This is a genomic window from Parabacteroides sp. MSK.9.14, from assembly GCF_019041495.1.
Classification (GTDB): domain Bacteria; phylum Bacteroidota; class Bacteroidia; order Bacteroidales; family Tannerellaceae; genus Parabacteroides; species Parabacteroides merdae.
The window spans coordinates 1-230,686 of record NZ_JAHPXO010000002.1 but is presented as its reverse complement, the minus strand read 5'-3'; the positions used below and the strand labels follow the sequence as shown (position 1 = coordinate 230,686).

Genomic DNA, 230,686 nt, shown 5'->3' with positions numbered 1-230,686 from the left:
TGTCCGTGTGGTTGTCGTCTATGGGAAAGCGTTGCCGGGACAGCATGGCAATGTCCTTCAATTAGTCAAGAACCGCTTGGAAGCAGGGCAAGAGATCCGTGTCGTCGCCGATCAATATCGCACACCGACTTGGGTAGAGGATATTGCCGATGGAGTGGAACGGCTTGTGCATACCGATGATTCCGGTATTTATCATATCTGTGGCGCGGAATATCTTTCTATCGCAGAAATGGCATACCGTGTAGCCGATTATTTCGGACTGGATCGTTCACTGATCTGTCCGGTCACAACGGAAGAGATGAAGGAGGCAACGCCACGTCCACGCAATAGCGGACTGTCCATCGAAAAAGCAAAACGCGAATTGGGCTATCGCCCGCATACGCTGGAAGAAGGACTGAAAGAAATGAAGATATAATTTAGGCACGGATTACACGGAAAGAAAATAAATTTATCCGTGTAAATCCGTGCCTAAAAGATCCTGATAAAGGAGTTTTGACATCTCCTTCTCTTTATATCCAAATATCGTATACTGTTTATCCGATATTCTTTACTTTTAACAGATATTCTGCAATCTGTACAGCATTCAGGGCTGCCCCTTTTTTGATCTGGTCGCTCACCGTCCAGAATGTCAAGCCGTTCGGGTTCGTGATATCCTTACGGATACGGCCCACATAAACTGGGTCTTTTCCAGCGATGAACAACGGCATCGGATAGTCTTTCTTCGCTGGTTCGTCCTGCAGAACGACACCTTCGGCTTCGGCGAACGCCTTACGAGCTTCTTCTACGCTGACCGGTCGTTCTGTCTCTACCCAAGTCGCTTCGCTGTGGGCACGCATAACCGGAACACGTACACAAGTTGCGCTCACCTCGATGTCAGAGTGCATGATCTTGCGTGTTTCGTTATACATCTTCATCTCTTCCTTCGTGTAGCCGTTATCCGTAAATACGTCTACGTGAGGGATGACATTGTAAGCCAGTTGATAAGCGAACTTTTCCACAGTCGGTTCTTCGCCTTTCAGCAGTTGTTCATATTGTTTTACCAGTTCGGCCATTGCTGTTGCGCCTGCACCGCTGGCAGCCTGGTAGGTCGATACGTGTACACGCTTGATGTGCGACAGGCCTTCGATTGCCTTCAATGCAACGACCATCTGGATGGTGGTACAGTTCGGATTGGCAATGATACCGCGCGGACGATTCAGTGCATCTTCCGGGTTCACTTCGGGAACTACCAAAGGTACATCGTTGTCCATGCGGAATGCGCTGGAATTGTCGATCATCACAGTACCATATTTCGTAATGGTTTCTGCGAATTCGATAGAAGTACCGCCACCGGCCGAAACAAAAGCAACATCGATTCCCTTGAAGTCGTCGTTATGCTTAAGCTCCTTGACGGTAATTTGTTTACCACGGAAAGTATAAACACGTCCGGCACTGCGAGATGAGCCAAAAAGCACAAGCTCATCCATTGGGAAGTTTCTCTCGTCGAGTACGCGCAGGAATTCCTGTCCTACCGCTCCACTCACTCCAACAATTGCTACTTTCATTTTGAGCACTAATTAATTTGTTTATAAAAAAAATAGTATAACTTTACAACGTTTACAGAAAGCTTTGCATTTCCTTCATTACAACGTTTTGGGGTGCAAAGATATGCAAATTATAAACAAAACTAGAATGCTATGAAACAATTTATTCTTTATCTCTTCATATTACTTCCTTTTTGTGTGAATTCACAGGTGAATGAGACGTTTGACGGCCCGATGTTGGGGGCCGACTGGATCGGCAAAGACAGAGGGCAGTTTGCAGTCAATGCCGATGGCAGGCTTCAGTTGAATATCGAACCGACAGAGTCAGGTACTGCTTCCATAGGCAAAGAAATCGCCTATTCGCCCGATATGCAATGGGAGTTCGATGTTTATATGCAAAACCAACCGAGCGACGAGAACAAATTATGCATCTATTTGTATCAGGAAAATCAAGAACGTTATTATTATGTACGTCTCGGGAATACCGGCAACAAGGAACTAGGACTGAAGCGTAACGGAAACGGGAATTTGATTCTGCCACAGACCGATTTTGAAGAGTCGCCATTGTTGTTACATGTGAAAGTGACGCTTGAAGACAATCTCCGGTGGAGTTTGTATTACAAGACAGACGATATGGAGGGATACCGCCTTGAAGGTTCAGCCATGTACACGATCGAAGAGCCGGTTGAGAGAGGCAACTTGGTGTTTACGTTTTATTACACGAAGACACGAAGTTCTCTTTTCAGCATAGATAATGTGTGTGTGCTTAATCGGGTGACGGAGACACCGATCGAGCCGGACAAGCCTGAAGAAGAACCGGGAGAATCAGAAAGTCCGCCAAAGTTGCTTGAGATCGAGCCACTATCGGCCTCCAACTTGCTGTTCGCTTTTGATAAGCCGGTTGATATTGATAAGGCTGTCTTCAGTATTTCGGATATTGGAGACGCTTACCTCAAAAGGTATGTAGATGCAGGGACGAAGCAATTCGTAAGCACTTTTTTCGATCAAGAGATGCAGTTGGACCATTCATACACGATCTCTTATGCCGGTCTTCGCTCTTTGTCGGGAAAGGCGATGCCGGATGAAGCTGTCGAAGTCGTGTTGAGAGGGGAAGAAGAACCTGGGACGGATAAGCCGGAACCGAAGCCTGATCCGGATGAACCGGAGAGCTATCCAGCAGGTTCGGTCGTTATCAATGAAGTCATGGCAAAGCCGGGAGATGGAAGAATGGTGGAATATATCGAATTACATAATACGACTGCTGCTACCGTCTCGTTGGACGGATGGGTGTACAAGAATGTGACGGGGAAGAAGACGAAAGCCCTGCCAGAGATGGATTTGCCTGCTGGCGGATATGCAGTTTTACTGGACCAGGAGGATGCGTTCTCCTTCCCTGTCCAAACGTTGCTGATTCCTATCGAGAAGTTTCCGGCTTTGAATGACAAAGGAGCTGTATTGCAATTGTGGGATGCTGCCGGGGGCAAGATAGAAGAAGTGGCGTATGAAGCGGCTACCTCCGGAGTGTCGTGGGAACGAGGCACTTCAGGCTGGCATCTTTCTACTGATCCACGTGGTGGAACTCCCGGTGCCGTTAATTCTTCTCCCGATAAGGAGGAAGATCCGCCGGTAGATCCAGACCGACCCGATGTCCCGGATAATCCGGATGATCCCAACATTCCGGGAGTCACAGAACTGATCCAACCCGGAGAAATCATCATTAACGAGTTGCTCCCTGACCCATATGTCGGAGGCAGCGAATATATCGAATTGTATAATCGTTCGGAGCATTCCTTGTCTTTGTCCGCCCTTTCTGTCGCCATCCGTAAATCGGACGGAACACTTAGCACTCGCTATCCATTGACTTCCGTCCTGCATAATCTGGAGGCAAAAAGTTACCTCCTCTTGACCAAGAACTTGGAAGGTGTGACTTCTTTTTATGATATAGCCGATCCGTCTGCTCTTTGCGGATTGGCCAAGCTTCCTATTCTTGCCAATACATCTTCTACCTTGGTATTGTTTCGTACAGCGGATGAAATAATAATAGATGAAGTCGCCTATTCGTCTAAATGGCATGCTCATTCAGTCAAAAATAAAAAAGGAGTTGCCCTTGAGCGTATCGATCCGGATGCCGCTACACAAGACGCGGCAAACTGGACCTCCGCTTCCGAAACAGTTGGCTATGGCACACCTGGCTATCAGAACTCCCAATACAAAGACGCTTCATCGGGCGGTGCCACGGGTATAGAACCTCCTGTGTGGATAGAAGAGTCCGGTAGTTACACGGTGTCCTACCTGCTCGACCGTCCGGGATATAGCTGTCGCGCTTTCGTTTTCAATACCTCCGGTCTGCGTGTAGCTGATATATCCAATCATGAGTTGTTAGGCATCTCCGGTAAGATTACATGGAGTGGCGTAGCCAACAACGGAAGTCCGTTGCAAACAGGTGTCTATATCTTTTATGCTGAAATATACCACCCCGAAGGTACGGTGAAACGCTTTAAAAAGGCTTTCCTGATCCGGTGATAGAGGATTTATTCATAAACTGCCTTATACCAGCCGACTCTTTGTTTATACCATTCGAGCATTTTGGGTAGAGATTCTTGCGGAACGAAAATGGTCAGGCCGCAATAGCTTTTGATCGGCAACGCATTTCCTATGGCGGCGTAGTAGGATTTGGGCGTATGGGCCTTGTAGACGACTGCTTTATCCAGGCAACTGATGAAACGATCGTATTGTTCGGCTGTCGCCAACTGCTTGATATAATCATTGAAGTCATAAAGCATTCCTGGGCTACGGTATAAATATTCCAGTCTTTGCATTTTCTTTGGATCGAGACTGTAAATATCGCTTTCGGTCTTATCTGCCAAGATATCATGTGTTACGCTTTTCAGATTATCCAGTTCGCTTGTTTTCGTGAGCGATACGGTCGCATACGGATAGGTATTGTTCAGGTAATGGTTGTAGAATGTTTCACCAACCTTTTCCAGTTGCAGGTCAGTAGCGAACAGTTGCGGCATCATCTCTTCATAAGGCCATCCGTCCGCCATTGTTTCGGTGGGAGAAGCTAAGATATATTCAGCTTTGTTTCTAAGCTCATAAGTGCATTCGACGCTTGCCATGTAGCAGGCATCGAACAGGATAAAATCAAATAGATCATCTGGCAGTCCCTTTGCCAGATCGTCGATCTCCATCCAGTTGTTGCCGTCCTGTCCGAACGCTTTCAGCTTATTCTGGTAGTCGGAAGGAAGCCAGGCTGTCCCATGGCTCCATAACACCAACCCGTAACTGTCTGCCGGATATTGTGAAACCACTTCGCCGATCACGCTCCGCATCACGTCCGGATCAGCCGAATTCTGCTTTTCATAGTCCTTCAGATGGATTTTCTTGACAACACCGTTTTCTTCTTTTATCCGGAGAAGTTCCGGGGGCGAACCGGCGGGAGCATAATAAACGATCAGGTTTCCTCCGTTGAGATTTTTGCTGGTCGCCCCTTCTATCATGCTTTCTATGTTTTTCGAGGCGAAGCTGTTGAGGCTGTTATTGGCCATCATATAGACTAATATGGTGCGGGTTGTCCGGGGTTCCGGAGTCTCGTTCTCGGAGCAGCTTGTGAATCCTAGGCAAAGGATGATAAACAGAGTGATAAGTTTAAATTTCATATACCCCCAATACTAAATAGTTTATTCTACAAAGATATGCAATAAATCTGTCCGAATGTGTATTCAGTATCGATTCTGTTTATAAATATATAGATTTTACATATTTAAATAGGTGTCGGTTCCGATATGCGGCACTCTGAGAAATCGGCCTGGGATGACCCGGTAAATTAATCCGTTTCATACCATCAACTAAATCAAAACACCCCAAGAACTAATTCATAACATATAGTAAAGTATCTGTTGGTAGTCACTATCTATTGCCTATATGTAGTACTACCTATAGACGATATGTAGTGCTACCTATTTGCGATAAGTAGTACTACATATAAATAATATACTGTATGTCTTGATTTAGTTTACTATGACTTCCGAGTTAGTTTAGGGTATGTTTCGGATTAGTTGTTCCGCGAGGGTGGGAGATTCCGGATGAATTGCTTTTTTAATCAAAAGGTTGGAATATATGAAATAGATTGATTTCTACACGTTTTCGTCTCTTTCGTTGCGGATGGCGCGTGGAGATTTGCCGAAGTTGGCCCGGCAGAAATGGGAAAAGTTAGACAAGGATTCGAAACCGTACTTATAGCAGATCTCGGATATGCTTGCATTCGTGGTTATCAGGTCGTTTTGTATATCCAGGCATTTCTTTTTGGTCATCCATTGGTAAGCAGGCTCTCCGAACGTATCTTTGAATAAACGCCGGAAGGTGGTAGTGCTGTATCCTCCTAATTGAGCAAAAGACTCGACATCTTTCGCTTTCAGGTAATTTTGCATGACAAAGTAGCGGAATGTTTGGCTATACCTATATATAGGTGCATAAAAATAGGCGATCTCTTTCAATGTATAATAGCAGTTGAGCAGGAAATACAACTCCGTCTGCTTGGCTTTCAGGAATTCCACACACAGGAGTTCGTTGTTGAGGTACATTTTGAGCCCGTTGATAAAAAGGCGCAAAGGGAAACACATATCCATGACGACAGGGAGCATGGGAGACTCTTTCGCCAGTTCCAGTCCTTTGTTGAAACGGTCGGTACAAATGTTTTGCGGAGTCTCGAACAGGTAAAGGATGCATTCCGTGGATTCCAGGATGTGGAACTCTACACGTGAACCGATCGGCTGCATGATGAACTGCCCGTCGTGAAATACCGTATCCGGATGCTCGTCGCTGGTTACCCGAACGGAGCCGGATATCAGAAAATAGATCGTATTTTGTGAACACCGTTCTTTCGGGATCATCATTCCTTTCGGGAAAGAACGGTATTTGAATATCTGTTTCTGATAGTGGGAGCAAGAAGAACAGTCTGTATATTTCTGACAGATAAAATCTGACATCCGTGGCTGAATTTAAAGTTTTACCTTTTTGCTTTTACCTTGATTTTCATTATGGAAACGATCTACGGCTGTGACTACATAACGGTATTTGCGCTTTCCGTCGTCGTAGGGTAGCAGATAGTTCGTCTCGCGTGTGACCGCTACGATCTTAGAAGGATCGTCCAGATTGACCGATTCCTTGTTTTCGAAGCGGTAAATGACGAAATAGCTTGCCAATTCGGGATTGGTCTTGCTCTGTTCCGCCTGCCAGTGCAACATATAGCCCTGGGCAGTCCATTCGGCTTTCAGTTTCTTGACCTCTTGCGGAGCCCGGTTGTGCAGATGGGTGTAGGCCGGGATCAATGCCGGATAACGGTGGTAGTTCTGTTTCAGGCTGTCGGCCACCCCTTTGTTATTCCAGAGTATTTCGTTTGCAGGCCAAAAGCAATTGCCTTTTACTTTCGAGAGTGAACGTTCGTAAAGCATTTTGCGGGTGAGCTGGTCTGCTTTCATGGTACGTGCTACGTTTTGGCCGATATACAGATGCGTGCCTTCCCGCGTCGCGTTTTTGTTCCACCATTGGATCAGCGTGATATAGTCGGCAGCCGGATGTCCGATCTCCCAATATATCTGTGGAATGTTATAGTCTATCCAACCCTCTTTTACCCAGCGTGCCACATCGGCATACAGGTCGTCGTAGTTTTGCAATCCGTTGGTGTTGCTGCCTGAACCGTCGGGTGTGCTTTTTTTGTTGCGGTAGATGCCGAACGGACTGATGCCGAATCTTACCCACGGTTTGGATAATAGGATGGTACGCTTGATCTCACGAATCAGCTTGTTTACATTTTCTCTTCGCCATTCTGCACGTTGTGATACTTTATATCCTTTGTTCAATCCGTATTTTTGAAAACTTTTGTCGTCCGGGAAAGGCATGCCCGCTACCGGATAGGGGTAGAAATAGTCATCCATATGGATCGCGTCTATATCGTAACGGCTCACGATATCCCGTACCACTCGGCAGATGAACTGCCGGCTTTCCGGTAGTCCCGGGTCAAACAGGATTTGCTTGTTGTAGGTCACGAACCATTCCGGATGCTTATTATATATATGTGAATCGGCAAAACGGGTATTCCCGGCTGTGCTTGCCCGATAAGGGTTCAGCCAGGCGTGGAATTCCATATTCCGTTTGTGGCATTCTTCGATCAGGAAGGCCGTCACATCGAAGTCTCCGGCCGGGGCGAGTCCCTGCCTGCCGGTATAGAAACGGCTCCAGGGTTCGATGTCGGATTTATAGAAGGCGTCGGCTTCCGGGCGTACCTGGAAGATGATAGCGTTGATCCCGCATTTTTGCAGATAGTTGAGCTTGCGGATAAAGTCTTTCCGCATTTGTGCGGGTGTCATATCCTTATATTCTCCCTGGAAAGCTGTCTGTATCCAAGCTCCGCGAAATTCTCGTTTCGCTTCTTTTCCAGTCGGTTGCTGCGGTATTTGTTGTGTCGTCTTACAGGATGTTACTGCTCCAAGCAACAAGATCAGTAACAGACGGAGGTGTTTTGCCATCATGAAGTCTGTGATTTGAGATTCTTTTGTTTGTTGTCTTATATACTTTGTACAAGCCGACACAAAGATAGCAAAAGTTTAAAAGTCTCTATCGTTTTTTATGTTATAAACAATGGTTTTGGAAATAATGCTGGATAAAAACTTGTTTGAAAAAGCATTTTTGAAAAGATATAAATCAATATAGAAACCAGAGGTGAAAGATAATCTTGCTACTTTTACCGTCGGAATCTTAAAAAGAACAGATCATGAGAAAACCTCTGTTTAAAACATTGCTTTGCCTTTCGTTGTTGGTCCCTTTTACGGGAAATGGGCAAGATAAAAATGCACTTGAGGCCGGTTTTATGAATCCGGCTGAAAAGGTACAAACTTCCGTTTATTGGTATTGGATCTCCGGGAATATCTCGGAAGAAGGAGTGAAGAAGGACCTGTATTCGATGAAAGAAGCTGGGATCAACCGGGCTTTTATCGGGAATATCGGCTTGGAAGGGATTCATACGCCCTATAAGACCGTTCCGTTTTATAGTGAAGAATGGTGGAAGATATTGCATGCAGCCCTTAAAACAGCGACGGAGTTAGGGATAGAGATCGGTATCTTTAATTCACCCGGATGGAGCCAGTCGGGCGGTCCGTGGGTGAAACCGGAGCAGGCGATGCGTTATCTGGCATCGGTAAAGGCGGAAGTCAGTGGAGGAAAACAGGTAGAAGTGGTTTTGGCGAAACCCGATAAAGACTTTCAGGATGTGAGGGTGATCGCTTTTCCCTCTGTCGAAAAGAAAGCGACCCGGTTGTCGGCGGCAAATGCAAAAGTGACATCTGCTATGTCTTTGCAAAACCTGAACAGCCTGATTGACGGAGATAAGGAGACTGCCGTGCTTTTTACGGAAAAAAGCGAAAAGCCGGTGGCGATTGATTTCAGGACGGACCAACCGTTTACTTTACGCAGTTTGCAAATCTTCCCTGCCCGTCAGCCGATTCAAACCAATGCCCGTTTATTAGTAAAAGAGAACGGAGGCTATCGGATGCTGTCCGAATTTAAGATCGACCGTTTCAATGCGAATTTGAATGTCGGCTTCGATCCGTATGCTCCGGTTGTTATCTCTGTCCCGGAGACGACGGCAAGCGAGTTCCGGTTGGAACTGGCTAACACGGCATCTGGTATGGGATTGGGAGAGGTGGAATTCTTGTCCCTTCCTGCTGTGGAACGTTATCCCGAAAAGACATTAGCCAAGATGTTTCAGACTCCGCTTCCTTATTGGCATGAATACCAGTGGCCGGTACAACCGGAAGTGGGTGATCCCTCTCTGGTTATCGATCCGGGGAAAGTATTGGATATTTCTGCTTTCTTGCAAGGAGACCGCCTTGTCTGGAAAGCTCCGGCGGGAGAATGGACGATCCTGCGTACCGGTATGCTCCCGACGGGCGTGACGAACAGCCCGGCTGATCCCGAAGCAACCGGACTGGAGATAGATAAGATGAGCCGCAAGCATGTAGAAGCGCATTTCGAGGCTTTCATGGGTGAAATCTACCGTCGTATTCCGGCTGAAGACCGTGCTTGTTGGAAAGTAGTCGTACAAGATAGTTACGAAACGGGCGGACAAAACTTTACCGACGATTTCTTGTCGGAATTCCAGGCGCGTTACGGCTATGACCCGTTACCGTTTCTTCCCGCTTATGAAGGATATGTGGTCGGGAGCGAGGATCGTTCCGACCGTTTCCTTTGGGATTTGCGCCGTCTGATCGCAGATAAGGTCGCATACGATTATGTCGGCGGCTTACGGGAGGTGTGCCATAAATATGGCTTGACGACCTGGTTGGAAAACTACGGGCACTGGGGGTTCCCCGGTGAGTTCCTGCAATATGGCGGACAATCGGACGAGATAGGAGGAGAGTTCTGGAGTTTTGGCGATTTGGGGAATATCGAGAACCGTGCCGCCTCTTCCTGTGGACATATCTATGGAAAGCAGAAGATTTCGGCCGAATCGTTCACCAGCGGAGGGACGCCTTTCAGCTGTTATCCTGCCATGATGAAACAGCGTGGCGACCGTTTCTTTACGGAAGGAATCAATAATACGTTGTTGCATGTCTATATCTCGCAGCCTTCGGAAGAACGGGAGCCGGGGATGAACGCCTGGTTCAGCAGCGAATTCAACCGGCTGAACACTTGGTATCCACAGATGGATTTGTTTACATCCTATCTGAAACGAGTCAACTATATGTTGCAACAAGGCTTGAATATTGCCGATGTCGCTTATTTCATCGGCGAAGATGCTCCCAAGATGACCGGTATCGTAGACCCTGAACTGCCGAAAGGCTACCAGTTCGATTATATCAATGCCGAGGTGATCGAGCGCGACCTCTTTGTCAAGGACGGTTTACTGACGTTGCCTCACGGCACTCAATACCGGATACTGGTACTTCCGAAGCTTGAAACCATGCGTCCCGAACTGCTTGCCAAGATCAAGAAACTGATCGAAGACGGCGCAGTTGTCTTAGGTCCGGCTCCGAAACGTTCGCCGAGTGGAGAATCATTCCCGACGGCTGACAGGCAGGTTGAAAAGTTGGCCGGCGAATTATGGTCAGGTCTGGACGGGCGAAGTGTGAAGGCTGTCAAAAGAGGAAAGGGCGAATTGCTGTTCGGTATGACAATGGAGGAGGCCTTGAAGTATATCGGTTGTGTGCCGGATTGCGGATTGCCGGCAGATGCTCCGGTTCTCTATGGACATCGTTCTGCCGGAGATGCCGATATCTATTTTATCTCCAACCAGAAAGACGAGATGATTGAGATCCGTCCGGAATTTCGTATCCGTTCAAGGCAACCGGAATTGTGGGATGCGACAACAGGCCGTATTCGTACGCTTCCGGCCTATGAGGAGACAGCTGCGGGGACAGTCGTTCCATTGAAGTTGTATCCTTATGAGAGTGCTTTCGTCGTGTTCCGTCGGCCGGCCACAAAAGCAGAGGGGACAGGGTTACAACTAAACTATCCGGTTCTGCAGACGCTCGTCCGCCTGGATGCTCCCTGGAAAGTGTCCTTTGAGGAAAAGAGAAGAGGCCCCGCAAGCCAGACCTTTGCCCGCCTGGAAGATATCAGTAAGAACGAGAACCCCGATATCCGCTATTATTCCGGTACGATTTGGTACGAAACGGAATTTAAGTTGAAAAAGAAGCCTGAGGGCGAATTGTATCTGAATCTGAACGATGTCGGTGTGATGGCAAAAGTGAAGATCAACGGTCAGTATGCCGGTGGTGTCTGGACGGCTCCCTACCGGGTAAATGTCACGGATTTGGTTCGTAAAGGAAAGAATAAAGTCGAGATAGAGGTCGTTACCACTTGGATGAACCGTTTGATCGGCGACAGCGGTTTGCCGGAATCCGAACGGAAAACCTGGACACCCTGCAATAGCTGGAAACCAACCGATATGTTGCAGAAATCCGGCTTGGTCGGCCCCGTTTGTATAGAATGTGTAAATTGATTGTTTCCGAATGTGAATGTCAGTCGTTTACTTGGCAAAACGGCAATCCTTTTTTACCTTTGCGTTGTTTATATTGGGTACGGATTACACAGATGTGTAATCCGTGTCTATATGTCAGGCTGATAAATCATCATTATGTCCGAAAACAATTCTATATTCATCAAAGGAGCTCGAATCAATAACCTGAAAAATATCGATGTCGAGATCCCCAGAGATAAACTGGTCGTTATAACCGGCCTTTCCGGTAGTGGAAAATCATCATTGGCATTTGATACGTTGTATGCGGAGGGGCAGCGCCGCTATGTGGAGAGCCTTTCGGCCTATGCCCGTCAGTTCTTGGGGCGTATGAGCAAGCCGGAATGTGACTATATCAAAGGTATTCCCCCTGCCATTGCCATCGAACAAAAGGTGAACACCCGTAACCCACGTTCGACGGTGGGAACCTCTACGGAGATATACGAATACCTTCGGCTCCTGTATGCCCGTATCGGGAAAACCATCTCTCCCGTGTCGGGGAAGGAGGTGAAGAAACATCAGGTGAGCGATATCGTGAAAGAAGTTTTGGGTTATCCCGCCGGGACTCGTTTTGCCGTATACGCCCCTGTCGTCCTGCCGGATGGGCGCAGTATCAAGGAACAATTGGAAATCCTGCAAAAAGAAGGTTACACCCGTTTGTCTATCAATGAGACCGTTTACCGTATCGGTGAAGTATTGGCGGATGACGCATTGCTTTCCTACCCGGTGATCGAACTGTTGATAGACCGTCTGGTCGTATCGGATGACAAGACATTGAAAAGCCGTCTTGCTGATTCTGCCGAAACGGCATTTTTTGAAGGGCACGATACCTGTATCATCCGTATCTACACATCCGAAGGAACGGTTGTAAAAGAATATTCCAAGAAATTCGAGGCCGATGGTATGGTGTTCGAGGAACCGACCGATATGATGTTCAGTTTTAATAACCCGTTAGGCGCCTGCCCGACTTGCGAAGGTTTCGGGAAGGTGCTCGGTATCGATGAAAATCTGGTCGTGCCGGATAAAAGCTTGTCTGTTTTCCAGGGAGCGGTAGTCTGCTGGAAAGGCGATGTGATGGGAGAATGGCTGAAAGAGTTTATAGTGAAGAGCGAGAAATATAACTTCCCGATCCATCGTCCTTATTACGATCTGACGCAAAAGGAGAAAGACTTGCTTTGGCACGGTGCCCGCGGACTGCACGGCATCGATGACTTTTTTAAATTTGTGGAAGAGAACCTGTATAAGATACAGTACCGTGTGATGTTAGCGCGTTATCGTGGAAAGACCGTTTGCCCGACTTGCAAAGGGTCCCGTCTGCGTCCCGAAGCCCTTTATGTAAAGGTAGGGGGAAAGGATATTGCGGAACTGGTTACCCTTCCGATCACGGAAGCAAAAGCCTTTTTCGATCACCTTCAACTTGACGAGAACGAGGCATCCATTGCCAAACGTTTGCTGACGGAGATCGCTAACCGCCTGCAATTCCTGTTGGATGTGGGGTTGGGTTATCTGACGCTTGACCGCCTGTCTTCCTCTCTTTCCGGAGGAGAAAGCCAGCGTATCAATTTGGCGACCTCTTTGGGGAGTAGCTTGGTCGGGTCTCTTTATATATTGGACGAGCCGAGTATCGGGCTCCATTCTCGTGATACCGATTTGCTGATCAAGGTGCTCCGGCAATTGCAAGCATTAGGTAATACGGTTGTTGTGGTGGAGCATGACGAAGAGATTATCCGTGCGGCCGATTACATTATCGACATCGGTCCGAAGGCCGGTCGCCTGGGTGGGGAAGTGGTCTATCAGGGTGATGTGGACGATTTGAAAACCAGTAGCAACAGCTATACCGTCCGGTATCTGACGGGAGAGGACCAGATAGAAGTGCCCCTTTATCGTCGTCCCTGGAATAATTATATCGAGGTGAAAGGTGCCCGTAAAAACAATTTGAAAGGGATTGATGTGAAGTTCCCTTTGAATGTGATGACAGTCGTAACAGGTGTCAGCGGTTCGGGTAAAAGTTCGCTCGTGCGTGATATTTTCTACGAAGGTGTCAAGCATTATTTAGACGAGGCTGCCCGCTTGATGGTTGACTGTTCCGGCTTGGAAGGCGATATGCACATGATCAAAAGTATCGAGTTTGTCGACCAGAACTCCATCGGAAAGAGTTCCCGTTCCAACCCGGTGACCTATATCGGGGCCTATGATGAGATCCGTAAACTTTACGGTGAGCAGCCTTTGGCTAAGCAGATGGGCTATTCGGCTGCCTATTTCTCCTTTAATAAGGAAGGCGGGCGATGTGAAGAATGTAAAGGAGAAGGCAGGATCACGGTCGAGATGCAGTTCATGGCCGATATCACCCTCGAATGCGAAACCTGCCACGGCAAGCGCTTCAAACAGGATGTGCTCGATGTCGAATATCACGGTGCGAGTATCTATGATATGCTGGAAATGACCGTGAACCAGGCGATTGAGTTCTTTGGACAATATCCGGGATCACAGGAAAAGAAGATTGTCAAAAAGTTGAAACCCCTCCAGGATGTTGGGTTGGGGTATATTAAACTCGGACAGACTTCATCCACTTTGTCCGGTGGTGAAAATCAGCGTGTGAAACTTGCTTACTATTTGGGTCAAGAGAAGCAGGAACCGACACTTTTCGTCTTTGACGAGCCGACGACTGGCCTGCATTTCCATGATATCAAGACGTTGCTAAAGGCTTTCAATGCCCTGATCGATAAAGGTCATACGGTTGTCATTATCGAACATAACATGGATGTGATCAAATGTGCCGACTATCTGGTAGATCTCGGCCCCGAAGGTGGGAATGCCGGAGGAAATCTGGTTTGCACCGGAACGCCGGAGGAGGTGGCCATGTGCGAGGCATCTTATACGGGAAAATATTTAAAGGATAAACTCTGATAAAATGGAGAGGCGCGTTAGTAAAACACGTCTGTCACGATAATTCGAGGAAGGTGTGCCAATTTGATATCACTGGACGCAGATGACGCAGAATACACAGATAGACGTAGGTTTATTTTGCTGATAATTAATAATATCTGCGTTGATCTGCGCTCGTCTTCGTTGTTTGTGTCCCATGAATACCGATATTTGACACACCTTTCTCAAACTATGTCTGAATTAGTGAGCAGGATTTTGTTTCGACTATTTTATTTTTTGCTCTTTTCCTGCTCTGTAACCTGATGAACGCGGTCGGCAACATATTCTACTTTGTCCAAGCCTGCGTCTTTCAGGTTCATCGCTTCTTCTTTTGCCTTTGAAGCGAGGTGGTGGAGGTTTGCGTGGAGGCAACGGAATTTTCCATCATCTTCCATTTTGCGGAGTACATAACCTGTGACAACTCCGACTACCATACCGATTAATAAATCTTTCATACCATTACGTTTTTAAATGATTACTACTTTAGTTTTGTTTATTCAAAACAAGAGGTAAATCCGTATTGTTTCGGTTTTTAAAGTATTTATAGGTATTGCGGGAAAATATACGGCAACCCGTTTCTTTCCGCTGAAAGAGGATTGCCGTATAAAAGTTAGGAATAAGGTCTTGGTGATTTCTTCACGTCTTCAAAATAAGTAATATAAGTGTGTGTTTCTCTTTTTTACAGACAAAGGTAGAAGGGGGATGTTACAAAATTGTTACAGTGGGTGTACAGTCTCGTTAAAATGTTTTACTAAAATAAAGGACTGCTATTGCAGGGTCATTGAAATACTGTATTTTTGTGGGTATAACAATCAAATAAATCAAGACAATATGGCTCAGTACAAACGTATCCTGTTGAAATTAAGCGGAGAATCGCTTATGGGAGGTAAACAATATGGTATAGACGAAGTTCGTCTGAACGAATATGCGACGCAGATCAAGGAAATTGCCGAAATGGGTGTCCAGATTGGAATTGTGATTGGTGGCGGCAACATCTTTCGCGGCCTGAGCGGGGCTTCCAAAGGCTTCGACCGTGTGAAAGGCGACCAGATGGGGATGCTGGCAACGGTCATCAACAGTCTGGCCTTGAGTTCTGCCCTCGTCGCTCAGGGCGTGAAAGCCAAAGTGCTGACTGCTATCCGTATGGAACCGATCGGCGAGTTTTATAACAAATGGCGTGCGATCGAATTGCTTGAACAGGGCCATGTTGTGATTATGTCGGGCGGTACTGGCAATCCGTTTTTTACGACTGACACAGGTTCTTCCCTGCGTGGTATCGAGATCGAAGCGGATGTGATGCTGAAAGGAACCCGTGTAGATGGTATCTATACTGCCGATCCGGAAAAGGATCCGACTGCTACCAAGTTCTCGGACATCACCTACGACGAAATCTATACGCGCGGCCTCAAGGTGATGGACCTGACAGCCACCACGATGTGTAAGGAAAACAATCTTCCGATCATCGTCTTCGACATGGACACCAACGGTAATCTGAAAAAGGTGATGAGCGGTGAAAACATCGGAACGCTGGTGCATAATTAATGCTGAAATGAATAACAAACGTATAGGGGTGCTTGCGAGTGCCCTGGTGGGTTGTATCTTCACCTTGAGTGCGCAAGACCTGACAATGAAAATAACGAAGAGATACCTCAATCTGCCGGTTTCGCATCAGGTAGACCGGGCTCTGATGACATTTGATGTGGGAGGGCGGCAAGAGCGGGTGTTTGAGATTCGTTTGGCCTCGGGAAAACCGGACTATTGGGTGTTTTGCGATATGTCTGCCTTGAAGAACAAAGAGATAAAAATATCTTATACTGGGAATAAAACAGGTATAAACAAGATTTATCAAGCAGATGAAATAACCGGGCAAGATAGCTTGTATAAAGAAACCAACCGTCCGCAAATCCACTATACTCAACGTAGAGGATGGAACAACGATCCTAATGGATTGCTGTATTATGACGGTGAATATCACTTGTTCTACCAACATAATCCGTATGAACGCGGCTGGGGGAATATGCATTGGGGGCATGCAGTAAGCAATGATTTGATACATTGGGAAGAGCTACCGATCGCCCTGTATCCCGACGAACACGGTACGGTGTTTTCCGGTTCGGCAGTGATCGACTATGACAATACTTCCGGCTTCGGAAAGAATGGTATTCCGGCGATGGTGGCTATTTATACAGCTGACAACCCGGAAAAGCAGGTGCAATGTATAGCCTATAGCCTGGATAAAGGACGCACTTGGACAAAATATAAGGGCAATCCGGTGATCGATTCTAAGGCCAAATGGAACAGTAAGGATACTCGCGATCCGAAAGTCTTTTGGCATAAACCATCAGGTAAATGGGTCATGGTGCTGAATGAGCGCGATGGACATTCCATATACAACTCTGACAGCTTGAAAGACTGGACGTTTGAAAGCCATATTACCGGTTTTTGGGAGTGCCCTGAATTGTTCGAACTCCCTGTCGATGGGAATAAGGACAATACTAAATGGGTGATGTATGGTGCTTCCGGGACTTATATGTTGGGTGTGTTTGACGGAAAGAAATTTACACCTGAATCCGGCAAATATTACTATTCGACCGGTTCTATCTATGCTGCCCAGACGTTTACGAATATACCTGAGTCGGATGGCCGTCGTATTCAGATCGGTTGGGGGCGTATCTCTCATCCGGGAATGCCTTTTAACGGGATGATGTTATTCCCGACGGAGTTGTCTTTGAGAACGACGAAAGACGGCATTCGCCTGTTTAGTAAACCGATCGACGAACTTGACCGCTTGCAGACCTCAGTCGGAAAGTGGAGAGCGCTGACGGCAGATAAAGCTGATGAACTGCTTCGGCAGTATAAGGATGCAAGTACATTGCGTATCCGTACAATCCTCAAATTGTCTCATGCCACGAATGCCGGCCTGAACCTGTTCGGGCAGTCATTACTGGATTACGATATGAATTACAATCGGATCAATGGTGTGTTTTATTCGCCCGAGGACATGACAAGCATGGAAATCGCGGCCGATATTATCTTGGATAAAACTTCTATTGAAGTTTATATTGATGATGGGGCTTATTCTTATTCGATGGAGCGTCGGCCGGACTTGAAAAACAGGGAAGGATTCCATTTTTTTGGAAATAATATCGAAGTAAAAGAAATGGAAGTATACACGTTCCGATCCATCTGGGAGTAATTTAGAAAATATAAAATAAGTAAATTAATGAAAGATAGTAAACCTGTTGTTGTCGGTATAGGCGAACTCCTTTGGGATGTGTTGCCAACGGGGAAGCGTGCCGGAGGCGCTCCGATCAATTTTGTATACCATGCTACCCAATTGGGGGCCGAAGGATATGCGGTCAGCGCGGTCGGGAATGACGTGTTTGGGACGGAGATCGTCCAGGAGTTGGATAAGAACGGTATCTGCCATTTGCTGGGGACAGTCGAATATCCTACCGGAAGCGTGATGGTGGAGTTGAAAGACGGTATCCCGACCTATACGATTATAGAAGGTGTTGCCTGGGATCATATACCTTTGACTCAGGAAGCCGTCGATCTGGTGAAAGAAGCGGATGCCATCTGCTTCGGTACGTTGGCGCAGCGTTCGCCCGAATCGCGTGCGACGATTCATGCGTTACTTTCCTATGCCCGTAAAGAGGCGCTTCGGTTTTTCGATGTCAATATCCGCCAGTCTTACTACTCGAAGGAGTTGATCGCCAGTCTGCTGGAAGAGGCGAATGTATTTAAGATCAATGACGAGGAACTCGACCTGATACGTGAAATGTTCTCCCTTTCGGAGGATGAAGATACAGCTTGCCGCCAATTGGTTGAGCGTTACAGCCTGCGCTATATGATTTTGACTGCCGGCAGTCGCTACAGTTCTGTCTATACGGTTGCCGACAAGTCGACGATTCTTACTCCCAAAGTCGAGGTGGCTGATACGGTCGGGGCGGGAGATTCTTTCTCTGGAGCATTCGTTTATTCTATATTAGCCGGTAAATCCTTGCGCGAAGCCCATCAAACAGCTGTCGGGACAGCAGCTTTTGTTTGTACGAAAGAGGGTGCATGGCCTGCTTATCCTATATAAAGACTGATTATGAAAGAGAAAAGCTTGTATATAAGGCTGATCCCAGTGATGTTAGTTTTCTTCACGATGGGATTTGTGGATTTGGTAGGAATTGCCTCCAACTATGTGAAGTTGGATTTAGGATTGACGGATTCCGAAGCGAATATCTTTCCTTCTTTAGTGTTCTTCTGGTTTCTGATCTTTTCCGTCCCGACGGGAATGTTGATGAATAAGATCGGACGGAAAAAGACGGTCATGCTGAGCCTGGTTGTTACCTTCGTGTCGTTGCTGATCCCATGTTTCGGCGATGGCTATATGGTGATGTTGGTCTCTTTTTCTTTATTAGGGATTGGGAATGCTTTGATGCAGACCTCTCTGAACCCGCTTCTCTCTAATATTATTACTGAAGATAAGTTGGCGAGTAGTTTGACTTTCGGGCAGTTTGTCAAGGCGATCGCTTCTTTTCTGGCGCCCTATATCGCCATGTGGGGAGCGACTGCGGCGATCCCTTCGCTGGGATTGGGCTGGCGTGTACTGTTTCCGATCTATATGGTGATAGCAATTGTGGCGATTTTACTGTTGGGGGCGACTTCTATCAAGGAAGAGGCACCTGAAGGCAAACCTTCCACATTTGCCGAATGCATTGCCTTATTGGGTAACCCGTTTATCCTGTTGATGTTTGTCGGTATCATGTGTCATGTCGGCATAGATGTCGGCACGAATACTACCGCCCCGAAGATCCTAATGGAACGGTTGGGGATGGACATACATGCGGCAGCGTTTGCAACGAGCCTCTATTTTATCTTCCGTACGGTCGGTTGCCTGACTGGTTCGTTGATCCTGGCCCATTGGACACCGAAGAAATTTTTTGTTGTCAGTGTCGTGTTGATGGTAGCTTCGATGGCGGGTTTCCTTTTGTTCGACAGCAAGGCTCTGCTATATGTCAGCATCGCTTTGGTCGGATATGGCAATTCGAACGTCTTCTCCATCCTTTTCTCTCAGGCTTTATTGTCGATGCCCCAACGGCAGAACGAAGTATCCGGCTTGATGATTATGGGACTTTTCGGTGGAACGGTTTTTCCGCTCTTGATGGGCTTTGCTTCTGATGCTCTTCATTCGCAGACAGGCGCCTTGCTGGTTTTGGCAGTCGGAGTGTTTTACCTGCTTTTCCTTTTTACAAAGCTGAAGTAGTCCCAGCGGTTCGGGAATAACATATTTCCATAAACAGTTTGCCAAAAAGAAAAACTTTACTATTTTTGTTTGCCTAACAAACAAAGAAAACAAAAATATACAATCACTTATGGCAGATATAAAACAGTATGTAAAGGCGGCAGAAGAGAAGATGACCTTTGCGATCGAATATTTGGATGAACAGTTGTCTCATATTCGTGCCGGTAAGGCGAATCCGAAAATCTTGGATTGCGTGAGAGTAATGTATTACGGTGCTCCTGTTCCTTTGACAAATGTGGCTACCGTAACTGTTCCGGATGCGAGAACGATCATGATTACTCCTTGGGAGAAGAAGATTATCAAGGATATTGAAAAAGGGATCATGGATTCCGAAGTCGGTATCACTCCTGAAAACAATGGTGAAGTGATTCGTTTGGGTATTCCTCCTCTGACGGAAGAACGTCGTCGTCTGTTGGCTAAACAATCTAAGCAGGAAGCGGAAACTGCTAAAATCAGTATTCGTAACGCTCGCCGTGATGCAATTGAGCAATTGAAGAAGAGCATTAAGACTGACGGAACTCCTGAGGATGTCGAGAAAGATGCAGAAGCAGAAGTTCAGAAGGTTCATGACAAGTATATCAAGAAAGTAGATGAACTCTACGCTGCAAAAGAAAAAGAAATAATGACGGTATAACGAGTTGAGAGTTGAAAGTGGCGGAATAGATCCTTCCTTTCCTCCTTATCTTTCAACTTTCAATTTTCAACTTTCAATTAACATGAGGGGATTGGTTATTAAGAATACGGGTAGCTGGTATACCGTACGCACCGATGATGGTCGCGATATAGAAAGTAAGATCAAAGGAAATTTCCGCCTGAAAGATATCCGTACCACCAATCCTGTTGCGGTCGGAGACCGGGTCGATATTGATATCAATACCGAAGGGACCGCCTTTATCACCAAGATCGAAGACCGGAAGAATTACATCATCCGCCGCGCTTCCAATCTTTCCAAGCAGTCGCATATTATCGCCGCGAACGTAGACCAGGCGATGCTGATCGTGACAGTCAACTATCCGATTACCACTACCGTTTTTATCGACCGTTTTCTTGCTACAGCCGAGGCTTATCGTGTGCCGGTGAAGTTGGTCTTCAACAAAATAGATCGCTATCATGGCGGTGACCGGGAATTATTGGACGATTTGGTCACTCTGTATACGACGATCGGCTATCCTTGCTCTATGCTTTGTGCCCGTACCGAAGAGGGCTTGGATGTGTTGAGAGAAGACCTTAAAGGGAGAATCACTTTATTGTCGGGTCATTCAGGTGTGGGGAAATCAACTATTATCAATAAACTGATCCCAGGTGTCAATCTCCGTACCGGCGATATCTCCGAATACCATAACAAGGGAATGCATACTACCACCTTCTCTGAGATGATTCCTTTGTCGGATGGCGGTTACCTGATTGACACTCCAGGTATCAAAGGTTTTGGCACGATCGAAATGGAAGGTGCGGAAATCGCTCATTACTTCCCTGAAATATTCAAATTCTCCGCTGATTGCAAATTCAATAACTGCTCTCACCGCCATGAGCCGGGCTGTGCCGTCTTGCGTGCCGTAGAAGAACATTATATCAGCGAATCGCGATATAAAAGCTACCTGAGTATTCTTGATGATAAACAGGAGAGCAAGTATAGGGAAGAATATTAGACTGCCGGCAAGCTCATCCCTGTGATCTTGCGGTATAAATCCAATGCATATACATCTGTCATGCCGGAGATATAATCGAGGACGCACTGTACTTTGCCGTAGACGGTCGGTGCGTTTGTGTCGTACTGTTCCGGGATGCGTTGCAACAGGAGCTTACTGTAGGCATGATCCTGGTTCATGACAGCTTCTGTCAGCGTGTCGATCAAATGACTGAAGATATGGTAACCTGCTAGTTCAATGTCTAAAACTTCTTTGGCGCGGTATATCTTTTTGTAAGCGGTTTTTGAGCAGGTGTCGTATGCGGCTTTTGCCTGATCGCAAATGTTATCGATAAGCGGAGTGTTGTATGTTCCGCTGAGGATATCCTCTTCGTTTTCGAGGAAGATGCGGGAACATTCGTCAACCAAGAGGCCGATGATACAGGAACGTAAGTAGGCGATCTGTTCGTTGGTATCGTCTACCATCTTCATGACACGGACAATATGGTCGAGGCGTTCTCCTTCGAAAAAATTGAGGAGCAACCGGATGGCTTCTTCCGTTGTTAGGATATGCAGTTTGTAGGCATCCTCGATATCCATGATCTGGTAGCAGATATCGTCAGCTGCTTCCACCAAATAAACAAGCGGATAGCGGACGAACCTATTTGCGTCTTCCGGGTTCCGGCTAATGCCTAATTCGTTGGCAATGCGCAGGTAAGCCTCCTCTTCCGACTGGAAGAAACCGAATTTTCCTTTCTTCCCTGCGTAAACGGAAGAATACGGATATTTGATGATGGAGGCAAGCGTGCTGTATGTCAGGGCAAAGCCCCCTTTGCGGCGCCCGATGAACTGGTGGGTGAGCAGACGCATGGCGTTCGCATTCCCTTCGAAATGAAGAAAGTCTTCATAGCGCCCTCCTTCGTTGAGAATCTTTTCCTGTAACTTTTTTCCGTTACCTTCAGCAAAGTAAGCGGAGATCGCCCGTTCTCCTGAATGTCCGAATGGCGGGTTGCCCATGTCGTGGGCAAGACAGGCGGCTGAGACGATGGAACCTATTTCCGGGAAATTGACGCTTCCGTCGGGATATTTCAGCATCAGGCCTTTGGCGACATTGTTGCCTAATGAGCGTCCTACACAGGAGACCTCTAAGCTATGTGTCAAACGGTTGTGCACGAATATACTGCCCGGTAGGGGGAATACCTGAGTCTTGTTCTGTAAACGGCGGAAAGGGGAGGAAAAGATCAGGCGGTCGTAGTCTCGCTGAAAATCGGTGCGTTCATGTTTGCGTTCGTGATATTCTTCCATTCCGAAACGTTTGCCGGAGAGTAATTGATTCCAGTTCATCTTGTCTTGTTTGCTTAATAGATTAATTCTCCTTTTCCTTGGCGGATGATTTCAAAGTCGTCTGTTGTGCAGTTGATGACGGTCGAGGCTTCCGTACCTCCGTAACCGCCGTCGATGACGATGTCCACTAGGTTTTCATACTTCTCCTCGATCAGTTCGGGGTCGGTACTGTATTCGATGATCTCGTCTTTGTCATGCAAAGACATGGTCAAAATCGGATTTCCGAGTTCCCGTACAAGTGTACGGATGATATTATTGTCCGGCACGCGGATCCCTACCTCTTTTCTGTTCTTGTAGATTTTTGGTAGCTCACTGCTGGTCGGCAAGATGAAGGTAAAGGCGCCCGGTAGGTTTTTCTTCATCAACTTGAAAGCAGCGTTGCTCACTTTGGCGTATTCGCTCAGATTGGAAAGATCATAACAGATAATGGACAGGTTACTTTTCTGCGGGTTGACGCCTTTCAGCTGGCAGATCTTTTCGACTGCACGCACATTCAACGCGTCACAACCGATGGCATAAACGGTGTCGGTCGGGTAAATCACGAGGCCACCGTCGCGCATGATATTGACCACCTTGTCTATCTCCCTGAGATTGGGGTTTTCGGGGTATATTTTTACGAGCATAGCGTTATGAGTTGAAAATTGAAAGTTGAAAGCTGAAAGTTTGAGAAAACACGAAGTAAACTTTCCACTTTCACCTTTCCGCTTTCACCTGATTTACGGCTTAACCGTAAATGATGTGTCCGTTTTCGTCGGTATATTCTTCCAGACCTTTGCTGTACTGGTTCATGGCACGAAGGCTCATACCCATGCTTGAGAAGCCACCGTCGTGGTAGAGGTTCTGCATTGTGACTTTGCGGGTGAGGTCGGAGAACATCATAACGCAATAGTCTGCACATTCGTCGGCTGTGGCATTGCCCAGCGGGCTCATCTTTTCGGCGAAATCCATCAAATGATCCATGCCTTTCACGCCACTACCGGCTGTAGTCAATGTCGGTGACTGGGAAATGGTATTGATACGCACGTTCTTTTCACGGCCATAGATGTAGCCGAAACTGCGGGCAATGGATTCCAGTAGGCTCTTGGCATCTGCCATGTCGTTATATCCGAAGAATGTACGTTGTGCTGCCACATATGAGAGGGCGATCACTGAACCGTATTCGGCAATGGCATCCTGCTTTTTGGCAACCTGCAACATCTTGTGAAAAGAGATTGCGGAGATATCCAGTGTCTTTTCCAACATGCTGTAGTCCAAATCATCGTAAGTACGCTTCTTGCGCACGTTCGGGCTCATGCCGATGGAATGTAAAACGAAATCTATCTTACCTCCTAATATTTCTACTGATTTAGAGAAAACCGTTTCCAAATCTTCCACGCTCGTAGCATCCGCCGGAATAACTTCGGCGTGCAACTTCTCAGCCAGAGCATCCACCTGTCCCATACGAACGGCGATCGGTGTATTGCTCAGTGTGATCGTTGCTCCTTCTTCTACGGCTTTTTCAGCCACCTTCCAGGCGATGGACATGTCATTCAGCGCACCGAATATGATGCCTCGCTTGCCTTTCAATAAATTATGACTCATACCTTTTATTTTAATATGTTACGGCACAAAGATAGTAAAAATGTGCAAGATACGCAATCGCTTACATGAAACCCCTTCAAGTCTGGGACAGGATAGGGCCCCCGGATATTTATTCCCTGTAGTACACTCTTTTTACCCTCGGCGAGATAGAGGTAAGTATCTCGTATGGGATGGTCTTTAGTTTGTCCGAAAGTTCGCTGACAGGGAGTTCTTCGCCGAAAATGATGACGGAGTCTCCTTCGTGTGCGTCGGTATCGGTGACATCGATCATGCAGGCATCCATACAGATATTGCCAATGATCGGGCAACGGTGGCCATTAATCACGACCTCGCCACCACCATTGCTGAAATGACGGTCCAAGCCGTCGGCATAACCGATCGGGATAATCGCGATGCGGGAATCGCGCTTTACATAGCTCATCCGGCTGTAGCCGATGGAATCGCCTGCCGGAACGTTTTGTATCTGCAAGATAGTCGTCTTCAGCGTGCTGATGTTACGCAACCCTTTCTGACCGGAGGCACTGACTCCATACAGGCCGATGCCGAGACGTACCATATCCATCTGATAATCGGTGAACCGTTCTATTCCGGCCGAGTTCAGGATATGCTTGATCACCTTGTATTCCAACCCGGCTTCCAGTTCTGCTGCCACGCGGGTGAACGTATCCAGTTGCTTTTTTGTGAAATCGTCGAAGATATAGGAGTCGCTGCCTACGAGATGTGAGAATACGGAGCGAGCTACTACGCCGCTCTGTTCTTTCAGGCGACGGCAAACCTCCGGTACATCTTCCGGCTGGAAGCCTAAACGGTGCATTCCCGTGTCGATCTTGATATGGATCGGATAAGAGGTGATGCCCCTGCGTTCCGTCTCTTTTATCATTGCGTCGAGCAGACGGAAACTGTACACTTCCGGCTCCAGCTGGTTTTCAAACAAGACATTGAAGCTGCTGAATTCCGGATTCATGACGATAAGCGGGATCGAGATGCCCTCCTTGCGCAGTTCTTCTCCTTCGTCGGCAACGGCAACAGCCAGGTAGTCGCAACGATGTTCTTGCAGTGTCTTTGCCAGTTCATAGGAACCGGCTCCGTATCCGAAAGCCTTGACCATGCAGACCATTTTAGTTTCTGGCTTCAGCTTTGAGCGGTAATAGTTGAAGTTATGGACAACGGCATCCAGGTTCACTTCCAAGATCGTCTCATGCACTTTCTTTTCCAGCAGCTCGGATATACGTTCGAAATGAAATTGGCGGGAGCCTTTTATCAGGATCAATTCGTCTTTGAACTTTTTGAAAGACGGAGACTTGATGAATTCATCCGTTGTCAGGTAAAATTCTTTTTCGATATCGAAAGCACCTCCGTACTCTTTCAAGTCACGGCCGATACCGATAATGCGATCGATCTTCTTTCTGCGCACCAAGTCCGCAACTTTCTTATAAAGAGACTTCGGCAACGTTCCCGATTGCAGGATGTCTGAAAGGATTAGTGTGCATTTTAAATTCTTCTCTACGCGGCGGCTCTGTTGGAAGTCGAGGGCGATATCCAAAGAATTGATATCCGAATTATAGGTGTCGTTTATCAATAGGCAGTTGTTGATACCCTGCTTTACGTCCAAGCGCATGGCAACCGGTTCGAGGCGCTTGAATTTTTCGATATCGTTTACGCTTGTCGGTTTCAGATACAACATCACGGCCATACAGTGGATGGCGTTTTCGATAGAAGCGTCGTCCGTAAAAGGAATCGTGTATGTCCGGTCGAAACCTAAAAGCGTGCAGCGGATAATGGTTTCGGAATCCAGTTTCTTGATCGATTCGATATACAAAGGGGCTTCCGAGTCTGTCCGACTCCAAGTGATTGCTTTGTGGGACAGGCAGGCCGACTCGATGCAGTTGGCGATAAAAGCATCGTCGCCATCATAGATGATTGCTTCGCAGTCGTTGAACAACGTCAGCTTTTCTAGACATTTCTGCGTGGAAGAGATAAAGTTCTCCTGATGCGCTTCCCCTATGTTTGTGATTACGCCGATGGTTGGTGCGATGATCGGTTGAAGGCGTTCCATTTCGTCCGGCTGGGAAATGCCTGCTTCGAAGATGCCTAATGTATTTTTGTCGCTCATCTGCCATACCGACAGCGGAACCCCCAATTGCGAGTTGTAGCTCCGGGGGGAGCGGACGATGTTGAACTCGTTGTGCAATAATTGATAAAGAAACTCTTTTACAATCGTTTTCCCGTTGCTTCCCGTAATGCCGATTACCGGAATATTGAAACGTTTCCGGTGATGGGCCGCTAACTTCTGGAGTGCTTTCAGTGTATCCTTGACGACAAGGAAGTTTGCTTCAGGCATCGATTCGAACTCCGGTAAAAAAGTGCTGACTACGAAGTTGCGTACACGTAATTTATATAATCCTTGTATATAATTATGTCCGTCGTTGGTCTTTGTCTGGAGGGCAAAGAATAGACTTTGCTCGGGGAATGAAAGACGGCGGCTGTCGGTAAGCAATATACTGACAGGAGCGTCATATAATTTTGGGGCGTCAGCTCCAATTATCCCGGCGATTTCTTTAATTGAATATTCCATTCTTTTCTCTATAATTAAGTTTAGAACTTCTTTTTAATCATTTCGACTTCATTTGTCATATCAAAGTAAGGGAATTTCTCGTTAAGTCGTTCCATCTTTAACAAAGTTTGCGAGATGAATCGTTTATAGGCTTCGCTTTCCGGTTGAAACGGCTTGTGGTTAATGGCCTTTTGGATATCCTTCCATTCTTTAAGAATTGACAGCGAATCAGGTGAAAGCATGCTGCCTGTGAACCGTTCCCAGATATATTCGATCGCCGTGGTGGATGGATGCAGCATATCGTCGGCATAGAAACGGTACTCCCTCAATTCGTCCATCATGATTTCGTAAGCTGGGAAATAGGCGGTGTGTTCCGGGAATTCCTTTTGCAGAGCGTCGATGGCAAGCAGGAGGGTAGCTTTGCTGAGCTGGTTACCGTGTGCTCCGTCTTTCCAATGGCGGATCGGACTGACGGTGAAAAGTATCTTCAGCTCTGGATTCTGTTTCCAAAGCGATAGAAGCAGACTTTTCCATTCCGCTACGATTTCTCCTACGGTAAGTAACTGTCGGTCGAACATCTTTTCTGGCAGCCTATGGCAATTGGATACGACCTTTCCCGAACTTTTCAGCTTGTAGACCCATGCCGTGCCGAAAGTAAGGATCATCCGTTGGGCTTTCAGTATCGTGTCAGCGGAACTGAACAGTCGCCTATTGATGTTGGCTAAGCATTCCGTTTCCGAAGGTGAGGAAAAACGGCTGTGATGGCTGAAGCTATGATAAATCCCTTCATGCTGAAAAAGATCATCTCCTGTGAACTGTTCCGGCTGAAGTAACATGCGAATCGCTTCGGCTATGGACGAAGGATTATAAAGCGTACCGAATGGGTTCAAATCGGTCTTGAACTTGTTTCCCTCCAATTTTTTTCCTATGTTCTCGGCAAAGCAGGAACCAAGCAGAACCGTTTGCACCGTATAGGAAAATGTAAATGGGGTTTTGGGGATTGTGATGTGGGTGTAAAATTCCATATTGTATTTAATTGCCATATATTTATTCGTTTTTCAATCACTTCCTTTACAAGTTTATGCAACTTTTTTCAAATAGGTAAATTTTATCTCCTTTTCGAATTGGATATTTATCTGTGAGCATAAGCTGTCATTGTTTCGGACTTCGACACTTTTGGTTTAAACACATATAATCGCAAATTTGGCTTTTTACAGGTGGAAAGAAATAAAAAATGACAATTGACAACTAAAAGGCAGGCCTTTGATTGTCAATTGTCATTTTTTTGATCATTATGAGATGCCTGATTAATTGGCGATTATCAGTTAATTAAACTCTTTCCCATATTTCATCTGTGCATCGGCAACGAATTGTTTGATGCGTTGTTCGTCCTCTTTCTTGCAGATCAGGAGAACATTGCCGGATTCGGCCACGATGCAATCATTGATGCCCTGTATGACGGTGAGGCGTTTCGGATTGTCGAGGGCAACGATATTGCCGTTGCTTTCGTACATTATCGCTTCACTTTTTAGGAGCGCATTGTTTTGTTCGTCTTTCTTCGCCAGGTCAAACAGCGATCCCCATGTCCCGAGGTCGGCCCAGCCGAAGTCAACACAAAGCATATATACGTTGTCCGCTTTTTCCATGATCCCGTAGTCGATGGAGATATTCAGGCAGTAAGGGAAGTTCTCGGCGATGAAATCTCGTTCTTCCGCTGTGTTGAACTTTTCTTTGCCCAAATCGAAACGGAGGGAGATATCGGGGAGAAATTTGGAGAATGCTTCTAAAATGGTGTTGACGTTCCAGACGAAAAGACCGGAATTCCAGAAAAACTCGCCGCTCTCCATGAATACTTTTGCCAGTTCCAAATCCGGCTTTTCAGTAAAAGTCTTCACTTTCGTGAATTCGCCCAGCATGATATCGCTGCTTTGGATATATCCGTAGCCTGTTTCAGGACGGCTCGGTTTAATGCCTAACGTAACTAGTGCATTGTTGTCTTTTACGAAGTCGAGGCTTTTCTGCACATCTTTCAGGAAAATGTCCTCTTTCAGAATCAGATGATCGGAAGGTGCGACAACAATATTTGCATTCGGGTTGCAAGCTTTGATATGATATGCCGCATAAGCGATGCAAGGAGCTGTATTACGACGTGCCGGTTCCAATAATATCTGCGATTTTCCCAACTCTGGCAGTTGCTCTTTTACAAGTGAAGCGTATTGCTCATTTGTTACAATATAGATATTTTCGATCGGAATAATCTTGGAGAAACGATCGAATGTCATCTGTAGTAGCGACCGGCCTGTACCGAAAAAGTCAAGAAACTGTTTAGGGTAACTTTCTCTGCTGAAAGGCCAGAAACGGCTTCCGATCCCACCGCCCATGATAACGCAATAATTATCTTTCATGATGATCCAGGTTGTTTTTTTAGTTATACTCTTACAAAGTTAACGAAATATTCCGGGATTTCGTTTATCCATAAATCCTAAGAAGATATAAAATGAAAAAAAAGAGGAAAATGTTTGCAGGTTTAAAAATAATGTCTACCTTTGCAACGCAAATGAGAAACAAACTTACTCAAAGCAAATGCCCAGATGGCGGAATTGGTAGACGCGTTGGTCTCAAACACCAATGGATTCACTTCCATCCCGGTTCGATCCCGGGTCTGGGTACCAATAAACCCTGATAATCGACTGATTATCAGGGTTTTTCCTTTCTGTAAGGCGTACTAAATGTGTACTGAGCGACAAAAACAAGAATAGAGTGTACTTTTGTGGTTTTCATCCTTTCATCTTTATGATTTCTTAACTCTTATGCATTCTTTTCTGTCTTATTATTGCTGATGTTTTCTCGGAAAATGCGATTTCCACCTTATATTTGTATCTGAGAACAAAATTATATAAGGTACAGTTATGGAAAATCATATAGAAACCAATTTTAGAGAGATACAGAAGATATTAGATAGTGTTGCGTATCGCATGGCTATAAAACTAAAGTAGATGCACTATTTTTAAAGCGTGAATATCTGACACAGGCTCAGCTAAAGGATTATTTGCGGCAGGAAATTTTCCGTGTTACCGAAAATATAGTAGCCATTCAGCAAAAATACCGTGTCGTGCGTGATATTGTACAGGATATGGATGTTCCCGATTTTTTGTGGGAAAGCGGTTATTTTGAGGACTTAAACTCTAATGAGAGGAAAAAGTACATTGTTTTCCGCTGTTCTGATTTTGATATGGACGCATATTTGCATGAACCGTCTTGCTATGATGAACGACTTCCCTATTTTTCCATCATTGTTAGCCTTGTGGTACTTTCCAAGTATTTGTACTTTCTGCAAGAACAGGAAAGCAAATACTATACAGATTCTATTGTCTCCCAAGAACAAGTCTTGCCAAAAGAAAAAGATGAAAGTGTAGAAACCACTCCAGCCAAGATTGTGGGTAAAAGCAATCCCTTCAAATCCACTTTGAAAGCCAATGAAATCAAACTTCTGACTGAATGTGTGAACGAAGCGAATATGTTTACTACTACTGTCAGCACCAAAATACTTACCGATTTTTTCAACTGTAAGTTGGACGGTGTATTGAAAGTTAATAATACCCGTCTGTTGGCTTACCTAATGATGCAACTCAGCTGTTATAACTACATCGTTTATGAGTGGCAGTCAGTTATAGCAAACAACAAGTTGATATTGAAGAAGATAAAAGGAGAACCGCTTACACGCACTGACTTGTCGAGTGCGACAGACCAGGCGAAGAACATCTATCCGAAAGGATATGAAATTATAGACAAATACATCAAACAACTGCAAAAAGGTTGAGCATAGATTGAACGCTCAAACAAAGGTCAATTAGACTTCATTTTCAACCTCTTAACTTTGCTCCCGTTAACACAAAAGACGAGGGTGCGCACCTTCATATTGTTTCACCTAAAATCCCAAACGATATGGAAAAAGACTTGGAGTTAAGAGTTTCCGAACTCGAAAAGATGTTGTTCCTTTCAAAGAACGTGCTTAGCTTCGATGAAGCGAGCAGGTTCTTGAACCTTTCTAAAAGTTACCTGTACAAGCTGACTTCGGGTAACTTGATACCCCATTACAAGCCGCAGGGCAAAATGCTTTATTTTGAAAAGGCTGAGCTGGAAGCATGGTTGCGTCAGAACCCGGTGAAGACGCAGGCGCAGATAGAGCAGGAAGCGCAGAAGTATATCCTTAACCGTCCTCTAAAGAAATAATGGCTATGGAAAACAAGACGAAAGAGGAAATCGGACAAGGTACAGCCATGACGAAAGAAGATTTTGCAGCCCTTTGGAAAACCATTCGTCTAAAGGTGACGGACACTTATGAAGTACCGCCCGAAATTCTTTGGGTGAACGGTTCTACTATCGGCACGTTGGGCAATTTCAGTGCATCCACAGGCAAAGCCAAGAGCAAAAAGACATTCAACATTTCCGCCATTGTTGCGGCAGCATTGAAGAATGACGAGGTTTTGAAGTATTCGGCATATCTGCCACCGAACAAGCGCAAAATTCTCTATGTTGATACCGAGCAGAGCAAGTACCATTGCCATAAGGTCATGGAACGTATTTTGCGCCTTGCCGGACTGCCGACCGATAAAGATGTGGACGATTTTGTTTTCATTGTGTTAAGGGAGCAGACCCCCGACAAACGTAAGCAGATAATTGGCTATATGTTAGAGAATATGCCCGATGTGGGGTTGCTCATCATTGACGGAATCCGTGATTTGATGTACGACATCAACAGTCCGAGCGAATCGACCGACCTAATCAACCTTTTGATGCGCTGGTCAAGTGGGTATAATCTGCATATCCATACCGTACTGCATTTGAACAAGGGGGATGATAACACAAGAGGACATATCGGTACAGAGCTGAACAACAAAGCTGAAACCGTCCTGCAAATCACGAAAAGCACGCAGGACGGCAATATAAGCGAAGTAAAGGCGATGCATATACGTGACCGGGAGTTTGACCCGTTCGCATTTCGCATCAATGACAACGCTTTGCCCGAAGTCATGGACGGTTATGTATTCCAGCAACCCAAACAAGACAGGAACTTTCCGCTTACAGAGCTGACGGAACAGCAGCACCGGGAAGCATTGGAGAACGGTTTTGGCAAGCAGGTTGTACAAGGCTATTCCAATGTGATAGCGGCATTGAAACAAGGTTACGCAAGTATAGGTTATGAGCGTGGACGCAATGTCCTTGTGTCGCTTAACAAGTTCCTTGTGAACAAGCGCATGATTGTGAAAGAGGGTAAGGGCTATCGCTACAATCCCGATTTTCATTATTAAAAGTCGGTTTGGTTTAGTCCGGGTGTATATATAAGCGGAACGGACTGTCTGTTTCCCGGTATCGACAGCAGGCAGGTTTAGTATGGTACGGGTATATATATGACGGACTAAACAGGACTGGCGCACTTTTCAACGATTTTTTAATCCCCAAAAAGAAAATATTATGAACATCGAAGATGTGAAACAAATACCCATCGCAGATTATCTGCATAGTTTAGGTTATTCGCCCGTCAAGCGGCAGGGTAACGGTTTATGGTATAAATCACCATTGAGAGAGGAACACGAAGCGTCCTTTAAGGTGAATACAGACCGCAACCTTTGGTATGACTTTGGCGCAGGAAAAGGCGGCAACATCATTGCCCTGGCAAAGGAACTTTACTTTTCCGACAGTCTGCCCTACCTTTTAAAGAGGATAGAAGAGCAGACCCCGAATGTTCGCCCAGTCAGTTTTTCTTTTCCCCAGTGTAGGACAGAACCAAGTTTCCAACATTTGGAAGTCCGGGACTTAACTCATCCGGCATTGCTCCGTTATTTGCAGGGACGGGGTATCAATATTGAGCTGGCAAAAAGAGAATGTAAGGAACTTCATTTTACCAATAACGGGAAGCCATTCTTTGCTATCGGGTTCCCGAACATGGCAGGAGGTTACGAGGTTCGCAATTCCTTTTTCAAAGGCTGTATTGCCCCGAAAGACATCACCCATATACGGCAGCAGGGAGAGCCGAGAGAGAAGTGTCTGGTATTCGAGGGATTCATGGACTACCTCTCTTTCCTTACGCTCCGCATGAAGAACTGTCCGACCATGCCTGACCTTGACAGGCAGGACTATGTTATTCTTAACTCGACTGTCAATGTGCCGAAAGCCATTGATGTGCTATACCCGTATGAACGCATCCACTGTATGCTTGACAATGACGAGGCGGGGTATAAGGCGACACGGGCTATCGAATTAGAATACTCCTACCGTGTGCGTGACTTCTCGCACAATTACAGAGGGTATTCGGACTTGAACGATTACTTGTGCGGCAGGAAGCAGGAACAGAAAAACGCAGCCAGCCAAGTACAGGAAACGAAGCAGAAAACCGGACAATGTGCCGTCCAAAAACAAAAGAGAGGTAGGGGCATTTAATCCGGCAGGATTGCCAGCGGCTGGCGGTTTCATAGGGAGAGCAAGGTTATGTTTCGGTAGACCGAAACCACCTTGCTTTGCTCACCGCAAAGGAAACCGCTCCCGTTGGTCGCAATTTCTAAGATACCATCAAAAAGTAAAAAGACATGAAAAGGATACAGGATAAGCCGGGCGGTCGTCCGGCAAAGAAACGGACGGAAAAGCAGAAAAAGGTAGTCAGTACGAAGCTGACCGAGTTGCAGTATTACGCCATCAGGAAGCGAGCCGGGGAAGCCGGGGTGCGCATCAGTGAATATGTCCGGCAAGCAGTTATTTCGGCAGAGGTCATACCCCGGCTGAACAGGCAGGATGCAGATGCTATCCGCAAGCTGGTAGGGGAAGCCAACAACATCAACCAGCTGGCGCATAGGGCAAATGCCGGAGGTTTCGCATTGGTGGCGGTGGAATTGGTGAAACTCAAAGATAGGATTGTTGAAATCATAAACCATTTGTCGGATGATTGGAAAAATAAAAAAAGGAAGCGGTTTTAAGGGCTGTGTGAACTATGTGCTTGGTAAGGAGCAGGCGGTTTTGCTTCATGCGGATGGGGTTCTGACCGAGAGCCGGAGCGATATAATCCGCAGTTTCTGTATGCAGACCGGGATGAATCCCGACTTGAAAAAGCCGGTTGGACATATTGCACTAAGCTATTCGGCAGTGGACGCACCCAAATTGACAGACGAGAAGGTGGTACAGCTTGCACAGGAGTATATGCGTGAAATGAAAATCACCGATACGCAGTACATCATCGTGCGCCATCAAGACCGGGAGCATCCACACGTGCATATCGTGTTCAACCGTATAGACAACAACGGCAAGACTATTTCGGACAGGAACGATATGTACCGTAACGAACAGGTATGCAAGAAGCTGAAAGCCAAACATGGGCTTTATTTCGCCAAGGGGAAAGAGCAGGTGAAACAGCACCGATTGAAAGAGCCGGACAAGTCGAAATACGAGATTTACACGGCTGTAAAAAATGAAATCGGCAAATCCCGCAACTGGCAGCAGTTGCAGCACAGGTTAGCGGAAAAGGGTATCACTATCCAGTTCAAACGAAAGGGACAGACCGATGAAATACAGGGCATATCCTTTTCCAAAGGAGAATACACGTTCAAAGGCTCGGAGATAGACCGCAGTTTCAGTTTTTCCAAACTGGATAGATATTTCGGAGATACAGGTTTGAATGTTGCCGAAAGTCAACGGCAAACAGCTTTCGCACCCATTCGGGAACAAATACCCACACGGAGTAACGCAGAAAGTCCGTTTATAAGCGGTTCGCTCGGTCTGTTTTCTGCAGCACCGTCTCCGGTGGATGAAGAGCCGAACTTGAATTTGAGAAAGAAGAAGAAAAAGAAAAAACAACTTAAATTGTAAAGACATGGAAGACAACTTGATTTTAGAGGGGCTTCTCTCTATGGTTACGGAAATGAAAGAGAAGCTGGAAGCGCAGGTAACGCCAGCCAGCCGGGAGGAAACTCTCGAACGGTTTGGAGCGATTGAACAGGCATTGTCAAGACTGCACAGTAACCCAGCTGTTCCTATGGAGAAGTTGCAGACTATCCAAAGTCAGCTTGACGATGTACGGAAAAGGATGCAAGGTCAGCAGCAGCATATCGAGGACACCAAGAGAATATCATTGGAAATCTATCGTAATTTTAAAATAATGGTTGATACCTTAAATTCCTACAAGACGGATAAAGAGGAAGTTGCCCCCTTGCCGTTCTATCAACGGATTTACAACAAGGTTACTTCTTGGATTCGTCCGGGATTGTTTATTTTTTCGGCAGTGCTGGTTCTCTGTTCCGCTTCCATATGGTTAAATATCCGTTTGGCTACACAGATGCAGCAGTTACAGGACAATGATATGAAATACCGTTATTTGCTGATGCAGGGTTGGGCAAACGGAGAAGTCCTTGATATACTGGAAACCAAATTCAACTGGCAGAGGGATAATGATTTCATTCAAATTCTGACCGATTCTGTGATAGATTTTGAATATCGCAGCAAGAAACAGGCGGAAGCATTGGAACGTGCAAGGCTGTTGAACGAGCAAGCCGAACAGCTAAAGAAAGAAGCCGATAAGTTGGGTAAACCATAAACGAAGTAAAGCTGGAGTGATGAAATGAAAACTTTCTTACTCCGGCTATTTCGTTTTTGATATGTAATTTTGTGCTTAGCTTACTAATCAACAATTTCAAAACGCACCAGCATGGAATAGTCCTTTTTAATGGTACGGAAATTGTCGAATGAGGCAACATTCGATGATAGGACATTGCTTTGCGCTATCGGAAAAGCATTACCGCTATCTTTTTCCACAATGCGTATGACATTGCCTAATCTTTTACCCAAGGCTTCAACCAAATAAGTAGCTTTTCGCTGTGCAGCTTTTAGTGCTTCTATCTTTCCTTTTTGGTGATATACCAACATATCTTTATTTTCCAATTCACCGATGCGCATCGTATTAATGCCTTTCGTATCTATGTGCTTGATTATTTCATCTATCTGTTTGAAATCAGTCAGTGTAATATCAAATTGCTTGGATATTAAAAAATCCTGTCCTTGCTTTCGCCAATAATCGCCAATCTCTTGTGTACGGATTACATCTTGCGTAATACCTACTTCGGAAAGTTTCTTTCGCAATCCTTGTTCTATTTGTGACAATGGCACTTTGGTGTGATACTCTTCGGGCTTAGACTTTCCATCAAATTCTTCCTCGAAGTATTCACGAATTTCAATGATGTAGTGAATTTTGTCCGGCATGATTTCTATTTCCGATGTACCTGTCACTTCAATGTAGTGTTCATTAACTTCTTGCGCTTGCGCAGTTAGAACCATAAAGAAGACAATAGCGGATAAAAATAGTTTTGTTTTCATGATGGTTAGGTATTTATTTGTTTTTAATCAGTTAAACGCCTGTTTTTCTTATCTATATAAAACCAAGTTTCGCTTTCCCAATAATGTTTTTCTCCGTCTGATTCAGGAACTACCTTTCGTTCACCTTTTAAAGTTGCTTTGGTTTTTCCTCCTTTAAATGGGTAGGCAAACTTAAATTGAGGTTCAATTATTACATTACCCAATGAATCGGCAAAACCTACCAATCCATCCTCGTTCATTATACGGAAAAGCCCTTCTTGTATGTAGTCGGGACCATTATCATATTTGAATACATAGAAAAGTTCTTTGCCCGCATCATTGATGCAGATTATTCGAGCGTCCTTTGGCTTGTTCTCATAAGCAAAACCTATTTTTTTGATAGTATCTGTTTGACAGTATCTGTACTTGCCGTATGGCACAATGGTATCGCCCCGTTCATTCAGATAACAGACCGGAACACCCACCTCCAAATAAGGCTCTGTGGTATGGGCAGTCAGTGTGGCGTCATATCGCATCAGAATTGGAGTGTCACAAGAACTGTAGCCGATTATCAAAACATCAGTATGAGGGTTGATAGGAGTTGTCGGTCTATCCAATTTAAATTGAAAAACAAGAGTGTCCTTTGGGGCTGGTAAAGTTATAGAAATACCCGTTACAGCATTGAATGCATTTAGTGCAGCTCTTTTGAATTTTCGGTTGTTACACGAAATAACTTGGGGGTTGGTAATATATCCGTTACCATCTAATTTATATGTAACATAGACCATTCCTTCTCGATTCTTTTTCTGTAATTTAGGTGGATACTTACATGATTTGCTTAGAGTTTTGATAAGCCAATTATAGTTATTAACTTCATTTTTTGTTGGACTATCATTCTTGAATAAAACAGGTACAGTCCAAACAGAGTGCCGATATTCACCTTTACCATGAAAATTGATGGTAGGAGTCCACCGTGGCATACCTTTTATGATTTGCAATACTTGGTTGTCCCATTCTTGTATGCCACAACCTCGTAAGGTCTCTACCTTTATTATTTCTCCGTAAGAATCAATGCGTATCGTATAAATCCCTTTGATTTCTTTTTTACCGTTTAATAGATTGGAATCGTATGTTAGGCGTTCATTAATGTAGTCGGTAATTGCATACGGATTTGCTTTTTCAAAATAAGACACAGCTTCCCATTCCACAAAACTTTGTTTCAATTCTTCTTCCCTAACGCTGTCCGCCTTTACCTTATCCCTATAATGTTGGGGCAGGAAAGGGACATATACCGTATAAAGACACTCCATTCGTTTGCCGTTTTTGTTCCTGCAAGGCAGGCAGTGTGGAAGTTCTTTGGTCAGTCTGATGACCTCTTTGTCAAAATCTTCATGGATGGTCGTCAAAATGGTATTCCAGCGTGGTAGCCCTAATGTGTCAAGAGCAAACATCACTACGGAATAACCTGCCACATTCTTTTTTAGCAACTCTTCTGGGTATTTCATTTGGGAAACATAGTATTTTGTCAAATCGTAATCCCATACCGCCCATCGGGGAGGTTCTATCGTGGATAAATCTTTAATTGGTTCTCCGGTTATTTTAGCAACACCTTTATTCCAAATATCCTCTTTACGCCAAATACTATCCAAGCGTTCTTCGTTCTGCCTTTGTCCTTGAACACTGTTATCTGTTGTACATCTGACAGGTGTAACTCCGATTGTCAAACTTTCCGGCAGATATTGGAGAACCAACGTACTATCTGTCAGTTCTTGAATAATGTAATTCTTTTGAAAAGATTTTATTGTATCTCCATGCAAAGAGTAAGAATCGCATATTTCAGTTTGTTTTTCATCATATAGAAAGGTCTGTTTCCATCCAGCGCTGCGGAATTCCATTTCCATAGCATAGTGTTTGTCTTTGGGAAGTTGCACTTTCCATATTTTATTCTCTAATAAAGCAGACATATCTGCCGAATTCTTGTCTTGGGCTAAAAGTGGGCTGACAAGATTGAGAGAAAATATAAATAATATGGATAGAAAATATTTCATTCAACCAATTATATAAACAACATCCAAATATAATGTAAATGAGTAATAGAATAGCGTATTAAATAATTTATTTCTTCCTGTATTTGAATAAATTAACTTTTAATACTCAAGTAAAAATCAGTACATTTACAAGTTTAGTTCATACCTTTGTTTATATATCCAAAACGGACAAAACCTATTTTTTGTCGGCAGATTATATGTTGCTGGCGAAAAGAAAAACAGTATTCTTCTTTTCGCCAGTGTTACTTTTTATGATAGGTTAGTAATTTGAGGAAGCAATGAACTCCTTTATTTCTTCCTCGCTTGGAAGTTCTATCATGTACTTCTGTACGAAGATATTCGGGTCTAATCCGGCAGTGGCATACTTAACCAATGTATCTCCCTTTTCTGTGCAAAGCAGAGTTCCGATAGGCGGATTATCATCCGGCTGCATCACTTCCGCCTTGAAATAGTTTAGATACATATTGAGTTGTGAAGCATACTCATGGCGGAACTTGTCTATCTTCAATTCCACAATAACGTGGCACTTCAAGATGCGGTGATAGAACACAAGGTCGGCAAAGAAATAATCTTCGTCTATCAAAATACGTTTTTGTCGGGCTTCAAAGCAGAATCCATGCCCCATTTCCAGCAGGAAGTGTTGTAGGTTGTCAAGAATGGATTGCTCTAAGTCGTTTTCTGTTACTAAGGCTCGTTCATTCAATCCTAAGAACTCTAAAGTAACAGGGGTGTTGATAACATCTTTAGGTTGTAATAGGGTTGCTTGTTGCTAGACTAAAGCGGAGAGGGCTTCTTTGTTTTTGGAGAGTCCGCTACGTTCATAATACAAAGATGATATTTGCCGTTCCAGTTCTCTTGCAGACCAACAGCCACGTATTGCTTCCGTTTCATAGAAAGCACGCTTTGTCGGATTTTCGATTTTGGATATGAACTTTAAGTGAGAATAAGGTAATTTATTGAACAACCTTTCAGCAGGAATACTCCACTTATTATATTGTATTTCTGATGTTTGTAATTCGGCACACACTGAGTGCCGAATTGGTTCCGTGAATTCGGTGGACAGCGTGTGCCGAATTTCATTTCCTGCCATGATGTAGTGTAATACTTGTTCTTTCAGTTGTGGATAAACAAGGTACAGCCGCCTAAATTCACGGAATCTACGTTCATTCAGACCTTTTGTTTTCAGCCGTTGTTCCAGCTTTTTCAACAGTTGTTCACCGTATGCGGCACGGTCTTCTCCGCTCTGCTCAAATTCCACGATATAGCAACCCATGAGCCAGTTACGGGAAGTAAGGGCAAGGTTTACAGCGTGTGCGGCTTGTGCCTGCAACATTCATGGGGTACTTCTCTTTCAAGAAGTCTTTGAAACGGCTAAGCGCAATTTGCACCATGCGAATATCTTTCTTGGTATAGCTATTGATATAGGCTTGAAAGTAGTCCAAGAAATTAACAGCCCTGTCTTTCTTTAAGCGGTAACCCAACATGCTTTCTTTAAACTCCTGTTCACGCTCTGCACGTATGCGCATGGCGAGTTCCAATGTTTCCTTGTTTTGTTGCCGTTCCGCAGGGGTACGGGGCTTGTCTATCAGATAAAGGCTAAGGTTTTCTTTTCGCCTGTGATGCTTGATAGCGAACTTTGGCCTTCCTTGCATCTTACCACTTTCGTAATACACCTGATTACCGTTTTCATCCAATACGGGCTTTTCCTCTCTACCTAAATAATACTCTAAGTAAAGGCTTATTCTACCGTCTGAGAGCTTATTTTGCTCCAACTTGGGGTTCTCTTTCGTTTTATTTTCTAACTTTGCCATTGTTTAGAGGTTTTATCCCGATTTAGGTACCGTAACCGGGTAATTACACTAAATAGTTGATTTTCTTTTGTTTTCCGATATTGCAAAGGTGCAAAAGAAAATGATATTTCAAAGTGTACTAAAAGTGTACTGAATAACAGAAAACGGGCAAAATAGGGCAAAAATGGAGAAAACAGGAGATGTGCAAATGGTTGATAATGAGTAGAATAAACTCTTTTTGTTTTCCTGTGATTTCTATGGTTTGTATCAGGTCTGGGTACAAGAGATCCTGACAATATTGATTGTCAGGATTTTCTCTTTTATAGAGCGGACAAATCCTTTAATAGTTTGATAAAGCAATGAAAGCTTTTCTGGTTCCGTTTGCACGGCGGGCGGTTCTTAGCTTGGAATATAAACTTAGTAAGATGCTAATATTATGATGAAGAGTCAGAATTCGGCAATTGGCCGATCGCATGTTGTTTGGCTGGATGTGGTACGTTTTGTTGCCATGTTTACCGTGGTTTGTTGCCATAGTGCAGATCCGTTTAACTTTTATCCGGGTGAACCACCAGCTAATATCGATCAGATTAAGTTCTGGGGAGCAGCTTATGGATCGTTTCTCCGTCCTTGTGTCCCCCTGTTTGTGATGATTACGGGAGCCTTGCTGTTGCCATTGAAGGACGATACTTCCGTCTTTTATAAAAAAAGGATCAGCCGTGTCTTTTGGCCTTTCCTGATTTGGTCTGTGCTTTATAACCTGTTCCCTTGGATAACCGGACAGCTAGGCTTGTCACCGGAGGTGATCTTGGACTTTTTTCCCTATTCGGGCGAAGAAGTGGCTCGTCAGTCATTGGATGTTTCCTTGAGATATATTGCGGAGATCCCATTGAATTTCTCGATTGTAGATGTGCATATGTGGTATATCTATCTATTGATCGGGTTATACTTGTACTTGCCTGTTTTCTCTGCCTGGGTGGAAAAAGCCTCTGAAAAGGCCAAGCTATGGTTTTTGCTGGCCTGGGGCGTGTCGACACTGTTGCCTTATTACTATCAGTTCGTTTCACCTTATGTATGGGGAGGCTGTTCCTGGAACTCCTTCAATATGTTGTATTATTTTGCCGGGTTCAACGGCTATCTGCTTTTAGGACATTACCTGCGCAATCACGACTGGAGTCTGAATAAAATCTTGTTGGTCGGGATCCCGATGTTTTTGATCGGCTATGTCGTAACTTTTTTCGGTTTCCGCTATGTAACCGCTCTGCCGGAATACAGCGAAGAATTGCTGGAACTTTTCTTTACCTATTGTTCTCTTAACGTCGTGATGATGACGGTCCCCGTTTTCCTATTGATGAAAAAGGTGGATGTGCGATCCGAAAAGATCAAGAGTTTGCTGGCAAACCTGACGACTTGTGGGTTCGGAATCTATATGGTGCATTATTTCTTTACCGGTCCGGGTGTCGTTCTGATGCGTGCCTTGCATGTACCGGTGGCTTTACAGATACCTGCCGCCGCGGTTGTCGCATTTGCCATTTCCTGGTTGATCGTAGCTTCCATTTATCGATTGATGGGGAAGAATGCCAGGTATGTAGTAGGGTAACTTTATACTGTAATAAAGTAAAGCTATTCAAGTCGATGTGCCTATGTGTCAGGAAGGATGTGTGGGTAATTTTTGAACAGCATCTTCTCAGATGGTCGTCGAATGCTTGGGGGGAGCTCAAAGTTAAGTCAGAAGAAAAAATGCTCGATTTTCTGGTTGACACTCCCTTATTATCCGTCTTAGCATTGGCTTGATGTCAATGATCGTATCCTGGCTAATGGGACGTTTTTGCCATAATGTGGCTCAAATACAAGCATATTAGGTTCTTGAAATGAAAAAATGCTGTACATTTGCAGGTATAGTCTAATAACAACGGGATAATGATGCTAAATGGCAAGTTGATAATCGACGAACTGCTGATAATTTTATTTGTTTTTACTCTTTCTCTTTTCCCTGTGGAGGCAAGGACGACAAGCGGCAATGGTCAGAAGGTTTTGGTCATTAGCTCTTATTCTCCGATCAAGGAAGAGGGAAACCATCTGATTGCGTCTTTCATAGATCAGATGCAGGTAGATTCGGAAGCGAAAATATTTGTTGAGTATATGGACTGCGAGGCTTCTCCCGTCTTTGAAACCTGGGTAGGATGGATGCGGCAGCTTTTTGCTGCCTATAAGGTAAAGCCGGATGTGGTCGTGCTGCTAGGCAATGAGGCTTGGTCTTCCTATCGGGTCACTTGTGTGGATAGCTGGCATGAGATTCCTGTCGTGTTGGGTTATGTGAAAGGAGCCTTCATTGATTATGAGAATAAAGACAAGAAGCTGTTTTCGGTTGCCGATATGATGCCGATGAAAGAGTCGTTCGGCGATTTCAGAATAACGGGATATTCCTATAAGGATTTTGTCATTGAGAACCTGTCGCTGATAAAACAACTTCAGCCACATATCCGCAAAGTGGCGTTTTGTTATGACAATCGTTATAATATGGCGTTTTTCGAGTCTTATATCAACGATCTTTTCGAGCAGATCGATTCGCTCGACCTTCGCTATATGGATGGCTGTAAGCTGTCTACTCCCCAACTACTCGATTCGATTGCCTGTATGGATGATTCCTATGCCATCTTATCGGCGGGATGGTATACCGATGCCCTTCAATATCCCCATGCACATTCGATGCTCCACAATGAGCTGGCACGTTATACGTCCAAGCCGGTTTATCAGGTTTTGGATCAGGGCACGTCGAACATGAATTACATTGGTGGCTATTTTATTTCCGGAGAGGATTTGGGTAAGGACTTGGCATTGCTGACTCATTGTGTTCTGACGAAAGGATTCGAAAATAGTCCGGCTTTTCAGTTCACTCCTTCACTTCCCAATTACTATATCAACTATCCGACGCTCGTAGCTTCAGGGATCGACCCCTCGTTGTTGCCTGAAAATACGGTGTTCTATAACGAAGAACCTTCATTATGGCAAGAACATCCGGTAGAAGTGATCCTGTTTGTCTGTTTGGTTATTTTGATGGTGGTTATTTTTATTGGTATCTTAAATTACAGGAAACGAAAGGAAGACGCTTACAAGACGGCAAATACCAAAATGATGGAACTCTTGAGTCGGATGCCGGACATGGCGACCATCTATGACTCCGATCTGAATATAGTGGATATCGTGAACCCTGATAATCACAATTGGAAAGATGTCGACACGAGATGCCAGATAGGGAAGAATCTGAAGGATCTTCATCTTGAATATCCGCAGGCTAAAGAGATGCTGGATGAAATTATCTTGCATGTGAAACGGACGGTCGAAACGGGTGAGGTGACTGTCTTTAATTGCAAGTACGGGAAAAAGGATCGGATCAAATATACAAAGGCACGTGTTGTGCCGTTTGAGAATAATTCGGTTATCTGCTTTACCCATGACGTGACTCCTTATGTTGTTGCCGAAAAGGAAATCCTGCGTTTGAAAACATTCCTGCAATCGATCATGGATAATCTGCCGGTAGGATTGTTTATCAAGGATGTGAGTAATGAGTACCGCTATCTGTTCTACAACAACAAAGTCTCCGAATTTTATAAAGAGGCCTTTGATTGTATGTTGGGGAAGAATGATTTTGAAGTGAACGATTTGAAAGCTTCTCTTTTCAGGGAAGAAGATAACCGGGTGTTACAAAGCGACAAGCCGATTTCTTTTAACCGGGTATTGTTTGATGAAGAAACCGGGTTACCTGTCCGTTGGGCTGTTACTACTAAGACGCGCTTGGAAGATAAAGAGGGAAACCTATATATTGTTGCTACAATGGTTGATACGACGGATATTCGTAGGAATGAACTCGAGCTTGATGATATACGCCGGGAATTGTCCGTTGCCCTTGATGCCGGTTCCCTGTCGGCTTGGTGCTATGATGTGCAGAAGGATACATTCACCTCTCTTTACCGGAAGACGCTTGCCAACGATGGTTTGAGCAATAAAGGTGCACTGGATTTATTGCATCCGGACGACAAAGAAAAATACAGTCGGTTTATGTCCCGCCTGTCCAGGGGAGTAGAAAACAAACTGAGGGAAGTGTTTCGCTTCCGGCGGGGTGAAGGCTATGATTGGTTCGAAACCTATGCAATCGGGTTGAAGTCGGAAAAGACTGGCGAAGTCGAACAGATTATCGGGACGGAAAGAAATATAACGGGTGAGATGAAGAGACGGCAGGAACTTGAAGAGAACAAACTACAGTTGGACTTCACTCTTGATGCTGCTCAGATTATTTCGTGGGAGTACAATCCGGATACTCGGATTTTCTACTCGCCGCGGTCTACCGTGTTCGAAGGAATGACAATTTCGTTGGATGAGTATCTTTCGTTCGTAGATCTCGAAGACCGTGATTTGCTTCGGAAAGGTTTGGAAGACCTTGCCTGTGGAAAGATCCATGTGATGGAGGTCCAGATCAGGACAATGGTCCCAGCACTGGGAGATCGCTGGTTCGAGATGCATGCCGTTCCCTATGGACGGAATGAAAATGGAAAGATACGTAAACTCATCGGGTTGAGGCGCGATATTACGGACTTGAAGATGACGAACGAACTGATCCGCCTGCGTAATAAGGCGGAGGAGGGCAATCGGTTGAAAAGCGCTTTCCTAGCCAATATGAGCCATGAGATACGAACGCCCCTGAACGCGATTGTCGGCTTCTCGAATCTGATTGCGATGGCGGAAGAGCCGGATGAGATCGGTGAATATGTCAAGATCATCGAGACGAATAATGAGCTTTTGCTCCAGTTGGTCAATGATATTCTCGACCTTTCGAAGATCGAAGCCGGGCAGATGGATTTCAATTATTCGGCAGTCGACTTGTCCGAGATATTCAATAACTTGCAGCAGGTCTATAAGTCGCGTGTGAAGGATGGTGTCGATTTGGTTTGCCATCTGCCGTCTGTCGCTTGTGTGATCCATTCGGAAAAGAATCGGCTGACACAGGTTCTCTCCAATTTCCTCAGTAATGCTTGCAAATACACTTCGGAGGGTTCTATTACGATGGGATATGAGAGGATAGGCGCTATCCTGCGCTTTTATGTGGCGGACACCGGCAAAGGACTTGCCGAGGAGAATATTCCGCATGTTTTTGAACGTTTTGCTAAATTTGACAGCTTTGTCCAGGGAACGGGGTTGGGGCTTTCCATCTGCGAGTCCATCATACAGTCTTTGGATGGCAAGATCGGTGTGGATTCGGAGTTGGGTAAAGGCTCGACTTTCTGGTTCACGATTCCCTACAATCCGGTAAATGAATAAGATGAGTATAAAACAAATAACAATAAAATGGAAAAAGTAAAGAAATCGTTGGTAAAGAAAGAGTATCTGGTTCCTTTTGTATTAGTCACATCTCTGTTTTTCTTATGGGGTTTTGCACATGCTATTTTAGATGTGCTGAACAAGCATTTCCAGGAGGCGCTTGTCATGACGAAGGCTCATTCTGCTTTGATCCAGGCAACGATGTACACTGGTTATTTCACAATGGCTATCCCAGCCGGACTTTTTATTAATAAATACGGATACCGCCAGGGGGTGGTGTTCGGTCTGATCCTTTACGGGATCGGATCGTTGCTTTTCATTCCGAGCGAACAGTTGATGTCATTCAACTTCTTTCTCTTTTCCCTGTTTGTGATCGGTTGCGGACTGACGTTCTTGGAGACGGCAGCCAATCCTTACGTGACAGAGCTTGGGGATCGCGAGACGGCAGCCAGTCGTTTGAATCTGGCACAATCCTTCAACGGGTTAGGTTGTATCTGTGCACCTGTAATCGGTGGGATGCTGTTGTTTTCCGGCAACGGAGATGCTAACATTGCTTTGCCCTATACCGTGATGGGCGTTATCGTCCTGTCTGTTGCTCTTATTTTCTTCCGCATCCGCTTGCCGGAGATCAACCATGACGATTGCGAAGATACGACTGCTGAGGCTAAAGCCGGGTTGAAAGGATTGTGGAAACATCGTTGTTTTACCTGGGGGGTGATGGCCTTGTTCTGCTACGAAATAGCGGAAATATCGATTAACAGTTTCTTTATTAATTATGTGACTGACGATGGGTGGATGGATGCGCATGAGGCAGCGATCGTTCTTTCCTTCGGTGGATTGGGCTTGTTTATGATCGGGCGTATTATCGGTAGTTGGATTATGAGTTATATCCGGGCAGAGAAAGTCTTGTTTATCTGTGCGATCTTTACCGTTTTGGGTGCTCTGTTCGTTACCCTGAATTTAGGTACTCTGTCGAAAGGTGCTCTATTTGCCTGCTATATCTTCGAGGCTATTATGTTCCCGACGATTTTTGCTATCTCGCTGAGGGGATTGGGTGACTATACCAAGCGTGCTTCGTCCTTCTTGATGATGTCTCCGATAGGAGGTGCTGTCGGACCGTTATTGATGGGCTATGTAGCCGATATCTCGACAATGTCGTTTTCGTTCGTCGTACCGCTATTCGGGTATGCCGTAGTCCTTATTTATTCCTATATGGTGATGGCTAAGAAATTGCGTTGATTTATGATTTCAGATTTATGATTTATCAGTGATACATAGCTCATAAATCATAAATCTGAAATCATAAATCGTTTCACTTATACCTTTCGATAATATCCCAAACATCCTTCTCTGTTCCCCCGAAAGGTCCCGAGGCTTCCAGCTTGATTGTACACATGGCGGCGGCAAAACATCCTGCTTCTTTGTATGAAGCTCCTTTGTTTCGCATGTACAGATAGCCGGCCATATAGGTATCGCCACATCCCGTAGCGTCCACAATCTCTGTTGGAGGGTATGCGGGTATTTCATGAAATTCGCCGTCGGCATAAATGACAGATCCCATGCTTCCTAATGTCAGCAAAACCTCCTTAACGCCCCAGTTGGCTAATTTCAGAGCAGCTTCACGCGGATTTTTGCATCCGGTGAGAACTTCCGTTTCGTGTTCGTTGGCTTTCAGGATATGGATGTATTTCAGTGCCTCTTCCTTTTCCGGCCAGTCTACGGCGAAAACATTCTCACCGCGAACTTCACGCAGGTAGCCTTGGGCATCGACCGATAACATCCCTTTGGTCGATAAATATTTGATTACATCTAAAGAAAAATCGTCCGCCAGCAAACTTCCCAAATGATAGATGCGGGCATCGACATCCTGTAACCCTTCAACTGTGAACGGATCGGCTTTTGCCAATACCCGCTGCGTCCGGTTGTTCTGGTTCTCGCCATATGTATTTTCAAAATAGACGGAATGGGTACTGGGCAAAACCTTTACATCGATCCCTTTCCTGCGTATTTCTTCCACCGCGTCCATCTCACTGACAGCAAGAGCTGTTACCAACAGGAAGTCGGAAGTATCTAATTTGCTCATTCCATGCGCGAAATAGAAAGATGTTCCTCCCGGCATATGCAGTGTCCTTTTCGGCGTTACAATCTTATCCAACGTAATGTGGCCGATGCAACAAAGATTATGTGTATTCATATTACTTATTTAATCAGGCTGCAAAAGTATATAAAAACAAGAAATAAATTGTTGCTATGAATATTTTTAGCTCTTCCTTCGCCAGTTTGAATAATGAAACTTGCCATTAATAGTTTGTCATAGGCTCAAACAATGGAAATTTCTGATAACTCATGCCCTATCATGCGAATTGTTTCCACTAGATCCGAGAAACGCTGTTTGGAGAACTTATAGGTTCCTTCTCTCGGAAGTTCTTGTACTTTATACACTGCTATCGACTAAAAATTAGATACGTTTGTCTTGAATACAATATACAGTTTACTTGTCTAACCAATAACTATTACTATATTTGCATTGTGCAAATAGCACAATTGCGTTGTTTAACTGATTCTTTCAAATAAAAATCTGGAAAATTTGAAAGGGGGAAGAATGGGTTAGCATATCCCGCATCGTATCCGTAAGTATGGTGTGGGAGTATGTTGCTTATTTACTCCCAAAGGTTTTCCAGAGCCCTATTTGATAGATAAGTCACAGCTCTCACACTCTATATAATAATTTAAAGATTAAAGTTTGGAGATCGAGAACGCCGTGATTTTATTCACACAGAAGAAAGATGCTGGTTGAAAAGAAAATACTATCCGACCATTTTGAAGAAATATATGTCTCTTGGTTTTCCCGGATGAAATATTTCGCTCTGGAGTATGTCGTGTCAGAAGAAGACGCAGAAAATATCGTCCAGGACGTATTTACCGAATTGTGGGAAAGAAAAGAGATCTTGGCTTATGATGTGAATCTGGTTGCCCTGCTTTTTACTTCGATCAAAAACCGTTGTATCGACCTTTTACGTCACCGCATTGTTGTAAAGGAAGCTGTCAACCTGATACAGGAAGAGTATCAGGCTACTTTGCGGATGAAACTTGCCTCCTTGGAATTATTCGATCAGTCTCTACTCTCCGAGCAGGATATCGAACGGATCATTACTGAAGTGGTAGACTCTTTGCCTGAAAAATGTCGGGAAATTTTTATCAAAAGCAAAATAGAGGGGAAAAAACAGAAAGACATAGCTGCTGAATTGAATATTTCCCTTAAAACTGTTGAAAATCAGATGGATATCGCCTATAAGAAAATTAAAAGCGAATTGAAAGACTATCTCCCTTTATTAATATTTTTACTCGCTAATTAAAAAAATCCGTTTATCCTCTTGGGGGTTTTGGTTCCCTGATCCGTTTATTAAGAACAAAAGCGGAAAATATGAACGAACGGATACATAAATACTTTTATGAGGAACTTTCCACGGAAGAGCGACTATCCCTGCTGCGCGATGTCGAGGCGAGTGAAGAACTCAAAAAAGAATTTGTAGAGTATCAAAATCTATATGCCTTGTTGAACTTAGGACATCAGGTGCAGGATAAAACAATCGGCAAACAGAAATACGACTGCTTTATTTTGCAAAAGCAACACTCCGTGATGTGGAAGCGTTGGACACGCCGGATCGGGTATGCGGCTGCTATCCTGATATTAGTCGTTTCAACAAGTATATTGACATATTGGTATGCACAGCCTGAGCAAGCGGAGTTTTTATCGGAGAATGTGATGAATACTCTGTATACTCCTGCCGGACAGCGGGCACAACTGGTCTTGCAGGATGGGACGGAAGTTTGGCTGAATGCGAAGTCGAAGTTGATCTATCCAGCCAGTTTTACCGATGATAAAAGGAATGTTACGATCGAAGGAGAAGCCTTCTTCAAAGTGGCGAAAGACCCTTCCCGCCCTTTCATTGTTTCTACGCATGATGTCGATATGGAAGTTTTAGGCACCCAATTTAACGTGTGCAGCTATCCTGCGACCGGCTATGTACAAACCAGTTTGTTGGAAGGTTCCGTACGCGTCTTTTTCCGGAATAAGGAATCTGACGGGATCATTTTGGAACCGGATCAACAAGTGACTGTCTCGAACGGAAAGATGAAGGTAGAACCGATTCGCCTGAAAGCTCATTTTTTATGGCTTGACGGTATATATGCCTTTGAAAATGAACCTTTGATCAATATTCTGGAAAAAATGGAACTTTACTATGACGTAAAGATCGTAGTAAAAGACACATCTTTATTCAAAGATACTTATACGGGAAAATTCAGGCAGCGCGACAGTCTCGACGATGTTTTCCGCGTATTGCAGCAAATCCGCAAATTCAAAGTAGAGAAAGACACAGAGCGGAACATAGTGACCTTAAAATAAGAACATGTCAAACATAAAAATGTATAGCCTATGATGAAAGAACAGTAGAAAAACAAAAGCGGCAGAAGCTACCAACAACTGCCGCAGAAGTTAAAGCAAACACAAGTCGTAATTTTTTAGTATTCACTTTAAATTTAGAACAAAGATATGAAAAGAAAAACTTTGTTGTTGCCTTTTATTATCTATAATAGTAACATTAAATATTTTTTTAGGATTATGAGAATATCACTTTTCCTATTGTTTGTATGTGTGTTTCAATTGATGGCAGAAGAAGCAGATGCACAAAATGCAGAGATCAAACTTAGCCAGAATAGCATGACAATAAAACAATTGGTCAAAGAGATTGAGGCGCAAACTGACTATTTGGTTGTGTTTCGGGATCAGGATGTGGATGTCAACAAGACTGTTTCTTTTAACACAAAAACAGCTACAGTTGCAGACTATCTAGAAATGATTACTAAAAACACAGGTATTAGTTATCAGTTTGAAAATAACTATATTACGTTATTGTCTACCTCTTCTAAATCTGTAAATCAAGAGAAAAAGAAAAAAATAAGTGGACAAATAGTTGATACTTACGGTTTAGCGGTTATAGGGGCAAATGTTGTAGAAAAGGGAACGACGAATGGTACGATAACGGATGTAGACGGAAATTTTTCTTTGGAAGTCGATGAAAACAGCACGTTGGTTGTAAGCTATATTGGGTATACTCCACAAGAAATAATCGTAGCAAATAAATCAAATTTTAGTATTAAATTGAAAGAAGATACCGAAGTTTTGGATGAGGTTGTAGTGGTAGGTTATGGAACAGCGAAGAAAAAGGATCTTACAGGAGCTGTTTCTAGTGTAAAAGCCGAAAAATTATCAGCTCAGGCTCCTCGAAATGTACAAGATATTTTACGTTCGAATGCCGCTGGTTTGAATATTGGTATAGCTACTGATGCTAAAGCTGAGGCTGATTTATCTGTTCGGGGTAAAGGTACTTTATCTGCGGGCAGTTCACCTCTTATTGTTTTAGATGGAGTGATTTATGAAGGAAATTTGTCAGATATAACTCCTGAAGATATTGCAAGTGTAGATGTTTTGAAAGATGCGAGTTCGTCTGCCGTATATGGAGCAAAAGCCGCAAATGGAGTTATTGCAATTACAACAAAAAAAGGAATTCAAGGGAAACCTGTGATTAATTTCAATGCAAATATCTCTTTTGCAAAATCTGCGAATCAACCTAAAATATTGGATGCTGAGGGATTCTTGAAATTTAGGCAGGATTATAATGAAGGGAGAAATTCGGATGAATATTTGGCTAAATATCCTCAAATATTTGTAAATCCATTTAAGCTACAAGGTGTCGATCCGCTTGTTTGGTATAATTATGACCAAAGTGTACCTGCCACATCTGTCACTGATAAACAATTGGAAACTCAATGGTTATCCCGTCTGAATTTACTGACTCCTGAAATTGATAATTATTTTGCAGGTAGAATTACGAAATGGGATGATCTTGTATTTCAAACGGGATTACAACAAGATTATACAGTTAGTGTATCGAATGCTACAGAAAGGACTTCGCAATATTACTCATTGAACTGGGCGGATAGGGAAGGTATTATTACCGGAGATAAATATACAAATTTTAGAGCAAGAATGAATGTGAAAACAGAAATCACATCATTCCTTTCTGTAGGTATGAATGCTCAATTTTCCTCTCGAAATGAAGGCTTTTTGAAGTGTCTTTGGGAGCAAATGACTATGATTTCACCTTATGGAGCAAATGAGGTGGATAATTTAGAAAGCCCTTATAGACGAAATCCGACAGGAATGGACCCTGTCAATCCTTTCTATGATAATATGTATACAGAAAGGAAAGATTTGTATCAGAATTTAAATGCAAAACTGTATGCAGAAGTTAAACTTCCATTTGGAATCGAATATACTTTGAATTTCACTCCTTACTATAGTTGGCATGATTATTATAATCATTATTCATCTGAAGGAGAAAAATGGGAAGCTATAGGAGGAGCTTCAGTTAGAACGAATACTAAACAGTTCAGTTGGCAAATAGATAATATCATTCGCTGGAAGAGAGAATTTGCTCAGAAGCATAAAGTAGAAGTCACACTGTTAGCGAATGCAGAAAAAGCTCAGTATTGGTCCACTACGGCAGAGGCTCAAGGATATACGCCTAATGATGTTTTGGGATATCATCAGTTGCAATCGGGATCAGTACAAAAAGTATCAAGTGATGATACGTATCAAACAGGGGATGCTTTAATGGCTCGTCTATTTTATTCGTTTAATAACAAATATATGTTGACAACTTCTATCCGACGTGACGGATATTCTGCATTTGGAAAGAAAAACCCTCGAGCAACATTTCCTTCTGTCGCTTTAGGATGGGTTTTTACTCAAGAACAATTTATGCAACAAGCAAATTCGTGGCTGAATTATGCAAAATTGAGAATTTCTTGGGGAGAAAATGGAAATAGAGATATTGGCCAGTATGCAGCATTGGCTCAAATGAAATCAAGTTTGAGACCTTATATTGACCAAACAGGCAATATTTATACAATTTCTCAGATGTTTGTAAATACGATGGCAAACCATAATTTAAAATGGGAAAGAACTGCTGCGTTTAATTTTGGTTTGGATTTCTCTTTATTCGATGAATTGTTGAGTGGTTCCATTGAAACTTACGTATCTAAGACAAATGATTTGTTAGTAAAACGAGCATTACCCGATGTTACTGGTTTTAATAGTGTAACTGCCAATTTGGGGCAGTTACAGAATAAAGGATTTGAATTAACTTTAAATGCAAATATTATTAATTCAAAAGATTTCAAATGGTTCGCTTCTGGTAATTTTTCTTTAAATAGAAGAAAAATAAATAGCCTTTATGGTGATATGGTCGATGTTTTGGATGAGAATGGAAATGTTATTGGACAAAAAGAGTCGGATGATGAAACCAATAAATGGTTTATTGGTCAAGATCCGGATCGTATTTGGGATTATGAGAGAGCTGGAGTCTGGCAAAAAGATGAACGTGAAGAAGCTGCGATTTATGGGTGTCAACCTGGTGATTTTAAATATGTCGACCAAAACGGAGACGGTATCATGAATAATAAAGATAAAGTTTTTCAAGGATATACAACTCCTCGTTTTCGTTGGACTTTGAGGAATGAATGGACTTATAAAAATCTCTCATTATCGGCTGTCTTATATTCTTATTTAGGACATTACGGCGCTTTTCAAAGGGCTGCCAATAATTATTCGTTTCCAGATAGAACTTCGGACTATGATTTCCCAAGATGGACGGCTACAAATCCAATAAATGATTATGCACGTATTGGCTCAAAGAACATAGGAACTAATTATGTAAATAAGTCATTTGTACGTTTGGAAAATGTGACGTTATCTTATCATTTTCCGAAAGAGTGGATAAATAAATTTGCTATACAGTCTTTACGTTTATCGGGTAGTATTCAGAATGCTGCAGTTTTTGCTCCTCATTGGAATTTCTGGGATCCAGAGAGCGGCTCTGTTACTCCTCGTACGTTTAATTTAGGTATTAATGTTACATTGTAAAAATTAGATTATGAAAAGTAGGAATATATATATATGCGTTGCTGTAGCTTTTTTATCGCTCAATTCTTGTACAGATAGTTGGTTAGAGCCTAAGCCATTATCTTTTCATACTCCAGAAGATACTTATGTTGGAGTTGATGGGTTTGAAGCTACTTTGTCTGCATGCGAAGCTGAAATGCACGATGAGTATAATGGAGATGGATGTGCCATCCTTACAGAGATGATACAATCGGATATTTGTGTGGAAGGAACTACTGATAAAGCTGGGCCTCAAATGGATATGGATAAATCTTTATTACCTGATATGCCTTTGGACAATATGGATTATACTCGTGTCGGATGGTATTGGACACATGGTTACAAAGCCATTAAATCTGCAAATATAATCATTGCTCGTATTGATGAAGGAAAATTTGCAAATGAAGAAGATAAGAGTCGGATTTTGGGACAGGCTTATTTTCATAGGGCTTATTGGTATTATAAATTAGTTCATCAATTCGGCGATATCCCTTGGTTAGATTACGAATTGGCAGAACCTAAGACCGATTTTTATTCTTACGACAGATGGAGTATTTTGGAAGAATTAAAAAGAAATTTGGAATATTCTTATCAAAATGTACCTGATAATGTCAATCGTGGGAAAGTTTCAAAAAGTGCTTGTGGGGTTTTGTTGATGAAAATAAATATATGCTTGGGATATTTTGACGAAGCAATACAAATAGGACAATCTATAGTAGCCGAACATCCATTAATGACAACTCGTTTTACATCAAATCAAAACAAACCTAAAACCAATTTAATGCATGATCTGCACAGTGTTGAAGCAAAAATGGATATATCAAATACCGAGGGGTTGATGTATATTGTATCATACCCTAATGCTCAAGGATCTGTAAGATCTCAATTGATGAGAAATACAATTCCACGTGTAGTTGGAGTTACGACCCCAGACGGAATGTCTGGAATTGTTTATACTGATAATGTGGAATCTCAATATGAAATAAATAAAACGTATGGAAGAGGTATTGGTAGAGCCCGTTGTACTAATTATTATCAGTACACAATATGGACGGAAAAGGAGAAAAACGATTTAAGAGGTGTTTATAATCGTGATAGTTGGATAAGTCCATCTGATTTGTATTATAATGATCCGACGTTAAAAACAAGTGGAAACATTTATTATGGTACACATTTGGTGAAAAACCCAGCAATGTCTGTAGAAGATTCTATTCGAGCTTGGTATCAATGGCCTCATTATAAACTATATGTACCTGATCCACTTTCTTCGAGTTGGTATTGGGGAGGTGAAACTCCTATGTATATTTATCGCTCGGCGGAAGTTTATCTATTGATGGCAGAAGCTTATTATTGGAAAGAACAACCAGCTAAAGTTGCAGAGATGTTGAATGTCGTACGTAATCGAGCTGGAGCAGAATCTTTGACCGCTTCAGATATTAATATCGGTTCAATTTTAGATGAACGGGCGCGTGAGCTGTATTATGAAGAAAATAGGCACGTAGAAATTACTCGTATAGCTTTTACTTATGCTCGTACTGGTAGAAATTGTGAATATTTTGGAAGAAGTTATAGTCTTGATAATATATCGGGACCCGGAGGTGCTGGTTCTAATATTAAACAAGAGGGAATCAATTTTTGGTATGATTGGGTAAATGCTAAGAATAATTTTTATAATAAAGGCATCAAGCATCGTTGGGCTGAATATAAAATCAGTGTCCATCATCTGTTATGGCCTGTTCCTGCATCAGCTATTAATGCGAATACGAAAGGGGTTATAAATCAGAATATCGGTTATCCTGGTGCAGAGAAAAATGTAGAGCCACTGAAAGTTGGTCAATTATAACAAATGGATGTTTTATTAAAAATAGAATGAATCATGAGATCATTTTTTTATATATTATTTCTTTCTTTGATTTGTAATTTTGCTTATGGTCAAGCGATCATAAAAGGAATAAATTATGATGAAAGTAAAGTCCCTGATTTTGTGCTGCCGGATCCTCTTATTTGTAATGACGGACAGCAAGTAACCACTGCGGATGAATGGGAAAAGGTAAGAAGACCGGAAATTTTAGAGATATTTATGTCTAAGGTCTATGGACGGACACCGACTGATAAAATCGATGTGTCTTATACCTTATTGGCTTGTGATCCTAAAGCAATGGATGGTAAAGCAACTTGTAAACAAATATTGTTCACTTTTACAAATGGGAAGAAAACAATAGATGCAATTCTATTATTATATATTCCTAACCATGTACAAGGAAGAGTACCTGTGTTTGTTGGATATAATTTTATGGGGAATCAAACGACAACATTAGAACCATCGATTTACTATTCTCCAGGATTAAGGTTTGTACATGGCAAAGATAGTCCCGTATGGACAAGAGGAGCGCAGAAAAACCGTTGGTGTTATGATAAAATATTAGAACGTGGATATGCTGTAGCGACTATGTGTTATCATGATATCTATCCGGATCGAGCAGAGTTGAGAGATTATAGTGTAGCTTCTCTTTTCCCTGATTATATATCAGGATCCAAAAATCATGATGAGTGGGAAGCAATTGGAGTTTGGGCTTGGGGATCAAGTCGTATTGTTGATTATTTGGAACGTGAGGGAAGAATAGATATGAGTAAAATTGCAATAATGGGACATTCCAGACAGGGGAAAGCTGCGCTTTGGTCTGGAGCTCAGGATTCACGTTTCAAAGTGGTCATATCGAATGATTCTGGTTGTGGAGGAGCTGCCTTGTCAAAAAGAGTTTATGGGGAAAATATTGCTCGCATAACAACTGTTCTTTCTCATTGGTTTTGCCCTGCATTTAGTCAATATGCAGGTAATGAAGAAAATTTGCCTTTTGACCAGCATGAGATGCTGGCTTTAATAGCACCACGCCACCTTTATGTAGCGAGTGCGGAAGGCGATCTTTGGGCTGATCCTAAAGGTGAATATTTATCTGCATATTATACCAATAAAGTTTATGAATTATACAAAATGAAAGGGTTGGACTCACCAGTTCCTCCGGCTGTTCATCAACCAATTATGAATGATGTAGGTTATCATATACGGGCAGGTAAACATGATGTGACAGATTATGATTGGGAGCGCTTTATGGATTTCTGTGATTTACATTTTAAGTAAATTGGATTTCCTGTAAAGATTAAAAAATAGAAATATTGGATTTTGGTTTCTGAAGGAATATTTATTCATTATTCAACATAGCTTTTCAAAAACTTGATATACCTCTAAGAAACAGCACAGCGTAGGAGGCTAAGCTAGTATCTTAGAGGTATTTTCTATATAAGAATATTTGAATCTATGAATGTTGATTTAGAAACAACCATCATACCATCATGTTTCTTGTGTGAAGGTTGAATATCAAGATATACAGCTATGATAGTTCTCATTTCAACTATCATGCAACTATCATAAATCAGCTGTTTAACCATCATTTTGGTCGTTTTTATCGGAAATAGATGTACTTTGGAAGTGTTAAAACAGAATGTTTTTGAGAATGTATAAGCCTTTTTTGCCGGAATAAGGTACTTTGGAAAGCAAAAGACGTTAGTTCTTTTCCTCAAAATACGCGTATCAGGTCCATTTACACCCCCATCTGAGCGGTCTTGAGACCTGGGTCTGCAGGGGGGTGACACCCGGATCTCGACAAAAATATATAGCTATATTGCTGATAATAAGCTATATGTTGTGTGTGAAAAAGCTATTATATCTATGATAGTATGATAGTTAAAAAAACATCCATCATGCCTGCTATCATTCTATGTAGAGATTGATATTCATTATATAAAAGGCAAAGCATGATGGTATGACAGTTGTTTTCGCAATCGAAATTCATCTCTTTGCAGAGATATGTACCTCCTTCATGTGAATCGGATTTGTGGATTTTTATAAAACCTCTACCACCCTCTCCAGGGCCATCCCGTGCGATCCCTTTATCAGCACATGATATCCTTCCAAGGGATTTTTGCGCAAGGCTTCGATCAGCTCCTCTGTTGTGGCATAGGTGGTGAAGTCTTTTCCGGCGGCTTTTTGGAAATGTTCGCCGCACAGAAATACTTTATCGTAATTACCTTCCTTGATCCGGGCTACGACTTCGGTATGGAGTTCGTCGCTTGTAGGACCTAATTCGCGCATGTCGCCTAAGATGAGAGCTTTGGGCGAGACAGGCATTGTGGCGAAATTGTCTAAAGCGACTTTCATGCTGCTCGGATTTGCGTTGTAGGCATCGATGATCAGTTCGTTATTTTCAGTCTTTTTCAGTTGTGAACGGTTGTTAGTCGGCTCGTAAGCGGCAATGGCACGGCTGATGCGTTCTGCCGGAATCTTGAAGAAACGGCCAACAGCAACGGCAACTAAGGCATTGTCCAGATTGTAGTTACCGATCAGATGGGTTTCCACTGTGTGGATTTTGCCCTGTTGCTTCCATTCGAAAGTCAGGTAGGGATTACAGCTGACTACACATCCCCAGGCAAAAGCCGTTTCATCGGAACCGTATGTGACCTGTTCGATTCCATTGGCGATCTCTTTCAGATATTTATTATCCTGATTGATGAATATCTTACCTTTCGTGCGGCGCATATAGTCGTATAATTCACCCTTTGTTTTGATCACACCTTCGAATGAGCCGAAACCTTCCAGATGGGCACGCCCGACATTGGTGATAATCCCGTAGTTTGGCTGTGCTATGTCGACCAACTCTTTGATATCGCCCGGATGGCTGGCTCCCATTTCGATCACAGCCATTTCGTGGTCGTGCGTCAGGCGGAGCAAGGTGAGAGGTACGCCGATATGGTTGTTCAGGTTGCCTTCGGTGTAGAGAAGGTTGTATTTGGTAGACAGGACGGAAGCCAGCAGTTCCTTGGTCGTTGTCTTTCCGTTTGTTCCGGTGATACCGATAATCGGACAGCCGATCACTTTACGGTGGCGGTGCGCTAATTGCTGCAAGGTCGTCAGCACGTTGTCCACAAGGATTGTGCGTTCTCCTATAAAATAATCCGGATTGTCGATTACCGCATACACGCAACCGGATGCCAGCGCCTTTTCTGCATATTGGTTACCATCGAATTTATCCCCTTTCAAGGCAAAGAAAATCGAACCGCGAGGGCAGTTTCGGCTGTCGGTTGTCACTTTCGGATTGTGTATAAACAATTCATATAGTTCAGGAATAGTCATAGTCTTTTTCCCTTTATAATTTCTATGAGAGTTATTTTGCGCAAATGTAGTGATTTAATGTATTTACCTTTATCTTTGTCGGAAAGAAAAATAAGAATGTTACATAAAACGCTCAATATTAGAGGAACGCTTACCTCACTCGATACTCCGCTGGTGATGGGGATTCTGAATGTCACTCCCGACTCTTTTTATGCCGATAGTAGGAAGCAGACGGAAGTTGCAATTGAGGAACGCATACAGGCAATTTTATCCGAGGGAGGACGGATCATCGACCTCGGAGGTTATTCTTCCCGCCCCGATGCCGCAGAGGTCTCACCGGAAGAGGAGATGAAACGTCTGGCTTTTGCCTTGAAAATACTGAATACGCATTATCCAGATGTGACCCTGTCTGTCGATACATTCCGGGCGGATGTGGCACGTCGTTGCGTCGAAGAATACGGCGTCGCGATAATCAACGATATTTCGGGAGGAGAGTTGGATGCTGGAATGTTTGAGACGGTCGCCCGTTTGCATGTACCTTATATAATGATGCATATGCGTGGAACTCCTCAGACGAAGCAGCAACATACCGATTATGCAGATATAATGGAGGAGATTATGCTCTATTTTGCCCGGAAAGTCCGACAGCTCCGTTTGTTGGGAGTGAACGATATTATATTGGATCCCGGTTTCGGTTTCAGTAAGACGGTAGACCAGAATTATACGTTAATGGGACATCTGCGTGAGTTTAAGGATTTCGGTTTACCTTTGCTCGTCGGTGTTTCCCGCAAGAGCATGATTTATAAATATCTGGGTGGAACACCAGCCGACAGCCTGAATGGAACGACAGTCCTGAACACGATCGCTTTGTTGAATGGGACGGATATCCTTCGTGTCCACGACGTAAAAGCCGCAGTAGAAGCAGTCAAACTCGTTTCGAAAACTTTCAATTTTCAACTTTCAACTTTCAACTGTTAATATTATGTGGATGAATTTCGGAATAAAAGACCTGATTGATGTTTTATTGGTAGCCTTCTTCTTGTACCAGACATATAAGCTGATGAAGAATTCCGGAACTCTGGCTATCTTTAGTGGAGTAGTGTCGTTTATTATTGTCTGGATTCTGGTTTCCCAAGTGTTGGAGATGCGTTTGATGGGAGCGATACTCGACAAGTTTATCAGTGTCGGTTTCCTTGTGCTGGTGATTTTGTTTCAGGATGAGATACGTCGTTTTCTGGTGGCACTTGGTTCGCACAGGGGATGGAAGTTCCTGGGAAAAATATTTTCGAAGAAGAACCATGACAAGGAGAACGAAGGAAAGTTCATTGCCCCGGTTGTCCTGGCCTGCATGAATATGGCGAAGAAAAAGACGGGAGCACTGATATGCATCCAGCAGGATGTCGATCTGACCGTTTATGAGCATACCGGTGAAATGTTCAACGCTGATGCCAATGCCCGCCTGATCGAAAATATATTCTTCAAAAACAGTCCTTTGCATGATGGCGCCATGATCATTGCGGACAACCGTATCAAGGCTGCCGGCTGTATTCTTCCGGTTGCCCAAAACGCTAATTTGCCGAAAGATATGGGATTACGCCATCGTTCCGGCTTGGGAATGTCGCTCGAAACGGATGCACTGGTAATCATCGTTTCGGAAGAACGTGGGAAGATATCGGTCGCTCATAATGGTAAAATAGAAGTGAACGTTACGGCAGAGGATTTGCAACAAATCCTGTCAGGGGAGAAGGAAGTAACAAATTATTGTTAAATGTTCTGAAACTGATAAGTCTGCATGTAAATTTTTTACTGATTTTGCAAACTCTATATTGCATTTTGCCTACTTTTGTACCCGATTATTGTGATATCTAACTAACAATATAATAAAAACAGATCTTCCGCTATGGACTTAATGCAAGAGATTATTGCACGCGCTAAAGCAAACAAACAGCGTATCGTTCTTCCTGAAGGAACAGAAGAAAGAACATTGAAAGCTGCCGACCGTTTAGTGGCCGACGAAGTTGCAGACATTATCCTGATTGGCAACCCCGCTGAAATCAACAGCCTGGCTGCTCAGTACGGGTTGAACCACATCGGACAAACTACTATTATCGATCCGAAGAATCACGAAAAGAAAGCCGCTTACGCAGACCTGCTTTTCCAGCTGCGCCAGAAAAAGGGTATGACTCCTGAAAAGGCTGCCGTTTTAGTAGAAGATCCTTTGTTTCTTGCCTGCCTGATGATTAAATCCGGCGATGCCGACGGTGAAATCGCTGGTGCACAGAACACGACCGGCAATGTGTTGCGTCCCGCTTTGCAGATTATCAAGACTGCTCCGGGTATGAGTTGCGTTTCAGGTGCGTTCCTGATGTTTACAAAGACTCCCCAGTATGGTAAAGAAGGCATTTTGGTATTTGCCGACTGTGCCGTAATGCCGAATCCGACAGCACCAGAATTGGCAAGTATCGCTATTGCTACAGCTGCTACAGCCCGCGATATCGTAGGAATGGAACCGCGTGTCGCCATGCTGAGTTTCTCTACGAAAGGCAGTGCCTCTCACGAGATGGTCGACAAGGTTGTCGAAGCTACCCGTCTGGCAAAAGAAATGGCTCCCGACCTGAAGGTTGACGGAGAATTGCAGGCCGATGCCGCTTTGGTTGAAAAGGTCGCTTCATTGAAGGCTCCGGGCAGCGATGTTGCCGGACAGGCTAACGTTTTGGTATTCCCGACTCTGGAAGTGGGCAATATCGCTTATAAGCTGGTTCAGCGTTTAGGAGGTGCAGAAGCTGTAGGTCCTATCCTGCAGGGTATGGCTGCTCCGGTTAACGACCTGTCTCGCGGTTGCTCTGTTGACGATATCTATAAGATGGTTGCGATTGCATGTAACCAGTCGATAGGTTTGAAAGCAAATAAATAATTTGATTTATGAATTATGATTTATGTGACGATGATAAATCATAATTCATAAATTCCTAAAATCCCAACTCATAAATCATTAAATCATGAAAGTATTAGTATTAAACTGCGGTAGTAGTTCTATTAAATATAAATTGTTCGATATGACATCCGGTGAAGTAATGGCACAAGGTGGTATCGAAAAGATCGGTCTGCCCGGTGCATTCCTGAAACTGACCGACAAAGACGGTAAGAAAGTTGTTTTGGAAAAAGAAATGCCCGGCCACAAGGAAGGTATCGAATTTATCCTGAGTATTCTGACTGACAAGACATACGGCTGCATTAAGGAATATAACGAAATCGACGCTGTCGGCCACCGTGTGGTACATGGAGGTGAAAAGTTCGCTTCCAGCGTGAAGATCGACCGGGATGTGATCAACAAGGTAATCGAATGTTCGGATCTGGCTCCGTTGCATAACCCGGCTAACCTGAAGGGTATCGATGCTATGGAAGCATTGATTCCGGGTATTCCCCAGGTAGCAGTATTCGATACGGCTTTCCACCAGACAATGCCGGCTAAGGCTTATATGTACGGTTTGCCTTACGAGATGTATACGAAATACGGTGTGCGCCGTTACGGTTTCCATGGAACAAGCCACCGCTATGTTTCCCGTCGCGCTTGCGAAATCCTGGGCGTTCCTTATGAAGAACAGAAGATCATTACGGCTCATGTAGGCAACGGTGGTTCCATCGCTGCCGTAGATCATGGCAAATGTGTTGATACTTCTATGGGGCTGACTCCGGTTGAAGGTCTGCTGATGGGTACTCGTTGCGGTGACGTAGACGCCGGTGCTCTTTCCTTTATCATGGAAAAAGAAGGATTGGATGGTCATGGTTTATCAGACTTGATCAACAAGAAGAGTGGGGTTGCCGGCTTGGTCGGTGGTTCCTCCGATATGCGTGATTTGGAAGCAGCCGTAGAGGCAGGCGATGAACGTGCTACTATGGTTTTGGATGTTTACAACTACCGCATCAAGAAATATATCGGTGCTTACGCTGCTGCCATGGGTGGTTGCGATATCTTGGTTTGGACCGGTGGTGTCGGTGAAAACCAGTGGGCGACACGTCGTGTCGTTTGTGAAAACATGGAATACATGGGCATGAAGATTGACGTTGAAAAGAATGAAGGTATGCGTGGTGAAGAAATGGTCATCAGTACACCGGACAGCAAGGTTACGATCATTGTGGTCCCGACAGACGAAGAATACATGATCGCTGCCGATACAATGGATATATTAGGTAAATAATAATTATTCTAATCCTCACAGCTTACAAAACATTAGGATTAGTGTTTAGACTGCCCCGACACCGGTTGGGGCGGTCTTTTTTTATAAAATGAAACGGTCAAAATCTTTACAATAAACAAGGGGTAGATAGAAACTTTCATCTTTAAAAGATCTGACAACCTGATTGTCTTGAATTGTAAAAAGACATTGTCCTGTCTCATCGGATAATATGACAGATGACTGTTCCGCCCCTTCTGTGCAAATGTTCTGAATAAATTCGGAATCAATGGCTCTTTGGAATGCATCGTTTATTAATGCTGTTCCGTTGTTTGATTTAAGATGGGTATTAATACATTCTCGAACGATACGGGTTTTGTACTCAAAAGAATCTCCTTCACTGCTTGATAGAGCTTTGATTGCACAGAACAAAGCTTTACCTGCCGTACTTTTACCAGAATCGTTAATTCCGGTAATGACTGTTAAGCCACCAATTTCTATTGAAGTGAAGCATGCTTGATTTTGCTTATATTGGAGAGTTCAGTTTGCATCGTCTTTCTATTTAGTATGATTATACAAATGTAACGATAAATATTAGTAAAAACTAATTCTCTTCTTACTCTGTTTCGAACTGCTCCATATACAGCATTTCCCCGTCCCAGACGATATAGGAGAAATATTGCATCCAGTCACCCGCGATCAGTAGGCGCGCGGTACGTGAAAGCATCAAGTCGAGCATGATATGGCGGTGTCCGAAGATAAAGAAGTTGATATCCGGGTGTGTCTTGAGGTATTCTTTTGCAAAGAGGGCCATATACTCGTGGTCTTCGCCCTGGTATTCGGCTGCTTCCCTTGTCTTATGTTTTTTTAATCCGCTTTTACGACTGCTGAGCGACCAGCCGAGAGCGAAGCCGAACGTCCAGCGGGGATGGATGCCCGCATACAGCCATTGGCAGAATTTATTACGGAAAAGGGTGCGAAGGAAACGGAATGCCTTGCTTCTATAGTCTACCTCGTCGCCATGTCCGAGGAAGAACCGTTTGCCTAAAAGGTCTACAGTGAGCACATCCCGGTGGATGATCGCACCTATCTCCTTTGGCAGATAGTCGAACATCCAGATGTCGTGATTGCCGATAAATATATGGATTTCCACTCCATTATCGGATAGTTCCGCCAATTTACCAAGGAAACGGACAAAGCCTTTCGGTACGACGTATTTATATTCATACCAATAGTCGAACATATCCCCTAGGAAATAAATAGCCATTGCCTCGTCTTTGATGCTGTCCAGCCAGCGTACCAGTCTCTTTTCGACGGCAAGCGGGTCTTTATGGAAGCGGGCACCCAGATGGGCGTCCGATGCAAAATATATTTTCTTTCGAAGGGAATCCATGTCTCTATAAAAAACCTAATTCAAGTTTGGCCTCTTCGGACATCATGTCCTTATCCCATTCAGGTTCGAACACGAGGTTTACTTCCACGTTGTTCACGTCGTCGACAGATTCTATCTTCATCCGGACATCTTCCAGAATGAAATCGGCGGCAGGACAGTTGGGGGCGGTGAGGGTCATGTCGATGCGAACGTTCTTCTCATCGTCTACCTCTATGTTATAGATCAGGCCAAGATCGTAGACGTTAACCGGGATTTCCGGGTCGTATACGGTTTTAAGCATGGCGACAATCGCTTCTTCTGTTTGGAGGAATTCGTTGTTCATATTTCTTTAATTTGAATACAAACGTACGAATTAATTGACAATTGACAATTGACAATTGACAATTAATAACAGGAAAGGGTGGCTTCTGCTTCGTAACCCATAGCTTTACGATGGCTAATGCATAGAGTTACCCTTCGTAAAGCATAGCTTTATCTCACAGGGTTCCTTCGTCCGAATAACTGTAGTAGCTGCCGTCGGCCAGGACAATATGGTCTAACAGTTGTATTTCGAGTAAGCGGGCAGCGTCCCGAAGGTGTTGTGTCAGCAGGTCGTCCTGCCGGCTGGGGCGGGGATTGCCCGAAGGGTGGTTATGACAGAGGATGATGCCTACCGCAAGGGCATTGATCGCGGCTTTCAGAATGATGCGCAGGTCGGCTGATGTCTCGCTTATCCCGCCTTGGCTAATCTTGACCTTTTCGATCACCAGGGAAGAACGGTTCGTGAGTGCGATCCATAATTCTTCGTGGGGAAGATCGCAGAGCAGGGGATAGAAAATCCGGTAAACATCGCTGCTGGAGTGGATAACGGGACGTTGAACCGGATCGCTGTTGCCACGTCGTTTCCCAAGTTCGAGGGCTGCATTGATTGTGATAGCTTTGACTTTGCCAATGCCTTTAAACTTAAACATCAGTTCTTTGACGGATAATTTGCCTAAAGCATTCAGGTTATTATTGACGGAATTTAAAATACGTTGTGACAGTTGGACGGCAGTTTCCCGGCTGTTGCCGGAGCCGATCAGAATGGCCAGTAATTCGGCATCGCTGAGGGAAGCAATACCTTTCAATAACATTTTTTCGCGTGGGCGGTCTTCTTCTGCCCATTCTTTTATTTTCATAGCAAGAAAGTTTTGGATGATTTTAGATTTATGATTTATGATTTATCTTGTCAACGTATAAATCATAAATCATAAATCATATATTTTACCGGATACGTCCTACGTAAGAACCGTCCTGTGTATTGATTTCGATGATTTCACCTTCTTCAATGAACAACGGAACGCGTACTTCAGCACCTGATTCTACTGTTGCAGGTTTCAAAGTGTTGGTTGCTGTATCACCTTTGATACCCGGTTCCGTATAAGTTACTTTCAACTGTACTTTTACAGGCATATCTGCGAACAGAACAGTTTCTGTTGAAGCGTCTGAAACGACTTCCACAATCTGGCCTTCGATCATGAAGTCCACACCGTTGATCAGGTTTTTGTCGATGATGATATCGTCGAAAGTTTCCTGATTCATGAAATGATAGTGTTCGCCTTCCTGATATGTATATTGGTACGGGCGACGTTCTACGCGTACGTCTTCCAGTTTTTCACCGATGTTGAAACGACGTTCGATCTGACCACCTTTTACAACGTCTTTCAGGGTTGTACGCATAATCGTGTTACCTTTTCCCGGTTTTACATGAAGAAAATCGACGCAGAAATAGAGTTTACCGTCCAAACGGATACATGTTCCTTTCTTGATGTCCTGTGAATTAATCATACTAATGTTCTTTATATTATATTGTTAATTTATCTCGTGATGGATTTCGGGTGCAAAAGTAGTGTTTTCCTCTTAAAGTAACAATAAACTTCTGTAATTTTATTTGGAAATAGGTTGCAAATCAGTTTGATATGCAGAGGGGGTATAAGGGCTAAATACGATCCCGGATCAAGTCCGGGATAACGGGAAGTTAAAAAAGCGAGATAATAAAGCTGATAACCGGAACGAGGATAGCCGTCATGATCCCCATCAGGCCGATGGCAAGTCCGCTCAAAGCTCCTTCCACCGCACCGATCTGAATCGCAACGGAAGTACCTACCCCGTGCGAAGAGGCGCCCAATGCCAACCCTTTGGCTATGCGGCTTTCGATGCCTAACACTTTCATCACGAACGGCCCGACAATACTGCCGAATATTCCGACCGCCACTACGATGACGGCTGTCAGAGAAGGAATGCCGCCTGACTTCTCGGCAATGCCCATCGCAATCGGTGTCGTGACCGACTTGGGTTCGAGCGTGGCGACCAACGCGGCATCTGCTCCCATCAGTTCGCCGATCGCTATAACGCTGACAATCCCGACAATCGCTCCGACAAAGACGGACGTCAGGATCGAAATCACATTTCCTTTCAGGTATTGGATCTGCTCATACAATACATATCCTAACGCCACGACCGACGGCCCCAACAGGAAATGGATCAGGTGGCTGCCTTTCTGAAACGATTCGTATTCGATATCCATCGTTTTCAAGACAACGATAATAACAAATATGGAGGTAATAAGCGGATGCAGCAGGCTGATACGCGTCTTTCTGTACAAAGCCAAAGAAGCCAGATAAGTACCGATTACCAGAGTCAGTGAAAATACTTCCGATTGTGCCAGGTTATTCATTTTCGTCCGTTTCCTTTCCTAATTTTTGCTGGATGAGTGCTACGCTGGCAATTACGAGTATGGTGCTGACAACGGAGGCTGTTACGATCACAACCCAATACTGGGAAATGATACCGAGCGAATTCATTAATCCCACACCCGCCGGCAGGAAAAACAACCCCATGTTTTCGGTCAGAAGCGTGGAGAGCTTCTTCACTTTGTTCGGCTTGACGACTTTGAATGCCAGTGCCAGGAATAACAGCACCATTCCAATTACGCTACCTGGGATAAACCCGTCGATAAAATAACTGATAAACTCTCCTGTAAAATAGAAGAAGAGGATGTAAAATGCTTCTATTAGCATATTCTTACTGTCTTTTAGATAACCGCTGCAAAGATAACATCTTTGTAAGAAATATGTTCTACAACATATAATTTAATTTCGATTTTAACAAAAGCATTATGGATGGCTCAAGGTAACCGCATCAAAATTTTCCAAGGGCGTGATCCGCACACAAAGTTTTCTGCAAATCCTCTATCACTCTATCACAACGAAGGTTGTAGCTATTCATATTCAAGCGTCAGAGGCAGTGATACAAGACGTTTTCCTCTATCACTCCTCTATCACTTCTGAAATATGGAGCTTTTGATATATGATTAAGAATCAGTGTACTATCCTCTTTTTGTTTTTGAAAAAGCATATAAAAGAGTCGAATAAACAAATGTAAAAACGAATGTGGCAGGTAGTAAATCGACGAAATACGGTTCTTCATTCCACAAAAGTCCTCTCTTTTTTTAGTAAAGACAAGTACATAATTCCGTAAACACCCCCATGTTATCATCCTTTACACCCGGATGTATTGCTCCTCTACACCTGGGTGTAAGAGGGGGCAACATGGGGGTGTCCGGCAACTAAAGTACCGTGCTGAACAATAAAAAACACCCGGTTTTACCTATTTTACAGCCGTTTTTGCATAAAATAATCGAGTGATTTGCAGGGATGGGAGACAGGGGATTGTCAGTGATAGGGCAGTGATAGAGAAAACGGGCATATATCACTAATGAAACAATTTGAATATCAACTGATAGAAAGAAATCAGTGATACAGTGACAGAGGAAATGAGAAAAACCTGTATGATAAGGTCCTGTTTTTTCTTTGGTATATTTCATACGGTTCCCGAATTTTGATGAGGTTACCCTATGGATTACTATGGTTTTCACTCCTGTTTCTTGTTTTTCATTATATTTGTACTTCTAAGTTATCATATAAGATTGAAAAATTGAATGGAAAAATGGTCAATGAACTACTTTTTGAGCAATTATTTCGGATGTATTATGCGGAGTTGTGCCGCTATGCATCCCGTTATTTGTCAGATAAACAAATTGTAGAAGATATTGTCCAAAGCTTTTTTATTGCCGTTTGGGAAAAAGACGGTTTGACGATCAACGAGGATAACTTTTTGCCTTATGCTTATCGCTCTGTCTATAACCGCTGCTTGAATTACTATAAAGCTGAATTATCGAAAGAAAGTTTTCTGGCCTCGCTTGTAGAAGAGTGGAATGGACAAGCTGAAGAGGAGAATGATTTCCGGTATAAACAAGAAGTGCGGGAGGCTCTTCGTAAACTACCCCCTAAATGTAAACAAGTATTTCTTCTTAAATGTATAAAAGGATTGAAATATAAAGAAATAGCAGAAGTGTCCGGAATATCGGTCAATACTGTCAAGTATCATTTGGGAGAAGCTTTTCGAATTATGCGGGAAGAATTGATTGATTTACAAGGAACAGTCTTGCTTTTTATGCTAATGAAACCTGTTTTTGACGTTGTCGTGTAGCTGTTCGACATTGTCGAAGATATACGAATATATGTTCGGCATTGCCGGAAACAAATTACATGCAGACTGAATTTGTCATAGATACATGAAAAAAGTTTATTTTTTCCTACCCATTTTCCTGCCCACTGTTGTCATATAATAAAAAGGCATTGCAAATGAAGTCTGAAACGATATATGAGATCATGTTGTCTGTCCTGTCCGAAGATGCGACCGAAGACGAGCATCGCCTGTTGAATGAATGGCTTGCTTGTTCGGAAGCCAACAGAAAGCAGTTCGAGCAAGTGGGTGAACTATATCGCAGTTTCGAGACTGTCGGTAAGCAGGATGATTCTGAATATGATGTTGAACAGGCTTGGATGAGGGTACGCAACCAGACTGTAGAGAAGAAGAAAAAGTTTAACTTAAAAACTTGGTTGCCTTATGCGGCCTTGGTCGCTATTGCGTTTTCTATAGGACTCTATTTTATGAACAGACCTGCGGAGCCGGATTGGACTGCTGGGGCAGATGTATTGAAAAACATAAATCAACCGACTTTACTGTTGGATAATGGGGAACGGATTCCGTTGAAGCAGGATAGTTTTTCGATTCAGCAGGGCAATATGGTGATTCGGAATAATCTGGTTGGACAACTTTCGTATGAGTCGGACCGGGAGCAACCTTCAGATGAAGAAAAGCTGTCTTGGAATTACTTGGTGATACCGAAAGGGAATGCTTACGAACTGGAGTTGGCAGATGGAACACACGTTTGGCTGAATGCTGAATCGGAGTTATCTTATCCGACTCGCTTTGCAGGAGAAATGCGCGAGGTCCGGTTGAAAGGAGAGGCGTTCTTCGATGTGGCTAAGAATCCGGACTGTCCTTTTGTGGTGAGGACGGATGAAGTCGCAGTTCAGGTTTTGGGAACCTCTTTCAATGTCTCGGCTTATCAGTCCGAACAAATGGCTCGTGTCACACTGGTAGGAGGTTCTGTGGCTGTAAAAGCGAATGGTGGCGAAGAATTCCGGATTGTCCCCTCCGAGCAGTTCTGTTATAATAAGGAAAGCCGTAAGTCCGGGATACGGGTTGTAGACACGGATTTATATACATCTTGGGTAAAAGGAGAATATATTTTCAAAGATGCCGCGTTAGAGGAAATCTTTAATAAGTTGTTGCATTGGTATGATTTTACCGTCCGGTATCAAAATGAACAGTTGAAAGATAAGCGTTTTTCTTTGGTCATAGACCGGAAAATCAGTTTGGAGCAATTATTGGAGTTGATCAGTTTTACGTCGGATGTAAAATTGGAACGAAGCCAAGGAAATATCATTTATGTTAAACAAAAAAGAGAGGAGGTATGATGACTTAGATATCATGAAAACACAAAAAGGAGACAGTATGTACCAGATACTGTCTCCCGTAACAGATTACTAAACATTTTTATAACTCAGTTTAAACCTGTAAAATACAAATTTATGGAAAAAAGCAGACATGGGGCTTTTGTGTATGCACAAAAAGTCTTAAAGCACTCGTTATTTTTATTTTTACTCATCAATTTATTAAGTATTTCGCCGGATATTTCGGCTTCAACCACTCTTTTAGAGCAAAAGTACACGTTGAATTTATCTTTTAAAGACGCCCGTTTGGAGCAAGTTCTGGATGCTATTATGAAACAATCGGGAGTGAAAATAGCCTATAGTAGTGATGAACTTCAAAAGGACCAGGTGGTATCGGTGGATATCCAGACTTCTGATATTTTGACAGCATTACGCTCTGTATTGGGCGACGGTTATTCTTTTAAACAAATTGAGGATTATATCGCAATCGCCCGGAAAGAGATATCCGATGCATCGGATATCGTCAGCAATATTGCTGACGATAGAAATTGGACTATACAAGGACAGGTTCTTGAAAATATAGAACCTCCTTTTCCGTTGGCTGGAGTTAATATTGTAGTAAAAGGGACAACCTTGGGTACAGTCAGTGATGGAAATGGTTATTTTAGCATTAAGGCTCAAAAAGGAGATGTTTTAATTTTCCGATATATTGGTTTTAAAGATTATGAATATGTTGTCTCACGTGCAATTAGTAACTTAACAGTTTCTTTGAATGCCGAATCGGAAAAGCTGGATGAAATTGTGGTGACGGGGATCTCGGAAGAAAAGAAATTGAACTCGATTTCGTCTGTATCTTCTTTAGATATCAGTAAAAATCTGTCGACTAAACCAATTACATCCCTTTCTCAATCTCTGCAAGGAGGGATTACGGGATTGAATGTGACACAAAATTCTGGTCTACCGGGTGCTGATGCTGCAACAATTAAGATTCGCGGTATTTCTTCATTGGAGACCAATAATGATCCTTTAGTCTTAGTTGATGGCATTCCGATGGATATGAATCAATTGGACCCGAATACGATTGAAAGTGTGACGGTTTTGAAAGATGCGGCTGCAGCAGCAATTTATGGTGCTCGTGCTGCCAATGGTGTGATTGTCGTAAAAACGAAGCGAGGTATGCCAGGAAAGGTAAATGTTTCTTACAATGGCTATTTTGGCTTGCAGGAAGCAACGTATTTACCTGAATTTATAGATGGAGCCGGATATATGGAGATGGTTAATGCTGCAAACTTGAATATAGGTGGAAATGCAGTTTATTCTAAAGAGGCAATAGAAGCAACTCGTAACCATACTGATCCGATCAATTATCCGGATACTGATTGGGCAGATTGGTTATTCAAAACGGGTTCGCTGCAAAGTCATTCGGTTGCTGTTTCAGGAGGTAGTAATTTAGCTCGTTTCGCTTTGACTGTGAATTATTTGAAAAATAATGGATTAGTTGAAAATACTAATTCAGATCGATTGAATATTCGTGCTAATACATCTGTTAACTTGTTGGATAATTTGTCTGTGAATATGGACTTCAATTCTTATCGGACAAATAGAGAAAAACCATTATTTGATAATGGTGGGGATATTTTTACCTATATCTATCGTACACCACCTACGACAGTTATCCATTATCCAATGAAAGAAGGCAGTGATATTGTTTATTATGGGAATAGACCTGAGCAGCGTAATCCTGCAGCGATTATTGAACGTGGTGGAATTCGAACTAATTTGGAAGATAATATTAGTATCAATATTGCGCCTCGTTGGGAGATTATCCCTAAATTGATAGTTCGGGGACAATATTCATATCGAATCAGTAGCAGTGCACAACGGGATGAGCGAGAAGCCTATAACTTTTTTGATTACAATTCTGGTGCATTTTTACAAACATGGGGAGCGAGTTATGGAGCTTCCAAAGATCGTTCAAGTTATTACTATTTGGGTGGAACAGCCGAATATACATTTGAAAAGCGAAAGCATCGCCTGTTCACTATTGCCGGTTATAATCAAGAATTAACCAATAGTGGCGATTGGGATCGTTGGTCCATGGTTTCTTTGTTTGCAAAGGCCAATTATACGTTTGATTCTCGATATTTGTTGGAGGCGACTGTGCGTCGGGATGGCTCTTCTCGTTTTGGAAAAGGCAACAAATTTGGGGTTTTCCCCTCTGTCGGAGCTGGGTGGAACTTACATGAAGAGGCTTTTATGAAGCCATTGAAGGATCAGATTTCCGAGTTTAAAGTGAGAGCTTCCTATGGTTTGTTGGGCAACGAAAATATTGGGTTATATAAGTATCAGTCGTTGATCGATGCGGGCAATGGTAATGAGACTGTATTTGGAAATCCGGATATTACATGGGAAACTGTCCATATGCTGAACATTGGTGCGGATATTCGTCTCTTCAAAGATCTATCTATTACTTTTGATTATTATGATAAATTGACAACCGATATGATTATTACACCGCCGACTTCATATATCGGAGGTACTTCTTCAGCACCGTTAAATTCAGGTGAAGTTCGTAACAGAGGGTGGGAATTGGATTTTACGTATGGAAAACAGTTGACAAAGGATTTTGGGTTTAGTATACATGGTGGTCTTTCACAAAATAAAAACAAAATAGAAGAACTGTTTGGTGCTCCTTATGATCATGGTAATCGCATTCATCAAGTAGGATATGCATTGAATAGTCATTATGTCTATCCGACAGATGGTTTGTTGCAAGAAAATGATTTTGTGAAGGATGCTTCTGGAAATTTGAAACCGAAAGATGGCGTTGTTATTTTTGACGGGCAAAAACCGGGAGATATCCATTATTTGGATCAAAACGGGGATGGTCGTATTACGACAGATGATCGTGTTATCCGGGGAGATGATCAGCCCAATTTGAATTATTTTGCCAATATTACGTTGGATTATAAAAACTGGAATCTGGAAGTGTTATTTCAGGGTGTGCAAGGAGTGGATGCTTATTATTCCGAACCCTATTCTTTTGGTTTGAACGTAGGAGGAGATGGGCAAACTCCTTTAGCAGTCCAGAAAGACTATTGGACTCCGACAAACACGACTGCACGTTATCCGAGAATGGCTCCTAACTCTTCTTATGGTAGTAACCATCATACATCTGATTTTTGGCATTTTGATGCCAGCTATTGTCGTGTGAAATACATTCAGTTGGGCTATTTGTTCGATCAAATGGGACTGAAAAAAATAGGAATCTCTAATATCCGGATCTATGCCAATGTTCAAAATCCGTTTACGTTTGCCAAGGAAAAATTGGTTGATCCAGAAAGCCGTGGGCAACGAGGATCTTATCCATTAGTGAAAACTTATTCTTTGGGACTTAGTTTGAATTTCTAATAATAAAAAGGTTTGATTATGAAACAATATAATTTTTTTAAAATAGCTGTACTTTCGTCTATATTGTTGATTGGAACTACTGGATGTGAAGATTTTTTGACAAAAGACCATCCAACGGCAACAACAGACGATAAATTTTGGAAGACGATGAATGAATGTGAAAACGCATTAGGGCAATGCCGTTCATGGCCGAAAGCCGGACATGGTGGGGATGATTTAAGTTTTGTATGTATGGAAGGTATGACAGATAATATGTATTTTTTGTCCAATTTTGAACAGCGTATTGTCATGATGGGAAATGGTTCTTTGGTTCCTCCTACATCTAATAATTCACCTTCTTCTTGGGAATCGACTTTTTGGACTTGGCGTTATTATTATCAGAAAATCCGTCGCTGCTGCCGTTTCTTGGAACACGTGGATGCAGCCTATTTTTCGGATGAATCTGAACGAACACGTATGAAAGTGGAAGCGCGGACATGGCGGGCTTGGTACCATTTGAATTTGTTGCGGTGGTATGGCCGGAATGATGGTATACCTATTGTTGATAATTCTTTAGATCCTACGGAAGTGTATATCGGGCGTAATACGGTGGAAGAGTGTCTTGATTTCTTAAATCGGGAGTTTGATGAGATCCTAAATGTTCAAGATGAAAAGGCTTTTCCTTTCTTGTGGGACGAAGGACGCCGTGACCGTATCTGCCAGGCAGTGGTCTTGGCTATGAAGATGGACATTAACTTGCAGTTCAAGAAATATGATTTGGCAAAAGCGGCAGCAAAGCGCTTAATAGATTCGAGAGCATTTGAACTGTACTATGATACGGAATCTGAACCTTCGGATCTGTCAGCTAATTATCGCAACTTGTTTACCTATAAAGGAGAGCAGAATAAAGAACGTATCTTCTTTACCAAAGATGGTGCAAACGATATATGGTTCCGTAATATGGGGACGCCATTGGGAGGACAAGGTTGTGCTGCTCCTTTAAAATCACTGTTGGATACATATGAAACAATAGATGGTAAGACGATCCAATCTTTGCCTGCATCCGAACGTCAACAATACGAAAAGAATCCGTTGTATAAACCACGTGATCCTCGTTTGGCTGCTACTTATATACTTCCAGGAGATAACTCTTCTATCTCTAATTATACCTATACGCCGTTTGATCCTGGAAGTAGTGACTATGTTGGCAAGACTGGTGCTTCGCGTTCTGGGTATATGTTGAAGAAGTTTATTGATGAAAATGACCGTTCTACAGGCTATGGATCGTTAGATTTTCCTCTGTATCGCTATGCCGAAGTGCTGTTAGATTATGTAGAATGTTTGGTTGAAACGGGGGATTGGCAAAATCCGGATGTTGAGACTTATATCAATATGATCCGTCATCGTGCAGGATTACCGGCTATGGACAAGTCTGTTTATAACACACAGGAGAAGGTGCGCGAACTGTATCGTCGTGAACGTCGTGTGGAACTTTGTTTTGAAAACAAACGTTATGATGATATTCGTCGTTGGGGAATTGGGACGGAAACAATGAGTGGTCCGATTTATGGAGCTTGGAATCCGAATGATGAGGCTTTCGTATTGATAGAAACCCGTGCTTGTGTGTTTCCGAAATATGACTCTTGGCCATTACCACAACAAGAGGAAACGGCTAATTCCAATATAAAACAACCTACAGGCTGGTGATTGGAATTTGAAATGTAGAGTGTCATAACATTTATGACGATCTTTTGGGTATGGAATTTACAGCTTAACACGGAATGAAAGTATATTCATCCCGTGTTAAGCTGTAAATTCCATGGTCAAATAATGTTTATTAGTAAAGCGGATTTTATTTTGAAACATACTTTTGTGTGACAGATTGTTTTTTGCTTATCCAGCCAGTGCAGACGTAATGAACATGTAGATCATCATACCTATAATATCGTTTGTGATGGTGATAAACGGTCCGGTGGCCAAAGCAGGGTCGATCTTCAGTTTATCGAGAGTCATGGGGACCAGTGTTCCGAAGACACTGGCGAACATCACGACCGCAAACAAGCTTAAGGAAACCGAAGCGGTGATGCCTCTGTCGCCTAACATAAAGAAATTATAGATAAATACGACTAAACTGATGATGCTGGCGTTAATCAGTGAAACGACAGACTCTTTCAAGATCTGAGGCAGAATGTTTCCTTCCTTCAAACTGTTGTTGGCCAGGCCTTGTACCACGATGGCGGAAGACTGGATGCCGACATTTCCGCCTGTTCCTCCAATCAACGGAATAAACAGCGCCATCTTGGGGTTGACGGCAAAATTCCCTTCGAAATTACCTAAGATCAGTGAGTTCCCTATTCCGCCTATCATACCGATCAGGAGCCAAGGAAGGCGGGCGGCCGTTTGGGTGAAGACATTATCCGAAGTTTCCACATCCTGCGAGATACCGGATGCCAACTGGTAGTCACGTTCGTGCTGTTCGCGGACTTCATCCATGACATCGTCGATGGTGATACGTCCGACGAGACGCCCGATGCTGTCGATAACAGGTAGGGCGACCAGGTCATATTTTTCGATCGTCTCGGTCACCTCTTCGATACTGTCACTGTCGCGGACGGAGATCGGGTCTTTCTTCATCACATGCTTGATCTTCGAGACGGAAGGATTAGTGATCAGCTTCTGCAGGGGGAGGACTCCGCGAAGGCGCTCATCATCGTCAACTACATAGACGTAATAGATCTCATCCATGTCTTCAGCTTGCTTGCGCATCTCGTCGATACATTTGGGCATACTCCAATTCTCGTTCACCACGATCATTTCGGTACCCATCAATCCACCGGCAGTGTCTTCATCGTATTTCAAGAGGTCGACGATGTCGCCCGCCTGTTCTACGTCTTCGATGTGCGAAAGAATCTCTTCCTGGGTATCTTCGTCCAACTCACGCATCAGGTCTACAGCGTCGTCGGTCTCCATATTGTCCACGAAGCGTTTGGCAATCAGTTCGTTCGGAAGTTCTTTCAGCAACTTGTGACGGTCTTCTTCATCCAGTTCCATCAGAACATCCGCTGCCTTTTCGCCATCCATCAGCAGATAGAGGTAGATAGCTTCTTGCAAATCAAGCTCCTGGTACAGCTCGGCTATGTCCGCCGGATACAGTTCGTCCAGTATCTCCTTAATCTTAGCATCATCCTTCTCCGTGATGATGTCTTTTAGATGGTCTATATATTCTTTCGTCAGTTCAATCATGCTTTGGAGAATTTATGATTTATGATTTATGATTTGTGAAACAATGCAAGCTCCATAAGTCATAAATCATAAATCTGAAATCATAAATCTTTTAAGTTTCGCTCCGTTATCAGCGTCAGTTCCACGAACTGCTCTACGGAAAGCTGTTCCGGTCGTTTGTTAAAGATCGGGAGCGAATAATCGGGACAATCCTTACCCAGCAGAGGTTTCATGGAGTTGCGCAATGTTTTGCGACGTTGGTTGAACGAGGTTTTGACAACCGTCTTGAAAAGCTTCTCGTCACATCCCAACGATTTTCGGTCATTGCGCACCATCCGTATCACCGCACTCTTGACCTTTGGAGGCGGATCGAATACATTCTCGCTGACTGTAAACAGATATTCCACTTCGTACCAGGCCTGTAGCAGGACGCTCAGGATGCCGTATGTCTTACTACCCGGACCGGCAGCAAGACGTTCGGCCACCTCTTTCTGTATCATACCCGAACAGCAGGGAATATGTTCCTTGTAGTCGAGCACTTTGAAAAATATCTGACTGGATATATTATAAGGATAATTGCCAATCACACAAAACTGGTCCGGAAACAACTTGCCGAGATCCAGACGCAGAAAGTCTTCGGCCAAAATCTTGCCTTCCAAGACGGGAAAGTTCTGTTCCAGGTAATCGACCGATTCCATATCCAGCTCCACTACTGTCAGATCGTGTCCTTTTTCCAGTAAGAATTGGGTGAGGACGCCCATCCCTGGGCCAATTTCCAGTACAGGTAACTGCTTGTAATCGGACAATGTATCTGCAATACGCTCAGCTATTTGCAGATCTTTCAGGAAATGTTGTCCTAATGCTTTTTTGGGCTTAACTAATCTCATCCACTTCTTTGGTGTAATGTGTTCGTATTTAAATATAATGCTTATCTTTGCAGGCGTACAAAAATACAACAAATAATTTAAAGTCATCTACGTATAATGGATTTTAAAGCAATTCTACGCACGTTTCTCAAGATAATTCTCCCGCTTGCATTCGGTTGTTTACTCCTTTGGTATCTGTACAGTAAGATGGATATTGGCGAGATCTGGAATGTGATTCGTAAGGGGGTCCGCTATGAGATTATTCTTTTTTCCCTTTTGTTTGGCTTGGGAGCCAATATTGTCCGGGGATTGCGTTGGGGACTGCTGATTCGTTCGTTAGGTGATAAGGTGAAGACCTGCAATGTGATTTATGCTGTGTTGGGGAATTATGCTGTGAACCTTGTGCTACCACGTGTCGGTGAAGTCTGGCGTTGCGGGATGATAACCAAATATGACAAGATCCCGTTTACCCGCCTGTTGGGGACGCTGCTGATCGACCGTGTGAGCGATACCATCATGGTCGGGCTGATCACAATGTCCATCATTATCTTCAATTTTGATTTTTTCCATAGTTTCTTTGCGAAGAACCCTGCGTTGCTGGATGGTTTTCAGTCCATGTTCAACTCGATATGGATTTATGTGGCCGGCGTAATTTTTATTGCCGGAATTTGGTTTATATTCACATATATGAGTAACTTTACGCTGGTCAAGAAAGCAAAGTCGATGTTGCAGAACATCTGGGATGGAATGAAGAGCATCTGGCTGATGAAGCGTAAAGGTCTTTTCGTTATTCAAACCCTGTTGATCTGGACAGGATATTTCCTGTATTTCTACATCACTTTCTATGCTTTCGATTTTACCCGTGATTTGGGTGTGACGGTCGGTCTGATCGCTTTTACGATGAGTAGTATCGCTGTGGCGGTACCCGTGCAGGGGGGGATTGGTCCGTGGCATTTTATGGTGATCGCCACTTTGATGTGCTTCGGAGTAAAAGAAACCGATGCTGCGGCTTTTGCTCTGGTGGTGCATACGGTGCAAACTGCCTGGCTCGGAATTACGGGACTGTTTGGTGTGGTGGCGCTACCTTTTGTAAACAAAGGAATTGACAATGGACAATTGACAATTGACAATTAAATGCCCGGTTGTCCATTCGATATATAACATTAATTATTAACCTAATTGTCAATTGTTCATTGATTAAGTTGTCAATTGTCAATTAAAACGCAGTTTTATTTATGTCCGCAGAAATCAAAAATCTTTCTCCGCAGCCAGTTTGGGGTTATTTCTATGACCTTACGCAAATCCCTCGTCCGACCGGACATATGGAGGCTGTAACCCGTTTTATGGTAGCTTTTGGTAAAGGATTGGGATTGGAAACTTTGCAGGACGAAGTGGGAAACGTTTTGATTCGTAAACCGGCTTCTCCGGGAATGGAAGGACACAAAACCGTGACCATGCAGTCTCACCTCGATATGGTTCCGCAGAAGAACTCTTCGGTAAAACATGATTTTCTAACTGATCCGATCGATGCTTATATAGATGGAGATTGGGTGAAAGCACGCGAAACGACATTGGGTGCTGATAACGGTATGGGTGCTGCTTTTGCTATGGCTGTCCTGGCGGATAAGACATTGACGCACGGTCCTCTGGAAGCCCTTTTTACCATTAACGAAGAAGTGGGGATGGATGGCGCAGTCGGTTTGAAGCCGGGTTTCCTGAAAGGGGAAATCCTGTTGAACTGTGATTCAGAGGAAGAAGGCGAGTTGTTTGTCGGTTGTGCTGGTGGCGCCGATCTGAATGTCTCCATGCAATTTAAGGAAGATACTTATATTCCGGAGGGCGATGTTGCCGTGAAAATCAGCCTGACCGGCTTGAAAGGCGGTCACTCCGGTGTGGATATTCATTTGGGACGTGCGAATGCGAATAAGCTGATGTTCCGTTTTTTGAAAGAGGCCGTACGCGATTATGGGGCTCGTCTGTCATCTGTCGACGGCGGTTCGTTGCGCAACGCTATCCCGCGTGAAGCTTTTGCCGTAATAACAATTCCTGGAGATAATGTGGAAGCTCTTTGGGAGCTTGTGTCCGATTATCAGGAAATGTACCGCTACGAATATAAGGGCATTGAACACAATATTAATTTTACGGCCGAAATGACCGATATGCCGGCAACTCTGATTCCGGAAGAGATTCAGGATGATCTGATCAATGCGATAGAAGGCTGCCAGAACGGTGTGATCAGTATGCTGGTCGATTTTCCGGGTACGGTCGAATCGTCTACAAACTTGGCAATCGTCAAGTCCTCGAACGAAATGATCGAGATTCAGATTTTGGTTCGCAGTTCGTCCGAGAGCCGCAAGGAAGCTGTTTGTTCGAGTTTGGAAAGTATTTTCTCTCTAGCCGGGGCGAAGGTGGAATATTCGGATGGTTACGGCGGATGGCAGCCGAATATCGATTCGCCGATCCTGAAAATCATGCAGCAAGCTTATTTGGATTTGTACGGAAAGAAGCCGGAGGCTAAGGTTATGCATGCCGGTCTGGAATGCGGTATCATTCAGGAATCCTATCCTGATATGGACATGATCTCTATCGGTCCGGACTTGCAGCATCCGCATTCTCCTGACGAGCGTGTCAGCATTCCGTCTGTTGCCCGTACGTGGGACTTTATTGTTACGACGCTTGCGAGAATCTGATTCGTATATACATTATATAATAATATAATAGGAAGCTTCCGGTGGATCTTTTTCATCGGAGGCTTTTTTGTTGCCACAATGTCAACTGTGAAGTTTTCTTGCGTTGTGCATGCTGAATGATCTCCTTTCTCGGTATGAAAAGTAGGAATTGTATGTATATTGAGGATATGTATATTGTCTCGTAGGTGATGTTTTTTTGTTTTTTTGCGGGAAAACTCTTTTTTGCAAGTTTGGCAATTTCGTAATATATTGATTATTAAGTGTACTTGTGATCTTGAAAGGTACACGCGTACGTATGTTTATGAGGGTAAAAATAGGCAAAAATTGGGATGTAATTAATTTTATATCAACAAGATAGGTCCATAAAATAAAATGACTAAAAAACGTACGTTTAAATTCGTCATTTTTCAGCTACAAAAATACATATACTTTTTGAACCTGCAATTCTTTCCTCAAAGATTTTTCTTTTTCTATATTCTTTCTTATCAATTAGATAGCTTAACATGTACGAAAAACCACCTTTTTATCACAAACCATTTAAACCCTCCCCCAAAATGACTAAAAAAAACGTACGTTTTCATTAGTCATTTTATAGGATGATCCCAAAGAGGGATTTATAGAACTGAATTTCATTATATATAGTATTATTAATTAAATTATTAGATTATGAACAAAAAGTTTTCTACTCTTGTAGCCGGTGTTCTGCTGGCTTCTGGTGTCGGAGCTTCTGCGCAGACGTTTAATCCTCAGGTTTTTTCTAGTGAACCTGAAATTCGTCAGGCCAAGTATTATGCTTTAGGCGTAGGAAGTGGGGCAACTAATGTTGTAAGCGTTACAGAAACTGCCGATGGAACTCTCGCTTTTAAATCGGTTGCAGCAAACTCATTGAATTCTTTGGCAAAAGTTGATTCCGCTTTGTGGACGGTTTCTGCTAATGTGACAGGTGATGGTGGTGCTACTCGTTTTGTTATGACAAACAAGGCAACAGGTGCTACTTTTTCTTTTGATCCGAAGAATGCAGTAAAAGAAACGGGTACATCTACTTCTGCTGTTTCAGGTAATGCAGCTGAAGTTGGTGGTGCTTTGACACAGTGGATTTGGTATAACAGCCGTTACAATGTTTCTAACTCTTTACAAGCCTCCGAAGTTGTTTCTATGGACTTTGCCGGTGGTGACTCTACTTTGGTGATTCGTGTAGATGCTGCTACTAACGTTATTTATGCAGCAAAAGATTCGAAACAAAAACTGCAATCAGGTACAGCTTTACAGATCTTGACTCCGGGTTCTTGGGTAATGTCTGCTGAAGACCTGAACACAAAGGGCGATGATGTTAAGTACATGCAGTTGTCTTTTGCAGAGGATATCGACAAAAATCCGTTTGCCGATAAGTATCAAGCCCAGGTCCTGAGAAGTAGTGGTACTCCTTCTTCTCCTTATGAAGTTCTGCGTAACAAAAAAGGTGGATATACACCAGCACAAGATGAATATCTGTTTTTGAACAAATTGAATGACGAAGGAGAATTGTCTTATAACTATTTACGTCTTGATACGTCTTATTATGAAAGTACTGGTGCTTCTTTCAAACTGTATAATCAGTTGACAACATCGGCTGCAATCATGGAAAAAGATGCCGCAGGCAATTTGGTTACACCGGTTAATGGTTATAATGTGATTGATACATTAGGCTATAATTTGCCGGACGATGCATTCCGTTTCAAATTCACAAAGGACCTGTTGACAGACTCTTTGCAAGTCGAATCTTTCTCTCAGTTTGTTGAGTTGGCAAATGCCGTGGCTCCGAAAAGCCAGAAAGGAAGCGAAGTGACATATTGGACAATGTTGAATGATGATGCCCGTGTAGATGGTGGAATTTCTGGTAACATGGCAACTGGTTTTAAACCAGGTGTTCAGAATAATACGAAGCTGTTTACAGTGTTGTCACATTGTACTTTGGTAGACGAAGCTAAGAATGTCGTTACTTTCTATGATGACGATGTGCTTGCTGGAAGACCTGTTGAAAACCACGTAAATCTTTTGGCTTACGCCGACGGTATCGATTCTGATTATGCAAGTATCGCTGACGATGTTTACACGATCAAAAATGTGAAAACTGGTGAATATTATGGCGTTCACATTTATGATGCAGACTCTGTAGCTGAATATACTGGAGGTGATGTTATCAAGAATATGAATTTTAACCATATCCCTGCATTCCAGTGGGTTGTTATCAAGAAAGATCATTCTGCTCTTCGTGCAGAAATTTCTCCGGTTCAGGTAACTAACCGTGAGTTCGATGCACAGAACGATTATCAGATCCAGTTGAGAAAAGGTACTAAAGACGGCCAGTACAAGTTGAATGGTGTAGAAGTTGTCTTTGAACCGGTTTCTGCTGACGCTGTTGCTGACAAACACAATGGATACAAATTTTTGGAAGATCAGGATCTGGATGTAAATCGTTATACATTCAACTACTGGCATGCTTATACAGCTGATAAATACCTGAACAAGAATGCTGAAGACTCTGTTTTGAACGTATTGACTGAAGATGCTGGCCGTTTCTCAATTGAAGCTGCTCAAGCTGCTGAATTCGGTTATGATGTAGATGCTCGTGGTGCTAATACTTATATTCCGACATTGGCTCAGTTGGAAAGACGTCTTTATACGGTTTCTGCACCTTACGGACGTAAGCTCTATGTAAACAAAGAACACCAGATCATGGCAACGACAAATCCGGCTAGCACAGATGCTGTAACTTCTTTCTATTTCAAAGAAAACAATGAATTTACGAAGGGTGAAGATCTGACTTGTTATTATGCTTTGATTAATAACAATGGCTTGAATAAAGCTGGTGTTGTCGACAACGATGAAGATGCTCTGCTGCGTGCTCAGGTATTGACTGAAACAAGAACTTCTGTATTTGCTATCGCTAAGAGCGATGCTCCTCTGTATCGCCGTTTCAACAATACGGCTTTGGGTGAAAGTGCAACAGATGGTCGTGACAGTTTGAGATTCTTTGAAAATGTTCGTAAAGAATATCTGATGGATGAAAACAACCGCGAAGGTGGTTTGATGGATGCTAACGTGAATTATGTAGGTATGTGGACTGCTAACAAGGCTACAGGTCTTGCCTTCCAGATCGATACAGCTGTGATCAACCGTGACAATGGTGATATCAAACCTCAGTATCTACTTTCTGTTGCTCATAATGATTTCGCGGGTACAGATACAATTCCTTGTACGGAAGCAGACGGAACTCACCGTGATGAAAATGGTAACTTGGTAGATGCTAACCACTGTATCCATGCTATTCCGGGTAAGGCTGCATTTGAAAGAGGTAAATATGTAGTTAGCTTCGCTGATTCTGCTGCTGCTAATGGTTACAAGAAACCGTACACAGATGTAACTGCTGGTTATGTTCGCGTAGGTTTTGTTGAAGCTATCAAACAGGCTGATACATTGTGGGTTTTGACAGACGAATTCAAGGCTTTGGCAAATGATAAGATCGATTTTGCAAGATTACAAGCTGTAAATGATTCTTTGGTGGCTACTGGTGCAACCAAGATTAAGAATGTGTTGACTGGCGTCAACCACAAAAATTATACTTGGTCATTCCGTTATGTGAATCCTGAAGCTGCCGGTAATGTGGAAGAAGAAGGTAATGCTAACAAATTCTTGTTCGAATCAAACAACTATGATGGTGAAAAGATTGCTCCTGAAAACGGCTCTTGGTTGAAGATCCAGAATGGTTGCGTTGTCTTGACTAAGAATCCTTCTTATTTCTCTAACGCTAAGACTGGTGGTGACGGTGCCCTGATCTTCAACGTTGAAAACAAAGAAGATGATCAATTGGCAACAGACAACGAAGAAATTGCAACATCAGAAGTAACTGTAATCGCTCAGCAGGGTGCTGTACGTGTTGCTAATGCTGCCGGTAAGAAGGTTGTTGTTTCTAACATCCTTGGCCAGACAGTAGCTAACACAGTTATCACTTCTGACAATGCTGTAATTGCTGCTCCTCAGGGTGTAGTTGTAGTAGCTGTTGAAGGCGAAGAAGCTGTTAAAGCTATCGTTAAGTAATAATAGAAAATTCATCATCAGGTAGGGATACGAGCAATCGTATCTCTGCTCTGAAAAAGAATAAGATTTTATAAATCAAATAATTCTAAATTTTACCGTGCAGCTTTCAAGCTAATTATCCCGTGATGGGTGAACAGGCGGTAATATTAATACTAAAGTAAAAAATTAAAAAAAGTTCATCTGCCATTATCCCTGTGAAGAGAAAAGGCAGACACAAAATGAAGCCTCTCCGGTAGCAATATCGGGGAGGCTTTTGTTAAAAAAAGCATTGATTCTGTATGTTTCCAGGGCAACCGTACCAAAAATTGCTATCCAAGACCATCTCTTCTTTCTCTATAAAAATTTGCAAACCAACCATCATACTATCATGGCTGGTTGTTAGCTGTTGTTTCACAATATGTTAAAGCATGATAGTAGTTGTTTTCTACTATCATTCTACCATCATGCATCTATCATGCTTTTTATTTAATAGTTTATTTATGTAACCGATAATGAGCTGCTTATATTTATATAGGCCAAAATGACTATCGACAGAAACGAGATTATTTGGCACAAAAAACGCTCTTTTCGCCGGATAAGATGCAAAAACAAGGCATAAAAGTGTCCTCAGCATGGCAGATAAACATCCCCACATCCCCGGAAGAGCTTCGCACAGACCCGGATCTGCTCCTCTTCCACACCCGGATGTCCGTGGCTCTTACACCCGGGTCTCAAGCAGCTATTCAAGCCGTTTTTGGCAAAAGAAAAGCTTGTCTTGATGAAAAATGAAGCTATTTTAACCTGTTTTGCACCTATTCCCGGACGGTCTCTGTTTTTATTGTATAATTGAAACACAGTATGTTATCGTTTTTTACTATGATGGTTATGATAGATGAATAATAGTGCAAAATGGTAACTATCATGCTGTAACGAGTTGTTTTAAAGTAATATACGGGCGATTATGATAGTATGATGGTTGGTTTTGCAAGAACATTTATATAGTCATCGTCCGTATCGGTGGCGAAAACAGATGGACGCTTTATGAAAAGAGCGTGTTCTATTTTTCTATTCCCAAAGAAAAAAATTGTACTTTTGTGAGCTACATTAATAAAGATTGAACAATGGCTAACGATGAAATGAAACAAATCTGGAAAGTGCCGGAGCCGACTCTTAGGAGGTTGCCGTGGTATCTTGCCTTTTTGAAACTGATGAAAGGAAGAGGGGAAGCTTTCGTATCATCTACTCAGATTGCCAAAGAAATTAATGTGGACCCCAGTCAGGTGGCGAAAGACCTCTCTTTTGTGAATATTTCAGGGAAGACACGTGTCGGCTATGAAATCAGTACGCTGGTGGATGTGTTGGAGGATTTCTTAGGTTTTACGGCGCAGCATAAAGCATTCCTGTTCGGTGTCGGTAGCTTGGGAGCCGCCTTGTTGCAGGATTCCGGTCTGAAACAATACGGATTGGAGATTGTTGGAGGCTTCGATGTCCGTCGGGAATTGGCCGGAACCGAGATTAACGGGATACCGGTCTACCACATGGATGATTTTCCTGCCAAGCAGAAGGAATACGGAGCGACGATCGGAGTGATTACCGTCCCTGTCGACAAGGCGCAGGAAGTGACCGAATTGATTATCGCGGGAGGAATCAAGGCTTTGTGGAACTTTACCCCGTTCCGTATCCGTGTGCCGGAAGATATCGTGGTGCAAAATACCTCTATGTATGCCCATCTTGCTGTGATGTTCAACCGCTTGAATTCAATCAATCACTGATATATGAAAATAATAGCCGTAGGAATGAATTATGCTGCTCACAATAAAGAGCTGCATCATTCGTTAAAATTATCGGAGCCTACTATCTTTATGAAGTCCGACTCTTCGTTACTGAAAGACGGCAAACCGTTCTTCATTCCTGATTTCTCTTCGGAGATTCATTACGAAACGGAGATCGTCGTGAAGATAGACCGGCTGGGAAAAAACATTGCCGAACGTTTCGCCCATCGTTACTATAACGAGGTGACGGTAGGGATTGACTTTACAGCCCGCGATTTGCAAAACAAGCTGCGTGCGCAAGGTCTGCCTTGGGAAATCAGCAAGGCGTTCGATAATTCGGCTGTTCTTGGGACATTCGTCCCACTGGAGCGTGTGGGAGATGTGAACCGCATTCCTTTCCATCTGGATATTAACGGCAAGACCGTCCAGGAGGGAAATACACAGGATATGCTTTTCCCGGTCGACAAGATCATTGCCTATGTGAGCCGTTTCTTTACGTTGAAGATAGGTGATCTGATCTACACCGGAACCCCGGTAGGCGTGGGGCCGGTCAAGATAGACGACCACTTGCAGGGATATATCGGCGAGCAGAAGCTGCTGGATTTCTTTGTGAGATAACACGGAAAAAACGTATGAAGAGAATCTTATGTGTCTTGCTGTTTGTATTCGGTCTGCTCACTTCTGCTTGGGCGGATAGTAGCCGATATGCCTCCGAGTCGGTATTGAACTCCGGGAAATGGGTGAAGATACAGGTGGCGGAAGATGGTATTTACAAACTGACGGCTGCCGATCTGAAAAAGATGGGCTTTTCCAATTTGGATAAAGTAGCTGTTTATGGCTACGGAGGATGGCCTTTGGATGAAGATTTCTCTACTACCTATATTGATGATGTCCCTGAGGTAGCCGTATGGAGGAGTGCGGATTATTTGTTGTTTTATGGGAAAGGGCCGCGCAAATGGGAATATTCTTCTTCTGATAAGTCCTTTATCCACACCAACAACCCCTATTCCAATTACGGATATTATTTCGTGACCGAGAAAGAAACAGCCGGGCGTACGATGGAGAAGGCTGCATCTGCTGCTGGAGCCACTTTGCAAGTGACAACTTTCGATGATTATGTTTTGCACGAAGAAGAGTTGGTATCGGTGAACAGTTCCGGGCGCGAACTGTATGGGGAATCGTTTACTTCTACTTTATCCCGTGATTTCACGATATCGGTTCCGGGTATTACGAACGACGAGGGAAAAGCCACCCTGTCTTTTATCTCCCGTGGCAACGGAACGATTACTATGAATGTCGATGGAAACGCTTTAATATCCGGTTCCGTGTCTGTCCCGTCGGACGAATACGAAGTGGCACGGGAACTGTATCGCGAAAGAGCTTGGACGGCTGATAAAGGTGAGACTGTAAAGGTCAACATCGGATACAGTACGACCGGACATAAGAATGTACACTTGAACTATTTCCGTCTGCAGATGAAGAGGCAATTGAAAGTATATGATAATTATACATTCTTCCGCAGCCTCTCGGCAAGAGGCAATGCTTCCCGCTTTGTGATCCAGGGAGCCGATGCCAGTACGCTGGTTTTTGATGTGACCGACGGTGTAAATCCGCAACAGATGGAAACGTCTCTGAACGGGACAGAGTTGTCTTTTTCAATTCCTGCTTCCGCTTCCTTGAGGGAGTTTGTCGTAGTAAAACCGTCACAGATCAAAGCTCCCGTGACGGTCGGCGAGGTGGTGAATCAGAATCTGCATGCTTTGCCACAGCAAGATATGATCATTATTGCCCAGCCTAATTTTACTACGCAGGCAGAACGTTTGGCAGAAGCGCATCGGACAAAGGATAACCTGACGGTTCGGGTGGTGACGCCAGAATCAATTTATAACGAGTTTTCCAGCGGTACACCGGATGCAACTGCTTATCGCCGTTTTATGAAGATGTTCTACGACCGGCAGACTTCGGAAGCTGATGCTCCTAAATATTTACTGCTGTTCGGCGATGGCTCGTTCGACAACCGTAAATTGACTTCCGCCTGGAAATCGGTGGATATGAGCAATATGTTATTGACGTATCAGACGGAAAACTCATTAAGTAGTCAATCGTATGTGATTGATGACTATTTCGGATTTCTGGATGATGCGGATAATAAGAAATCCCTTCAAAATAAAAAACTATGTCTGGGGATCGGACGCTTTCCTATCAGGACTGTGGAGCAGGCGACTCAGATGGTGGATAAGGTAATCTCTTATATGGAAAATAAAAATACAGGTTCGTGGAAAAACAATCTGTGTTTTATGGCTGATGATGGTAGCAATACGGATGGATTTATGACTGAGCATATGGAGTTTGCTGATCAGTTGGCAGGTTATGTCGAAAGTGAACATCCTGAGTTTTTGGTGAATAAACTGTATTATGATGCCTATAAAAAAGACATGACGGCAGGAACTTATCCGGATGTAAGGAGTGGCTTGCAAAAACTTCTAAAAGACGGACTTCTATTGTTTAATTATACCGGACATGGAGGGACAACGGCTTTAAGCGATGAGAAAGTGTTAACACAAACAGATATCAACCAGTTTACTTATACTCATCTGCCGGTATGGGTGACGGCTACCTGCGATTTTACGCGATTCGATGACTTGAATACGTCTGCCGGAGAAGATGTCTTTCTGAATAAAAGCAGTGGGGGCATTGCGCTGTTTACGACTGTCCGTGTCGCTTATTCCAGACCTAATTTCCCGATCAACGACAATGTTATCCGTAATTTGTTTGAAAGAAATAATGGGCGTCGTCGTACGCTGGGAGAAGTGATGCAAGCAACGAAAAACACCTTGTCGTCCGTTTACAAACTTGGTTTCTGCTTGATCGGAGACCCAGCTGTAAAAATGGCTTATCCAGAATTTGGAATGAAAGTGACGACTGTAAACGGGCAATCGGTAGACGGAAATTCAATATCTTTCAAAGCTTTGGAAAAGATCACTGTCGAAGGAGAGGTGTTGGATGCTTCCGGGCAGTTGGTAACTGATTTTACTGGTATAGTCAACCCGACGGTAAAAGACAGCAAGGTGACTGTCACCTGCTTGAAGAACAGCAATAAAGATGACAGTCCGGCTTTCACCTTCACCGACTATCCGAATACGATTTTTATAGGGAATGACTCCGTGCGCAACGGAAAGTTCAGCTTTACTTTTACGGTTCCGAAGGATATTTCTTATTCTAATTTGCAGGGGAAAATGAATCTCTATGCCGTCGATACGGAAAGTGGCAATGAGGCACAGGGTAATTTCGACAATTTCATTGTCGGAGGAACTTCCGACACGGCGGAAACCGATACGATCGGTCCGGAAATCCGTGCCCTTTACCTGAATGATACGACATTTGTAGATGGCGGCCAGGTGAACACGACTCCCTATTTTGTCGCTGAGTTATGGGATAAGAGCGGAGTGAATATCACGGGAAGCAGTGTCGGGCATGATATGATGCTGGTAATAGACGAATCGACCGTCCTGAGCTATAACCTGAACAGTTATTACGAACTGTTACTTGGCGAAGATGGGACCGGTATCGTGAAGTTCCCGATCCCGGCGCTTGAGCCGGGTAAACATACGGCGGAGTTCTGGGTGTGGGATATCTTGAATAACTCGACTGTGCGGACATTTACTTTTGAAGTGGTCGAGGGACTGAAACCATTCCTGTTCGATGTGATCGCAACACCGGGTATCGCCCGTGAGCAAGTGACTTTCCATCTTATGCACAACCGTCCCGAAAGTCGGATGCGAGTGGGTATTATGGTCTACGATCTGGCAGGCCGACAACTTTGGAAACATGAAGAAAGCGGAACGTCCGGTCTGTTCGAAAACTATACGGTTTCCTGGGATCTGACATCCGGTGGTGCCCGTATGCGTCCCGGTGTTTATATCTACCGGGCAGCTATCAGTACCGATAATTCCAAAGACGCGACAAAAGCAAGGAAATTCATCATTTTAGGCGAATAAGAAGGAACGCATAAACTCCATCGTGTTTATCGTTGCAGTCAGGACAAAGAATCCGATAATAACCCAGTCCAGTATCCGGTACATGCGGACCGGCAATCGTGTGTATAGCCAGCCCAGCAGGATCGGGACTGCAAACATCCAATGCCCACCGAACAGGATCGCCTCGTTCATCCCGTAGCGGATGATAAAGTGGATCACGAAATCGATACTCAGGTACATAAGTAGCAGTTGTACATATTTGTTTTTCAGGTTGAGCAAAGCCGAGGCCGCGACTAAAAACAACAGAAACATGATTACGGCATTGTTCCAACTGTGCAGGTATTCGCTGGGACGCAATACGACCTCTTTCCCGACTAGCTGTTGTGTGAGAGGCGTGCTTATAATCGTATTGCCCCAGAAATCGACCAGTGCTTGTTTGCCGAATGTCTCGTCGTGGATAAAATACTGTCCGAGTTGCCCGGTCGTTTCGATAGGAGACGGGCCTTCCGGGTTGAACAGTTTCGCTTTGAGGGTGTAAAAGCCCATGACGGCAGCTACGCAAATGACAAATGGCAGCATGACTTTGAATCCTGTCCGTATTTTACGCCAGAACGGTGCTTTATTCAGGAACAGGGCCATTGTCGGTTTGGCTGCGTTGGTGATTGTTATTCCTCCACAAAGGAAAGAGAGAAAGAGGATCGTCCGGCCTTTTATATATCCGGTCAGCATGTATTCCCTGGAAAGCATTAGTAGTGAGAAGACGAGCAGGAAAAAGGAGAACGGATAAGATTCTGTGGTGAATGATAAGACAACGGTCGTGAAAAAGCATCCCGTGAACCCTGTCAGTAACAGTGCCCGCCGAGAAGAAATCCGGACGATCTGCTTCAGGTAACGATAGATCAGGACCAGTCCGCCGGTTATCAACAGGTTCATCAGCGTCAGGCAAATAATACCGGAAGTTTTCTCTTTGAACAGGGTTGTCAATAGGATTGTCAACAGTGTTTTCAACAAATGGAAGATGCCGAAAAAGGGATGGCTGATGTCGAATGCTCCTCCGCGCGTGTGGAGATGGAATAGATTGTCATAGCCTAAGTAACTTCCCGCTCCCCCGTTGGGTACATCGATCAGTTCCGTATGAAAGAGCATCCGGTAACCGATACACCCGTAAAGAAGGAAGAAGAAAAGGAAAAGCCCGGTTTCTATCGGGGTCGTCGGAAATAACGTGTGCTTAGTCTCTCTCCACTCGATCCGGAGAGCGCGAAACAGGATAGACAGGCAGGATGGCATCATAGTATATGTTTATTTATTGTTGAATGGTTTATAATGGGGGACATCTGCAAGGGCGAGCAGTTCTTTGTCGCCGGAACTGTCGCCATATACATGCAGCGTCTCGGAGGCGAAATCCGGATATAGCCGGCGGAGCCTGCGTACCTTCTCACCTCCTTTACAGTTGGGTGTGGAAAACCGCCCGGTCAAAGTCTGCTCCCTGACTTCCAGCCCTGTTCCTTCCACGAGCCGGATTCCGACAGTTTGTGCCCAGGGGCGTATCCAGTCGGGCACGGACGCGCTGATAATGGCAATCTTGTTTCCTTCTTCCTGATGCCTGCGTATTTCTTCCAAGGCCGCAGGATAGACGAAAGCCGGTATACGGGAAGCATATTCGAGACAAGCCTGTTGGAAATCCTCCGTCTTCATTCCTCGCAGGAAAGAGGAGATCACAAGCTCTTTGGCCCGGTGCGTGGAGAGAATGCCCGTTAAGGCTGCTCCTTTCAGCAGGATAATCCAGGGGAGCCGCAGGAGGAAAGCCTTCCGTCCACAAGCCTGAATTAGAAAATCCGGCAAAGAGTCGCGGGAAATGATGGTTCCGTCGAAGTCGAATATTGCGATTGCCATATCAATAAATAAGTAAAGCGAATACGATAAACCAGCCGGCCACGGTCAACTGCAAAGTACGGTCCTGTAAGAGGATGTCGGTCGGGTTGCAATTGCTCTTCTCCACCAGGATGATTTGCAGATAGCGCATGATGCCTGCCAGTACGAAAGGAACTGTGGCATACAGGTATTCGCTGCTCCTCGACGTCACTTCGGGCGAAAGCGTATATAATATGTAAGTCACGGCTATGATGGAAGAGAGAAACGACAGGATCACGTTCAGGTAGTCGATCGTATATCCGGTAATATTCTTACGTGAAATCTGTCCGGTCTCCATGAAATTGAGCAAATCGTCCCGGCGCTTGGCAAAAGCGAGGAACAGGGAGAGGATGAATGTCATGATAATCAGCCAGTGCGAAAGTTCTATCTCCCCGGCGGCAGCTCCCGCTTCAAGCCGGATGATGAAACCGCAGGCGACAATCATGGCATCTATGATCTGTACCTGTTTGAGGTAAAGCGTATAGGCTAAGTTCAGGAGGATATATCCTCCTGACAACAACCAGATCTGGTTGTTGCTTGTATACATGAAGCTGAAACATAATGCACTCGTCGCATATAGCAGGAACATGAAGACAAGGGCGGCCATCGGAGAAACTTTCCGGGAGGCGATCGGACGGAATCGTTTGACCGGATGCAAGCGGTCTTCACCCGCATCCATCAAGTCGTTGAAAATATATACGCCACTGGTGAGCAAGCAGAAACCTGCAAACAGGATTGCAACATTCCACAGCCTGTCCGTATCTCCTATCTCCTGTGCAAAAAACATGGGAAGGAACAAGATGATGTTTTTTACCCACTGGAAAGGGCGCATCAGAAGAAATAATGCTTTAACTTTGCCTGTCGATTGTATATCTTTCATACTCAAAAGACAAAAGTAGGAATTTTATTTGAGCATACAATAAAGTTCGGATTATTCAGTTTATAATGCAGTAGGAGCGGTTCGTGAATCGTCCCTACTGAATCGGAAAATAAATTTAAGGATAGACATATGATAAGTAAATTCAGAATCGGTGTACTCGTTATAATACTTAACTTCTTCGCTTCGGTTGCGATGATTTGGGGACAGGATAATCCTTCTTTGCTCCAAATGGCGGTTCCTTCGTTGAACATCGCTCCGGATGCACGAGGCGGCGGTATGGGAGACATGGGCGCGGCGACTTTGCCGGACATCAACTCGCAGTATTGGAATGCTGCCAAATATGCTTTTATGGGAAGTAAGGCGGGAGTCAGTTTGTCATATACGCCGTGGTTGCGTAAATTGGTCAATGATGTGGCCTTGGTGAATATGACCGGTTACTACAAATTAGGAAATAGCGATTTACAGGCTATCAGTGCATCTTTGCGTTATTTCTCGTTAGGTGAAGTGAATATATGGGAGAACATCGGGGATGTCCCTTATGGTTTGAACCCGTATGAGATGGCGTTCGACGTGGCTTATAGTCGCAAGCTGTCCGAGTCCTATTCAATGGCGGTAACCTTGCGTTACATCCGTTCGGATATGGGGACGGACCAGAATGACGAAAGCAATGCGGGCAATGCTTTTTCTGCCGATATTTCCGGTTATCTGGAAAAATATGTGCTGATGGGTAATGCCGAGGCATTGTGGAGCTTTGGTTTCAACCTGTCGAATATAGGGAGTAAGATCTCGTATGACGGGGGTAATACGAACCAGTACCTTCCGGCAAAGCTGACGTTGGGGACCGGTTTGCTTTATCCGATTGACGATTACAACCAGATCGGTGTTTATCTGGACCTGAACAAATACATGGTCCCGTATGCTCCGCAAAAGGAAGAAGGAGAGACTGATGCCGATTACCAGACGCGTGTGGACGACTATAAATCATGGTCGAGCCTTTCCGGTATGTTGAAGTCTTTTACCGATTCACCTAACGGCCTGCTGAAAGAGATCATGGTTTCGGTCGGAGCCGAGTATAGTTATAACCAGCAGTTTTTCGTCCGTGGTGGTTACTTTTACGAGAATGCGAATGTCGGTAACCGTAAATACTTTTCTGTAGGTGCCGGTTTCCGTATGAGCGTGTTCCAGTTGGATGCTGCTTATCTGATTAGTACGGTTCCGCAGAACCCGTTGGACCAGACACTTCGTTTCTCCCTGTCTTTTGATATGGACGGGATCAAGAACTTGTTCAGATGAAAGTTGAAAGTTAAAAGTTGAAAGTGATGAAAGTGCGGGTTGGGTTTGGATATGATGTGCATGCATTGGTTCCGGAGCGTGATTTGTGGCTGGGCGGAGTGAAAATAGAGCATACGATGGGCCTGCAAGGGCATAGTGATGCGGATGTCTTGATTCATGCTATTTGTGATGCCCTGTTGGGCGCAGCTAATATGCGTGATATCGGTTATCATTTCCCCGATACGGCAGGTGAATATAAGGACATCGACAGCAAGATCCTGTTGTTCGATACAATGGAATTGCTTCGTGATGCCGGATATACATTGGGTAATATAGATGCGACTGTCGCCGCCGAACGTCCGAAACTGAATCCACATATTCCCGAAATGAAACGGGTGATGGCTGACGTCCTCCAAGTGGATGTAGAAGATATCTCCATCAAGGCGACGACAACCGAGAAGTTAGGCTTTACCGGACGACAGGAGGGAATAGCTGCATATGCAACGGTGCTGATACAGAAATAGTCTACCGCTTCCAGGTCTTTATCTATAATAGTTTTAGAAGTTCCCCTTGGGTGAAAATTTATTTTTATGTAAGGGATAATTTATTTTCTCTTACATGAAACAAGGGTTTCACTTACGGGTAACAAAGTGAAACTAATGTTGTATCTTGTTTATCCCGCCGTTAATTTGTAGATTTGACCCCATAAAGAAAAGATGAAATATGAAGAGTAACGATTGGAAGGACCGTCTGGGGATCATGTATTCTACGAACCCGGATTTTCAATATAATACAGGAGACGAAGAGGAAGAAGAAACGCTTCCGAAAGAGAAGCAGCTGCTGCGCATTGCTTTGGATAAGCGGAACCGGGGCGGCAAGGCCGTGACATTGGTAACCGGTTTCCGGGGAACGACCGGCGATTTGGAAGCACTTGGAAAATTTTTGAAAGTGAAATGCGGTGTCGGTGGCTCGGCTAAAGACGGGGAAATCATCGTACAGGGTGACCTGCGTCCTAAAGTGCTGGAAATATTACAAAAAGAAGGCTATGTCAAAAGTCGTATAATCTGATCGTATGCTGACAGTCTACAGAGCTTCCGCCGGAGCCGGGAAAACGCACAAGCTGACCGGTGAATATCTGACTTTACTGTTTACGGGACCGGGCGCTTTTCGCCGTATCCTTGCCGTGACCTTTACGAACAAGGCGACAGACGAGATGAAGACACGTATTGTCGACGAACTGTACAACTTGGCTTCCGGAAGGAAATCGGATTATGTGGAATTGCTGAAGTCCACTTATTCGTTGACGGAGGTCCAGGTGCGAAAGCAGGCGGCTAAAATATTGATCGATATCCTACACGATTATTCTGCTTTCAATATTAGTACGATCGATCGCTTTTTTCAGCAGACCATGCGTGCCTTTACACGCGAGATTGGTTTACAAGGTGGTTATGGGATCGAGATGGACCAGGAGCTGGTGCTCACAACAGCAATCGATAATCTGTTGTCGGATCTCGAAAAGCCTGAAAGCAAGGACTTGTTAGGCTGGCTGCTCCGGTTTGCGGAGGATAAGATAGAGAGCGGAGGGGAATGGAACCTGCGTAAAGATATTATGGCCCTGAGCCGTGAGGTCTTCAAGGAGAGCTATAAGGCTTTCAGTGAAGCGGTCGGCCGGGATATAGAGGACAAGAAAGCGCTGGAAGACTACAAGAACGAGCTGTACGGCATCATCCGTTCGGTAGAAGCGACCGCTAAAGAATTGGGAGAACGCGGCCTGGCGATCCTGAATAAATATGGGCTTAAAGTCACCGATTTTAAAGGGGGCAGCCGTTCGCCTCTGACGCTTCTCGACCGTCTGGTGCAGGGAGAGATGAAAGAGCCGTCCGCTACTTTTATCGGTTTGGCGGATAATCTGGACGGCTGTTTCACGAAAACGGTTTCGCTCGGTACCCGACAGATCATCGGATGTGCCTTTGAGGATGGTTTGAACGATTGCATCAAAGGAATTATTTCCCTGTTCGGTAATCTGACTGCCTATAATACTGCTCGTGAAATTGTCCGTTATTATTATACGTTGGGGATCCTGACCGATGTGTCCCGCCAGATAGCCGCTTATCGGGAAGAAAAAAATGTGATGTTGATTGCCGACACGACCGAATTGCTCAGTAAGGTGATCGAAGGCAGCGATGCTCCTTTCATCTATGAAAAAACCGGTACACATGTCGACCATTATATGATAGATGAGTTTCAGGACACCAGCGGAATGCAGTGGAATAATTTCCGTCCGTTGATCGAAGAGAGCCTTGCACATAGCCGGGATAATTTGATCGTAGGAGATGTGAAGCAAAGTATCTACCGTTTCCGTAACTCGGACTGGAAGTTGCTGGACGAACAGGTACAAGCCGACTTTTCCTCCGAAGAAATCCATGAAGAGACGCTAAAGGATAACTGGCGTAGTTGCCGGAATATCGTGGAGTTTAACAATGCCCTTTTTACGACACTTCCGGGTGTTCTGCAGGCTGTCTATAATGAAGCGCTGTCCGTCTCTTCCCTAAGCGAGGAACAACGAGCGGCTTTTTTCACTAAGATCATGTCCGCCTATGATAAAAGTTTCCAACAGGTTCCTCCCCCTTTCATGCAGAAAGACGGGCATGTACGGATTGAATTTCTCTCCGGAGATAATGAGAAAGATTGGAAAGAGGAAGCTCTCGGACGTTTGCCCGGCGTGTTGGAGAAATTGCAGGATAACGGATATGCGCTAAAAGACATTGCTATCCTTGTTCGCACCAATCAGGAAGGGGCACAGGTGGCAGATACTTTACTGGCTTATAAGGAAGAGCATCCTTCCAACCGCTACAACTACGATATTATTTCGGATGAGGCTCTGTTTGTCAGTGGTTCGACGGCAGTCCGTTTCATGGTTTCTTTGTTGCGTTACCTGAAGAACCCCGAAGACCGGACGAACGGGCAGATCGCTTTATATTCCTATCAAGTGTTGAAAGGGAGATTTGGTGTCGAAACTCCGGCTTTTCCACCGGAAGTCGTCTCTGTCCTGCAAATCCTTTCCCGCCAGTCCCTCTATGAAATAACGGAAGGTCTGTTCCGCCTTTTTGCCGACGACTTTCCCGAAAATGAGCAGGTTTTTGTCCAGGCTTTCTTGGATATGGTGTCCGAATATACCCAGAAGGAGAGCGCAGACCTGAACCGTTTCCTGAAATGGTGGGACGAAACGGGCTGCCGGAAAACAATTGCCACACCGGACGGACAGAATGCGATCCGTATCCTCACGGTTCATAAGTCGAAGGGGTTGGGCTTTAAAGTCGTAATCATCCCTTTCGGGGATTGGGAGATCGACCATAAACCGACAAAACCAGTCATCCTCTGGTGCCATCCGGAAGAGAAGCCGTTTGATCGCCTGCATCTGGTTCCCGTGCGCTACGGCCAGTCGTTGGGAAAGACGATTTTTGCAGGCGATTACTTTAAGGAACGCTTGCATGCCTTTATTGATAACCTGAATACTTTATATGTCGCTTTTACTCGTTCGAAAGATGAGTTGATTGTATTCTCTCCGCGCCCGAAGAAGATGAAGGATGCAACTGGTGAAGTGGAAAAGATTTCGACTTTGACCGATGCCTTGTGGGCTGGTCTGCGCACGGATATGCCTGATACACGGGAGGGTGAGAAGCTGATCTCGTTACCTGCCGCTTTCGATACCGAAACGGGCGTTTTCGAGTTGGGCGACTGGTGGCATCCGGTTGCAAAGGAGGAGAATGGGGACATTCAGGAGATCGGGATGGCACGCCTTAGTTCCATCTCTCCGGACGACCGTTTGCAGTTACGTCTGCATGGCAAAGGCTATTTCTTCGATAATGCCCGCCGGAAACATGGGGCTTTGATGCACGAGGTGTTGAGCCGTATCCGTACCCGGAAGGATATTCCGCAGTCGGTCGAACGATACCATCAGGAAGGGGTGATCGACAAAGAGGAAGCGATAGCACTTGTCGCACGCCTCGAAGAGTTGTTGAACCTGCCGGAAGCTGCTTCTTGGTATGACGGTACGGCACGTGTGTTGAACGAGGTCGACATCCTGTTCGGAAAAGGGCTGTCCAAGCGTCCGGACCGTGTAATGATTACCGGAAACCGTGTGGTCGTGGTCGACTATAAGTTTGGGGAACATGCCGACCAACGCTATCATAGTCAGGTAAGGAACTACCTGAAACTGATCCGGCAAATGGGTTATGACGAGGTTGAAGGTTTCCTTTGGTATGTTGAATTAAATAAAATAGAAGCGGTGAAAGGGTGATATATTTTTGTTATTCGGTAAAAATGAATATTTTTGCAAATTCTTACGATAAATACTCGATTAGATTAAAGAATGAAAGTACATAAAGAAGGAACAGGTCTATTATTAACGCTTTTCACGATATTCTTTGTCGTGGACGTTGCGCTGTATCATACTGTCGGTAGAGGTTGGGTGTTCTATACCACGACTTTCGTCACCACAGTCCTGTTCTTGTTGGTACTTAACTTCTTCCGTAGCCCGTTCCGTCGTTTCCCGTTCGATTCGGAAGGATTGGTGATCGCCCCTGCCGATGGTACGATTGTGGCGATTGAGGAAGTGATGGAGAATGAAATCCTGCACAGGGAATGCTTGCAGATATCCATATTCATGTCCGTTTTTAATGTACATGCCAATTGGTTCCCGGTGAATGGGACTGTCAAGCATGTATCACATCAGAACGGGCGTTTCCGTGCCGCCTACTTGCCGAAGAGCAGCACGGAGAACGAGCGTTCGGCTGTTGTCATTACAACCCGTAACGGGGTGGATGTATTGGCACGCCAGATTGCAGGTGCGTTGGCACGACGTATCGTGACCTATGCCAAAGTCGGTGATAAGTGCCATGTGGACGAACAGATGGGGTTTATCAAGTTTGGTTCGCGTGTAGATGTTTACCTGCCTGTCGGGACGGAAGTCCTGGTCGAAATGGATCAGAAGGTTACCGGTAACCAGACTCCGATAGCCCGTTTGGGAAAATAAGAGAAATAAATGAGCATCAAGAATAGTATACCTAATTTTGTTACCTGCTGCAGCCTGATATCTGGTTGTATCGCTTGCATTATGGCGTTAAGGGGAAACTTGCCGATGGCGACCTTGTGGATTGTCATTGCGGCTGTTTTCGATTTTGGTGACGGTTTTGCCGCCCGTTCCCTGCACGCCTACTCTCCGATGGGGAAAGAATTGGATTCTCTTTCTGATATGGTAAGTTTCGGTGTCGCTCCTGGAATGATCGTTTATTGGTTGTTGGAGCAGGCTTGTATGACGGCTCCTGTTTTGGGAGAGGCGGCAGGCTATGTTCCGTATATGGCTTTGGTGATACCGGTCTTTTCCGGGTTGCGTCTCGCCAAGTTCAATATCGATGAAAGGCAGACGACTTCTTTTATCGGTATGCCTGTCCCGGCCCATGCTCTTTTCTGGGCGTCTATCGGCTATGCGTTCCATTCTGCCGTACCAGTGGACAGCATCGGGTTTATTGCCGGAACGATAGTTGCGGCGATCCTGTTTTCGTCTTTGCTGGTATCTGAAGTTCCGATGTTCTCATTGAAAGTAAAGTCGTTGGCATGGAAAGGCAATGAGTTACGCTATATTTTAGTGGCCGGGGCGGTGGTCTTTGTGACTCTCTTTGGTGTTCTGGGCATTGCCGGAACAGTCATTCTCTATATAACCTTGTCTTTTTTTAACAAAAGAAGGTAAACAAGAGTTCGTATCTTTGTGTTTTTGTAATAAACCAACTAAGTGACGGAATATGTTTAAGTTTTTGTTTGTTATGTTCTTCTTCTTTATCCTGTTAGTTTTTCTAATGGGATTCTCTATCTTGCGTACCTTTAAAAATATCCTGTTCGGAAGCGGAAGTAGTGGAAAGAAGGGTGAACAACGCCGTCAAACAAGCGGTTACTCTTCCGACGCGCGCAGCAACAGCTCTGCACGCGAAGAATATGCCTCGCAGGCCTCCCGTAAAAAGATCTTTGCAAAAGATGAAGGAGAGTATGTGGATTACGAGGAAGTGAAATAAGTTGTTCAGCGCTTGCGCTGAAAGAATTTGCGCATTTCTTCGGCGCATTCGTTTTCAAGAACCCCTTTTTTGACTGTCGCTTTTGGATGTAAGGCTTTCGGTGCGTATTGCTGGAAGCCTCTTTTTTCGTCTGTCGCTCCGTAGACGATCTTGCTTAGTTGCGACCATCCGATTGCTCCGGCACACATCACGCATGGTTCCACCGTCACGTAAAGGCTGCATCCGGTCAGATACTTGGCTCCTAAGACGCCGACTGCCGCCGTTATCGCTAACATCTCGGCATGGGCGGTTGGGTCGTTCAGACGTTCCGTCTGGTTGTGGGCGCGGGCTATGATCTGGTTATTACATACGATAACGGCACCGACGGGAACTTCTCCCTCTTCGGCTGCTGAGCGGGCTTCTACTAGTGCCTGCTTCATGAAATATTCGTCGTTGAATGGATCCATCATCTTCTCATTTCGTTTTCATTGAAGAGGGTAGGATAGTCCTCTTCTAGGGTTTTAAGTATGTGGGACAGGATTGTCTCACGGTACCAACGGGATTTGTTGATGATTTTATACCTGGCAAGATAACGTTCCACTGCCTTCTGCTCATCGTCGTTGAGCATGAAAGTGACCTTGTGCACGCGTGGGTGATTCGGCTGTGGAGATGAATATTTACGTTTCAGTGTCATAGTTTGCAAATGTAAGGGGGAAAGCGCAAATAAAAAAGAAAAACAGTATATTTGTGCAAATTACATGGAATGGCTAAACGGAACGAAACAGGAAAAGACGGTGAGTCGGTTGCACGTGCTTTTCTGGAAAAGCAGGGCTACAAGATTACCCATACGAACTGGCATTGGCATCATTATGAGCTGGACATCGTAGCAGTCAAAGATACCTGGCTGGTTGTGGTAGAGGTGAAAACGCGTTCGGATGATTATCTTTTGGCGCCGGAAGATGCGGTCGATGCTCCTAAAATCCGCCGTATCGTGGCGGCAGCCGATGCGTATGTCCGCTTTTTCAATCTTGAACTACCGGTCCGTTTTGACATCATAACCGTAATCAAAAAAGGAGAGGAGTCTGAAATAGATCATATAGAAGATGCTTTCTATGCTCCTTGCCGCAAATAAAACAAAGAACAGTATGAATATAGAAGAAGCCAGGGAATATTGCCTGTCGCTGAAGAATGTGACGGAGTGTTTCCCTTTCGATGATGTTTCACTGGTGTTCAAAGTGGAGGGGAAGATGTTTTTGCTCCTGCCTCTGGATGCCGTGGAACCGTGTGTGTCACTGAAATGCAGCACCGATTATGTCGAGGATCTGCGCGAACGATATACGGCAGTGGAAGGTGCTTGGCATTTTAACAAGAAATACTGGAACACCATCTACCTTGACCGGGATATGCCGGACAGCGAGATCAAGCACTGGATCCATCATTCTTATCGCGAGGTGATCGCCAAATTACCGAAGAAAATAAGAGAAGCTTACGAAAATGAATGACAAAAACGAAACTCCGAAGATCATCCGGCTTGTCGAGACAGATTCGACCAATAACTACCTGCGGGAACAAAGTGCAAAAGCCAGGTTGCCGGAAGGTAGCCTCGTCATAGCCGATTTTCAAACAGCCGGAAAGGGGCAGGTCGGAAACTCATGGGAGTCGGAAGCTGGGAAAAATTTGATGTTCAGTATTCTTTTATATCCTGATTTTCTTCCTGCGAACCGACAATTCCTGATTTCCCAGATTGCTTCCCTGAGTGTGAAGGAAACGTTGGAGAAGTACACGGATTCCGTCACGGTAAAATGGCCGAACGATATTTACTGGAAAGATCGTAAGATATGCGGAATGCTGATCGAGAATGATCTGTCCGGGCAGCATCTCTATTGTTCGGTAGTCGGTATCGGGCTTAATATCAACCAGGAAATATTCCGTAGTGATGCCCCCAATCCCATATCCCTGACTCAGATTACAGGTAAGACGTATGACCGGGAAGATGTATTGGCCTGCTTCCTGCGTATCTTCTTTAACTACTATTTCCTATTATTACAGGAGAAGGAGGAAGAAATCCGAGCTGCCTATATGGCGGCCTTATATCATGGTGACGGTTATTATTTCTATATTGATGAAAACGGCTCTTTCGAAGCCCGTATCCATGCCATCGAGCCGACCGGCCATCTGATCCTCCAATTGCGCGATGGGGAGCGGCGAAGGTATGCCTTCAAGGAGGTAACAACCGTTGTCCCCAGATAAGAGAAAGTATGCAAGACTGAATTCGGTTTGCTGATTGGCATAATTTAGGGCAGTATGTCAAAATGTACTTGTTCCCGAACTTGACGCGGGAACAAGTACATTTTGACACACTGTTCTGAATCTTATTATCTTCCTGGTTGGTCTGTCATTGTAAACACCAGGTTCCCGCCATTCATGACATCTTTGTGGCTGATTGTAAGACCTGTGACCGGCTTTCCGTTCAGTTCTACTGATTTGACGTATTTGTTGGTTTTGGACAAACCTTTGGCTTCGACAGTGAATGTTTTGCCTTCGGGGAGAGATAGGGAAATCTTTTCTATCTGAGGAGCGCCTAAAACATATTCCCCGCTGATCGGGTTGACCGGATAGAAGCCCATAGCCGAGAAGATATACCAGGCGGACATCTGGCCGCAGTCGTCGTTACCGCACAGGCCGTCCGGTTTGGCCAGGTAGAAACGGTCGAAGACTTCGCGGATCACCTGCTGCGTCTTTTCCGGATGACCGGCATAGCTGTAAAGGTAAGCTACATGATGGCTGGGCTCGTTGCCGTGTGCATATTGTCCGATCAGGCCGGTTACGTCGGAAACGAAACCGGTGTTTTCAGCCGTGCTTTCGAGGAAGAACAATGAGTCGAGTTTGGTCACGAAAGCCTCGTTGCCACCCATCAGGTCGATCAGGCCTTGTACATCGTGCTGTACATGCCAAGTGTACTGCCAAGAATTGCCTTCCGTGAAATCGCCGCCCGAAGAACTGGCGTGTGAGAGCAGGAAGGAATTGAACGGCGTACGCCAGTTGCCTTTGGAATCTTTTCCTCTCATTAGCTTGAGTTCCGGATCGAAGAGGTTCTTATAGAAGGCGGCACGTTTGGAGAAACGTTCGTAATCTTCCGTCTTGCCTAACGCTTTTGCCATCTGGGCTACACAATAGTCGTCGTAAGCACATTCCAAGGTTTTGGAAACCGATTCGGTGTCGATGATGTCGAACGGGAAATAACCGTATTTCTCGAATGTTTCCCAGTCGGAGTTAAAATGGCTGACGGTAGCGCTCGCTTTGACTGCCTGGTAAGCCTCTTCTGCATCGAACCCCTTGAATCCTTTCAAATAAGCATCCACGATCACTGGAATGGCGTGATTGCCGATCATGCAGAAGTTCTCTTTTCCCCACAAAGCCCAGATCGGGAGAAAACCTTGTATCTTCTGGTGATCCAGCATTGTCTGGATCATGGCGTCTACCTTGTCCGGGTTCAGAATCGTGTATAGCGGATGAGCGGCGCGATAGGTATCCCAAAGTGAGAACGTAGAATAGTATTCGCCTGTCGGAGACGTATGAATATTGTCATCGATACCGCGATACCGTCCGTCAATGTCGGCAATATTGTTCGGTTGCATCATCAAGTGATACATGGAGGTGTAGAAACTTGTCTTTTCATCCGTCGTACCTGTAACTTGTGCGCGGGAAAGGAGTGCCTGCCACTGGCCGCGTGTGGACTGATGGACAGCATCGAAATCCCATGCCGGATTTTCTTTTTGCAAGGAGGCGAGAGCTCCGTCGACACTTACGCTCGACATGGCAACTTTCACCTGTACGGCTTCACCTGGTTTCGTGTCGAATTCTAGTATCAGGCGTTTCGCCTTTTCTCCTTTCTCCACCGGGAGTTCTTCCTTGACCGTATAAGGATGGTCGAATTTGATTACATAGAAATAATGGCGTGTCACCCAAGCACGAGTTTGGTTATGTCCAGTGATCGTCTGGTTGTCCGGCATTTCAAGCTCGGCTTCTAAGACATGTGTCTTCAGCGCATCTTTGCTTCCGACCATACCGCGTTGCAGGTCGACCAGCAGACGTGCCGGCCCTTCGTTGTTGAATTTATAGCGATGGAGAGCAGTGTGGGCAGTTGCCGTAATTTCTGCATCGACACCGTAGTCGGATAAGGTGACCGCATAATAACCCGGTGATGCTTTCTGGGTGGATTTGTCGTATTCGCTTTTATAAGTATTGTCTTTTATATCGCCGCTGAACGGGAACAGCAGGATGTCGCCCAAGTCCGGACAACCCGTTCCGTTCAGATGCGTTTGAGCGAAACCTTCGATAAAGTTATCTTCATAATTATATCCCGAACAGTATCTCCAAGAGCCAACTCCGGATTCGGGGCTTGCCTGTATCAGTCCGAACGGCGCACAAGCACCCGGAAACGTGTGTCCGTTGTCCGCATTCCCGATAAAGGGATTAACATACTGGCAATAGTCTTCCTCGACATTGTCTTTTGTTTGGGGTGCAGGGCTGCACGCACTGACCATCCCAAACAGGGACAGTCCGATCACAAGGTCCTTCATGAATTAGAATTTTATATTTGCAATTAAACTTCGTTATTCCTTTTTTCGTCTTTCATCTTGTCTCGAATCTTCAGTCGTTTGATCTGCAGGAAACGCAATAGGCCGATAACAAGAACAGTCGCCGCGATCACCCCGAAATACTGTACATAATCAGGATCGGCTTGTTTGCCAGGCCAACCGATTATGCTCATAACGATCAGGTAAATCAATAGAACTGCGGTTGTTATGTTTACTTTCTTCATCGAATCTCTCGTATTTTAAATACAAATTTAGAGAAAAAATATGATTTATGTTTGCCTTTGTTTCTATTTAATGGATAAATGCTGGAAAATCCTACAAGAAAGGTGGACAAGCCGGATTTATGTATATCTTTATCGGCGATTTGATTCTATATGTATGAAAGGCGGATCCGAGATATATTCTTTTAATCAGTTGTTTACTGACTATAAAGGTCGTTTTGTCCATTTTGCCAACACATATGTAGGCGACAGTATGGTTGCGGAAGATATTGCGATCGAAAGCCTGATGTATTATTGGGAAAATAGGGGAAAACTTGCATCTGACTCGAATGTCCCGGCCTATATCCTGACCGTTATCAAGCACAAATGCCTGAATTACCTGCAACGTTTGCGTACGCGGGAAGAGATAGTCGAGTATTTGAAGGATTGTGACACTTGGGAACTGAATCTGCGCATCGCTACCCTCGAAGCTTGTAATCCTGAAAAACTGTTCTCCGACGAGTTGCAGTCGCTTGTCGATAAGGCGTTGGAAACATTACCCGAACAGACACGTGACATCTTTGTCCGCAGCCGCTACAACAACCAAAGCCATAAGGAGATCGCGGTAGCCTTGGGTATCTCGACGAAAACGGTGGAGTTCCACATTACCAAGGCTTTGAAAGTCTTGCGTGTAGCTTTAAAAGATTATTTCCCTTTACTGGCTTTCCTGCCAAAATTCTTTTGCTGATACTTGCCTGTCGATAATTGTCGGCAAGTCTGCTGACGGTTGTCGACAAAAGTCCGACTGGCGTGAAAAATTTTCGATATCTGGCGATAAATAAGCAAAAATGACGGGCAAATTCCAAGTGCATGGTGTCTGGTTGAAACTTTTTCTCAAAAAAAATCCCTTTTCCGTTAGGGATATTTCCTGCTTATTTGCTTTATAAACAGAAACGGAAAAAATGGAAAAAGAAACACTGTATAAATTCTTTGACGGAAAAGCTTCTCGTGAAGAGAAAGAAGCTGTCCGTATCTGGCTGGAATCCTCTCCCGAAAACGAGCAAATGCTTTTCAGAGAACGAGAGTTTTTCGATGCGATGATTCTGTCGGGTAGCACGAAGTCGGCTGGGACGGAAAAGAAATCCCGTCCTTTTTACCGGACTGTCTTGTTCGAAGCCATGAAGATTGCTGCTGTGTTTGCCATTACCATCGCCTGCGGAACGTATTTCTATAAGTCGGAAATCCGGAAGATAGGCGAGGCAATGAATACGATCACGGTTCCCGCCGGCCAGCGTGCCAACCTGACTTTGCCGGACGGCACGAACGTCTGGCTGAATGCCCGTTCTGAAATGCGCTACCCTGCCGCCTTTACAGGCAATAAGCGGGAGATATCCCTGGATGGCGAGGCTTATTTCGAGGTGACTCACAAGGGTGGCAAACCTTTTGTCGTCCGGACGGACAAATGTAATGTCGAGGTGTTAGGGACAAAATTCAACGTGGAAGCGTACAGCGACTCTGAGGATTTCTGCACGTCGCTGATGGAAGGTTCGGTACGGGTGTCGGATAAGAAGAAGCCGTCGGAGAGCTTGGTCTTGGCACCTAATCAACAGGTTTCTTGGATCAACGGACATTTGCAGTCGAAGCCGATTGCGGATTTTGATCCTTTTCGCTGGAAAGAGGGATTAATTTGTTTTAAGAGTATGCATTTTAAGGAGTTGATGTCTCGTTTTGAAAAATGCTACGGTATACATATTATTATAGAGAACCCTAAATTAGCCGATTATATCTGTAGTGGTAAATTCCGGATATCGGACGGTATAGACAAGGCACTGCGTATTCTGCAAAAAGATGCCAAATATACGTTTGAACGGAATAAAGATGAATCGGTCATCTATATAAAGTAATGTCTAATCTTAAAAGATAATGCCTATGATAAAGGAGAAAGGTTAACCTTTTATTGAGAAAAATGCCGACAAGTGTCCCCACACTTATCGGCATAGCTTAACACAATTATTTAACTGTATTAATAAACTTTATTTCCAAAGATATGAATAAAAAATCTTTGTCGATGTCTTATTCTGTAAAAAGATCTCGATGTAAACAATTTTTTAGAGTCATGAGAATAACCACTTTGTTATTATTCGTGTTCATTTTTTGCATGCACGCAGAAAACTCCAGTTCTCAGAATGTAAATGTTACGATCAAAAGAAGTAACACCGAACTTGAGAATGTGTTGAACGATATTGAGAAACAAACTGATTATCTGTTTATTTACAACAAGTTTGTGAATGTGGACAGAAAAGTGTCTGTTAATTTGAAGAAAGCCTCTCTGGAGGAAGTCTTGGCAAATCTGTTCGCCGGAACGGATGTGAAATATTCTGTCGATGGTTCATATATATTACTGTCCGCAGGTGGAACGACGACTACAATCCCTTTGTCAGCACAGCAGGGTAAAACGGTTAGTGGTGTGATTACGGATATCAATGGTGAGCCTATTATTGGTGCCAACGTGATCGAAAAAGGTTCAGAATCAGTCGGAACAGTGACGGATGTCGATGGTAAGTTTACCTTAGCGTTGGACAAGCCTACTGCAACGTTAGTCGTGTCTTACATCGGTTATCTGACTAAGGAAGTGCCTGTAGGTAGCCAGTCTGTTTTGAAGATTATCTTATCCGAAGATACCCAGAATTTGGAAGAAGTGGTTGTGATCGGTTACGGTTCGGTAAAGAAAAGCGACTTGACCGGTGCTGTCGGTTCCATTCAAGTTGATAAGGTGCAGGGAATCAGCGTGAAATCCGTAGACCAGATGTTGCAGGGACGTACGTCCGGTTTGTATATGGTACAGAATTCAGGAATGCCGGGTGCAAGTTCTACTGTCCGTATCCGTGGAGGTAACTCTATTTCCGGCGGTAACGAACCGTTGTATATCATTGATGGTATGCCTGTTTATCCGAGTGCGGATGCAAGCCAGACGGCATTAAGCCCGCTGAACTCGATCCCGACATCGGATATTGAATCGATAGAAGTTCTGAAAGATGCTTCTTCGACAGCTATTTACGGTTCCCGTGGTGCTAACGGTGTTATCATAGTAACAACCAAAAAAGGTAAAAGTGGAAAAACCTCTGTTGCGTTTGACGCCTACTGGGGCATTCAGAATATCTATAAGAAATATGACTTGCTGGATTCCCGTTCATTTGAGAAACTGGCAAATGAGGCATTGGTAAATTCCGGTGGGGCAGCAATTTATGATGAAAGTCTGACTCCAGCTACGACGGATTGGCAGGATTTGACATCCAATAAGAATGCCCTGACACAAAACTACCAGTTGACGGTTTCCGGTGGTAATGATAAAACGACTTTCTTGACTTCTTTCAATTACTTCAACCAGGAAGGAGTAATCAAAGCATCTGAAATGAAAAAATATGCTTTCCGAGCCAATATTGATCATAAGATCTCTTCAACGATAAATCTGGGATTAAGTCTGACGATGACGAAAGTCGACAATAACCGTGTTGGAAATTCTGTTTTGCAGTCCCGTTTGACTACGCCACCGAATTTGCCTGTGATGCAAGATGACGGAAGTTATACGTTTAGTGACAATAATGGCGTCATTACATTTGACAACCCGGTTGGAGTTATAAACGAAAAGGTGGATTGGCATACCAATTTCCGATCATTAAACAACGCATTTGTTGAGTGGAATATAATTAAAGGACTGAAGTTCAAATCTTCTTTTGGTATTGATATCGATTATGCCACCAACAAAAGTTATAATCCCCGTTCTGTTTATTCCGGTAGCCAAAAGAATGGAGAAGCCAAGAAAATCTCGAATAACACTTATACGTGGATTAACGAAAATATCCTAACTTATACGAATACATGGGGTGTACACTCTTTTACGGGTATGGTCGGATATACGCAACAGCAATCGGCCTATGATGGTTTTAATGCCGGTTCTTATGGTTTCTTGAATGATAATTTGCAGATGAATAATTTAGGATCGGGGACGACTTATACGGCTCCTGGATCTGAAGTTAAGAAATGGGCTTTGAATTCTTACCTGGCTCGTGTTAACTACACAGTGAATAATAAATACTTGTTGACTGCTTCTATCCGTGCAGACGGTTCATCCCGTTTCGGTTCGGATAACCGCTGGGGGTATTTCCCTTCTGCTGCTTTGGCATGGAGAGCTTCTGAGGAATCTTTTATTAAAGACTTGAATATCTTTAGTAATTTGAAACCTCGTGTAAGTTTCGGTATCACAGGTAACCAAGATGGAATTGGTACTTACCCTGCGTATGCTTTGTTGGGTTCGAATGGTTATGTGGCAGGTGGAGATAAGGTGACTGGCTATTATCCGTCGCAAGTTGCCAATACGAACCTGAAGTGGGAAACAACTGCCCAGTTCGATGCCGGTATCGATTTCGGCTTCTTTAATAATCGTTTGACTGTAGTTATTGATGGTTATTACAAGAAAACCCGTGATCTGTTGTTGAAAGTGAAAGTACCGGGGTCTTCAGGTTTCTCTTCCGGTCTGAAAAATATTGGAGAAGTCGAAAATAAAGGTTTTGAATTAGCGATCAATGCGACGCCGATAGAAGGTGATTTCACTTGGAATACGAGTTTGAACCTTACTTATAACAAGAATAAAGTATTGGATTTGGGTGATGTCTCATTTATTTATCCGAGTCAGCCAGGCCAGGATGAAACCGGAATACATTTGGGGCGTATCATACAGGTCGGACAGCCTTTAGGAACGTTCTACGGATATGTGTATGACGGACTTTTCAGTACGACGGATGACATAGCATCTTCTGCGCAGCCGACAGCTAAACCTGGCGATATCCGCTATAAAGATATTAGTGGCCCGGATGGTGTTCCTGACGGAGTGATCAACGATCTTGATCGTACGATTATCGGTTGTGCACAGCCAAAGCTTTTTGGAGGATTCAATAACACGTTCTCTTACAAAAATTTTGATTTGAATGTAAATACGATTTTCACGATCGGAAATGACGTTTATAACGGTACGAGAGTTACTATGGAGAATATGCAGGGATCAACAAATATGTTTGCTTCAACGATGAATTATTGGACGCCTGATAATCAAAATGCTCCGTTGCCACGTCCACTCCGTTCAAAGGCTGTAATGCGTGTTTCCAATCAATATGTGGAAAACGGTTCTTATCTGCGTTTCCAAAATATCACGTTAGGTTATAATGTGCCTACTGAATTTTTGAGTTTTACAAAGTATGTATCGGGATTACGGGTGTATGCTTCTTTGCAGAATTTCTTTACGATAACAAGCTATTCTGGTGATAATCCGGAAGTCAGCAAATATGGTCAGGATAACTTGGGAGCCGGATATGATGCATTCTCTTATCCGTTTGCAAAGTCAGTATTGTTTGGTTTGAATGTTAAATTCTAAAAGAGTCTAAGTAGTTTATGAAAAAAATAGCATTTATAATATTGAGTTCGGTCATGATGAACTCATGTACGGATATGAATCTGATACCGGAGTCTAATCTGAGTCCTGAAAACTTCTTTAAATCCGAAGAGGATGCAACAGCTGCTGTTTATGGAACGTATTCGGTTTTTACCGATAATGATATTTATAACCAGTTTTGGGAAGTATTGCAGAGTCAGGGTACTGATGATTGCGAGTGGAGTGGTGGGCGCACGACGACTAACCTGGACAAAAATGCTTTAGATAAATTTGAGTATGATGGGAATACGAATTTAGTTTACTCCGTTTGGATTAAGCACTATGTGGCAGTTAACCGCTCTAACTTCGCGATAGAAAATATTTCGAATATGGGGAGCGAACAGATAAGAGATGATGTCAGGAAGCGGCTGATCGGAGAAGCTAAGTTCCTGCGGGCGTTGGCCTATTTTAATTTGGTTCGCATATATGGAGGAGTCCCTTTAGTATTGAAGCAAACCACTTCGTTGGATGGCTTAGAAGTTCCCCGGAATACAGTTGACGAATGTTATGAACAGATTATCTCGGATTTGCAAGAAGCAAAATCTGTTCTTCCTGCTATCGGGCAACTTCCAGAGGGATATTTAGGACGGGCAACAAAAGGGTCCGCCTCTGCTATGTTGGCAAAAGTTTATTTGACCCGTGAAGATTATCAGAATGTAGTGAAGGAGACGTCGGAAGTGATGCAGATGGGATATAAATTATGGAAGAATTATGCTGATAATTTTGATGTGGAAAAAGAAAATGGACAGGAATCTATATTTGAAATCCAGTATAAGCGGAATACTCCGGGTGTGTCGGGTAGTAATTACAACGGATATTATCGTCCTCCGTTTGTCAATATAAATGGTTGGGTCGGATATGGAGATGATCCAGTGACACGTAATCATTATGAATGTTACGAGGAAGGTGATTTGCGTCGGGATGTAAATGTGCGTCTTTATACGAAGGAAGAGTATCCGAATATGTCTTCCAATTATGAGTTTCCTTGTTATGTAAATAAATTTCAGGATCCTTCGCCGTTGGCCGTAAGATCTCAAGGAGGAGAAAATAATTATCCGATATTGCGTTATTCGGACGTCTATCTAATGCGTGCGGAAGCCTTGAATGCAATAAATACTTCTGATGCAGAGGCGTATGAGTGCTTAAATGTCATACGTCGTAGGGCTTTTGGACTTAATATGAACGAGGCTTCTGCTATTGATATTAAGCTAGGATTGAGTAAAGAAGATTTCTTGGATATAATTCTTTTGGAACGTCGTAAAGAATTTGCATTTGAAGGACAACGTCGTTTTGATTTGGTACGTACGCATAAATTGAAGGAAGCCATGATGGCGCAGAATCCGACTATTGGTGCTGTGGTAGAGGAAAAACATTATCTGTTGCCTATACCTGTGACAGAATTGGATGCAAATAAGTTATTAGAGCAAACTCTGGGATGGTAAATTAAGTATTATATGAAGAGAAGAAGTTTTATCAGAAACATAAGTTCTTTAGGTTTGGCATCTGTAGCAGTGGGAACATCTTTTGCTGCAGAAACTCCTCAAAGTAACAGTTTGCCGGGAAAATCGAAAATACCGGTATATGATGGGTGGGACGTAATAGTTGTGGGGGGAGGACCTTCGGGATGTGCTGCGGCTACGGCTGCGGCACGCGAAGGTGCCAAAACTTTGTTAATGGAAGGAACTGGAGCCTTAGGTGGAATGGGGACTTCTGGCTTACTGAATGCGTGGTGCCCTTTTACGGATGGTGAGAAGATTATTTATAAAGGAATTGCGGAACGGGTTTTTTCCGAGTCAAAGAAAGGCGTTCCTCATATTCATTATGATAATTGGGTGCCTATAAATGGTGAATATCTGAAAGTCGTGTATGACGATTTGGTAACCTCTGAGGGCGTATCTGTTCTTTTTTTCACAACAATGGCTGCTGTCGAAATGAAACGTAAGGGGGTTGTCGATGCAATAGTTGTTGCTAATAAAGCAGGATTGTCAACTTACAAAGCTAAAGTATATATTGATTGTACAGGCGATGGTGATCTTGCGGCTTGGGCTGGTGCTGATTTTGTAATAGGAGATGAGAGTGGTTCCGTTCAAGAAGGTACTTTGTGCTTTACCTTGTCGAATGTCGACCCTTATGAGTTTTCTTTAATAGGAAATGTCCATACTAATCGGAAGGATGGTCCGATTCATTCTATTTATGGTAACCCTAAATACCCATTGGTGAAAGATAAGCACATGAATGACAAGTTAATCGGACCGGGTATCTTAGGATTCAATGCCGGTCATGTGACTGTTGATAGTACAGATCCAGTATCTTTGACTGAAGCAATGATAAAAGGACGTAAATTGGTAAGACAGTTACATGAAGGATTGGTCGAGTTTGAACCAAAGTCATTTGGTGCTTCTTTTTTGGCAAGTACGGCTAATTTGATGGGAATCAGGGAAAGTCGCCGGATAAAATGCGATTATACATTCACATTGGAAGATTGGCTCGCTCGTAAGGAGTTTGAGGACAGTATCGGACGTAACTGTTATTATATTGATGTCCATAAACAGGATGCAACCGTGTATCCTCGCTATAAGAAAGGAGAATCTCATGGAATCCCCTTTAGTTGTCTGACTCCTGCGGGTTTGAAAAATGTAATGGTTGCAGGACGTTGTATCTCGACGGATTCTTATGCTCATGGTAGTCTGCGTGTGATGCCACCGTCGCTTGTAACAGGTGAAGCAGTTGGTGTTGCTGCCGGTCAGATTTGTAAATCCAAATCTCCTGATATACATAATGTTGATATTCAAAAGTTGAGGAAACGATTGAAAGAAGTAGGTCAGTTGATCTGATGTAAATGGATACTCGTCTGTTATTTTCTGGTTTAAACAAGGAATCGGCAGACGGGTATATTATGTCCTATAGCGGGTATATATGTAGATGAAATATTGTGTACATTCTGTTTTAAAGTTTTAATTTGACTATTGCTAATAAATATGAAGCAAATCGTTCTGATTCTATTTTTATGTATTGTAGGCTGTTCCTTTGTATGGGGACAAGATGCGAATTATTATCGTAATCCCGATAGGATTTATCTGGATTCAAAAGATGGACACCAAGGTGCATTCCTTTGGAAAATGAAAAAAGCAGGAGATGTTACAGCCTGTGCGGAAGCCGTGTCGAAGCCCGGATATAAGACGGGTGACTGGATGCCGGCAATTGTTCCGGGTACTGTGCTAAATTCTCTCGTATATAACAAAGTGTATCCCGAACCTTATTATGGATTGAATAATAAACTGACGAGCAATATCATTCCGGATTTGTCTGTTGTCGGACGTGATTTTTATACTTATTGGTTTCGTACCGATTTCGTCGTTCCTGCTGATTATAAGGGGAAAGTCATTTGGTTACAGTTGGACGGGATCAATTATCGGGCGGAAGTCTGGGTAAACGGTCATTTGCTGAGTAATATTTCCGGCATGTTTATTCAGGATTATGTGGATATAACAGAGTTCGCCCGAGTAGGCGAAACGAACGCTTTGGCAGTAAAAGTCTATCCGGTCGATATGTCTGGAACCGTCAAACAAAAACAGTGGGGAGCTGTAGGAGAATTTCATAACGGTGGTGACGGGAATATAGGGCTGAACACGACGATGCTGATGTCTGTCGGTTGGGACTTTACTTTCTTGGACGGTATACGTGACCGGAATACCGGCATTTGGAAAAGCATATCGTTGTATGCTACTGACAAAGCTGCGATCCGCAATCCGTTTATTCGTTCTGAACTTGCCAAGCCTGGATATGATAAAGCCGAGGAGACTGTCTCTGTCGAGGTTATTAATCCGACGACGGGGTCGGTCAAATGTGTCGTTGCTGGTGAAATAACAGGTGAAAATATTCGTTTTTCAAAAGAGATAAGCCTTTTTTGTGGAGAAACTCGTGAAATAGTCTTTACGCCTGAAGAATTTCCGCAGTTGAAAATTGATAATCTTCGGTTGTGGTGGCCGTTGTTTAAAGGTAAACCGGATTTGTATGAATTGAAGATGACAGTTTCTGTTAAAGGGCAAGTTTCGGATTCGTTGAAGACTCGTTTTGGTATTCGCGAAATTACATCGGATCAGAATACACCAGACAAATCCCGTCAGTTTTATGTCAATGGCAAGAAGATCTTTATCCGGGGAACGAACTGGATACCGGAAGGAATGTTGCGGCATTCGGATGAACGTACTTATGCAGAATTGCGCTATACCAAACAATCCGGCGTTAATTTGGTGCGTATGTGGGGAGGCGGTATTGCAGAATCCGACTACTTTTTCCAATTGTGTGACGAAATGGGACTGTTGGTTTGGCAGGAATTTTGGTTGACAGGCGATACGAAACATCCACACGACCAGGCTCTTTATTTGGCAAATCTGGAATCGACGGTAAAACGTTTACGGAATCATCCTTCCCTGGCTTATTATGTTTCTTCTAATGAAAGTACGGAAGTGGTGGGTGCAAAAGATCTGATTATGAAATTGGATGGTACACGCGGTTATCAGATGCAATCGGAATGTGATGGTGTGCATGATTGCAGTCCCTACAAGCAAGTGAATCCGATGCAGCATTATGAGAATACGGCCTCGCCACGTGGAAGCCGTGTGGATGGTTTTAACCCAGAGTATGGAGCGCCAACGTTGCCGACCCTTGAAACTTTACGGGAGGTGATGGATGAGAAAGATTTATGGCCGATCAATAAAGAGGTCTGGGATTATCACGATGGGGGAGGCTTCCATTTAATGTCCACTATGTATAAAGATCTTGTCAATAATTACGGAACCTCGCAGTCGATAGAAGAGTTTGCTAAAAAAGGCCAGTTGGTAGGAGCAATGAATTCAAAGACAATTTGGGAGGTTTGGAATTATAATAAGCTGGACTATGGGGATCGCTATTGTTCAGGGTTATTATTCTGGTATCATAATTGTCCGGTACGCCAGGTATGTGCCCGTATGTGGGATTGGTCGTTGGAACCGACGGCTTCACTATATCATACTCAGAATGCATTGGAGCCTTTACATGCGCAGTTTGATTATTTGAAGAATATGGTTTCGGTATGTAATGATTATTATCGGTCTTTTAAAAATTACAAGGTCAAGGCTGATGTATATGATTTGAATAGCAAGAAGGTCTTTTCTTACTCTCAACGGATTGATATCGGTGAAGATGAGGTGCTGAATGATTTGTTTAAAATCGATTTTCCATCAGATATAACCCCTGTGCATTTTATCCGGCTTGGTTTGTCGGATGAAAAGGGAAAAGAAGTAGCGTCTACGTTCTATTGGCGTTCCAATGCCGCTTATGAAGGAAAGGAAATCTTAACAGGACCAACCTCTTCCGGTTTTGAATCTCTGAATGATATGCCAACGGCCCGGCTTCAGACGAAGTACAAAACGAAAGAAGTTGATGGGCGGTATTATATTGAAGTTTCGTTGAAGAATACTTCTTCCCGGATTGCTTTCTTTACGCAACTTCAATTTCTGGATAAAGCGGGCAAGCCTGTTCGCCCTTCGTTCTATACGGATAATTTTTTCTCGTTGTTGCCAGGTGAAACGAAGCAGGTACTTATTGATACATCTGTGGATAAAGTTACAGAAGGCGAGTTTTCATTAACTGTCGGCGGATGGAATGTACAGCAGAAAAAATATAAGTTGTAATAGTTCATATTATACTGAATTATAGGGTAAAGGCGGAATGTGAAGTGCGAGAATAAAGCACTTTTACATTTCGCCTTTGTTGTATTTATGGAAGGACCACTTTATAGTATTTTTGATAGTTGGCGGAATGTATTTGTAAAATGTACATTCCAGAGAGATTAGTGAACGGAACTACCAGCGAACCTTGTCGTATTCTTTTTTGAAACATGCAGTGTCCCATCATGTTAAAAACTTTGATATATCCTGCTTCCGGGATATTTTGCAGGTGCAGTTGGCCGTCTTTTATGAAAAAACGGAAATTCTCTGTATTGGGGAGCTCTATCTCTGTGCTTTGTTTGTCGGGATGGGGTTCGGTTATACTTTTACTCATAGGGAAGTTTGTCGGGATTATGTTTATTGCTTTTGTGGGTGTGCTGTTGGACGATATTTTCAACTCGGTCGGTGAGGATGCTTTTACAAAGAAGGCGGCGAAAGGAGGGAGGGCATAGTTGCTATTAAGGGAATAGGTTTTATAACCGTTTCCGTCATATACATAGATATTTCCATCCAAAGCCCTGTTTTTTTCGATTTGGGTTAATGGAAGTAGTGCGGGGAATGGATTGCCGCACAAATACCAGCCATGGTTTTCTTGATTGCCTGAAGAACTGTCGGAATTTAAAGGAATTGCAATTACTCCTATATTGGCAAAATTTTCGGGGATGTCGCCGGGTCGAGATGAAAAAGATAAAGTTCGGTTTGTCGTTTTCTCGTCTAATGCGATCAGGTAACCTTTGTTTTTTTCGAACAGGGGGACATTATCGGGACGGATGGGCACGACTTCCCAATTCCCGGCAGATTGGTTGGACGATGCCCGCTTGTCTCCGTTGTAGGATTGGACATAAAAATAGTTGCCTCCGTCGTTAGGCGTAGCATCCTTTTGTTCGAAGTGGAGGTCGATGCCAGGCGGATAAACGTCGAAAGGAAATGAGATAAAATACCATTTGCCGGGTTCTTCAAAAGTTTTATGGAAGGTGATACGGCCGGAAAGAAGTATCATCCCTCCTGAATGGAGAGAGGCTTTGTTTTCGTATAGGTCCAAATTCTGTAGGATAAACAGGCTGCCAGGATTGATCTCCAGTGATCCGGAATGAATGGCGATATCTTTGCAATACGTATCTGTTGTTATATTTACATTCCCTTTTATGAGCGCATTCCTGTGGCGGAGTGGAGGAAGATGCGACCAAAGGGTTGTGTCGTTCCAGTTTCCGATACCAGAGAATAGAGAATATGAAGGGATGTCGCCATAAGCAAAAACGCTATCGGTCATATAATATCCATTCTGTGTATTGACTTTTTTGTTTGTCGTTATAGCAAAAGAGCTTGGATTGCTTCCGATTGTAAGATATCTGTAACCCATGTAATCTTTACCTTGTTCAGGAGTGTTTCCTGTTATGACTTCATCGGAATTATTACGGTGAACGTTAAATAATAACAACTCACCGGGTTCTAGTTTGAGTCCGGCAATATGTGATACGATTTTTACATTTGTATAATTATTAAGCGAGAAGGGGGAAAAAATGATTCCGGAACCGACAGGTATCTTTATCGTATGTTTCTCTTGGATAAGAGAAGAATTTACAGTTAACGTATATCCCCAATTATCCCATTCTGAATCCCCGAATGTCTGCAATCTGAGCGTATCCGAAATAAGCCTATTTTCATCGCTACCGACAAAACTTTCCCATGAGGATGGATTGGAAACTTGTGCCTGGAGCGGATAAGCTGCACCGAAGAATAAAATCTTTACAAGTACATACTGAACAAAGTGTATGACTTCCTTTTTCATAGTTAATACTATTTTGGTTTGATATTATGGGTACAAATATACATAAATAATTGAATTTACTATCTTTGCCGTATGAAAGAATTTATTATATCTGAAGCACAGACAGAAAAGGCTGTTCTCGTAGGACTGATTACTCCTGAACAGAATGAGCAGAAAGTGAAGGAATACCTGGATGAATTGGCCTTTTTGGCCGATACGGCAGGTGTCGAAGCTGTGAAACGTTTTTATCAGAAACTGGATTATCCGAACTCCGTGACCTTTGTCGGTTCCGGCAAGTTGCAGGAGATAAAGGAATATGTGGTGGAAAACGAGATCGGGTTGGTGATATTCGATGACGAACTTTCCGCCAAGCAATTGCGTAATATCGAGAAAGAGTTGCAGGTAAAGATTCTGGACCGTACGAATCTGATCCTGGATATCTTCGCCCGTCGTGCACAGACTGCTCATGCGAAGACACAGGTGGAATTGGCGCAATATAAATATATGTTGCCCCGCCTGACTCGTTTGTGGACACACTTGGAGCGTCAGCGTGGCGGTGTCGGCATGCGTGGACCGGGTGAAACTCAGTTGGAAACGGATAAGCGTATCATCCTGGATAAGATATCCAAGCTGAAACGGGACCTGGTCGAGATCGATAAGCAAAAAAGCGTGCAGCGGAAGAACCGCGGAAAGATGGTCCGCGTGGCACTGGTCGGTTATACCAATGTCGGAAAGTCCACATTGATGAACCTGCTTAGTAAGAGCGAAGTGTTTGCCGAGAACAAACTGTTCGCGACACTCGATACGACTGTCCGAAAGGTGATTGTCGACAATCTGCCTTTCCTGCTGTCCGACACGGTCGGCTTTATCCGTAAGTTGCCGACCGAACTGGTCGAATCTTTTAAATCGACTTTGGATGAGGTGCGTGAAGCGGACTTGTTGGTGCATGTCGTCGATATTTCTCATCCGACGTTTGAAGAACAGATCGAGGTGGTGAACCGTACCTTATCGGAAATCGACAAGACGGAGAAACCGATGATTATGGTGTTCAATAAGATCGATGCTTTCACTTTTGTCCCGAAGGATGAAGATGACCTGACTCCGCGTACACGTGAGAATATCGATTTGGACGAATTGAAACGCACTTGGATGAATAAGATGCAGGATAATTGTATCTTTATCTCAGCCAAGGAACGGACGAATATAGATGCACTCAAAGCCTTGCTGTACGAGCGGGTGAAACAGATTCATATTACTCGTTTCCCTTATAACGATTTTCTTTTCCAACAATATGATGAAGAATGAGTGAAGGATATTTAAGGCATCTGCTATCGGAAGAAATTGCAGATTTGGAGAAGAACGGCTGTACGGCCGATAATTGGGAAAACATAAAGGTCGCCAGCCCTTTTCATGCCGAACACGTTTGTAATGTTCATTTTTCAGGGAATGTGGCATTGGGCCTTTTTGAAAAGGAATTTACTCTTCCGGGAGGGGTGAAGAAACATAGCGGTATCCGGAATGCAACTTTGCATAATTGTGAGATCGGCGATAATACGCTGATTGAAAACGTGCACAATTATATTTCCAATTATTTCATAGGCGATGATTGTTTCATACAGAACGTGAACGTGATGTATGTAGAAGGAAGGTCCTCTTTCGGGAACAATGTCGAAGTGTCCGTACTGAATGAAACGGGAGGCCGTGAAGTACCCATTTATAATGGCTTGTCTGCATCATTGGCCTATCTGATAGCTTTATATCGTCATCGGCCGGCTTTAATACTGCGTTTGCAGGCGATGATTGCCGATTTTGCCGAACGGCAGACTGGCAACTATGGTTTTATCGGCAACCATGTGAAAATAATCAATACAGGGACTGTGCGCAATACTGTGATTGCCGATTATGCAACGGTCGAAAACTGTACCCGTCTCGATAACGGTACGGTCAATAGCAATGTGAATGCTCCGGTGTATATTGGCGACAGCGTTATCGCGGAGGATTTTATCATTTCTTCGGGGGCTGTGGTTGCCGATGCCGCCAAGATTATCCGTTGTTTTATCGGGCAGGCGTGCCATGTGACGCATAACTTCTCTGCGCATGATTCACTTCTGTTCAGCAACTGCGCTTTTGAGAACGGAGAGGCTTGTGCTATCTTTGCAGGACCTTTTACTGTGTCGATGCATAAGAGCAGCCTGCTGATTGCCGGCATGTATTCGTTTCTGAACGCCGGAAGCGGCTCGAACCAAAGTAACCATATGTATAAGCTGGGCCCCATCCACCAGGGTATTGTGGAGAGAGGTTCCAAGACGACCAGTGACTCCTATATCCTGTGGCCTGCGCGTGTCGGGGCTTTCTCTCTGGTAATGGGGCGCCATCACCATCATAGCGATACGTCGGACATGCCTTTTTCTTATCTGATAGAGAAAGACGATGAGACTTACTTGGTTCCCGGTGTAAACCTGCGTAGCGTCGGTACGATCCGCGATGCGCAGAAATGGCCGAAGCGTGATAAGCGTACCGACCAGCAACGGCTGGATATGATCAACTACAACTTGCTAAGTCCGTATACCATCTACAAGATGATGAAAGCTGTCGGAATCTTGAAGAACCTGCAAGAGTTGGTGGGTGAGACATCCGAAGTCTATTATTATCAAAATACTCGTATCAAAGGTTCCTCTTTGCGTACGGCCCTCGATCTTTATGGTATGGCAATCAATAAATTCTTGGGGAACTCCTTGATCAAGCGCCTGGAAGGAACGGATTTCCGTTCTATGGAAGAAGTCTGGTCACAGTTGAAACCGACTTCTTCAGCTGGTCGTGGGGAATGGCTGGATCTTTCCGGGTTGATCCTTCCTCGTGAAGAATTGGACAGGTTGATCGAGAAAGTTGAAGAAGGCGAGATAACTTCGCTTGAGGCGATAGAAGAGTTCTTTGCAGCCATGCATTCCAATTATTATGATATGGAATGGACATGGGCGTATGATATGCTGGAAGAGTATTACGGTGTGAACCTATCATCAATATCGGCAGCACAGATCGTCGATCTTGTCCGCCGCTGGCAGGACTCGGTGATCGGATTGGATAACCTGCTTTATAAAGATGCGAAGAAAGAATTCTCCCTTACTTTCATGACCGGTTTCGGTGTGGATGGTTCGGATAAAGAGAAGCAGGAAGATTTCGAAGGTGTGCGCGGTGCATTCGAGAGCAATCCCTTTGTCACGGCAGTCAAAGAGCATATTGTTGTCAAAAAGGCTTTGGGTGATGAGCTGATCGAACGCATGGAACGGCTGTTCTAATCCCGCGGCTTGCTACGTGGATGATGTTCCAGTATCTCTTTCCGCAGGAACTGGCGGTCGATATGCGTATAGATTTCGGTGGTGGTAATCTTTTCATGTCCCAGCATCTCCTGGATAGCAAGCAAGTTGGCTCCCCCTTCCAACAGGTGGGTGGCGAAGGAATGGCGGAACGTATGCGGGCTCACGTTCTTTTTGATACCGGCCATTTCTGTTTGCTGCTTGATGATATGAAAAACCATGATCCGCGACAGAGCCGTTCCTCGCCGGCTCAGGAACAGGATGTCTTCGAATCCCTTTTTCACCGCGACATGGTTGCGGTCATACAGGTAGTTCTTGATCTCCTTGATAGCTGTTTCCGAGATGGGGACCAGGCGTTGCTTGCTCCCTTTCCCTTCCACCTTGATGAATCCTTCGTCGAAATAAACATCCGTGAAGCGTAGTGAAACCAACTCTGACACGCGCAGTCCGCAGCTATACAAGACTTCGAGCATCGCCCGGTTCCGTTGCCCCTCCGGCAATGTCAGGTCGATCGTGTCCAGGATGCTGTTAATCTCGTTGACAGTTAGGACTTCAGGAAGTTTCAGTCCGATCTTGGGCGATTCTAACAATTCGGTCGGATCAGTTGTTATATAATCGTCCAGGAACAGGAACCGGTAGAAAGATTTGATCCCTGAAATGATCCTTGCCTGTGAACGTGGGTGGATGCCGATATCATGTAGGCGGGCAACAAACTGTTGCAGGTCGTCATATGTGACATCCGCATACTTCTTGCCTTCGCTTTCGACGAAGTTTGTCAGTTTGTCGAGATCCGTCAGGTAAGCGTCTATAGAGTTGGCCGAAAGCGCTTTTTCCAGACGGAGGTATGTTTTGTATCGTTCTATTTTGTCATTCTCTCGGTGCATGAAACGAATTGTGATTTATGAATTATGATTTATGATTTACGGGGAAGTATGAGGAGCTGAAGGTTCGTCCGGTAAAATCTGCTTATGTAATGGATTTTACCCTAATGACTTAGCACCAATTCATAATTCATAAATTATAAATCATAAATCTTTACTATCTTTGCCGGATATTTCCTGTCCGTAAAAGACAGGGCAAAGGTAATAAATTACGGCAAAATGAAGAAAATTCAGATTATCAACGGCCCCAATCTTAATCTGTTAGGCAAGCGTGAACCGACAGTGTACGGAAATGCTTCGTTTGAAGGCTATCTGAGTGAGTTGCGTGCCAAGTATCCACAATGTGAGATTGCTTATTTTCAGAGTAACGTGGAAGGTGAGATGATAAACAAGATCCATGAAGTCGGCTTCGATTACGACGGTATCATTATGAATGCAGGCGCTTATACGCATACATCCATTGCCCTCCACGATGCAATAAAAGCTGTAACGACTCCGGTTGTGGAGGTACATATTTCAAACGTACACGCCCGTGAATCTTTCCGTCATGTGTCCATGATTTCAGCCGCTTGCAAGGGGGTGATCTTAGGGTTCGGGCTGGATTCGTACCGTTTGGCGGTGGAAGCGGTGCTTCAATTGGCAATGGATAATTGACAATTAGGAAGAGATAGAAATTTGTTTAGGTAAAAAGAAGTTTAATAAAGGTTTGGCTCTTGGAGTTGAGGATTGGCTGTTTTTAAAATTGTCAATTGTCAATTGTCAATTGTCAATTTTAAAAAAGGGTTATATGTTAAAGCATACGAAGATTGTTGCTACAGTTTCCGACCAGCGTTGTGAGGTCGAGTTTATCGACGCGTTATACAAGGCTGGAATGAATGTCGTGCGCCTCAATACGGCTCACATGGCGGAAGAAGGTTTGACCAGAGTCGTTAATAATGTCCGTACGGTTTCCAACCGTATCGGAATTTTGATGGATACTAAAGGGCCCGAAGTGCGTACGACTGCTGCGCAGGCTCCCATCGAGTTCAAGACCGGGGAAATGGTTAAGATCGTGGGAAACCCGGAAGGGGAGACTTCGCATGATTGTATTTGTGTCTCATACCGGAATTTTGTCAATGACCTGACCGTCGGCAGCGATATCCTGATCGATGACGGGGATTTGGAACTGAAAGTAATCGATAAGAAAGACGATTTTCTGGTTTGCGAAGTGGAGAACGACGCGACCTTGGGAAGCCGTAAGAGCGTGAACGTGCCGGGTGTACGTATCAATCTGCCTTCCTTGACAGAGAAAGACCGTAAAAATATCCTGTGGGCAATTGAAAACGATCTGGATTTTATTGCTCACTCATTTGTCCGAAACAAGCAGGATGTAATGGATATCCAGCGCATTCTGGACGAACATAACAGCCCGATCAAGATCATTGCGAAGATCGAAAACCAAGAGGGTGTCGACAACATCGACGAGATCCTCGAAGTTGCCTACGGTATCATGATTGCCCGTGGTGACCTGGGTATCGAAGTACCAGCCGAAAAGATTCCGGGTATCCAGCGTGTGTTGATCCGTAAATGCGTGGAAGTAAAGAAACCGGTTATCGTGGCTACCCAAATGCTTCACTCCATGATCAGCAACCCGCGTCCTACGCGTGCCGAAGTGACGGATATCGCCAATGCGATCTATTACCGCACGGATGCCTTGATGTTGAGCGGTGAAACAGCCTACGGAAAATACCCTGTCGAAGCTGTCCAGACGATGACGAAGGTAGCCCGTGAGGCAGAAAAGACGAAACTTGCAGCCAATGATATCCGTGTCCCTATCGAGGGTAATGACTTGGATGTTACGTCTTTCCTTGCAAAGCAGGCTGTGAAATCATCTTCCAAACTGCATGTAAAAGCTATTATTACAGATAGCTATACCGGCCGTACGGCTCGTTACCTGGCTGCATTCCGCGGTACTTCCACCGTGTTCTCGATCTGCTACAATCCCCGTGTCATGCGTATGCTGTCCCTTTCTTACGGTGTCTGGGCTGTTCACCAGCCTTATAACGACAGTCGCCGCGGCTATTTCTATGATGCGCTGAACGAGCTGATCAAAAGCGGACGCATCACCCGTAACGACATGGTGGCTTACCTGAGCGGCAGTTTCGGTGAAGGTGGCGGTACGAGCTTCCTTGAAATTAATAATGTAGGGAAGGTATTGGACGCCGGAAGTAATTATCAGTTGCCGACGTTTAAGGAATAAACAAAGATTTATGGTTTATGATTTATGATTAATATCCCAGCAAGCAAATCATAAATCATAAATCATAAATCATAAATCATGAAGATGACAATAGACGAATATATCCTTTCTCATAGTGACGAAGAAGGTGCACTGCTCTCGGCCCTGAACCGGGATGCGAATGTGAACCTGCTTCGTCCGCGAATGCTGTCGGGGCATCTGCAAGGGCGGATATTGAAGATGTTTTGCCGGATGCTTCGTCCCCGCCGTGTGCTTGAGATCGGTACTTATACAGGATATGCTACTCTTTGTATGGCGGAAGGGCTGGAAGAAGGGGCTTTGATCCATACGCTTGAGATCAACGACGAAATGGAAGACTTCATCATGAAATACCTGAAACAGTCGCCCCATCAGGATAAGATACGGGTGCATTTCGGCGATGCCCTCGATATTATCCCGGCGCTCGGTGAAACCTTCGACCTTGTTTTTATCGATGCCGACAAGCGGTTGTATTCGGAATACTTCGACCTTGTTTTCCCGATGGTGCGTGCCGGCGGCTTGATTCTTGCCGACAACACGTTGTGGGACGGTCATGTGGTGGAGGAGCATCCTAAGGATAAACAAACACTCGGTATTCTTAGTTTTAATGATAAAATCAAAGAAGACCCGCGTATTGAAAAAGTTATCTTACCTTTGCGTGACGGCCTCACGATGATCTGGAAAAAATAAAAAAGCAAGAAATTATGGAAAGTACAAGATTAAGTAAAATAGAGCGTCTCCTGCAAAAGGAGTTGAGTGATATCTTTCAGAAACAGACACAGGCTATGCATGGTATCCTGATCTCTGTCAGTGTGGTACGTGTAAGCCCCGATTTGAGTGTGGCACGTGCTTACCTGAGTATCTTCCCGTCCGACAAGTCGAAGGAAATGCTTGAGAATATCCGGGCGAATACGAAAGCCATCCGCTTTGATCTCGGACAGCGCATCCGGAAACAGGTCCGCAAGATTCCTGAACTGACATTCTTTATCGACGATTCCCTGGATTATATCGAAAATATTGATAATCTGTTGAAAAAGTAAAAGAATACCGCGTTGAACTTCCCGTTTTATATAGCCCGGCGTTACCTTTTCTCGAAGAAATCCCACAATGCCATCAATATCATTTCGATGGTATCTGTTTGTGGAGTGGTTGTCGCTACAATGGCCCTGGTGTGTGCGCTGTCTGTATTGAACGGGTTTGTCGGGCTGGTTTCTTCCATGCTCGGCAATTTCGATCCGGAGCTGAAGATTCAGCCTGTACATGGAAAGGTGTTCGATCCGACTCTTCCGGCTGTCCGGGAAGTGAAGGAGTTGCCTGAGGTCGCTTTGTTTTGCGAAGTGCTCCAGGACAATGCGCAGGTCCGCTATCGGGATCGCCAGATTACCGCGACGGTCAAAGGTGTAGATGATACTTTCGGCCGTCTGACGCGGATAGACAGCATTTTAGTCGATAGCCGGGATGGTTCCTTTGTCCTGTCCGACGAAGTGGCCAATTACGCCAACTTGGGTGTCGGAACGGCTTTTTCTTTGGGGGTGCGCCCTAATTATGCCGATCCTTTGGAAATTTACGCTCCCAAGAGGAATGAAAAAGTCAATCTCGCCAACCCTGTCGCCTCCTTGAATTTGGAATATGCTTTTGTCGGCGGCGTATATGCCACTAACCAGCAGATGTATGACGAGAATTTCGTCCTGCTGCCTTTGCCGATGGTCCGCTCTTTGTTCGATTATGAAAAGGAAGTCTCGGCGATAGAGTTGTCATTGGTTCCCGGTGCAGACATCAATTCGGTCAAAAGCCGTATAAAATCACTCTTAGGCGATGATTTCTCGGTCAAGGACCGCTATGAACAGCAGGAAGCCTCTTTCCGGATGATGCAGGGGGAGAAGTGGATGATCTTTCTGATCCTGTGTTTCATTCTGATCCTGGCTCTGTTTAATGTGATCGGTTCGCTTTCCATGCTGATGATAGAAAAGAAAGAGGATGTCCGTACGTTGCAGAATATGGGTGCGGACGACCGTCTGATTCGTCGTATTTTCCTTTTCGAGGGTTGGATGATTTCCGGGCTCGGCGCTTTGATCGGTATCGTTATCGGATTGGCCCTTTGTTTGTTGCAACAGGAGTTGGGTATTATCAAATTAGGTCAGGCAGCCGGCTCCTTTATTATCGATGCCTATCCGGTCCGTGTCGAAGCCGGTGATATCCTTATTGTCTTTATAACCGTCCTTTCCATCGGCTTCCTTGCCGCCTGGTATCCTGTCCACTATCTGGGGAAGAAATGGCTTACCCGATAATCATTGAAAGATAAGATATTACAAAAAGATTGCGGTTCGTTGCCCGTTCATAAATAATATGTATATTTGTGGATGAACTAATAAAACAGTAACTATGAAAAAGGAAGGGTCGGATTTGAAAATCATGGAAGAGATGGAAAGAAAAAAGTTGCAGGACAGGTATATTCGCTTCGATTGGGCCATTAAGCGTCTGTTGCGCCAGAAGGCCAATTTCGATGTGCTCGACGGTTTCCTGACCGTCATGCTGAACGAAGAAATCAAGATCGTCGAAATCCTCGAAAGCGAAGGCAACCAGGAAAGTGCCGACGACAAGTTCAACCGCGTCGACATCAAAGCTTTGAACAGTAAAGGCGAAATCATCCTCGTTGAAATCCAGAACACACGCGAACTGCATTATTTGGAACGCATCCTCTACGGCGTAGCCAAAGCCATCACCGAACATATCTCGATTGGCGAAGGGTATGGGAAAATCAAGAAAGTCTACTCCATCAGCATCCTTTATTTCGATATTGGTATTGGGACAGACTATATCTATCACGGCCAAAATCATTTCGTCGGTGTACATACGGGTGACCATCTGCGTGTCAACACGCGTGAACGTGATGTGATCGTCTCGCATCTTCCCGCTGAAATCTTCCCCGAATATATCCTGGTCCGTGTAAACGAGTTCGACAAAGTGGCACTCACCCCTTTGGACGAATGGATCGAATACCTGAAAGACGGCACGATCCGTCCCGATACGACTGCACCGGGTCTGAAGGAAGCCCGCGAGAAGTTGAAATACTACTCCATGTCCCCTCAGGAACGCCTTATCTACGACCGCCATCTCGACGCCATCATGATCCAGAACGATGTGATCGACACGGCCAAATTAGAAGGGAGAATAGAGGGAAAAGCGGAAGGCCTTGCCGAAGGCATGCGTCAAGTCGCTTCGAGGATGAAAGATACGGGTGTAGACGTTGCTACCATAGTAAAGTGTACCGGTTTAAGCGAAGAAATAGTTTTGTCTTTGTAAGGAGTGTTCATTTCTCAATCTCTCATTATTTGTACGCAGAAGGCTCGGTTCTGAGAACTGAACCAAACTGCCTTCACCAGAGATCAAGTCGGCTCCGGAAGGTTCTATTTAAGTGACAATCGCCATGCTACTGTTGTCAAACAGCCTGCTCATAGACCTTTTGCCTTTAGTCGAAAACCTTTTCGCCCTTGGTCAAAAGCCCTTTCGACACTGGTCAAAAACCTTTTCGACTAAGGGCGAAAAGGTAAGGAGTGGTAGTAATAGTTGTTAATGCCTGTGTATTTGTTGATTAATTGATATTGTAGCCTCCTTGTTTTTTACTTAAATGTGTGGATGTGAAACCGGGGAGGCATGGCCAACCCAAATCAGGACGAGACAGGGTGAAGGCAAATTTTTGAGGTGAAGGCAGTCCGGATGTCTGTCTTCACCTTTGTGTGAGGATTGGTGACATAATATACAGGAATGACAGTTGTTTCCGTTATATCATGTAGAGATCGATTTTGTTTATATATTTAATGTACGCATGTACATTAATTTCAGATATGTAGGGCTTTGGGGTAGTTCCTCTATAAATATCAGAGTTTGTCTCGTAAATAAGCATTTTCGTACAGGATAGCTTATCTTGTTGATAAGAAAGAATATAGAAAAGGAAAAAATATTAAGGAAAAGGATTGTCGGTTTAAAAGTTATGCGTATTTTTGCCAAGAGAAAATCGTACGCAATGGTATTTGATTATAAGATTTAGAAGACGTACGTGTTATTTGATTGATTTATTTACACTTTAGTATTAATATTAAATTATTTGATTATGAACAAAAAGTTTTCTACTCTTTTGGCAGGGGTTGCATTGTTAGGTGCGATGTCTGCTAATGCAGGGAATCCTGTAACATCTTTGCAGAAAACGGGTAATGGCTTGTATCAATTGAAAGCTGCTGGTGGAGTGTTAGCGATGACTCCGGAAGGTGCTTTGAAATTGGAAGCAACTACTGAATCTGCAAATTTAGCAAGTACATTGTGGTGTGTTGAAGTAACTGAAGAAGGTTACGGTAAAGCTCCTATCTTTGATTTTACAAACAAAGCTACCGGTCAGCGTCTGGATATCCAGTATGCTGGTACTCTGTTGGAAGGTTTGGCTGAAAAAACGCCTTCTTATACGGACGTAGAAACGGCAAATGATTCTACTCGTGTCGGTGGTGAAATCTCTGGTTGGGCATACTTGAACCAGTATACATCTATTCCGGCTGCAGAACAAAAAGGTAAGACATTGTATTCTTATTTTAAAGCTGACTCTGTAATCGGTTTGGTTGCTGACGGAACAAATATTCAAGTGAAGAAGTTAGGTGCAGCTGATGCTTATAAAGATGCAGCTGCTGGTTCTGAATTAACGACGTTTATTCTTCAAGAAGCCGATATGATTCGTTTGCAGGCTCCTGAAATCAATACAATTTTGGGGTTGCAAGCTGCGGATAAGGGGGTTGCTTTGACATTTACACCGGATGAACAGGGCGAAAAGGTTGCTGTCGCCAACCCGTTCAATGGAAAGAATGCTGGCAAATTCTTGGCTGAAGCTATTTCTGGTGATAATGATTATGTATTTGTGTTGACGGCAGATAGTTCTTATCTGCGTGTTGATACTGCTATCGTTAACGAAAGCGGTGAGAGATTCCGTGCATTTAAGTGGTCTGATCTGAGCTATGCTAAACGTCAGGCAAGTACTGCTGCTACAAAGCCGACTTCTGCTGCAGACTCTATTTCCAAAGTAACAGGTCTTTCAGATCAGTATAAGTTCGCATTCTCTTACTATCCTTCAAAAGATAGCTTGGTAATTCAGGTTAAATCTGCAATGGATTATGATCCGAAAACTGCTACTAATGGTTCTGATTGGGTTGCTGATGCTGCTGCAACTGTGCTTCCTACAGCTGCTGGAGTGAAAGGTGAGAACAACTTTGTAACTGTTCAGGATTTGATCAAAGATAAAGTACGTATTGTAACTATCTATGACAAGAAGGAAACTGATATTTCTTTGGGTTATAAAGGTTGTGAAGCCGTTTACAACGGTCGTACTTCTGTTGAGGATGGTTTGTATTTCATCATGAATCAGAAGGGGCAATATTTGGCTTCTCCGATCCATGTAAATGGTGGCGAAGCTACTTGGGTAACAGTAAAGGCTGACGAACAGTTGACAGCTCATATGCCGGCTTATCAGTGGGTTGTGTTGAAAAAGAACACGGCTGATAAGGTAAAGGCTTATTCTCCTGTTACTATCACAAACCGTGAGTTCGCAACCGAATTGTCTGCTACAGCTCAACTGATGTTGAATGAAGGTGCTAAATATATGTATACTTCTGCTGCTACTGATATTGATATCAAGGCAACGGACTCTTTGATCTTTGTACAAGTAAAAGATGCCGAAGGTGTTAAGGGTAATGCAGCTTTGATCGCTGAAGCTTATCAGGATTCACTGTTAGGTTATAAGAATATCCCGGACGCTAAGTTCTTATTGGATGAATATACATTCAAATATCTGCATCCGTATGCAACAGGCGAAAACAGCAAGTATTTAGCTAAGGGTGCTGGTAAAGATTCTTTGCTGAATGTATTGAACGGTAAAGATGCATTCCGTCTGATTGAAGACGAAATTGCTGATTATGGTTATACAGTAACGGCGGATGTTGCAAAACGTGTTGGCATCAAACAGTTGCGTAGAACAGAATATGCAATCTCATTGAAAGATGCTTATATGGACGAAGCTAAGGAAGACAAGTATGCAATGTCAGCTTACGCTGATCCTATCGATTATTTCTTCTTGAAAGAAAATAACCATTATGAAGGTGAATGCTATTATGCAATTGTGAAGGCTAATAGTGATACAATTTCAAATGTTAAAGCTGGTGTAACGGATGATATTCTGGATGCAACAGTTAAGGTACAACCACTGGGAGAAACCAGAACTTCTGCATTTGCAATCAATCCTGATAAGACTCCGTTGTATCGTCGTTTCAATAATGCAAATCTTGGTGAAGCTGATGGCCGTGATACTTTGAGATTCTATGAAAACGTACGTCATGAATATCTGATGGACGAAAATAATAAGGAAGGTGGCTTGACAGACGAATTCGTTAACTATGTTGGTATGTGGACCGCAGACAAAGCAACAGGCTTGGCATTCCAGATTGATACAACTTGGGTAGTTCGTGGACGTGGCTATATCAAACCTCAGTACCTGATTTCTGTTGCTCATAATGATTTTGCAGGTATCGAAGGAACTCCTTGTACTGAAGATGGTCCGCATATTACACCTGACGGACAGATTACAGACGATCCTATGGCTTGTAAGCATGCTCATCCGGCTATCCCAGGATTCGAAAGAGCTAAATATATGGTAAGCTTCCAGGATTCTGTTGCAGTTTATGGTCAAGACAAACCGTATGCAGACGTAGCTGGTGGTTATACTCGCGTTGGTTTCGTTGAAGGTATCCGTGTTGCTGATACATTGTGGATCTTGCCGGCTCAATATAGAAGCGTGGCTAACGACAAAGTAAACTTTGCAACTCTGCAAGCTTATAATGATTCTGTTGTGGCTAAGGGTCTGCCTGCTATCAAGAATCTGTTGACTGAAGATGTTCATAAGAACTACGTATGGTCATTCCGTTATGTACATCCTGAAAAGGCTAACAATGTAACAGAAGAAGGTCTTGAAAACTCATTCTTGTTCGAATCGAACATTTGGCCGAATTCTGCAACTACCGTTAATGAATCTATCGCTCCTACAGAAAAAGCTGCATGGCTGAAGATTCAGAATGGTTGTGTAGTTTTGACAGATGATAAATCTACATTCGCTAATGCTAAGACTGGTGGTGATGGTGCTTTGGTTTTCAATGTTGAGAATAAAGAAAACGATCAGTTGGCTACAGATAACGAAACTATTACAACATCAGAAGTAACAGTGATTGCTGGTAACGGAAACGTTCAGGTAGTTGGTGCTGAAGGCAAGAAAGTTGTTATCACTAACATCTTAGGCCAGACAGTTGCTAACACAGTTATCACTTCTGACAATGCTACAATCGCTGCTCCTCAGGGTGTAGTTGTAGTAGCTGTTGAAGGCGAAGAAGCTGTTAAGGCTATCGTTAAATAAGTTCGATGCATTTATTAATTAAATAAATCGATTGCTCCTCTTCTCGTGAGAAAAGAGGGCAGAAAACAAATAAGCCTTTCCGGTAGAAATATCGGAGAGGCTTTTTGTGCATATATACGAGTGGTATGATTGGGGGAATTTGAAGAAGTCGGAGCTGCTTATCTTCCGGAGAATGCGATATTTGAAAATAACCCTGTATAATCGTCCAAATACGCGATTCTGACAGGGTTTAGGGGTGTCAGAATGTGAATGTTTTTCTGACCTGTTGATAACTTTTTGTTACTTTTCCCATATATTTCTTGGCGGTTAAATTAGGAAATGTGTACTTTTACCCTCCAATAGGGTGATGTATGTGCAAATCAACCAACTACAGGCCCTTATTTTAAGGAAAAGTTTAACATGAAGTAGCGAAGAAATGGAAGAAAAAGAAGTCTGTTATCATGTGCCGGTAATGCTTCATGAAAGTTTGGAAGGACTGGACATTCAACCATCCGGAGTGTATGTCGATGTTACCTTCGGAGGTGGAGGGCATTCGCGTGAAATCTTGAACCGGCTGAATGACGAAGGGGAGCTTTATGGATTTGATCAAGATGCCGATGCGGAGAAAAACATTCCGGCGGATTCCCGTTTTGTATTTGTCCGCAGTAATTTTCGTTACTTATATAACTTCATGCGTTATCATGGTGTAGCGGGTGAGGTCGATGGGTTGTTGGCCGACTTGGGCGTTTCTTCCCATCATTTTGATGACAAGGATCGCGGGTTCTCTTTCCGTTTCGACGGAGCGTTGGATATGAGGATGAATACACGGGCAGGACAAACTGCTGCAGATATTGTTAATACATATACGGAAGAACAGTTGGCCGACCTGTTCTACCTTTACGGAGAATTGAAAGTGGCACGCAAGCTGGCTTCCGTCTTGGTGCGCAGCCGGGAAGCGAAGAAGATAGAAACGATCGCCGACTTTTTGGAAGTGATAAAGCCCTTTACGGGAAAAGATAAGGAGAAGAAATTCCTGGCTCAGGTATTTCAGGCCTTGCGTATCGAGGTGAATGATGAAATGCGTGCTTTGCGTGAGATGTTGCAACAGACGCTTCAGGTGTTGAAACCCGGCGGACGTCTGGTTGTCATCACCTACCATTCTTTGGAAGACAGGTTGGTGAAGAACTTCCTGAAGACGGGTAACTTTGAAGGAAAGGCGGAGCAGGACTTCTTTGGAAATATAAGATCTCCGTTTCGCCTGGTAAACAATAAGGTGATTGTTCCGTCGGACGAGGAGATCGAACGGAATCCCCGCTCCCGGAGTGCAAAGCTAAGGATTGCGGAGTTGGATAATAGAGTCTGATAACTTTCAACAGAAAAAGTATGGCAATGGAAACGAAACAGAAGAAAAAGAAGAAGGAGAATCGTTTTTCTTTTTTGTATATATTGGGGGGTGGGATCCTGAAAGAGGATTTCATTGTCAGGCATACGAAGATGATCGTGCTTGTTGTCGTACTGATATTCATATTTATCGGTAACCGATATGTCTGTATGCAGCGGTTGCGTGAAATCGACCGCTTACAACAGCAATTGCGCGATGTGCGGTTCGAGGCGCTGTCCATTTCTTCGGAATTGACAGGCAACAGCCGTCAGTCGCAGATTGAACTGTTGATAGAAGAACAGGGTATAGAATTGGAAGCGGCGAAGAATCCGCCGTATGAATTGTATAAGTAAAAGATGGCTGAAGAAGAGATCGGATCAAAAGAACAAGCTCCTAAGAGTAACCGGATTTTATTCTGTTACTTCTTTATCGTGCTGTTGCTCGGATTGGTAGCAATAGGCATCTTGGTGCGTGCCTTCGATACGGCTTTTGTGGAAAGGGAGACTTGGATGAAGGTGGCCGAGAGCCAGAAGCGTCCGAACCGCCTGATCTATCCCAGCCGTGGAAATATCTATTCTTCCGACGGCAAACTGATGGCGACCAGTGTGCCTTGCTTTTATCTGTATATCGATTTCAACGCAGATTGCTATACCCATCCGACCAAGAAGTGGAACAGCTTGGATACGCTTCTGAAAAGTAAACATAACGGGATCGACTCCCTTTCTTTTTACCTTTCCCGCAAATTGAAAGACAGGACGCCTGCCGGATATAAGAATTACCTGCTGAATGGTCTGAAGAAGAAAAGCCGCCAGTTCCCCGTTTGTGACGGTAAAGTTTCCTATTCCGACTTGAAGGAAATAAAGAAATTCCCGTTCTTCCGTTTGGGACGGTTCAAGAGCGGCTTCTACACGCGGGAGATGGTCGAACGGCAGAAGCCGTTCGGGACATTGGCCTCCCGTACGATCGGCGATACGTTCCGCGATATCGATCCTAAAACAGGGCTGACAAAGGGAAAGAACGGTCTGGAATTGCAATACGATACTTTGCTCCACGGCGTAGCCGGCCTGAATTCCGTACGCCGTCTCGGTGGAGGATGGACGAATGTCGTAGAGGTCGATCCGGTGGAAGGAATGGATATCCGCACGACGATCGACATCAATATCCAGGATATAGCCGAGAAGTCGTTGCTCGACATGCTGAAAAAGATCGACGCTGCATCGGGTACGGCTGTTGTCATGGAAGTCGCGACAGGCGAGGTGAAAGCCATTACCAACATGGGGCGTATTCGTGAAGGCGTCTACGGCGAGGATACCAACCATGCCGTGGCAGACGAAACGGAACCCGGTTCGACCTTTAAAGTCGCCTCCATCATGGTGGCGCTTGAAGATGGTGTCTGCCAGCCCGGCGATACGGTCGATGTCGGCAACGGTATCTATATGTATAAAGGAGCCCGTATGACGGATCATAATAACCATAAAGGCGGTTACGGCCGTATTTCGGTGGAACAGGCTATTTGGTATTCCTCCAATATCGGGGTGGCCAAGACGATCCTGAAAGGATATGAAAAGAATCCGACTAAGTATGTGGAAGGGCTTTACCGTATCGGTTTGAACGAAGACCTCCGTCTGGAAATCCCTGGAGCGGGCCGTGCTAAAATCCGCCGGCCGGATGACACTGTACGCTACTGGTCGAAGACTGCTCTGCCGTGGATGTCTTTCGGGTATGAGACTCAGATCCCGCCGATCTATACGCTTGCCTTCTATAATGCGATTGCCAACAACGGTAAGATGGTGCGTCCGATCTTTACGAAAGAAATCTTGCACAACGGCAAGACCGTGCAGAGCTTCTCTACCGAAGTGGTGCGGGAATCCATCTGCTCGGAACGTACGCTGAATATGATAAAGGATATGTTGTTAGGCGTAGTGGAAAAAGGAACCGGCAAGGCCGTCCATTCTGACTTTGTCCGTATTGCCGGTAAAACCGGTACGGCCCAGATCGCTTCGGGAGGTGTTTACCGCCAGGCTGGCCACCAGGTCGCCTTCTGCGGCTATTTCCCGGCCGACGAACCGAAATATTCCTGCATCGTCGTGATCCGTCAGCCGCGCAACGGCTATCCTTCGGGGGGCACGATGTCAGGCGGCGTAGTGAAGGCGATAGCCGAGAAGGTCTATGCCAGCCATATGTCATTCGATATCCGCGACATGGAAAAGGATTCATTGGCAGTGACGTTGCCGCAGCCGAAAGCCGGTGAACGGGGAGCGTTGGAATATGTTTTGGACAAACTCGATATAGAGGCCGATAACGACAGTATCGAAACCCAATGGGTGACGGCTAAGCGTGAGGACGGCAGGGAAGATGTGGAACTGAAAGATATCCCTATCCGCGAAGGATTGGTGCCGAATGTGATCGGCATGGGAGCGAAAGACGCCGTTTACCTGTTGGAAAGCGTTGGATTACGGGCTTCGTTGAATGGTATGGGGCGGGTATCTTCTCAATCCGTATCTCCCGGTTCACGGGTTTCGAAAGGACAAACCGTTTCATTAACATTAAAATAGGCTATGGAACTAAAAGAACTTATTCATCCGTTGGAAGTGCTTGAGGTCGTAGGAAACACCGACGTGGAGATCTCCGGTATTCAGTCTGATTCCCGTAAAGTGGAAAAAGGCTTTTTGTTTGTGGCGGTTCGGGGTACGACCGTAGATGGCCATGATTATATCCAAAGCGCGATCGGGAAAGGGGCTGCCGCAATCGTTTGCGAGGAAATTCCTGCTCTTTCGGATGAAGACATACAGGTATCCGAAAGCAAACCGGTTTTTATCCGGGTGAAAGATTCGGCGGATGCTTTAGGCAAATCACTTTCTGCCTGGTATGAGAATCCTTCGGACAATCTGATATTGGTTGGAGTGACCGGCACGAACGGAAAGACGACAATTGCGACACTCCTGTACGAGATGTTCCGGAAGATGGGGCATAAAGTAGGATTACTCTCTACCGTTTGCAATTATATCGATGGCGAAGCAATCCCGACTGATCATACGACGCCTGACCCTGTCACCCTTCATAATCTGATGGCTCGGATGGTGGAAGCCGGTTGCGAGTATGCTTTTATGGAAGTCAGTTCGCATTCGATCGACCAAAAGCGTATCAGCGGCCTGTCGTTCAACGGAGGTATCTTTACCAATCTGACGCGTGATCACTTGGATTATCATAAGACAGTCGAGAATTACTTGAAAGCCAAGAAGAAATTCTTCGATGATCTGCCTGCTTCGGCTTTCGCACTTACGAATGCGGACGACAAAGCCGGTCTTGTCATGTTGCAGAATACGGCTGCCAGGAAGCTGACCTATTCGCTCCGCACATTGGCCGATTTCAAAGGAAAGATATTGGAATCCCATTTCGAAGGGACTGAAATGCTGGTTAACGGGCGTGAGGTGATGACACGCTTTGTCGGCCGTTTCAATGCCTATAACCTGTTGGCTGTGTATGGAGCTGCCGTTTCGTTAGGCAAAGATCCGGAAGAAGTGTTGGTGGTGTTGAGCGATCTGCATTCGGTTTCCGGTCGTTTCCAGACGATCCAGTCTCCGTTGGGATATACGGCAATCGTGGACTATGCCCATACGCCTGACGCATTGACGAACGTGCTCAACAGCATCCATGAGGTGTTGAACGGCAACGGCCGTGTGATCACGGTCGTTGGCTGTGGCGGCAACCGCGACAAGGGAAAGCGCCCGATCATGGCGAAGGAGGCAGCCAAGTTGAGCGATCAGCTGATCCTGACCTCCGACAATCCCCGTTTCGAGGAACCGGATGAGATCATTAAAGATATGGTTGCCGGCCTGAATGCTGCCGATATGGAACATACGCTCTGCATTACGGACCGTGCGCAGGCGATCAAAACAGCCACTATGCTCGCCAGGAAAGGTGACGTGATCCTGGTTGCAGGCAAGGGCCATGAAGATTACCAGGAAGTAAAAGGCGTGAAGCATCATTTTGATGACCGGGAACAGTTAAAAGAAATATTTAAGAGTTGAAAGGTGGAAGGTGAAAGTTATATTCAGCAGTATTTAACTTTCAACTCTCAACTTTCAACTGAAAAACGAAGTTTTTTATGTTGTATTATTTGTTTAATTATTTGGATCAGCTCGATTTTCCGGGGGCCGGTATGTTCAAGTATGTATCATTCCGTTCCGCCCAGGCATTGATCCTGTCCTTGTTCATCTCGACGGCTATCGGACGCCGTATCATCGACAAGCTGCAAATGTTGCAGATCGGCGAGACGGTGCGTAACCTCGGCCTGGAAGGGCAGATGAGTAAGAAAGGGACGCCGACGATGGGAGGTATCATCATTATCATTGCGATTGTGGTGCCGACCTTGCTTTGTGCGAAGCTGACCAATATCTATGTGATCCTGATGCTGGTGACGACCATCTGGTTAGGGGCGTTGGGATTTGCCGACGACTATATCAAGGTGTTCCGGAAGAACAAGGAAGGCATGCATGGCAAGTTCAAGATTATCGGACAGATCGGTCTGGGGTTGATCGTCGGCCTGGTGCTTTTTATGAGTCCGGATGTGGTGATCAAGGAGAATATGGAAGTGCGGCATGACAATGTGATCGAGGAAGTCCGCTACCATGCAGTTGAAAAGAAGTCGACCAAGACGACGATCCCGTTTGTGAAGAACAACAATTTCGATTATGCGCAGTTGGTCAACTGGGCAGGCGAATATAAGGAAGAGGCAGCCTGGCTGGTCTTCGTCCTGATGGTGATCTTCGTGGTAACGGCCGTGTCGAACGGGGCGAACCTGACGGACGGTTTGGATGGTCTGGCGGCGGGAAGCTCGGCGATTATCGGGGTGGCACTCGGAATACTTGCGTATATGTCGTCGCACTTCGAGTTCGCCTCTTTCCTGAATATCATGTTCATCCCCGGAGCGGAAGAACTGGTGGTGTTTGCGGCTGCCTTTATCGGGGCAACGGTCGGATTCTTGTGGTACAATGCTTATCCGGCACAAGTGTTTATGGGGGATACGGGTAGCTTGACGTTAGGCGGTATCATCGCTGTATTCGCAATCATTATTCGGAAGGAATTACTGATCCCGATCTTGTGCGGCATCTTCCTGGTGGAGAATCTCTCCGTCCTTATGCAGACGTTCTATTTCAAATATACGAAGAAGAAATACGGTGAGGGACGGCGCATTTTCAAGATGGCTCCCCTTCATCACCATTTCCAGAAGCCCGGTAATGCGGGAATACAGGCTTTGATACAGAAACCTTTTAACGTGGTGCCCGAATCGAAGATCGTGGTCCGGTTTTGGTTGATCGGTATCATCCTGGCAGTTATAACGATTGTGACGTTAAAGATGAGGTAAAGTGATTTATGATTTATAATTTGTGATTTATTATCGACGCATAAATCATAAATCATAAATCATAAATGAATAAAGAAATCATAAATCAAATGAAGAAAAGGATTGTTATCTTAGGGGCCGGTGAAAGTGGCGCAGGTGCCGCCGTGCTGGCAAAGGCGAAAGGATTCGATGTGTTCGTTTCCGATTTCTCGTCCATCAAACCCAAGTATAAGGATATGCTGGATGCCCACGGTATCTGTTGGGAAGAGGGCCGGCATACCGAAGCCGACATCCTGAATGCCGACGAGATTATCAAGAGTCCGGGGATTCCCGACAAGGCTCCTATCATAAAGAAACTGAAGGAGAAAGGTACGCCTATCATCTCCGAGATAGAATTTGCCGGACGGTACACGGATGCCAAGATGATCTGTATCACCGGAAGCAATGGCAAGACGACGACGACCATGCTGACTTACCACATCCTCCGACAGGCGGGAGTGGATGCTGGGCTTGCCGGGAACGTCGGGAACAGCCTTGCCCTCCAGGTGGCTGAAGATCCTCACGCCGTCTACGTGATCGAACTGAGTAGTTTCCAGCTCGACAACATGTACGACTTCAAGGCGGACATCGCCATCTTGCTGAATATAACGCCTGACCATCTGGATCGTTATAACTACGAGATGCAGAACTATGTGGATGCCAAATTCCGCATTATCCGGAACCAGACGGCTGAAGATGCTTTCATATTCTGGAACGACGATCCCATTATTGCCCGCGAAATCGCCAAACGCCATCCGCAGGCAACTCTCTACCCGTTCGCCGAAACTCACGAAGCCGGCGTAAAGGGCTATACGGAAGACAAAAAGATAATAATTGAAACCTCAAACGGAACGTTTACAATGGAAGAAGATTTATTGGCATTATCGGGAACGCATAATCTGTATAATTCGCTGGCTTCTGGTATCGCATCCAAATTGGTGGATATCCACGATGAGAATTTACGGGCTTCGCTGAGCGACTTTACCGGGGTGGAACATCGCCTGGAGAAAGTGGCACGTGTGCGCGGAGTCGATTATATCAACGACTCGAAAGCTACGAATGTAAACTCCTGCTGGTATGCCTTGCAGAGCATGACCACTCCGCTGGTCTTGATACTGGGTGGAACGGATAAGGGAAATGATTATTCCGAAATCGAAGAGCTGGTGAAGAAAAAGGTGCATGCCCTCATATTCCTCGGTGTGGACAATGCCAAGCTGCATGGTTTCTTCGACGGGAAGGTTCCTGTTATCGAGGATGCCCGTTCGATGGAAGAAGCCGTAGCGAAAGCGTATAAGCTGGCCGAAAAGGGAGATACCGTCCTGTTGTCACCCTGCTGTGCCAGCTTCGACCTCTTCAAGAGCTATGAGGATCGTGGCGACCAGTTCAAGGCTTGTGTGCGTAACCTGTAAAGAAAGACGAAGAAATGGACTTAGCAAGTAAACTGTTCAAGGGCGACCGGGTGATATGGGTGATCTTCATGTTCCTGTGTTTGGTCTCGGTGATCGAGGTCTTCAGTGCAACCAGTACGATTGCTTATAAGAATGCGAATCATTGGGCTCCTATTGTACGTCATGCGACTTTCCTGTTGGGAGGTTTCGTGCTTGTACTGTTGATGCACAACATACCGTGCAGGTTCTATTCCTTGTTGAGTTTGCTTTTGCCGGTCTCGATGGTTCTGTTGGCCATTACGCCCTTTGTTGGTGTCGTGGTAAATGGGGAACCTCGTTGGCTGGAAATTCTCGGAATCCGTTTCCAGCCCTCGGAAATAGCCAAGATAGCCGCTATCGGTTATACGGCGTTTATCCTGAGCAAGCGGAATTGGTTCACGGATAAACAGATGTTCTGGTACATCTTGGGAGGCGTTGGAGGTGTTTGTTTTCTGATCTTCTTCAATAACGGGTCGACCGCTATCCTGCTGTTCGCCGTGACTTTCATGATGATGTTCATCGGGCAGATATCCATCGGACGTCTGCTGAGATTGGGCGGTGCGGGTATCATCGGCGTCTTGATGTTAGTGGGTTTTATACGGTTTGCCCCGGACAAGGTGATCGACTTGATGCCGGATCGTGTGCACACTTGGAAAGCACGTATCGAGCGTTTTTCCGATCCGGCGGATGCCGTCAAGTTTGAACCGGGAAGAGCTGTCAGCATTGACGGTGACGATTACCAGGTGGTGCATGCCAAGATTGCACTAGCACGTGGCGGTCTGTTCGGGAAGTTCCCCGGACATGGGCAGCAACGCGACTTTCTGCCGCAGGCTTACTCGGACTTTATCTATGCCATTATTATAGAAGAGATGGGAATCGTCGGGGGTGTCTTTGTCCTGCTCCTGTATATCATCTTGCTTGTCAGGGTGGGGATGATTGCTCGTAGATGTGATAAGCTCTTTCCTAAATTCCTGGTGCTGGGCTGCGGATTGTTGGTTGTCGTCCAGGCCTTGACGAATATGGCGGTGGCGGTAGACCTGATACCGGTGACCGGACAACCTTTGCCGTTGGTCAGCCGGGGAGGTACGTCGACTGTAATCAGTTGCGCCTATATCGGCATCATCTTGAGCGTTAGCCGTTTCGGGGCCAATATGGGAAATGAGGAAGAAACACCGGAAGAAGAAGGGACTGCTGCTGTTGCCGAAGGTGGTACGCTTCCGGAAAGCGAAAGGATCGCGGATGCAACCCTTGATACCGTTTCGGACAAACCGTTCGAAGCGACCGCGAAAGCTCCCGTGGGTGAAGAGAATCCATTGGAGGCCGTGCGGACAATAGAAGAAACAACAACAGAAACTAAAATATGAAACAGTACCGAATCATCATAAGCGGCGGTGGAACCGGAGGGCATATCTTCCCGGCTATCTCCATTGCCAATACCTTCAGGAAACGTTTTCCGGAGGCGGAAATACTGTTTGTGGGAGCTGATGACCGGATGGAAATGGAGAAAGTGCCTGCCGCCGGTTATCGCATCGTGGGGTTGCCGGTTAGCGGCTTCGACCGTGCCCACTTGGCCAATAACATCCGTGTCGCAGGCCGTTTGCTCAAAAGCCTCAAGCTTGCCAAAAAGACGATACGGGAGTTCAAACCCGATATTGCCGTGGGGGTAGGCGGTTATGCCAGCGGACCGACGCTCTGGATGGCTGCTTCCTTAGGAATCCCTACCCTGATACAGGAGCAGAATTCCTATGCAGGTGTCACGAATAAGCTCCTGGCAAAGAAAGCCGGCAAAATATGCGTCGCCTACGAAGGCATGGAGAAGTTCTTCCCGGCCGACCGTATCGTCGTGACCGGCAATCCGGTCCGTCAGGATCTGGAAGAGGCGTCGGACAAGCGTGAGGAAGCCTTGAAGTTCTTCGGCCTCTCCCCGGATAAGAAGACGATTCTGGTGGTTGGCGGCAGTCTGGGTGCACGGACGATCAACCGCAGCATACAAGGAGATCTGGATAAACTTTTCGCTTCGGATGTCGACGTACAGGTAATCTGGCAAACCGGACGCTATTACCATGAAGAAGCCTTGAAACATCTGAAGGCTTACAGGGGAATGCCGATCTGGTGCTCGGACTTCATCACCCGTATGGACTATGCCTATGCGGCGGCCGATCTGATTATCTCCCGTGCAGGCGCCAGTTCTATTTCCGAACTTTGCCTGCTGAAGAAACCGGTGATCCTGGTTCCTTCTCCCAATGTGGCGGAAGACCATCAGACGAAGAATGCTTTGGCATTGGTGGGTAAAGATGCTGCTGTCATGGTGGCCGACAAAGATGCCGAACAGCAATTGGTGTCGAAGGCTCTCGAAATCATCCACGACGACGAACGTCTCCGTGTCTTGGGCCGCAACATCGCGACATTGGCCCAGCACCAGAGCGCGGAACGCATAGTGGACGAGATCGTCAAGATTATCGAAAAGAAAAACCTATGACTTTTTGCCGGAAAAGCTATGGCCTCTGGTGAAAAAAGTTATAGTCTTTTACAAGAAAAGCTATAGCCTTTTCTGAAGAAGATGCCGTTCTTTTATGGCAAATACGGTGGGAAGATCGTATCTTTGTAACAAAGAATAGTAACGAGTAAGAAAATATGGATATAAACAACATAACGGCTGTCTATTTTATCGGGGCCGGCGGGATTGGGATGAGTGCCTTGATCCGCTATTTCCTTTCGAAAGGAAAGAAGGTGGGCGGTTACGACAAGACTCCTTCCGGTCTGACGGAGCAGTTGAATTATGAAGGAGCCGCCATGCACTATGAAGACAATGTCGACCTGATCCCCGACGACTTTACCGATCCGGCAAAGACACTGGTCGTCTATACTCCTGCCGTTCCCGAAGACCATTCGGAGCTTTGCTATTTCCGGGGGAATGGTTTCGAGGTGATGAAGCGTGCACGTGTGTTAGGCGAGATCACTGGTTGCAACCGGGGATTGTGTGTGGCCGGTACGCACGGCAAGACAACGACCTCTTCGATGGTCGCCCACCTGCTGAAACAGTCTCATGTGGATTGCAATGCTTTCTTAGGCGGTATCCTGAAGAACTATGACAGCAACCTGATGCTTTCCGACAAGAGTGACCTGACCGTGATAGAAGCGGACGAGTTCGACCGTTCGTTCCATTGGTTGAAACCTTATATGGCCGTTATTACCGCGGCCGATCCCGATCATCTGGATATCTACGGGACTCCGGAAGCCTATCGTGAAAGTTTCGAACATTTTACCTCGTTGATCCGCCCGGACGGTTGCCTGCTTATGAAACAAAGCATCAACGTCACTCCCCGCCTGCAGGAAGGCGTGAAGTTTTATACTTATACCGGCGCTTTCGACGCAAAAGAACTTTCAACTTTCAACTTTCAACTCTCAACTGGAAGTCCCGACTTTTATGCGGAGAACGTCCGCATCGGAGGTGGCGAAATCTTCTTCGACTTTGTCGGTCCTGATGTCCGCATCCCCGACATACAGCTGGGCGTGCCCGTGAAAGTAAACATCGAGAACGGAGTTGCCGCTATCGCCCTTGCCTGGCTGAACGGTGTGACACCGGAGGAGATCAAGCATGGTATGGCGACCTTTGCCGGTCCGCGCCGTCGTTTCGACTTCCATCTCAAGAAAGAAAATATCGTCCTGATCGACGACTATGCCCATCATCCTGCCGAGCTGAAGGCAAGTATCCTTTCCGTGAAGGAGCTGTATGCCGGACGCAAGGTGACCGGTATCTTCCAGCCGCACCTTTACACCCGTACGCGTGACTTTGCCGCCGACTTTGCCGCCAGCCTCTCGCTCCTGGATGAACTGATACTGCTGGATATCTACCCGGCGCGTGAGGAGCCGATACCGGGTGTCACTTCACAGATTATCTTCGATGCCGTGACCATTGCCGACAAGCGGTTGATCCGCAAGGAGGAACTGTTGGACGTGGTGGCTGCCGAAGCCGGTAAGCTCGAAGTCGTCCTGATGGTCGGAGCCGGCAATATTGAACTGTTGGTAGATCCGGTAAAACAAATATTGGATAAAAAAGAATAAATCGTGATCCGTATCGTATCCATAATCGTTGCAACACTGTTGTTCTGCTACATCGTGTTTGTCTCCTTCTTCTTTCGGGAAAGCAGGCAGAAGGAGTTGTGCCGTGACCTGCAAGTAGTGGTCGTGGACAGCCTTGACAAGCATTTTGTGAGCGAGAGCGATTTGGTGCATATCCTCAAGAAGGCTGACTTGAACCCGATCAAGAGGCCGATGGACGAGATCAACACCGACCGGATTGAAAACGAATTGCTGAAAAACGAAATGATTGCCCGTGTGGAAGCTTACAAGACTCCTTCCGGCATGATTAAATTGGAAGTGGAGCAAAAAATTCCTATCTTGCGTGTGATAAGTCCGAGAGGCAACTATTATGTGGATAATCTGGGAAGCACGATGCCTGTCAGCCGCCGTTATGTGGCGCACGTTCCGGTTGTGAGCGGATATGTGGAAAAAGAGCTGGCGGTAACCGACTTATACAAATTTGCATTATTTTTGCAGGAGAATGATTTCTGGAATAATCAGATAGAACAGATTTACGTTCATCCTGATAACGAGGTGGAGCTGATTCCGCGGGTCGGTAACCATCGTATCGTACTGGGCTCCTTTGCTGATTTCGAGGAGAAGCTGGACAATCTCCGGCTCTTCTACGAGAAAGCGATCCCGAAGGTGGGGTGGGAGAAGTACAGCATTATCAGTTTAAAATATAAGGATCAGATTGTTTGTACTAAAAGATAGAGAATATGGCATACACAGACTTTATAGCGGCCATCGACCTTGGCTCTTCTCACATGGTCGGCATGGTAGGCGCGAAAGGCCCTGCCGGGACACTTTCCATCATTGCCTACGAAGTGGAGAACTCCGATACCTGTATACGAAGAGGATGTGTATATAATATAAAAGATGCGGCCGGCAAGATCGTGCGGTTGATCCGCAAACTGGAAAACAAATTGGGCGGTTCCCGTATCGGTAAGATATATGTCGGGGTGGGAGGCCAGTCGCTTCGTTCGATTAACCATGCCGTGTCGAAAGTGCTCGGTAGCGGTACGGTGACTGAAGAGGTGCTGAAGGAACTGGATCAGGAATGCCGGCAGTATCGTCCCGATATGCTGGACGTGCTGGATATAGCCGCTCCCGTTTATTATCTCGACAACCAGCCGGAAACCCATCCGATAGGTTTGGGGTGTTCGCGTATTGAAGCCCACTATAAGTTGCTCGTTGGCCGTCCGTCTCTTCGTCATGCCGTAACCACGAACATGGCGGAGCAGATCAAGCTCGATGTGGCTGGTGTTGTTGTTGCGCCGCTGGCGTTGGCAGACCTGATCCTGACGGAACAGGAGAAATTGAAAGGGTGTGCGTTGATCGACTTCGGTGCAGGCGTCACCTCTGTCACGATGTACAAGGATGGCAGTCTGGCCGGTCTCTACGTTATTCCGTTGGGCAGCCATCTGATCACTCGCGACTTGATGTCCTTGGGTATGCCGGAGAAGGAAGCGGAACGTGTCAAGCGCACCTACGGCAACGCTATCTGGGAAAAAGATAACGAACAGCAGATGGTCACGGTAGACTTGGCCGACGGACAGCATTCGAGCGAGATCAAACTTTCGGATATCAATATGGTGGTGGAAGTCCGCAGCCGTGAGATCATCGAAAACATATACTCCCGCATGGAAGATGCGGGAGTGGCAAAAGATCCCGGTTACAGTATCGTGATTGCCGGCAACGGAGCCGCTCTGAAGAACATGCGTGAAGCCCTCAGCGAACGTTTCAAGATGGATGTTCGTTATGCTTCCGTCCGGAAAGATCTGATTGCCGACGGCGAGATGATTGCCAATAATCCCGAATATACGACCGCAGCCGCCCTGTTGCTGAAAGGAACGGAGAACTGCGCCCTTTATATCGCTCCCGAACCGGAGAGACCGAAAGTGGTAGAACCGAAGATCGAGCCGAAAGAAGAACCCGTGATCGCTGAAATAGAAGAAAAGCAGGAAGAACCGTCTGTTGAAAAGCAGTCGGCGGCTACGACTAAGAACCGCAATTCCGGAACAAAGAAGGAGGAAGAGAAAAAGAACCGTAAGGGCTGGGGGATCGGCGACCTTTTCAAAAATGCGGTGGATAAGGTGGGAGAAGGCATTGACAAGGCCTTGAAAGATGAGCAATAATCGGTAACAATAAAAGACAGACGACAATGGACGATAATACATACGATTTTGATTTGGCAAAAGCGCCTCAGACAATCATCAAGGTGATCGGTGTCGGTGGCGGTGGTGGTAATGCGGTCAGCAATATGTATCGCGAAGGTATCCGGGATGTATCTTTCGTATTGTGCAATACCGATAATCAGGCGTTGCAGAAGTCGGAGGTTCCTAATAAATTGCTGATCGGACAGAATACGACGCATGGACTTGGTTCGGGGAATGTTCCGGAAGTGGGAGAAAAAGCCGCCTTGGAAAGTGAAGAAGACATCTACCGGATGTTGGATGACGGTACTCGTATGGCCTTTGTTACGGCCGGAATGGGGGGTGGTACGGGAACAGGAGCCGGGCCGGTAGTCGCTAAGATCTCTAAAGATATGGGGATTCTGACTGTCGGTATCGTTACGATACCTTTTGTCTTTGAAGGACGGCCGAAAATCGTGAAAGCGCTCCGTGGTGTCAGAAATATGGCGCAGAATGTCGATTCGCTTTTAGTGATTAACAATGAGCGATTGAGAAATTTTGCCGACATGCCGGTTCCACAGGCGAATCGTAAAGCGGATGAAACATTGACAATCGCGGCCAAGAGCATAGCCGAAATCGTGACGACCGATTTGGAACAGAATGTCGACTTTGCCGATGTCGACACGACGATGCGTAACAGTGGCGTAGCTTTGATCAGTATCGGTTTCGGAGAAGGAGAAGGACGTTTGCGACAAGCGATTACGGAAGCTTTGGAGAGTACGTTGGTCAACGATGTGAACAATATTTTCAATGCTAAACGGGTAGCGTTTGTCATTTATTATAGCCATGAAGACGAACTTCGTATCAGTGAAATGGACGATATACATGATTTCATGTCGCAATTCAAGACTGAATACGAGGTGAAGTGGGGACATGGTTATGATGACAGTTTAGGGCATAAGATCAAGATTACGATCTTGGTGACCGGTTTCGGGTTGGAAGATATCCTGACCAAGACGGAACAGCAGGAGCTTGTCACAGAAGAACAACTGCGCGAAATGGCAGAGAAGGAAGAAGCGGAAAGAAAAAGACGAGCGGAAGAAGATGCCTTGATGGGACGTTATTACGGTGAATATATCGACTCGCGTCCGAATGCCGAAATCGTTGTATTTGCCGTCGACGAATTGGACGATGACGCTCTGATCTCTTTCATGGAAGACAAACCTGCCTACAAGCGGACTGCCAAAGACGTGCAGCAGATACGCCGGAAGGGTGAGGAACCGGTACGTACCCAAGGCATGTCGTTCACCTCGCCTGCCGCTAACCAAAACAAGAAGCCTAAATCTGGCGGCACAGTTATTAGTTTTAGGTAATGAATAATGACTAATTGATAATAAATAATGAAAAATTAATGATGAGTAGTTGGATACGCGAAGGTTTAATTATTCATTCTTAATTCTTTAATTTACAAAACTATGGATTTGTTCGAAAGAGTCAGCGAAGACATTAAAAACGCAATGAAGGCGAAAGATAAAGTCGCCCTTGAAACACTGAGAAACGTGAAGAAGTTTTTCCTCGAAGCGAAGACCGCTCCGGGAGCCAACGATACATTGACAGATGCCGATGCATTGAAGATCATGCAAAAGCTCGTCAAACAGGGTAAGGATTCCGCCGCTATCTACGTGCAGCAGGGACGTCAGGATTTGGCCGATGTCGAACTGGCACAGGTAGCCGTTATCGAAAAGTACCTGCCGAAACAGATGTCTGCCGAAGAGCTGGAAGTCGAGCTGAAGGCAATCATTGCACAGGTCGGGGCTACCGGTCCGAAGGACATGGGTAAGGTAATGGGCATTGCCTCCAAGGCATTAGCCGGGAAAGCCGAAGGACGTATGATCTCGGAAGTCGTTAAAAAACTTCTGAATTGAAGATTGGAAATGGAAAATTGAAAGATAAAGAAGAATTGTTTTACTTTTCAGTTTTCCATTTTCTCTCCCTTGTTGTATCCTTATCAATCTAATTTTCAATTCTCAATTTTCCATTTTCAATTACCGATTATGATTACTTTTGTTTGTTGCCTTATTGCACTCATCGTAGGTTATTTCATCTACGGTAAATTCATCGAACGTATTTTCGGCATAGATGCCAAACGGCAGACTCCTGCCTATACGCACCAGGACGGCGTGGATTATATTCCGATGCCAACTTGGAAAGTCTTTATGATCCAGTTTCTGAACATCGCCGGACTGGGACCGATCTTCGGCGCCATTATGGGAGCGAAGTTCGGAACCGCTTCTTTCCTGTGGATCGTGTTGGGAAGTATCTTTGCCGGTTCAGTACACGATTACCTGTCCGGGATGTTGTCCCTGCGTCATAACGGGGAGAGCTTGCCTGAGATTATCGGCCGTTACCTGGGCGTGAACTTCAAGCAGTTCATGCGTGGTTTTACGGTAATCCTGATGGTGCTGGTCGGCTCCGTGTTTGTGGCCGGGCCTGCCGGCTTGCTGGCAAAGCTGACACCGGAACATCTGGATACTACTTTCTGGATCATTGTCGTGTTCTTGTATTACATCCTGGCGACCTTGTTGCCGGTCGATAAGATTATCGGGAAAATCTATCCTTTGTTTGCTGCCGCTTTGTTGTTTATGGCGATCGGCATTCTGGTGATGTTGTTCGTCAATCATCCGCCGTTGCCTGAAATCACGGACGGGATGCCGAACACCTATCCCGGTCATCTGCCTATTTTCCCGATTATGTTCGTCAGCATTGCCTGCGGTGCCATTTCCGGTTTTCACGCGACACAAAGTCCGTTGATGGCCCGTTGCATCAAGAATGAGAAGTACGGACGTCCTATTTTCTTCGGCTCCATGATTACGGAAGGTATCGTTGCGTTGATCTGGGCTGCTGCTGCTACTTATTTCTATCATAACAATGGTATGGGGGAAAACAATGCTGCCGTTGTCGTCGACAGTATTACGAAAGAATGGCTCGGTACGGTAGGTGGTATATTGGCAGTCTTAGGTGTGATCGCCGCCCCAATTACCTCCGGTGATACGGCGTTTCGTTCGGCCCGCCTGATTGTGGCGGACTTTCTGCATCTTGAACAGCGCAGTGTCTCCAAGCGGCTCATGATTTGCATTCCTTTGTTCTTGGTGGCTATCGCTCTTTTGCTTTACAGCCAGAAAGACAAGGATGGTTTCGATATGATTTGGCGCTATTTTGCTTGGAGTAACCAGACACTCGCGGTGTTTACCTTATGGGCATTGACTGTCTACTTGGTGATCTCGAAGAAGCCCTATATCGTTACGCTGATTCCGGCTTTGTTTATGACGGCTGTCTGCTCGACATACATCTTTGTCGCTCCTGAAGGCTTAGGCATGGAAAACGGCATTTCACAGATTATCGGCTTTGCCATAACAATCGTTGTTTTAGCCTTCTTCCTGGTTTGGAAGAAGAAGACCGGCAATATATAATATAGTAGGACCGGTCTTCTCTGGTACTCAAGGATGGCCGATGCTGCCTGCCCTTTGCCCGGAGTAGACCGGACGGTTAAGCCTTGATTTTTTGGTTACTTTTGGATCAAGCCAAAAGTAACAAGTAAACCATTATTTACCAGAAATCGAAGGAAAAATGTCAGAACTGTAAACTGAGGCTTGGTGGCAATCTCTTATCTTTATCCACAGAAACATATAAAAGGATAACTACCATGAAAAAACTGATAAGTTTAGTCAGCCTCTTTTGCCTGTCGGTCTTTTTACCTTTGTCTGTTATGGGAGAGCCCATTGACCGGGAGGCCGTTGTCAAGCGGCATCGCGTGTGTACGACCGGGACGCTTCTGAAAAGTCCGGCACAAGTAGGTAACGGTAAGTTTGCCTTCGGGATGGATATAACCGGATTGCAGACCTTCGTCCCCTTCAATACCCTGTCCGACTGGAGCTGGCACAGTTTTCCCCTCCCCGAAGGGATGAGAGCCGAAGATTACCGTCCGGTTGCCGTGGAGACGCACGGCAAAAAGATTGCTTATGAACTCCGCAATCCCGACCAGCCCGAGCTGTCCGAATGGCTGACCAAGAACCCTCATCGCTATAACCTGGGCCGTATCGGTTTCCGTCTACTGCGTGAAGACGGTACGGAAGCGCGGGAAATTGACCTGGGCAATGCCCGGCAGGAAATCGATCTGTGGACAGGTGTCGTCTATAGCCGTTTCGAACTGAACCGCAAAGAGGTGAAAGTGCGTACCGTCTGTCATCCCGATAAAGATATGATCGGAGTCAGTATCGAGTCCGAACTGTTGAACGATGGTAATATGAGCATCTATCTCGACTTTCCTTATCCCGACGGACGCTATTTCAAACATTACATAGGACGCTACGACACGATCTCTGGCCATACTTCCACCTTCGAGAAGTTGGCTCCGAACTCGGTCCGTATCGCCCGTACGATGGATGACACGCACTACTACGCCACCCTTGACTGGACCGGCCCTGCCACTTTCAGTCGTGAATCTGAAAAGGCGCATACCTTCCTCCTCCAGCCCCGGCATACTTCCACCTTTTCCTTTACCTGCTGCTTCTCTCCTGAACCGGTCGCCGATGTGACTGAGCCGGTTGCCTCTATCGAACGGAAGAGTGCTGCCAGTTGGGAGAAATACTGGCGTTCGGGAGCTGCCGTCGACCTTTCCGGAAGCAAAGATCCCCGCTGGCTGGAACTGGAACGGCGTATTGTCCTCTCGCAGTACTTGATGCGTGCAAATGAAAGCGGACTGTTCCCACCTCAGGAATCCGGTTTGGTGAATAACGGCTGGTTCGGCCGTTTCCACTTCGAGATGATTTGGTGGCATGGTGTGCACTACGGGTTGTGGAATCGGATGGAATGTTTTGATAACTATCTGAACGTCTATAAGGACTTTATGCCGAAGGCCCTCGAACGCGCCAAGAGCGAAGGTCGCAGTGGTGCACGTTGGCCGAAGTGCACCGGAAACTTCAACCGCGAATGGCCGGGTAGCGCCCATGCCTATCTGATCTGGCACGAACCCCATCCGATCTACTTCGCCGAGATGCAATACCGTCAGAAACCTGCTCCCGAAACATTGGAGAAATGGAAAGACGTCGTGCTGAACACGGCCGATTATATGGCAGATTACCTTTTCTACGACAAAAAGACGAAACAATATGTCCTGGGTCCTCCTGTCGTTGTCGTTTCCGAGAATACGGACCCGTTGCAGACCATCAATCCGATTTTCGAGTTAGGCTATTTCCGCTACGGCTTGCGCACGGCGTTGGAATGGGCGGACCGGCTGGGTCTGTCGGAAAAAAGAACGAAGAAATGGAAGGAAGTACTTTCGAAGATGGCGCCCCTTCCCGTTGCCGACGGCGTCTATACCACCTACGAGGGCATCCCCGATATGTGGACAAAATATACCTACGAGCATCCGGCCCTGACCGGTGTCTACGGTATGTTGCCTGGTGACGGGGTAGACCTGCCGACCTTCAAGCGCACGTTGGAGAAAGTCTGTAAAGAATGGCAGTTCAATCGCATATGGGGCTGGGATTTCCCGATGTTGGCAATGGCTGCTGCCCGTACGGGACAGCCGGCACTGGCTATTGACATGCTGATGCACCCTTCCGCCGGATTCCAGTTCGACGAACATGGTTTGGCGACAGGCGGTCCGTTTCCCTATTTCCCTTCCAACGGAGCGTTGCTGACGGCAGTCGCCATGATGTGTGGCGGTTGGGACGGCTCGGAGGGTGAGGCTCCCGGTTTCCCGAAAGACGGGAGCTGGACGGTTCGCTACGAAGGGTTTGTGCCGATGCAGTAATAATGGCCGTTTGGGGGAGGAAAATCGGACAATCACCGAAAAACAAACAAATAGGCATCGGATCAAAAACGGATAAGTATCCCTCTGAAACGTAGTAAGCATCAAGGATTTCCTTGAAAAAGACCGATTTTTGAACCAAAACGGGACTGATGAAATTTAAGACTTGGTAATTGGGAAAATAATTTATTGTAAATCAAGTGATTGGTGGGTCAAAAAATGACTAAAAAAAACGTTCCTTTAAATTTGTCATTTTCCCGAGACAAAAATACGCATTCCTTTTTAAACCACAACTCTTTTCTGTAAAAAAATTCGTACCCCTATATCCTTTCTTATCAATTAGATAGCAATTGGAGTACAAAAAACCATCTTTCCAATACGAACTTCGAATATAGGCAAAAAAAATGACTAAAAAAAAGGAACGTTTTTGCTATCAAAGTACAAATGTTAACACGTGTACATTATATATACGTGTACATAATGATAGTAAGAAGTAAGAACTGATATTTCAATTAACTGTATTATTAATATTAAAATTTAGATTATGAACAAGAGATTTTCTACTCTCGTTGCTGCGTTCGCAGCAATTGCTACTGTCTCTTATGCACAGATCGGTGACAAGTATGTGCATTTGAAGGCCAGTTCTACTTACCTGACGGTTACAAAGGAGAATCCGGTAAAAGCCGACTCTGTAAAACTTGCATCTCTTGGCTTAAGCAAAGCTGCAAAAGACTCTGCTTTGTGGTTGCCGAAGTTTGTTGAAAAGATGGTTTCTGGCGACTCCGTATTCCAGTTTGTAAACAAAGCGACAAAGAAGAATTTGTCTTTTGCAGTGAAGAAAAATGGTGCTGGTGGGTATGGCACTATGATTGCTCCGGGGATTGACAAGTTTGTGTTCAAGACAGGTGTTGCTGGTGGTTCTGAAATCTATGCAGCTTATGGTCAGGATACGATTGTATCTATTAGTACTATTTCTGGAAAGCTAAATGTAGGAACTACATTGCCGAGTGAAAAATTTGAGATTGAAGCTCCTACTCCAATCTCTTTAACTACTGTCGCTGATTTGGCTGGTAAACTTTCTACTTTCAAATTCGAATTCAAAGGGAAAGACGGTGGAATCTTCACTGCTACGGATTTGATTCCGGTTCCTGTAACGGTTAGTGGTGCCAATAAATATCGTTTTCAGGTTGTAGGCCAGGAAAAGAGCACAAAAGGTACGAAGAAGGATCAGTATATCACTATTGATACGACAATGATCGGTTCCACAACTTCTATCCAGGTTGCTGCTTTCAAATTGGATACAATCGTTGCTGCCGGTGGTGCACAGTATCAGGGAGGTAACGAAGGTTTACAGACATTCAACTTGTCAATGGATTTGGGTAATGACTCAATCAGTATGGTGACAGACTCTATTGTCCGTTTTGTAAATGGTAAATACGAAGTTGCTGTCAATGGTGGTTCTGGATATACCTACATCGTTGGTTACAAGACTTTCAACGGTGCGCCGGTATTATGTATCGACTCTGCTGCTATCGAAGCTCCGTTCATCACACTTGCTAAAGGTACTCCGGTTAAATTGGCTGGTGGAACAGGTGTTTACTCTTTACAGTTGAAGGCTAAGGGTGGCAATACTAATGCTGCTTATAATGACAAGTATTTGGTAGGTGATGGCTCTACTCCTTCTGCAGCTGTAGCAGCAGCTTCTGCCTATATTCCTTCTACCCAGTTCTATGTAAAAGAACATGAAGATGGCACTTATTCTATCCAAGGTCGTGAAGCTACTACTATAGCAACTCAGACGGGTTCTAATGGCGAAACTTATGGTGAAGCAATTGCTTCTACTTTGCTTTTGGATGAAGAACCGTTATATGCTGTTGATGTGGCAAATGGTGTTTATCACTTAGGTAAAGGTAATAACCAAGATACTCTTGTGTTCAAGAAATTGGATGTAGACTTGACAAATGAACATATCGGTTACAAGTACTATACAAAAGAAGAAATGGGTTATGGCGCTGTTAAGTTCAACTTAGCTTCTGCTGCTGCCGACGATATCTATTTGTCTTTGGTTCAAGATTCTGTAATTGCTGGCGCTAAGGGGGCTGAAAAGGCACTTGAATTGCGTTTGGTTGAAGGTGCAGAGATCGCAAAAGACACTGTTTATTATGGTGCTCAGGCATTAGGTGATACGTTGGTTCGTGTTGCTTATGCATTGGAACAGGCTTATGATGCAGAAGGACGTTTGGCTCACGAAGCTGTCGGCGGTGTTGAAGTTGTTAAGTTGAGTAAAAAAGCCAGCTTACAAAATCAGCGTTTCTTCTTTGTGGCAGGTCCTGCTGAAGATTCTTACAAGATCGTTGAAGCAATGACTACTAATAACGATATACTCACATTGAACATCTCTAACTTGTCTGTGACTTACGATGAACCGGTTGCCGGCGTGGAAACTTACTTCAATATCGAAGGTGCTGAAGCTCCTGTTTATAAAAAGGTGGAAAGTGGTCACTATAATATCGGTAATGGTCTGGAAATGTTGACTGCATCTGATGGTGTTGCCAAGATGTTGCGTGTAGGCGACGAGCTGAAAGCTACTTCCACTGCTGACGATTTTTCTTTATATGTTGACTCTGCTTATGTAAATCGTGGTGAAGATAACACTGAATATGGTTACTATCTCTACAAAGGTGCAGAAGTTAAGAATGACACAATTGTTGGTACTATTTTGGCTGCTAAGGGTTCATTCAAAGCAACTGCTGCTACAGGCGATAGTGCGGTATTCCGTACAGCAACAATTGTAAAGGATACAATCGCTTATGAAGGTGATTTGAAAGATGGCAAGCAGAATAAATATAAAGTTAGAGATGCTAAGAACACTTCTCTTGTAGGTTTCAAAGTGATTGAAGAAGGTGGTTATGAGATCGTTGCTTTGAACTCTGGAAAGAAGTTGGCCGTAGTGAATGGAGTCGTTATCTTCTCTAATAATGTTGCTCCTCTGACATTCACAACTGAAGCTGCTGAAGCTCCTACTGCAAACGAAGGTGTTGAAGTATCTGAAGTGAAAGTGATCGCTACTGAAGGTGGTGTTCAGATCGTAGGCGCTACCGGTAAGAAAGTTGTTGTCAGCAACATTTTGGGCCAGGTAGTGGCTAACACAGTTATCACTTCCGACAACGCAACTATCGCTGCTCCTCAGGGTGTGGTTGTAGTAGCTGTTGAAGGCGAAGAAGCTGTTAAAGCTATTGTTAAGTAATTGGCAAATAGATTGTAAAAGTGTCGCGTACATCAGTGCGCGGCACTTTCGAAATATTAAAATCAAATAATTCTAAGATTCATCGTGTGGTATTCCCGGAACACATCAGCTTTTACAGCTCTCCGTCCGGATCGACCAACTACCCCGCGAGGGCGAACAAGCGGTGAATATTAATACTAAAGTAATGAAATTAAAAAAAGTTCATCTGCTCTCCCTCTGTGAAGACCGAAGCAGACAAAAAACAATCCCCTGTAGTCAATGATTGCAGGGGATTCGTTTTTGCTGGAAAGAAATAGGAAAGATACTTGATCTTCCGTCCTTTATGACGATATATTTACCGTCGAAGTAACCAGGGTAACCGCATCAAAATTTTCCAATATGACGTTTTATCATATTGTTGAATAGGTATTAAATTGGCGAAATACGGTTCTTCATTTCACAAAAGCCCTCTCTTTTTTTAGCAGAAACAAGCAGATAATTCCGTAAACACCCCCATGTTGCCATCCTTTACATCCGGGTGTAGGGAGCCGGTACATCCGGGTGTAAAAGGGGGTAACATGGGGGTTCCGGTAACTAAAGTACCGTGCCGGACAATAAAAACTACCCGGTTTTACCTATTTTATACCCCTTTTTACATAAAATAATCGAGTGGTTTGCAGGGATGGGAATAGGGTATTTATTGTTTTTGTTATTTGTAATGTATTAATATACAGTTGTATATAAGCGGAGTGCCTATTTTTATCCAAATTGCCAGTGATAGGGGTGTGATACCGTAGTGATAGAGAAAACGGGCATATATCACAAATAAGACAAGTTGAATATCAATTGGTACAAAGAAATCAGTGATACAGTGACAGAGGAACTGGAAAACGATTTTGTGACACGCTTTATAAGAAGTGGTCATATGTCTTAAGCAACATCGAGATCATGGAACGATTATCCCAAGGACTGAATAATCAGATATTCCGCAATCCGGCTTACAGCATATGATACTTCTTCAACTCCTTCCTCAGTTCTAACGCTTTCCCCTCTGTGACCTTGTCCATCAATGCCCAAAAACGGTCACTGTGGTTCATCTCTATGGTGTGGCAAAGTTCGTGGAGGAGGACGTAGTCGATCAGGTGCCAGGGCAGGAGCATCAGAGAAAGAGAGAGATTGATGCTGCGACGTGGTGTGCAACTACCCCAATGGCTTTTGCTGTTGAAGATTTTTACATCCGTGCAGGTGAAGCCGTGCCGGGAGGCCAGGTCGAGCAACCGTGAAGGTAAGAGGCGGCGGGCCTCATGCCGGAGGGCTTGCTCAATGAAGTCTTTCAGGAGTTTTTGTACACGTTCGTCGGCGAAGTCGGTCTGCGAGGGACAGGCGATGTGCAGGACGCCATCGTCTAATTTCATATAGAAGTTAGCCCGGTCGGTACGGAAGACATGGAGGCGGAACGTTGCGGTTTGCATCTTCGTCTCATCTGTCAGGAGCGGGCGGGCGGGATGTTTGGCAAGGGCGGCAAGAAGTTTTTCCTTGTTTTCCCGGATAAAAGCGAGCATACGCGCTTCGTTTCCACCCGGAGGCATGGTAGCCGTAATCGTCCCTTTGGAGATTTTCAGTGTGTAACGGGTAGCACGGGGACTGGTGCGGAGGTGGATGGTTCCTAACTCTTTATCTTGTATCGTCTTTTCCATATCGTTCACAAAAGTAATATTTTCCAAGCAAACAATATATGCCCGGAATTGCTTATCTTTGTGCCCGAATAACGAAAATGAGTATAAACAATAAATAATTAAGCAATCATGAGCAAGAAAGCCCTTTTAATGATTCTTGACGGCTGGGGTATCGGCGATCAAGGTAAAGACGATGTAATCTTTAACACTCCCACTCCTTATTGGGACAGCCTGCTGGCCACTTATCCTCATTCACAGTTACAGGCAAGCGGTGAAAACGTAGGGTTGCCTGACGGACAAATGGGTAACTCTGAAGTCGGACACCTCAATATCGGGGCCGGACGTATCGTTTACCAGGATTTGGTGAAGATTAACCGTGCTTGTGCCGACAATAGCATCATGAAGAACCCTGAAATCGTTTCTGCCTTCTCTTATGCCAAAGAACATGGCAAAAATATCCATTTCATGGGGTTGACCTCCAACGGTGGCGTACACAGTTCTTTCGACCACCTGTTCAAACTTTGCGATATCTCCAAGGAATATGGAATCGACAATACTTTCATCCACTGCTTCATGGACGGTCGCGACACGGACCCGAAGAGCGGTAAAGGATTTATCGAACAACTGACGGCCCACTGTGCACAGTCTGCCGGAAAGATCGCATCCATCGTCGGTCGTTTCTATGCAATGGACCGCGACAAACGTTGGGAACGCGTGAAAGAAGCCTACGACCTGCTGGTTGAAGGCAAGGGCAAACAGGCTACCGACATGGTTCAGGCCATGCAGGAATCGTATGATGAAGGCGTGACCGACGAGTTTATCAAACCGATCAACAACGCTACAGTAGATGGTACGATCAAAGAAGGTGATGTCGTGATCTTTTTCAACTACCGCAACGACCGTGCAAAAGAATTGACTGTCGTGCTGACCCAGCAGGATATGCCGGAACAGGGTATGCACACGATCCCTGGTTTGCAGTATTACTGCATGACTCCGTACGATGCTTCTTTCAAAGGGGTCCATATCCTGTTCGACAAGGAAAACGTCCAGAACACATTGGGAGAATACCTGGCTGAAAACGGGAAAACACAGCTTCATATCGCCGAGACGGAGAAGTACGCTCATGTGACTTTCTTCTTTAACGGTGGTCGCGAAACTCCGTACAAAAATGAAGAACGTATCTTGGTTCCGAGTCCGAAAGTCGCCACTTACGACCTGAAGCCGGAAATGAGCGCTTACGAAGTGAAAGACAAGTTGGTTGAGGCTATCAATACGCAGAAGTTCGACTTCATCGTCGTGAACTATGCTAATGGTGATATGGTTGGCCATACCGGTATCTATAGTGCCATCGAAAAGGCCGTAACGGCTATCGACAACTGCGTGAAAGACACGGTCGAGGCTGCCAAAGCCAACGGCTATGAAGTAATCATCATCGCCGACCACGGTAATGCCGATCACGCGCTCAACGAAGACGGTACTCCCAACACGGCTCACTCCCTGAACCCGGTTCCTTTTGTATACGTGACAGAAAACAAAAATGCAAAAGTGGAAAACGGTGTCCTGGCCGATGTCGCTCCGTCTATCCTGCATATTTTGGGTATGGCACAGCCGGCTGATATGACAGGGCAGGACTTGATAAAGAATTAAAAATTAAGAATTAAAAATTAAAAAATAAGACTGGTGAATAATGTGATCCAGACTAAATCGTATGCGTTTGCTATTCGTATAGTGAACGCATACAAGTTTTTAACAAATGATCAAAAGGAGTATGTCTTATCAAAACAGATGTTGCGGAGCGGTACTGCTATAGGAGCATTGGTTGCAGAAGCACATCATGCGCAAAGTAGTGCTGATTTTCTTAATAAAATGAATGTTGCTTTGAAAGAAGCTAATGAAACATTTTATTGGCTCTCTTTATTGAGAGATACGGATTATTTAAGTGAACAGATTTATAAATCTATCTCGATTGATTGTAAGGAATTGATTGCTCTTTTGGTTAGCATAGTCAAGTCTGTAAAATCATCATTAGGGAGATAAGCATTTATTTTCTAATTTTCAATTTTTAATTTTCAATTTAAGAAGTGATTCAAATAGACAATACCCTAGTCAGCCTCGACGTTCTCGAACGCCAGTTCTTATGCGATCTGTCGCATTGCAAAGGTATTTGCTGTGTGGAAGGTGATTCCGGTGCACCCCTGCTGGAGGAAGAGGTGGGCGAACTGGAAAAAGCCCTTCCGGTTATCTGGGACGATCTGGCGCCGAAAGCTCAGGAGATCATCAAGAAACAAGGCGTTGCCTATATTGATGAAGAGGGAGACTTAGTGACTTCTATCGTAAACGGGAAAGACTGTGTTTTTACCTGTTATGATGCGGACGGAACTTGCAAGTGTGCGGTGGAGAAGGCCTATCGCGAAGGTAAGCTCTCTTTCTATAAACCGGTTTCCTGCCACCTTTACCCGATACGTGTGGAAAAGTACGATACGTTCGAAGCAGTTAATTATAATCGCTGGAGTATCTGCAAAGCCGCAGAGATACTGGGTAAGAAAGAAAAACTCCCGGTCTATAAGTTTCTGAAGGAACCGCTGGTCCGCCGTTTCGGAAAGGACTGGTACGAGGCTCTTGAGGAGATTGCCGGAGAGTGGGAGAAACAGAAGAACGAAGAGTGATTTAAGGCTAAACATAAAAGAGCCATGTATGCGGATGATGCATCATCTGGCGTACATGGCTCTTCGTATGTCTTTATATCCCGTTCTTAACTATTGCGTATCAAGTCGGCCGATTTGCCTTCCTCGTTCAGATAAGTTTCGATATGACGTTTCTTTTTGTCTTCGAGAATTTCATTGATGGCGATCAGGATGCCGGTCTCTTCCACCTCCCCGAACTCATGATTGATAGCGGTGCCGAATACACGCATCTTAGGGGAGAGGCTCATATAAGCATTGACCAACGGCGGCACATTGATGCCGAACTTGCGGACTTCTTGGTTCAAGACCTTGTAATTGTCCTTGAAGTTGTCATACTTGAAAAGCTCCTGCATTTTTTCTGGATCCGTGCCTGTTTCCAATGGGCAGATCGGAGTGATCAGTTTCTCTGGGTCGGGGAAGTGCATGTTCAGAAAATACAGGATCATGTTGCGGGCTTCGGAATTGTAGGTGTTATACATCGTTACCTTCCCGAAGTAATACTGCAAGCTGGGGTCCACCACGGAAAGAGCTCCCAGGCCATCCCAAAGATTGTCCAATACGAACAATCCTTTCGCACTGCCACTACGGGTCGACTGGTATTCCAGCGTTACGAACGAACGGCCCAGCTCGACCGTGTACGGTAAATATTCTTTATTGAACTTATCGGAGAAATTGAAAAGGTGGGAAGTTGCTAAAACAGGTTTGCCGGCTTTGTCGAATTTTACATCCGAACCGCAGAGGAAGCGGTAGCCGCCTAAAATCTGTTCGTCTTCAGGGCTCCATACGATAAGCTGGCGGTAAGCGTCGTCCATCGTATCGTATTCGTCGATATCGACCGGAAAGCCGGTCCCGCCTCCGTAATATCGGAAAGCGATTTCCCTGAGTCGCCCGATCTCCTGCATCACGTTGGGAGAGTCGTGGGCTGTGATAATGTATATCTCATTGTTGGATTTGTTGGTCCTCCTCAGCTTCTTGTCCCCGGTCAGTTCAGCTTTCAGGAGAGCACGGTCAATCGGTTTGATGATGTCTTGCATATAATAAAATCAATTATTTCTTTAGATTATAGACGATTTCCTTCACCCACTCAGCCCACTCAGCCGGTTTACGGCTACTGTCGAAAGTTTGCCAGGGAATCGGCTTCCCGAAATGGATGCTGTATGTCTTGTGCTTGCTTTTGAACATCTCGTCGGGCAGGTAGATCATTTCGTAATTCATCTTTATGCCCAAAGCTTTCCGCATGTTGGCGAGACGGTAGAAAAAATTGGAGTTACGTCCTTCGAAAAACACCGGTACGATGTCCCGCCGGTATTCCACGGCCTTTTGGATAAACGACTTCTTCCATTCGGTGTCCTGTATCTTCCCGTTTTGTTTGCGTGAGCATAAACCGGCGGGAAATGTGATGATCTGGTTGTCCGAAGCGTATGCCTTTTCGATTAGTTCGGCGTTCTTTTTCCCCTGCGCCCCATGTTTGTTGATAGGGACGAAGATCGACCTCAGGTTAGACAGGTAGAGCAGCAGGTCGTTCACCAGGTAGCGGATCTTCCCGTCGAAACGTCCGCCGATAATGGCCGACAGGCAAATCCCGTCCAGTCCGCCCAGCGGATGGTTGGAAGCGAATATGTACCGCCCTTCGGCAGGAATATTCTCTTCGTTTACCAGTTCCAGATTCAAGTCAAAATATCCGATCAACTCCTGCATGAACGCTACCCCGTCTTTATCGTGATACCGACGGAGGATCTCGTTCAGCTCATCCTGATGAACAGTACGGATCAGATAGTCAACCATAAAACCGGGAATCTTACGGGCAACCGAAGGCGCCTTTTGCCGTAATACCTGTTTGATGTCTATCTGTGTAATACCTTCTTGTATCATTTCACGTAACTCTTACGGGAGGCAAAGATAGAGTTAATAATTAAAAGTCAATGCTTTCGGGAAAAGTTTTTAAGTGTCGGCTACAACAATTCATGTTGTACAGCTGTTTTTACTAATTAGTACGGAACGTGCAAGATATGATGATACGTCTGTGAAAGGGATGTAAGGCGTTAGTTTAAAAATAGATAGAAAGAGAATTGCAATCCTTTGGTAATGCATTTTTTAACATTTTAGGCATTCTGTTTTTACCTTTTTTGTGTAAATATTAAATTAAAAGGCGCGTTATTTGTGATATTAAAACGAGAGATTTATTGATATGAGGAAGTCTACGATTTGGTTGCTTGCGGTGGTGATGGCTTTTGCTTTTGCCGGTTTGCTTTTTTTGCAAGTAAAATATGTAAGTATCATACTCAAGAAAAGTAGCGAGCAGTTCAATGAAACAGTCAAACGATCGATGCACCAAGTCTCGAAAAATCTGGAGCTTGATGAAACGGCCCGGTATCTGGAAGAAGATCTCAGCCGTGACGAGGCCAACAATTACCTATACCAGAACGAACAGAGCAGTCTTGGCGGTGGAATCATCACTGAGAAAAAATACAAGATGCAGTTCACTAATGCCGATGGAACTGTAGAACATATCGAGTTTCATAGCGATATCCGGACACGCAAGTTTGAACCGCTTTCTTCGCTGGGCAGCAATAAAGTACCTAACAGCATCGTTAGTACGTCAAAAGATTTGCAGCAAACGCTGAAACGTCGTTATCAGTACCAAAGCGGGTTGTTTAACGAAGTGATCTTGAATATCTTGCATACGGCAAACCTGAAGCCGATCGAAGAAAGGATAGATTTTAAAAAGCTGAATAATTACTTAAAATCAGAATTTGTTAACAACGGATTGAACCTGCCGTTCGTCTTTGCTGTTATTAACAAAGACGGAAAGATCGTCTATCAGAACGGGGATATTCCTCCTGTATCAGACGTGATTCAACAGGTGCTGTTCCCCAACGATCCTCCTTCGAAGCAGAATTACCTGAAAGTGTATTTCCCGACGAAGGGTGATTATATTTCAAGTTCTGTAACATTTATCGTACCGTCAATCATCTTCTCGCTGATACTTTTGGTAACGTTTATCTTTACCATTTATATCGTGTTCCGTCAGAAGCGACTTTCGGAAATGAAGAATGATTTTATCAACAATATGACGCACGAACTGAAGACACCGGTTTCGACCATCTCGCTTGCCGCACAAATGTTGAAAGATTCGGACATCACGAAGAGCCCTGATGTGTTCAAGCATATCTCCGGGGTGATCAACGACGAGACGAAACGATTGGGCTTCCTGGTGGAAAAGGTGCTGCAAATGTCGCTGTTCGAACGCCAGAAAGCAGCCCTCAAGCTGAAGGAGGTGGATGCGAACGATTTACTGGCAAGCGTTGCCAATACATTCGCCCTGAAGGTCGAGAAGTATGACGGCACGATCGACATCGACCTGCAGGCGGAAGATTCGGACATCTACGTGGATGAGATGCACATCACGAACGTACTGTTCAACCTGCTGGACAACGCCGTGAAGTATCGCCGCCTCGAAGTGCCGCTGACACTGATGTGCCGCACCTGGAACGAGAACGGCAAGTTGTTGATATCGATCGAGGACAACGGCATCGGGATCAAGAAAGAATACCTCAAGAAAGTATTCGACCGCTTCTTCCGCGTGCCGACAGGAAACGTACACGACGTGAAAGGGTTCGGACTCGGACTTGCTTACGTCCGTAAAATAGTAGAGGACCATAAAGGTACGATACGTGCCGAAGTGGGAACCGGAAATGTAGGAACAAAATTTATTATTACTTTACCTCTTATAAAAAGTTAGTTATGGAAGAAAAACTAAAAATCTTCTTTTGCGAAGACGACGAAAACCTGGGTATGCTATTAAGAGAATACTTGCAGGCAAAAGGTTATGTGACTGACCTCTTCTCCGATGGAGAAGCCGGTTACAAAGGTTTCACCAAAGGCAAATATGACCTTTGCGTACTTGACGTGATGATGCCGAAAAAAGACGGCTTCACGCTGGCTCAGGAAATCCGTTCTATCAACCCTGATATCCCTGTTATCTTCCTTACGGCCAAGACTATGAAGGAAGATATCCTGGAAGGTTTCAAAATCGGTGCGGATGATTATCTGACGAAACCTTTCAGCATGGAAGAGCTCTTGCTCCGTATCGAAGCGATCCTTCGCCGCGTGAAAGGCAAGAAAATGAAAGATATTCCTTTCTACAAGTTAGGAAACTTCTTGTTCGATACCCAGAAACAGACACTGGCTATCGGCGACAAGGTTACGAAGCTGACAACTAAGGAATGCGAACTTCTGAGTCTCCTTTGTGCACATGCAAATGAAATATTGGAACGTAATTATGCACTGAAGACTATCTGGGTAGACGATAACTACTTCAATGCCCGTAGCATGGATGTATATATCACGAAACTTCGCAAGCTGTTGAAGGATGATCCGGGAATCGAAATCATCAACATTCACGGTAAGGGCTACAAGCTGATCACTCCTTCCGGAGAAGAAGCAGCCCGTGAAGAAGGCATTCAGGTTCTTTAATCAGAGCTTAACAGGACGCAAACTACACGGACAAGCGCAGAGTAACGCAGATGTCATTATCTATAAAGGATAAGTCTGCGTTACTTTGCGCTTTTTCACTATATTTGTGTGCAATTAAATAACGATATGATGAACGATAGACCGCTTATTCTGATTACAAACGATGACGGCGTTGAAGCCAAGGGGATAAAAGAACTCACCGAGTGCCTCCGGGACCTTGGGGACATTGTGGTTTTCGCTCCCGACGGGCCCCGTTCGGGAATGGCAAGCGCGATCACTTCGCTCGTGCCGATCAAGTATACATTGGTGAGGAAAGAAAAAGGACTGACGGTTTATAGCTGTACCGGGACTCCGGTCGATTGTGTGAAACTGGCCATCAACGAGGTGTTGGAGCGCAAGCCTGACCTGTTGGCCTCCGGGATCAATCATGGTGGCAACCATGCCATCTGCATCCAGTATTCCGGTACGATGGGGGCAGCTGCCGAAGGATGCGTGTTCGGTATTCCTTCGATGGGCGTGTCGCTCTTGGATCATCGTGCGGATGCCGACTTTGCCGAGAGCTGCCGTTTAGGGCGCATGCTTGCACGGCGGATCATAAAAGAAGGATTGCCGCATGGCACTTATCTGAATCTGAACGTTCCCAATGTCCCGAACGTAAAAGGGATGAAGGTATGCCGGCAGGCGGACGGGCGCTGGACCAATGAATTCAAACGCTCGGAAAACGCAGCGGGCGAACCTGTCTTCTGGCTTGCCGGTGCATTCGAGAATGCCAAGCCGATCCATGCCGATAACGACACGTTGGCGCTCGACAGCGGCTACGCCTCGCTTGTTCCTTGCAAGATAGATGTGACGGACTATGATTTTTTAGCACAGCTAAAAAATCAGTTGAAAGTTGAGAGTTGAAAATTGAAAGTTGGAAATAGATAACGTGAAATTATTCCGGTTCCAGCTTACTTTATTCTCTTGATCTTTGCAACTCTCAACTCTCAACTTTCAACTTTCAACTGAAAAAATATGAAATATTTTTTAATAGCGGGCGAAGCTTCCGGTGATCTGCATGCCTCCAACCTGATGGCAGCACTGAAGAAGCAGGATGCCGAAGCGGATTTTCGTTTCCTGGGCGGCGATCTTATGCAGGCAGTCGGAGGGACGCTGGTGAAGCATTATAGGGATATGGCTTTCATGGGCTTTATCCCCGTACTGCTCAATCTCCGTACGATCCTGAACAACATGAAAGCCTGCCAGGAGGAAATCCGGCAGTACAGGCCCGATGTGGTGATCCTGATCGATTATCCGGGGTTCAATTTGAAGATAGCCAAATATGTAAAGACGCAGTTGGGACTGCCTGTCTACTATTATATTTCACCTAAGATATGGGCTTGGAAACAGTATCGTATCAAGGATTTCCGTCGCTACGTGGACCGGATGTTCTGCATCCTGCCTTTCGAAGTGGAGTTTTTCCGCAATCTCGACTATCCGGTGGACTATGTGGGCAATCCTTCGGTCGATTCGGTTGCCTGCTATAGGGAGAAACAGGCGGCCGGACCTGATACATTCCGTGAGGACGAACAGTTGGACGAACGCCCCGTATTGGCGCTGTTGGCAGGCAGCCGCCGTCAGGAGATCAAAGACAACCTTCCGACCATGCTGAAGGTGGCAGCCGCTTATCCGGGCCACCAGCCTGTGATTGCCGGTGCTCCCGGCTTGGAACCGGAATATTACAGGCAATATATCGGCGACGCGGATGTGAAGATCGTGTTCGGCAAAACCTATCCTCTCCTCAGTCATAGTGATGCGGCGTTGGTTACATCGGGGACGGCTACGCTTGAGACATCGCTTTTCCGTGTGCCGCAAGTCGTCTGCTATTATGTCGCGGCCGGCCGGCTGGCAAGTTTTATTTTCCGCCATTTCTTCCATACGAAATACATTTCGCTGGTCAATCTGATAGCCGGACGCGAAGTGGTGCAGGAGCTGTTCGGTGTCCGATTTTCGTATGACCAGATACATGATGAGTTAGGACGTGTCTTGAACGATCATGCCTACCGTAGACGCATGCTCGACGGCTATGACGAGATGATCCGCCTGCTTGGAAAACCGGGTGCTTCCCGGCGTACAGCGGAGCTTATCTATCAATCACTGAAGCATTAACATTTTTTGTAAACAGTCTTTGCAGCATTTGCAGAGTGTTTATCATCTTCTTTTTTAGAAAGAAAAATAAACAAATTAGATACATGTTATGAAGACGTTGAAAAGTTTTATGCTATTGGTTGGAATCTTGTTAGGTTCTACAGTTTTTTATTCATGTTTGGATGACGACGACTCTTACAGCGAATTTTGGAGAGATAGTGTCCAGGCTATTGTAACGGTAAAACCATTGAGTGATAATTCTTACTATATGCAGCTCGACGACAGTACGACGCTGTTCCCGACAAACTCATATGTGCCTGAGAATTTGAAAGAAATTCGTGCGTTCGTTGTCTATAAGAACGACGAGAAGAAGACTGAAGGCTATGATCAGTCTGTTCAATTGTTAAGAATGGATACCCTTCTGACCAAACCGATCGCTCCTGACCTGGGATCGGAAAATGATTCCTATTACGGAACGGACATGCTGGCCTTGAATGGCGGTAGCATTTGGTCTAAGAACGGAGTGTGGATCGAGGACGGATATATCACGTTCGATTTCTATATTCAAAGAGGTTACAACGACAATGTCAAGCATTTCCTGAACCTGGTACAGACAAACAGTGCCGATCCGTATGAATTGGAGTTCCGTCATAACGCTTATGGCAATATCGACTCGTCCCTCAGACCTTCGGCCGGCTTGGTGTCCTTCAAGCTGGATAAGTTGCCGAGTACGGAAGGCAAGACGGTGAAGTTGAAGATCAAATATAAATCTTTCGCCTCGAACGACTATAATACCGTCGAGTTGGATTACAAATCAAAAGATACGGGAGATACAGAAGAATAATAACCTTCCCACATAACTTTTATTTTTATCATTTAGTTCAGGGAGAGAGGCATCGGGATGATGCCTTTCTTTTTGTGTACCCTATAGCTTTTGATGTAAAAGGTTATAGGCTTTTTCTTGGAAAGCTATAGATCCTTTTCAGGTATGTGCTATCTTTTTTGCTTTTTCTTGCCGGAAAGATGCAACGTTTCTCCGGATGCCCTCGTTTATATATATGAAAATGGAAGAAACAAATGTACATCTGATCGAGGAGTGTCGGCGTGGTAACCGGACTGCACAGCTCGCCCTTTACAAGCAATTTGCACAGCGGCTGTATGTCGCCTGTCTGCGTATTGTCGGCAACGTGTCGGAGGCGGAGGAGGCGATGCAGGATTCTTTCCTGAAAATATTCACCCGCCTGGACCAGTATCGGGATGGACAATGTTTCGAAGCATGGATGCACCGTATAGCTGTTCATACAGCCATTGATTACGTGCGCCGACAGACGCCTGACTGGGAAGAGCTCTCGGATGACTACACCGAACCCGACGACGACGGGCCGGATGAGGAAGAAATCCGTTATTCGGTTGCCCAAGTGAAGGAAGCCTGCAAGAAACTGCCGGCCGGCTATCGCGTGATCCTCTCGCTCTACCTCTTTGAGGGATATGATATGGAAGAGATTGCCTCCATCCTGAAGATCCGGCCGTCGAGCGTACGCAGCCAGTATCTCCGGGCAAAGCGTAAATTGTTGGACATAATAGCAGCAAATAAAGAAAATGGATAAACTGAAGAATTTCATAGACACGAACCGGGAAGCATTTGAAGACGACCTGTTACCTGAAGGCCACTTCGAACGCTTCGAGCAGAAGCTGGCTGTTCCGCGCAAAAGCCGGGCTACGTTATATAGCCTTTGCACTTTTGCCGCGGCAGCTTGCATCGCCCTGCTGTTCCTCTTCAAACTGCCGGGTGGCACGCCTTTGCCTACTCAGCCAAGGCAGGTGGTCACAGGCCAGCATGCCTGCGAGGTGAAAGAGGAGATAGAGGAACTTCGTCTCTACTACAATATGCAGATGAGTGATATCATCTCACAGATGCAGGCGATGTACAAACTGCAACGGACTCCTGGAACGGAGGAACTCTTGAAAGAGACAAAACGTGTCCTGACAGACAATTATATGTTCGAAGAAACGGTCCTTCCGACTCTGCCTTGCTCCAATGCCGGCCTTTATGCCATGAACCTGCATTACAGTACCAGCTTGGAAAGTCTCAACATCATGTTGAAACAGATGGAGAATATGGAAGATTTCAACAGGAATAGTAAACAATAAACACGTTAATCAACACATAAAACAATTTATCAACACATGAAAACAGCTTATCAACACACCAAGAAGGGACAATCCTGCTTTTTACGGGCCGGTCTGTTGATGCTCCTGGTTTTGTTTTGCAGCGTATCCGGTTGGGCTGCCAAACAGGAAAGCATCAAGAAAAAGGAAATCAACAAAAGCTTCAATGTCGGTAAAAACGACATCTTGCAAGTGGACAACCGTTACGGAAACATTACGGTTACGCATTGGAGCAAGAGCGAAGTCTCCATCCGTGTCGTGATCGAGGCGAAAGCCCGTAATGACGAAAAGGCGCAGGCTATCATCGACCGTGTCAACATACGGATGGAAAAGATGGGCAATACGGTTTCGGCCGTTACAAGCCTGAGGTCGCAAAACGGGAATGGAGGCTCTAACGAATCCTTCACCATCAACTACTATGTCAATATGCCGTCTGAACTGACGTGCGACCTGACACAGAAGTACGGCAATATCATCATGCCGGAAAACAATAAGGGAAAATGCGATCTGCATGTCAAATACGGCAATCTCAATGGCGGTAATTTCACGGGACCTCTCAGCATCGACGTGCAATATGGCAATATGGATATCTCCGATGTCGACAACGCCACTTTGGACCTGGCCTATTGCGGCAAATCCTCTATCCGCAACGGCTCGCAACTGAATATCGACAGCAAGTACTCCAACCTCAGTCTCGGAAATGTCCGGAAGATGAACACTGAAGCCAAATACGGCGACATCCATATCGACAGGCTGGACAACGGCTATATGGAACTGAAGTACGGAAATTGCAAGATCGACGAGCTGAAACAGGGCATCACCGTCGACGAACTGAGCTACAGCACGCTTACCATCAAGGATCTTGCCAGCAACTTCGATAAGGTCAATGTGGATGCCCGCTACGGTAATCTGAACATTTATATCGATGTGAACGCCTCCTTCCGTGTCGTTGCCAACAATATGAAATACGGCAATTGCAAGGTTCAAGGCGGATTCAATATCCAACGTCGTAATCAGGACGAAAACTCGGTCGGTTTCGATAGCCGCGACGACCAAAGGAACAAAAACAACTACACCCTCGATGTCAACAACGGTAAAAACGGCCGTATCAATTTCGAAGGAAACAGTTATAGCAACATAAAGGTGATGGCAAAATAATCCCTGCCGCCCTGTATCGGACAAATGAAAGAAGCCCCGGTATCCAAGCGATACCGGGGCTTTCTTATTTTGATAAAAGGAACGACTGCTTAGTCAAGTTCTTTGATAGTGATGTTACGATACCAAACGTCGTCTCCGTGGTCCTGGAAACCGATGAAACCTTCTTTGTTTTCACCACCGCAGTTCAGCAACAGTTCGTAAGCCAACGGCCATTTGTCTTTGCTGAATTTGCTGTTATCCAACATTTCCTTCCACTGCTGTGTCCACAAATGATATTCAACAACCGGTTCATCGTTCTGATAGTGAACTACCGTACCTTTGTAGCACATGATCTTGCCTTTGTTCCATTCACCGAACGGTTTAGAGTTCTGAGGCTTAGCCGGGATCATGTCATACAGGGAAGCAGACTGGCGGTTGCCGTCTTTACCCAACTTGGCGTCCGGATGGTTTGCATTGTCGAGTACCTGATATTCAGGAGCAGAGATATAAGAAGGCTGTCCTTCGACTTCCTGGATCATATACAGTACGCCGGAGTTTGAACCTTTACCTACTTTCCATTCGAATTCAAATTCATAGTTTTTGAATTTGTGAGCGAAAACCAAGTCGCCACCATCTTTAGCACCAGCTTCACCTGCACCGGATCCTTTGATATGGATCGTACCGTCTACCACTTCCCAGGCAGCAGGCACATCCGTACGGCCGTAGCCTCTCCATCCATTGAAAGATTTACCGTCGAACAAAGTGACTTTGCCATCGGCATCTTTCGGGAAAGTAGACAGGTCGACAGTAGGCAGATCGTTCATGAGTTTGTATTCAGGAACGGCAGCTTCTGTCTTTGCCTCTTCTGCAGGAGCAGCAGCTTCTTCTGTTTTTTTACCACCGCTACAAGATGTGAAATAACACATCATAATTGCGGCACTTGCTAATAATACTGACTTTTTCATTCTATTTATTTGTTTAAAACTAATTATCTCGGCATATCAGGCAACTTCCAGCCCTGACGATAGTTATGCTTGATCATTTCGGCAGCATACTGTTTTGCATTGACAGGATCTGTCCAGTCTTTTGCAAATGACGGGTGTCCGTCCTTGATTGTGAAACCATCCTTGATACAAGTCTTGATCATTTCGTTATCGCCGATGTTGGTGAACTGCATGTTGTTGCCGTCCCATTTCAATGTACGGTGCAAACCTTGCAGGCGGACTGCCAATACCCCCATCACGATCATTTCGTTGAACGGACCAGCTTCCAAGAAGTTTGATTTTGTCTGTACGCGGTTAGATGCACTTTCTTTACAAGCACGAACCCAGTCCATTTCATGGTTCTTAACGCGACGGCATACTTTTGGTGCGTTAGGAACACGACCGGACAGCAAGAACGGCTGTTGGCCGTAGCAACCGCAAACCAACGTATCTTTTGTTCCGTGGAAGATTGTCAAACCACCACCAGGACCCATCAGTTCTTTACCCTCAGGGAAGCCTTCCGGGCGGTTCGGCATCATACCGCCGTCATACCAGTGCACTTCTACTTCCGGCATAGCCAGTTTTGGCATGTTTTCACGAGCCGGGAAAATGAATTTAACGTGCTGTGCGTTAGGCGCGCAATCACGGAGCAATAGGGTAGAGGAGGCTTCAACGCTTGTAGGATAGCCTAATTTCAATGCTTTAAATGCAGTGTGCATAATGTGGCAGGCCATATCGCCTAAGGCTCCTGTACCGTATGTCCACCATCCGCGCCAGTTCCAAGGGTGGTAGATTTTGTTGAACGGTTTCAATTCTGCCGGACCAGTAAACAAATCCCAGTTCAGAGTAGAAGGAATCTTGTCTGCTTTTTCCGGAGTATTCAAACCCTGCGGCCAGATAGGACGGTCTGTAGCACATTCTACTTTTGTGATGTCACCGATTTCACCGTTCCAGATCCATTCGCAAACCAAGTCGGTTCCTTCAGCTGAAGAACCTTGGTTACCCATCTGGGTTGCTACATTAGTAGAAGCTGCCAACTTGGTCAGCAAACGAGATTCGTATACTGAATGGGTCAACGGTTTTTGACAGTATACGTGTTTGCCTAATGTCATGGCATCAGCCGTGATCATGGCATGAGTATGATCGGCAGTTGCGATGATGACAGCATCGATGGATTTACCCATTTCGTCATACATCTTACGATAATCCCAATATTTTTTTGCATTCGGATGTTCTTCAAAAGTGCCTTTTGCATACTTCCAGTCAACATCGCAGAGCGCTACGATATTTTCTGTGTTCTTTACATTATTAATGTTGGCATGTCCCATACCGCCGATACCGACAGCGGCAATGTTCAACTTATCAGTCGGAGCTACATATCCGTGAGATTTTCCCAGGATGGAACCCGGAACGATTGAGAAAGCTGCAGCAGCTGCGGCTCCTCTTTGAAGAAATGATCTTCTTGAAATGTTCGACATAGTAATAATTTTTTATAGATTAGCACTTAATTATAATATTCGATGTGATTTCTTGTCTTATAAAAACACAAACTGGCACAAATATAGCCAATGCAGAAGTAACGGCAAGTCTTCCTTTCGGCTTTCTTCTTTAAAATAGTTTTTTTTAACAGAGGTTATAGATAAAGTCTATTTTTCCATAAATAATATCTATGCTTTTAGGGGAAAACATTTTGACGCTTTCCCTATATTTGTATAGAAAGAAAACTTATTCATCCAATCTCTTGTTATTAAAGTACGATACCGATATGAAAAGGGAGCCTGTATACATACGAATATATCATTTTTATCTGGAAGGATTTCGCGAAATGAAGCTGGGTAAGACGTTGTGGCTAATCATATTGGTCAAGCTCTTCATCATGTTTTTTATCTTAAAACTGTTTTTCTTTCCTAATTATTTAGGAAAGTTGGATGGAGATTCGGCTAAGGAAGAACACGTTTCGGGTGAATTGATCAATAGAGCAATTACTCCTTAAATTATATAATTTATGATCGCAAGCATTGACACATCTTTGATTGACTGGTCAAGAGCGCAATTCGCTCTCACTGCCATGTATCATTGGCTGTTCGTGCCCCTGACACTGGGGCTCGGCGTTATACAGGCCATCATGGAGACCATCTATTACAAAACAGGTAACGAGTTCTGGAAAAAGACAGCGCAGTTCTGGATGAAACTGTTTGGTATTAACTTCGCTATCGGTGTTGCCACCGGGCTGATCCTCGAATTCGAATTCGGAACGAACTGGTCTAACTACAGTTGGTTTGTAGGAGACATCTTCGGAGCTCCCCTTGCTATCGAAGGAATTCTGGCGTTCTTTATGGAAGCGACTTTTATAGCCGTGATGTTTTTCGGTTGGGACAAGGTGAGCAAACGCTTCCACTTGGCTTCCACCTGGCTGACGATCATAGGAGCAACTCTTTCCGCCCTTTGGATCCTGATCGCCAATGCGTGGATGCAATATCCGGTAGGTATGCATTTTAATCCGGACACTGTGCGTAACGAGATGTTCGATTTCTGGGCGGTGGCCTTATCTCCTGTCGCCATCAACAAATTCTTCCATACCGTACTTTCCGGATGGATCGTGGGAGCCGTCTTCGTGATGGGTGTCAGCAGTTGGTATCTGTTGAAAAAGCGGGAGACGGAGTTCTCGCTCGAAAGCATCAAGGTCGGTGCGATTTTCGGACTGGTCGCTTCCATACTTATTGTATGGACGGGTGATGGTTCGGCTTACCAGGTCGCCCAGAAACAGCCGATGAAGTTGGCTGCGATGGAGGGCTTGTACGAAGGGGGCAACGGAACAGGTCTGGTTGCCATCGGCCTGCTGAATCCCGACAAGACGAGTTATAAAGATAATGTAAATCCTTTCATCTTCGATATCAAGATTCCGAAACTGCTCTCCTTCCTTGCCGAACGCGATGTGGATGCATACGTTCCCGGCATCGTCAACCTGATAGAAGGCGGTTATACGACCAATAAAGGAACGGTTGCCCTTTCTGCTGCCGAGAAGATCGAGAAGGGGAGGATTGCCATCCAAGCTCTTGCTGATTATCGCAAGGCGGTAAAGGACAAAGACCAGGTGGCTGCGGAGCAAGCCCGTAGCCTGTTGGACGAGAACTTCGCTTATTTCGGATACGGGTACATTAAAGATCCTGCCGACCTGGTTCCTCATGTCGGCCTCACTTTCTATTCATTCCGCGTCATGGTGCTCCTGGGCGGATATTTTATTCTGCTATTCATCGTTGCTTTGATCTGGAGCAAAAAGAACAAGTTTGCCGATGCCCGCTGGTTGCAATGGTCGAGCCTGTGGACGATTCCTCTGGCCTACATCGCCGGGCAGGCGGGGTGGATCGTGGCCGAAGTGGGACGTCAGCCGTGGGCTATCCAGGACATCCTGCCGACAGGCGCATCCGTGTCCAAGCTGGCCACTTCATCGGTACAGACGACCTTCTTCGTCTTCCTGTTTCTCTTTACCGTCCTGCTTATTGCGGAGATCGGTATTATGGTGAAGGCGATCAAGAAAGGGCCTTCGGTGAATTAAGAATTATGAATTAAGAATTAAGAAATGAGTGTTATGGATAGTACATATATATTGTTACAGCATTACTGGTGGTTCCTTGTTTCCCTCTTAGGAGCGCTATTGGTTTTCCTGCTTTTCGTACAAGGCGGACAGTCCTTGCTCTTCACGATCGGCAAAACTGAATTGCAACAAAAGATGTTGCTGAACTCGACCGGACGCAAATGGGAGTTTACGTTTACGACCCTGGTCACTTTCGGAGGTGCGTTCTTCGCCTCTTTCCCGTTATTCTATTCGACCAGTTTCGGCGGAGCCTACTGGGTGTGGATGCTGATACTGGCTTGCTTTGTTCTGCAGGCCGTATCGTATGAATACCAGTCGAAGAAGGGGAATCTCCTGGGCAAAAAGACGTATCAGGTATTCCTGCTGTTGAACGGCATCTTGGGCCCGATCCTGTTGGGTACGGCTGTCGGTACGTTTTTTAGCGGAGCCGAGTTTGTCGTCAACAAAGGACAGCTGACCGATGTCGCGATGCCGGTGATCTCCACCTGGGCGACCCCCTGGCACGGACTTGAGGCTGCTTTCGTGTTCTGGAACGTATGTCTCGGACTGGCGGTGTTCTTCCTGGCACGCATCCAGGCATTGCTTTATTTCATCAACAATATCGACGATGCCGAGATCGTGAAACGCAGTCGCAAGCATTTGCTGATCGAGACGGTGCTGTTCCTTGTCTTCTTCCTTGTCTTCCTGGTGCATCTGTTGCTTGCCGACGGGTTTGCTGTCGATCCGGAGACAAAAGAGGTGTATATGCAGCCCTATAAATACTTTATGAACCTGGTCGAGATGCCTGCCGTATCGGTCGTGCTGTTGGCGGGCGTGGCCGGTGTCTTGTATGGCATCGTTCGCACGATCTTGTCAGGGACATGGAAAAAGGGCATCTGGTTCTGCGGGACAGGCACGGTACTCACGGTGCTGGCGCTGCTGCTTTGTGCCGGTTGGAACAATACGGCTTATTATCCTTCGGTAGCCGACCTGCAAAGTTCGCTGACGATCGGCAACAGCTGCTCCAGTCCGTTCACATTGGAAGTGATGAGTTATGTCTCCATCCTCGTGCCTTTCGTCCTGGGCTATATTTTCTATGCCTGGCGTGCGTTGGATCTGCGGAAGATCAGCGGGGAGGAAATGCAGGAGAAAGACACGCATGCCTATTGATGCGATGCTACAGGCTGGTCCCATAAAACAAAGGAAACGGCGAAGCTCACGCTTGGCCGTTTCTACATTTAACCGTTTTAAACAAAAAGAAAAAGTTAGTTAAGGCTTAGATGAAAATATCTTAAGTCTTTTCTACTGACTCTAAATAGCTTCCATAAGGACAGCAAACAAATATATGGAATACCTGTGACCCTCGGAACAATCTCCCCGCTTTTTTTGTTATTTTTCACAGTACGCCAATGCTTTTGTATTATCTTTACACCCGAATTATCCGAAGGACCTTATGGCAGAATTTAACATAAACATATTGGGATGCGGTTCGGCGTTACCTACCACGCGGCATCTGGCAACATCACAGATCGTAGATTTACGAGACAAATTGTATATGATTGATTGTGGGGAAGGTACCCAAGTGCAGATGCGGCGGATGCGCGTCCGTTTCGGCCGTCTCGCCCATATCTTCATCTCGCATTTGCATGGCGACCACTGCTTCGGTCTGCCGGGACTGATCTCTACACTCGGCATGCTGGGACGCACCGGCGAGCTGGTCGTGCACGGTCCGAAGGAGGTCGAGACTTACCTGCGTCCCGTGATGGATTTGTTCTGCCGGGGCATGGAGTTCGAAGTGCGTTTCAATCCTGTCGATACCCGCAGCCATTCGTTGGTGATGGAAGACCGTTCGCTGTCGGTCTACTCCATCCCGCTGAAGCACCGGATTCCCACCTGCGGCTATCTCTTTGCCGAGAAACCGAAGGAGGCGCATATCATCCGCGAGATGACGGATTTCTATCAGGTTCCCGTCCGTTGCATGAAAGATATCAAGCAGGGGCAGGACTATGTCACGCCCGAAGGCGAGGTCGTTCCCAATTCCCGCCTGACGCGTCCGGCTGCTCCTCCCAAGCGTTATGCGTTCTGTTCCGATACGGCCTATAACCGCTCGATCATCCCGATTATCGAAGGGGCGGACCTGCTCTATCATGAAGCGACTTTTGCCGAATGCGATCTCGCCCGTGCCAAAGAAACCTTCCATTCCACCGCACGTCAGGCAGCGGAGATCGCCCGTGATGCCCATGTGAAACGCCTCGTCATCGGTCACTATTCCGCCCGCTACGAAGACCTGTCCGAACTTCACCGGGAAGCCGAAGCGGTATTCCCCGGCACGATATTGGGAAATGAAGGAACGGTGATACCGGTTTAATCGAAAAAGAGGTGCCGTAGGAAGGTGTGTCGAAACATGGAATGGCCGTCGATCATTAATAATACAGAACTTTGTGTATTATCCCAAAAAATATTCCTACATTTGTACGATCTTAGGGTTTGGTATATGAAGGTATTGATTACATTCGTTTTGTTGCTGGCTGCATGGGCCGGTTGTCCGCTTGAGGTGATGGCACAACAAGCGAATACGACCGTGTCCCGGACGACCGTCGCCAAAGACAAAGAACCGGATTCGGTTGAGATCAGCGCCTATGATAACAAGATCGTCGTCGAGAATGCTCCGGCCGGTAGCAAGCTCGAAGTCTACAGCGTGGTAGGCATCCGGGTGAAAGAGATACCGATGAAGCAACCCTCCGGCGAATATACGGTGGACCTTGCCAAGGGTTACTACATCGTCCGCATCGGCGACACGGTCCGTAAAGTGTCCATCCGCTAACACCCGTTCAGGCTCCCCATAAAGACATCCCCGTCGCGTATGCAATCAGCGCCCATCCCACGAAGGAGGAGGCTTGTCCCGTGCCGTTTGTCCGTACTCCGAGAGTGTCAAGAGGGCTCCTATACATCCCAGCACCACCTCCGAACGGTCCGCCCACAGGGCCATTATCCCGAGGGCGGCCAGATACAATGCCAATGCTGTCCGAAGGCGTATCGTCCGGCACATCGTCCGGCAACTTGCCCGGTATCGGGCGAGCCGGCTTTTCATTCTTCTCATCCGTTTTCTTCTTTTTCAGGTTCAACAAGAAGCCCAACAAGGCTCTGATAAATTCAAGGATTTGTTTTAGTTTGTTCATGATGGGATTTGTGAATTATGATTTATGATTTAATTGTCCATTGTTCATTGTCCATTGAAACAGTTCCAGTTGTTTCCCGATCTCTGCTTCGAGCGCGATGATGTTGCGGCGGTAGAGGTCGCGGTTGTCACCGTTTTGTTCGCTGATGTAGGGGCTGTAGGCGATCTCCTTGGCGTAGGCTTCGGGCTGGAAGCTGAAATGGTAGGCGCGGGGATAGGCGGAACGGATCAGGCGGGCGAAGTCGAGGAAAGAGAGGTGTGTGGCTTCGTAATGCCTGAAATGGTGCGTGCCGTAGGCCGTCTCGAACGTGGCCCGCTGTCCGTGCCAATACGCGTTGGAAGCGCCATACCCCATCAGTCCGAAGAAATTATGATGTTCCGTCGCAAGCATGGAGGTTCCCCATCCGCTTTCGAGCGCACCCTGTGCGAGGATGATCCTGGCGTTCATGCCGAACAGCTTTTCCGCTTCGGCGGCAGCCTCCCGGCAAGTATGTAAAAAATTGATCTTTTTATCCATTATATATCGGTATTTATTTGTATTTCAGATTGATAATGACTATATTTACATATTATAATCAAGAAGAAAAACGATGGAAAATTCACTGAATCAAAACAAAGTATGGGGATGGGGCGAACTGGCCCTGATGTACTTCCCGAATATCTCGCAGAAGAGCGCGACCATGCAATTGTTGAAATGGATACGCGTCAGCGACGAGCTGGTCGGTCAACTGGAAAAATCGGGCTGGCATCCGGGTAAGAAATACCTCACCCCCAGACAAAAGGATTACATTGTGGGACATCTCGGAGAACCCTGAAGAGGTGAAAGTTGAAAGGTGAAAGTTGAAAGTTATTTGTACGAACGCGAAGCATCACTTTTAACTTTCAACTTTCAACTTTCAACTCTCAACTTTCAACTCTCAAAGTTCTCCCGGGCGGTCATCTTCGCCCCCTGCGCTGCCCTCGTCCGGAGCACCGGAAGCGATCTTCTCGAACGTGTAGTTCTTGATCGCATCTTTCAGCAGCTTGCCGGGGCGGAAGACGATGCGGCGGCTTTTGATAAGCGCATGGCTGAACTCCTTCTCGGTCAGCGTGCCGGTGCTGCCGAACTGCAACTGGAAGCTGCCGAGCTCGCCTACTTTGACAACCTCGCCTTTGCCGAGGTTGCGGCGCATCACGTTGACCAATTCGTCGAGGATCAGTTTCACATCGCCCGAAGAGGCGGTGGACTGGGCCGAGATCAGGTCGCACAATTCATACACGTCGCACGTGCCGGTCGTATTGGCACTGGCGTAATACAGTTTCGAACCTTCGGCGGCATCTTTGCGCATGTCTTTGCGCAGGACCAATTTGTACTTTGCTGGCATAACATTAGGATTTTTAGGTAAAACATTTGTTTCTTAATCACATAACAAAGATACAACCGCCCCCGTCGTCCCTGCGGAATGTGGCGGAACAGCGTGGCAAGAGGGGGAGGAGAGGGGCAAAACGGGGAAAGCCGGGGAAAGCCGGCAAGTATGCTTGGCTTTGATATAAAAAAAACTATACCCCACAGGGCAAAACCCTATACCTTTTTTCCGTGGAAGCTATGGCTTTTGGGGGAAAAAGGTATAGGGTTTTTCTCTTTCTGAAATCGGCTGCGGAGGGAAAAGGACAATTTGACCGCGATATTTTCCCTACACTTTTTGGGGGGTGACGGGCTTGTTTTTCTGATACTCACCGTGGCTTATTCTCTTGATGAACAGAGGGTTCAGCTTATAAATGAGGCGTCTGACCAGCCTTTTGTCCATCCCTTCCGCCTCACCGATGGTGTAAGCTTCAGCCAGGGTGAAGCGCTCCGGCAATTTCTCCAGCAGGATGCGTCCCTTGCGGGGGCAGGACAGTTCGGGAGCGCTTTCGTTGTGTCGCAACTGCGTCAGGAGCAGGCGGCTGTGTTCGAGGCAAGTCTCGACGATGGCGAGCGCAGCCTTGAAATGCTCTTCGGTGCAATACTGCGAGTCCATCCCGTAGCCCTCCTTGCCGCATCGGGTGGCGGTGAAGATCATGCAGAGGCGGAAGGCGATCAGCCCGTGGCGTTTGATGACGCTGAGAAATTCCTCGTCGCCGAACAGGTCCGCTTCATGCAGCCATTTCTTGAAACACTGGTTCAGCCGGGCCCACTGCGACAGCGTCAGGCATACCTGCAACGGGCGCCGGCGAAGCGTCTTGGCGATGTTCATCAGTTGTTCGGAGAGTTCCGACAGCTTCTTCGGCATATCCATTTTGTCGCCTTCGGGCGAGACATCCTGCCAGACCGCCTCGCTGCGGCACGTATAGAGCAGCAGGCGGCTCAGGAGTCCGCTCTCGCTGTCGGGGATCAGGCGGGAGAACTGTCCCGGTGTCCCGGAGAGCAGCAGGGCGAGCCGTGGAGAGTCGATGCGGATCATCTCGTTGTCCGTCTTGCGCGACGAAGAGACCGGTTCGTGATGGAACGCCTTGCGGAGCAGGTCGTCAAACATCCCGTAGTCCTGTTTGCTGGCCGATAGGATCGTGTCGATTTCGCTGTCAGCCATCAGCCCGCCGATGTTGCCGTTGTCGCGCAGGTGGACAAGCATCTTGGCTTTGGTGACCTGCGTCGGGATGTTGAGGTAGGCCTTGGCGGCAGGTTTCGGAGCATCCTTTACCACGACGGAGCGGTGCTTCTGGTGTGCCTCCGCCTTCTTCTGCTCCCACTCTTCCAGGGCTTGCATATATTCGGCTTCGGCCTGTCCCGTTTCCGTCTTGATCAGTTCTTCGTACAAGTCGGCCAGATGGCGCATGTCGTTGATGCACCCCTTACCGTTGGCCGCGGGAGCCACCTCGACGGTGAAAATGTGGGGGAACACCCGTTTGCGGTGATATTTGCCGGACACTTCGGGGAGGCAGGCGCTTGCCACCGTGCATGCTCCGAGGAGCGCCATGTCGCGCTCGCGGTGCTGGGGATAGAAGGCGACCGCCTCGCGGAACAGATCGGGAAGCCATCCGTACACCTCGTCGGGAATGAGCGGGGTCCGCTCGCGCAGGACTTCGCCGCTTGTCTCTATTTCTTCCGTCTCTAAGGGATGTCGGGTTTTGAAAACTGTAGGAGAAATTTCGCGGTCAATTTGTCCTTTTGCTCCGCCATAGGTCGCATGCTCGTTTATATTTCCTTGATAAGCAGAATGTAACGCCTGTTCGATCTCTGTCGCCGTGAAGTCTGCCGCTTGCAGGCGCAGCGTGCAGCATGCGGCTGTTTCGGTGTACGAAAAGCCCCTCCGGTTTGCCTCGCAGCCGAGGCGGTAGACCGTCTGGTTACGCGCTCCTGCCAGCGGCGGGATGCGGTCGAGGAAACGTGCGACAAACGCGTCGACACCCTTTTCGGCCGACTGCTTTTCGGGGATGTGGAAGACTTCCGCGTCCGGATTGTAGTACGCCTCCCCGTCGTCGCCCACGTAACAGCAACGGCTGATGTCCTTGCACTTGGCATCGCTTGCCACACCGCCTGCCTTCTCGAAGAAGGCGGCGACAAGGGGATAGGCTTCGCCGTGGCGTTCCGCCGGGCAGTCTACGCGTACGAAGACCTTCAGCCCTTCTCCGCCGGGACTGACGAACATCGCCAGCGTGGAGCTCAGCGCCCGGAAGGCGAGGATCAGTGCCGGCAGGTCCTTCACATGGTCGAAATCCAGTCCGACGACCTGGCTGTACGTTTCGAGCGCACTCGCCTTATGTCCGCCCTTGAATACCCCCGAAGGGGTGAACCCCGGCAATCCGCCCTTCAGCTTCCGAGCTTCTTCGGCACGCCCTTCCGCCAGTGCGGTGCGGTAGGCGAGGATCTCATTTTTCCAGCGGCGGCGCCGGATCAAGATGATGATTTCTTCAAGAGTTAAGACTTTGCACTCTGTCCGGAACAGGCTGGCGTAAAAAGATACATGTACTTGTTTTTCCATGATATTATTAATTTAAGGCAAAATGGATTGCCGGTTTGTTTATGCGACAAAGGTAAGCTTATCCCAGTGTGCAGGCAACTATGCCAAAAGCGGATTTTTGAAATATATAATACTGGTTGTTAGGTGTATATGAATTTTGTTTTTGACGGAGCATATTGCTTTTTAACATTTTTATTTAGAATAAATTAACTGTTTGTCCGTTCTCTCTTCTCTTTTGAATAATAATAGGTGGCCAACGTCTTGACCACGACACTGAAGTTGAAGATGACCTGCATGGCCTTGAATAGCCCGGCTGCCTTTTCCGTGTTTTTCTCAAATTCAGGGAGGTAGCGTATTCCGCTGAAATACTCGGCAAGTGTGCGTGCGTCGTCTACCTTTATCTGTATTTCTTCGATCCCTCCGACCTTTTGGAGCAGTTTGCGTATGCGTCCTTGGCAGGCGCGGATGGCGTCGGTCGTGTAACGTGTCGTTTTGACTCCCTCTATCTGTTTAGACTTGAGGATTTCCAGGCGGGTGTACAATTCTGCCATTTCTTGTGCTTCTTTTGAAAGCTTCTGTTTTTTTTCATGATGAATTTTTTATAAGATGGATAATATAAATGATGATTATCATCTGTTTTTAATAAATAACGAAGCCCCGGCAGTACGAAAACTGCCGGGGCTTGTTTTTTTGTATGCCTTCGTCCTTCGCAGGGGAAAGGCAACTTGAACTTTAATTTCAATATACTTTAGTATTATTAATATTAAATCCGGTTGCTTGTTCGCCTCTCGCAGGTTAGTTGCCGTTTTACGGTACGCAACCGAAGAATTATTTGATTATAAAATGTCATTTGTATAAGGGTGGTCTAATAACCACCCTTACGATAGTATTGTTCAGTCTCGATTACTTGATGATAGCTTTAACAGCTTCTTCACCTTCAACAGCTACAACTACTACACCTGCCGGAGCAGCGATTGTTGCATTGTCAGAAGTGATAACCGTGTTAGCTACAACCTGGCCTAAGATGTTGCTTACAACAACTTTCTTACCGGCAGCACCAGCGATCGTTACGTTGCCTTCGCCAGCGATAACTGTTACTTCAGATGTGGCGATCTCTTCGTTGTCGGTAGCCATATCGTCAGCAGAACCCTTTTCGATGTTGAAGATAAGAGCGTTGTCACCGCCTGTCTTTGCTTCTTCGAATTCAGATTCTTCAGGATCAGATAATACCAAGCAGTTGTTCTGGTTCTTCAACCATGCTGCTTTTGACGGAGCGATGTCTTTGTTACCTTTGTTAGATTCGATCAAGAATGCGCGATCTTCTTCAACTTCGTTAGCAGCCTTGGCCGGATCGATGTAACGGAATGACCAAGTATAGTTGTGGTGCTTGTCTTCCTTAACAGCAACCTTCAGATTGATGCCTTTGACAACTTTCTTAATGTCTTCCATGCTCAAGTCTTTAGTTGCAACGTTTTCGAAATGTTCACCCAAGATATACAGAACGCTATCCTGTTCAACGGCATCAACAAAACCTACGCGATGGTATTTACCGAAGTGATACAGTTCTTCACCCTTGACAACATCCTTGGCTTCTGCAGAGTCAGCGAAGCTTACCAACAGTTTGTAACGGTTGAAACCAGGAACGGCAGGAGTTGCATGGATACAATCTTCCGGACCGCAAGGTTCACCATTGGCATTCATATGCTTGTGGTTGGTTGCGTCACAAGGTTTTCCTTCAGTTCCTTTGTTTTCTGTTTCACTTACATATACCAAATACTGCGGCTTAATCTGATACTGAGCAGATTTTCCGATATTGAACGGACGGACATTGAATGACAGACCTGCTTTGGCAATATTCTTTGCTCCAATGCCTAAATAGTCCATATCTTCACGCATGAAGTTCTTGTTGGTTTCATCCATCAGATAATCGCCGACATAAGCTTCTTTGAACTTCAACAGTTTAGTAGCATCTTCGTTACCTTCTACAGCTCCATCTAATTCAACGTGGTTGAAACGACGATACAGAGGTTGGTCAGCCAAACCGATTCTGAAAGCAGAAGTTCTTACTTCTTCAATAACCTGTTCCTGAAGTAAAGCTTTCAAGCTCTGGTCTGCAACACCTAATTTGTTGTTGAAAGAAAGAACATTTCCTTTCGTGTCTTTCTCTACATCGTCTGCATCGATAAATGCATAGTAGCAACCCTTTTCTGTTTCGTTGTTTTCTTTGAAGTAGAATGTAGCCGGAGCTAAGTTCTCTGTCAAGACATAGCGGTTTTCTTTGCCGACAGCGATCATGTTCTTACCAGCTTTGATCTGATAAGTAGCTCTTTCAAGCTGAGCCAGACCTTCGATTCTTGCCTGTACTGTTGCATCTACTGTGTAACCGTAAGCTACAGTCTTGTTGTTATTTTGCTTAACCAGTTCAAAGAAAGTAGCTTCTTCCTGCAATGCGTTCAAAGTTGTGTCTCCTTCAACCTGTGCGATGTATTTGTCCATTGTGTACGGGTTGAAGTAGTTGAATGCATAGTTTGTGATCATCAATTCATCATCAGTCAAATATTTGTATCCTAAATATTTGTCACCCAAAATGTTTTTGTCTGTAATCTTTGTGATGACCAAAGAGTCGGAAGACAAAGCCTTGCAATAATACAGTTTAGAACCTTCTGCCTGAGTCAACTGCCAAGAAGCACCGTTTTTCAGAACCTTGTCCGTTGTATTATAAGCCGGGTTCTTCAATGACGGATATTCACGGTTTGTAACATTTACCGGAGAAGTAGACAAGAAATATTCAGAAGTCTTAGTCTTCAAAACAACCCACTGGTAAGCCGGCATGTGCATTACGTTCTGTTCTGCTTTATCAACAGTTACCCATTCTGAAGCTGCACCATCAACATGGATCGGAGATGCCAGATATTTGTTAGTTTCTGCATTCTGGATTACATACAGACCGTCTTCCAAAGAAACCTTGTCTGTACCAGCCTGAACACAACCGGTGAAGCCTAAAGTGATATCTGTTTCTTTTACGTCAGCGATAGTTACGATACGAATTTCATCTGCTTTAACCAGGTCTTGAATTGTAACATAGTTTTTAGCAGTTTTATTATTTGCGATAATCGTTTTGTGGTTTCCTGGTGTAGTTAACGCTGTCTTCCAATCTTTAACAGATGCGCTTAAGCGAGTTGCCTGCTTAACTTGGATTACCAAAGAGTCGTGAGACGGGAAATAAGTAAACAAGAACTTACCTTGATCAGCCAAATCCGTACTCAAAGCCTTTTTGTAATTAAATGCCAAGAACTTATCGCTGTTTTTATTTGTATATGCTGTATCGACATGCAGATACTGGTTGTCAGCTTTTCTTGTTACATAAACAAAAGATCCGTCCTTAGTATCTTTAGCGATGAAAGCGACATCACTGAACGGGTTTTCCAAAGATGTGTTGTTGCGATCCGGATTGAATGTCAATTTAACGCCGTTAGCTGCATCCTGAATACCTAATTTAGTGTTGATTTGCTTTGCATTCAAAGCGATTCCGTCAGCTTCTACCAAAGTGAATGTGGCAAATTTAGCTCCTGAAATATCAGTGGCCTTACCACCAGCTTTCTTCAAACGTACATTAGTGCCCTCTAAAACTAAGCCGACAACAGAGTCTTCTTGGAAATAAGAATACAGCGGTCTGTTAGTTTCCAAAGCATTAGCATATGTTCCAGAGAATGCCCAGCCTGCAATTTCACCTCCAACCAATGAGTTCTTGGTTGTTTGCATTGCATTTTTAGCGAAATCATCCATTGTTACAGACAATAAAGCTTCAGCACCTTTGTTTACGAAGTCATAAATAGGAGCTTTTCCTTGATTTTCAACAGTAACAGTTGTGCACCACAATGTGCTTGCAACGTTATCTGCTGTAACATTATCAACTGTAACCAGTTCTCCCTTCGGATTCACTGCCAAGTAGAGGTTACCAGGAGTCTTCAATTGATACAGTCCATCATTTGTTCCTTCAATTAAAGAGGGAACATTGTTTCCTGCAAAAGCACTTGTTGCCCCAAACAGTGCAACTCCTGCTAAAAGAGTAGAAAACTTTTTGTTCATAATTCTAAAATGTTTAATTAATAAATAGTATATCTGTTTGTTTCTTCTATGTACTCAAACCTCTTGTTTTACAAGAGTTAACCAAAATCCTGTATAATGACTAATGAAAACGTACGTTTTAATTAGTCATTTTTTGGGAGTAGTCGGAAGGCTTCGTATCGGAAAGTCGGTTTTTTGTACGCGTTAAGCTATCTAATTGATAAGAAAGAATATAGAAAAGGAAAATTTATTGGGAGAAAGGATTGCAGGTTTAAAAAGTAGTTGTATTTTTGTAGCTGAAAAGTGGCGAAAAAAAACGTACGTTTTCATTAGCCATTCTGAAAACAGTCTCTATCTTTTTTATCCCCAATCACTTATAAACATAAAAACGCTCTAAAATAAGGCTGAAATCCATTTTTTATATAATGTACATATGTACCTAAATATAATTGTGTAAGTCCAAGTTTATCAATAATATACATGATATCTTCAATCTGCCGGCCTCTATTGCTATAATAGCCTGAATTTGCCGTTTTCTGGAAAAAGCCATTTCGTATCGTTCCACTGTTGTTAACAAAATCTAAGTGTAAGCAAGGTGGAATATACAAGTGGCTCATAAGAATAGTTCCTTGCTTGAAAAGTTGAACAATATAAAAAGATAGCTGCTGTATTTTGATGGTAGAGTTTTGAGTGTATGTTTGTATCTTTGTGAAAATGGAATATGTGTGCAAAGAATTGATAGGGGAATATAAAGCCGTGGTTCAAAGACCAAAGCTGAAAAAGTATATTGGAGAGAAAGATGTTCTTGATACATTAGAATTGATGAGTTTGTATTGTTTTTGTGTTGATATAGAAAAACCGGCGGTATCTCCTATCAGAGATGTAAAAGATTTATATTTGTTGTCATTAGCCGATACGATTCCTGCCGACTATATCATATCGGGCGATAAGGATTTGCTTGTGTTAGGTAAGCACAATGAAACACGTATCTTGGATTATAACTCTTTTCTTTCTTTATTATAGGATTCGTTATCATTCCTAAAAAATACCCACCATCGCGCTCATTTGAAACAAGTTATTGAATATTCTGTTTATATTTGCAAGTTATCAACAGATAAGGTGACTTTTCAACAAAACAGGCATTGTTTTGGATAAACTGATTTGTGTTAGGTTTTTAATGTTTAGTTTTGCCCCCGAATAAATAGACAAAGTATGGGAAAGATTATCGCTTTAGCAAATCAGAAAGGTGGGGTAGGTAAGACTACCACAACGATTAATCTGGCTGCATCGCTGGCGGCACTTGAGAAAAAGGTGCTGGTGGTCGATGCGGATCCGCAGGCTAACGCTTCGTCGGGACTGGGCGTGGATATCCGCAGCGTGGAGCAGTCGATCTACGAATGTGTGGTGAACGGCGACGATCCGAAAGGTGCGATTACCAATACGGAAGTGGAGGGACTGGATATTATCCCTTCGCATATCGACTTGGTAGGCGCGGAGATTGAAATGCTGAACATGGAGAACCGGGAGCAGATATTGAAACAAATACTGGTCCCGCTGAAAGAACGGTACGATTATATCCTGATCGACTGTTCTCCCTCTTTGGGATTGATCACGGTCAATGCCTTGACGGCAGCCGATTCGGTGATGATACCCGTGCAATGTGAGTATTTTGCGCTGGAAGGGATCAGTAAACTGTTGAATACGATAAAGATTATCAAATCGAAGCTGAATCCCGCTTTGGAAATCGAAGGCTTCCTGCTGACCATGTATGACTCGCGTCTCCGTCTGGCCAACCAGATATACGAAGAAGTGAAACGTCCGTTCCGGGACCTGGTTTTCACGACCGTTATTCAGCGTAATGTCAAATTAAGCGAAGCTTCCAGCTACGGCAAACCCGTGCTGCTTTACGATGCCGAGTCGAAGGGAGCTTTGAATCACATGCAGCTTGCACAAGAGCTGATAGATAAAAACAAATAGATTTATGATGTATGATGTATGATTTGTTTGTCTTTTCAAATCATACATCATACATCATAAATCATAAATTCGAAAGTTTATGGTAATGAAAAGATCGGCTCTTGGCCGCGGATTGGATGCTTTGATAACGATGGATGACCTGAAAACGGGCGGTTCGTCGTCTATTAGTGAAATAGAGCTGAGTAAGATTCAGCCCAATCCGGATCAACCCCGTTCTGTTTTTGAAGAAGAGACGCTTGAAGAACTGGCCGTTTCTATCCGTTCATTGGGTGTCATTCAGCCGATTACGTTGAAAGAAACGGGAACGGATAAATATATGATTATCTCTGGCGAACGTCGGTATCGCGCTTCCCTGATGGCTGGCTTGGAACGTATCCCCGCCTATATCAAAACCGCAGCAGACGAGAATGTCGTCGAGATGGCTCTGATCGAGAATATCCAGCGCGAAGATCTGAACTCGATAGAAATAGCCCTGGCTTACCAGAAGCTGATCGACAGTTACGGCCTGACGCAGGAAAAGCTGAGCGAGCGTGTCGGCAAGAAGCGGGCGACGATTGCCAATTATCTCCGCCTCTTGAAACTCCCTGCCGAGATACAGGTGGGGCTGAAGGATAAGAAGATCGATATGGGGCACGCACGTGCACTGCTTCCTGTCGAGGACCCGGAAGTGCAGTTGGCTCTTTACGAACAGATATTGGCGGATGGACTGTCTGTCCGTAATGTCGAAGAAATAGTACGTGGCGGAGTGGATGCGGCAGCTCTCGAACAGGCCAGGAAGGAAAAGCCTGCCCAGCGGAAACCGAAACTTCCCGAGGAATTCAACTTGCTGAAGGACCATCTGTCCAGTTTCTTTAATACGAAGGTCCAATTGGTATGCAACGAAAAAGGAAAAGGTAAAATAACGATCCCCTTTGCATCTGAAGATGAATTGGAAAAACTGATCGGCTTGTTGGATAAGTTGAAATGAGAAACTGGAAAGCAATTTTGTGGATAATAGCCCTCCTGTGCGGTTCGGTATGGACCGGCCATGCGCAGAGGACGATAACGGCAAAGCAGGATACGGTGATATCTTCCGATTCGGCCGTAACGGCTGTGGTTCCCGGAGAAACGGCCAAGGCCGATTCGACAGTGAAGGCTGTGCTTTCGGCTGCCGACTCGCTTCCCCAACCGAAGGTGAAGCTGAAGGAGTTCAAACCCGATCCTAACAAAGCGTTGCTGTATGCCTTGGTGCCGGGTCTGGGACAGATATATAACAGGAAGTATTGGAAGCTCCCGTTGGTATATGGGGCCTTTATGGGCTGTATGTATGCCATCACTTGGAACAATAAGAATTATAAGGACTATTCGACTGCCTACTTCGATATCATGGAGGATTACCAAAAGGTATTGGCGGCAGAGAAGGATGGACAAAAGTATGAGGGACCTTGGCAGGAGAGTTGGACGATCTTTGTCAGAAACGGTGAGGAGAGCACGTATGTCTCGAATGCACAGTTCCAGGAAAACCTGAAGCGCCGGAAAGATTATTTCCGCCGTTACAGGGATTTGAGCATTATCATTACGGTCGGGGTATATGCGATCAGTATTATCGATGCGTATGTGGATGCCCAACTGTTTGACTTTGACATTTCTCCGGACCTGAGTCTGCACTGGTCGCCGGAGGTAACCCCGAAGACCCGCTATACGCCGGGCTCGTATGGATTGAATTGCAGTTTTAAGTTCTGACATCATGAATAAAAACCTACTTATTCTATTCTGCCTGTTTAGCCTGATGCAGGTCTCCCGCGCACAAGACCCTATATTCGGCGAACCGCAGCATTCGACATTATCGGCAGACTCGCTCTCTGACGTAGTGGGCTTGATACCTGAAAGTCTCGATGCAAACGTGGATAGTTTGCTCCATTCCTGGCATGTGCAATATTTTTCGAAAGTGGATGAGTATTGTCACGATGATGCGGAGAATGTCTATTTTCCCGATTCGGTCTACGAAGAACGCTTGGAACGTCTGCCGAGTGTGATCCGTTTGCCTTACAACGAGGTGGTGAGGGATTGTATCGACCTGTATGCCGGACGCAAGCGTGACCTGGTACGCTATATGTTGGGTATGGCGGATTTCTATTTCCCCATTATCGAACAGGTGCTCGACAAGCATAACCTGCCTTTGGAACTGAAGTATCTGGCTGTCGTCGAAAGTGCCCTGAATCCGGTTGCCCTTTCGCGTGTGGGGGCTTGCGGGTTATGGCAATTCATGCTTCCGACCGGCAAGATATATGGTTTGGAGATCAACAGCCTGCTGGATGAACGGCGTGATCCGGAGAAGGCGACAGAGGCGGCCTGTAAGTATTTTGAAGATATGTACGCCATCTATGGCGACTGGAACCTGGTGCTGGCTTCCTATAACTGTGGTCCGGGCAATGTGAACAAGGCGATCCGCCGTTCCGGGGGAAAGACCGATTTTTGGGAGATCTTCCGCTACTTGCCTCGTGAAACCCGTTCGTATGTACCGCTGTTTATCGCAGCCAATTATATCATGAATTACTATTGCGATCATAATATTTGCCCTATGCAGACCAGTCTGCCGTTGGCGACCGATACGGTTATGGTGAACAGTATGCTTCACCTGCAACAGGTTTCCGATGTGCTGGGGATCGACATCGAGCAGCTTCGTGCGCTCAACCCGCAATATAAACGCGATATCATTCCGGGAAATACGGAACCTTCCGTATTGAAACTTCCGGCATCGCAGACTTATGCGTTTGTTGACAAGGAGGATTCGGTCTATACGCATCGTATAGAGGAGTTGCTGGCCAACTGCATACCGGTCAACGCTGCCGACGGATCAAAGAATCTTACGCTTGAGAAAATTACCCATGTGGTAGCCTCCGGTGAGAATATCTATACCATCGCGAACCGCTACGGCGTTACTCCGAAGGATATCCGTAAGTGGAACGGACTCGGTTCCAACCGTGTTGCCAAAGGTCGCCGTTTGCGTCTGCACGTCGATAACGGAGGTGTCGCATTTGCTTCCGTCAAGACAAAGAAGACCGAAAAGGACGGGGCTGTCAAAGCGGGACAGAAAGCAACCCCTGTCGTTACCAAGAGCAACCAGACAGCCCGCGTTTCAGGCAAAAGTTTGACTTATAAAGTACAGTCCGGCGATTCCCTTTATTCCATTGCCAAGAAGTATCCGGGAGTTTCTACAGACGACTTGCAGAGGGCCAACGGGCTGACCAGTGCCGATATCCGGCCGGGCCAGGTCTTGAAAATCCCGGTCGTTTGACTTTTTCTGTCGCATTCGGGGATATATAAGCAAATATTTATATATATTTGCCTACATACACGTTAAAAACGGAAGGGCATTCGATATGAGCGACATAAATGATACAAAAGACACAGCAGGCATGCAGCCCGACCAGGAGGCGAAACCCGCTCTCTCGGCCGACGAGCAGATGATTCAGGACGGCTTTAACGCGCTGTTGCAGGATTACCTTAATTCAAATCACCGGCGTAAGGTGGAACGCATAACCAAGGCGTTCAATTTTGCCAATCAGGCACATGCCGGCGTGAAGCGTCGTTCGGGCGAGCCTTACATCATGCACCCGATTGCCGTGGCGCGTATTGTTTGCCGCGAGATGGGACTGGGTTCCACTTCCATCTGTTCGGCTTTGTTGCACGACGTGGTGGAGGATACCGAATATACGGTCGAGGATATTAAGGACATGTTCGGCGAGAAGATCGCCCAGATCGTGGATGGCCTGACGAAGATATCCGGCGGTATCTTCGGCGAACAGGCGTCGGCGCAGGCAGAGAATTTCCGTAAGCTGTTGCTGACGATGAGCGACGATATCCGGGTGATCCTGATCAAGATAGCCGACCGTCTCCACAACATGCGTACTTTGGGTTCCATGTTGCCCGCGAAGCAGTTCAAGATAGCCGGTGAGACGCTTTACCTTTATGCCCCTTTAGCACACCGTCTGGGGCTTTTCACCATCAAGACGGAGCTGGAAGACCTGAGCTTCAAGTATGAGCATCCGCAGGAATATGCCTTTATCAATCTGAAATTGAAATCTACGGAAGCAGCCCGTAACACTTTGTTCGAGCATTTTGCCGTGCCGGTGGACAGGAAGTTGAAGGAGATGGGGCTCAACTATGAAATGCGTGCCCGTGTGAAATCCGCCTATTCCATCTGGAACAAGATGGAAAGCAAAGGCGTCAGTTTTGAAGACATCTACGATATATATGCCGTCCGTATCATCTTCGACCCGCTGCCGGGTGTGGATGAGAAGAACCAATGTTGGGATATCTATTCCGCTATCACGGATATCTACCGTATTCGACCGGACCGTATCCGCGATTGGGTGAGCCGTCCGAAAGCCAACGGTTATCAGGCGTTGCACCTGACCGTGATGGGACCTGACGGGCAATGGGTGGAAATACAGATCCGCAGCCGCCGTATGGACGAGATTGCCGAGAAAGGCTTTGCCGCCCATTGGAAGTATAAGGAGCATAATATAGAAGAAGATACGGAGCTCGACAAATGGTTGCAGACCATTACCGAGATACTGGAAAGCCCGGACCCGAACGCTTTGGACTTTCTTGATACGATCAAGCTGAATCTCTTTACCTCCGAGATATTCGTCTTTACCCCGAAAGGCGACATCAAGACGTTGCCCCAGGGGGCTACTGCCCTGGACTTCGGATATGCCCTTCACTCGGATATCGGGAACAAGTGTATCGGTGCGAAAGTCAACCATCGTTTGGTTCCGCTCAGCCATCAGTTGGCAAGTGGCGACCAGGTAGAGATCCTGACCTCCCGTTCGCAGAACCCGCAACCGGAGTGGTTGAATTTCGTCACGACAGCAAGGGCACGTGCCAGGATTGACGCTTACCTGAAAAGGATTCGTAAAGAGGCGGCAAAAGAAGGAGAAATTAAGGTGATCGATGCTTTCAAACGCAATAATTTGGAGGCAAATACATCCAATATCGACAAACTATGTATGTATTTCGGTTTCTCTAAACGCGAAGAATTCTACTATGCAGTAGAGAAAGGGGATGTGATCCTGCCGGAAAATATCCACAAATTGCTGAAAGAGAAAACAGACAATGTTCTCTTTAAGTACGTCAAACAGGCGCTCCGGGTAGCAACGAAAGCGACTACCGGGAAGAAAGAGGAAGAGGAACAACCGAAAGAAAAACCGAAATATGACAAGAAGAAGCCTTATATCCTGAAGGAGGAAGCTTTCGAACGCAATTACGTCATTGCCGATTGCTGTAAACCGATTCCCGGCGACGAGTCGTTGGGCTTTATCAATGATGACGGCAACGTGGTAGTCCACAAACGTTCCTGTCCGATCGCCATGCGCCTGAAAAGCAGCTTTGGCGAACGCATCCTGAATACGGAATGGAGCAGCCATCATTCCTCGTTCGAGGCGACACTTGAGATTAAGGGTATCGACTCGATTGGCGTGTTGAACACGATCACCCGCACGATATCCGATGACTTCAATGTCAATATCATCCGCCTGCTGATTGAGGCGAAAGACGGAGTGTTCGAAGGAAAGGTGAAGATGAAAGTACACGATGTGGAGGATATCCAGCGGATGTGCGTAGTCCTTTCCAAGATAAAGAATATCCAGTCTGTGGCTCGTGTAGCGGACTAAGTCGAAAAAGCCATATCCTTTTGCCCTAAAAGGTATAGCTTTCGGTAAAAAAGATCCTATCCTTTTGCGCAAAAGGATAGGATCTTTTTGTTTATTAGAATGGCAGATCGTCAATCGGATTGGCCGGACCGAAATCAGGAACAGCAGATGCAGCAGGTGCGGATGCCGGCACTACGTTTTCAGGAGTCATGGCTCCCGGTGCCGACTGGGGAGCGGCGGCCATCGGGCGTTCCACTTTCCATGCATTGATATTTGTGAACCAACGTCCCTGATATTCACGGCTGTCTATGTCAAAAAATACTGTAAGTTCTTCTCCGGGCTGTATGGCTGCCTGATCGATGCGGTCTGCACCGAAAATCTGGAAGCATACTTTCTTAGGGTATTGGTCATGTGTTTCCAGGACATATTCCTGTTTTTTCCACTCGTTTCCGTTTTTGCTGATACCGCCTTGAACCGGCAGTACGGCGATGATTCTTCCCGTAATTTCCATGTTTCTTGTTTTTATTAAATTGCTGCGAAGGTACGATTTTCCGGCGTAACAAGCTAATTCTTTAAAGTCGTTTTTATGGTGTAAGGGCTATTTGGAAGCTTCCAACGCTTCGAATGCTTCCTTCATGGCGAGCAATTCTTCCTTGATCTGTTTCAACCTGTTTACGATCTCTTCGTGGCGTATCGTTGTCTCCGGGTTCTCTTTCAGCTTTTGCCGGGCGCCCGCCAGTGTCATCCCTCTTTCTTTCACCAAGTGATAGACCAGGCGTATTGCGTCGATGTCTTCCTGCCGATAGGAGCGGGTTCCTTTGCCTGTCTTGCGTGGACGTATTTGGTCGAATTCCTTCTCCCAGAAGCGCAGGGTAGACTCGTTGACGTCGAACATCTGCGCCACCTCGCTGATGGAGAAATAGAGCTTTAGATTTTTATCTTTATTTAATGCCATCGTATTAAACAATGTTTAATCCATTACCTGGCCGTGATTTTCGGCAATCTGTATCATACGGTCGTATTCTTCCGGAGTCAGGTCCATGTAGTAGTACTTGGAGGGGTTGTCGTATTTGCCGCGGACGATCACCTCGTAGTGAAGGTGCGGGCCGGTGGATTTCCCTGTATTTCCCACTTCTCCGATCACTTCTCCGCGCTTTACTTTCTGTCCGACACGCGCCCGGAACTTGCTCAGGTGGCCGTAAAGCGTCTGGAATCCGTGCCCGTGATTGATCATCAGGCAGTTTCCATATCCCTGTTTCCAGGCGGCAAAGGTAACGACTCCGTCGCCGGTTGCATAGACTTCCGTGCCCACTTTGGCGGAAAAGTCCATGCCTGAGTGGAAGCGGGGAGTACGGTAGATCGGGTCGATACGCACACCGTAGCCGGATGCCGTACGTTTCAGGTCCTTATTGGCAATCGGCTGTATGGCGGGAATACATTTGCTTCGTTCTTCCTGGTTCTTGCCCAATGTGATCAGCTCCTCCAGCGAGTTGGATTGGACATAGAGCTGTTTGCTCAGCATGTCCATCTTCCGGGTGGTCGAGACGACCAGTTCGGGGTTGGACAGGTTCATCAGGTGTTCATACCGGTTGGTCCCGCCGAAACCGGACTTGCGGACGGATTCGGGGATCGATTCCGCCTGGAAGATCGCCCGGTATAAGTTCTCGTCGCGTTGCTGTATGTCATCCAAGACTTCCAGCGCATTGTTCAGGCGCAACGAAAGCACTTCGTATTGTGTCTGCAACAGCTTGTTCTCCTTCTTTAAAAGCGATTCGACCGGCGAGTCGAACGTGCGAGAAAAGATAAAGAAAATGCCTACGCCGATCACGATACCGATGCTCAGGTGGCGGAGCACACCGAAAAAACGGTCTTTGGCGGAGGGGTAAACGCGCTCGTAACTGAGCGTGTTGGGGTTATACAAGTAATATGTTTTTCTGCTTTTAAATAGTTTCATCAAATATTTTCTTGCTTGGATACGTGCAAAAATAATAATTTGCTGTACTTTTGCAAATTGTTTTTCAGAATATTAACGAGACTATATAGAATAGATTATGTTGACAGCAAAAGAAATCCGTGAATCATTTAAAGACTTCTTCGCTTCCAAGCAGCACCAGATTGTGCCTTCTGCTCCGATGGTGGTGAAGGGCGACCCTACATTGATGTTTACCAATGCAGGTATGAACCAGTTCAAAGATATAATCCTGGGGAACGTACCCCGTAAATATCCACGTGTCGCGGATTCACAAAAGTGTCTTCGTGTGAGTGGAAAGCATAACGACCTGGAAGAGGTCGGACACGATACGTATCACCACACCATGTTCGAAATGTTGGGAAACTGGTCGTTCGGCGACTATTTCAAACAGGAGGCGATCAACTGGGCATGGGAATACCTGGTCGAAGTGTTGAAACTGAATCCCGACCGTTTGTATGCCACCGTGTTCGAAGGAAGTCCTGCCGAAGGCCTTTCGCGCGACGACGAGGCTGCCGGCTATTGGGAGAAGTTCCTGCCGAAAGCTCATATCATTAATGGCAACAAACACGATAACTTTTGGGAAATGGGTGATACGGGGCCTTGCGGTCCTTGTTCTGAAATCCATATCGACCTCCGTCCGGAAGAAGAACGTGCCGCTATCCCCGGCCAGGACATGGTGAACAAAGACCATCCGCAGGTGATCGAAATCTGGAACCTGGTGTTCATGCAATATAACCGCAAGGCCGACGGCTCGCTCGAACCGCTGCCTGCCCGTGTGATCGATACCGGTATGGGGTTCGAACGTCTCTGCATGGCTTTACAGGGTAAGACATCCAACTACGATACAGACGTATTCCAGCCGATCATCAAAGTGATTGCCGATATGGCGGGTACTGCTTATGGCAAGGACAAACAACAGGACGTGGCCATGCGTGTAATCGCCGACCATATCCGTACGATCGCTTTCGCGATTACGGACGGGCAGTTGCCTTCCAATGCAAAGGCAGGTTATGTCATCCGTCGAATCCTGCGTCGTGCCGTCCGTTACGGCTATACGTTCCTGGATCGCAAAGAGTCCTTCATGTATAAGCTGTTGCCCGTACTGATCGAAACAATGGGAGACGCTTATCCCGAACTGATCGCGCAGAAGACGTTGATCGAGAAGGTGATCAAGGAAGAGGAAGAATCTTTCCTGCGTACGTTGGAAACCGGTATCCGTTTGCTGGATAAGAAGATGGAAGAAACAAAGGCTGCCGGAAAGAACGTGATCAGCGGCGTAGATGCCTTTACATTATATGACACATACGGATTCCCGTTGGATTTGACCGAGTTGATCCTGCGTGAGAACGGCATGGAAGCCAATATCGACGAGTTCAACGTCGAGATGCAGAAGCAGAAGGACCGTGCCCGTAACGCTGCCGCCATCGAAACCGGCGACTGGGTGGTGCTGAAAGAGGGCGGATGCAATTTCGTAGGCTACGACTTGTTCGAATGCGATGCCGAAATTCTGCGTTACCGCCAGATCAAGCAGAAGAACAAGGTCTTATATCAGATCGTTCTGGACCAGACTCCGTTCTACGCAGAGATGGGTGGACAGGTCGGCGACACCGGTTGGTTGATTGCCGACGACGAGACGATCGACGTGATCGACACGAAACGCGAAAACAACCTGCCTGTACATCTGGTCACTAAATTGCCGAAGGATGTGACGGCGACTTTTACTGCCAAGATCAACGAGAAGAAACGTATCCAGTGCGAATGTAACCACTCTGCCACTCACCTGCTGCATGAGGCGTTGCGTGAGGTGCTGGGAACACATGTTGAACAGAAAGGTTCTTATGTATCTCCCGACTCTTTGCGCTTCGACTTCTCCCACTTCCAGAAGGTGACGGACGAAGAAATTCGTAAGGTGGAAAAGCTGGTGAGCGAAAAGATCCGTGCCAACTATCCGCTGGAAGAGCATCGCAATATGCCGATTGCCGAAGCGAAAGCATTGGGCGCTATGGCTCTGTTCGGTGAAAAGTATGGCGATGAAGTCCGTGTGGTCAAATATGGCAACTCTATCGAATTGTGCGGTGGTACGCATATCCCTGCGACCGGCATGATCGGTTCCCTACGTGTGGTCGGCGAAAGCTCCATCGCGGCAGGCGTGCGCCGTATCGAAGCGGTAACGGCCGAAGCGGCTGAAAACTACACCTTCATGTTGCAGGATTCCCTGCGTGAACTGCGTGCGATGTTCAACAATGTGCCGAATCTGTCTCAAACCATCAAGAAGGCCATCGAAGAGAATGCCGAACTGAAGAAGCAGGTAAGCGACTACGTGAAAGAGAAAGTGCAGTTGCTCAAGAAAGAACTGATCGCAAAAGCCGTTGAGCGCAATGGTGTCAAAGTGATCGCTTTCCGTGGCGAGGCCAGCGTGGATGCCATCAAAGACCTGGCTTTCCAGATCAAGGGGGAAAGCAATACGGAGGAAAAGGTTTTCTTCGTGGCTGGAATCAAAGACGGCGAGAAATGCGCGTTGATGGTTATGCTGAGCGAACCGTTGGTGGCTGAAGGCTTGAATGCCGGCAAACTGGTGAAAGAAGCGGCAAAACTGATACAAGGCGGCGGAGGCGGTCAGCCTCATTTTGCAACAGCCGGAGGTAAGAATGTAGCCGGACTGGGTGAAGCCATCGAACATATCTTGGACGCAGCCGGTCTGAAATAAGAAGAAAGAGACGTTTCCCCTGCAGGAAATGATAGTTTCATGCAGGGAAAACTTTTGTTCCATGCCTATGAAGCTTTTGTTCCATAGGCATGGAATTTTCTTTTCCCTGTTTTGATAATCGGATAACATATAATACCTTTGTCGCAACGATTATAATAAAAAAGGACATTATGGCCGCTCAAAAAGTAGTAATCAGCAAGGATCTCAAAGCCGATTTGCAGGCATTCTTTGCTTCCATGAGTTATGATAAACTCTTTATCCTGACCGATACGAACACGCAAGAAAAGTGTTATCCGCTGATAAAAGATATCCCAGCCTTGCAGGATACCCCGGTCATTACCGTGCAGGCGGGTGATACTCATAAAGACATCGAACAGGTCGCCTATATCTGGTCGCGTCTCTCGAACGAAGGGGCTTCCCGAAATTCGCTTTTGGTCAATCTGGGCGGCGGTATGATTACCGATATGGGAGGCTTCGCCGGTGCGACTTTCAAACGCGGACTGCGGACCGTCAATATCCCGACTACCCTGATGGCTTCTGTCGATGCGGCCGTGGGGGGAAAGACCGGGATTAACTTCAACGGTTTGAAGAACGAGGTCGGCTCTTTTTATCCACCCGAATGTGTCTTTATCGATTGTGAGTTCCTGCGTACGCTCGACCGCGACAACCTGCTTTCCGGCTATGCCGAAATGATCAAGCATGCGCTTATCAGTTCGATGGATATTTACGCTTCCGTCCTGCTGTTCGACCTCGATGCGAAGATCGATTATGCCTTCCTGAACAGGATGGTCGCCCAATCCGTAGCCGTAAAGGAACGTATCGTGGAGGAAGACCCGAAGGAGCACGGCATCCGTAAGGCGCTGAACTTCGGCCATACGATCGGTCATGCCTACGAAAGTTTGTCCTTTAAGAAGGACCGTCCTTTGCTGCACGGCCATGCTGTTGCCGCCGGTATTGTCAGCGAATTGTACCTGTCTCATAAAGTATGTGGTTTCCCGATGGAGAAACTGAGTCAGGTCGTCTATTATTTGAAGGAGTATTATCCGGCTTTCGTGTTCGATTGCAAGGATTATGATACCTTATACGAGTTGATGACGCACGATAAGAAGAATGAAGCGGGAATCATCAACTTCACCTTGCTTTCTCAAGTCGGTGATGTTCAGATAAATCAGCAGGTGAGTAAGGAGAAAATTCTCGAATCCCTGGATTTTTATCGTGAAAGCTTTGGAGTATAACGAAAAATAGTTACCTTTGCAGCCGTAAAACAAAAACGGGGTGTAGCTCAGCCCGGTTAGAGTACGCGTCTGGGGGGCGTGTGGTCGGAAGTTCGAATCTTCTCACCCCGACAATAGCTGAGTAAATAAAAAAGAGACTTACTTGTAAAAGTGAGTCTCTTTTTATTCTTTATTTGTTCATCTGCTCCAACAGGTGGGGAGCGCATTTGAAATGAATGATGGTCCTGGGAGACAGCTGTACGGCTGTACCGTTTTTCAGGTTTCGTGCTGGGCGGCTGGATTGAAAACGAGGTTTGAATGAGCCGAAACCATGCAGGCAGATTCTTTGGCCTCCTTTGACTTCCTGGATAATTAGTTTTTGCATTTCATCGATTGTCCGTTTGACATCTTTTTTGTTTAATCCTGTTTTTTGAGCCAGGATATTGATAAGCTGACTTCTGTTCATTTTAGTTTCGTTTGTAATAAAGTATATTTCGTTCTATATGAAAATCCATTAGTGCCGGTCGGGTATAGTTTTTCTTGTGAAAAATAATTTTACCCACCTCTTAAACCGGAGATTCAATGTTTTGTTCGGGAGGAGTTTATAAAGAAAATTAATGCGGATATCTCCGTAAAATGAAAGGTTTTTGATAAAAATGAAGGGGAGGGTTTGCTGGTTAAGGTGTCTGTGGAAAAGCAAAAAAATAGAATAGCCATAACAATCGTTATGGCTATTCTATTTTTTTATAATATGTCGGCTTTCAGCTTCTTACCAGATTATCTGCGGCAAGAATTTGGAGATCGTTTTTTTTAGTTCAACGATATTGATGGGCTTGGTGATAAATCCGTTGCTTCCGGCAGCACGGGCGGCTTCCATGTCATTTTCGAAGGCATAGGCGGACTGCATGATAATCGGTATGTTCGTGTCTTTCTTTCTAATCTCTTTCAGAGCTTCTATACCATTCATTTCCGGCATTTTTATATCCAGCAAAATCAAATCGGCTCCTTTTTCAGCAAAAACTTTCAATAGCTCCAGGCCGGTTCTGGCTTGCAGAACGTTACAGTGTCTTTTTAAGATGGTTTTTAATAGTAGGAAATTACTTTCCTCGTCTTCTGCGATCAGAATAGTTACATTGTAGTTATCTTCGTTCGTGCCCATATCTTTTATATTATCTGTGAACAAATTTCAGCATTAATTTTTACAAAACCAAATAGAATAGAACTTATTCTATGTTTGGAGATCCGGTTTCTCCTTGCTCATCATGGAATATCGTGAGGTCGGGATCGGATTTGTTTTTCATGTTTATTGAAAATAAAAGGCTTGAAAGGTTGAAAGATCCGAGGATGTTTGTATATTTAGTGCATGAAACGAAGCTGCAAGATTAAACTTACCGCTTTGAGGAATGGTTATTAATGAAGAACAAGTATAACTTTTAAATCAAACATCATGGGAAAGAGTCAATTAATTCACAACAACGAGTTTCATTTGATCAGTAAAGCTGAAATTCGCAAAGCTACAGGTAAATTGGTAGAATCATTGAATCTGGCGGCCGGTTCAACGGACGGGTTCGATATTTATAAGGTAGTGGACGCTTATTTTACGGACCTGGACAAGCGTCATGAAGTGAATGCTTTGTTGGGTATCGGCGAAAGTTGCCAATATTACGGTGAACAGGAACAGGTAGAGGAAGTGATCAAGGAGGTAGACTAAGAGCACTTTCTCTATTCTTTTTTCAGGCAATAAAAAAGGAGATATCCGGATGGACATCTCCTTTTGTTTTATTTGAAAAGACGGTAATTATTTACCAGCCAATTTTTCTTTCAGGGCAGCGAGTTCTTCAATGTCACCCAGTGTAGTCTTTTCAACCGGACCGGTTACCATTGCAGATTCTTCTTCTTTCTTTCCACCGCGTTTTGAAGATGATTTCTTTTCGCCAGTTTCTTTCTTAGCGCCTTTCTGTTCATCTTCGAAGATACGGCTGTGAGAAAGGATGATTCTCTTAGCTTCCTTGTTGAATTCGATCACCTTGAACTGCAGTTTTTCGTCTACAGCAGCCTGAGAACCGTCTTCTTTTACCAGATGTTTCGGAGTTGCGAAACCTTCTACGCCGTAAGGCAGAGAGATTACAGCACCCTTATCCAGTACTTCGATGATTGTTCCTTCGTGGATAGAACCTACAGTGAAGATTGTTTCGAATACATCCCAAGGATTTTCTTCCAGCTGTTTGTGACCTAAGCTCAAACGGCGGTTTTCTTTGTCGATTTCCAGAACCTGAACTTCGATTTCAGCACCGATCTGAGTAAATTCTGACGGGTGTTTGATTTTCTTTGTCCAAGACAGGTCAGAGATGTGGATCAAGCCGTCTACGCCTTCTTCGATTTCTACGAATACACCAAAGTTAGTGAAGTTACGAACTTTAGCCATGTGGCGAGAACCTACCGGGAAGCGAGATTCGATATCTTCCCACGGATCAGCTTTCAGCTGTTTGATACCCAATGACATCTTACGTTCGTCGCGATCCAGGGTCAGGATAACAGCTTCGATTTCGTCACCTACTTTCATGAAGTCCTGAGCAGAACGCAAGTGCTGTGTCCAAGACATTTCAGAAACGTGGATCAGACCTTCTACGCCCGGAGCGATTTCGATGAATGCACCGTAGTCAGCCATAACGACAACTTTACCTTTTACTTTGTCACCCACTTTCAAGTTCGGATCCAAAGCATCCCAAGGATGCGGAGTCAGCTGCTTCAAGCCGAGAGCGATACGCTTCTTTTCATCATCGAAGTCAAGGATAACCACGTTGATCTTCTGATCCAGCTGAACGATTTCTTCCGGATGAGAAACGCGGCCCCAAGACAGGTCTGTGATGTGGATCAAACCGTCTACGCCACCCAGGTCGATGAATACACCGTAAGAAGTGATATTCTTGACTGTACCTTCCAGTACCTGGCCTTTTTCAAGTTTGGAGATGATGTCTTTCTTCTGCTGTTCAAGTTCAGCTTCGATAAGAGCTTTATGAGATACAACAACGTTCTTGAATTCCTGGTTGATCTTAACGATCTTGAATTCCATTGTCTTACCTACAAATACATCGTAGTCGCGGATCGGCTTGACATCGATCTGAGAACCCGGCAAGAATGCTTCGATACCGAATACGTCAACGATCATACCGCCCTTCGTACGACATTTAATGTAACCTTTGATGATTTCGTCTTTTTCAAGAGCTTCGTTTACACGATCCCAAGAACGTGTAGCGCGTGCTTTCTTGTGAGACAGGATCAGCTGTCCTTTTTTGTCTTCCTGGTTTTCGATGTAGACTTCTACTTCGTCACCAATTTTCAGATCCGGGTTGTAACGGAATTCTGCCATAGATACAACGCCATCTGATTTGAAACCGATGTTTACTACAACTTCACGTTTGTTCATTGCAGTTACGGTTCCCATAACGACTTCTTTGTCCTTTACTGTGTTCAAAGTCTCGTCATACGTTTTTACAAGATCGTCCTTGCTTACTTCACCGTAAGAATCGCCCTTTTCAAGAGCATCCCAGTTGAAATCTTCAATGGGCTGAATGTTCTTTAAATTTTCCATTCTCTAATTGTTAATACTTAAGTTTGTTTTAATTAGTAAGTTAGACATTATGTTGTCATCTCTCAAAAATCGGGGCAAAGGTAATGCTTTTTTCTGACTTGCAAGACTTTTTGCATGGAAAAAACAATCTTTTGGGCTTGTAATACCGCTACTTACATCTTTTCTTTCTGAGACATCTGCCTCCTTTTGAATAGTTGCCTGAATTTGTAATCGGCTCCCAGCAGGATGAGGGCAAGCATCCCGATATAGGCATAGAAGGGGAGTGTGCTCATATTGGGGATCTGTACGGATATTGGGGAAATATTCATATAAAGGAATGAAGCGATTGCGATACCGACCATAAGCAGCGAGGCGGCGATGACGGCAATCCATCCCCAGCGTTCGTTGCGTTTGCGTATCCGTTCGGCTTCGGCCATGATCTGTCTTATCGCGTTGGCTCGGAACGAAGCCGGAAGCTCCTCTTCCGGCATCCGGCTGAACAGGTCTTTCAATATGTCATTCTTCTCTGTCATTTTATTGTTCCTCCATTCCTTTTAATACAAAAAACAGTTTCTTTCGTATGCGGTGCAATTTCACTTTTATATTAGATGCAGTCAATCCGGTGATCGTCGCCACTTCGTCGATCGTTTTTTCTTTCATATAAAAGAGCAGGATGATCGCCCGCTCATCGGGTGGCAATTGGGCGAGGGCGGCATCGAGCATCTGTATCTGGTCGGAGCTGTCTGTCCTGTCTAGTGCTTCGGCTACTTCTTGTTCCGATACATTATTAATAACCGATTCCTCGATCGCCAGAAACTCGTGTCTCTTTTTCCGTGTTTCCGAGATGGCTGTATTGTAGGCGATCCGGTAGATCCACGTGGAGAAACTGCATTCCCCTTTGAACGACGAGAGGTGCTTGAACACCTTCATAAACACATCCTGTGCCAGTTCCTCCGCATCTTCCCGGTTTCTGACCACCTTTAGGATTAACGAATGAACAGGACGGCTGTATTTATCCAGAAGGCAGGCAAAGCATGCCGTATCTCCCGCTTGTATCCTTTGTATATAATATGTGTCGGTATACAACTCCATCGTATTATAATGGACGCAAGCCGGGCGAATAGGTTACAACTTGCATCGGCAAAAATACAATATATTTTTTCCCCCCGATCTGTAACCTTTCGGAAAGAGATGCGTCAAAAGTAGCAAAGAAATTAATTAATCATTTACAACAATACAGTTATGATGGATTTTATTACAGCTCCGCTGGTTGTCGGATTCATTTGTTTAGGTATTTACGCTTTGTTTGAACTGTTCGTTCGTCGTAAAGAACGTTTGTTGATCATTGAGAAGATCAGTGAAAGAATGGATATTGCTGATTTGGGAAAAAGGCTGAGCCTCCCTTCGTATGGTTTGCCTCGTTTTTCGTTTAGCTCTTTAAAGACGGGATGTCTGTTGATGGGAATCGGCTTAGGGATACTTGTAGGCTTTTTCTGTAATTTAATTGTTGCTGCTAATAGTCATTCATTGGATTTTCGTAATGAATATGAAGCTATCAGTTCAGCTTATGGCGCCTCCGTCCTTTTGTTTGGAGGTTTGGGATTGATTGTCGCATTCGTTATCGAGACGAATATGAAGAAAAAAGAGGATAAATGATAAAGTTTTCACTTTTTTCTCAAGGTGAAAGTTTATTTTTACTTGCAGGAGAATAAATTTTCATCAGCAAGCAACAAAAGTTTCATCGGCGGGAAACAAAAGTTCCAAGCCGATGAAACTTTTTGTTTATCGGGAGGAAAGAGTCGGTTGGTCAGAGCGTTTCCACTCGTTGATCAGCTCGCTTATCGTTTCTTTCACCGACATGATGCGGGTTGTCCGCCAGGCATTGCTTCCTGCGAAAGCGTAGCCGTTCTCGAAGTTCCCTTTGAAGGCGTTGTACAGGGCTGTTACGATACAGTAGGGGCTTCGCGAGATATCGCATGTCTTGATGCAGTTGAAAGGACAGACCTTCGGCTGTTTCATCCCGGCTTTTACCTTTTCGAGAAAATGACTGTGGATTGCCCTGCCCGGCATTCCGACCGGACTTTTGATGATCTCGATATCCTTCTCCTGTGCCTTGACGTAGCTTTCCTTGAAAGCATCGGAAGCGTCGCACTCGGTAGTGGTGACGAAACGGGTTCCTAACTGAACGCCCGATGCTCCCAGGTCCATCACGCGTTTGATGTCTTCACCCGTGTAAATGCCTCCTGCTGCAATTACCGGGATTCTCTTGTTATATTTTTCTTCGAAGTGGGAAACTTCTTCCACTACCTGAGGCAGCAGTTCTTCGAGTGAAAAATGCTCGTCTTCCAGCTGGTTCTCCTTGTATCCTAAGTGGCCGCCTGCTTTTGGCCCTTCCAGCACAACGGCATCGGGAAGGTAGTCGTAGTTGTTTTTCCATTTTTCGCAGATGATGCGGACGGCACGTGCACTGGAAACGATGGGGACGAGCTTCGTCACGCTGTCTTTCTTCAGGAAAGACGGCAGGTCCAAAGGTAGTCCGGCACCGCTGAAAATGATGTCTACCTTTTCCGCAATACTGGTTTTCACCAGTTCGGCGAAGTCTGAAAGTGCGACCATCACATTCACGCCGATAATGCCTTTGGCCTTCTCGCGGGCTTTCCGGATCTCGGCTGCAAGGCCCAGATTGCCGGCTTCGGTGTAGTTGGGAGAAAGTTTCTTATATAAGAGACCGAGACCGGCGGCGGAGATAACGCCAATCCCACCTTCATTTGCAACGGCTGAGGCTAAGCCGGAGAGAGAGATTCCTACGCCCATTCCACCCTGGATGATTGGAATGCGGGCTTTCAGATCCCCAATTGTTAATGTCTTCATGTAAGTAAAATGTGTAAATAAAAAATATATATGTGGCAAAGGTAGCACAATAAACCAAAGAATGTGCAAAATCAACCGATATTATGCACAAATAAATAATGACTGTGCATTCCCTCTTGTCCCCGCGCTTGACGCGGGGACGCAAAAAAGCCGGCCATATCAATCAGATGTATATGGCCGGCTTTAACGCGATCCCGTGTCAAGCGTGGGAGCTATATGGTTTTTGACTTATTTTACCGGGATATAACCGACCTGTTTAACCGTTGCTTGTCCTTCAGCCGATAAGATATAATCGATAAAGGGTTTCACTTTGCCTTCATTCTTTACATCGTAGTAATAGAACAACGGACGGACGATCGGATATGCCTTGTTTTTTGCATTCTCGAAGGATGGCTCGGTGAATGTTTTGCCTGCATCGTAAGAGACATGAATCGGTTTTACTTCTTTGTTTATGTAAGCCAAGCCGACATAGCCGATGGCTCCTTTTGTCTGGCTGACAGACTGAATGATGGCTCCTGTTGCGGGCATGCTAAGGATGCCGTTCATATAGTTCTTGTTCTTCAGGACACTTTCCTTAAAGAATTCGTATGTTCCGGAAGACGTTTCGCGCGAATAGGCTACGATCTTCATGTCGGCGCCGCCCACTTCTTTCCAGTTCTTGATCTTTCCTGTGAAAATGCCTTCCAGCTGTTCACGCGTCAGGTTGGACACTTTATTGGACGGGTGTACGACTACTGCCAGTGCGTCGTAAGCGATCACCACTTCTTTGGTGCTTTTCTTCGCTTCCTGCAATTTGACTTTTTCATCGAATTTCATCTTACGGGAAGACATGGCGATATCGGTTGTCCCTTCCATCAAGGCTGAGATACCAACGCCGGAGCCGCCGCCCGTCACGGTTATCTTTGCCGATTTATTTTTGTTGATGAAGTTTTCTGCTTCCGTCTGGCTTAAGGGAAGGCAAGTGTCGCTCCCTTTAATTCTCTGTGCAAACACGTTCGATACAAACATACAGGCGGCTACTGCGGCCATAACAATTGTCTTTCTCATTACTCTGTTTTGAATTAAATTTCTGTATGCAAAGTAAATACAGGAGTGTTGCAAGCGTGTGAAACAGATGTTACGTTTGTATTAAAACTTATATTGCAGACGCAAGGTGAATACGTCGTCTTCCCTGTCCTTTTCATATCCCTTTACGAAATCGCTCTTTTCATTGAAGTTGAACTCGTAATAGGCTTGCACGCGGATATGCTTGTTGAAACGGTACAAAGCGCCGATGCCGAGTGTGCTCTGGGCGAGGTCGGTCTTGGAGGTCAAGCTGTTTTCAACGCCGATCTCATTCCCTTTCAACTTGGTGTTGGGATCATAAACGTCGTATTTCAAGACGGCAGAGAAAGGAGTGGTTCCGATGTCGTGCACCAAATAGAAAAAGTAGCCGATGAAAGGACGCTTGAACAGGGAGTTCTCCGGTTCATTGGCCGGGCGTGTCCCTGTGTTGGGGCTTTTGCTGCTGCCGGCGATACCCGGTTGTGTACCTAACAGTCCTTCACCGCGCAAGCTTGTCGTTCCCCAACTGTTTTTGAATGAGAACTGAGCGTCCAAGCCGATGTACTCACGTTTCATGTATGTACCGGTTTCTCCTTTGTCGACTGCGATGAATTTTTTATCCTGGAGTTCGTAGGCGGTTGTCGTCGGGTTGTAAACTCCGCCGTTGTAGTAGGAGGCGCCTAATCCCCATTTTCCCCAGTTGCCGATTTTCTTTTCGGCTCCCAAGCGGCCGATGAAGTCTTTGCGGCTGTCTGTTTCCCGATTGATGCTGTTACCGGCGAACAGTCCGGCATCGAGACGGAGAAAACCGATCGGGCTTGTTTCTTTAGCCCGGAGTGTCAGCATGGCGCCTAAATCGCGTTCGTCGGGGAAGAAGTATTGGATGATGGTGGCACGTTCGGGAGATTCTAATCCGCTAGTCGAATAGCCGATTTCGTGACCGAAAGGGCGATTGAAAACACCCGCCATCAGTTGGCAGCGTTTTGTCCAGGGATCTTTTATACCGATGTAAAGGTCACGGAAACTGACACCCTTGTCGTTGGCTTCGATCTGTACAGCACCGGTTCCGATACCGTCATTATATTCGAATTTCAACCGTCCGCGGCGGATGCCGAAACGGTTGAAACCTTTGTCTTCATGTTCGTTCTTGTCACCGACTTTCAGGGTGGCATCTTCCTGACCATATTGGAATTGTCCTTGGATATAAGCGGATACTTTGAATTTGCTGAGTTTACGGACGATTTTATCCAGGGTTGTCGTCTCCTGCGAAAGTGAATCGATACGAGCATTCAGCTTTTCTATTTCCTGAGCTTCCTGTGCCTTCATCGCAATTGGAAGCAGCGCCAACAGGCCAAGCGCAATAATCTTTCCTGATTTCATTCCTAACTTTTTGGACTCTATGATTTTATTTACAAAGGAACGAGAAAACTGTTTCGCATTTACGACATATATGTTACATTTATGTTACAAGTTGCCGACGACATGGCGAGTGTTATCCGCCCGCTTTTCAAGTTCTTTGATTGTCAATGTTATAACTTTGCCAATCGGCTTGTTGTCCCGATAAGTGACAATACGTAACCAAGTCGCATTCTTGGGTATTCGGAGCGGAGCTTCATATTTCGGAGTGAAGTTGTCGGGGTCCGTATTGTCGAATGTATAGTAGATGTCAAGATTGCCCGGTTCGCTATCCAGTTTGATTTCCAAAACACCATCTTCAGTATAGTAAGGAGTGACGATGGCATTGTACATGCTGCGTGCATAGTTGATCTGTGCCTGGTCTGCACGAACGAAATGTCGTTCGACACGTGGCCAGAACCGGTCCCAATCCGTCTTGGAAGGTCCAGTCCAAAGGACTTCGGCAAGTGCCCATCCACGTGGCCAGGTCATATATTCGGCATGCCGGAAAGTGGGGACGGATTCAGCCCAGAGATTGCCTTGTCCTCCTAGTATCATTTCGGCCGGCACGCTGTCGGGAACTGGGTTGAAACTGTAGGAATCTTTCAGGCGGCACATGGAGTAGGTGTCCGGTTCGACAGATGGTTCTCCTTGCCAGAGGTCGATGTAGCAATGTTCGGTCGGTGTCATGATCACATGATGACCGGCTTTTGCTGATTTGATTCCGCCCTCCATACCGCGCCAGCTCATAACGGTAGCATCGGGAGCCAGCCCGCCGTCGATAATCTCGTCCCAGCCGATCAGTTTTTTCCCTTTTTCTTTCAAGATGCTTTCCATACGGTGGATAAAGTAACTCTGTAGTTCGTTTTCGTTCTTCAGGTTTTCCGCTTTCATGCGAGCTTGGCAACGCGGACATTTGTGCCAAAAACCTTTGAAACATTCGTCTCCTCCGATATGGATGTATTCATCCGGAAACAAGGCGGCAACTTCTGTCAAGACCTTGTCCATAAACTCGAAAGTGGCATCTTTGCCGACACAAAGTGTGTTTTCGTCTTCGCCGTAAAACTTGTTGCCGACCCCGACAGCCGATGGTGCTTTCATACACGCCAGATCAGGATAGGCGACGAGTGCTGCCAGGCTATGTCCCGGCACGTCTATTTCAGGAATGACGCGTACGTAGCGTTCTGCAGCGTATGCCAATACTTCCTTCACATCTTCCTGTGTGTAGAAGCCTCCGTAGGTCGTTTCTTCTCCAGGTTGCTGTGGTGCGCGTTGCCACCATTGCCCGACACGCGGAGCGCGCCAGGCGCCAACCTCTGTCAGGCGTGGCAGGGATTTTATTTCCAGACGCCATCCTTGATCGTCGGTCAAATGCCAGTGGAATACATTCATTTTGTATTCTGCCAGTTCGTCGATGTATTTCTTTACTTCCTCTTTAGTGAACCAGTGGCGGCTGACGTCAAGCATAAGTCCGCGCCAGGCAAACTGGGGTTTGTCGGTGATGTCGGTACAGGGAACCGTCCAGTTGATGCCTTTTTGTTTCTGGCTGTTTTTTATTTCGGGGGGAAGCATCTGCAATAAAGTCTGTATCCCGTAGAAGATCCCGGCCGGTTGATGGGCGGTGATGATGATATCGCCATGTTTTACCTGCAAGCGATATCCTTCTGCACCGAAAGCGGTATTGTCGGTCAGCTTAAATTCAATGTTGCCGTGCTTTTCAACCGGAATTTCAAAACCTGTTGCGGGGGCAACTTTATTGTTGAAGTACCGAGCTATCCCTATTAACTGAGGATTGGATGTGTCGAGTGTGATAGCTGCCCGGCGAGTCAGTTTGAAATGATCCGTCCCGACTTTCATTTCTTGGGGCTGTGGGATCAATGCAAGTGCATTATCTGGAGTGTCTTTGTGGGAACAAGAGCTAAATCCCTGTATAAGACCTGCTGTAAAGAAGATAAATAGCAACTTTTTCATGAATCAGTGTACTTGTTTATTGTTTAGGTCGCGAAGATAGGGATTAATACGGAAGACGCAATAATAAGAATCCGTGATTTATAATGTCGGGCAGCATAAAAAAACGGATAAGCATTCGAATGTTCTTCGAAGCCTATCCGTTTCAAAATGGATGCCTGTCGGATTTTATACCGGCAAGCGGATATTTCAGAATCTCCAACCGAGGTTGATCTGCAGGACGCCATTACGGGATTTCTCCCCATCCCAATTCATGGAGTTGCCATTTAATGTGATGTCGCCATCGGATAAGGTATTGGTGAATCCTATATTATAGTTCATTGAAACCAGCAAGCCTAAATCGAATTGATAGCCGACGCCGATTCCTAGTGCGAAATCAAATGTTTTGAATGCATCTTTCGAATTGACCGAAATGTCAGTGCCGTTATAAGAGGCGCTTGCTTTAGAACGGGCTAAGAAACCGAATTGTGGTCCCGCAAATGCATAAAAGCCATTGTATAGATAGGCTTTTGCATAGATAGGAATGTTTATGTAATCGTTTTTGATTTTGCCGGAGATTCCGCCTTCTGATTCTTTCACTCCTTGCATGGAATAATAGATTCCCGGCTCGATGGAAAATTGCGGATTGATAGGAAACTCGGCGGCAACCCCGACGTTCAACCCAGGCTTCATACTTCCGTCACTATTTGTCATATTGGCAAGGTTCAATCCGATCTTCGGTAAGAAATGGAAATCCTGTGCACTGACCTGAAACGCCACGAACATCAACAATAATAAAGCAATCTTTTTCATAATGGATAATATTTAAATGAGTAATAGATAAACCTTTCATAAATAAAAAAAGTTGCGCTATATTATTATAACGCAACTTCCTATCCAAATATTATTTCTTATGCTCTTCTATCCACTTCCGTGCGTTCACGAAACCTTCGATCCACGGAGTGACTTCGTCACTGTTTCGTCGGTCTTCAGGATAGTAACCGCATTGCCATGGGAACATCGCACGTTCCAAGTGAGGCATCATTGCCAGATGGCGTCCGTCGTGAGAGCAGACACCGGCAACCGACCAAGGCGAACCGTTCGGATTGGCAGGATAGCCTTCGTAGTTGTATTTAAGTGCAATATGGTATTCTTTTTCTTCATACGGGAAAGAGAACTTGCCTTCGCCGTGAGCCACCCAGATTCCTAATTTGGAACCGCTTAAAGAACCGAACATGACAGAATGGTTTTTTGGGATCTCGACCGAGATGAAGTTCGATTCGAACTTGTGCGAATCATTGTGCAACATCTTGTGTTTCTTCTCATGTTCCGGATAAACAACCCCTAACTCGGCCATCAGCTGGCAACCGTTGCAGATACCCAGACTCAAGGTGTCGGGACGTGCATAGAAGTTATCCAGCGCCTTCTTGGCTTTCTCGTTGAATAAGAAACCTCCGGCCCATCCTTTGGCAGAGCCTAAAACGTCGGAGTTGGAGAAACCGCCGCAGAATACAATCATGTTTACGTCTTCCAATGTTTCGCGTCCGGAAGCCAAATCGGTCATGTGAACATCTTTCACATCGAAACCTGCCAGATACAGTGCATAAGATGTTTCACGTTCACACTGGCAACCCTTTTCACGGATTACGGCGGCACGGATTCCGCTCTTTCCTTTGCGATCGGCAGTCAGGCCGTAAGAAGACAGCTTGCCGGTAAAGCTCTTCGGGTACTTGAATTCCAGTGGCTGCATCTTGTAGTTCTCGAAACGATTGCCTGCACATACGCTACCACTCTGCTTGATATCCAGTTTATAAGATGATTCGTACCATACGTCGCGCATGTAGTCGATGCCGAAATGGTATTGGACGCCTTCTTTGGAAACCAGAATGTGGCGTTCGGAAGTCGGCTTGGCGATAATGGCAAAACCTACTCCTGCCTCTTCCATCAACTTCTCGAAAGCTTTCTTGTCTTTCACCTGGACCAGGATACCCGGGTTTTCGGCAAACAGAATCTTGACAATGTCCTGTTCCGACAATTTGTCGAGGTTCACTTCCAGACCGCCTTCTACGTTAGCAAAACACATTTCGAGCAATGCCGTGATCATACCACCGGCAGAAATGTCGTGTCCGGCGAGAACCAACCCTTTTTGGATGGCATCTTGTACGGCGTTGAATGCGTCGGCAAAATATTCGCTGTCTTTTATCGTCGGGACTTCGTTGCCCAATTTGTTCAGAACTTGTGCAAGAGCGGAACCGCCCAACTTCATCGTGTCGAACGAGAAGTCAATATAATATATGTAAGAATTCTTTTCGTGGGCCAATACCGGAGATACGATCTTGCGAATGTCGCTGACTTCTGCACCGGCAGAAATAATCACCGTACCCGGAGCAATCACTTTGTCGTCGCCATATTTCTGTGTCATGGACAGAGAGTCTTTACCGGTCGGGATATTGATGCCCAGTGCACAAGCGAAGTCCGAAGCAGCCTGGACCGCTTTGTACAGGCGGGCATCCTCGCCTTCGTTACGGCATGGCCACATCCAGTTGGCACTCAAAGATACACCTGATAGCTTGTCGGACAGTGGAGCGAAAACGATATTTGTCAATGATTCGGCAATCGCCATGACAGAACCGGCAGCCGGGTCGATCATCGCTACCTGCGGAGCATGCCCGATAGATGTGGCGATACCCGCTTTTCCACGGTAATCCAGTGCTACAGCACCCAAGTCGCTCAGCGGCAACTGCAATTCGCCTTGGCACTGCTGGCGTGCGACCTTACCTGTCACCGAACGGTCCACCTTGTTGGTCAGCCAGTCTTTACATGCAACAGCTTCCAACTGAAGTACATTTTCCAGATAGTGATGCAGTTCGGATTCTTTATAAACGACTGGAGCGTATGTTTCTTCGACCGTATGATCCTTCATGATCGTTCTTGGCGGTTTACCGAACATATATTCCAGTTTGATGTCGATTGGTTTCACGCCGTCGGCCTGTTCGAAGACGAACTTCATGTCGTTGGTCGTTTCACCTACCACATACATCGGAGAACGTTCGCGGTCGGCAATGCGCTGTACACGGGCAACATCTTCTTCCTTCATCAGCAAACCCATACGTTCCTGGCTTTCGTTACCTACGATTTCTTTTGCGGAAAGTGTCGGGTCACCGACAGGCAACTGGCTCATGTCGATATGTCCGCCGGTTGCTTCCACCAATTCGGAGAGACAGTTCAAATGACCTCCTGCGCCGTGGTCATGGATGGAGATTACCGGGTTGTTGTCCGATTCGGCAATCGCACGGATTACGTTGGAAACGCGTTTCTGCATTTCCGGGTTGGCGCGCTGTACGGCGTTCAACTCGATACCGCTGGTATATTGGCCCGTGTTTACGGAAGAGACAGCGCCTCCGCCCATACCGATGCGGTAGTTGTCGCCACCTAACAGGACAACTTTTTCGCCCGGTGCGGGATCGCCCTTCAACGCGTCGCGCATATTAGCATAACCGACACCGCCGGCCAACATGATCACTTTGTCGTAAGCATATTTCTTCTTGTTCTCTTCGTGTTCGAATGTCAGGACCGAACCGCAGATCAGCGGCTGTCCGAACTTGTTACCGAAATCGGATGCACCGTTGGAGGCCTTGATCAGGATTTGTTCCGGAGTCTGGTACAACCAGGGGCGTGGATCGAGGATCTTTTCCCATTCGCGTGCACCTTCCGTACGCGGATAAGATGTCATGTAAACGGCTGTTCCGGCAATCGGCAGGGATGATTTTCCGCCACCCAGGCGGTCACGGATTTCACCACCCGATCCGGTAGCCGCACCGTTGAACGGTTCGACTGTTGTCGGGAAGTTGTGGGTTTCAGCTTTCAGTGAGATAACCGATTTGATTTCTTTCACTTCGTAGAAATCCGGTTTGTCGCCGCTGGCCGGAGCAAATTGTTCGATCACCGGACCTTCGTTGAAAGCCACATTATCTTTATAGGCGGAAACCAATTTGTTCGGGTTCTCCGCCGATGTTTTCTTGATCAGGTTAAAGAGAGAACTTTCTTTCTCTTCTCCGTCGATAATAAATGTACCGCCGAAGATTTTGTGACGGCAGTGCTCCGAGTTCACCTGTGCAAAACCGTACACTTCGCTGTCGGTCAGCCGGCGTTCCAGCTTTTGGCTTACTTCGTTGAGGTAGGCTACTTCTTCATCGCTCAATGCCAGTCCTTCCTGTTTGTTGTAGGCTTCGATATCCTCGATATAAACAATCGGGTCCGGTTGTTTACTGATCGTGAAGATGTCCTGGTTCAGACCGTCATAGATACGCTGTAACATCGGGTCATGTTCTGCTTCGCCGGAAGAAACGGGGAAGTATTCCTCGATGCGTGATATACCGGTGAGTCCCATGTTCTGGGTGATTTCCACGGCATTCGTACTCCACGGGGTAATCATTTCCCGGCGTGGACCAACATACCAGCCTTCCAATGTTTCAGCCTGGAGAGGTTTTGCCTCGCTAAAAGCCCAAACTAATTTTTCTACATCTTCAGGAGAGAAAGCGTGTGCAGCCTCCACAGCTAACACCGTCTTTGTTGGAGATTGAAAGAATAGAATCATATCGTCGATTTATTAATGGTATTCCGTTCATACGGGGGATAATATAAGGATACCCCTCGCTTACAAAGTGCAAAGATAGTGCTTACTAACCGAATTTCCCTTAAATCTGTTGAAGAAAATAAATTTGTTCCAACAAAGGCCTTTTTCGGTTAAAAACGGAGCCTCGCAGATGGTGCCCGATAGGGAAACTGGCGGGACTTGCACAAAATGTCAAAAACTAATGGCCGGACGAACTGTCGATCAGACAGATCAGTATGGCAAGAATATCGAGGCGAACCAAGTGGTTGCGTATCTCGCTTAATGCTTTGGAGATATCCCAACCGGACAGCTCTGGAGCCGGGTGTCCGGCTTCTTCCGGAAGTATTGAAAAAAGCAGGCTACCAGACTTGCCATATAGGAAAATGGCATGTGACAGAAACTCCATTGCAGAACGGTATGGATATTAATATCGCTGGGAATCATATCGGACATCCTAAAAGTTACTTTTCTCCTTACGGAATGGAAATCTGGAAAAATGGTCCGGAAGGAGAGTTTTTGATGATCGGTTACTTCTTTCGAGTCGGTTGCTTCTGGCACAAGAATTTCCTAATATTGTGTTATTCTTGGTGGATGATATGGGAGTAATAGATACCTTTTTGCCTTTTTTGACGGATAAGGTGAGGTAATCTGGTTCGCTGTGCGTTGAACGACTGGTATAGGACACCGAATGTGGAGCGTATGGCTCGGCAGGGAATATATTGAAACCATTTTACAAATAATTGTTTATTGAAGTATGTCAAAACGGTGTTCCTCTGTCACTGTATCACTGATTTCTTTTTTATCGATTGATATTCAACCTGTTTCGTTAGTGATATATGCCCGTTTTCTCTATCACTACGGTATCACTACCCTATCACAGGCAATTTGGATGGAAAACAGAAATTGCGCTTATACACATCTGTATAGTAGCGTATTACAAATAACAAAAGCAATAAATACCCGATTTCCATCCTTATAAATCACTCGATTATTTTATGTAAAAACGGCTATAAAATAGGTGAAACCGGGTGGTTTTTATTGTCCGGCACGGTACTTTAGTTGCCGGACACCCCCATGTTGCCCCCTCTTACACCCGGATGTACCGGCTTTCTACACCCGGATGTAAAGGATGGCAACATGGGGGTGTTTACGGAATGATGTGCTTGTCTTTGCTAAAAAAAGAGATAGCTTTTGTGGAATGAAGAACCGTATTCCGCCAATTTAATACCTGTTATATTCGTTTTTACATTTGTTTATTCGATTATTTTATATGCTTTTTCAAAAGTAATAGAAGGTAATATGTTGGTTTTCAATTGTATGACAAAAACGTCCTGTTTTAGAAGTGATAGAGGAGTGATAGGGGAAAACGTCCTGTATCACTGCCTTTGGACGTTTGAATATGAATAGCTACAACCTTTGTAGTGATAGAGTGATAGAGGATTAGCAGAAAACTTCGTATGCAGATTACAATCTTGGAAAATTGTGATATACTTCGTTTTATTGTATATTTGTCAACAATAAGGTTATAGCTCCCGGCGAGATTTGCTGAAAAAACAATTGTCGGAGTGTGGAGGACGTTTTCGGGATTCTCGGATTGACAATCTCAAAATGGAGAAAGGGTTTATCATTTAACAGTTAATTTATTATCATGAAATCAACAATCGTATTGGGAATAGGAGCTACCTTGCTGGCCTCCTGTTCTGGAAACAGACAAAAGGCGGAAGAAAAAGTAACACAGCAGCAGAAGAAGCCGAACGTTATTTTCCTGATAGCCGATGATATCGGTTATGGTGACCTGAGTTGCAACGGATCAAAAACGATCCATACGCCGAATGTGGAACGCCTGGCAGCCCAAGGTGTTCGTTTTACGGATGCGCATGCAGTGGCTGCGACCAGTACGCCGTCGCGCTATTCGCTGTTTACGGGGCATTATGCTTGGAGGCGGAATGACACGGGGATTGCGGCTGGAAATGCCGGAATGGTCATTCGTCCCGAACAGCCGACTGTTGCCGATATGTTTCGTGAGTGTGGTTATACAACAGGTGCTATAGGTAAATGGCATTTGGGATTGTCTGACAGGACGGGAGGACAGGATTGGAATGGCTTTATCACGCCGGGACCTTCAGATATAGGGTTCGACTATTCCTATATAATGGCTGCCACAGGCGACCGTGTGCCTTGTGTGTGGGTTGAGAATCAGCGGATCGTCAATCTTGATCCGAATGATCCGATTGAAGTGAGCTATGAAAAACCGTTCCCTGGCGAACCGTTGGGAAAAGACCATCCGGAATTGCTTACCAAATTGAAACCGAGTCCGAACCATGGGCATGATATGGCGATCGTGAACGGCATTTCGCGTATCGGCTACATGAAAGGGGGCAAGCAGGCCTTGTGGGAAGATGAAAACATTGCAGACAGCATCACTTGCAAAGCTGTCCGATTTATTGAAAACCACAAAGATGAACCGTTTTTCCTGTATGTCGGAACCAACGACGCGCACGTTCCCCGTTGGCCGCATCCCCGTTTTGTCGGCAAGAGCGGCATGGGCCCTCGTGGCGACGCTTTGTTGCAATTCGACTGGACTGTAGGCGAAATAATGGGCGCACTCGAAAAAGCCGGTATTGCCGAAAACACCTTGATCGTGTTGAGTAGCGACAACGGTCCTGTTGTGGATGATGGTTATGCAGACCGGGCTGTGGAATTGTTGGGCGAACATAGACCCTGGGGGCCGTTCCGTGGTGGTAAATACAGTATCTTCGAAGCCGGTACGCGTGTTCCGATGATTGTGAGCTGGCCGGCTCAGGTAAAACCGGGTGTCTCCGACGCATTGGTATCACAGATCGACCTGTATGCCTCCATGGCAAGCCTGATGGGCAAGCCGCTCGAAGAAGGGGCCGGTCCTGACAGCCGGGATCATCTGGACGCATTCTTGGGGAAGGACTTGAAAGGGCGCGACTATGTGGTCGAAGTCGCCGGTTCTCTTTCTGTCTCCGACGGCGAATGGAAGTACATAGCTCCGAGTAATGGTGCTGCTTATGCTAAACTGACGAATATCGAGTTGGGCAACAGCAAGGAAGAACAGCTTTACAACTTGAAGCAGGACATCGGAGAAAAGAAGAATCTGGCGGCCGAACATCCCGAAATCGTTGCAAAGTTGAAAGCTATATTGGAAAAGGAAAAAGCTAAATAGCCTTTTTACATAAAGTGTGAAAACGCCTGTAGGTAATCTAAAAAACATTCCTGCAGGTGTTTTTTGGTTAAAAATGGACGAGTTCATTTTATTCTGCTCCCGGTTTGCGTTATCTTTGCAAATCATTAGGCAGAAAATAGAAGGATAATGCTGGGATTGATAAGTAAAGGAATTGTTATTGGCGTACTGGTTTCCGCCCCGATGGGTCCGATCGGCATGCTATGTATACAACGAACGCTGAACAAAGGACGTTGGCATGGGTTTGTTACCGGATTAGGGGCTGCTCTGTCAGACGTGATCTACGCTGCACTGACTTGCTTGGGGATGGGAGTTGTGGTGAACTTTGTGGAGGCGAATCAGGCTCCTTTGCAATTGATCGGCAGTATCGTATTGGGTATTTTCGGCTATTATATTTTCCAATCCAATCCTGTCCGGAATCTTAGAAAACAACGGGAGAAAAAGTTATCTTTCACTCAGGATTTTATTACAGCTTTTCTTCTTACCTTTAGCAACGTATTAATCGTATTGCTATATATTGGTTTGTTTGCCCGCTTTGGTTTTGTCTTGCCGGAACATTCTGTTTGGATGCTGTCGGGTGGCATTGCTTTTATTGGGGTGGGGGCTGTTCTCTGGTGGTTCGGAATCACTTATATAGTTGCTAAATTGAAAAAATGGTTTAACGTGCGAGGTATATGGTTATTGAATAGGATTGTAGGATCGGTCATTATTGTTTTGGCTATAATCGGAGTCTTATCCGTATTGCTGACTTCTTATTTACATTTACCATTACTCCAAATCTATAATTGATAATGAAGAAACTGAAAGTCCCTTATTTGGAAACGCTGGACGTACTGGATCTGTCGTCCGTAGGCTTTTTGATGGAAAAGGCCCAGCGAGAGTCGATCGATGTGATTAACTGGGAGGAATATTCCTATAAGCCTATCGTGGCTTTCGATATCGCAAGATCGAAAGTGAATCTGTATATTCGTTACTTTGTAAAAGGCAATTCATTGAAAGCTCTTTATGAAACGGATGGTTCACCTGTCTATCAAGATAGTTGCGTGGAGTTTTTTATGAAGCGGGTGAATGATCCCAATTACTACAATTTCGAGTTTAATTGTATTGGAACATGTGATGCTTCCTATCGGGAATCGCGTGATTCGAAGAAATCTCTGACCCCCGAAGAGTATGCTTCGATACGTCGTTTTTCAAGTCTTCCTCATGTCGCTTTTACAGAGAAACTGGGGGTTTATAGCTGGGAGTTGGTGGTTGCCATTCCTTTCCGGTTGATGGGCCTCGATCCTGACAACCTACCGGAAAAGATAATGGGCAACTTCTATAAATGTGCGGACGATACGGAATTTCCGCATTTCGTAAGTTGGAGTCCGATTGATCTTCCTTCTCCGAACTTCCATTGTCCGGAGTTCTTTGGGGAAATCTATTTATAAATTAAGAATTAAAAATTAAGAATTAAGAAATGAATGCATAAGACACCATTTCTTAATTCTTAATTTTTAATTTTTCAACTCCTTGATTTTTACTTCCGAGATACTTGCATTGCCGGAGGTTATTACGATACGGATATCACTGGCGGTCGTGCCTTTGAACCGGTAATTCGTCAGCTCGTTCGTAGCTTCTACCGTCCCTTCATATACGGTCAGGAACTGGCCTCCGCCACCGGAGAGTTGGATTTCAAATTTGGCATCTTTGCTTTTTTCTTTCCAGGCAATCGCGATGTTGTTAGGAGAGGCGTTGTTTTCGAGTGCAAAAGTTATGTATTCACCCTTGTTGGCTTTCCAAGCCGTAGATGGGTTGCCGTCTAATACTGACGGAGCAGACTCCTGAGTAGAGCTAGCAATAACTGATTTCTGCTGTCGGGAAGCTGCCGATATGTTTGCCTGCTCTTTACCATATTCCACTACCGTAAAACGGTCGTTCAGGCGGATGTCTTCGGATGAGGCTCCGATCATAACCTTGAAGTCTCCCGGTTCTACCACCCAATGGTTATCGCTATTCAGCAGCTGCAAGTCGCGCGGTTCGATAGTGAAGGTAAGCTCTTTCGTTTCTCCCGGATTCAGATGGATACGGTCGAAGCCGACGAGGTTCTTCTCGTAGGTCGTAACACTGCTGAGGATATCGCGTACATATAACTGTACTACCTCATCTCCGGCACGTTTACCTGTATTCGTCACCTTGCAACGGACGGTGACCGGTTGAACCTGTGTCACGATAGCTGGCTGGATCGAAATGTCTGAGTATTCGAAAGTCGTATAACTCAATCCGTAGCCGAACGGGTACAACGGACCGTTCACGCGGGACATGTTGCCGTCCAACCCTTTGTTGCGTCCGCCGTCGACCTGTGCATTCGGTTTGGTCGGGAAGTTGAACGGAATCTGTCCGACTGTCTTCGGGAAGGTGACGGTCAGCTTTCCACCTGGGTTATAGTCGCCGAACAGAGCGTCTGCAATGGCCGTACCGCCTTGCGAACCCGGATACCAGGCTTCGAGGATAGCCGGAACATATTTGTCCGCCCAGTTAATAGACAACGGACGTCCGTTGATCAGCACCAATACGACCGGTTTTCCAGTGGCTACGACGGCTTGCAGCAAATCGAGTTGGCGGCCTGGCAAATCGAGGCTGGAGCGCGATTTGTTTTCTCCGCAGGTGCGGTTACTTCCGCCCAGCACGACTACAGTCACATCGCTCTTCTTCGCGTTTTCCACTGCTTTGTCGATCTCGCTCTGTTCTTCGGCTGTCAACGGATAACGGATCAGTTCCGATTCCGGCCAATTGGCATCTACCAGATCACAACCTTTCGTAAAGAGCACGTCCGTTCCTGGTTTTACCTTATTCCGAATGCCTTCCAACACGGTTGTCACTTCTACGGCAAGCGGGCCGTAGTGTGTCAAAGCGTATGCCTCTTCATCTGCATTCGGACCGCATACGGCGATTTTGGAAATTTTGTTTACATCTAAAGGAAGGACGGCATCCTGGTTCTTCAACAGAACGAGCGATTCTTTTGAAGCCTGCAAGGCTACCAGTTGGTTTTCGGCGCAGTTTACCTCTTTGTCGGTCTCTTTCAAATCGATCTGATACGGATGGTCGAACAATCCAACGAGGAATTTGACGCGCAAAATGTCACGCACTCGGTCATCAATGGTGGACATTGGAATTGCTCCTTCCGCGATCAGTTCGCGAAGTGGCAGGACGTATGAATCCGGTGAGCGGAATGTACAACGTATGTTCAATCCCGCCAATACGCTTTGTAGCACGGATTCTTTCATATCGGCGGCAGTTCCGTGTTTAGAGAAAAGATATTCGACGGCGTCGCTGTCCGATACCACATATCCGCGGAAACCGAATTCGCCACGCAGACGTGTCGTCAGCCAATAATAGCTGCTCTGAATGGGGAATCCGTCGTAATCGTTGTATGAACTCATGACTCCGAGGATCCCGGCTTCCTTGATCACCCGTTTCCAGGGATAGACATGGATCATCTCGACCTCGCGTGGTGACATTTGCGGATCTACGCGTGCCATCCCTTCGCGTCCGCCTTTGTTGTTACTGTAAGCGATATAGTGTTTGGAAGTGGCGGCAACCTGATGGTCGGTCTGCATTCCTTTTGCCATTTCGATACCTAACTCGGCTACTAGATATGGGCTTTCGCCGTATACCTCTTCATAGCGTCCCCAACGTTGATCGCGCCCGACATCGAGGATCGGAGCATAGACATTGGTATATCCCAACAACCGTCCTTCGCGCCCGGTGATATAGCCGACCTTATGAACCAGGTTCCGGTTCCAGGTGTGTCCCAATCCCAACTGTGTCGGGAAGTTGGTGGCGATATAGCTTTCTACCCCACGTATGCCTTCGTTCGTGAAGTCGGTCGGGATGCCGAGGCGTGTCTCTTCGATAAAGAACCGTTGTACTTCATTCAAAGCCCAGGCATGACGGGAAGCCGGCCAGACATACGGGTTGTCGGAAGGAGGAAGTCCCCATTGTTGGAAACCGTTCAGATGTTCATCGATGGCTCCTATGCCGTCTTTCCAGAGTTGTTTTTTCCAGTCCGATGTCGGCAGGTCGTCTTTCAGCACCCGCTTGTAACCGTAGAGCGTAACCATCTGGCAGGTTTTTTCTTCAACATTCATCTGCGAAAGGAGGTCTTCGACACGTGCATCGATCGGGACCGTAGGATCTTCATATACATCCTTTTTCCCATTTTTGTTGAAATCTATCCAGCCATTCCGGTAGATAGACTTGTTCGTTAATTTGTAAGTATCCGGTATCCGGATTTCCTGTGGCGTTTTGTTTTGTGCCTGCGTACAGAATGTCCCTGACAGGACAAGGCATGACGTAAGGACGGCGAGTTTGTTTTTCTTCATGGATTATAATTTGATATCGTTTAGTTCAACTAATTTGTTAACAATGGCGTATACGGTCAGACCACTGGCACTGTGTACCTGCAATTTCCGGGCGATGTTGCGTCGGTGTGTAACAACGGTGTGTGTGGAAAGGAACAGGCGGTCGGCTATTTCGCGGTTTGTCATCCCTTTGACGACACAGACCACGATTTCTTTTTCGCGTGCGCTGAGCGTCTGCTGTTCTTCGTTTTCGGTTTCCTCTTCCGGTGACGTATGGAGGCGTTCCAGCTTGTGGCGGATCTCGTCCGGGCTGTCATAGATGTTGATCTGGTCGTCGTAAGGTCGCAGCAGGGCATGATCAGCGACAGCATACAGCAGGGCTATGCATTTCATTTCCGTACAGCCGGTTTCTTCCTTGAGAAGCTGAATGGTGTAGTAACCGGGAAGTGACGGGTTAATAATCAGTATGTCTGGTTTGTGTGAGCGAAGTGTCTCTTGCAAAAGCTCCGCAGTGGCAATTTCGATGATCTGGATGCGGAATCCGGGAATTCGCTTTAATACCGCTTCGAGCCCACTGCGGATGATGGCAGACGGTTCGGCAATCGCTATGTTTAATAAGGCGCTCATAGGCATCACTGTATTGTTTTTTCAAGAGTCAGGATCGCCGGGACGAAAAGATAGTCTTCTACGTGGTTATGGGAGGCCAGATCTTGTTCGGTCGCGAAGATGTCAAACAAGACGCTGTTCAGCAGGTTGCTTCCGGGTCCCGGATAATACTTGATCAAGATATTTTTCAGTTCGATAATCTTCATTTCGATCTGATCATGATGTTTTCGGAAGATCGTTATGTTGTATTTCGGGTCTTTTATCCCTTTTAATAATCCCCGGACGTATGGAAATACTGTCTTTTCTTCATACGACATGTGTTTGTGGACTTCTGCTGCATATTCGTCGAAAAATTTAGTGATAACGAACGCCACATCTTTCGGGCAGTCTGCAATAGCATCGGTCAGTTTACGGCGGATATGGGGCAGCCGGAAGTCCAGGAAATAGGCGTGTGCATTATGCAGATAAGTGATCAAAGCCTCGATCGACAGACATTTGTCAATGTTTGTCATCGGCGCGGATATCTCTTCCGTCAGAAAGTTTACGACGGTCAGGAACGTGCAGGGATCGACACCGTTTTGGCGGCATACCTCTCCGATATTCTTTTCTCCGAATCCGAGTGCAATACCGAAGCGGCTCATGACGAGCACCATCGGATAATTCTCACAGATCAGATCACTCATTTTATCGGTTTCCCGATATTTACCATTCTTATACATAGGCTTTTCTCTCTTGTCTTGGTGTTTGAATAGCCAAAGATACATAAAAAATAGATTCTGCAGACTGCGCTTACAGAATTAGTAAATTCGGTAAGTCGGATAGTTTCAGCTAAAAAAGTTAGAAACTAAAGTTTCATATAGTTACTCGTTTTGGGACCTTGATTCCACCATGTAGAAACTTTAGTTCCAACGATTGAAATAAAAGTTTCGACCGCAGACACATTTGTTTTGCGGCAGGAAACGAATGATTAGTGGATTTTAGGAAAATATCCGTCTTGCTTAGGGACTGAAAAGGGCTGTTTTGGGTAGTAATTCGCAAAAAAGGTGCTTTTTGCATTTTGACAGTTTTTGTAATGGGTTGATTAATAAAGATATACTAATTTATATAATGTACGCGTAAGTGAAGAATTTTAAGAGTGAAATCGGGTGTGTGATCGTATTTAAGATGTTGATATATAGAAAAATAAGAGGATATTTAGAAATGACTAATGAAAACGTACGTTTTTTTTCGTCATTTTTTAACTACAAAGATACTACAAAAAAGTGGAATACAGAAGAATGAAGTAATAGAATTGATTTACAGAGGTTTCATTTAAGCAGCCGATTATCTCCAACGCCACCACAATCCTTGCCGAAGCCAAGTCAAGACGTCGCAACGTTACTTGTTCGTAACCACACCATATAGGTGACGAAATTGGCACGAATGGCAAAACAAGGCGTTGTGATATAGTGAGTTACTAACAACTCACGCGACAAATCCAGTTACGGAAAAAGATTGCGTCGTTCCTCCGTGTTTTGCGTACCGACGAAGGATTCTTCACCGACTAATTTTGAACCTAAAAAAATTAAGGACGATGAAGAGTACATTTTCAGTTATCTACTACCTCAAACGTCAGGTAGTGAAAAAGGACGGGACAGTACCCGTCATGGGACGTATCACGGTGGACGGCAGCCAAACACAGTTCAGCTGCAAACTGACCGTCGATCCTAAGCTGTGGGACACCAAAGGAGGACGTGTCACGGGCAGAAGCACGGCTGCACTCGAAACGAACCGTATGCTCGACAAGATGCGCGTACGCATCAACAAGCACTATCAGGAAATCATGGAGCGTGACAACTTCGTCACTGCGGAAAAGGTGAAAAACGCCTTTCTTGGACTGGAACACCGCTACCACACGCTATTGCAGGTGTTCCGGCAACACAACGAGGACTATGCCAAGCAGGTGGAGGCAGGCATGAAAGCCAAAGGCACGTTTGACAAATACAAGATCGTTTACAAGCACCTGCAAGAGTTCCTCACCATCCGCTACCACGTGAAGGACATCGCCCTGAAAGAGCTTACCCCCGCTTTCATTTCCGATTTTGAAATGTTCCTGCGCACGGACAAACACTGCTGCACCAACACCGTGTGGCTGTATGTCTGCCCGCTTCGGACGATGGTGTTCATCGCCATCAACAATGAGTGGCTCACGCGCGACCCGTTCCGCGAGTATGAAATCAAGAAGGAGGAAACGACCCGCAGCTTTCTGACGAAAGATGAAATCCGCCTGCTGATGGAAGGTAAGCTGAAGAATGCGAAGCAAGAACTGTATCGTGATTTATACCTGTTCTGCGCCTTCACGGGCTTGTCGTTCGCCGATATGCGCAACCTGACGGAAGAGAATATCCGCACCTACTTTGACGAACACGAGTGGATAAACATCAACCGCCAGAAGACGGGTGTGGTGTCCAACATCCGTATGCTCGACATAGCGAAGCGCATCATCGACAAATACCGTGGGCTGTGTGGGGACGGCAGGATATTCCCCGTACCCCACTATAACACGTGCCTTGCCGGAATCCGTGCCGTCGCCAAGCGTTGCGGTATCACCAAGCATATTACATGGCATCAAAGCCGCCACACGGCCGCCACGACGGTGTTCCTCTCCAACGGCGTACCCATCGAAACGGTCAGTTCCATGCTGGGACACAAAAGCATAAAGACAACGCAGATATACGCGAAAATAACCAAAGAGAAGCTCAATCAAGACATGGAGAACCTTGCCGCGAGATTGAACCAAATCGAAGAATTTGCAGGTCGTACCATCTAAAACAGAGAAGCCATGAAACGTGACATAATCATCATTGAGGACAAGGCGGTCAGCGTAACCGGTAACGATGTATGGATGACCGCCGGAGAAATCGCCAGACTGTTCCACACGGGTGTCCCGGCAGTGAACGCCGCCATCAAAGCCATCCTCAAAACGGACGTGCTGAACGACTACGAGGCATGCCGCTACATCCAACTTGAAAACGGTCTGTATGCGGATGTTTACTCGCTTGAGATAATCATCCCCGTCACCTTTCGGCTGAGCACATACCATGCCCATCTTTTCCGCCGCTGGCTGATGGACAAGGCACTTGCAAAAGACAAGCATACCGCCTACATGTTATTCGTACATAGCGGAAAAGGCGGTTACTGCTGAAAAGACGATGAAAATCAATTAAAAACGGACAACCATCAAGCTGTCCGTTTTAACTTTAAAATAGTCAATTTTGAATATACAAATTATGTGCTAAAGAATATGAGGTATCAAAATTGAGATGGCTTATATAACATCTCATACTTTAACGAGCCACAATCAATGTACATATCATATTCCGCAATTCCTTTTTCTTGTGCTATATAATGCAAAGTTTTCTTGTGGATGTTTGAAATTCTCTCTCCATAATAGATTGCTTTAGGAACAATTTTCAGGCTTGTTGCACGAGAATGTGCGGCAGGTTGTTTCTCTGAATGAATAATACGCCATTCATTTTCATATTCCCACTGTGTGGATTTGTGAATAGCCATTTTCAAATGCGATAGTGAATCTATATTTTTAACATCCAGCCCCAAGCTCTTTGCTATATACCATTGAATAAAACTATTTGCATCAAAGCGGTTATTATCATATATAACAGGCAAGATACAACAATTCATTTCTCCTTGTTCTAATAAGAACCTTAAATCATATTCCAATGCAAACCCTTCATGATTTTGGGCATAGTGACTCCACATTATAACAGAATCTATGCTTTCACTTAAACATGCTATTGTAGATACGACCTTTAATGTATCCCCCATTTTTAATAGGATTTCTTTCAATATGTTTTCCATTACAACACTAAAAAGAGCTAATGTCAATGGATTTATGCCGTTACACGATATTACCTGTTTTTTTAAACCTGTCAAATTGTTTCTTCCGAAAAATTGGATTACACTTGGAGGAAATTCGAAATCTTTAGTTTCAAGTATCTGTTTGAATTGTTCAAGAAATTCTTCTGTACAACAAGCTCTCATTTGCTCTTGAATATTATCCAAACTATAATAAACAAGAGTGTCATAGGGGTCATTAAACTTATCAGCAGTAACAGCATAAACCAGATCCTTGTCAAAAGCATCAAGGTTTAATGTTGAACAACTCCTATATCTATACAGTTTTTGTGGCAACATTGACATCAATGCTGCACTTATAGGATAGATTCGGGATTTTATGTCCTCTTGCTCAATTCCTTCAGGAATTATTGTGGATTCTAACAATTTTGCAAATTCACTCCGAAGCATAATGGTATTCGTTTTAACCACAAAGGTACGCATTTTATTCCGGAATGTCAGGACATTACTCCATCGGTTTGCGGTAATTCGCCTCCAGCAGTTCACGCAATCCCGATTCGGGGTAAAGCACCTTCCCGCCTAAAAGGATAAAGGGCAACACTCTGTTGTTACGGTATTCCTGCAAGGTACGGCGGCTCACACGGAGCAACTCCGCCACCTCCCTGTCCGTCAGGTAACGTTCCCCGTCCAGCGGTGGACGGTAGTTTTCCAAAAATGCAGAGAGCCATTTAGAGCCTTTGCGCATATTCTGCACCACGGTGGCAAGCGGCTCGTCCTCCAGTGTAAAAACATCGTTGTTCTCGTTCATCATAACTTTGGATTCAGTGGGTGAATAATAAGATTACCTGCCGCCGGGATAGAGCGTACCGATAAGCGGAATCAGCCTCCTAACTTCTTCCGGCTTGTAATAGAACCTGCGGTTTATCTGCGAGTAGCCGATAAGCCGCTTGTCGCGCAACGTCTGCAACGTGCGCGGGCTGATTCTCAACTGCCCGCAGACTTCCTCGCCCGTGAGCCATCTTTCCAACCGCCCGCCGTCGCTCTTGCGCCTCAGGGCGGCAACCTTCTCCGAGAGGGCGTTGAAGGACGCCACCATCATCTCGAAGGTCTTTTTCTCGATAGATACAATTTCCATATTCAAAACATTTCAGGTTTGCCGCAAAGGTAACGCCATCCTCATGAACGCATATCGTTTCCCGCTGAAAGGCTGTATGTTGCGCCGTCTGTCCGGGTAATGGAGCCATTTCCAATAAAAATCTTACGTGAGACACGTAGTGAGCTGTTAAAGCCCCTTTTGTTTATTGCCGAATTTTGCCGCAGAAACCAAAAGAAAGGACTGAATATGAAAGTAATAACGATGGAAAGTTCCGCTTTCACCGCATTGACGGAACAGATAGCCGAGATAGCGGCACACGTGCGTGCCGTTTCCGGCGAAAGAAAGGAAAAATCCGCAGACAGGTTGCTCACCACCCGTGAGGCGGCGCACCTGTTGAATGTGAGTACCCGCACCCTCCAGCGTATGCGTAACGAGCATCGCATCGGCTATGTAGTGCTGCGCGGCAAATGCCGCTACCGACAGTCTGAAATCGACCGCCTGCTTGCGGACTGCACCGTCATGGAAGACGCGGCGACACCGACGGAACTGAAACGCAACCATACGCTACGCACGGGCGGCGGCAAACCCAAAAGAAGGAGGACGTGACATATGGAACTGCTTACCCGAAACAATTTTGAGAGCTGGATGCGGAAGCTGATGGAACGGCTCGACCGTCAGGACGAACTGCTGCTGTCCTTGCAGCCGTCCGGCAAAGCCCCGAACCCGATGGAGCGTATCAGGATGTTCGACAACCAAGACCTCTGTATGCTGCTCCAGATAAGCAAGCGTACCCTGCAACGCTACCGCAGCATCGGCGCGTTGCCGTACAAGACGCTCGGCAAAAAGACCTATTACAGCGAAGAGGACGTGCTGACGTTCCTTTCCGGACACGTAAAGGACTTCAAAAAGGAAGATATAGCCTTCTACAAGGCTCGTATCCATAATTTCTTTCAAAAATAACCCATTAAAACATTTTTCAAATGGCAAAGAAAAAAAGCGAAAAGGACGTGCTGATAGTCCGTGATGAGAAGACGGGCGAGATCAGCGTGGTAGCCGGGCTGGATGCCGACGGTTCCCCCAAGCGCACCCCCGCGAAAGCGGAGAACGCGCAGAGTTTCCTGCAATTCGACCGCCACGGCGACGTGCTGGACAACTTCTTCAAAAACTTCTTCCGGCAGTGCAAGGAACCCAGCCGCTTCGGTTTCTACCGTGTCGCGGCAGACCAAGCCGACAAACTGATGGAGGTGATGAAAGACCTGCTGAAAGACCCCGAAGCCAACAAGGAACTGCTTGCGCCCCACAAGGTGGACACTTCCGGCTACGAAAAGCAGGTGAAGGAAGAACAGACCGCCGGAAAGACGGAGCAGACGGAACAAAAGCAGGAAGAGCAGCCCAAAGAAACCCCAAAACAGGAAGAAATGGAAAAGAAGCAGGAACAGAATCAGGAAGGCCCGCAACAACAGACGCAAGGCAGACGGGGCTACCAGCCCATTGACGAGAGCAAAATCAACTGGCAGGAGCTGGAAGAGAAATGGGGCGTGAAACGTGACGACCTTGAAAAGTCCGGCGACCTTCAGAAGATGCTCAACTACGGCAAGTCCGATTTGGTGAAAGTGTCGCCCAAGTTCGGCGGCGAGGCTTTCGAGCTGGATGCCCGCCTTTCCTTCAAGAAAGACGGTGAAGGCAATGTCAGCCTCGTGCCGCATTTCATCCGCAAGGAGCAGAAACTCGACGAGTACAAGGAACACAAGTTCTCCGACGAAGACCGTAAGAACCTGCGCGAAACGGGCAACCTCGGCAGGGTCGTGGACATCGTGGACAGGGAAACGGGTGAAATCATCCCCTCGTTCATCAGCATAGACCGCAAGACGAATGAAATCACAGACATACCAGCAAACAAGGTACGCATACCGGAGCGCATCGGAAAGACGGAAATCACCAAACAGGAACAGGATATGTTGCGTGCCGGGCTGCCCGTGCGCGACAAGCTCATCGAGCGTAACGACGGCAGGAAGTTCGTCACCACCCTCCAAGTGAATGTAGAGCAGCGAGGCGTGGAGTTCGTACCGGGAACCGGCAGGTCGCCCCGTACCGCCCAGACGCAGGAAGCCAAGAACAATCCCACGCAGGGACAGGCTCAGGGCATGGAAAACTCCGCAGCCCCACAGAAAGAGCAACGCCGCAACACGTGGACGAACGCCGACGGCAGCATCCGCCCCATCAGCAAATGGAGCGGTGTGAACTTCACCGACCAGCAGAAAGCCGATTACGCGGCAGGCAAAGCCATCAAACTGGAGAACGTGACCGACAAGCAAGGCTTCCACGCCACGATGTACATCAAGTTCAACCCGGAGAAGGGACGTCCGTACCGCTACGACACCAACCCCGACAACGCGCAGAAGGTCGCCCCGTCCAACGAGAGCCGCACACAGGTGGCGGTGAACAGCGAAGGAAAGACCAACGAGGCGACCAAGAACCTGAAAGAGCCGTTGCTGAAAGGGCAGACCGCTCCGAAAGACGACAAACAGCAAAAGCAGCAGGAAAAGCCTCAGAAGAAAAACAACAAGGGCATGAAGATGTAACATCCCGTGTCCGCCACTAAATCCAAAGTAATAATCCATTAAAAAGTAAAACAGCATGAAGACAATCATTGCAGAAAAGCCATCCGTGGCACGTGAAATCGCCCGCATCGTAGGCGCGACAAAGAGAGAGGAAGGATATTTCGAGGGAGGCGGCTATGCCGTGACATGGGCGTTCGGACACCTCGTCCAGCTTGCCATGCCCGACGGCTACGGCATACGCGGCTTCGTCCGTGACAACCTGCCCGTCATTCCCGAAACCTTCACGCTCATTCCCCGTCAGGAAAAGACAGAGAAGGGCTACAAACCCGACAGCGGCGTGGTGTCGCAGATAAAAATCATCGCCCGTCTTTTCAAGGAAAGCGAGCAGATCATTGTGGCGACCGATGCAGGACGCGAAGGTGAGCTTATCTTCAGATACCTCTACCATTATATCGGATGTACCACGCCTTTCGTGCGCCTCTGGATAAGTTCGCTCACCGATAAGGCTATCCGCGAGGGGTTGCGTAACCTCGAAGCGGGCGACAAATACGACAACCTCTACCTTGCCGCCAAAGCACGGAGCGAATCCGACTGGCTTGTGGGCATCAACGGCACGCAGGCACTCTCCATCGCAGCCGGACACGGCACATATTCCGTCGGACGGGTGCAGACACCCACGCTGGCGATGGTGTGCGCTCGCTATTGGGAAAACCGCCGTTTCACGGTGGAACCTTTCTGGCAGCTCCATATCGCCGCAGACACAGGCGACGGCGAAGTGGTGAAACTCTCATCTTCCAAGAAATGGAAAGAGAAAGAACCTGCCACAGCACTATATAATAAGGTAAAGGAAGCCGGCTTTGCCACTGTCACAAAAGCCGAACGTAAAGAGAAGATAGAGGAAACTCCGCTCCTGTATGACCTGACCACGCTCCAGAAGGAAGCCAACGCCAAGCACGGCTTCACGGCGGAACAGACGCTTGAAATCGCGCAGA

The 230,686-nt window shown here is 45.5% G+C and carries 182 protein-coding genes, 2 tRNA genes and 4 pseudogenes (1 of these 188 cut by a window edge); 122 read left to right on the top strand and 66 right to left on the bottom strand.

All coding sequences use genetic code 11. The features are described from left to right. Positions 1 to 415 carry the 3' portion of a dTDP-4-dehydrorhamnose reductase gene (gene rfbD / locus KTG12_RS02130; RefSeq protein WP_122115622.1) on the top strand. 476 nt of this gene lie to the left of the window's left edge, so the window shows 415 of its 891 coding nt (coding positions 477-891); its start codon lies beyond the left edge, outside the window; it ends in the stop codon at positions 413 to 415. A 118-nt stretch (positions 416 to 533) separates the two neighbouring features. Here the strand turns inward: rfbD and KTG12_RS02125 are convergent, their stop codons facing one another. Next, positions 534 to 1,544, bottom strand: a complete 1,011-nt coding sequence (locus KTG12_RS02125; protein ID WP_005644794.1) for an aspartate-semialdehyde dehydrogenase — start codon at positions 1,542 to 1,544, stop codon at positions 534 to 536. A 132-nt stretch (positions 1,545 to 1,676) separates the two neighbouring features. On the opposite strand from KTG12_RS02125, the gene KTG12_RS02120 reads away from it, so the two are divergent. Next, positions 1,677 to 4,046 (top strand): lamin tail domain-containing protein, encoded by a 2,370-nt coding sequence (locus tag KTG12_RS02120; protein ID WP_122115623.1) that lies wholly within the window; start codon positions 1,677 to 1,679, stop codon positions 4,044 to 4,046. Positions 4,047 to 4,054: 8 nt separating this feature from the next. Here KTG12_RS02120 and KTG12_RS02115 read toward each other — a convergent pair whose 3' ends face one another. The 3 genes from KTG12_RS02115 to KTG12_RS02105 all read right to left on the bottom strand — a co-directional run bounded on the left by KTG12_RS02115 (position 4,055) and on the right by KTG12_RS02105 (position 8,053). After that, the gene (locus KTG12_RS02115; protein ID WP_138273076.1) at positions 4,055 to 5,182 is read right to left on the bottom strand and encodes a clostripain-related cysteine peptidase; all 1,128 of its coding nucleotides are present in this window, start codon (positions 5,180 to 5,182) and stop codon (positions 4,055 to 4,057) included. Positions 5,183 to 5,659: 477 nt separating this feature from the next. Beyond that, on the bottom strand, positions 5,660 to 6,511 hold the full coding sequence (locus KTG12_RS02110; RefSeq protein WP_138273077.1) for an AraC family transcriptional regulator: 852 nt from the start codon (positions 6,509 to 6,511) through the stop codon (positions 5,660 to 5,662). A 12-nt stretch (positions 6,512 to 6,523) separates the two neighbouring features. Continuing rightward, on the bottom strand, positions 6,524 to 8,053 hold the full coding sequence (locus tag KTG12_RS02105) for a glycoside hydrolase family 10 protein (RefSeq protein ID WP_005633212.1): 1,530 nt from the start codon (positions 8,051 to 8,053) through the stop codon (positions 6,524 to 6,526). Positions 8,054 to 8,295: 242 nt separating this feature from the next. On the opposite strand from KTG12_RS02105, the gene KTG12_RS02100 reads away from it, so the two are divergent. Together KTG12_RS02100 and uvrA are read left to right on the top strand one after the other, a co-directional pair. Then, positions 8,296 to 11,523, top strand: coding sequence for a glycosyl hydrolase (locus KTG12_RS02100; protein ID WP_138273078.1), 3,228 nt, complete (start codon positions 8,296 to 8,298; stop codon positions 11,521 to 11,523). 135 nt (positions 11,524 to 11,658) lie between these two features. Next, entirely contained in the window at positions 11,659 to 14,445 is a 2,787-nt protein-coding gene (gene uvrA, locus KTG12_RS02095) for an excinuclease ABC subunit UvrA (RefSeq protein WP_022321890.1), read from the top strand. A 248-nt stretch (positions 14,446 to 14,693) separates the two neighbouring features. Here the strand turns inward: uvrA and KTG12_RS02090 are convergent, their stop codons facing one another. Further along, positions 14,694 to 14,918, bottom strand: a complete 225-nt coding sequence (locus KTG12_RS02090) for a hypothetical protein (protein ID WP_155143423.1) — start codon at positions 14,916 to 14,918, stop codon at positions 14,694 to 14,696. A gap of 376 nt (positions 14,919 to 15,294) precedes the next feature. On the opposite strand from KTG12_RS02090, the gene pyrH reads away from it, so the two are divergent. The 6 genes from pyrH to rsgA all read left to right on the top strand — a co-directional run bounded on the left by pyrH (position 15,295) and on the right by rsgA (position 21,408). Next, complete coding sequence (pyrH, locus tag KTG12_RS02085) at positions 15,295 to 16,005, top strand: UMP kinase (protein WP_008146293.1); 711 nt, start codon at positions 15,295 to 15,297, stop codon at positions 16,003 to 16,005. A gap of 7 nt (positions 16,006 to 16,012) precedes the next feature. Next, positions 16,013 to 17,659, top strand: a complete 1,647-nt coding sequence (locus KTG12_RS02080; RefSeq protein WP_155143425.1) for a DUF4980 domain-containing protein — start codon at positions 16,013 to 16,015, stop codon at positions 17,657 to 17,659. 27 nt (positions 17,660 to 17,686) lie between these two features. Then, positions 17,687 to 18,550, top strand: coding sequence for a carbohydrate kinase (locus KTG12_RS02075; protein WP_005633203.1), 864 nt, complete (start codon positions 17,687 to 17,689; stop codon positions 18,548 to 18,550). A 9-nt stretch (positions 18,551 to 18,559) separates the two neighbouring features. Next, a complete protein-coding gene (locus KTG12_RS02070; protein WP_022321894.1) occupies positions 18,560 to 19,720 on the top strand; it encodes an MFS transporter in 1,161 nt (386 codons plus the stop codon). Positions 19,721 to 19,829: 109 nt separating this feature from the next. Next, entirely contained in the window at positions 19,830 to 20,393 is a 564-nt protein-coding gene (gene frr / locus KTG12_RS02065; RefSeq protein WP_005633201.1) for a ribosome recycling factor, read from the top strand. Positions 20,394 to 20,475: 82 nt separating this feature from the next. After that, the gene (gene rsgA / locus KTG12_RS02060) at positions 20,476 to 21,408 is read left to right on the top strand and encodes a ribosome small subunit-dependent GTPase A (protein WP_005633200.1); all 933 of its coding nucleotides are present in this window, start codon (positions 20,476 to 20,478) and stop codon (positions 21,406 to 21,408) included. Here the strand turns inward: rsgA and dgt are convergent. The 6 genes from dgt to KTG12_RS02030 all read right to left on the bottom strand — a co-directional run bounded on the left by dgt (position 21,405) and on the right by KTG12_RS02030 (position 29,270). Further along, positions 21,405 to 22,730, bottom strand: a complete 1,326-nt coding sequence (dgt, locus tag KTG12_RS02055; RefSeq protein ID WP_005633199.1) for a dGTP triphosphohydrolase — start codon at positions 22,728 to 22,730, stop codon at positions 21,405 to 21,407. The two genes, rsgA and dgt, sit on opposite strands and share 4 nt — an antisense overlap. A gap of 14 nt (positions 22,731 to 22,744) precedes the next feature. Beyond that, positions 22,745 to 23,353 (bottom strand): L-threonylcarbamoyladenylate synthase, encoded by a 609-nt coding sequence (locus KTG12_RS02050; protein ID WP_005633198.1) that lies wholly within the window; start codon positions 23,351 to 23,353, stop codon positions 22,745 to 22,747. Between the two features lie 100 nt (positions 23,354 to 23,453). Continuing rightward, positions 23,454 to 24,311: an enoyl-ACP reductase gene (locus tag KTG12_RS02045; protein WP_005633196.1), complete on the bottom strand. Its 858-nt coding sequence runs from the start codon at positions 24,309 to 24,311 to the stop codon at positions 23,454 to 23,456. 109 nt (positions 24,312 to 24,420) lie between these two features. Continuing rightward, positions 24,421 to 26,886 carry a bifunctional UDP-N-acetylmuramoyl-tripeptide:D-alanyl-D-alanine ligase/alanine racemase gene (locus KTG12_RS02040; protein ID WP_122115629.1) on the bottom strand — a complete coding sequence of 822 codons (2,466 nt, stop codon included), beginning with the start codon at positions 26,884 to 26,886 and terminating at the stop codon, positions 24,421 to 24,423. 20 nt (positions 26,887 to 26,906) lie between these two features. Then, entirely contained in the window at positions 26,907 to 27,890 is a 984-nt protein-coding gene (locus KTG12_RS02035) for a GSCFA domain-containing protein (protein WP_036658198.1), read from the bottom strand. A gap of 300 nt (positions 27,891 to 28,190) precedes the next feature. Beyond that, positions 28,191 to 29,270, bottom strand: coding sequence for a mannose-1-phosphate guanylyltransferase (locus KTG12_RS02030; protein ID WP_008146278.1), 1,080 nt, complete (start codon positions 29,268 to 29,270; stop codon positions 28,191 to 28,193). Positions 29,271 to 29,450: 180 nt separating this feature from the next. On the opposite strand from KTG12_RS02030, the gene KTG12_RS02025 reads away from it, so the two are divergent. The 8 genes and pseudogenes from KTG12_RS02025 to KTG12_RS01990 all read left to right on the top strand — a co-directional run bounded on the left by KTG12_RS02025 (position 29,451) and on the right by KTG12_RS01990 (position 35,446). Beyond that, positions 29,451 to 29,537 (top strand) — tRNA-Leu (locus tag KTG12_RS02025). Positions 29,538 to 29,774: 237 nt separating this feature from the next. Continuing rightward, positions 29,775 to 30,685: pseudogene (locus tag KTG12_RS02020) on the top strand (hypothetical protein). Positions 30,686 to 30,810: 125 nt separating this feature from the next. Beyond that, positions 30,811 to 31,098 (top strand): helix-turn-helix domain-containing protein, encoded by a 288-nt coding sequence (locus KTG12_RS02015; protein WP_005633171.1) that lies wholly within the window; start codon positions 30,811 to 30,813, stop codon positions 31,096 to 31,098. Beyond that, positions 31,098 to 32,177, top strand: coding sequence for an AAA family ATPase (locus tag KTG12_RS02010; RefSeq protein ID WP_005633163.1), 1,080 nt, complete (start codon positions 31,098 to 31,100; stop codon positions 32,175 to 32,177). The genes KTG12_RS02015 and KTG12_RS02010 overlap by 1 nt, the downstream gene beginning before the upstream one ends. Before the next feature lie 163 nt (positions 32,178 to 32,340). Next, on the top strand, positions 32,341 to 33,306 hold the full coding sequence (locus tag KTG12_RS02005; RefSeq protein ID WP_005633162.1) for a toprim domain-containing protein: 966 nt from the start codon (positions 32,341 to 32,343) through the stop codon (positions 33,304 to 33,306). 146 nt (positions 33,307 to 33,452) lie between these two features. Continuing rightward, entirely contained in the window at positions 33,453 to 33,836 is a 384-nt protein-coding gene (locus KTG12_RS02000; RefSeq protein ID WP_005633161.1) for a MobC family plasmid mobilization relaxosome protein, read from the top strand. After that, entirely contained in the window at positions 33,802 to 34,722 is a 921-nt protein-coding gene (locus tag KTG12_RS01995) for a relaxase/mobilization nuclease domain-containing protein (protein WP_046451755.1), read from the top strand. Before KTG12_RS02000 ends, KTG12_RS01995 begins: the two co-directional genes overlap by 35 nt. 4 nt (positions 34,723 to 34,726) lie before the next feature. Continuing rightward, on the top strand, positions 34,727 to 35,446 hold the full coding sequence (locus KTG12_RS01990) for a hypothetical protein (protein ID WP_046451756.1): 720 nt from the start codon (positions 34,727 to 34,729) through the stop codon (positions 35,444 to 35,446). Positions 35,447 to 35,529: 83 nt separating this feature from the next. Here KTG12_RS01990 and KTG12_RS01985 read toward each other — a convergent pair whose 3' ends face one another. The 4 genes and pseudogenes from KTG12_RS01985 to KTG12_RS01970 form a co-directional block, all read right to left on the bottom strand. Next, positions 35,530 to 36,222, bottom strand: a complete 693-nt coding sequence (locus KTG12_RS01985; RefSeq protein WP_046451757.1) for an SIMPL domain-containing protein — start codon at positions 36,220 to 36,222, stop codon at positions 35,530 to 35,532. A gap of 23 nt (positions 36,223 to 36,245) precedes the next feature. Continuing rightward, complete coding sequence (locus KTG12_RS01980) at positions 36,246 to 38,249, bottom strand: energy transducer TonB (protein WP_046451758.1); 2,004 nt, start codon at positions 38,247 to 38,249, stop codon at positions 36,246 to 36,248. A gap of 259 nt (positions 38,250 to 38,508) precedes the next feature. Next, positions 38,509 to 39,582: pseudogene (locus tag KTG12_RS01975) on the bottom strand (YhcG family protein). After that, positions 39,581 to 40,060: pseudogene (locus tag KTG12_RS01970) on the bottom strand (site-specific integrase); the annotation flags it as partial. The pseudogenes KTG12_RS01970 and KTG12_RS01975, both read right to left, overlap by 2 nt. A 415-nt stretch (positions 40,061 to 40,475) precedes the next feature. Between KTG12_RS01970 and KTG12_RS01965 the strand changes: the two are divergent. From KTG12_RS01965 to KTG12_RS01955, 3 genes are all read left to right on the top strand, one after another. Beyond that, the gene (locus KTG12_RS01965) at positions 40,476 to 41,636 is read left to right on the top strand and encodes an acyltransferase (RefSeq protein ID WP_022322050.1); all 1,161 of its coding nucleotides are present in this window, start codon (positions 40,476 to 40,478) and stop codon (positions 41,634 to 41,636) included. Positions 41,637 to 41,956: 320 nt separating this feature from the next. Continuing rightward, on the top strand, positions 41,957 to 45,352 hold the full coding sequence (locus KTG12_RS01960) for a PAS domain-containing sensor histidine kinase (RefSeq protein WP_138273196.1): 3,396 nt from the start codon (positions 41,957 to 41,959) through the stop codon (positions 45,350 to 45,352). A gap of 27 nt (positions 45,353 to 45,379) precedes the next feature. Then, positions 45,380 to 46,591, top strand: coding sequence for a sugar MFS transporter (locus KTG12_RS01955; RefSeq protein ID WP_005636647.1), 1,212 nt, complete (start codon positions 45,380 to 45,382; stop codon positions 46,589 to 46,591). A gap of 73 nt (positions 46,592 to 46,664) precedes the next feature. On the opposite strand, the gene KTG12_RS01950 is transcribed toward KTG12_RS01955, so the two are convergent. Further along, complete coding sequence (locus KTG12_RS01950; protein WP_005636645.1) at positions 46,665 to 47,546, bottom strand: PfkB family carbohydrate kinase; 882 nt, start codon at positions 47,544 to 47,546, stop codon at positions 46,665 to 46,667. Positions 47,547 to 48,138: 592 nt separating this feature from the next. Between KTG12_RS01950 and KTG12_RS01945 the strand changes: the two genes are divergently transcribed. The 5 genes from KTG12_RS01945 (at position 48,139) to KTG12_RS01925 (ending at position 56,499) form a co-directional block, all read left to right on the top strand. Further along, complete coding sequence (locus KTG12_RS01945; protein WP_005636642.1) at positions 48,139 to 48,708, top strand: RNA polymerase sigma-70 factor; 570 nt, start codon at positions 48,139 to 48,141, stop codon at positions 48,706 to 48,708. A gap of 68 nt (positions 48,709 to 48,776) precedes the next feature. After that, positions 48,777 to 49,760, top strand: a complete 984-nt coding sequence (locus tag KTG12_RS01940; protein WP_022322052.1) for a FecR family protein — start codon at positions 48,777 to 48,779, stop codon at positions 49,758 to 49,760. Positions 49,761 to 49,907: 147 nt separating this feature from the next. Beyond that, the gene (locus KTG12_RS01935; RefSeq protein WP_005634519.1) at positions 49,908 to 53,342 is read left to right on the top strand and encodes a TonB-dependent receptor; all 3,435 of its coding nucleotides are present in this window, start codon (positions 49,908 to 49,910) and stop codon (positions 53,340 to 53,342) included. A 10-nt stretch (positions 53,343 to 53,352) separates the two neighbouring features. Then, on the top strand, positions 53,353 to 55,203 hold the full coding sequence (locus KTG12_RS01930) for a RagB/SusD family nutrient uptake outer membrane protein (RefSeq protein WP_119216454.1): 1,851 nt from the start codon (positions 53,353 to 53,355) through the stop codon (positions 55,201 to 55,203). Between the two features lie 33 nt (positions 55,204 to 55,236). Continuing rightward, positions 55,237 to 56,499 (top strand): acetylxylan esterase, encoded by a 1,263-nt coding sequence (locus KTG12_RS01925; RefSeq protein WP_155143430.1) that lies wholly within the window; start codon positions 55,237 to 55,239, stop codon positions 56,497 to 56,499. Between the two features lie 762 nt (positions 56,500 to 57,261). Here the strand turns inward: KTG12_RS01925 and murF are convergent. Next, positions 57,262 to 58,548 carry a UDP-N-acetylmuramoyl-tripeptide--D-alanyl-D-alanine ligase gene (murF, locus tag KTG12_RS01920; protein WP_005644658.1) on the bottom strand — a complete coding sequence of 429 codons (1,287 nt, stop codon included), beginning with the start codon at positions 58,546 to 58,548 and terminating at the stop codon, positions 57,262 to 57,264. A 96-nt stretch (positions 58,549 to 58,644) separates the two neighbouring features. On the opposite strand from murF, the gene folP reads away from it, so the two are divergent. The 5 genes from folP to KTG12_RS01895 all read left to right on the top strand — a co-directional run bounded on the left by folP (position 58,645) and on the right by KTG12_RS01895 (position 63,222). Next, positions 58,645 to 59,505, top strand: coding sequence for a dihydropteroate synthase (gene folP, locus KTG12_RS01915; protein ID WP_122300563.1), 861 nt, complete (start codon positions 58,645 to 58,647; stop codon positions 59,503 to 59,505). 4 nt (positions 59,506 to 59,509) lie between these two features. After that, positions 59,510 to 60,295 (top strand): diadenylate cyclase CdaA, encoded by a 786-nt coding sequence (cdaA, locus tag KTG12_RS01910; protein WP_005634496.1) that lies wholly within the window; start codon positions 59,510 to 59,512, stop codon positions 60,293 to 60,295. A gap of 132 nt (positions 60,296 to 60,427) precedes the next feature. Beyond that, positions 60,428 to 61,441: a phosphate acetyltransferase gene (gene pta, locus KTG12_RS01905; protein ID WP_005634495.1), complete on the top strand. Its 1,014-nt coding sequence runs from the start codon at positions 60,428 to 60,430 to the stop codon at positions 61,439 to 61,441. An 85-nt stretch (positions 61,442 to 61,526) separates the two neighbouring features. Then, positions 61,527 to 62,726, top strand: coding sequence for an acetate/propionate family kinase (locus tag KTG12_RS01900; protein WP_005634493.1), 1,200 nt, complete (start codon positions 61,527 to 61,529; stop codon positions 62,724 to 62,726). Between the two features lie 265 nt (positions 62,727 to 62,991). Next, positions 62,992 to 63,222, top strand: a complete 231-nt coding sequence (locus tag KTG12_RS01895; protein WP_046451767.1) for a hypothetical protein — start codon at positions 62,992 to 62,994, stop codon at positions 63,220 to 63,222. A gap of 96 nt (positions 63,223 to 63,318) precedes the next feature. On the opposite strand, the gene KTG12_RS01890 is transcribed toward KTG12_RS01895, so the two are convergent. From KTG12_RS01890 to KTG12_RS01865, 6 genes are all read right to left on the bottom strand, one after another. Next, positions 63,319 to 64,095 (bottom strand): UDP-2,3-diacylglucosamine diphosphatase, encoded by a 777-nt coding sequence (locus KTG12_RS01890; protein ID WP_005634487.1) that lies wholly within the window; start codon positions 64,093 to 64,095, stop codon positions 63,319 to 63,321. A 4-nt stretch (positions 64,096 to 64,099) separates the two neighbouring features. Next, positions 64,100 to 64,417, bottom strand: a complete 318-nt coding sequence (locus KTG12_RS01885; protein WP_005634484.1) for a metal-sulfur cluster assembly factor — start codon at positions 64,415 to 64,417, stop codon at positions 64,100 to 64,102. Between the two features lie 154 nt (positions 64,418 to 64,571). Then, entirely contained in the window at positions 64,572 to 65,252 is a 681-nt protein-coding gene (gene radC / locus KTG12_RS01880; protein ID WP_005634480.1) for a DNA repair protein RadC, read from the bottom strand. A gap of 85 nt (positions 65,253 to 65,337) precedes the next feature. Then, positions 65,338 to 65,901 carry an elongation factor P gene (gene efp / locus KTG12_RS01875; protein ID WP_005634477.1) on the bottom strand — a complete coding sequence of 188 codons (564 nt, stop codon included), beginning with the start codon at positions 65,899 to 65,901 and terminating at the stop codon, positions 65,338 to 65,340. A 190-nt stretch (positions 65,902 to 66,091) separates the two neighbouring features. Then, complete coding sequence (locus KTG12_RS01870) at positions 66,092 to 66,790, bottom strand: LrgB family protein (protein ID WP_005634474.1); 699 nt, start codon at positions 66,788 to 66,790, stop codon at positions 66,092 to 66,094. Further along, positions 66,783 to 67,133 (bottom strand): CidA/LrgA family protein, encoded by a 351-nt coding sequence (locus tag KTG12_RS01865; protein WP_005634472.1) that lies wholly within the window; start codon positions 67,131 to 67,133, stop codon positions 66,783 to 66,785. Before KTG12_RS01865 ends, KTG12_RS01870 begins: the two co-directional genes overlap by 8 nt. Before the next feature lie 928 nt (positions 67,134 to 68,061). Between KTG12_RS01865 and KTG12_RS01860 the strand changes: the two genes are divergently transcribed. The 4 genes from KTG12_RS01860 (at position 68,062) to KTG12_RS01845 (ending at position 75,014) form a co-directional block, all read left to right on the top strand. After that, on the top strand, positions 68,062 to 68,604 hold the full coding sequence (locus KTG12_RS01860) for an RNA polymerase sigma-70 factor (RefSeq protein WP_138272874.1): 543 nt from the start codon (positions 68,062 to 68,064) through the stop codon (positions 68,602 to 68,604). Positions 68,605 to 68,759: 155 nt separating this feature from the next. Then, positions 68,760 to 69,941: a FecR family protein gene (locus KTG12_RS01855; protein WP_138272844.1), complete on the top strand. Its 1,182-nt coding sequence runs from the start codon at positions 68,760 to 68,762 to the stop codon at positions 69,939 to 69,941. A 114-nt stretch (positions 69,942 to 70,055) separates the two neighbouring features. Next, on the top strand, positions 70,056 to 73,328 hold the full coding sequence (locus KTG12_RS01850) for a TonB-dependent receptor (protein ID WP_138272845.1): 3,273 nt from the start codon (positions 70,056 to 70,058) through the stop codon (positions 73,326 to 73,328). Between the two features lie 147 nt (positions 73,329 to 73,475). Beyond that, a complete protein-coding gene (locus tag KTG12_RS01845) occupies positions 73,476 to 75,014 on the top strand; it encodes a RagB/SusD family nutrient uptake outer membrane protein (protein WP_229055487.1) in 1,539 nt (512 codons plus the stop codon). Between the two features lie 186 nt (positions 75,015 to 75,200). Here the strand turns inward: KTG12_RS01845 and mgtE are convergent, their stop codons facing one another. Continuing rightward, on the bottom strand, positions 75,201 to 76,550 hold the full coding sequence (gene mgtE, locus KTG12_RS01840; protein ID WP_005634441.1) for a magnesium transporter: 1,350 nt from the start codon (positions 76,548 to 76,550) through the stop codon (positions 75,201 to 75,203). A gap of 80 nt (positions 76,551 to 76,630) precedes the next feature. After that, positions 76,631 to 77,416, bottom strand: a complete 786-nt coding sequence (gene rsmA, locus KTG12_RS01835; RefSeq protein ID WP_036723755.1) for a 16S rRNA (adenine(1518)-N(6)/adenine(1519)-N(6))-dimethyltransferase RsmA — start codon at positions 77,414 to 77,416, stop codon at positions 76,631 to 76,633. A gap of 96 nt (positions 77,417 to 77,512) precedes the next feature. Between rsmA and KTG12_RS01830 the strand changes: the two genes are divergently transcribed. The 7 genes from KTG12_RS01830 (at position 77,513) to porU (ending at position 89,911) form a co-directional block, all read left to right on the top strand. After that, complete coding sequence (locus KTG12_RS01830) at positions 77,513 to 78,529, top strand: lysylphosphatidylglycerol synthase transmembrane domain-containing protein (RefSeq protein ID WP_122205444.1); 1,017 nt, start codon at positions 77,513 to 77,515, stop codon at positions 78,527 to 78,529. 101 nt (positions 78,530 to 78,630) lie between these two features. Next, entirely contained in the window at positions 78,631 to 80,085 is a 1,455-nt protein-coding gene (locus KTG12_RS01825) for an aminoacyl-histidine dipeptidase (RefSeq protein ID WP_005634435.1), read from the top strand. A 666-nt stretch (positions 80,086 to 80,751) separates the two neighbouring features. Continuing rightward, entirely contained in the window at positions 80,752 to 84,162 is a 3,411-nt protein-coding gene (locus KTG12_RS01820; protein ID WP_138272846.1) for a DUF6383 domain-containing protein, read from the top strand. A gap of 546 nt (positions 84,163 to 84,708) precedes the next feature. Next, a complete protein-coding gene (locus KTG12_RS01815; protein ID WP_216945405.1) occupies positions 84,709 to 84,930 on the top strand; it encodes a hypothetical protein in 222 nt (73 codons plus the stop codon). A gap of 332 nt (positions 84,931 to 85,262) precedes the next feature. After that, positions 85,263 to 85,913 carry a redox-sensing transcriptional repressor Rex gene (locus KTG12_RS01810; RefSeq protein ID WP_005634424.1) on the top strand — a complete coding sequence of 217 codons (651 nt, stop codon included), beginning with the start codon at positions 85,263 to 85,265 and terminating at the stop codon, positions 85,911 to 85,913. Between the two features lie 3 nt (positions 85,914 to 85,916). Beyond that, positions 85,917 to 86,531: a fumarylacetoacetate hydrolase family protein gene (locus tag KTG12_RS01805; RefSeq protein WP_005634422.1), complete on the top strand. Its 615-nt coding sequence runs from the start codon at positions 85,917 to 85,919 to the stop codon at positions 86,529 to 86,531. Positions 86,532 to 86,545: 14 nt separating this feature from the next. Next, positions 86,546 to 89,911, top strand: a complete 3,366-nt coding sequence (gene porU / locus KTG12_RS01800) for a type IX secretion system sortase PorU (protein WP_155143438.1) — start codon at positions 86,546 to 86,548, stop codon at positions 89,909 to 89,911. Here the strand turns inward: porU and KTG12_RS01795 are convergent. The 3 genes from KTG12_RS01795 to KTG12_RS01785 are packed head-to-tail and all read right to left on the bottom strand — an operon-like array spanning position 89,900 to position 92,681. Further along, positions 89,900 to 91,180: a DUF6080 domain-containing protein gene (locus tag KTG12_RS01795; protein WP_138272848.1), complete on the bottom strand. Its 1,281-nt coding sequence runs from the start codon at positions 91,178 to 91,180 to the stop codon at positions 89,900 to 89,902. The two genes, porU and KTG12_RS01795, sit on opposite strands and share 12 nt — an antisense overlap. A 9-nt stretch (positions 91,181 to 91,189) precedes the next feature. After that, the gene (locus KTG12_RS01790; RefSeq protein WP_005644633.1) at positions 91,190 to 91,783 is read right to left on the bottom strand and encodes an HAD-IB family hydrolase; all 594 of its coding nucleotides are present in this window, start codon (positions 91,781 to 91,783) and stop codon (positions 91,190 to 91,192) included. 1 nt (position 91,784) lies between these two features. Continuing rightward, a complete protein-coding gene (locus tag KTG12_RS01785) occupies positions 91,785 to 92,681 on the bottom strand; it encodes a decaprenyl-phosphate phosphoribosyltransferase (RefSeq protein ID WP_005634418.1) in 897 nt (298 codons plus the stop codon). Between the two features lie 129 nt (positions 92,682 to 92,810). Here KTG12_RS01785 and porV point away from each other — a divergent pair, with 129 nt between their 5' ends. The 7 genes from porV to KTG12_RS01750 all read left to right on the top strand — a co-directional run bounded on the left by porV (position 92,811) and on the right by KTG12_RS01750 (position 100,021). Then, positions 92,811 to 93,974 carry a type IX secretion system outer membrane channel protein PorV gene (porV, locus tag KTG12_RS01780; RefSeq protein WP_022322231.1) on the top strand — a complete coding sequence of 388 codons (1,164 nt, stop codon included), beginning with the start codon at positions 92,811 to 92,813 and terminating at the stop codon, positions 93,972 to 93,974. A gap of 26 nt (positions 93,975 to 94,000) precedes the next feature. Then, positions 94,001 to 94,477 (top strand): 2-C-methyl-D-erythritol 2,4-cyclodiphosphate synthase, encoded by a 477-nt coding sequence (ispF, locus tag KTG12_RS01775; RefSeq protein ID WP_005634408.1) that lies wholly within the window; start codon positions 94,001 to 94,003, stop codon positions 94,475 to 94,477. Positions 94,478 to 94,676: 199 nt separating this feature from the next. Then, complete coding sequence (locus KTG12_RS01770; RefSeq protein WP_005634407.1) at positions 94,677 to 95,021, top strand: translation initiation factor; 345 nt, start codon at positions 94,677 to 94,679, stop codon at positions 95,019 to 95,021. 4 nt (positions 95,022 to 95,025) lie between these two features. Beyond that, entirely contained in the window at positions 95,026 to 98,253 is a 3,228-nt protein-coding gene (locus KTG12_RS01765) for an exodeoxyribonuclease V subunit beta (RefSeq protein WP_119215906.1), read from the top strand. A 72-nt stretch (positions 98,254 to 98,325) separates the two neighbouring features. Beyond that, positions 98,326 to 98,988: a phosphatidylserine decarboxylase family protein gene (locus tag KTG12_RS01760; protein ID WP_005634404.1), complete on the top strand. Its 663-nt coding sequence runs from the start codon at positions 98,326 to 98,328 to the stop codon at positions 98,986 to 98,988. 9 nt (positions 98,989 to 98,997) lie between these two features. Further along, positions 98,998 to 99,702, top strand: a complete 705-nt coding sequence (locus KTG12_RS01755) for a phosphatidylcholine/phosphatidylserine synthase (RefSeq protein ID WP_005644626.1) — start codon at positions 98,998 to 99,000, stop codon at positions 99,700 to 99,702. A gap of 52 nt (positions 99,703 to 99,754) precedes the next feature. Beyond that, positions 99,755 to 100,021 carry a DUF4834 family protein gene (locus tag KTG12_RS01750; RefSeq protein WP_119215905.1) on the top strand — a complete coding sequence of 89 codons (267 nt, stop codon included), beginning with the start codon at positions 99,755 to 99,757 and terminating at the stop codon, positions 100,019 to 100,021. 5 nt (positions 100,022 to 100,026) lie between these two features. Here the strand turns inward: KTG12_RS01750 and KTG12_RS01745 are convergent, their stop codons facing one another. Further along, positions 100,027 to 100,467 carry a nucleoside deaminase gene (locus KTG12_RS01745; RefSeq protein WP_370853086.1) on the bottom strand — a complete coding sequence of 147 codons (441 nt, stop codon included), beginning with the start codon at positions 100,465 to 100,467 and terminating at the stop codon, positions 100,027 to 100,029. Further along, positions 100,467 to 100,694, bottom strand: a complete 228-nt coding sequence (locus tag KTG12_RS01740; RefSeq protein WP_005644624.1) for a hypothetical protein — start codon at positions 100,692 to 100,694, stop codon at positions 100,467 to 100,469. The genes KTG12_RS01745 and KTG12_RS01740 overlap by 1 nt, the downstream gene beginning before the upstream one ends. A 69-nt stretch (positions 100,695 to 100,763) precedes the next feature. Here KTG12_RS01740 and KTG12_RS01735 point away from each other — a divergent pair, with 69 nt between their 5' ends. Genes KTG12_RS01735 through KTG12_RS01725 form a run of 3 tightly spaced genes read left to right on the top strand, consistent with a single transcriptional unit; the run spans position 100,764 to position 102,250 of the window. Beyond that, entirely contained in the window at positions 100,764 to 101,132 is a 369-nt protein-coding gene (locus KTG12_RS01735; RefSeq protein ID WP_005634391.1) for a YraN family protein, read from the top strand. A 13-nt stretch (positions 101,133 to 101,145) separates the two neighbouring features. Continuing rightward, positions 101,146 to 101,502 carry an MmcQ/YjbR family DNA-binding protein gene (locus tag KTG12_RS01730; protein WP_005634389.1) on the top strand — a complete coding sequence of 119 codons (357 nt, stop codon included), beginning with the start codon at positions 101,146 to 101,148 and terminating at the stop codon, positions 101,500 to 101,502. Continuing rightward, on the top strand, positions 101,495 to 102,250 hold the full coding sequence (locus KTG12_RS01725) for a biotin--[acetyl-CoA-carboxylase] ligase (protein WP_046451589.1): 756 nt from the start codon (positions 101,495 to 101,497) through the stop codon (positions 102,248 to 102,250). Before KTG12_RS01730 ends, KTG12_RS01725 begins: the two co-directional genes overlap by 8 nt. 125 nt (positions 102,251 to 102,375) lie before the next feature. Here KTG12_RS01725 and KTG12_RS01720 read toward each other — a convergent pair whose 3' ends face one another. After that, on the bottom strand, positions 102,376 to 104,583 hold the full coding sequence (locus tag KTG12_RS01720) for a GH92 family glycosyl hydrolase (protein ID WP_155143440.1): 2,208 nt from the start codon (positions 104,581 to 104,583) through the stop codon (positions 102,376 to 102,378). Positions 104,584 to 104,606: 23 nt separating this feature from the next. Next, positions 104,607 to 104,825, bottom strand: a complete 219-nt coding sequence (locus KTG12_RS01715; protein WP_122115648.1) for a hypothetical protein — start codon at positions 104,823 to 104,825, stop codon at positions 104,607 to 104,609. 154 nt (positions 104,826 to 104,979) lie between these two features. On the opposite strand from KTG12_RS01715, the gene KTG12_RS01710 reads away from it, so the two are divergent. The 6 genes from KTG12_RS01710 (at position 104,980) to KTG12_RS01685 (ending at position 115,961) form a co-directional block, all read left to right on the top strand. Then, positions 104,980 to 105,549 (top strand): RNA polymerase sigma-70 factor, encoded by a 570-nt coding sequence (locus KTG12_RS01710; protein ID WP_036658189.1) that lies wholly within the window; start codon positions 104,980 to 104,982, stop codon positions 105,547 to 105,549. A 214-nt stretch (positions 105,550 to 105,763) separates the two neighbouring features. After that, positions 105,764 to 106,705, top strand: coding sequence for a FecR family protein (locus KTG12_RS01705; RefSeq protein ID WP_122115649.1), 942 nt, complete (start codon positions 105,764 to 105,766; stop codon positions 106,703 to 106,705). A 212-nt stretch (positions 106,706 to 106,917) separates the two neighbouring features. Then, positions 106,918 to 110,229 carry a TonB-dependent receptor gene (locus KTG12_RS01700; RefSeq protein WP_229032835.1) on the top strand — a complete coding sequence of 1,104 codons (3,312 nt, stop codon included), beginning with the start codon at positions 106,918 to 106,920 and terminating at the stop codon, positions 110,227 to 110,229. Positions 110,230 to 110,246: 17 nt separating this feature from the next. Further along, positions 110,247 to 111,728: a RagB/SusD family nutrient uptake outer membrane protein gene (locus KTG12_RS01695; protein ID WP_022322378.1), complete on the top strand. Its 1,482-nt coding sequence runs from the start codon at positions 110,247 to 110,249 to the stop codon at positions 111,726 to 111,728. 12 nt (positions 111,729 to 111,740) lie between these two features. Then, positions 111,741 to 113,120 carry an FAD-dependent oxidoreductase gene (locus tag KTG12_RS01690; protein WP_005634366.1) on the top strand — a complete coding sequence of 460 codons (1,380 nt, stop codon included), beginning with the start codon at positions 111,741 to 111,743 and terminating at the stop codon, positions 113,118 to 113,120. 144 nt (positions 113,121 to 113,264) lie between these two features. Next, positions 113,265 to 115,961 carry a sugar-binding domain-containing protein gene (locus KTG12_RS01685; RefSeq protein ID WP_216945404.1) on the top strand — a complete coding sequence of 899 codons (2,697 nt, stop codon included), beginning with the start codon at positions 113,265 to 113,267 and terminating at the stop codon, positions 115,959 to 115,961. An 85-nt stretch (positions 115,962 to 116,046) separates the two neighbouring features. Here the strand turns inward: KTG12_RS01685 and KTG12_RS01680 are convergent, their stop codons facing one another. Beyond that, positions 116,047 to 117,786: a T9SS type A sorting domain-containing protein gene (locus KTG12_RS01680; protein ID WP_122115652.1), complete on the bottom strand. Its 1,740-nt coding sequence runs from the start codon at positions 117,784 to 117,786 to the stop codon at positions 116,047 to 116,049. Positions 117,787 to 117,858: 72 nt separating this feature from the next. Here KTG12_RS01680 and hflX point away from each other — a divergent pair, with 72 nt between their 5' ends. Together hflX and KTG12_RS01670 are read left to right on the top strand one after the other, a co-directional pair. Next, complete coding sequence (gene hflX / locus KTG12_RS01675) at positions 117,859 to 119,070, top strand: GTPase HflX (RefSeq protein ID WP_005644604.1); 1,212 nt, start codon at positions 117,859 to 117,861, stop codon at positions 119,068 to 119,070. Then, positions 119,067 to 121,061 (top strand): DUF4954 family protein, encoded by a 1,995-nt coding sequence (locus tag KTG12_RS01670; RefSeq protein ID WP_138272854.1) that lies wholly within the window; start codon positions 119,067 to 119,069, stop codon positions 121,059 to 121,061. The genes hflX and KTG12_RS01670 overlap by 4 nt, the downstream gene beginning before the upstream one ends. Here the strand turns inward: KTG12_RS01670 and xerD are convergent. Further along, entirely contained in the window at positions 121,058 to 121,963 is a 906-nt protein-coding gene (gene xerD, locus KTG12_RS01665) for a site-specific tyrosine recombinase XerD (RefSeq protein WP_005634359.1), read from the bottom strand. The two genes, KTG12_RS01670 and xerD, sit on opposite strands and share 4 nt — an antisense overlap. A 216-nt stretch (positions 121,964 to 122,179) precedes the next feature. Between xerD and aroQ the strand changes: the two genes are divergently transcribed. The 23 genes from aroQ (at position 122,180) to KTG12_RS22150 (ending at position 155,105) form a co-directional block, all read left to right on the top strand. Continuing rightward, entirely contained in the window at positions 122,180 to 122,614 is a 435-nt protein-coding gene (gene aroQ, locus KTG12_RS01660; protein ID WP_005634357.1) for a type II 3-dehydroquinate dehydratase, read from the top strand. Between the two features lie 133 nt (positions 122,615 to 122,747). Further along, entirely contained in the window at positions 122,748 to 124,199 is a 1,452-nt protein-coding gene (gene pyk, locus KTG12_RS01655) for a pyruvate kinase (protein WP_005644598.1), read from the top strand. 84 nt (positions 124,200 to 124,283) lie between these two features. Further along, on the top strand, positions 124,284 to 124,907 hold the full coding sequence (locus KTG12_RS01650; RefSeq protein ID WP_005649524.1) for an O-methyltransferase: 624 nt from the start codon (positions 124,284 to 124,286) through the stop codon (positions 124,905 to 124,907). 14 nt (positions 124,908 to 124,921) lie between these two features. Beyond that, on the top strand, positions 124,922 to 125,257 hold the full coding sequence (gene rbfA / locus KTG12_RS01645; protein WP_005634351.1) for a 30S ribosome-binding factor RbfA: 336 nt from the start codon (positions 124,922 to 124,924) through the stop codon (positions 125,255 to 125,257). A gap of 12 nt (positions 125,258 to 125,269) precedes the next feature. Next, the gene (locus tag KTG12_RS01640; protein ID WP_155143446.1) at positions 125,270 to 126,505 is read left to right on the top strand and encodes an FtsX-like permease family protein; all 1,236 of its coding nucleotides are present in this window, start codon (positions 125,270 to 125,272) and stop codon (positions 126,503 to 126,505) included. Between the two features lie 94 nt (positions 126,506 to 126,599). Further along, positions 126,600 to 127,520, top strand: a complete 921-nt coding sequence (locus KTG12_RS01635; RefSeq protein WP_119215899.1) for an Rpn family recombination-promoting nuclease/putative transposase — start codon at positions 126,600 to 126,602, stop codon at positions 127,518 to 127,520. Between the two features lie 808 nt (positions 127,521 to 128,328). Then, positions 128,329 to 131,655, top strand: a complete 3,327-nt coding sequence (locus KTG12_RS01630) for a DUF6383 domain-containing protein (protein ID WP_215667779.1) — start codon at positions 128,329 to 128,331, stop codon at positions 131,653 to 131,655. Between the two features lie 415 nt (positions 131,656 to 132,070). Beyond that, positions 132,071 to 132,997 (top strand): 16S rRNA (cytosine(1402)-N(4))-methyltransferase RsmH, encoded by a 927-nt coding sequence (rsmH, locus tag KTG12_RS01625; RefSeq protein ID WP_122203962.1) that lies wholly within the window; start codon positions 132,071 to 132,073, stop codon positions 132,995 to 132,997. A 26-nt stretch (positions 132,998 to 133,023) separates the two neighbouring features. Continuing rightward, complete coding sequence (locus KTG12_RS01620) at positions 133,024 to 133,368, top strand: FtsL-like putative cell division protein (RefSeq protein ID WP_005644587.1); 345 nt, start codon at positions 133,024 to 133,026, stop codon at positions 133,366 to 133,368. Between the two features lie 3 nt (positions 133,369 to 133,371). Then, the gene (locus KTG12_RS01615; RefSeq protein WP_005644585.1) at positions 133,372 to 135,570 is read left to right on the top strand and encodes a penicillin-binding protein; all 2,199 of its coding nucleotides are present in this window, start codon (positions 133,372 to 133,374) and stop codon (positions 135,568 to 135,570) included. Positions 135,571 to 135,573: 3 nt separating this feature from the next. Beyond that, on the top strand, positions 135,574 to 137,046 hold the full coding sequence (locus KTG12_RS01610) for a UDP-N-acetylmuramoyl-L-alanyl-D-glutamate--2,6-diaminopimelate ligase (RefSeq protein WP_122115657.1): 1,473 nt from the start codon (positions 135,574 to 135,576) through the stop codon (positions 137,044 to 137,046). A gap of 77 nt (positions 137,047 to 137,123) precedes the next feature. Further along, a complete protein-coding gene (gene mraY, locus KTG12_RS01605; RefSeq protein WP_005634307.1) occupies positions 137,124 to 138,383 on the top strand; it encodes a phospho-N-acetylmuramoyl-pentapeptide-transferase in 1,260 nt (419 codons plus the stop codon). A gap of 89 nt (positions 138,384 to 138,472) precedes the next feature. Next, complete coding sequence (murD, locus tag KTG12_RS01600) at positions 138,473 to 139,810, top strand: UDP-N-acetylmuramoyl-L-alanine--D-glutamate ligase (RefSeq protein WP_173022414.1); 1,338 nt, start codon at positions 138,473 to 138,475, stop codon at positions 139,808 to 139,810. A 14-nt stretch (positions 139,811 to 139,824) separates the two neighbouring features. Beyond that, on the top strand, positions 139,825 to 141,192 hold the full coding sequence (locus KTG12_RS01595) for an FtsW/RodA/SpoVE family cell cycle protein (RefSeq protein WP_005634304.1): 1,368 nt from the start codon (positions 139,825 to 139,827) through the stop codon (positions 141,190 to 141,192). Beyond that, complete coding sequence (gene murG, locus KTG12_RS01590; protein ID WP_005634302.1) at positions 141,189 to 142,307, top strand: undecaprenyldiphospho-muramoylpentapeptide beta-N-acetylglucosaminyltransferase; 1,119 nt, start codon at positions 141,189 to 141,191, stop codon at positions 142,305 to 142,307. The genes KTG12_RS01595 and murG overlap by 4 nt, the downstream gene beginning before the upstream one ends. Before the next feature lie 155 nt (positions 142,308 to 142,462). Then, entirely contained in the window at positions 142,463 to 143,893 is a 1,431-nt protein-coding gene (murC, locus tag KTG12_RS01585; protein ID WP_155143448.1) for a UDP-N-acetylmuramate--L-alanine ligase, read from the top strand. Between the two features lie 3 nt (positions 143,894 to 143,896). Beyond that, positions 143,897 to 144,625 carry a cell division protein FtsQ/DivIB gene (locus KTG12_RS01580; RefSeq protein WP_005644573.1) on the top strand — a complete coding sequence of 243 codons (729 nt, stop codon included), beginning with the start codon at positions 143,897 to 143,899 and terminating at the stop codon, positions 144,623 to 144,625. 5 nt (positions 144,626 to 144,630) lie between these two features. Beyond that, positions 144,631 to 146,049, top strand: coding sequence for a cell division protein FtsA (ftsA, locus tag KTG12_RS01575; protein WP_155143450.1), 1,419 nt, complete (start codon positions 144,631 to 144,633; stop codon positions 146,047 to 146,049). A 26-nt stretch (positions 146,050 to 146,075) separates the two neighbouring features. Then, positions 146,076 to 147,419, top strand: a complete 1,344-nt coding sequence (gene ftsZ, locus KTG12_RS01570; protein ID WP_005634292.1) for a cell division protein FtsZ — start codon at positions 146,076 to 146,078, stop codon at positions 147,417 to 147,419. A 102-nt stretch (positions 147,420 to 147,521) separates the two neighbouring features. Beyond that, positions 147,522 to 147,971, top strand: a complete 450-nt coding sequence (locus KTG12_RS01565; protein ID WP_005634290.1) for a GatB/YqeY domain-containing protein — start codon at positions 147,522 to 147,524, stop codon at positions 147,969 to 147,971. Between the two features lie 129 nt (positions 147,972 to 148,100). Then, entirely contained in the window at positions 148,101 to 149,516 is a 1,416-nt protein-coding gene (locus KTG12_RS01560; protein ID WP_005634288.1) for a carbon starvation protein A, read from the top strand. Between the two features lie 233 nt (positions 149,517 to 149,749). Beyond that, positions 149,750 to 151,861, top strand: coding sequence for a hypothetical protein (locus tag KTG12_RS01555; RefSeq protein ID WP_138272858.1), 2,112 nt, complete (start codon positions 149,750 to 149,752; stop codon positions 151,859 to 151,861). Positions 151,862 to 152,402: 541 nt separating this feature from the next. Further along, complete coding sequence (locus tag KTG12_RS22150) at positions 152,403 to 155,105, top strand: DUF6383 domain-containing protein (protein WP_138272859.1); 2,703 nt, start codon at positions 152,403 to 152,405, stop codon at positions 155,103 to 155,105. Between the two features lie 977 nt (positions 155,106 to 156,082). Here the strand turns inward: KTG12_RS22150 and KTG12_RS01545 are convergent. Then, the gene (locus KTG12_RS01545; protein WP_005634281.1) at positions 156,083 to 156,781 is read right to left on the bottom strand and encodes a M48 family metallopeptidase; all 699 of its coding nucleotides are present in this window, start codon (positions 156,779 to 156,781) and stop codon (positions 156,083 to 156,085) included. Between the two features lie 108 nt (positions 156,782 to 156,889). Between KTG12_RS01545 and gpmI the strand changes: the two genes are divergently transcribed. The 3 genes from gpmI to KTG12_RS01530 are packed head-to-tail and all read left to right on the top strand — an operon-like array spanning position 156,890 to position 159,426. Next, positions 156,890 to 158,407, top strand: a complete 1,518-nt coding sequence (gene gpmI / locus KTG12_RS01540; RefSeq protein WP_005634279.1) for a 2,3-bisphosphoglycerate-independent phosphoglycerate mutase — start codon at positions 156,890 to 156,892, stop codon at positions 158,405 to 158,407. Between the two features lie 33 nt (positions 158,408 to 158,440). After that, the gene (locus KTG12_RS01535; RefSeq protein ID WP_005634277.1) at positions 158,441 to 158,797 is read left to right on the top strand and encodes a four helix bundle protein; all 357 of its coding nucleotides are present in this window, start codon (positions 158,441 to 158,443) and stop codon (positions 158,795 to 158,797) included. A gap of 44 nt (positions 158,798 to 158,841) precedes the next feature. Beyond that, positions 158,842 to 159,426, top strand: a complete 585-nt coding sequence (locus KTG12_RS01530; RefSeq protein ID WP_005634275.1) for a DUF3109 family protein — start codon at positions 158,842 to 158,844, stop codon at positions 159,424 to 159,426. Positions 159,427 to 159,512: 86 nt separating this feature from the next. Here the strand turns inward: KTG12_RS01530 and KTG12_RS01525 are convergent, their stop codons facing one another. Together KTG12_RS01525 and KTG12_RS01520 are read right to left on the bottom strand one after the other, a co-directional pair. Then, positions 159,513 to 160,478, bottom strand: coding sequence for a GNAT family N-acetyltransferase (locus tag KTG12_RS01525; protein ID WP_005634273.1), 966 nt, complete (start codon positions 160,476 to 160,478; stop codon positions 159,513 to 159,515). A gap of 13 nt (positions 160,479 to 160,491) precedes the next feature. After that, positions 160,492 to 161,316, bottom strand: coding sequence for a 1-acyl-sn-glycerol-3-phosphate acyltransferase (locus KTG12_RS01520; RefSeq protein ID WP_005644558.1), 825 nt, complete (start codon positions 161,314 to 161,316; stop codon positions 160,492 to 160,494). A 316-nt stretch (positions 161,317 to 161,632) separates the two neighbouring features. On the opposite strand from KTG12_RS01520, the gene KTG12_RS01515 reads away from it, so the two are divergent. From KTG12_RS01515 to KTG12_RS01480, 8 genes are all read left to right on the top strand, one after another. After that, complete coding sequence (locus tag KTG12_RS01515; RefSeq protein WP_005634269.1) at positions 161,633 to 163,186, top strand: sensor histidine kinase KdpD; 1,554 nt, start codon at positions 161,633 to 161,635, stop codon at positions 163,184 to 163,186. A 2-nt stretch (positions 163,187 to 163,188) separates the two neighbouring features. Then, a complete protein-coding gene (locus KTG12_RS01510) occupies positions 163,189 to 163,920 on the top strand; it encodes a response regulator transcription factor (RefSeq protein ID WP_005634267.1) in 732 nt (243 codons plus the stop codon). Between the two features lie 126 nt (positions 163,921 to 164,046). After that, on the top strand, positions 164,047 to 164,823 hold the full coding sequence (gene surE, locus KTG12_RS01505) for a 5'/3'-nucleotidase SurE (RefSeq protein WP_173022971.1): 777 nt from the start codon (positions 164,047 to 164,049) through the stop codon (positions 164,821 to 164,823). Between the two features lie 111 nt (positions 164,824 to 164,934). After that, on the top strand, positions 164,935 to 166,068 hold the full coding sequence (lpxB, locus tag KTG12_RS01500; protein WP_155143454.1) for a lipid-A-disaccharide synthase: 1,134 nt from the start codon (positions 164,935 to 164,937) through the stop codon (positions 166,066 to 166,068). An 88-nt stretch (positions 166,069 to 166,156) separates the two neighbouring features. Then, positions 166,157 to 166,891 (top strand): NigD-like protein, encoded by a 735-nt coding sequence (locus KTG12_RS01495; protein ID WP_122298213.1) that lies wholly within the window; start codon positions 166,157 to 166,159, stop codon positions 166,889 to 166,891. A 214-nt stretch (positions 166,892 to 167,105) separates the two neighbouring features. Further along, positions 167,106 to 167,654, top strand: a complete 549-nt coding sequence (locus tag KTG12_RS01490) for an RNA polymerase sigma factor (RefSeq protein ID WP_122131633.1) — start codon at positions 167,106 to 167,108, stop codon at positions 167,652 to 167,654. Then, a complete protein-coding gene (locus KTG12_RS01485) occupies positions 167,647 to 168,198 on the top strand; it encodes a hypothetical protein (protein ID WP_122203971.1) in 552 nt (183 codons plus the stop codon). Before KTG12_RS01490 ends, KTG12_RS01485 begins: the two co-directional genes overlap by 8 nt. A 36-nt stretch (positions 168,199 to 168,234) precedes the next feature. Beyond that, entirely contained in the window at positions 168,235 to 169,374 is a 1,140-nt protein-coding gene (locus tag KTG12_RS01480; RefSeq protein ID WP_022322923.1) for a hypothetical protein, read from the top strand. Positions 169,375 to 169,463: 89 nt separating this feature from the next. Here KTG12_RS01480 and KTG12_RS01475 read toward each other — a convergent pair whose 3' ends face one another. Then, positions 169,464 to 170,318: a DUF1080 domain-containing protein gene (locus KTG12_RS01475; protein ID WP_005634251.1), complete on the bottom strand. Its 855-nt coding sequence runs from the start codon at positions 170,316 to 170,318 to the stop codon at positions 169,464 to 169,466. 23 nt (positions 170,319 to 170,341) lie between these two features. After that, entirely contained in the window at positions 170,342 to 171,814 is a 1,473-nt protein-coding gene (locus KTG12_RS01470; RefSeq protein ID WP_005634249.1) for a Gfo/Idh/MocA family protein, read from the bottom strand. A 287-nt stretch (positions 171,815 to 172,101) separates the two neighbouring features. Between KTG12_RS01470 and KTG12_RS01465 the strand changes: the two genes are divergently transcribed. The 5 genes from KTG12_RS01465 to KTG12_RS01445 all read left to right on the top strand — a co-directional run bounded on the left by KTG12_RS01465 (position 172,102) and on the right by KTG12_RS01445 (position 176,734). Beyond that, positions 172,102 to 172,329, top strand: coding sequence for a DUF4492 domain-containing protein (locus KTG12_RS01465; RefSeq protein WP_036723905.1), 228 nt, complete (start codon positions 172,102 to 172,104; stop codon positions 172,327 to 172,329). A 12-nt stretch (positions 172,330 to 172,341) separates the two neighbouring features. Continuing rightward, positions 172,342 to 173,892: a cytochrome ubiquinol oxidase subunit I gene (locus tag KTG12_RS01460; RefSeq protein ID WP_155143456.1), complete on the top strand. Its 1,551-nt coding sequence runs from the start codon at positions 172,342 to 172,344 to the stop codon at positions 173,890 to 173,892. Positions 173,893 to 173,925: 33 nt separating this feature from the next. Then, positions 173,926 to 175,080 carry a cytochrome d ubiquinol oxidase subunit II gene (locus tag KTG12_RS01455; protein WP_155143458.1) on the top strand — a complete coding sequence of 385 codons (1,155 nt, stop codon included), beginning with the start codon at positions 173,926 to 173,928 and terminating at the stop codon, positions 175,078 to 175,080. A gap of 283 nt (positions 175,081 to 175,363) precedes the next feature. Then, entirely contained in the window at positions 175,364 to 176,278 is a 915-nt protein-coding gene (locus tag KTG12_RS01450; RefSeq protein ID WP_022322920.1) for a ribonuclease Z, read from the top strand. Between the two features lie 126 nt (positions 176,279 to 176,404). Then, positions 176,405 to 176,734 carry a T9SS type A sorting domain-containing protein gene (locus KTG12_RS01445; RefSeq protein WP_036657975.1) on the top strand — a complete coding sequence of 110 codons (330 nt, stop codon included), beginning with the start codon at positions 176,405 to 176,407 and terminating at the stop codon, positions 176,732 to 176,734. A gap of 7 nt (positions 176,735 to 176,741) precedes the next feature. Here KTG12_RS01445 and KTG12_RS01440 read toward each other — a convergent pair whose 3' ends face one another. Then, entirely contained in the window at positions 176,742 to 177,089 is a 348-nt protein-coding gene (locus KTG12_RS01440) for a hypothetical protein (RefSeq protein ID WP_119215889.1), read from the bottom strand. Between the two features lie 15 nt (positions 177,090 to 177,104). Next, positions 177,105 to 177,605, bottom strand: a complete 501-nt coding sequence (locus tag KTG12_RS01435; protein ID WP_005634233.1) for a glucosaminidase domain-containing protein — start codon at positions 177,603 to 177,605, stop codon at positions 177,105 to 177,107. Between the two features lie 73 nt (positions 177,606 to 177,678). Between KTG12_RS01435 and KTG12_RS01430 the strand changes: the two genes are divergently transcribed. Continuing rightward, the gene (locus KTG12_RS01430) at positions 177,679 to 177,903 is read left to right on the top strand and encodes a DUF4248 domain-containing protein (RefSeq protein ID WP_005634231.1); all 225 of its coding nucleotides are present in this window, start codon (positions 177,679 to 177,681) and stop codon (positions 177,901 to 177,903) included. A 102-nt stretch (positions 177,904 to 178,005) separates the two neighbouring features. Here the strand turns inward: KTG12_RS01430 and KTG12_RS01425 are convergent, their stop codons facing one another. The 4 genes from KTG12_RS01425 to KTG12_RS01410 all read right to left on the bottom strand — a co-directional run bounded on the left by KTG12_RS01425 (position 178,006) and on the right by KTG12_RS01410 (position 185,097). Next, complete coding sequence (locus KTG12_RS01425) at positions 178,006 to 178,452, bottom strand: HU family DNA-binding protein (RefSeq protein ID WP_022322918.1); 447 nt, start codon at positions 178,450 to 178,452, stop codon at positions 178,006 to 178,008. A gap of 309 nt (positions 178,453 to 178,761) precedes the next feature. After that, positions 178,762 to 181,029 (bottom strand): DUF3987 domain-containing protein, encoded by a 2,268-nt coding sequence (locus KTG12_RS01420; RefSeq protein WP_155143461.1) that lies wholly within the window; start codon positions 181,027 to 181,029, stop codon positions 178,762 to 178,764. Positions 181,030 to 181,214: 185 nt separating this feature from the next. Next, entirely contained in the window at positions 181,215 to 181,559 is a 345-nt protein-coding gene (locus tag KTG12_RS01415; protein ID WP_173022973.1) for a hypothetical protein, read from the bottom strand. Positions 181,560 to 181,911: 352 nt separating this feature from the next. Next, the gene (locus KTG12_RS01410) at positions 181,912 to 185,097 is read right to left on the bottom strand and encodes a DUF6383 domain-containing protein (protein WP_155143463.1); all 3,186 of its coding nucleotides are present in this window, start codon (positions 185,095 to 185,097) and stop codon (positions 181,912 to 181,914) included. Between the two features lie 693 nt (positions 185,098 to 185,790). Between KTG12_RS01410 and KTG12_RS01405 the strand changes: the two genes are divergently transcribed. The 6 genes from KTG12_RS01405 (at position 185,791) to KTG12_RS01380 (ending at position 192,710) form a co-directional block, all read left to right on the top strand. Continuing rightward, positions 185,791 to 186,099, top strand: a complete 309-nt coding sequence (locus KTG12_RS01405; protein WP_005634211.1) for a putative toxin-antitoxin system toxin component, PIN family — start codon at positions 185,791 to 185,793, stop codon at positions 186,097 to 186,099. Between the two features lie 189 nt (positions 186,100 to 186,288). Continuing rightward, positions 186,289 to 187,053, top strand: a complete 765-nt coding sequence (locus tag KTG12_RS01400) for a ParA family protein (protein ID WP_005634208.1) — start codon at positions 186,289 to 186,291, stop codon at positions 187,051 to 187,053. A gap of 79 nt (positions 187,054 to 187,132) precedes the next feature. Beyond that, positions 187,133 to 188,020 carry a ParB/RepB/Spo0J family partition protein gene (locus KTG12_RS01395; RefSeq protein WP_005634207.1) on the top strand — a complete coding sequence of 296 codons (888 nt, stop codon included), beginning with the start codon at positions 187,133 to 187,135 and terminating at the stop codon, positions 188,018 to 188,020. Further along, positions 188,017 to 188,775, top strand: coding sequence for a DUF5683 domain-containing protein (locus KTG12_RS01390; RefSeq protein WP_005634205.1), 759 nt, complete (start codon positions 188,017 to 188,019; stop codon positions 188,773 to 188,775). The genes KTG12_RS01395 and KTG12_RS01390 overlap by 4 nt, the downstream gene beginning before the upstream one ends. 4 nt (positions 188,776 to 188,779) lie before the next feature. Further along, a complete protein-coding gene (locus tag KTG12_RS01385) occupies positions 188,780 to 190,330 on the top strand; it encodes a lytic transglycosylase domain-containing protein (protein ID WP_022321377.1) in 1,551 nt (516 codons plus the stop codon). 85 nt (positions 190,331 to 190,415) lie between these two features. After that, positions 190,416 to 192,710 carry a bifunctional (p)ppGpp synthetase/guanosine-3',5'-bis(diphosphate) 3'-pyrophosphohydrolase gene (locus KTG12_RS01380; RefSeq protein WP_051015758.1) on the top strand — a complete coding sequence of 765 codons (2,295 nt, stop codon included), beginning with the start codon at positions 190,416 to 190,418 and terminating at the stop codon, positions 192,708 to 192,710. A gap of 94 nt (positions 192,711 to 192,804) precedes the next feature. On the opposite strand, the gene KTG12_RS01375 is transcribed toward KTG12_RS01380, so the two are convergent. The 3 genes from KTG12_RS01375 to KTG12_RS01365 all read right to left on the bottom strand — a co-directional run bounded on the left by KTG12_RS01375 (position 192,805) and on the right by KTG12_RS01365 (position 194,643). Beyond that, positions 192,805 to 193,200 (bottom strand): DUF3127 domain-containing protein, encoded by a 396-nt coding sequence (locus tag KTG12_RS01375; protein ID WP_005634197.1) that lies wholly within the window; start codon positions 193,198 to 193,200, stop codon positions 192,805 to 192,807. A gap of 87 nt (positions 193,201 to 193,287) precedes the next feature. Further along, on the bottom strand, positions 193,288 to 193,644 hold the full coding sequence (locus KTG12_RS01370; RefSeq protein WP_005634196.1) for a MerR family transcriptional regulator: 357 nt from the start codon (positions 193,642 to 193,644) through the stop codon (positions 193,288 to 193,290). A 15-nt stretch (positions 193,645 to 193,659) separates the two neighbouring features. Further along, entirely contained in the window at positions 193,660 to 194,643 is a 984-nt protein-coding gene (locus KTG12_RS01365) for a M23 family metallopeptidase (RefSeq protein ID WP_005634192.1), read from the bottom strand. A gap of 97 nt (positions 194,644 to 194,740) precedes the next feature. On the opposite strand from KTG12_RS01365, the gene alaS reads away from it, so the two are divergent. The 3 genes from alaS (at position 194,741) to KTG12_RS01350 (ending at position 198,714) form a co-directional block, all read left to right on the top strand. Then, positions 194,741 to 197,368 (top strand): alanine--tRNA ligase, encoded by a 2,628-nt coding sequence (gene alaS, locus KTG12_RS01360; RefSeq protein ID WP_046451623.1) that lies wholly within the window; start codon positions 194,741 to 194,743, stop codon positions 197,366 to 197,368. Between the two features lie 170 nt (positions 197,369 to 197,538). Next, positions 197,539 to 198,603, top strand: coding sequence for a 3-dehydroquinate synthase (gene aroB, locus KTG12_RS01355; protein WP_022321829.1), 1,065 nt, complete (start codon positions 197,539 to 197,541; stop codon positions 198,601 to 198,603). Between the two features lie 36 nt (positions 198,604 to 198,639). Next, positions 198,640 to 198,714 (top strand) — tRNA-Pro (locus KTG12_RS01350). Positions 198,715 to 198,772: 58 nt separating this feature from the next. Here KTG12_RS01350 and KTG12_RS01345 read toward each other — a convergent pair. Both KTG12_RS01345 and KTG12_RS01340 read right to left on the bottom strand, forming a co-directional pair. Then, on the bottom strand, positions 198,773 to 199,066 hold the full coding sequence (locus KTG12_RS01345) for an HU family DNA-binding protein (protein ID WP_256279999.1): 294 nt from the start codon (positions 199,064 to 199,066) through the stop codon (positions 198,773 to 198,775). Between the two features lie 285 nt (positions 199,067 to 199,351). After that, positions 199,352 to 199,741, bottom strand: coding sequence for a response regulator (locus KTG12_RS01340; protein WP_005634180.1), 390 nt, complete (start codon positions 199,739 to 199,741; stop codon positions 199,352 to 199,354). A gap of 288 nt (positions 199,742 to 200,029) precedes the next feature. Between KTG12_RS01340 and KTG12_RS01335 the strand changes: the two genes are divergently transcribed. Then, entirely contained in the window at positions 200,030 to 200,293 is a 264-nt protein-coding gene (locus KTG12_RS01335) for a hypothetical protein (protein ID WP_005634177.1), read from the top strand. Positions 200,294 to 200,380: 87 nt separating this feature from the next. Here KTG12_RS01335 and rpsA read toward each other — a convergent pair whose 3' ends face one another. From rpsA to KTG12_RS01320, 3 genes are all read right to left on the bottom strand, one after another. Then, on the bottom strand, positions 200,381 to 202,174 hold the full coding sequence (rpsA, locus tag KTG12_RS01330) for a 30S ribosomal protein S1 (protein WP_005634175.1): 1,794 nt from the start codon (positions 202,172 to 202,174) through the stop codon (positions 200,381 to 200,383). Between the two features lie 152 nt (positions 202,175 to 202,326). Next, a complete protein-coding gene (locus KTG12_RS01325) occupies positions 202,327 to 202,686 on the bottom strand; it encodes a hypothetical protein (protein WP_005634173.1) in 360 nt (119 codons plus the stop codon). Position 202,687: 1 nt separating this feature from the next. Next, positions 202,688 to 203,245, bottom strand: a complete 558-nt coding sequence (locus KTG12_RS01320) for an RNA polymerase sigma factor (RefSeq protein ID WP_005634172.1) — start codon at positions 203,243 to 203,245, stop codon at positions 202,688 to 202,690. A gap of 150 nt (positions 203,246 to 203,395) precedes the next feature. Here KTG12_RS01320 and KTG12_RS01315 point away from each other — a divergent pair, with 150 nt between their 5' ends. Continuing rightward, on the top strand, positions 203,396 to 203,809 hold the full coding sequence (locus KTG12_RS01315; protein ID WP_005634170.1) for a DUF6249 domain-containing protein: 414 nt from the start codon (positions 203,396 to 203,398) through the stop codon (positions 203,807 to 203,809). A gap of 126 nt (positions 203,810 to 203,935) precedes the next feature. On the opposite strand, the gene KTG12_RS01310 is transcribed toward KTG12_RS01315, so the two are convergent. The 7 genes from KTG12_RS01310 to KTG12_RS22190 form a co-directional block, all read right to left on the bottom strand. Then, on the bottom strand, positions 203,936 to 205,024 hold the full coding sequence (locus tag KTG12_RS01310; RefSeq protein WP_022322466.1) for a nitronate monooxygenase family protein: 1,089 nt from the start codon (positions 205,022 to 205,024) through the stop codon (positions 203,936 to 203,938). Positions 205,025 to 205,252: 228 nt separating this feature from the next. Beyond that, entirely contained in the window at positions 205,253 to 206,071 is an 819-nt protein-coding gene (locus KTG12_RS01305) for a phosphate ABC transporter substrate-binding protein (RefSeq protein WP_005634165.1), read from the bottom strand. An 81-nt stretch (positions 206,072 to 206,152) separates the two neighbouring features. Further along, positions 206,153 to 207,448: a hypothetical protein gene (locus KTG12_RS01300; RefSeq protein WP_022321387.1), complete on the bottom strand. Its 1,296-nt coding sequence runs from the start codon at positions 207,446 to 207,448 to the stop codon at positions 206,153 to 206,155. 84 nt (positions 207,449 to 207,532) lie between these two features. Then, a complete protein-coding gene (locus KTG12_RS01295; RefSeq protein WP_046451624.1) occupies positions 207,533 to 209,434 on the bottom strand; it encodes a beta-N-acetylhexosaminidase in 1,902 nt (633 codons plus the stop codon). A 186-nt stretch (positions 209,435 to 209,620) separates the two neighbouring features. Beyond that, positions 209,621 to 210,223, bottom strand: coding sequence for a porin family protein (locus KTG12_RS01290; RefSeq protein WP_022321385.1), 603 nt, complete (start codon positions 210,221 to 210,223; stop codon positions 209,621 to 209,623). A gap of 91 nt (positions 210,224 to 210,314) precedes the next feature. Continuing rightward, positions 210,315 to 214,007, bottom strand: a complete 3,693-nt coding sequence (gene purL, locus KTG12_RS01285; protein WP_138272863.1) for a phosphoribosylformylglycinamidine synthase — start codon at positions 214,005 to 214,007, stop codon at positions 210,315 to 210,317. 217 nt (positions 214,008 to 214,224) lie between these two features. After that, the gene (locus tag KTG12_RS22190; RefSeq protein ID WP_371745251.1) at positions 214,225 to 214,431 is read right to left on the bottom strand and encodes a hypothetical protein; all 207 of its coding nucleotides are present in this window, start codon (positions 214,429 to 214,431) and stop codon (positions 214,225 to 214,227) included. Between KTG12_RS22190 and KTG12_RS01280 the strand changes: the two genes are divergently transcribed. From KTG12_RS01280 to KTG12_RS01265, 5 genes and pseudogenes are all read left to right on the top strand, one after another. Next, the gene (locus KTG12_RS01280) at positions 214,338 to 214,631 is read left to right on the top strand and encodes a hypothetical protein (RefSeq protein ID WP_371745250.1); all 294 of its coding nucleotides are present in this window, start codon (positions 214,338 to 214,340) and stop codon (positions 214,629 to 214,631) included. The genes KTG12_RS22190 and KTG12_RS01280 overlap by 94 nt on opposite strands. Further along, positions 214,571 to 214,742: pseudogene (locus KTG12_RS21605) on the top strand (N-acetylgalactosamine-6-sulfatase); the annotation flags it as partial. The gene KTG12_RS01280 and the pseudogene KTG12_RS21605, both read left to right, overlap by 61 nt. 931 nt (positions 214,743 to 215,673) lie before the next feature. Then, positions 215,674 to 217,215: an arylsulfatase gene (locus tag KTG12_RS01275; RefSeq protein ID WP_005634146.1), complete on the top strand. Its 1,542-nt coding sequence runs from the start codon at positions 215,674 to 215,676 to the stop codon at positions 217,213 to 217,215. A gap of 147 nt (positions 217,216 to 217,362) precedes the next feature. Further along, a complete protein-coding gene (locus tag KTG12_RS01270; RefSeq protein ID WP_005634142.1) occupies positions 217,363 to 218,022 on the top strand; it encodes a LysE family translocator in 660 nt (219 codons plus the stop codon). A 2-nt stretch (positions 218,023 to 218,024) separates the two neighbouring features. Beyond that, on the top strand, positions 218,025 to 218,663 hold the full coding sequence (locus tag KTG12_RS01265) for a carbohydrate-binding family 9-like protein (RefSeq protein WP_005634140.1): 639 nt from the start codon (positions 218,025 to 218,027) through the stop codon (positions 218,661 to 218,663). Between the two features lie 66 nt (positions 218,664 to 218,729). Here KTG12_RS01265 and KTG12_RS01260 read toward each other — a convergent pair whose 3' ends face one another. The 3 genes from KTG12_RS01260 to KTG12_RS01250 are packed head-to-tail and all read right to left on the bottom strand — an operon-like array spanning position 218,730 to position 222,901. Then, on the bottom strand, positions 218,730 to 221,597 hold the full coding sequence (locus KTG12_RS01260) for a beta-glucosidase (RefSeq protein WP_022322641.1): 2,868 nt from the start codon (positions 221,595 to 221,597) through the stop codon (positions 218,730 to 218,732). A gap of 3 nt (positions 221,598 to 221,600) precedes the next feature. Continuing rightward, positions 221,601 to 222,203, bottom strand: a complete 603-nt coding sequence (locus tag KTG12_RS01255; protein ID WP_122205476.1) for a response regulator transcription factor — start codon at positions 222,201 to 222,203, stop codon at positions 221,601 to 221,603. A 5-nt stretch (positions 222,204 to 222,208) separates the two neighbouring features. After that, positions 222,209 to 222,901, bottom strand: coding sequence for a hemerythrin domain-containing protein (locus KTG12_RS01250; protein WP_005649463.1), 693 nt, complete (start codon positions 222,899 to 222,901; stop codon positions 222,209 to 222,211). Positions 222,902 to 223,755: 854 nt separating this feature from the next. On the opposite strand from KTG12_RS01250, the gene KTG12_RS01245 reads away from it, so the two are divergent. Both KTG12_RS01245 and KTG12_RS01240 read left to right on the top strand, forming a co-directional pair. Continuing rightward, positions 223,756 to 224,991, top strand: coding sequence for a site-specific integrase (locus tag KTG12_RS01245; RefSeq protein ID WP_032542969.1), 1,236 nt, complete (start codon positions 223,756 to 223,758; stop codon positions 224,989 to 224,991). Positions 224,992 to 225,003: 12 nt separating this feature from the next. After that, entirely contained in the window at positions 225,004 to 225,366 is a 363-nt protein-coding gene (locus tag KTG12_RS01240) for a hypothetical protein (protein ID WP_005809276.1), read from the top strand. Between the two features lie 107 nt (positions 225,367 to 225,473). On the opposite strand, the gene KTG12_RS01235 is transcribed toward KTG12_RS01240, so the two are convergent. The 3 genes from KTG12_RS01235 to KTG12_RS01225 are packed head-to-tail and all read right to left on the bottom strand — an operon-like array spanning position 225,474 to position 227,172. Next, entirely contained in the window at positions 225,474 to 226,487 is a 1,014-nt protein-coding gene (locus KTG12_RS01235; protein ID WP_005809274.1) for a DUF2971 domain-containing protein, read from the bottom strand. A gap of 55 nt (positions 226,488 to 226,542) precedes the next feature. Continuing rightward, entirely contained in the window at positions 226,543 to 226,848 is a 306-nt protein-coding gene (locus KTG12_RS01230; protein ID WP_032538125.1) for a helix-turn-helix domain-containing protein, read from the bottom strand. 30 nt (positions 226,849 to 226,878) lie between these two features. Beyond that, positions 226,879 to 227,172: a helix-turn-helix domain-containing protein gene (locus KTG12_RS01225; RefSeq protein ID WP_023056835.1), complete on the bottom strand. Its 294-nt coding sequence runs from the start codon at positions 227,170 to 227,172 to the stop codon at positions 226,879 to 226,881. Positions 227,173 to 227,379: 207 nt separating this feature from the next. On the opposite strand from KTG12_RS01225, the gene KTG12_RS01220 reads away from it, so the two are divergent. From KTG12_RS01220 to KTG12_RS01205, 4 genes are all read left to right on the top strand, one after another. Further along, positions 227,380 to 227,739, top strand: a complete 360-nt coding sequence (locus tag KTG12_RS01220; RefSeq protein ID WP_032538124.1) for a helix-turn-helix domain-containing protein — start codon at positions 227,380 to 227,382, stop codon at positions 227,737 to 227,739. Positions 227,740 to 227,742: 3 nt separating this feature from the next. Further along, positions 227,743 to 228,093, top strand: a complete 351-nt coding sequence (locus tag KTG12_RS01215; protein WP_032538123.1) for a helix-turn-helix domain-containing protein — start codon at positions 227,743 to 227,745, stop codon at positions 228,091 to 228,093. A gap of 20 nt (positions 228,094 to 228,113) precedes the next feature. Then, positions 228,114 to 229,715 (top strand): DUF3945 domain-containing protein, encoded by a 1,602-nt coding sequence (locus KTG12_RS01210; protein WP_005809263.1) that lies wholly within the window; start codon positions 228,114 to 228,116, stop codon positions 229,713 to 229,715. A gap of 55 nt (positions 229,716 to 229,770) precedes the next feature. Then, positions 229,771 to 230,686 (top strand): DNA topoisomerase (locus KTG12_RS01205; protein WP_254189037.1); only part of this gene is annotated, 916 nt, incomplete at its 3' end.

Bases quoted from the DNA above. Each gene is read 5' to 3' on its own strand.
- KTG12_RS02125 (WP_005644794.1), bottom strand. From the start codon at position 1,544: ATGAAAGTAGCAATTGTTGGAGTGAGTGGAGCGGTAGGACAGGAATTC.
- KTG12_RS02120 (WP_122115623.1), top strand. From the start codon at position 1,677: ATGAAACAATTTATTCTTTATCTCTTCATATTACTTCCTTTTTGTGTG.
- KTG12_RS02115 (WP_138273076.1), bottom strand. From the start codon at position 5,182: ATGAAATTTAAACTTATCACTCTGTTTATCATCCTTTGCCTAGGATTC.
- KTG12_RS02110 (WP_138273077.1), bottom strand. From the start codon at position 6,511: ATGTCAGATTTTATCTGTCAGAAATATACAGACTGTTCTTCTTGCTCC.
- KTG12_RS02105 (WP_005633212.1), bottom strand. From the start codon at position 8,053: ATGATGGCAAAACACCTCCGTCTGTTACTGATCTTGTTGCTTGGAGCA.
- KTG12_RS02100 (WP_138273078.1), top strand. From the start codon at position 8,296: ATGAGAAAACCTCTGTTTAAAACATTGCTTTGCCTTTCGTTGTTGGTC.
- uvrA (WP_022321890.1), top strand. From the start codon at position 11,659: ATGTCCGAAAACAATTCTATATTCATCAAAGGAGCTCGAATCAATAAC.
- KTG12_RS02090 (WP_155143423.1), bottom strand. From the start codon at position 14,918: ATGAAAGATTTATTAATCGGTATGGTAGTCGGAGTTGTCACAGGTTAT.
- pyrH (WP_008146293.1), top strand. From the start codon at position 15,295: ATGGCTCAGTACAAACGTATCCTGTTGAAATTAAGCGGAGAATCGCTT.
- KTG12_RS02080 (WP_155143425.1), top strand. From the start codon at position 16,013: ATGAATAACAAACGTATAGGGGTGCTTGCGAGTGCCCTGGTGGGTTGT.
- KTG12_RS02075 (WP_005633203.1), top strand. From the start codon at position 17,687: ATGAAAGATAGTAAACCTGTTGTTGTCGGTATAGGCGAACTCCTTTGG.
- KTG12_RS02070 (WP_022321894.1), top strand. From the start codon at position 18,560: ATGAAAGAGAAAAGCTTGTATATAAGGCTGATCCCAGTGATGTTAGTT.
- frr (WP_005633201.1), top strand. From the start codon at position 19,830: ATGGCAGATATAAAACAGTATGTAAAGGCGGCAGAAGAGAAGATGACC.
- rsgA (WP_005633200.1), top strand. From the start codon at position 20,476: ATGAGGGGATTGGTTATTAAGAATACGGGTAGCTGGTATACCGTACGC.
- dgt (WP_005633199.1), bottom strand. From the start codon at position 22,730: ATGAACTGGAATCAATTACTCTCCGGCAAACGTTTCGGAATGGAAGAA.
- KTG12_RS02050 (WP_005633198.1), bottom strand. From the start codon at position 23,353: ATGCTCGTAAAAATATACCCCGAAAACCCCAATCTCAGGGAGATAGAC.
- KTG12_RS02045 (WP_005633196.1), bottom strand. From the start codon at position 24,311: ATGAGTCATAATTTATTGAAAGGCAAGCGAGGCATCATATTCGGTGCG.
- KTG12_RS02040 (WP_122115629.1), bottom strand. From the start codon at position 26,886: ATGGAATATTCAATTAAAGAAATCGCCGGGATAATTGGAGCTGACGCC.
- KTG12_RS02035 (WP_036658198.1), bottom strand. From the start codon at position 27,890: ATGGAATTTTACACCCACATCACAATCCCCAAAACCCCATTTACATTT.
- KTG12_RS02030 (WP_008146278.1), bottom strand. From the start codon at position 29,270: ATGAAAGATAATTATTGCGTTATCATGGGCGGTGGGATCGGAAGCCGT.
- KTG12_RS02015 (WP_005633171.1), top strand. From the start codon at position 30,811: ATGGAAAAAGACTTGGAGTTAAGAGTTTCCGAACTCGAAAAGATGTTG.
- KTG12_RS02010 (WP_005633163.1), top strand. From the start codon at position 31,098: ATGGCTATGGAAAACAAGACGAAAGAGGAAATCGGACAAGGTACAGCC.
- KTG12_RS02005 (WP_005633162.1), top strand. From the start codon at position 32,341: ATGAACATCGAAGATGTGAAACAAATACCCATCGCAGATTATCTGCAT.
- KTG12_RS02000 (WP_005633161.1), top strand. From the start codon at position 33,453: ATGAAAAGGATACAGGATAAGCCGGGCGGTCGTCCGGCAAAGAAACGG.
- KTG12_RS01995 (WP_046451755.1), top strand. From the start codon at position 33,802: ATGATTGGAAAAATAAAAAAAGGAAGCGGTTTTAAGGGCTGTGTGAAC.
- KTG12_RS01990 (WP_046451756.1), top strand. From the start codon at position 34,727: ATGGAAGACAACTTGATTTTAGAGGGGCTTCTCTCTATGGTTACGGAA.
- KTG12_RS01985 (WP_046451757.1), bottom strand. From the start codon at position 36,222: ATGAAAACAAAACTATTTTTATCCGCTATTGTCTTCTTTATGGTTCTA.
- KTG12_RS01980 (WP_046451758.1), bottom strand. From the start codon at position 38,249: ATGAAATATTTTCTATCCATATTATTTATATTTTCTCTCAATCTTGTC.
- KTG12_RS01965 (WP_022322050.1), top strand. From the start codon at position 40,476: ATGATGAAGAGTCAGAATTCGGCAATTGGCCGATCGCATGTTGTTTGG.
- KTG12_RS01960 (WP_138273196.1), top strand. From the start codon at position 41,957: ATGATGCTAAATGGCAAGTTGATAATCGACGAACTGCTGATAATTTTA.
- KTG12_RS01955 (WP_005636647.1), top strand. From the start codon at position 45,380: ATGGAAAAAGTAAAGAAATCGTTGGTAAAGAAAGAGTATCTGGTTCCT.
- KTG12_RS01950 (WP_005636645.1), bottom strand. From the start codon at position 47,546: ATGAATACACATAATCTTTGTTGCATCGGCCACATTACGTTGGATAAG.
- KTG12_RS01945 (WP_005636642.1), top strand. From the start codon at position 48,139: ATGCTGGTTGAAAAGAAAATACTATCCGACCATTTTGAAGAAATATAT.
- KTG12_RS01940 (WP_022322052.1), top strand. From the start codon at position 48,777: ATGAACGAACGGATACATAAATACTTTTATGAGGAACTTTCCACGGAA.
- KTG12_RS01935 (WP_005634519.1), top strand. From the start codon at position 49,908: ATGAAAAGAAAAACTTTGTTGTTGCCTTTTATTATCTATAATAGTAAC.
- KTG12_RS01930 (WP_119216454.1), top strand. From the start codon at position 53,353: ATGAAAAGTAGGAATATATATATATGCGTTGCTGTAGCTTTTTTATCG.
- KTG12_RS01925 (WP_155143430.1), top strand. From the start codon at position 55,237: ATGAGATCATTTTTTTATATATTATTTCTTTCTTTGATTTGTAATTTT.
- murF (WP_005644658.1), bottom strand. From the start codon at position 58,548: ATGACTATTCCTGAACTATATGAATTGTTTATACACAATCCGAAAGTG.
- folP (WP_122300563.1), top strand. From the start codon at position 58,645: ATGTTACATAAAACGCTCAATATTAGAGGAACGCTTACCTCACTCGAT.
- cdaA (WP_005634496.1), top strand. From the start codon at position 59,510: ATGTGGATGAATTTCGGAATAAAAGACCTGATTGATGTTTTATTGGTA.
- pta (WP_005634495.1), top strand. From the start codon at position 60,428: ATGGACTTAATGCAAGAGATTATTGCACGCGCTAAAGCAAACAAACAG.
- KTG12_RS01900 (WP_005634493.1), top strand. From the start codon at position 61,527: ATGAAAGTATTAGTATTAAACTGCGGTAGTAGTTCTATTAAATATAAA.
- KTG12_RS01895 (WP_046451767.1), top strand. From the start codon at position 62,992: ATGGCTCTTTGGAATGCATCGTTTATTAATGCTGTTCCGTTGTTTGAT.
- KTG12_RS01890 (WP_005634487.1), bottom strand. From the start codon at position 64,095: ATGGATTCCCTTCGAAAGAAAATATATTTTGCATCGGACGCCCATCTG.
- KTG12_RS01885 (WP_005634484.1), bottom strand. From the start codon at position 64,417: ATGAACAACGAATTCCTCCAAACAGAAGAAGCGATTGTCGCCATGCTT.
- radC (WP_005634480.1), bottom strand. From the start codon at position 65,252: ATGAAAATAAAAGAATGGGCAGAAGAAGACCGCCCACGCGAAAAAATG.
- efp (WP_005634477.1), bottom strand. From the start codon at position 65,901: ATGATTAATTCACAGGACATCAAGAAAGGAACATGTATCCGTTTGGAC.
- KTG12_RS01870 (WP_005634474.1), bottom strand. From the start codon at position 66,790: ATGAATAACCTGGCACAATCGGAAGTATTTTCACTGACTCTGGTAATC.
- KTG12_RS01865 (WP_005634472.1), bottom strand. From the start codon at position 67,133: ATGCTAATAGAAGCATTTTACATCCTCTTCTTCTATTTTACAGGAGAG.
- KTG12_RS01860 (WP_138272874.1), top strand. From the start codon at position 68,062: ATGGTCAATGAACTACTTTTTGAGCAATTATTTCGGATGTATTATGCG.
- KTG12_RS01855 (WP_138272844.1), top strand. From the start codon at position 68,760: ATGAAGTCTGAAACGATATATGAGATCATGTTGTCTGTCCTGTCCGAA.
- KTG12_RS01850 (WP_138272845.1), top strand. From the start codon at position 70,056: ATGGAAAAAAGCAGACATGGGGCTTTTGTGTATGCACAAAAAGTCTTA.
- KTG12_RS01845 (WP_229055487.1), top strand. From the start codon at position 73,476: ATGAATGAATGTGAAAACGCATTAGGGCAATGCCGTTCATGGCCGAAA.
- mgtE (WP_005634441.1), bottom strand. From the start codon at position 76,550: ATGATTGAACTGACGAAAGAATATATAGACCATCTAAAAGACATCATC.
- rsmA (WP_036723755.1), bottom strand. From the start codon at position 77,416: ATGAGATTAGTTAAGCCCAAAAAAGCATTAGGACAACATTTCCTGAAA.
- KTG12_RS01830 (WP_122205444.1), top strand. From the start codon at position 77,513: ATGGATTTTAAAGCAATTCTACGCACGTTTCTCAAGATAATTCTCCCG.
- KTG12_RS01825 (WP_005634435.1), top strand. From the start codon at position 78,631: ATGTCCGCAGAAATCAAAAATCTTTCTCCGCAGCCAGTTTGGGGTTAT.
- KTG12_RS01820 (WP_138272846.1), top strand. From the start codon at position 80,752: ATGAACAAAAAGTTTTCTACTCTTGTAGCCGGTGTTCTGCTGGCTTCT.
- KTG12_RS01810 (WP_005634424.1), top strand. From the start codon at position 85,263: ATGGCTAACGATGAAATGAAACAAATCTGGAAAGTGCCGGAGCCGACT.
- KTG12_RS01805 (WP_005634422.1), top strand. From the start codon at position 85,917: ATGAAAATAATAGCCGTAGGAATGAATTATGCTGCTCACAATAAAGAG.
- porU (WP_155143438.1), top strand. From the start codon at position 86,546: ATGAAGAGAATCTTATGTGTCTTGCTGTTTGTATTCGGTCTGCTCACT.
- KTG12_RS01795 (WP_138272848.1), bottom strand. From the start codon at position 91,180: ATGATGCCATCCTGCCTGTCTATCCTGTTTCGCGCTCTCCGGATCGAG.
- KTG12_RS01790 (WP_005644633.1), bottom strand. From the start codon at position 91,783: ATGGCAATCGCAATATTCGACTTCGACGGAACCATCATTTCCCGCGAC.
- KTG12_RS01785 (WP_005634418.1), bottom strand. From the start codon at position 92,681: ATGAAAGATATACAATCGACAGGCAAAGTTAAAGCATTATTTCTTCTG.
- porV (WP_022322231.1), top strand. From the start codon at position 92,811: ATGATAAGTAAATTCAGAATCGGTGTACTCGTTATAATACTTAACTTC.
- ispF (WP_005634408.1), top strand. From the start codon at position 94,001: ATGAAAGTGCGGGTTGGGTTTGGATATGATGTGCATGCATTGGTTCCG.
- KTG12_RS01770 (WP_005634407.1), top strand. From the start codon at position 94,677: ATGAAGAGTAACGATTGGAAGGACCGTCTGGGGATCATGTATTCTACG.
- KTG12_RS01765 (WP_119215906.1), top strand. From the start codon at position 95,026: ATGCTGACAGTCTACAGAGCTTCCGCCGGAGCCGGGAAAACGCACAAG.
- KTG12_RS01760 (WP_005634404.1), top strand. From the start codon at position 98,326: ATGAAAGTACATAAAGAAGGAACAGGTCTATTATTAACGCTTTTCACG.
- KTG12_RS01755 (WP_005644626.1), top strand. From the start codon at position 98,998: ATGAGCATCAAGAATAGTATACCTAATTTTGTTACCTGCTGCAGCCTG.
- KTG12_RS01750 (WP_119215905.1), top strand. From the start codon at position 99,755: ATGTTTAAGTTTTTGTTTGTTATGTTCTTCTTCTTTATCCTGTTAGTT.
- KTG12_RS01745 (WP_370853086.1), bottom strand. From the start codon at position 100,467: ATGGATCCATTCAACGACGAATATTTCATGAAGCAGGCACTAGTAGAA.
- KTG12_RS01740 (WP_005644624.1), bottom strand. From the start codon at position 100,694: ATGACACTGAAACGTAAATATTCATCTCCACAGCCGAATCACCCACGC.
- KTG12_RS01735 (WP_005634391.1), top strand. From the start codon at position 100,764: ATGGCTAAACGGAACGAAACAGGAAAAGACGGTGAGTCGGTTGCACGT.
- KTG12_RS01730 (WP_005634389.1), top strand. From the start codon at position 101,146: ATGAATATAGAAGAAGCCAGGGAATATTGCCTGTCGCTGAAGAATGTG.
- KTG12_RS01725 (WP_046451589.1), top strand. From the start codon at position 101,495: ATGAATGACAAAAACGAAACTCCGAAGATCATCCGGCTTGTCGAGACA.
- KTG12_RS01720 (WP_155143440.1), bottom strand. From the start codon at position 104,583: ATGAAGGACCTTGTGATCGGACTGTCCCTGTTTGGGATGGTCAGTGCG.
- KTG12_RS01715 (WP_122115648.1), bottom strand. From the start codon at position 104,825: ATGAAGAAAGTAAACATAACAACCGCAGTTCTATTGATTTACCTGATC.
- KTG12_RS01710 (WP_036658189.1), top strand. From the start codon at position 104,980: ATGAAAGGCGGATCCGAGATATATTCTTTTAATCAGTTGTTTACTGAC.
- KTG12_RS01705 (WP_122115649.1), top strand. From the start codon at position 105,764: ATGGAAAAAGAAACACTGTATAAATTCTTTGACGGAAAAGCTTCTCGT.
- KTG12_RS01700 (WP_229032835.1), top strand. From the start codon at position 106,918: ATGAGAATAACCACTTTGTTATTATTCGTGTTCATTTTTTGCATGCAC.
- KTG12_RS01695 (WP_022322378.1), top strand. From the start codon at position 110,247: ATGAAAAAAATAGCATTTATAATATTGAGTTCGGTCATGATGAACTCA.
- KTG12_RS01690 (WP_005634366.1), top strand. From the start codon at position 111,741: ATGAAGAGAAGAAGTTTTATCAGAAACATAAGTTCTTTAGGTTTGGCA.
- KTG12_RS01685 (WP_216945404.1), top strand. From the start codon at position 113,265: ATGAAGCAAATCGTTCTGATTCTATTTTTATGTATTGTAGGCTGTTCC.
- KTG12_RS01680 (WP_122115652.1), bottom strand. From the start codon at position 117,786: ATGAAAAAGGAAGTCATACACTTTGTTCAGTATGTACTTGTAAAGATT.
- hflX (WP_005644604.1), top strand. From the start codon at position 117,859: ATGAAAGAATTTATTATATCTGAAGCACAGACAGAAAAGGCTGTTCTC.
- KTG12_RS01670 (WP_138272854.1), top strand. From the start codon at position 119,067: ATGAGTGAAGGATATTTAAGGCATCTGCTATCGGAAGAAATTGCAGAT.
- xerD (WP_005634359.1), bottom strand. From the start codon at position 121,963: ATGCACCGAGAGAATGACAAAATAGAACGATACAAAACATACCTCCGT.
- aroQ (WP_005634357.1), top strand. From the start codon at position 122,180: ATGAAGAAAATTCAGATTATCAACGGCCCCAATCTTAATCTGTTAGGC.
- pyk (WP_005644598.1), top strand. From the start codon at position 122,748: ATGTTAAAGCATACGAAGATTGTTGCTACAGTTTCCGACCAGCGTTGT.
- KTG12_RS01650 (WP_005649524.1), top strand. From the start codon at position 124,284: ATGACAATAGACGAATATATCCTTTCTCATAGTGACGAAGAAGGTGCA.
- rbfA (WP_005634351.1), top strand. From the start codon at position 124,922: ATGGAAAGTACAAGATTAAGTAAAATAGAGCGTCTCCTGCAAAAGGAG.
- KTG12_RS01635 (WP_119215899.1), top strand. From the start codon at position 126,600: ATGAAAAAGGAAGGGTCGGATTTGAAAATCATGGAAGAGATGGAAAGA.
- KTG12_RS01630 (WP_215667779.1), top strand. From the start codon at position 128,329: ATGAACAAAAAGTTTTCTACTCTTTTGGCAGGGGTTGCATTGTTAGGT.
- rsmH (WP_122203962.1), top strand. From the start codon at position 132,071: ATGGAAGAAAAAGAAGTCTGTTATCATGTGCCGGTAATGCTTCATGAA.
- KTG12_RS01620 (WP_005644587.1), top strand. From the start codon at position 133,024: ATGGAAACGAAACAGAAGAAAAAGAAGAAGGAGAATCGTTTTTCTTTT.
- KTG12_RS01615 (WP_005644585.1), top strand. From the start codon at position 133,372: ATGGCTGAAGAAGAGATCGGATCAAAAGAACAAGCTCCTAAGAGTAAC.
- KTG12_RS01610 (WP_122115657.1), top strand. From the start codon at position 135,574: ATGGAACTAAAAGAACTTATTCATCCGTTGGAAGTGCTTGAGGTCGTA.
- mraY (WP_005634307.1), top strand. From the start codon at position 137,124: ATGTTGTATTATTTGTTTAATTATTTGGATCAGCTCGATTTTCCGGGG.
- murD (WP_173022414.1), top strand. From the start codon at position 138,473: ATGAAGAAAAGGATTGTTATCTTAGGGGCCGGTGAAAGTGGCGCAGGT.
- KTG12_RS01595 (WP_005634304.1), top strand. From the start codon at position 139,825: ATGGACTTAGCAAGTAAACTGTTCAAGGGCGACCGGGTGATATGGGTG.
- murG (WP_005634302.1), top strand. From the start codon at position 141,189: ATGAAACAGTACCGAATCATCATAAGCGGCGGTGGAACCGGAGGGCAT.
- murC (WP_155143448.1), top strand. From the start codon at position 142,463: ATGGATATAAACAACATAACGGCTGTCTATTTTATCGGGGCCGGCGGG.
- ftsA (WP_155143450.1), top strand. From the start codon at position 144,631: ATGGCATACACAGACTTTATAGCGGCCATCGACCTTGGCTCTTCTCAC.
- ftsZ (WP_005634292.1), top strand. From the start codon at position 146,076: ATGGACGATAATACATACGATTTTGATTTGGCAAAAGCGCCTCAGACA.
- KTG12_RS01565 (WP_005634290.1), top strand. From the start codon at position 147,522: ATGGATTTGTTCGAAAGAGTCAGCGAAGACATTAAAAACGCAATGAAG.
- KTG12_RS01560 (WP_005634288.1), top strand. From the start codon at position 148,101: ATGATTACTTTTGTTTGTTGCCTTATTGCACTCATCGTAGGTTATTTC.
- KTG12_RS01555 (WP_138272858.1), top strand. From the start codon at position 149,750: ATGAAAAAACTGATAAGTTTAGTCAGCCTCTTTTGCCTGTCGGTCTTT.
- KTG12_RS22150 (WP_138272859.1), top strand. From the start codon at position 152,403: ATGAACAAGAGATTTTCTACTCTCGTTGCTGCGTTCGCAGCAATTGCT.
- KTG12_RS01545 (WP_005634281.1), bottom strand. From the start codon at position 156,781: ATGGAAAAGACGATACAAGATAAAGAGTTAGGAACCATCCACCTCCGC.
- gpmI (WP_005634279.1), top strand. From the start codon at position 156,890: ATGAGCAAGAAAGCCCTTTTAATGATTCTTGACGGCTGGGGTATCGGC.
- KTG12_RS01525 (WP_005634273.1), bottom strand. From the start codon at position 160,478: ATGCAAGACATCATCAAACCGATTGACCGTGCTCTCCTGAAAGCTGAA.
- KTG12_RS01520 (WP_005644558.1), bottom strand. From the start codon at position 161,316: ATGATACAAGAAGGTATTACACAGATAGACATCAAACAGGTATTACGG.
- KTG12_RS01515 (WP_005634269.1), top strand. From the start codon at position 161,633: ATGAGGAAGTCTACGATTTGGTTGCTTGCGGTGGTGATGGCTTTTGCT.
- KTG12_RS01510 (WP_005634267.1), top strand. From the start codon at position 163,189: ATGGAAGAAAAACTAAAAATCTTCTTTTGCGAAGACGACGAAAACCTG.
- surE (WP_173022971.1), top strand. From the start codon at position 164,047: ATGATGAACGATAGACCGCTTATTCTGATTACAAACGATGACGGCGTT.
- lpxB (WP_155143454.1), top strand. From the start codon at position 164,935: ATGAAATATTTTTTAATAGCGGGCGAAGCTTCCGGTGATCTGCATGCC.
- KTG12_RS01495 (WP_122298213.1), top strand. From the start codon at position 166,157: ATGAAGACGTTGAAAAGTTTTATGCTATTGGTTGGAATCTTGTTAGGT.
- KTG12_RS01490 (WP_122131633.1), top strand. From the start codon at position 167,106: ATGAAAATGGAAGAAACAAATGTACATCTGATCGAGGAGTGTCGGCGT.
- KTG12_RS01485 (WP_122203971.1), top strand. From the start codon at position 167,647: ATGGATAAACTGAAGAATTTCATAGACACGAACCGGGAAGCATTTGAA.
- KTG12_RS01480 (WP_022322923.1), top strand. From the start codon at position 168,235: ATGAAAACAGCTTATCAACACACCAAGAAGGGACAATCCTGCTTTTTA.
- KTG12_RS01475 (WP_005634251.1), bottom strand. From the start codon at position 170,318: ATGAAAAAGTCAGTATTATTAGCAAGTGCCGCAATTATGATGTGTTAT.
- KTG12_RS01470 (WP_005634249.1), bottom strand. From the start codon at position 171,814: ATGTCGAACATTTCAAGAAGATCATTTCTTCAAAGAGGAGCCGCAGCT.
- KTG12_RS01465 (WP_036723905.1), top strand. From the start codon at position 172,102: ATGAAAAGGGAGCCTGTATACATACGAATATATCATTTTTATCTGGAA.
- KTG12_RS01460 (WP_155143456.1), top strand. From the start codon at position 172,342: ATGATCGCAAGCATTGACACATCTTTGATTGACTGGTCAAGAGCGCAA.
- KTG12_RS01455 (WP_155143458.1), top strand. From the start codon at position 173,926: ATGGATAGTACATATATATTGTTACAGCATTACTGGTGGTTCCTTGTT.
- KTG12_RS01450 (WP_022322920.1), top strand. From the start codon at position 175,364: ATGGCAGAATTTAACATAAACATATTGGGATGCGGTTCGGCGTTACCT.
- KTG12_RS01445 (WP_036657975.1), top strand. From the start codon at position 176,405: ATGAAGGTATTGATTACATTCGTTTTGTTGCTGGCTGCATGGGCCGGT.
- KTG12_RS01440 (WP_119215889.1), bottom strand. From the start codon at position 177,089: ATGAACAAACTAAAACAAATCCTTGAATTTATCAGAGCCTTGTTGGGC.
- KTG12_RS01435 (WP_005634233.1), bottom strand. From the start codon at position 177,605: ATGGATAAAAAGATCAATTTTTTACATACTTGCCGGGAGGCTGCCGCC.
- KTG12_RS01430 (WP_005634231.1), top strand. From the start codon at position 177,679: ATGGAAAATTCACTGAATCAAAACAAAGTATGGGGATGGGGCGAACTG.
- KTG12_RS01425 (WP_022322918.1), bottom strand. From the start codon at position 178,452: ATGCCAGCAAAGTACAAATTGGTCCTGCGCAAAGACATGCGCAAAGAT.
- KTG12_RS01420 (WP_155143461.1), bottom strand. From the start codon at position 181,029: ATGGAAAAACAAGTACATGTATCTTTTTACGCCAGCCTGTTCCGGACA.
- KTG12_RS01415 (WP_173022973.1), bottom strand. From the start codon at position 181,559: ATGGCAGAATTGTACACCCGCCTGGAAATCCTCAAGTCTAAACAGATA.
- KTG12_RS01410 (WP_155143463.1), bottom strand. From the start codon at position 185,097: ATGAACAAAAAGTTTTCTACTCTTTTAGCAGGAGTTGCACTGTTTGGG.
- KTG12_RS01405 (WP_005634211.1), top strand. From the start codon at position 185,791: ATGGAATATGTGTGCAAAGAATTGATAGGGGAATATAAAGCCGTGGTT.
- KTG12_RS01400 (WP_005634208.1), top strand. From the start codon at position 186,289: ATGGGAAAGATTATCGCTTTAGCAAATCAGAAAGGTGGGGTAGGTAAG.
- KTG12_RS01395 (WP_005634207.1), top strand. From the start codon at position 187,133: ATGGTAATGAAAAGATCGGCTCTTGGCCGCGGATTGGATGCTTTGATA.
- KTG12_RS01390 (WP_005634205.1), top strand. From the start codon at position 188,017: ATGAGAAACTGGAAAGCAATTTTGTGGATAATAGCCCTCCTGTGCGGT.
- KTG12_RS01385 (WP_022321377.1), top strand. From the start codon at position 188,780: ATGAATAAAAACCTACTTATTCTATTCTGCCTGTTTAGCCTGATGCAG.
- KTG12_RS01380 (WP_051015758.1), top strand. From the start codon at position 190,416: ATGAGCGACATAAATGATACAAAAGACACAGCAGGCATGCAGCCCGAC.
- KTG12_RS01375 (WP_005634197.1), bottom strand. From the start codon at position 193,200: ATGGAAATTACGGGAAGAATCATCGCCGTACTGCCGGTTCAAGGCGGT.
- KTG12_RS01370 (WP_005634196.1), bottom strand. From the start codon at position 193,644: ATGGCATTAAATAAAGATAAAAATCTAAAGCTCTATTTCTCCATCAGC.
- KTG12_RS01365 (WP_005634192.1), bottom strand. From the start codon at position 194,643: ATGAAACTATTTAAAAGCAGAAAAACATATTACTTGTATAACCCCAAC.
- alaS (WP_046451623.1), top strand. From the start codon at position 194,741: ATGTTGACAGCAAAAGAAATCCGTGAATCATTTAAAGACTTCTTCGCT.
- aroB (WP_022321829.1), top strand. From the start codon at position 197,539: ATGGCCGCTCAAAAAGTAGTAATCAGCAAGGATCTCAAAGCCGATTTG.
- KTG12_RS01340 (WP_005634180.1), bottom strand. From the start codon at position 199,741: ATGGGCACGAACGAAGATAACTACAATGTAACTATTCTGATCGCAGAA.
- KTG12_RS01335 (WP_005634177.1), top strand. From the start codon at position 200,030: ATGGGAAAGAGTCAATTAATTCACAACAACGAGTTTCATTTGATCAGT.
- rpsA (WP_005634175.1), bottom strand. From the start codon at position 202,174: ATGGAAAATTTAAAGAACATTCAGCCCATTGAAGATTTCAACTGGGAT.
- KTG12_RS01325 (WP_005634173.1), bottom strand. From the start codon at position 202,686: ATGACAGAGAAGAATGACATATTGAAAGACCTGTTCAGCCGGATGCCG.
- KTG12_RS01320 (WP_005634172.1), bottom strand. From the start codon at position 203,245: ATGGAGTTGTATACCGACACATATTATATACAAAGGATACAAGCGGGA.
- KTG12_RS01315 (WP_005634170.1), top strand. From the start codon at position 203,396: ATGATGGATTTTATTACAGCTCCGCTGGTTGTCGGATTCATTTGTTTA.
- KTG12_RS01310 (WP_022322466.1), bottom strand. From the start codon at position 205,024: ATGAAGACATTAACAATTGGGGATCTGAAAGCCCGCATTCCAATCATC.
- KTG12_RS01305 (WP_005634165.1), bottom strand. From the start codon at position 206,071: ATGAGAAAGACAATTGTTATGGCCGCAGTAGCCGCCTGTATGTTTGTA.
- KTG12_RS01300 (WP_022321387.1), bottom strand. From the start codon at position 207,448: ATGAAATCAGGAAAGATTATTGCGCTTGGCCTGTTGGCGCTGCTTCCA.
- KTG12_RS01295 (WP_046451624.1), bottom strand. From the start codon at position 209,434: ATGAAAAAGTTGCTATTTATCTTCTTTACAGCAGGTCTTATACAGGGA.
- KTG12_RS01290 (WP_022321385.1), bottom strand. From the start codon at position 210,223: ATGAAAAAGATTGCTTTATTATTGTTGATGTTCGTGGCGTTTCAGGTC.
- purL (WP_138272863.1), bottom strand. From the start codon at position 214,007: ATGATTCTATTCTTTCAATCTCCAACAAAGACGGTGTTAGCTGTGGAG.
- KTG12_RS22190 (WP_371745251.1), bottom strand. From the start codon at position 214,431: ATGGAGTTTCTGTCACATGCCATTTTCCTATATGGCAAGTCTGGTAGC.
- KTG12_RS01275 (WP_005634146.1), top strand. From the start codon at position 215,674: ATGAAATCAACAATCGTATTGGGAATAGGAGCTACCTTGCTGGCCTCC.
- KTG12_RS01270 (WP_005634142.1), top strand. From the start codon at position 217,363: ATGCTGGGATTGATAAGTAAAGGAATTGTTATTGGCGTACTGGTTTCC.
- KTG12_RS01265 (WP_005634140.1), top strand. From the start codon at position 218,025: ATGAAGAAACTGAAAGTCCCTTATTTGGAAACGCTGGACGTACTGGAT.
- KTG12_RS01260 (WP_022322641.1), bottom strand. From the start codon at position 221,597: ATGAAGAAAAACAAACTCGCCGTCCTTACGTCATGCCTTGTCCTGTCA.
- KTG12_RS01255 (WP_122205476.1), bottom strand. From the start codon at position 222,203: ATGAGCGCCTTATTAAACATAGCGATTGCCGAACCGTCTGCCATCATC.
- KTG12_RS01250 (WP_005649463.1), bottom strand. From the start codon at position 222,901: ATGTATAAGAATGGTAAATATCGGGAAACCGATAAAATGAGTGATCTG.
- KTG12_RS01245 (WP_032542969.1), top strand. From the start codon at position 223,756: ATGAAGAGTACATTTTCAGTTATCTACTACCTCAAACGTCAGGTAGTG.
- KTG12_RS01240 (WP_005809276.1), top strand. From the start codon at position 225,004: ATGAAACGTGACATAATCATCATTGAGGACAAGGCGGTCAGCGTAACC.
- KTG12_RS01235 (WP_005809274.1), bottom strand. From the start codon at position 226,487: ATGCTTCGGAGTGAATTTGCAAAATTGTTAGAATCCACAATAATTCCT.
- KTG12_RS01230 (WP_032538125.1), bottom strand. From the start codon at position 226,848: ATGATGAACGAGAACAACGATGTTTTTACACTGGAGGACGAGCCGCTT.
- KTG12_RS01225 (WP_023056835.1), bottom strand. From the start codon at position 227,172: ATGGAAATTGTATCTATCGAGAAAAAGACCTTCGAGATGATGGTGGCG.
- KTG12_RS01220 (WP_032538124.1), top strand. From the start codon at position 227,380: ATGAAAGTAATAACGATGGAAAGTTCCGCTTTCACCGCATTGACGGAA.
- KTG12_RS01215 (WP_032538123.1), top strand. From the start codon at position 227,743: ATGGAACTGCTTACCCGAAACAATTTTGAGAGCTGGATGCGGAAGCTG.
- KTG12_RS01210 (WP_005809263.1), top strand. From the start codon at position 228,114: ATGGCAAAGAAAAAAAGCGAAAAGGACGTGCTGATAGTCCGTGATGAG.